The following is a 230686-nucleotide window of genomic DNA, read 5'->3' on the forward strand; positions in this document are numbered from 1 at the left end:
GGCGGAACCTCTCTGCCAATGCCGCTATTTTGGGCAGTAATTCACCGTAGTTAATCACCTGATAACTATCGCACAATGCAGGGCGCAGAGGGTCTTGCGCCGCCATTTTCGCCAACGGTTCAAAAAGGATCATCGTTGTATCCTCCTTTGAAAAGTAAAAATGCTGGGCATTGGCGCAAACAAGGAAAGTAATAAGCTGGTTCTCACATAACAACCGGCAAATAGCCGCAAACATAATTCGTGCATTTCCCGATTCCGAACAAGCAAAATTACCTATTTCAACCAAACGATTACGTAAAACTGAATGCCCGGTTTGCGTTGCAATGACCACCTCAATAGGTGCGTCCAAATAGTGCTCAAGATAAAGTGTCCCGAAATCACCACGATTCAGGCCACAGGCACCAATAAGGACACCATCGGCACGATACAGTCCTAATAAATGAGGTAAAAAATGTGGGATAGTGGCATTGAACTCACGGCTATACTCCCGCTGAATATATTGTTGCAGTTCGTTTTCTTCTTGCTCATTCTGAGCAAATAACAACGGGTAAGGTGCCTGAATATTCATGCTCATAATCGCTCCTTTTACTGATAATAAGGAGTGTAATGATGGATGCTTAAGAAAAACTTAAATTGATAACAATATTGGGTTTAGCCGTTAAATGCCTTTATATGCCCAACCCGCACACGTGGGTTTTTCTCCTTAACTCATTGATACTCATACCACAAGAAATATCTGGAAATGCTCACTATTGAGCAATAGCAAGCTACATTCATAAGCACTATTCAGCTATTCCATATAGTGTCTAAATGAAAATGTACCGAAAATCATATTTGAGGAGATAAATATGTCACAACCCCCAATCAATCAATCAGATATTAAACATTCCAAACAACGGCGCTCACTATTAAAAACTGCGGTAGGAATGTCGGTGCTTGGTATCGCCAGTGGATTAACTCTAGCCACACCAGGGATATCTTACGCAGCAGCTTTAACGCGTGAAGAGCGAGATAAACTCACTCCTGAGCAAATTATTGCTGGCATGAAAGAAGGGAATATCCGCTTTAGAGCAGGCAAAATGCAACAGCATGATTATTTGGCTCAAAAACGGGCCAGTGCTGAAGGTCAATTCCCCGCGGCGGTTATTCTCAGTTGTATTGACTCACGGGCTCCGGCGGAAATTCTTTTTGATACCGGGATTGGTGAAACATTTAATGCCCGTATTGCCGGTAACATTGCCAATAACGATTTATTGGGCAGTATGGAGTTTGCCTGTGCGGCCGCGGGAGCAAAAGTCGTTCTGGTCTTGGGGCATACTTCGTGTGGCGCAGTTCGGGGGGCAATCGACGGCGTAGAACTCGGTAATCTGACCGGCTTGTTAAATCAAATTAAGCCAGCAATTGACGCAACCCAATTTAACGGAGAAAGAACCGGTAAAAATGATCAGTTTGTCGATGCCGTTGCTAAAACCAATGTTCAGCATACGATCAATGAAATACGGAGCCGGAGTAGCATTCTCAATGGACTAGAGAAAGAGGGGAAAATTAAAATAGTTGGTGCAATGTATAATCTCAATGGCGGGGCCGTTGAGTTTATTAGCTAATAGATTACAAGCTCCGGGCTTTATCGCTCGGAGCAAATTCATAATGCTATCGAGCCGCTATTTTCTGTGGTGGTAGGCAACTAATAAGTGATGCCAGATTCCATTATCTATGCTGTAAACAACATGTTATACAGAAAAGCATCACCAAAGACACAGGATAAAAGAAAGTCGTGCTACGCTTTAATTAAGCGATAACGTTAATTTAGCTATTCTTTATGCTAATAGAATTCCTACACGAAAAAGTTCCTTAGCCACACCGTTATCAGGAGCGTCACCATGAATCCTCCAATATATGTTTGTTAGCCCTATTTAAAAAAACTTAAATAACAGATCACTTTTACCTGTGTGGGGCCTCGATATGTTTCACTTTGATGCTTATGGTACGCTCGTTGCTGCAACGCTGGTGCTATTGCTAGGAAGGCAATGTGTCCAGAATATTCCTCTACTGCAAAAATATGCTATCCCGGAACCTATTGCGGGTGGTTTGCTGCTCGCATTACTGTTTCTGCTTATTCATCAGACGACCGGTTGGGAAGCCAGCTTTGATACATCACTACGTGATCCGCTAATGCTGACTTTTTTTGCCTCAATTGGCCTTAATGCGAATCTGGCAAGCTTAAGGGCTGGCGGTAAGGTATTGATAAAGTTTTTTGTGGTCGTTATCGGTTTGCTGTTACTGCAAAATATGGTTGGCATCGGTATGGCCAAAATGCTGGGGCTGGAGCCACTGATGGGGCTGCTGGTGGGGACCATAACACTTTCTGGAGGGCATGGCACCGGTGCAGCTTGGAGTGCCGTATTTGCGGAGAATTATGGCTTAAGTAATGCTACGGAAGTTGCCATGGCCTGCGCAACTTTCGGCTTGGTATTAGGTGGCTTGATCGCCGGTCCTATTGCCCTTTATCTCATTAAACATTCCGCCACTCCCAATGGCAGAGCGGAAGATGCCTTGCAACCCACAACCTTCGAGAAACCTCAGTCAGGGCGGATGATCACTGCGCTGGTATTAGTAGAAACTATCGCCATGATTGCCATTTGTTTGATGGCTGGTCGCTATATCACGGGGTTACTGGCGGGATCTATATTTGAATTACCGATCTTCGTCTATGTCTTATTTGTCGGGGTTATTCTTAGTAATCTACTCACTTATACCGGGTTTTATCAGGTTTTTGACCGTGCAGTCTCCGTAGTCGGTAACGTAAGCCTCTCCCTTTTTCTGGCAATAGCGCTGATGAGCCTAAGATTGTGGGAACTGGCGTCTCTGGCATTACCGATGTTGGCGATTTTATTGGTGCAGACGCTAACCATGGCTCTGTATGCCATATTTGTCACTTATCGGATTATGGGAAAGAATTATGATGCGGCCGTTCTTGCTGCTGGACATTGTGGTTTAGGTTTGGGGGCAACCCCAACAGCAATTGCGAATATGCAAGCGATTACCGAACGTTTCGGGCCATCCCACGTTGCGTTTCTGATTGTACCGATGGTCGGTGCTTTCTTCCTGGATATCGCCAATGCAGTAGTGATCAAACTGTCTTTGTTATTACCGATGTTTACGCAACTTGGCTAAAAGCCAGTATTCATAGTGGCATCAACCGGCCAGAAGACGGAAACCCAGTATAAGCCGGCACATACCCTATAGTATGTGCCGATGTTTATTCATCAGCGCACCTCTAACGCGCTAAATCCCCTCCCCCCTCGCGCCATGCTCTTCTTAAGTGATAACTGTTGATCTAGCATTGATTTCATAAGGTATTGCCGGTATAACTAACAGCCATTTAGAGATATAGACGTCTAAACGGATAAAATATCATGCACTCACCTGTTCCCATCGAAGGGCAGTTCAAACGTACAATGAAGGCCCGGCATCTGGTGATGCTCTCTCTGGGGGGCGTGATTGGCACCGGCTTATTCTTCAACACCGGCTATATAATCTCCACCACGGGTGCCCTCGGCACACTGTTGGCCTATATGATAGGTGCTGTGGTGGTCTATCTGGTAATGCTCTGCCTGGGTGAACTGTCGGTAGCAATGCCAGAAACCGGGGCTTTTCACGTGTATGCTTCCCGCTATCTTGGCCCAGCCACTGGCTATACCGTTGCCTGGTTATACTGGCTGACCTGGACAGTAGCCCTCGGTTCCAGTCTGACCGCCGCTGGGTTCTGTATGCAGTATTGGTTCCCTCAATCACCGGTGTGGTTATGGTGCCTTATCTTTTGTCTGGCTATTTTTCTGCTCAATGTGGTCACTACCCGCTTCTTTGCCGAAAGCGAATTCTGGTTCTCTCTGATCAAGGTCGTCACCATTTTGGCATTTATCATTTTGGGTGGTGCGGCGATGTTCGGCCTATTGCCGATGAAGGACGGCACACCCGCCCCCTTCCTGCACAATCTAACCCACTCTGACTGGCTGCCAAACGGCACCTTACCGATCCTGATGACCATGGTGGCGGTCAATTTCGCTTTCTCCGGCACCGAGTTAATCGGTATCGCCGCGGGCGAAACAGAGAAACCAGAAAAAGCGATTCCGTGGGCAATCCGCACCACCGTGATCCGCCTGAGTGTTTTCTTTATCGGTACGGTATTTATTCTGGCTGCGCTGATCCCGATGGATCAGGCCGAGGTTGTCAAAAGCCCGTTTGTACTGGTATTTGAACGTATCGGTGTACCCTATGCCGCCGATATCTTCAATTTCGTGATCCTGACTGCCATCCTGTCAGCCGCTAACTCTGGTCTTTACGCCTCTGGCCGCATGCTGTGGTCATTGGCCAATCAGCGAACACTGCCTGCTTATTTTTCCCACATCAATAAACGCGGCATTCCTATTAATGCGCTGATCTTTAGCATGCTCGGCGGCTTGTTGGCACTGTTGACCAGTGTTATCGCGCCAGATACGGTGTTTGTCGCGCTATCAGCGATTTCTGGTTTTGCCGTCGTCGCAGTCTGGCTGAGTATCTGCGCAGCCCACTATATTTTTCGCCGCAACTACCTACGCAGTGGGCTGCCAATCGAGGGACTGAAGTACCGCGCGCCGGGTTACCCGCTGACGCCGATCGCAGGCTTCAGCCTGTGCCTGTTAGCCTGTATCGGTCTGGCCTTCGATCCTGAGCAACGTATCGCCCTATACTGCGGGCTACCCTTTGTTGCCTTGTGCTATATCACCTATTACCTGACCCATCGTGCCGGGAAAAACCAACCATTGGGAGAGAATCATGCCGGTTAACAACCCTATCTCTGCGCTCTTAACCGCTGATCGCACATTGATTTTGGATGGCGCATTAGCCACTGAACTGGAGGCGCGAGGTTGCTCTCTTAGTGATCCGCTGTGGTCCGCTAAGGTGCTAATTGAGAATCCTGAACTAATTTATCAGGTTCATCTGGACTATTTTAACGCAGGGGCACAATGTGCCATCACCGCCAGTTACCAGGCGACCCCACAGGGTTTCCTGCGCCGTGGCCTCGACCAGCAACAATCGTTGGAACTCATTACCAAAAGTGTTCAGTTGGCACAGCAGGCACGCAACGACTTTTTGAATCAGCACCCGCAAGCTGAACCGCTGCTGATTGCCGGTTCCGTTGGCCCATACGGCGCTTATCTCGCAGATGGATCTGAGTATCGAGGCGATTACCGGCTGCCACAAGATGAGATGATCGCCTTCCACCGGCCACGTATCGCGGCACTGGCTGAGGCTGGGGTTGACCTGCTGGCCTGTGAAACACTGCCATCGTTCGATGAGTTGCAAGCGTTGCTAACACTACTGCAACAATTCCCTACTTTGGGTGGCTGGTTCGCATTCACGCTACGCGATAGCCAACACCTTAGTGACGGTACCCCCCTGACCGAAGTTCTGGCGCTACTGCGCGGCAATCAGCAAGTACTGGCCATCGGCATAAACTGCATTGCGCTGGATAACGTGACCCCGGCGCTACAGCAGTTTGCGGCACTGGCTGATAAGCCGCTGCTGGTGTATCCAAACTCAGGGGAACATTACGATGCTGTGAGCAAGGCCTGGCATGCCTGCGGGGGCGAACACAACCACCTGAATGATCTGGTTGGGGAATGGCAGCGCCTGGGAGCACGACTAATTGGCGGTTGCTGTCGTACCACACCAAAAGATATTCGCATCATCGCTGAGCACTGTAAGCTGTAATCCCCCAGTGATATTGTAGCTAAGCGCCAACAGTATCACTGGACAAGCTTTGCCGCCTGATGACCTGCGGCAAAGCCTCTAAATATGCTGCTTCACCTGAGCGGCATTATTTAGTCGCCTAATTGCCGGAGTCAGGCTGGCGGCAATAGTCGCTATCACAACAGCAACGGCTGAAGCCAGCAAAACGGCCCGGCTGCCATAGTGCATAGCGAGAGGCCCCGCAGCAAGTTCCCCGATAGGAATTGCCACAAATGACCCCATCGCATCATAGGCATAAACACGCGCGAGTTTCTCGGGTGGAATATGGGTTTGTAGAGAATGTGCCCACACAACACCGAATTGCCCAAAACCGACGCCGGCAATAAAAAATGCCCCCATAAGGATGGCAGTCGAAGACACCATACTAAGGAGAGTGATAGGGATTGCGCAAAGTGCAACCAGAAGGACACCAATAAACAGATCGCGTCGTGGCCGCCAGCGGAGTGCAATAAAAGAACCGGCAATCAGGCCAATACTTTGTGCGGCAACAATAATCCCCCAACTGGCACGCCCAAATGAAGCATCAGCCACTATCGGGCCAAGGATCATCACTACGCCGCTAAAAGCGGCATTAACAATAGTGAACTGGGCAACAATAGTCCACACCCACGCACGAGCAATAAACTCCTGCCAGCCATCCCGTAGATCCTGCAAGATATTGGTTTGCGATGCGAGGAGCTGTGCCGAGGCAGTGCGAATCAAGAGATAAAGCGGTGCTGAAGCGGCAAACCCCAAGGCATCGACGGCCAATCCCCAGCCAGGCCCAATGGCAGCCGTCAGAACCCCGCCCAGTGAGGCGCCAATCACCGTCCCGCCATAGACCCCCAACTGGATAAAAGCGTTCGCTTCCCTGAGGTTACGTGCGGGCACGGTTTGTGGAACCATTGCTGAAGAAGCAGGAAGGGCAATGCCCGCTGCCGCGCCGTTAATCGTCCCAAGGACTGCTAACCACATAATTGTTGCTGTTCCATCCAGCACCAACCAGGCAACAATCCCTTGAGATAAGGCGGCAATGACAGATGAAGACAGCAGAACCTTACTTCGTGAGTAACGATCCGCAAGTACTCCACCAATCAATAAGAAGGCAACATTGAAAACAGAACGTGCAGCTACCACCAGACCTAAATCTGCTGCGGAACCGCCGATATCCAACACCGCGAACGCCAGTGCAATCGGTGCGATTCCATTACCTAATACCGTGAGGAGGCGGGCAAAAAACAAGTTTCGAAACGGGGCATAGTGAAATACATGTCGGGAAGATGGGACCGTGGCGTTCGCGTTCACTCACTTTTCTCCGCACTGATTTCAATACCTTGCAGGCTCTCACTACTATCTTTCAATGGGGCTATTTCATACTTTTTTTGTTTATTCATTTTGGGCAACTTTTAATTACATCACGCGCTTGTAGCAGGGGGTCCGCAGTGACATCCTCTGCCTTCACAAATACCATTGCCAAATATGTGTCTTTATCTGTATGAATGCCAAGATTAATTGATTTGAATGTATAAAATTATTCAAATCATCTGATGAAAACCCTCGTCTTGTCAGCTAGCAGATTTATTACAACCGTTACCCCTAAGTTGCTATAGGGATAACGGCGGTCTCAGCTATGGGTGCTGTTCCGTATTGGGTAACGCCAGCAACGCATAGCGGTTCAGCAGTTGACTAAACCGGCTGTCTATCTGTTGGCGCAGTGCCGATGACGGAGTCTGCCCTGACTCGGACTGTACCTGATACTGACGCAACAATTCTTCCAGCGGTAAGGTTTTTGCCAGCGGCTGCTGTATCGCAAACACCACCGTTTTCAGCTCCGAAACCGTCATATAGCGTCCCTTCTTTTCATCCAATCCATTCAGTCGCTCTGCCAGTTGCCGCAAACGCTCTTGTGCCAATGCGTAGTGTTTCAACTCCACCAATGGCGCAGCACCGGCTTCTCGCTGTTGTTGCCATAATGCACTCAGTCGGTTGACCTCTTGACTGGCGGGCCACAGTTGCTGCGCTTGTGATAACACCCCATCCCCCCGCATTTGTGCCCATAACGGCGGTAACTGTGTCAGTTGTTCCAACTGTGTGCCACTGCCTTGCAGCACCGGGCCTGCCAATCGTGCCAACTCAGCATCTGAGGTTTGTTTTCTCAGTTCATCGATTGATTTGGCGGCCAGTGGCGCAGGTAATGGCGCGACGCTGGTCAGCAATGCCTCGCGCAATGGATTAGATGACAGCGACTGCCAGATAAAGAAACTGCCCGCCATCAAAACGGCCATCAGCGATAGCCCGGCGACAAACCCCTGCCCCGCTTTCCAACGTGGTGGGGGCGGCGAAGGCGGCGACAACTCCACCTCAACACGCGCCGGGGCCGGTTCGTTGACAAGATAAACCAGTGGTTCGCTGACCGCAGCCGACGAGAATGTCGGTTGTGGCTGTCGTTGTGGTTCAGAGACACCGGCATGCCGTACCGGAATACTCAATCGGTCTGGCGTATCAGCGGCGGCTTCGGCGCTCTCCAGACGTAGTGCGGCGTTATGCAACATCAGGCGCACCCCATCCAATTTACTCAGATGTTTGAGCTCCAGCGTTTGCAACTGCGTGCACAACTGTTCCAACGCACGCTCTGCCCGGTACACCTGAGCCAGGTCACCGTAGCATAACGTCATGGTGCGCCAAACTTGCTGCAACCGGTCACTCAACCAGGCCAATAACGCCACCCGGGCATGGGTTTGCGGCGGCCATAATGCACTCCACTGATGAGACAGCAAGCCCGCCAGCAGCTCTAACCCTTCACACAACCCGGCAAGACCGGCAATGTGCGTACGTGCCAAGGTAAAATCTACCGTGGTCTGCAACTCAACCCCGTTCTGGCGAAACAGCGCCAAACAAAGCTGCTCGACCCGCCCCCAGTCAACATCCGGGCGAGCGGGATGATGTAATTTGCCGATTTCGTCACGTAAGGCACTAAATTCAGCAAAATGGCGGGGGTCACCGCCGGTTTTAACCGTCCGCTCAGTATTCGATATCATGTGTTTGTCTTCCCTGAATAGGCGTTAAGATGACTCACCCGGATTGAGATAATGTTGTTGTTTAAGATGACGTATCAGCACCCGGCCTTCCGGCATAAATGCCGTGCCGTAACGCACCAGTCCCAGACCTTTCAGCTCCGCCTCAATGGCGTACTCCAGATGGCCAGGAGCGGATTGTGGCAGTAGCACCACGTTGATACTTTTCAGCCGTGGCTCATATTTTAGCAACGTGGCTGAGAGCGTAGTCAGCAGTGAATGTGCGGTTCCTGGCATTCCCTGCAAGATTTTGCTCATGTCTGGCAGGCCGTAATCCGGCAGATGGCTGAGCGTACCGGCGCGGCAGTTAAGAATGCGCTGCATATTGTCGAGCACCGACAGGACGACCTGATTGGTTTCGCTCACCTGATGAAGGTCAAGCTCACCCGCTACGTTGCCGAACAGCATTTCATAGAGAGAAGGCTGGGGCATATTACTTATCCTTCAAGGGTAAAAGAATCATCCCATGATTATTCAGTTCAATCTGACGAGCCTTATCGGGGTCGAGGTCGTCACGGCTCAACACCACCCGCCAGGTGTTGTTAGCGATATCAGGTGCCAGAAACATACCCGCGACTGCCACATACTGCGCTTTTTCGTCCATCGGCATATCGATGGACACCGCAGCACTCGGACGAATACGGATATCTTTTTCAGCAAGCAGATCGGCTTTGATGGCCTGGCTGTCCTCGGCAAATAATGAGGGATAATCGGTACCGTCAAATGTTTTGCGGTCTTGTAGCTGATAGATGCGCACCACCGTGGCCAGTGGGGCACCGGTCGCGTTGTTGTTTACCGCATCCCGCGCCTGTATATCCAGATGCAGGGTTTTCACCTGCTTATAAAAAATGGATTTTGTCACCGCGACGGTGCCGTCACTCACTTTCTGAGTCAGTCCACATCCGCTCAGAGTGGATACCATGACCAGCATCAGTAATGCAAAACGTGTTTTACCAGCGGTAATCGCCATATTCATCGGTGTCCCTTCGGTGAAGATTTTCCTGAACACGCTGATAGCGGCCCAGATTAATTGTGATCATTTCAGTGTCGGTGGGTGTGGTTGACGCGACGCGCTGTGTCCGCATTACGGCGGTTCTGCCTAACAGAATACCGGTGCTTTTCGGCTGGCAGGAGAGCTGTGCGTCGGGCAGTAGCGCGCGTAACACCGTCAGTTGTAAACGCACATGCAGCCGCGACCCCAGATACACATGCAACAACGCCATCAAATCCGTGTGTAACTGCCCGCCGGGCAACCACTCTCGGGCTTCATCGGGGTTATCGGTTTTCAATTGCAGTAATACCTGACTGTTAACATCCACCGCGTGACTGCCCATTACCGGGCTGTTACTCATGCTGACGGGGTGACGTGCGCTCAGGGCCAGTGGATTGCGCAAGGGGATACGGCAGCGGTCATGCGCTATCACATGGGCATCGGTTTCCGGTGCCAGCAACTGAACCAGCGCAATAATGCCTTCACTGGTGCGAGTGGGCAGGCGCATCATGCCAGTCAGTGCCAGAAAACGAGACACCGGCGTGGCGATATTCTGTGCACATCCCTCAATACCCAGACCACAGAGGCTCAGCAGATACCGAGAGGTTTTATCGGTGCCACCGGGCGAAAAGCTGGCCGGATAAGAGTACTTCCGCCAGACGCGGTAGTACTGCGTGATCAATCGGTGATTGAAAATGTCCAGAAAGTCGCTGACTGCCTCATGCCCTTCCCGGCGCTGGGTAATATCGTCGATATACGCAGTAGGCAGTGGCGACTCCATGCCATACAGTCCCATAAAGGTGGTGCGGATGGTCGGTGGGAGGTGTGCATGCGCGGGTATTTCCACCCGTTTAAATTCACTGGCCGGAAACCCCATGCCCGGATGGGGGCGAAAACGCACCGGATCGTGCCTGACCTGCCAGTGACTACCCAATGGCGGGGCATCCGGCTGGCTTTGCTCCAGTAACTGACAGAAGCGATAAAACTGGGTATACGGCAGTTTATCCCACAGTTGTTCGATTAGCCGGGCAGACGCTGATTGTGATTCTCTTTCCATCGGATACATTTCCCGGCAGGCTGAACGATAAGAGTGAGTTGATTGAACAAATGAATGTCAGCGTAAAGGGCAAAGAAACGGTTGAGCATCTCGCCAAACAGATGAATGTCGCCTTCGCCGGTAAAGCCGTTGCCATCCAGTGTCACTTCAATGTCGATACCCCGTAACAGAAAGCCCTTTTCAAAACGCTGCGTCTGGTGGTGCTGCACCTGTTGAATGGCATCAAGACGGCGATTATTCAGTTCATCCCCTTGCCAGTTGTACAGCTCCAGCGTCCCGCGTAGCACCTGTGCGCTGCTCATCAGGTTGAGGTAACTTGAGCCCAGATGGCTCAGTACCCGCCACTGGAAATGGTCTTCCGCCGGGGGATAAGAGGGTAACGTAGGCTTGCAGAGATTGCGTACTTTCAGCGGCGTCTGTAACACTGCTTCGCAGCGGTCCAACAACGTGCTCTGTAACGCTTTGCGCGGGAGCTGACCATTGGTACCGGTAATTTTCAGTGACACCGCCTCGCGGGTAAACAATCGGTCCGCTTCCCATTGCTGGCCGCCGAGGATCAACCAGGTATCATGCAGCCCGGTCACCCCTCGTTTTACGCGGGTATGGTAATAGCGTTCCGGCGCATGACGTCGCTGCATTCCGCCACGATGGCGAAAACTGGTAAAAGGAACATAGGTGGCATCGGATGTCCGTTGCGAACCGGTCACAGCGTCGACGGAGTAAATTTCGGTGTGCCCATCCTGCAAGCGGCGCGGGCGCAGCATATACTCACTTTCCAGTCCATTGATGGTTAACGGGTCAGCTTCCAGCGAGAACAGGTTAATCACCGGTACACAATGCAGGTTAAGCGCGTCATCCCTGACCGGCAGATCACTTTGCCACTGACAATCAAACACCACTTCGATATCAAACCAGGCAATACCCGCCGGCAGCGTCACGGTTTCCAGCCCGTTCAGATGCACGAACATAAACTTCTCGCGGAAAGTGAAATATTCCAGTAATAGCTGATAACCGCTGAATGCGCTGTCGCCTTTGGGCCACAGCAAATCTTGGTCTGCAAAGCCACCGGGCGAAAACCAACCATCCAGTTTTATTCGATCAACCTGATTGGGTAGACGCAAATAGAGCGCGGCCTGACGCCGGGTCAGGGCCAGATGTAACGCACTGCTGACCGCCGCCTCTCCCGCCAGATAAAAACACAAGCGACGTAAGTCCACCTGCAACCAGTCAGCTTGTGGGCTGCATGCCAGTCGCAGACGCAGCACCGAACGGCCGTCTGGTTCGGTCGCCATCACCACGGTTGAGACGGCGAGCGGGTTGAGTACCATATCGCGTGTAGTTCGGTACTGGCAGACGGTATTCTTCGGCCCAATGGGGCGGGAATAGATTTCCATGCCTTCGGGCACGATTTCAGCCATTTTCATCGCTGGAACATCCGGGGTCAGCGCCACCACCGACAGCGAGGGAATGGTGCGTAGATAGTGCGGCCACAACATGCTCACCAGCCCTTCGGTGAACTCCGGCAGGTCGTCATCAATTTTTTCGCGCAATCGCCCCATGGAGAAGGCAAAGCCTTCAAACAGGCGTTCGACGTAAGGGTCAGGCGTACCGGGTTTATCCAGGTCTAACATCGCTGCCCGGTCAGGGTGAGTTTGGGCAAACTCTTTAGCTGCATCGCGCAGATAGCGCATTTCGGCGTCGTAATAACGCAGGGTAAGGTCTTTCATGGTTTTCTTTTTATCAGGATAGGGTTATCGATTAACCACACAGCACCGCAGCCCGTGCCGGGTCGAGGGCCACTAATCCGGCGAGCAGGTTTTCCATCTCGCCATGCAAGCGTGATTTGTCCGACTCGGTTCGGCTGGCTTTCATGCGCAGCAGTTTTAGGCGGCGGGCTTTTACTTCAAACAGTAATTCCGGCTCCCATTGGGTGAGCGTCATCAAGGTCGCGTTCCCCTCCAGTTCACCCAGCAAATGCAATGCCATGTCGTTTTTTCCGTACTGCTCGGCGACCCGCGCCATCAGCAGGCGGATCAGCCACTGATGGCGAGAGGTGCGGGTACCCGGACGGTTCTGCAACCAATTCAGCGCCGCTTCCACACCTTCGCTGTCGGCTTGCGCCAGCGCTTCCGGCTCCAGTTGCAAAATATCGTCATCACCCGCCGTACTGGCGGATGCCGCCGGTTCACTGCCCCAACTTTCTGCTGCCATGACGTGCTGATTTATCCAGTGCAAGGTCACCTCATCAGCAAAAGGTGTACCATCACTGAATGCCAGACCGTCAAGCCCCGGCAGGCGGGTCAGCAGACCATTTAAATCTTGCTGAATGATGTCAGCCCAGCGCTCGTAAGGTGCGCCCGTTTTCAGCAGTGCCTGATGGGTATACCACTGGAGATCCAGCCACAGGTGATTAACGCCCTGTGCAAATAGGATGTCGGTTTGCTCCAGCAGTTCCAGCCAGCTTTGTTGCAGATAAAGACGTTTCAGCAGTGCGCGGTTCTCCAGCTTCGGCGGAGCCAGACGGGTACATCCGTCAGCTGCCAGTGGCGGCAGTTCATGCAGGGTGTCCAGACGAATACTTTTCATCAGATGATGCCCCGACAGCCAGCCGTTCGGCTGGTCGCGCAAAAAAACCGCCAGCAGTTTTGCCTGATCGAGCAAATCACGCCCGGAGCTGACGGCTTTCAACGCAGGAGCATCAGGCGCAGAGTGACGAGGGAGACTACTGTTTTGTGGGATAACGGCATCAGGGCCGCCGGACTGCATTAGCCGGTTTTCTAATGCCGCATACAGGCTAGCGAACTGAGGGCGGATGGACGCATCCCAGCCGCCAACACTTTCCTCGGTTAACACCAACGCGCCCACAATGCGTTCAAAGTCAGCTTTTGTGACTTCCGGGTACAGTGACAGGCTATCCAACACCCGGCTACCCGCCAACCATTCCAGTGCCAGTTTGCGGCTGTTGCCACGTTGTGGATGCAGTGCATCACCAAAACGTTGGACCAACCCGGCCAGCAGAGCCAGGCCATCCGCCAGCCCGCTTTCGCCATCGATGTGCAGTCGCGCCCAGATATAATAGGTCGCGACGCGCACATCTTTGCACGCACCGGTCAGCAGCTTCTCCGCCAGTGCACAGACCAAACCAGTATCTGCGCCGGACAGTTTGTTGACCTCTTCACGCATCTGCTGGAAATCATCGTCATAACCGGGGTCATCACCCACCGGTGAATCCGGGGCAATGGGGACCAGCCATTTTTCCCAGAGCGAAATCTGCTGCTGGGATTGCTGCGAAAGCGCCTGCTGTTCGGCATGGCAAGCGCTGAGTAAGGTGTGCAACGTAGCCATCAGTATCCCTCTTCTGTTGCGGTATCCGTTTTCTGAGCGCCACCGGTGGCATCCACACTGAATATTTGCGTCGGTAAGACGAAGTTACGCAGTTTCAGTAACGCCAGCGGGCCTTCTCCAGCTTCAGTCCGTAAGGTGTAGTTCAGCGGCCTGCCATCAGGCGCTTTCCAGCTAAGATTAAAACTGCTGTTGACACCCTGATACGGTGTGACCTGAGCCTTATCCAGTAAACGGATCCACCCCCAGGCCCCGGGGAGATCGGCAAACTGTCGGGTACCGGCCTGGGTACTTATCCAGCTCAGGCTGGCACCCGGAGCTTCAGTGTCATGGGGCCAGGTGAAACGTTTCCACACTGGCAACTGGTTGTAATAGCTGAGCTTCTGGCTGTCGATCACCAGATCAGTCTGCATCACGTCTTTCGCGGTACCGGGGCGCAGTTCAAAGCGTATGCCTGCTTCACCGTCGGCAAACACCACGTCAGACAAATAACTCAGTTGGTCCACGGCTTTCAGGAATGCTGGGTTAAATGTCAGCCCCTGAGCATTAATGCTGTCCGGCACCCAATGGCTGCCCTCTTTGTGCAGCACGCCATTCAACCGGGTTTGCAGAAAACGGGCGATACGGCCACTGTCGCTGTTGAGATAACGTGCCAGCAGCGGGAGTGACACTTCACTGCTGGTATCTTTTAAGGGATAACGCCCGCCGAAGGTACTGTTCCAGTCATCGACGATAGATGCCTGCCACTGGGCATTCAGGCTCTGAGCGGCAGGAGTTAATACCTGCTGCCACGCCTGTTCCATTGGCTGGACAAATACCGTCTGGCCAAATCCACTCCACTCCTGACCGAGGCTGGCGGCAACCAGACTGCCATAATCACGGGTTTCGGTCAGATCGACCGCTTTGCCCTGAAATACCGTCTGCGCCAGAGTCTGGGTCATGGCTTGAGGATCGGCAGCATTCACCACCTGCTGAAGTTTAAGGCGTACTTGGGTAACGCGGGTCAGGAAGGTTTGCAGACTGAGGTTGGTATTGCCCTGTCCGCCGGCTTTGACATCCATCAGCGCCAGTACCGGACCAAAAGTGGCATCCAGCGGCCCCTGTGCACCCGCTTGCTGATCAATAGCGGGCTGCTCATCGCGGTTTAACAGATTTTTGGCCGATTTGACCAGCGAATCAGACAACGCCTCACCGGTTTGCCCGGTTTTCCCCTGTACGCTCAGGGTGTTCATTAGCGCCACCAGAGGGGACTGACGCACGTCTGCCATCAGGGTGAGTTGGTCGATGGAGTCCGATAACGTCTGTGCTTGCTGCCAGTGCAGGCTATTGAGAAAGTCCAACCAACTGGTAGAGAAATCAGCGAAATAGCGCGCCTTCAGACGTGCCTGCAGGGCTTCGGGAGAATCCTGCTGCAATGCGGTATTTTTACTGTCACTCAGTACCCAGTCCATCTCTTCCCGACGCTCACTGGCCACTTTTTCAATCGCCGGTTTTACTGCGTCATCCCAGGCTTTACGGGTGAACATGCCCGGCACCACGGCATCGGTGGTAAAAATCCGTTCAGCATCAGTATCACCGGTCATATCAGACAGGCGCAGATCAGCATACTGATTCGCCACCTGAGCCAGCATCTTCTGATAGAGCGAAGATTCACTGTTACGGGCACCCATCTGACTGATCAACCGGGTACGTACCTGACTGACCAGATTTTCATCCAGCTTCAGACGCCAGGCCGGGTGCAGGGAAAGATTACGAGCATAAAAATCCAGTAGAGCGGGACCGCTACCCTGCCAGAGGCTGTCCGGCACACCACTGCGCTGTGGCCAGTCATGAAGCAGCGTGGTGCTAAACCATGGCGCATCCATTTTCTCCGGGCGCGCCAGCATCAGATAGAGTTTTAACTGCTCATAAGCGGGTTTTACCAGCGTGTCGCGCAACGGAGAGTCAGGGGGGAGCTGCGCCATGGTGCTGAGTTGTTCTTCAAGGTGACGGGCGGCGGCATCACGCAGCAGAGGGGTGGCGCTGGCCCAATAATGTGGCCAGAGTGCGGCCAGCAAAGCATCATTCTGGCTCAGACCAAATCGGCTGTACCAGGGTGCGCCCTGTTGCTGGCGATACTGCAATCTGCCTAACGTGTGTTGCAGATCCAGTTGCGCTTGCAGACGCGCCGGCAGCGGTTGCTGCACGTTAGCCGCCCGTTTGGCCTGAGACTCACTGGCATTAATCGTGTCTCGGTTGACCAGGAATGACATCACCATGCCCACCCCCCACAACACCATGATGCCCGCCAGCGCCATCGCCAGCGTTTTACGCCAGGCAAACCCCAGCTTTTTCGCGGCTAAGCCTGCGGGCAATAATGGCAGTGAATCAATCAACACATCCCAGCGGTTATCCTTGCCCCAGTGGTGTTTCACGCTGCGTTTTGCATTGACGGACGCCGGGCTGAATATCACCCCCGCCAACGGTGAAGGGCGATAGGGATTCAGCAGAGTCGCCAACGGGCCGGCGACAGAATCTGGCTGACGCGCTAACTGATCGGCCAGTTGCAACAAGAATGGGTGCTGGGTGTTGCTGCTAATCTGTTGTGTACCCTGCTCAATCAGCGACGGCAGCAGCCCGGCAAGCTGTGTACTCAGTTCGCCAGCGTTACACCCCACTGGTAGTAAACAGCCGACGGATTGGGTGATGCGATCGGCCCCGTCATCGGCATGCAGTGACCAGACATACAGCGGCAGCCGCCAACCGAGCAGCTCAAAACGTGCCGCGAACGCTTGTGCCACGCTGTCCATCATATCAGCGGTGAGGGTTGTTTTAGACGCTTGCTGACCAAGTGTCGTGCGTTGAGCCAGGGCTGAGGTCACCCAGACCACCCCGTCTAGCGGGCGGCGGCGCAATTTACGTAAAGAACTCAGCCATGCGCTATCAGCCTGCGCCCCCAAATCGCCTCCCCACAACAGCACGGTGCCACTGTCTTCCTGCCAGTATTGCGACGTCAGCCCGGGGGTGAGCTGCTCAACATCAGCCGCACTGCCGGTGAGTAACAGAATGCGCACTTTGCGGGGCCAGAAGAAACCATAGCGAGTCCGGAGAGTCTGTTGCAGTTCACTTACTCTGGTACTGCGGGGCGGTGTCGGGGCCAGTCGTGATTCATCGTTGGGATAAATACCGTGATCACGCCCATTATCCCGATGTTGCCGCCGCTTAATGTAACCGGAGATCGCTGGGGACAGGCGGGCAAGTACCGTGATCAACATCACCAATAGGAAAGCGAACAGTTTTTTATATTGGTTATCTAGCCCGACGGTGTCGCCATATTGCCATATTAGCCAACCAACAGCGGCCAACACCACAACTGCTAATACCGCACCACTGCCCTGCCGCCACGGATTACTCAACATCTTCATTGCAAACTCCTGGAGAAACCGTACTGACTACCCCGCACTCGGGGCCAAATGAAAACACGACATAAGGCACGTCGTAGTAATAAGCAAAATCCAACCCAAACGCTGCCACTAACCAGGCAGAGAATGGCCCCGGAATACCGGTTAATGATTCTTGTATCAATACACTTTCAGCGCTGAAGTTAGCTCCTAACTGGTGACCAACAGGAATTATTTTCGGGGTCAATGACATCAATTCAGTGCTATCCCCCAAGATCCCGCCCGCCCGGCAGGCCAGAGACTGGGTTTCCATAAACAAGGCAAGCTCGCTTTCTGCCTGTGCAATATTCAGTTGCATCGGGCGAAGCAGACGCCCTTGTATCGGTAATTGGTGTTTTTGTGCCATGTCATCGGTCGTGAGCAAGAATACAGCCAGCCCGTCGGAGTAGTTCTCATCGCCGTGTAGTTGCAACACCAGGATCAGTTCTGCACCAGTGATGGCATTCTTTATGCCATCCTCTATCTTGCTGTATGGCATATCGGCAGACAGGGTCAGCGTTATAGGCGCAAAGCGGGTGGGGATAGTCTTATCCCAGCATTGAGCCCAGACAGCTCGCAGTTGTTCGTATTCTGCCGGATCGCTGTCAGTCAAGAGAGTCGCACGCAGTTCAATATCAGGGGGCAAGGAATTAAGGGCTTGTTGGATGCTAGCGAGCAGGGCCATGATGGCCTGATATTCTGTCCCTTTGTCTTCGGGGAGATAATCAATGCGGCGAACAAGCCCGCGTTGAAATTCTACATCTGTTGGTTTATTCGCCAGATATGAGACAGTAATAACGTCCGGTAACAGAACACAACTTGCCAGTACAGCCATATAACGCTCAGCCCACGTCTGCCACTCTTGTTGCGCCTGTTGCGCTTCATCTTGTAAGAAAGTGTAGTGACTGAGGTCTCGACCATACATATAACCCCGGATACAGAATGCCAGCCCCCAACCGATAATGGGTATCGTTGAGGCAGCCCAGATATTGACGGTCTGTAACCCGATAAGTCTGTCGGCAACATGCAGTGAGAACAATAAAATCCCCACAATAATGGACAACACTCCAGCTAATAACCAACGTCCCAGCGAGGGCGGCGAGGGCTTTTCTGTTATAAACGGTTTTTGGCGATCCCAACCCATGTTTTATCCTATTGAACAATCTGGCGCACTGGAGATAACCTGGCATCCACACTCACAATGGCAACCATCAACGACAATAGCTTTGCCGTCAGAAGCCCATTCAGATGAACCTTCTATAATGGCATTGACGCCATGCCCTGTTTGAGGACAGCTAATCATGTCGCCCATCAGTGCCACTTTTTTGCCATTCACGACCATGCTTGATGTTGCAGAAATAACTTCACCACCGTGCGTTGTTTTATCGCCTAATAATACAAATCCCTTGGACATTTGGTTTCCCTTAACTTTCATTCATATCGAGATAACAACAAACTGTGCACATCTAAAATAATGGGTGAGGCGGATAGATAGTCGCGCCATAAACCAGGAAACAACTTAAGATAATAAAGTTTATGGGCACTAAAAATAGGAAATTAATTCTATAAAAAACACATAAAAATATAATAACTCATCGTAATGATTGAAGCTTCTTAAAATCAGGGAAGTATGGGGAAGAGGTCACAACCCCATCAGGATATGTAACCTCAAAATACTCACCAACTTTTTGCTTATCAGGCTCCATCGCATTAACAATTAAATTAGAATGAATAACTGGATAAAAAAACACTTTATCCGCTTCATGCATTTTATATATAAAATCAGTTCCCTTTACTATAGATAGTGTTTTAGATTTATCCTTTATTCGATAGGTTGTCATCATTGGATAATAATCACCACTAATAACCAACTCTTTATATACATCTTTATAATAACCACTAACCCTTTGAGGTTCCATTTCATCAAATGTAATTATTTCGTTTATCGGTATATTCGTGATATCACCATTTTCAAATAAAGAATTTTTTTTATATTTAATTCCAATTGTGACATTACTTAATTTCCACTGACAGTTTCCACCACCATCGAAAGGGACCTGTGATTCAAAAAGGTCACTATTTTCTACCTGTTTAAGATTAACTTCAGTAAAATGAAATCCAGGGACTTCATAACTTTCGCCATTAGCATTACTTCGTTTCTTAAGACATTTAGTCGAACGGTACATCACGCCTAGCGGGAGTGCATCTATTTCATGCGGGATTTTCACCGTAACAGAAACACTCTTCCCGTTCAGCGGAGGAGACAAACCTTCATCCTTTTCACAACCAGATAACAAAACTGGCACCATCAACAGACTGTACTTAATCAGCTTTTTCAATTTCTTCCTCCGCAACGTTCTTAAACCGAGTGAGTGCATTTTTCCACGTATCATCTGACTCTGATATTAACAATGTAGCAGGTAGCATATCTTGTAACGAAAGGAAAAGACGGTTCCTGCTTACTTCATTTTTAGAAGTATTACTCTCTGGACTTATTGCTTGATTAAGTTTTTCTGCGAAAAGCTGTCTTTTTCTCTTTCTTTCCAAAGAACGATTAGTATCTATTAATTCGATAAGTTGATTATTGACAAAAGGCATATACTGGCTTGACATTAAGTGATTCATTGGATTAGTTAATGAATCGAGGTTAGGGTTGCTGTTCTTCGGAAAATGATGATTAAGACTGCTGGGGTCTAAACAATGTATAAATGTTTTTTGTTCTTCTTCCGACAAACAAGAAACACTTTCACTCAATGACGGTACAAGATAAAGCTTTGCTATACTTTTACTTTTATATGCAACAGTGATATTAGGGGAACGACTACTACCGCCACCAATCCAAAGAATAGGTTGTTTTTGCGACTGAGTTACCGACTGCTCCGCTTTAAAAAAGACCACAACATTACCGTGATGCCAATAAGGGTCACCAAATTTCACTCCCCCTGCCTGTAGTTGAATCTCAATAAGAGATAATCGAAATCCTAATAGAGTACCGAGCGGGCCCCATAGATCATACAACGCATTATCAAGCTCAGCTTCTGGTGGAACACTGGTAACCGAGTCTGAATCATTCACATGCCGGTAATGGGTAATACCCTGCAAAGATGAAATAGCCATTGCAGTGAAAGTACGAGGCATTCCATAAGTGTAAATAACAGGGTTATAGTTTTTCAGTGTTGCCGCATGTATAAGTGTTAATGCCCCACCAAGGCTATGACCACAGATAAAAAGCTCTCGTCCAGCCAATTTCTGTGTAATATCAGTAAATTTATCAGAGAATTTTTGTTGTGCTCGTTCAAAAGCATTCAGAAAACCTTTATGAGCACGTCCTATGGCAACTACTGCAGGACAAGGTATTGGACGAAACGTAGCATCTGTACTGATATCGCCAAATTTTGTGGGTTCAGTCCCTCGCCAGGCAATCAAAATCTGCTTCTGGTTACTGATATAAAATAATTGAGTGTCACCATCCGATGAATCCCCAACACTAGTATCCAGAAATGTAGGATTAACATAACGTTCACTGAACGGGACATCAATTATGACAGGGTGATATAACAACTGTGGAACCTGAGATAAATCCAGACATTGATGATTGAAAAATTTATTAATCTTATCACTGCCTGAATAGGCAAAGTCAGCCATCAGACCTAAATTCATAGCATTGACTATCGAATATTCTTTTGTGTGGTGTAACAGCAAACTCCAGGCCCTAAAAGGACAAATCTTAATAAGTATACGTGTATTAAAATACATATTGGAAATCAATAACCCAGAGAAATCAGGATCAGGAAAATGGAATTTAGGTAGTTTGGTATCTGCCCACTCCGGAATGTTGGGTGCTTTATCACAAAGCTGGCCTATTACAGTATAATAACAAATACACCCACTTTCTTTATCCACATTTATTGGAGCCATTTTCATTTGATACGCACTTACTCGCTCAAGACTCAATAGCCGTTTTTCCATTTCATCTGCGAGAGGTTGGGCCTCAATAAACAGTGTTAGGTCAAGATGGTGTAAACCCTCAATACGTATAATGCCACTGGCATCACTATTGCCAGTATACTCTTTCACATGCTCACTTTTGGTCGCATCATTAATGGCCCGATACGGCATATTAGCGACAGGCTTATTCATCTCATCCAGTAATTGGAATTCAACCCAACTTGTTTGGTTTTTTGCGCTGAGTGATACGATCTTACTTTCTTCTTTTATTGAAGTATTATGTTCTTTATTACTCACCTGTTAACCTCTTTTATTAGTCCTGAATTATATCTTATTAACAAAGAAATCCACTACGGGTTCCTTTTATTTTTCCATAAATAAGCACTATAAAAAACACCGACTAATAAAAAAGTTCATTAAATAACCTTCTTCTTATAGTGAGCAATCCAATATCCTTTATCTCCCGATGAATATATAAATTAATTTCTCTACTTCTCAGTAGGCTGGATAAATTGAACCATCAGAAATCATTGAGTCATCAGGCCTATTTTAACCTTTCCTTTAGCTCCATCTCGTTATCATAAGAAAATATTTTGGCGCTAACTTTAAGTTATTACCGTTAACACTTTCAAACTACCCATTGTGGGAAGTCACATCATCCGACGCTATCGTTGTCCCACTGCTGTGCCTGGTATTAGTTCTTTCCCCAGATGCTTCGCATCAATGTATTCTATCCCTAAATTAAACTCACTCAATTTCCATTGGCATGTCACCCACCTATCATGCTATTTTCTCTTGAGAGACATCATTATTAATTTTTTTGTATTAATGCATTCAATAAATAATAAGTGAGAAGTAGATTAGATTGAACTCAATTTCTCAAAGTCAGGAGTAACTTCACCATTCGATGTAACGCTTCCATCTGGATATTCTATGTGAAAGAAATTACCCACACCTCTGTTCTTTGGCCCAATTTTTTTAACAATTTTAGACTCATCCAAGATGGGAGATAATTTTATGTTTACATTCTCATTATTAATAATATTAATTCTATAAGATTCAAAAGCCTCTTTCCCTAGCAAGGACAGTTGAGTAATTTCGCTAGGAAGATACTTTTTGGTAATTATTGGATAATAGGTCGGCGTTAGTGATAAGGGATTTGTAGTAAGTATATAGTCGCCATTTTTCGCCCCTTCATCATCAAATGCAACTTCAATACCAACGGCTGTTCCTATCTGGCCTCCACCATTTTTAATGAGATGCTCTGTTCTGGAATATTGGATACCTAATGTCACTTTACTTAATCGCCATTTACATTGTCCACCGCCATCCATTGGAATTTGACTTCGATAGTTACCTGAGGTTTTATCAATCTCCATATTAATATTACGAGCCTGCGTACCTTTTAGTTGATACAACTTCATATCTACGTTGTATCGTTCTTTTTTGCATTCATCAGAAGTGTAAAATGCAACTAATGGAAAAGCCTCGGTATTGTTTGGTGCCTTAATTTCAACATCTACCCATTGATTATCACTCGGTGGTGAAATTGAATTATTTCTTTCCACGCAACCACTAAGTAATATAACTAACAACACAAAAAAACAAAGATGCAATTTTTTAAAGCTCATCATTAAGACGATACCTAAACTACTTAATTTTAATTTACTCATACTATTCAGCATCCTTTTTGCCATAAGCCGCAAAACGTTCGAGCGCTTCTGTTCCTCCACTCATAAATTTGGTTACCGTTAATGCCTGCGGCAGTAAATCCTCTAGGGACAAAAATAGGCCGTTCAATAAATAGTAAATGAGCAGTAAATTACATTGAACTCAACTTCTCAAAATCAGGAGTTACTTCACCATTAGATGTGACGCTTCCGTCGGGATATTCTATGTGAAAGAAATTACCCACACCTCTGTTCTTTGGCCCAATTTTTTTAACAATTTTAGACTCATCCAAGATGGGAGATAATTTTATGTTTATATTCTCATTATTAATAATATTAATTCTATAAGATTCAAAAGCCTCTTTCCCTAGCAAGGACAGTTGAGTAATTTCGCTAGGAAGATACTTTTTGGTAATTATTGGATAATAGGTCGGCGTTAGTGATAAGGGATTTGTAGTAAGTATATAGTCGCCATTTTTCGCCCCTTCATCATCAAATGCAACTTCAATACCAACGGCTGTTCCTATCTGGCCTCCACCATTTTTAATGAGATGCTCTGTTCTGGAATATTGGATACCTAATGTCACTTTACTTAATCGCCATTTACATTGTCCACCACCATCCATTGGAATTTGACTTCGATAGTTACCTGAGGTTTTATCAATCTCCATATTAATATTACGAGCCTGCGTACCTTTTAGTTGATACAACTTCATATCTACATTATATCGTTCTTTTTTGCATTCATCAGAAGTGTAAAATGCAACTAATGGAAAAGCCTCGGTATTGTTTGGTACCTTAATTTCAACATCTACCCATTGATTATCACTCGGTGGTGAAATTGAATTATTTTTTGCCACACAACCCGAAGTACATAGTAAAGATAAAAACAAGATATATATGTTATTGAATCTCATAGACCATCCTTTTTCAAACAATAACGTTGCATGGAAATATCACCTTCTGGTAAAGACCTGGTGATATCCAAAGTCGTAACGAGTAATTTATCAACGGCCAAGAAAGACTTATTTCTGTTATACTCAGATTGAGGTATATCATTTTTATACTTCTCCATTTGCAAAATAAAAACATCCTGTTCTTTTTTATAAACACCATCATTAGTTGTATAATATAACTCCAGCAATCTATCACCAATATATTCAGCATACTTTCCGGATGGATGGTCACCTCCGTTTAGTGCATTTTTAAGCTCTGGATTACCATGTTTTGGAAATAATTTATCTTTACTTTCTTTATCTATTTCTTGAATGAATTCTTGCTGATTATTTTTCGCATTTTCATCACTATGTGAGCTTAAGCAAGGAACCAAAAATAATTTCGCCTTCTCTGGAAGGCGCTTTCTAATTTTAATTTTAGCACGTGGACTTCGTTCTTCCAACCACTCCAAAACTGACTCTGCCTTGAAAAAGTGCACAACTTCACCATGATGACAAAAAACCTCACTCCCAATCGGGACTAAAGTCTTGACAACAGACCAACTATAACCAAAAACATATCCTAATGGCCCCCATAATTTATAGAAATGATTATCTAATTCTCGCTCTGGAGGTACCGAGGGAACTGCATCATTCTCATTAATATGCCTATAGTGAGGTATCCCCTTTAATTCCCCCATAGCACTCAAAGTAAAAGTACGAGGCATTCCATAAGTATATAATATAGGTTTGTAATCAATGAGTTTAGCTGCGTGTATTAAGGCCAGCGCACCACCTAAACTATGCCCACAAATATATACCCTCCTACCCGCCAAAAGTTCGACTAATCGTTCAACATTCTCTTTAATTTTAGTATTATCGCTGCCATTTATAACCTGAAACGCATCTAAAAATCCCTGGTGTACTAATCCATTACTAACAATCCCACTACAAGGTATTTTTATATCACAAGTTAGATTAATAGGTTTATAAGTAACATCTGTTACAACATCTAATAAACTGGCAGTGCCACGCCAAGCTACAATAATCTCAACATTATTAGCTGCAAAAAATAATTGTGTATCCTTTTTTGCCTCAGCCCCCTGACTCGAATCTATAAATTCAACATCAGTATAACGCTGGTGAAAAGGCACATCTTTAACAATAGGCTGAAATTTCTTATCATTTACTTGATACGGTACGCAAGCTAGCTCTAGCATTTGCTGGTTAAAAAAATGTGTTATAGACCCCGTTGCTTGCCCATCACCATTAGTATCGTAATCTGCATAAGATAATATTGACATCAATACCAGATTATAAGCATTCACCACCGAGTAGTCGGGTATATGATGCAAAACTAAAGACCATGCCCGGAAAGGACAAATTTCCAAAACATGGCGGCAATTCAATTTTTTTACCGTCAAACCGGTAAACCGAGTATCTGGGAAGTGATATGCTGGCGGTTTCTTTTTATCTTCCCAATTAGGGGTAATAGTCGGTAATTTATCGCACAATTTCCCAATAGTAATGTACTGGTACTCATACTCTTCTTGTTGTGCTAATTTTTTAACCGTTGAATATTTTTCTTCCCTACCGACACGCAGCGATCGAGTCTCCATTTCATCTGCGAGAGGTTGGGCCTCAATAAACAGTGTCAGGTCAAGATGGTGTAAACCCTCAATACGTATAATACCACTGGCATCACTATTGCCAGTATACTCGTTCACATGACCACTTCTGGTCGCATCATTAATGGCCCGATACGGCATATTAGCGACTGGATTATTCATCTCATCCAGTAATTGGAATTCAACCCAACTTGTTTGGTTTTTTGCGCTGAGTGATACGATCTTACTTTCTTCTTTTATTGAAGTATTATGTTCTTTATTACTCACCTGCTCACCTCTTTTATTAGTCTTGAGTTATCTTTTCTCAACAAAGAAATTCCCTTACGGGTTCTTTTTCTTCTTCCATAAATAAGTACTATAAAAAACACCAACTAATAAAAAACAGCTTGGCAGCAACAATTGGATTAAAAAACCCATATAAAATGCAGCTTTAGTTTCCCCCTCATAGTGTCCTTGTAGGATAAAACCTTCATAGACATGATAAAGATATGATGAAAAGCCAGTAATAATGAAGATAAAAAACAAGGTTAAAGAAAGTAAAATATAAATAGATAGAAGAAAAAACTTTCTTTTCATAGAATCTCCCAGAACAAGACTTTGGTTGATTTCCTTAGGTCGGACATTGACAGGTAACTTTCAGATGCCTGAGGAAAGGTTCTTCTTGCCCAAGTAGATAACCATCCCAGGCTGGCTAATTTATTGTTTTTCCATAAATCGATATGGTCACCGGTAGGGGATTTCTCACCAGAGCGTAACCAATAATCTTGGAAAAAGATGAGGCCTGTTTTATCAGACACAGCATCTTCATAGGTTTTTCCCGTCAATTCCAGTGGTTTTTTGCCTCCTGCGAAAGGAAGTATTTTCTGGCTTTTAAGATAATCACTCAGTTCCTGCGCACGGATAGCATGAATTCCTTTTCCTGTACTGTCCGGTGTGGGGCAATTCCAACATCGGGCTCCTTTAAAACTTTTCATCAATATGCCACACTGATACAAAGCTTGACTGACATTTATTGCACAGTGATCTGAAAATATATCGTCTTTCGACTTGGGATCAATATGTTTGATCGTACTTGAAGGGTAAGCCGACCATAGCTCATCAAAGTAGACAGATTTAATTTTGACATCCTGGACAGAACCCGTTTTATTATTGGGTTTTACGACTGTTTTCTGATTCATTTATGCATCCTTCTCTATCCGAGCAAGAGCTTCATCGCCCCAAAGTACGGTTATTTCCGATTGGCCCTGAGTCACCATCCGTTCAGTCAATCCTTGAGCATCGGTAAATCCCGAGTAAACCTGTCCATCTTGCGATTTTGCATAGTAAGCATATTCCACCAGTGGCTCTCCCGTTGACTCATCAATCGCTCTTAATTGCTCATCCAGTGATTCATCTGGAGAATCGATGGTCAATGGCATTGGCGTGGTGGTAAAGATTTTGGCTGTTTTTCCTTCAATATCAGTCGTTCCTGAGTAAACATCCCCTGCGCTAGTTGTTATCTGATAGCGGGTAAAAGGTAAAGCTTCCCCGGTTTTTTCATCTGTAAGGGCATAACTGCCCCCAAAACCACGAGGAAATACTTTAGGTGCTACATTCAGACTTGCCGCGCCCATCTTCTGTACATTGGCCGACTTCAACAAGATATTACCCGGACAACCCAGTTCAATATTCCCACCGCTGAGTTTGATATATGCTCCACCACAAGTCAGCACTAACTCACTGTTCGCCGATATTTCTACTTTCCCTTCAGCACTACGGATTTCGATATCTTTCTGCGCCGTCGCTAAGATGGCATCACTCTGCGCCTGTACTTCTATCTTGCCCTTGCCCGTAAACAGTTTCATGCCCTGTCCTTGCGCAAATAGACTCACCGCGTCACTCGCCGCCACAGTGAACGACTTGCCCGCGCTGATATCTGTGTTGTGCCCTGACATCACACCGACACTTTCACCACCCGAGGCTATCCGTACTGCTTTTGGACTCACTATCCCCATACCTTCCGGGGCATGTAGTAACATCCCTGCCGCGCTCAGTTCGTTCAGCGATTTATTCAACTGCTGTTGGCTGGCAATATCTCCTTCATGTGCTTGCGCGGTTTGCACTGCTTGCGACAGGCTTCTCGCCAGCGACAACGCCGCCTCCAGTTGGCTTATCGCCTCACTCATATCCAGCATCTCCCCCCCAGCAGACGGCTGTTTATCCGCACTGATAAACACCCCTTTGCCCCCACGTACCGCTACCCAATCATCGGTACGCAGCTCGGCACCTTCGCCCCGTAGATTGCGCTGGGCATCTACATTGTGCCCGAGGTTCAATTGGGTCTTGCCGCCGTACTCGGTGCTGAGCTTGATGTGCTCTTCGCCGCGTTTGTCTTCCATGCGTAGCTTGTTGAAAGCAGGGGTACGGATCACGTTGCGGGTGTTATTTTTTTCGGTTACATGGTCGGTATGACGAGAGTCATGCAGGGCATGGGCGATATACGGGCGGTCTGGGTCACCGTCGTGAAACGCGATGGCCACTTCGGTGCCCTGTATCAGCGGGAAGTGAATGCCATACACATCACCACCGTAAGGTTTGGCGAGTCGCACCGGCATACTCTCCTGACCTTGTGCTTTATCGTCCTGGTCTGCATCAAATTTCACCCGATACAAACCGGAGGTATCCTGCCAGGCATAGATATCGTTGGCCTTCGCGCTGGTCACCCGCGCCATCATGGTGCCGCTGACTTTTGGACGGGGCAGCAATGCCGGGCGCCAGCACAGAGTTTCACTGTAGGGTACCGCCATCCAGTTCACCACTAATGCATCCTTGCGGCTGGCACTAAAAAAGGTGCCGGTGATGACGATGCCGTTGTCCATAACGGTGGGAAGCGTCGGAACAATGACAGTTTCGGTTATCGTCAGTACCTGCCCTGGGCTGAGGGTAGCATCATTACCCAAGCCAACAATCGTTGTCTGTGCTGATAAAAAGCGCTCATGGTCGAGGCGTGCCAGGAAATTGGCGGTTTCAGCAGTGGGGTCGATTTTATCGCCGGTATCCAGATGGCGAGGTTTGTAGTGATACACGTCACCGTAGGTCACCCCTTCACTCTCGCCGCGTGTCATATCGGTTCTGCCAGACTGAAGTATTTTCTGTGCTTCACGGTGGTTATAATCTTTGGTGGTCACGTTAGCCTGCACCACATTGTGCTGCACACTCACGCCCCAAACCGACTCTGCACCACTGTCACTCATGCCTGACGGGCTGTTCAACGGCAGGTCTTTACCAAACTTATAGGCACTCTGCTTATCAGCGAAGTGCACCACTTCAGTCTGGGTGTCCGACTGCAAGCTGAAGAAGTAAAATATCCCCATCTCTGAGAGCAACCGCTCAATAAATTCCAGGTCGCTTTCCTGGTACTGGTTTATTTGTTCACGTTTCGGATAGGTCTGTTTCAGGACAAACTCATATTCCCAGTCCTTAAAGCCATGCTCCTGAAGTATCTGCTCCACCACTTCCGGTACCGATTTGTTGACAAAGAAACGGTGGGTGCGGAATTGATTACGCAGCAGTGCCAGAAATGGTGATAGCGTTATCTGGTACACGGCCTGGTCTTTTGAGCCACTGACCCGCTCAAAACTCGTCACTACCCCATGCACCACCTTTTGCTCCGAGAGGCTCTGCAACAAACCAGCCCCCATTGTCAAACTAGCTGGTTTACGCAGCAACTGACTGGCATCAATGTCTTTGTCAGTACTGGTGAAATGAACTGTGTAGCAATACAATTCACTCATCGCTTCCGTCCCCACAAAATCCTCCACATCCAGAGGAGAGGAGCAGGAAGGAATATCAAGGCGGTAACGATTCAGGGTGGTTTTGGTGATAGCTGACAGCGTATTTTGAAGCGTATCAATAATACTCATGGGTTTTACTCCGTGGTAACAACCTGTATTCCATGGGTTTGCACACCGCATAGCCAGTTAACAGCCGACAGGTTTATTTGAAGGGGGAGGTTATTTCCGGTTCAGTTATAGAGCCAATGTCCAGCTTTGGCTGATTCAATAAACATCCCAACCGTTAATGGTATTTTGTTTTGATTAAGGGCTTTTCGTGAAAATACGGATTTAACCTTCCAGGGGTAATAGTTACTGAGAGAAAATCCGGCGGGCTGAACATTAAAATGTGAGAAAAATTTTTCTGTCATCTCAGCGACATCATCTGCTTCATGCAGATTCTGTAAGGGGGTATCATCGTCAATATCAATTTTTTTCATGAACAGGCTGGTCACCAGCGGTAGCTCGCTTTTGACAAATTTTCTGACGCTGTCTTCGATTGTCATGTTCACCAGATTTTATCCTCCGGTCGCGCGATGGTGTTATACCTGCTTACGGTTTTGAAACTGATCGTGGCCACATCAGTCGCCAGTATAATCCATCCTAAAACGGGAACTGCTCTTCCTGCAAATGCCCCCAGATTATTAACCCAAAACACCTTGACGCCGCTTAACGAAAAGGATTTTTTTGTCAATGTTGGTAAGACGCGTTTTTTGAATTTGTAGCTGAGATGCTTGCGGAAAAAAAGTGACGCATGCGACGTACCTTTCGTTGCTGTATTGGGTTTTCCAGGTACGTCGACACTATTATTACCGAGGATCACAAAAGCCACGCCAATGATATCTTTGATGCCCAGTTGATTTTCAGTTTCATCCACCAATATCCAAAACAGCAACTCATAAGCCGTCAGATTATTTAATCCATTAAAAAAATAAGTACCGTTAAGTTCTTCAACCGTATCCATAGGTATAATTCTCCTGGGCAATAAACGAGCAGCGCTGGCTACGTCCCCTATCTTTTAGGGGTTAATATTTTCTTGGTTAGACAACGTTGAACCCTTAGTCACCAAACCCCAAGGTGATCCCTTCGGCTTCATCCCAGCCCAAGGTCAGCGAGGTGGTGCGCTGTTGCTCGCTCATACGGCTCAGCAGTTGTTGGCTCAATACCGGTAAAATCTGCTGATTCAGCAGGCTGTCGATGTTGCGCGCACCGGTGTCCGGCAGCAGGCAGGCGGCAACCAGCTGGTCGTACAGGCTTTCCTCTATCGTGCAGTGCAGGCCGTAATGTTTGTTCAGGCGTTTAGCGACCTGTGCCAGTTTCATCTCGACGATGGTACGCAACGCGGCGGCGTCCAGTGGCCGGTAGATCAGGGTCTGGAAGCGGGCTAATAGCGCGGGCTGGAAGTGGTCGCGCAGGATCGGGCGCAGCAGTTCGTGCAGATCGCTATGGGTCGCTTCCGGTTGTTCATCCAGTAACTGCATCAGATGATCACTGCCTAAATTGGCCGTCATTAGGATCACGGTGTTACGAAAATCAATTTCGCGCCCTTCACCGTCGCGCATAAAGCCACGGTCAAATACCTGATAGAACAGGTTAATGACATCGGCGTGCGCTTTCTCAACTTCGTCAAGCAGCACCACGCTGTACGGGCGCTTGCGCACCGCCTCGGTCAGAATGCCACCCTGACCGTAACCGACATAACCCGGTGGCGAACCTTTCAACTGGGAAACGGTGTGCGCTTCCTGATATTCGGACATGTTGATGGTGATCAGCGATTTCTCACCACCGAACAGTGTGTCGGCCAGTGCCAGCGCAGTTTCGGTTTTGCCCACCCCACTGGGGCCAACCAGCAGGAATACTCCCAGCGGGCCATTTTCGGACGTCAGGCCGGTTTTGGCGGCGCGCAGGCGTTGTGCCATCTCAACCAGCGCCGTATCCTGACCGACCACCCGGGTCGCGAGGTGGTTTTCCAATTGCAATAAATCGGTCTGCTCGTCTTTCAGCAGGCTGCTCAACGGCACGCCGGTCCAGTCAGCGATAACCGTTGCCACCGTGCGCACATCAACATCCAGCGACAGCAGCGGCGCATTACCCTGAATCTGACTTAACTCTTCCTGCAACCTGGCCAGATGTGCCGCGTTGGCGATATCCTGACGCGCGTCGATAATCAGGGTGGTGAGACGTTGCTCTGCTGCATATTGCTGTTCAAGCGTTTGCTGCCCAACCACCAGTTCTGCGCGGCGTTGCTCTATCTCAGATAAGCGCGTTGAACCGATACTTGGCAGCAGGAGCAAGTCCTGTTCGATGGCCTGTTGCTCCATCGCCAATGCAGCCAGTTCGGCGTTAATTTCCATCAGCGCGACCGGTAGCGTGTCGATGCTCATGCGCACGCGGGCACCGGCGGTATCGAGCAGATCCACCGCTTTGTCCGGCAGTTGGCGGCCGGTCAGGAAGCGCCGCGACAGAGTCACCGCCGCAGTGATAGCAGAATCCAGAATATGCACCCCGTGGTGCTGGGCGTAGCGGCCCTTTAAGCCGCGCAGCATCAGGCTGGCTTTGGCGTCGTCCGGCTCGTCAACTTTCACCATCTGGAAGCGGCGCTCCAGTGCGGCATCACGCTCAAAATACTGCTTGTACTCCGACCAGGTGGTGGCAGCGATGGTGCGCAACTCGCCACGCGCCAGTGCCGGTTTCAGCAGGTTGGCCGCATCTGCGCCACCGGCCTGATTACCGGCACCGATGATGGTATGGGCTTCGTCGATAAACAGCAGCACCGGCGTCGGTGATTGTTGTACCGCCTCGATAACATTTTTCAGCCGCTGTTCGAACTCACCTTTGACCCCAGCCCCGGCTTGCAACAGGCCCAAGTCCAGGGTGCGCAGGCTAACGGTTTTTAAGCTGTCCGGTACGTTGCCCTCGGCAATACGCAGTGCCAGCCCTTCAACCAAGGCGGTTTTACCCACACCCGGTTCACCGACCAGAATCGGGTTATTTTTACGGCGGCGCGACAGGATGTCGACCATCTGGCGGATCTCGCTGTCGCGACCAAAAATCGGGTCAATCTGCCCGGTTTTCGCTTTGGCGGTGACGTCCAACGTAAATTTATCCAGCGCCGCTTGCAGGGCGTCATTCAACTGAGGCAGACCGCTGGCAGAGGTAGTGGTCGGGGCCTCATCGGTCAGATTGACCGGGCTGTCTGCCAGCGCCGCCGCCTGCTGCACCTCAGGGCGTTCATCGGATTGGCTGTCCAGCAGCGGTAGCAGGCGGTGTAACTGGGTAGTGCTTAAGCTGAGCAACGGCCAGGCGGCATCGGCGGCCAGTAATGATGGCGAATTTATCAGAGCAGATAACAGATGAACCGAGCGCACCGCATCGGCATCTTCCTGTAGCGACGCATCCAGCCAGGCACTTTTGATCAGTTGCTGTAACGCGGCAGACAACTGGGGTTTGCCCTGCACCGTGCGCGGCAACGTATCCAGATGGGCCAGCAACCCCTGCCACAGGCTGTCCATGTCCCACTCATAACGCCGGGCAATCACCGTGATATCGCCTTCACCCTGTTCCAGCAGTTTCAACAACCAATGTTCAACGGTTATCTCGGCATGGGCACGGGTCTGGCACAGGGTTGCAGCGCCGGCCAGTGCCTGCGCGCAATAGGGATTTAACCGACGTAATAAGTGTGCTGAATGCGTTGTCATAAATTCTCTTCCTTGTATGCGAAACCTAATACGTTAGCCGGTTTCAACTGGCGTTATTGTCGCCGTCAATTTGCACACGGACAGCGCCGAGCACTGCCCAAGTGCAAAAATGGCAAGTAAAATAGCCAGATGAAGCTGGCGTCGGGCACGCTACCGCCCATAGCCGTCAACCAAGGCCCATAAGGTCATCTGATAAAATGTGTGTGCGTTTGGCTGAATACCGATGCCCCGATACTGAGCTAAAAACACAAAAAGCAGACGGCGAACCGCCTGCTGCTGCGGGTTACCCTAAATAATTCGTGTTGCAGGCAGGCGGCAAGTGAACGAATCCCTGGGAGCATAGATAACTATGTGACCAGGGTGAGCGAACGTAGCCAACGCACCTGCGACGCGAAGAATGACGGTAATTACGCGGTAGTACGTTCGTTCCAGGAATCGGAATGAATGATGTTGCCGTCTTTGTAAGTCCAGGTGATTTTTTCGTAACGCAGCTCAATGGCTTCGAGGTGATTGTGTTTCTCTTTGGCCGGATCCTTGATGTCGTGCATCTTCGGTGCCACTTTCACCAGTTTCACGTTCTCAAGCTTGGTATTGAAATACTCCACTTCCTGACCCGCATCGTTAATGCGATACCATTTGAACTCAGCGGATTTCAGGGTCTGGCCGGTGGTTACCGCTTTGTACAGGTACGGGCTGGAAGAATCGATTTCCTTGGTGAACAGGAACGGGGTATGGATACGGGTGCCGGTCAGCTTGCCCGTGTTGTTGTCTGTCGGGATATACAGGTTATGTTCCTGTGCCACGATCTCAATGCTGCCTTCGCGATCTTTAACATCTACGGAACCTTTAATGTCCGCACCGCCATCATCTTTCAGCCACAGATATACTGGAATTGCCATGGGTTACTTCTCCATTTCTTGGGTTGATACGTCACTTTCATCCTGTGACGCTGTTTTTACGCCTGGCAGGCGACAGGCATCGGCCTGCGGTACCAGACTGATTTCGACACGGCGGTTGAGCGCACGGCCCGCTTCCGTATCGTTAGATTTCAGAGGACGACTCTGGCCATAACCCTGTACGGCAAAGCAGCTTTCCGGAATATCCCCGGTATCGCGCATCCAGTTGCGTACCGATTCCGCCCGCTTAAGCGACAGAGTCTGGTTGGACTTATCATCACCCGTGATATCGGTGTGACCCGCCACCACGATCAGCCAACCCGGTTTGGCTTTAATCCCGACCAGCGCATTGATAAGCACTTTGGTGGAGCCAGACTTGAGCATTGATTGCCCCACGTCAAACAGTGACAGGCTATCCAGACGGAGGGTTTTGGGCCCCTGAATAATTTGATTAATCACCGGTGGTGGCGGTGGAGGAGACGCCCAGCTATTGATAGCAATGTAAAGCGGAGCCCGCAGTCGCAGCCCCTGATACAATCCCAGAGACAAACGCATGGGTGCACCGCGACGTAACCAGTCATCCAGCAGATGTGCATCCGCCCGTAGTTGCTGTTGGGCCAGAGTTTTAGGGGCTGGAGGCGTGCCAGTGAGCCGGTTATACTGCGACAGATGATCATCAACGCTCTGGACCAGGCGCTGGTTATTGATGAAAGAGGCCAGCAGGGCAAACAGTAAAAATACCCCGCACAGCACGCCAGCCATCTGCCAAACCTGCATCAGGCGGGAGACGCCGCGGCGGCGAGGCAGATAAGGTAGCAGCACTTCTGGCAACGGCAGGCACTCTTGCTCAGGGGTCGCCACCGGCATCAGCGTAGTGACTCCATTGATGTGTGTCTGCCACAAATTGTTCTGACGCCCCGCGACCGGTGTAAAACAACAGCCCCATGCGCACAGGGTAAGTGCAGGGACATCTCCTTGCCGCTGTGTCAGGATGCTCAGGACATGTTCATCAAGCCAGGACAGAAGACTTTCCATCCAGAATACAGCGCTCAACCTTCCCTCACCGTTGCAGGACTCTTGAGGCTGGCTCCATTCAACCAGCGGTATGACGCCTGCCCCCACCTCCTGAACCTGAATGCCTTTTAGCCCCGGCGTGACCGTGTACCAGCGTTCTGCCTGCGCTGATGAGGATACCGGCGGTGAAAGCCAGGTACTCAGCCAGACCGGCGGGATCCCCGCAAGCCATCCTTTGCACTGCACGATGGCCCGTTGCCAGGCACGCAGGGATTGTGAAAAATCATCCCGGCTCTGATGTTGCTCCGGCACGATGGCCAGTAACACCGAGATCTGGGCAATCAGCGCCGGACGTTCCGCCGCCAGATGTTGCGCGAGTATCGGCAGTTGTTCTGGCAGTTGCACGGCCAGATACCAACCTTGACGCGTTTCACAAAAAGATGCCGAGGGGGAAAACAGGGCATCGCTGTCACCACAAACCAGTACCACCGCACCCTGAAAATCTTCAGGCGGCAGCGTTGAATCGGCAATGGATTGGTGAGCCACTTTATTGCGGTTGTGTTTGCGCCACTGAAAATAGCCTACTGCACCACAGAGGATGACAACCAGCATGCTCAGTACCACACGGCTGCCTGTGCCCAGCGGCCAGAAACCCAGGATAAGCCACAGTGCCAGGCAGGCCCCCAGCAGCAGCAGGAGTAACTGTGTTAATCCGCGCATCCGCTAGTGCATCCCTGTCAATTGAGACACCATGTGCGTCAGTCGGGTGGACAATGTGAACCACAGAGCAACCAGTATGACGACCCCCGCTCCCCAGGAGAACCAGTAGGTTTTGCGTCCAGAGCGCAGACGCAATGAGCGCGAGACCACCGGTGTTTCCTGTGAAGAGGCAAACGGTGGCACCAGCAAACTCAGCTTACGCACCACATCTTCTCTGCGCTCGTCACCCTGTTCGCGGTAACGACCGGCAAATCCCAAGGTTAGCGCACGGTAAAAACAGGTCAGCACCGCCGTATCCGGTGCCGGCTCCTGCAACACCGCGCGGATCCGCTCCCACAATTCTTCACCCGCATTCAAAGTATTAAAGTAGCGGGCCTGCAGCGGATCTTTCAGCCATTTGGTATAGCCACTGTCCTGTTTCTGACGGTTCAGGACGCTTTCATCCAGTAACGCACACTGGGTGTACAGCATATGGTCGCAGCTGATTTCGCTGAAACCGGCACGCGACAATGTCGCGCGCGCGTTGTCAATCCACTCACAGGCACGGCGATACAAAGCTTCTCCGTCCTCAACTTCCTGACCGTTACGCAACTGACTGACCATCAGCCAGCAGGGATAAAAGACCGCATCAACCACCGACGTATTTATTTTGCTCATGAGCGTAGCACCGCAAACAGTTCGAGTTTGACATCACCCAGCGAACCCGGGGTGTAGAAAGCACAGTTCCCCGCATCCAGCATGGCCTGCGCGGCTGCCCCCTTGAGGTCAAGGGCAAAGTACTGATTTTCCAGACGCAGCGGGATAGCAGCCGGAACATGAGACAGCGGTTTCATCGCCACACCGTTCAGCGCCACGTTGACCACGTCTGACACATCCTCAACACTGCCAGCCTTACACAACAGCGGGAACTGGGTTTGCAACAGATGGTTGGGGATCGAAGAACGAACAGAGAGATAGAAATCAGCCCCTTCGCGCAGGCGGGCATCATGCAATGAACCGGTCCAGAATTGGCCCTCGTGAGCCAGTTCAATCGCCACCATACGGGACGGCAGGCTGGCTTCGAGCAGGGCATCAAGCAAGGTGAACAGCGGCGGGAAAACCTGCTCTGGCGCGTCATGCTGATACAGCGGAATGTCTTCGGCTTTATGCTCAAGGGAAAATGTCAGCAGGCTACCGGCGAGGCGGACCAGTTCGCGATAGAACAGTTCGGGATGGCGGGAAGGCGTCTGATACAACTCCATCAGTACCGGCTCGGCACTGTTTAACGCATTCAGCAACCAGAACAACGACACATCGGCCACCGCAAAATCGGCCATCCGTTCGTTACTTTCACGGCGCATGGCCATCAGGCGACGCCGACGCGCCTGTAGACGGTGGACTAAATCCCCCAGTTCAGTCAGCACCACCTGACTGGCCGCCAGCGACAACATCGGGGGGATAAAACTCTCATCCTGCATCCACTGCCCCTGGGCATTGCGCATCAAGCGCACCACCGGACAGGTCAGATAAGCACTGTTTTCCTGATGAGCAAAACGCAGCGTGACCCCGTGGCGCATTATCGCCAGTTCAGTGCGCTCATGACCGGCAAGCTCCTGTACCGTGACCCATTCCTGCTGCCAGCGGCGAGGGCGCGCGCTGTCCTGACCATCATCCAGATTGCCACCATTGGCCGACAGCAACGGTAATGCCAGTACCACATCGACCACATCACGGTCTGATACCGCAGACAAATCACAGGCGGGAGGCAGGTTATCCGCCCGTTCAGAATCAATCAGCGTGCCATCAGGGAAGCGAACCACCAGTCGCAGCGCATTCAGGCGGGAAAGCGCCAACGACCCACGGTCAAATGCCGCATCAATGACCCCCCATGGGGATGCCAATGTCATATGTGCCACGCTGTCTGCTACATAGGCGTCCCAGCGGGCCTGTTGCTGGAATTGTTGTGGGGCCAAAAAGGCCCCGTCGTTCCATAACGGACGATAAATCTTCATGGGTACTTCCTTGCGTACAATCATGCCCAACGTCATTGGTGTTGCAGCTAGACGGCAACTGAACCAATCCCCCAGGCGTTGACTAACGTCAATGACTGGGGGAGAGAAAGCAGCCAACACGCTGCAACTTCAAGGACAAAGGGCAATCAGGTTTTCGCCTTCGGCATCTGGGAAACCAATGACAGATTCACGTCCATACCTTCAACCTGGAAGTGCGGCACGGCATACAGCTTCACGCGGAAGAAACCGGGGTTGTCTTCGATATCTTCCACCGTAACTTTGGCATCACGCAGCGGATGGGAAGCCTGCAAGTCATCACCCGGATCAGTCATTTCCGTCACCAACCCACGGATCCAGTTATTCAGCTCCAGCTCCAACAGGCGGCGGTCTTTGGTGGTGCCGATGTTCTCGCGCTGAATAAGCTTCAGGTAATGGGCAATGCGTGACAGCAAGAAGATGTATGGCAAGCGCGCATTAATACGGCTGTTGGCAGTGGCATCAGCGGTGTCATACAGCGCAGGCTTCTGGGCAGAGTTGGCCGAGAAGAAGCACGAGTAATCACGGTTTTTGTAGTACGACAGCGGAATAAAGCCCAGATTGGCAAACTCAAATTCGCGCGTTTCCGGGATCATCACTTCTGACGGGATTTTGACCTGATTACCGGTACCCAAATCGTACAGGTGAATAGGCAGGTTGGTCACCGCGCCACCGGCCTGCGGGCCACGGATCTGCACACACCAGCCGTTTTTGATGAAGCTTTTCACCATATTGGCGGCAAAGGCAAACGAGGCGTTGGTCCACAGATAACGGTCATGGTCCGGCCCTTTCACCTGCTCTACGTAGTTAAAGCTGCGTACCGGCACCGTGTCCGGACCGTAAGGCAAGCGCCCCAGCACCCGCGGCATGGTCAGGCCGATATAGCGGGAATCATCTGAGTCGCGGAAGGCTTTCCACTTGATGTATTCGGCACGGTCAAAGTAGTTACCGATATCTTTGATAGCTGCCACTTCTTCCATGTTCTCTTTACCAAAGAACTCTGGACCCACTGAGCCAATAAACGGCATATGGGCTGCCGCGGCGACCTTGGAGATATTGCGCAATAACGCGATATCTTGCGGGCTACGGTCAAACTCGTAGTTGGAGATAGCAGCGGCAATCGGCTCGCCACCGGGAGTGTCGTATTCCTGAATGTAAGTCTGGGTGTAGAGGCCGCTTTGCACGATTTCAGGGGCGTCTTCAAAATCCTGCACCAGATGATCTTTACTGATATCCAGCAGTTCGATACGCACGTTTTGACGGAAATCGGTTTGATCGATAAGGGATTTCACGCCACGCCAGGTCGACTCCACCCGTTGGAAATCAGGGTGATGCATCACCGCATCCAACTGGCGACTGATTTGATCATCCAGCGCCGCAATGTGGCCATCCAGCAGGGTTTTATCCAGCTTTTCCACTTTTTTCGACGACTGCTTCAGCAGGTCCAAAAAGACACTGACGGCGGCAGTGACACGCTCATCAGTGGTGGCATCTGCCATGGTATCGTTGTTCTGGAAAGCATCCAGACCCGTCAATGAGGAGACCGGGCTCAGGTTGATTTTTTCAAATAAAGAGGCATAAACCCCCTGGGCTACGGGACGGTTTTTCTCTAATACGGTCGTCGCAGTACCCTGCGCACTGTTTTCCTGTACAGACATCAGCATGTTCCTTTTCTTCTTTCTACAAGCAGCCAATCCGGCGATTAACAGTCTTTGGGGGCCAATGCCGCCAGTTCAGCACGCAGCTCATCGCTCAATGCTTCGTCTTTGAGGATGTTTTCCAGCTCACGGCGGAAGGTGGCGTTGTCCAGCAAATTGGACTTGAGATCACGCAGCAGATTGCGCATTGCCAGCAAGGCACGCAGTTGTGGGATTTGACGGGCGACACTTTCCGGCTCGAAATCCTTCATGTCATTGAAGGTCAGGGATACGGCGGTATCGGTATTATCCCCTGCCAAAGTATCAGGCACCGTTAATTTCAGGCTCGGTTGGAACTCGGCCAACACGCTGTTGAAATTATTTTTGTTGATATTGAGTTTTTCACGTTCGGACAGCGGACGCTGTTCCTGACCGTTGCTGTAATCGCCCATCACCAGAAGTTTTAAAGGTAGTTCGACTTTCTTCTGGGCACCGCCGGTGTGGAGGTCTAATTTAATATTAATACGCGCTTTGGGTATCTCATTTTGGAAGCTTGACGAGGCCATTGACTTTCCTTGTTAGAGGACGGGAATTTAGGAAATCCACCCCTGAAAAGATGCGTAAAAATAATCGGCATCACCTGGAACAATAGCCATCGCTCACCAATAAACCGTGGCAATGAAATTAAGGAAAATAATTGTTCGTAGATAACCTTCGCATTCGCAGGATGGCATAACACAGTATCTGACAGGTATTTTTCACACACATAAGTATATCGATTAAATACCCAGTGGCGGCAGTGTAAAAACATTAGCCAGGTAACACCAATGGGTTAAATGTTACAAAATGTAACTATTTGCATTTCAGAAAAAATGCAACATCACATTGAAGAATAAGAAGTTTCTTGTTAGGCGAGAAAAAATCCTTGTGCCTTAGCACGTTAAAAATCATCATGAAATTTAAACTAAGAGTGCACGAAATGTATTGTAGGAATGGTCCTACATTTTATTTTTTTAAGAATGTGATCTGGCGCCAGAGTATTTCACAACAAAGAGGGATAGAGAGGAACCTAACGGTTATCACAATGAATCAGTTAACTGTTAATAACGTAAAAATGACTTATCGATATAAAATTTCATTGAACGATACATGCAGTACCAGAAAATAGAGGCATGTGGCAGATTTATACTGATGAGAAACTGCTGTACAGCGAAAAATACGATTATCAACGCGGTTGGTAATACAAGTAAAAAATGATATCCGAGAACAGCCTAGTCTCGGTTGTACGGAGTTGACGCTCTCCAGCGTCAGCTACGTTAAGTGTATAGTTAGGTGATAAATTTATAAAATCAATTACATAGGTCAATAAATTGATATTGATCACTTAATCAGCTCGCCTCAGCAAGACTAATCCTATGAAAATCATCATTGGGCGATCATTTTTAATACCGCCAAACCTGGCATTTGCCAAAAAAATCCGCCCCTCCCTACTCCGATACCCATCAATTTATCTCGTCAGCATAATGCTGTACGGTCCAGGTGGATTCAGAACGAGGGTTAAAAGAGAGCAGTACCATCGTAGGGATAAGTCCCAAATTATCGACAAAAAAACTCTCTTGATTTTGACACCATCTAGATTACGCCAAACACGCCTCATTAATATGAAAACGATACGATTGTATTCTTTTTTCCATGTTTATCTTTTTCATTATTGAGTTCTTATGTGCATTAACCGTTTTGATGCTGAGCTTCATTATCTGGGCTATAGTCACTGGGTTAATACCTAACTTTAAATAACACATAACGGTGCGTTCCTTGCCCGTGAGTGTGCTCTCACTGGCCGGGTAACTCATTGCATTACCTTCAGCCTGAAGTTCTTTTTCTTCCAGTAAACCAATAGTATTCTGGATTATATCGTCAATTATATTATTACTGTAATTACCATATATAATGCCTGGGTTATTATCAGGTAATTTACCGTCGACAGCTAAACCCTTACTATCATTCAAGAACACAACAAATAATGTGTGTTTTTTGTTACCCTGAGCATTCCGAACATGGCGTTCACAATAGCGTTGTGCATCCTGCTTTGAAACCAGTCTTAATACTTGTGTTTTTTTAGCAGAAATAATTAATGAATCATTAAGTATTAATTCAGTTATCTCATCTAAATGCTTGGATAGTTCAGATTGCAATGCTAAAGAGAAAAATATATTTTTTTCATGAATAACCACCATGACACTTTTGTTCATAAATCCCCTCGGGAGATATTGCTGGTATCTCGGTAACTCTCAACATAAAAATTTAAATCGTACCGATGGCACCTAAACATACCTAATGACAACCACACAAACACCCTAAAAACAGCATTTATTCTATTTCAAGATCAACAATGCAGCAACATACGCCACAAATTAGAAGATATATAGTTTTTTACTCCGAAACTTAAATAAAGGGAGATGCTATACATCTTAAAATATAGCTAACAGTAGCTTGTGCATTTTTTAATATCGGAATTTAAAAAAAACTTAAACTGCACTTGACCACCACCTAAAAATACAAATTGACAATAAATTATTTAAAGTTTAAATATGCGTTCATCAATCAATAGCTCATTCACAAATTAACTTAATCATGAAATACCTTATTAACTACACTATTTTCTTTAGACCATCAGAAAAGAAATTAATGATTCTAAATGATGACGATATTTTTGTGATTTTGTCCAATCCGGCAACCCGTTTACTGCTTGAATTCATTAAACACAGAAACAAAGCTATAGATAGAGTTACGCTATTGAAGGACATCTGGGAAGACTATGGATTCACTGCATCTAATAGTAATTTAAACACCTATGTTAGTGAGCTTAGAAAGGCATTCAAAGCATTGGGAGAGAGCCCACAACTCATTTTAACGATACCCAAACATGGGTTCCAATTTGTTGCCTATGTTGAATCACATATGAAGGCTGAAAGTCAGGAGAAGGAATCTTCCATTGATACTCAAAATACAAGCAGTGAAAAGTTAAAAAACTTAAACTTTAAAAGAGAATTCAATAGCGATGTAGGTGCAACACCCAGTATTGGTAAGGAAGATACATATAAGAATGTTGAAAAAATGGAGTTTAGCGCAAAGATATTACTGATGTTAGTTATATTTACACTCACTATAACTGCATTCAAAATTTATTATAGTTGTGCTGAGATCATCATTAATAAAAAAAGCCATGTACTTGCCGGTAGAATTGGGAAGTGTATGTTGTATGTTAAGAAGAACTCCACCTACCCTGCCACTGAGCAGCTAATCAACCAGGTTAAAAACGATTTACACCAAGATGAAATAGACTGCAAAAATGATAATAACGAGATTTTTTATCTAAAAGGAAGTAATGATTATAAATTTAATCAACTTACATTTATTGGCATCTGTGCAAAAAAAGAAGGCAGTGATTACCCTTCCTGCAAAACAATAAGTATTAACTCAGGAGTTTAGGTGTGAAGAAAAAACATCTTACCATTATATTTTTGATAATATTAACCATGGTTGCGTTGGTATGGATTTATCTTTCACTGTCTCAAGTCACATTTAAATGCCATTCCGAACTCTATCTAAAGAAAGAAACTGCCCCACTCCACGCTATTGAGTTACAAGCAAATACTTCGATTTTCTTCTACCGAAATGGGAGTGGTTTTATCAAATTCACAGGAACGGTAGAGGACAGTAGCTCACAATACATACTTAATCGCATGTTGCCGTTCAAATATTCCGACCTCGATAATGATGGTATTTACACCATTATATTCACTGCGCAAAAAATCAGAGCTATCGATGATGTCCCCAAAGATTTATGGTCAAAGTTTATTCAAACGGGTAACGATAATATGCCGTATTATATCAACCTGGAAAATATAAGTAACGATATCTATATGATTAATGGATTGGCGTCGCCGATAATAGTGTGCTCTAGCGAACAAAATTAACGTGGTGGCCAAGGGCTGCTACCACGCTATTATTTAAAATCAGTTAAACGTCACCAGCATTTCTGCCGCCGCGCTAACAGCACCGGTCGGCAGCGAACTGCCCCCCGAGCATAAACGCCATGTCACCTGATTGGTGGTGTTCTGACTTGTTTGTGTACTGGTGATATTGCCGACTTTTAGCTGGGTGTTATCAAAGGGCATCCCGGTGGTTGCCGTGCAACTACCACTGCCGGTCACGCCATTATTAATCTCGCCAGTAATATAGCCCCCACCCTGACTGAGTGCCAGACGGGTGGGGGCATTTTCATACAAACCGGTTAGTGCCCGGAACTGCACATTGATATTGGCATTAATACCCTGAGCGCCGTCTTGCGAGCATTGCGTTATCAACGAATTAGCCTTAGTGCTGAGTTCCGCGCCCGTCTGAAGGTTACTGGAGACTGTACCAAAATCAATCTGAGTGGGGGTGCTGACCGTACACTCCAGTGTCGAAATTCGGATTGTCGTGTTCTTTGAAAAGATAGGAATAAAAGTCTTATAACCATTTCCTGACGTAGAGAAATTCACATTAGATAATGCAATATTGCTCTGGCTGGTTTGCGTGCCATCAGCCACCATCACCCACGTTCCTGTCGCTGTCGCATTAATATACGTGCCGGCTTTATAGAAATTAGTGCTGCCGGACATTCTTGGGGCTAAACACCAGCCGCCGCCCTGGAGTGGGTTGGTTATCACCGCACCGCTCGACGTCGTGGCTTGTGTACTTGGCAACCCAATGGTGCCACTGAGCGTCTCTGGCGTGTTGTTCGCCAGCACATAATCGGCCGTGACGGTTGCCCGGGGAATTATCCCAAGCCCAGGGGCTATCTTGAACACTTTATACCCGGCAATGGTCGTCAGCGAACTGTCCGGTACACACGAACTTGACGATAAACTCGTGGGGTTAATATATATACTATCGTAGGCATATAGATCCGGGCTTGGGAAACTGGCCGTGGTGGTAGGGGCTCTATTGGTGGCACTAAATGGCATTCCCTCCCACACAATGCCACTGCCTTTACCAATGGTAATCGTGTCCGCCACGGCTGATTGCCCGATTAGCGCCAGCAGACATAGGCCGGGGCAATAACGAGATACTGACCGCCGCAATAGTTGACTAATTATTTTCATGTCGTTTTCTTTCCTACAAATTCATGTTTACCGGATGTCATGGTGTGATTAACTGATTTCACAGCGAGCGGTTAATTGACGGATCGGGTTGTTGCCTGATGTAGCTTTACTGGTTTGCAAATCGAATACAGCACGGCATTGCTGGTCTGCGCCCTGACCCCATTTCGTCACCAATCGGCCTTTCTCCGGCAATCCACTCAGGTATACCTGACCGGCGTCGCCAACAATGCCGGTATTGTTTTCACCCGCGGCACTCCCCTCCACCCTGACGACAGCCCCAAAGGGGATGTCGGTTTCACCACGACGCAGAGTCACCAGTGCCTGATAGCCGACTCGCGTATCAAACTTCGCCATCACCACCGCCCCTTTGGTTGGGTAGACATTCAGGCTCGATTTCGCCATGTCGACGTCATCCGGCAAGGTGGCCGGGTTCAGGCTGATATTGTTGTTCTGGTAATTCGATAAATACGGCACCACCGCGTAGCCACGGCTGTCGGTACGGACATTCCCGTTCATCACCTCGACACCGCCCGCGCCTGGCGCACTCACTATCGCCACCGAACTTCCCAGCATTTGCCCCAGTGTTACCCCTTCCGGGTGGACGACCAGGCTGCCATTGCCGCTGAGGTTCAGCGAACGGAACTGGCTGCTGTAGCTGTACCCGATGTTTGCCATCCCTTTACTGCCCTGATAGCCCGCATTCAGGGTGGCATTATCACCACTATTGCCGTTTGACCAGCTCTGCATTGCACTGTAAGAAAGGCGGTCATCCATCGCATTACCGCTGACGCCGACCTGCTGCTGAACCTGCCCCTGATTGTTATGGGTCATTTGATAGTTGGCATAACTGCGGCTCACCGCTGGCGCTGAGCTAAATAGGCTAAAGGGCACCTGCATGTTCATTGATAACTGACGATTTTCAGGCCAACCACTGTCACCTTTAATACGGTCAATACTGTAGGCCAACCCATAGCTCACACCACGGTAGCTGGTGTTGTACCCCGCAGAGACCGTGTTATTCACCTGGTTATTACCCCAAAAGTCATTGCGGGAGGCCGATAGATACAATGCCCCCCAGCCCCCTAATTGCTGGCTGATGCGCACCTGAAAATTGGAACGCTGACGCTCTAAAGCCCAAGGTACCTGGCTGTCATTGAGTTCATATCCCAGATTGTTGAAGTCTGAGAAACTGTAATAGTGGCGGGTTGAATACCGATAGGCCGCCAAATCCACCGAGGTGCCAGTACTCAGCAAGCTTTTGGCATAACGCAACCGATAAGAGCGACCTTGTTGCCACTCATCTTGTCCGTACAATTTGGCATTAGAGGTGGTGATATCAGCTGAAAGCGCGCCAAAATCTCCTAATGACAGACCAGATCCGGCCACGAACGAAAGATAGTCCTCTGCCATCAGCCCACCGCCGTACAGAGTAATGTCGTAGGGCAAACCATAGATAAATGTGCCTAGCCCAAAGGTAGCTTCACGCGAGCCTTGCGTTATGCCGCCGTTATAACGCCCGGTGGTGAACTCATATTTGAGCGCGCCGGGGCGTTGCATCACCGGTAAAGAGGAAAAGGCCATCGTTTGGCTGCGGACAGTGCCGTCAGCCTCGGTGATAGTGACCGTCAGATCCCCGCCCTGACTGGTCTGATAGAGGTCATTAATGCGAAACGGCCCCGGGGCGACATAGGTTTGATACACCACATTGCCATTCTGGCTAACAGTCACACGTGCATTACTTTGCGCAATCCCGGAAATCTCCGGCGCAAAACCCCGCAGGCTGTTAGGCAGCATTTCTTCGCTGGAATTAAGTTTAATACCGCGAAACGGGATACTGTCGAACACCTCATTGCCGGTACTGCTTTCCCCCGCCAGCACCTCGGCACGCAAGGCATGAATATCGCGCTGTAAATAGGTATTGGAAAAACGGGTATTTTGCTGGCTCGACGAAGCGGTGCCGCTGTTCTGGTTGCGGGTATAGGTCATATCACTGCGCAAACGCCAGGCCTGCCAGTTCAGTCCGTTACGCAGGCTGGCAAACAGATTGGTCTGTTCGCTACTGTCCATGCCAGCCTGCGCACTCTGCCAGTTTCGGCTGCCATTCAGGCTATAGTTCATCAGCAACGCGGGCACACCGTCATCCCACAATGCGGGATCAACATAACCGGCGGCGTTTTGCTGCATGGCAATCTGCGGCACACTGATGTCCAGCCGCAATTGGGATAAGTCAAAATGCACCTGAGAATCAGGAATGAGTGCAGCCAAATCATTGACCGGAGCATCCGCTGGTAATGTGCTAAAACCCGGCAACACCGTGGTATTTACCCCCAGTTGCTGGAGGAGAGCAGGCGTGAGCTCTGGCTGAACCTGCCCTTGTGCATCTTTTTTAAACATCAAGGTGTACTGACCCTGATCCGACTGATTCATCCACAGTGTCACCAGATAACGGCCCTCCGCGACCTGGCCGGCGGATTCAAAAGCACTCAAATCAGCACTGGTCGACTGCATTCCGCCCAACGCTAACAGACGAGGGTCAAAGTAGTCGCGCGCCAAGACAGGAAAAGCCCCTGCCAGCAGCATGGTCCCTATCAGAATGGGCGAAAAAGTGGGCGTGTTACGCCTGTTTTTTATTGTTATGTTGTGCATCACGTGGTCTGTCCATCAAAATCAGAAAAAGTTATAAAGCTTGCTGGTTAGCCGGTGTGCTCCAGCCATCCTCATCAATCAGTTGCCATTCCACACTGCCTTTTGCCGTCGCCGGCAAGGTATAGCGCTGCTGCCCTTTCGGTGGCACCATCAGCCGTAGTGCGGGTTTATCCAGCGCACTGCCACCAACTTTCAATTGCGAAAAGGTGAGCCAATATGGCGTTGGGTTCTCAGCAATCAGCTCATGACCCTCACGGCGAAAATGCAATTGAGAAGCCACCTCGGCCACCGCGCGTTTAGCTAACCCCTCAGGGCGATAGAACAGCTTCATATTGCTGACTACCGTCACGGCCATCTGGCCCGACGGTCCCGCGTTGTCAGATTCTTTGTTAGCAGGGATAGCTTTCATCGAGATAAAAAAGACTGACTCCCGATCCGTTGGCAACGGTTCACCGTTATGGCGGATACGCAGTGTCAGCTCGCTATTTGCCTCTAAACGCTCCAACGGAGGGGTGACAATAAAAGGCATCTTCGGCTGCCCGGTGTAATTCAAATCCACATCACCGGTTTTCATATCGACAGGGCGGATCCACGACTGCATCAGATAGGGGGCAGCACTTTTATTATTCACGGTTAAGGTGACGCCTTTTTGCTCACTTGCCGGGTAAATTACCCGCAGCACATAAAAAGAAATCCCCTGGGATTCAGAGGGTGCCGCATGCGCGCCTGCAAATACCAACAAGCTGCATAACAGCAGCGTCACGAATGAGATAAGGCATTTCATTTTGGTTATTCCTGTGATGGCGACACAGTGTGTTGGCACAATGCAGACAAACCACCCGCGTCGGTTATGGTTTGCCACTCCACGTGCTTGATTGAACCAGCAACGGGATAGGTCTGTGCTCTCATCGGCGCAATCATCGACGGGGCTGTGTCTAAGTTGATAACGTTATGGTCGAACTTCAGCGTCCCAAACGTTATAAAATAAGGGGTTGGATTCTCAATACGAATGCCATTTCCCACTCGGCTAAATGTCAGTTGGCAACCCACATTTTGGGGTACATCCTTCAGAGCCGTAGGGCGATAAAACAGCTTGATAACAAACTGAAAACCCATTGATAAACGCGCCTCTTCAGGCACAGGTTCTGGCTGGCTCGGAATGGCTAATACCGAAAGGTAAAACAGGGACTCTCGATCGTCAGGCAGCGCCTCACCCTGTTTAAGGATACGCAGTAATTGGTTACCTTCAGCCCCTAACGGAAACAGCGGCGGCGTGACAATAAAAGGCACTGTCGCATCATTTTTCATTTCGTTTTGGATGCGACTTTGAATCAAATAATTTTGCATACCGCTATTCTTTACTGTGAGGCTTTGGGCTTTATCTTCAGCGGAAAATATCACTCGAGTCTGGCTCAAACTGACGCCCCCCTTGCTGGTCGCCATTGCCGGTGCCCCTACAAAAATCATCAATAGCAGCGTGATAAGGGAAAAGTGTGCAAATGGCATGGCAACCTCAGCGATAGGCAAAAATAAAATTAACATTGGCAGTGAGTTGCCCCGGTTTAACCGTGGCGCAATCAGTCACACCGCCACAACTAACGCCGGCAAAGAACTGTAATTGTTTATTGACGGGTGTCTGCCCCACGGCGGCCAACGGGAAATAATCACCAGATTTGACCTCCGTGCTGGCATAACTCGGTTGGCTGGCACTTTGCACTAACATCACGCCAGCGCCGCCCACATCAGAATCACTACTGCGAAACAGCCATTTTCCGTTTTGACTCTTACCCGGACCAAGGGCGATAACTACTGGCTGCAAGCTGGCACTTGCGGCACCGTTACAATTATCAACAGTGAGCGTAACGGGCTGTAAATTGAGTAGTGTTTCGCTGCGTAAGTTAGCCTGCTGTACATCACCTAGCGACAGCACACTTTTATCCAGACTTAACGAACAAGTGCCTTGTACTAACGATGCAGAAAAGTTCAGTGTCACGGCATGGGTGTTAATGCTGATTCCGCCGACCAACAAACTCAAACCAACCCAAAGCACTTTCTTACGGCAGAAGCTGTTTAAATGCATCTACGCCACCTTGGTCATTAATGGTTTGCCACTCCACGCTGCTGCCTTTCGCCACTGTGGGATAGGTATGTGCACCAAAGGGGGCGATCATCAATGCCGCAGGTGAATCTAACTTAAGTGCTTGTCCGCCAAACTTAAGGCTGGCCAGGCTGACAAAATAGGGTGATGGATTACTGACCTCCAGCCCATTACTGACCTGGTGAAACTTAAGGTTTTTTTGTGCATCCGCAGCCGACGATGGCAAGCCTGCGGGGCGATAAAACAGTTTAATAATGCTACCCACACCAAATTGCACCGAGGCTTGTACACCCGTGCTTTGTTGAGCTTCGGTAGGTGAGGCCGCAGCGGGAACCGCTGTCGCATGGAAATAAAAAACGGATTCGCGATCTTTAGGTAAATCAGTGTCATTACCCGCAATGCGAATCTGGTTCACGCTCTTGGGCTCCAGGCGGAATATCGGTGGCGTTACCGTAAATGGTGTCGCTTTATAGCTGTCTGCTGTGCGGCTTAACGAAACCTGTACCAAGTAAGGCAATATCGGTTGCGTGTTACGTACCGTGACAGCAATGCTACCGGTGCCCTGTGGGTAAATCAGACGGGTGGCATTGATACCAAATCCATCAGCCAATACCGCGAGTGGACAAGACAGCAGCGCCATCATCAGGGGAATAAGCAGTTTTAGGCGCTTCATTCTTTCGCTCCAAGGTAAAAAGGAAAAGAGGCAGAATGGCAGGTAGCCGAAGCCACCCACCATTAAGAAAATCAGTTATAGGCGAAGGCAAACAAGATGGGCGCGCTAACAGCACCAATGTTGATACCAGTGATGGTGGTTGAAGCCAGGCCAGCCTGTAAGCTCAGTGTCTTAGTATTAAAGTCACCGGCTGCTGGTGTTGTTCCCGCAGTAGCAACCAATAACTTGTCATTGTTGCTGATATAAGCGGTTGGGGTCGCAACCTGACTCAACATGACACCGGTGTTGGTACCCGTAGAGTTAAACATGTTTGGGTTACCGCCCAGCGTTTGCCCGGTAACGACCAAATAGGCTTTATCACCCGCAGCAGCCGGTGCTTCACAGTTGTTTAAACCCACAGTGAATGTTTTCTGGCTAGCGGGAATCGGAGTAGCAACACCAGTAAATGATGATGGTGCATAGTTACCTAGATCCAGATTATTGGTAGACAAAGAAACATCACAAGTTGACGCAACAACGTTAGCGGTTACCGTTAATTGGGCGTTAGATGCTGCTTGGGTATTCCCTGCTACCGCCAGTAACACCAACGCGGCAGGAGCCAGAGAGAAAATTGTTTTACGCATGGAGCTATTCCTTTATGGTGATATTAATTTTCGGTTTCCCGATAAATGGTATGGCTGTTTTAACCACAGATAGATGCCACCCTCTATTTAATAGAGGGTGATTTAATATGGATAAATCAAACATAAATAACGTTAATTCATTTATTATTGATGTCTGCATACTGATTTAAATAGATTTATTAAATATAGAATTCCCCACATTCAAAAAACGATATTACTCATCGGCAGATGATAAAATCACTGCCGATAACATCGTTCATAGGAAACTCTATTTCTGCTGCAAGTCAGCATACGGCGCCAATGTCGTTACGCCCCTGAAAAGAAAATAGTGAGATAAACCTATGTGGGTTACGACACCTTGCCTAAATCAGGATGTAACAATGATAGCAACTTTTTAAAGAAAGTATATTTGAGCATTTATTTACCTTAAACATAGATTTTTATATCGATATATTGTCTTATACATTTTTTTATCCCTTTAAATGCCATTTTAAATAAAACAAAAAGAATAATAAACTTATGAAAAACAAGGTTAAATGCGATGATGGGGAGTTTTAATTTAATGATAAGGCAGAGACTGATTAAATGTTAAATTCTAGCAGTAGTGATTCTTAATGCTCGTTAAGAGATATTGCTCTTTATGCCCGCGTTGGTTAGCCCTATTTTCTTTTCCACAAAAAGAGCCGTCAGTCATAAAAAACATTTCAAAAAACAAATTTATGAGAGTAGCTTAACCTAAGACTGCATTGCCGTTTTTGATTTAGCCCCGACTAAAAGGTTGTTTAGTCCATTAGAGTCATAGATGAAATATATACTTAATCTTACGATTGTGTTTAATCCATCAGAAAAGATATTGATGGAGTTGAATGACGAAGAACGGGCGGTGACATTGTCCAACCCGGCAACCCGGCTATTGCTTGAATTTATCAAACATCAGAATCAACCAATAGAAAGAGAAGTACTGCTGAAGAATGTGTGGGAAGACTATGGTTTTACTGCATCAAACAGCAACCTGAATGCTTATGTTAGTGAACTGAGAAAAGCCCTGACAGCCTTAGGTGAAAATCCACAAGTCATCACGACTATACCTAAACATGGTTTTCAGTTTACAGCGCGGATTGAGTCAATACTGAGTACCGCACAGCCAGAGCTAGATACCGGAGAAGAACGCTATGATATAGCAGCAGAGCACTCCAAAGAAATATCAGCCACTAGCCAGCCTAATACCGCGGCCCTGATGCCAACTATTGCCCCGTTAACCCGGGAAGTGATAGTCCCGGGTCGAAAATATCTGACAATACTAAGATCCAAAATATTACTTATTTTGGTGATCCTATCAGTATTAGGTACAGCTCTTAAGATTTACGCCAACTGGGTCGACGTTACCATTGGCAAAGCGAATTATTTACTCTCTGGCGAAATTGACCAATGCCAGATTTTTATCCAGAAAAATGCGACATTCCCTGCCGAAGAGGGAGGTCTTGATATGGCACGGCGCGACCTCAAGCAGGAAAAAATTGACTGCTCAGTGAAAAAGCACCATATCTTTTATACCAAAGGAAGTGATGGTTATAAGATTAATCAGCTCACCTTTATAGGTATATGTATTGAAGATGAACAGGGTAGATATAACGCGTGCAGAACGATCAGGATTAACTCGGGAGAGGCACGATGAAAAAAGGTTACCTTACCGTGGTTTACCTGACGATATTAGCTGCCGTCGCCATTTTCTGGGCCTATCAACTATTGCCTAAAGTTGTTTTACAATGCGATTCTGAGCTATACCTGAAAAAAAACATTAATACCTATGATTCTGTTTCATTACTGGCAGATGTGAGTATCTTTTTATCCCGCAATGGTGATGGTTTCATAAAATTCACCGGAACGGCACAGGATAAAACATCATCATATATATTAAATCGTGCTCTGCCATTCAACTACACCACCTTGGATAATAACGGTGTTTATACAGTCAACTTCACCACTCAAATTATAAGAGCTATTGATGATGTGCCAGATAATGTCTGGTCGAAATTCATTCAGACAACACGTGATGATGTACAGTATTTTGTCAGTGTAAAAAATATAGATAAAAACCTCTATGTCATTAATGGGTTATCATCTCCTGTGTTAATTTGTGCAACCCCCTGAATAACGTCCCCTATCGCCAAAAGAAAGCCCCTTTATTTCTATGATTAATGAAGCAACTCGAGAGGTTGTGAGGTATTTGTCATTTTACCCATCACAAAAGCCAGATTGGCAGCGGCGACCAGCGAAGCGGCGTGGGCATCGGTACTCATCTGTTGTGCATTCAACAAGCCATTGGCCGCTTCGTTAGCGACCGTGATGGTACCTACACCATTACGATAAGATTCCAGTGCAGCGTCATAGGTGATAAATGACGTTTTCACCAGATTGAGTGCCGCCTGATTAGACTCAAGCGCCGAGTGCAAAGTATCCGCCGCCACCACGATTTCACGCACCGCCAACTCCTGAGTTTTCTTAAATCCTTCCGCTGCAACTGCCGCACGAGACTCCGCCTCTTTGACCCGCGCCGCCCGTATCCCGCCATCGTAAAGAGGAACACTGACCCCCACCAAAATGCTAGAGGATGAAGTCTGCTGGCTAATCCCAGGTAGACCCTGAATATCAAAGCGCCCATCACCGCCTGCGACTGCTCCGGCAAGATAGACTTTTGGCAAAAAGTCGGCCTCAGTGGCTTTGATACCTGCCTTGGCAGCTTCAACCGCCGCATAGCTGGCTAACACATCAGGCCGCTGGGAAAGGGCCAGACGAATCATATTTTCGGTCGGCGTGCTGGCAACATCTGGCAAAGCGCGGTCTTCGGCATAAGCGATGTTGATATCTAATGAGGGAGAAACCCCCATCGCCCCCAGTAATGCCTGATAAGCATCGCGTTCCGTACCTTTTGTCATCACGCGGCGCAGTTCAGACTGTGCCACCTGTTGGCGCGCCAACGCCACTTCGACGGTGGTGGCAATACCATTTTTTTGACGTTGTTCGGCAGCATCTTGAATCTTTAAGCTATTTTTCAGCGTTTGCTCTGCTATCTGCCTCTGGGTCTGCGCGGCACCATATTGGAAATAAGTCCGTGTGACATCGTAGATTAGCTTCTGATGCATCCCATTAAAGCTAACATTGGCGGCATAAGAGGTTTGTTTAGCTGCGTCAAGTAATGCACTACGCTGCCCAAAATCAAAGATAAGCCACTGTAATGCCAGCGCCGGAACAACTGCGCTCCCGGAGGTATTAACATCCTGATGGCTGCCAATCGCGTAAGGTAACGGTGTGCTGGTACTCTGGTAGCCACCAATAACACTGGCTGAAATGATCGGTAAAAATACCGCCTCCCCCATACCGACAGCCAATGCAGCCTGTCGCGCTTGCTGCCAGGCAATGCGGGTATCTGGATTCTGAGTCTGGGCAATATCAATCAGCTCAGGTAATGAGTAAAGATGTCCGCTCTTTATTGCCGGTGGCTGAGGAAGTTCTGCCACCAGCGGATTAGCTGGCACAGAGAAATTACCCGCGCCCGCAGCACTGCCCGTATTGGCATCCGCGACCCAAGGTTCGGAATAGGAGGCTGGCGCGAGGTCAAGTCGCTCAGTGGCACACCCCGTAATCAATATGCATAAGCCAGCCGCCGTGCAAATAAGGCCCATTTTGGCTATCCTGGCCGTCAGTACCGCGTGAGTCGTCATGTCATCAAGTTCCCAGAAGTTCCCCGAGTCTTTTTATACGTTGCCCAATAGTCAGTTCAACTGGCGATAACCCCTGCCATGAAGATTCCCTCTCTGGCACGTGCTCGCCTTGTTGCGCGGTAATGTCACCGACAAGCGAGAGCTGACGCAGTTGTTCCACATCAGACGCCGATTTTTCAGTCGGTAGAAACAGCACTGGGCACAATTTACTCATTTCTGCCAGTATTGCGTATAAGCGTGCGCACTCTTCTCGTGAAGGGCGTAATTGTGCTGGCTCAAAGGGAACCAGTGCCAGCTCTTCTCGCGCTTGGGTAATCTCCGCCTCAATGGTTGTCGCTTCTCTTAGTGCCGCAGGCCGTGCATCAGGCGACAGCGCTGCCAAATTTGTCAGTCCCGTCAACGTGTTACTAATATGTATGCGCACCGCATCTACGATAGCCACCGGCCACAACCGGGTAAAAATCAAATACACCACCAGATTACCCAGCAAGATCCCAAGCACCCTATCGAGTGCCACCCCCAAATCTGTACTTGGTCCGAAGCCTTGCAACACCGTCAGCAGGAATGCCAGCCCGACCTGCACACCGGCATAAGCGATACGCTCGCTGCCACAGGAAACCCAAGCGGCCAATAGAATGCAGCCAAACACCAGCGCCATCAATTGACCAATATCACTCAGGTAGGGAATAATGAAAATGATCGCCAGAACCCCCATTAACGCGCCGATCAAGCACCCGATAATCCGCAGTACCAGTTTATGCACTGTCTCACCGGTGGTACCTAACGCCGCGACATAGCAGGTGATCATGGCAGTATGGATATCCTGCCAATCCAATGCGGTATAGACCAGATAGCAAATCAGGGCGGCGGCGGTCGTCTTTAGCGCAAAACGCTGATGAGCAGGATTGGTCAGTGCATCTGCGGCAAAGAATGAGGATTTCGGGGCAGCCAAATCTTGCCCATTATCCGCATTCGCCAGTGCTAGCAGTGCGTTTCTGATTTCATTGATCTCATCACCCGCATTCTCAATAGCAAAGTGAGGGGTAACAGCAAGATTGCCCGCCGCTATCGCCTGTGCCGCATCGCGACAGTAGCCCGCGAGTTCGATACGCTCATTCTCTGGTGAGCCAGCAGATAAAGCTGACGTTGCCAATAGCAGGCGATAACTGCTTTTTACGGCACTTTCCAACCAGGCTGCTTCTGGCGAGGGGCGTAGATGGAAGATACGTACAAAAAGCGCCCGCTGTTGATGCTCATTTTGCCCTTCCTGTAGTAGCTCGGTTAGCTTAGCCATATTGGTGGCATCGGGTTGGCGCAATGTCTCGGCTACGGTGAAAAGTCGCTCGGCTAAACTGGCCCGCAATAACGTCTGGGGTGCCCGGCCAAAGAAAAGGTTAAAACCAATAATCAGCAACATCGGGGAAACCGCCATTAACCAGGCATACAACAGCCCCCGCGTTGCGACCTCACCCATGGGTATATCACTGAGCAACGTCATCACAAACGCAATAACCAGCGCAATAATACTCCCCACCGGGCCGAGCTTACTGGCTGAGCCAAGATAGAGAAACAGAAACGAACTGACAATCAAGGCTGCCATGCGCAGTGGCGCGGCTTCCAACGTGAAATGAATAAGCAGAAACACCAGACCAACCACCAGCGACACCAGGATGGTGATAGCAATCGCCATCACCATGCTTTCTACGCCGTCCGGTTTCATGACGAAAATAATCAGATAGCAACTGATAGCGGATTCCGGGATGCCATACACCATGGCAACCATAGCCATCAATGCACAGAGTGCAGCAACCCGCCAGGCCATCGCCACTCGCCCAGGGAAATAGGCTAAATCCGCTTTTGCCTGACGGATTATGCCACCGAGTGTACCGTCAGCAACCGTCGTCATTGCGCACAACAACCACAGCAGTCGCCCCGATTCGCATCAGGTCCTCCGGCGGTTTTTCCAGACTGATTCTCACTGGGAAACGCTGAACAACACGTACCCAATTTAATGATTTCGGGACATAAGGCAGGCCACGTGGAATATTCAGCATATCCTCAGAGCTGACGCCCCAACCAATCCCCTCAACTCGCCCCTGAATCGCGCGCTGTCTGTCCGCCATAACATACACGGTAGCGCAATCCCCCACGTTGATATGCTTCAATTCCGTTTCACGGAAAAAGGCCGAGGCATGCCAATGTTCAGTATTGATAAGGGTAAAAATGGCCTGATCCGGGACGACAAACTCCCCGGCCGAGACCGTCAGCCCCACCACCCGACCATCATGAGGGGCTCGTACTTGTGTATTCGCCAGTTCCCGTTCAGCAATAGCCAGCGCCGCGCGCCGTGCCACTACCAACGCTTCAGCGGCCGCAGTCGTGCTGACTAAAGCCTCGGCAGCAAATGACTGTTTTAATGCCTGTTTCAGGCTAACCTCGGCGTCGTGTTTCGCCGTCGCCGCATCATCGACCTGCTGGGCGGTGACATAACCTTTAGGGAGCAGAGGTTGTAGCCGGGCCAATGTCTGAGTCGCTAACTTGAGATTGGCTTGCGCCCGTACAATCTGTTCATTGGTAATCGCGGCATTGGATTGTTCAGCGACCACCGTCCGTTGCTGGGTATCGCGAGCCGCCTCTGCCATTTTCAATTCAGCTTGCGCCTGTGCGACTTGCAGCCGATAGAGATCCGGCTCGATGGTAAACAGCAGGTCACCCCGCCGGACTTTGCTGTTTTCCACAACATTAATCGAGATAATACGGCCAGGTACCGAACTGGCAACATGCACCACACTGGCCCCTAATTCTGCATCTTCAGATAATGGATTCAGGGTAGTCTGCCGCACGGAAAGCCAGCCTGATATCACTGCCGCGACGATGATAACGCCGGCGACGATAAGCGCCAGTTGCCGCTTACGCCCACTCCCTGATAGTTTATTCATATTCATCATTCATCGTGTAAACAGTAATAGGGAACTGATAAATGCCACAGCAAGCGCCAGGCAGACATACACCAACAGCCGCCATGGCAGCACCTCATCAATACCCACCCGAATAAACAGAATGCGAGCCATCACTGCCACAACTATTCCGATAAAAGCGCACGCCATCCAGGATGGAAAGTAAGAGCCCACCAATGAAAAAGAGGGCGCCGCTACGCCGGTGCAGCCGCTCAGAACAATAACCGATAACAGAACTAACGACCCGCGCCATAAGTTCAGGTTGGTACTCGCTAACCCCCTGAAAAAAAACCACTCTGGCTTCCTAAGGGAAGTCATATCATTCATTATTCGGCCTCAGTTAATGCGGCGTTAACAGGCAGAAAAACAGCTATTCGATCATAAAAAGCCACTACAGATCGCTGCCCAACGTATTTTTGAAAATTTGCCCATCTTTCATAATGAGCCGGAATGCTTTCTCTGGCCGAGCAATGAGTTGAATATCACTCAGTGGATCACCATCAACCAGAATCAAGTCAGCCAGTGCGTCATTCTCCACCACACCCAACTTACCGGGATACGGGTTTCTTGGACCGGAGAAGGCACAGAGTTCAGCATTAACGCTGGTGGCCATCTTGAGAATTTCAAGCGGTGAGTACCAGCGAGTCAACTTGGCCAATTGAGCACCCTGTCGGGTTGCCAGTCGGGCATCGAATAATGTATCGGTGCCCCACGCTGTCTTGATGTTATATTTTTTCGCCAACCTATAGGCCGTATCAGTACCGGCAACCATCTCAAGCTGCTTGGCACGTGATGCCGGACTGGCCATTGGCACCGCATCCTCGTCGTCAAGGAAGGGTTGTAAGCTCCACCAAATGCCTTTCTCTGCCATTAACTGGACGGTCTCCTCATCCACCAACTGGCCGTGTTCGATACATTTAACCCCACCTTTAATCGCCATGGTGACCGCCCGTGCCGTATAAGCATGGACGGTGACATAGGTACCCCAATTCTCAGCCGCCGTAACTGCCGCTTGAATCTCTGGTACAGATCCCTCGGTCACACTGATAGAGTCATACATAGAGGCTACACCACCCCCCGCCATGTATTTGAGTTGCGACGCGCCTCGCATCAATTGTTCTCTGGCACGCAGTAACACCTGATCGGCACCATCGGCAATCGCCGTCATACCTACGCGCTCGGCATAACTCAAGGGGTCTGATGGCGTATGCGGTAATTCACCAATCAGACGGAAATCGCCGTGCCCACCAGTTTGAGTGATAAATGCGCCGGAAGGATAGATACGTGGCCCGACCGTCACCTGCTCATCAATAGCGCGTTTCAGGCCAAAAACCGGCCCGCCCATATCACGCACCGTGGTGAAACCACGCAATATAGTCGCCTGCGCCTCTGCAATTGCCAGCGCCTGGATATAATTGAAATCTGCTGTCATCGCCGTCATCATTGATGGCCGAGCCATAATGGCGTGCCAGTGTGCGTCGATAAGCCCTGGCATCAATACACCACCACCACCGTCTATCCGTTCCACATCCGGTGGCAATGCTTTATCAGCCGGCTCTACCGACTTGATCCTGTTACCTTCCACTAATACTTGCAATCCATCGCGCAAATGGTCTGAAACACCATCAAAAAGGCGAATATTAACAAAGGCCATCACACGCACAGTATTGGCCGCGACATCTCTTCTTTGCTGGGTCGCTCCTGGGATCGCCGCAGCAACGGTTGCCGCTGTTATAGGGGCAGAATGAGCAGCTTTCTGAGCAAACACCGTATTGATACGAACGAACGCCGGACTATGGCAAAGACAACAATCAGAATGAGTGTGGGGAAGCGCTATCAAAGGCATATGAGGCATTGTGTTCTCCTTATATGAACTCTCCCTCCATCAATAACCAGAGGGCCGGTTTTCAATCATAGAACAAATTTATTACGTAACGACTTATTTTAATGGAAAAAATCAACCAGAAATCGTGACAACGCTCTGATCCTGACATGATAAAGCGGATGTTACCGTGATGAACCGACCTAAGCACGCCCTGCAAGTAGAACGTGCTTTTTACTCATTTCTGCTGTGCCGCCCACCAGGATAATAAGCGTAAACAAGAGGAGTAATAGTCTTCTTCTGGTTGTAATACTGCCGTTAATTGAGCAGCATCACCTAAGGTAAGATCCCGTATCGCCAGCATCCCAGGTGTCAGTGCATATTCCGCGGTAGCCCCCGTAACAACATTGACCCATGCCGGTGTTTTTAAACGCGAAAAACCTTGCCAATAATCAATAAAAGGCGCCAATGCACTGCCATTATGTCCTCCCCAACTGAGATATAATGGAATACGCACCGCATCAAAACTAAAACGTGCAGGCCAACCATTGGCCGGTGCGAAACTACCATCCGACCGCAATGACACCCAATCAGTCGGCAAATTGACTTTGCCAAGCTTCATCGCGGATAACTGCTGGATAGCATCGTCATTCAAGTCTTTCCATATTTTCAAATGACTGTATTGGTAGAATGCATTCCAGGCTGGAAATATGTAATAAGACGGGTTGATCACAACATAACTGGTATGATTAAAACTTGCAGAGCCTGGCAATAATACATGGTAACCGGCAAAGTTAATGACCGTGTGTTTAATAATAGCATTCTGTATTTGATTAGATTGACTCGTATAGTCGCGATTGTGCCATTTATCCCCAGCCAGTAATAATGCCCAGGCAATCAATATATCGCCATCTGTAGCATTATTTTTATCAGCAACTTTTACTTTAGCATTCGGCTCATACCGCCATGAAAATAATCCGGTATCTGCATTGTATAATGTCTTTTGAGTCCAACCCAATAATGAATCAAAGGTAGGCCGGTCATCATTGAATACGGCAAGTAGCATACCAAAACCTTGCCCTTCGGTATGGCTGATATCATGGTTACCCGTATCAACAATTCGGCCATCGGGCTTAAGAAACCGGCTTTTAAATTGTTCCCAGCCGGGCTCATAAGCCTGTACTCCGGTGGAAAACAGTAGGCCAAATAGCACACCGGCGGTAACAACAACACGCATGACCTTCATAATTAGCATAATATGCCTCAAATGCCGTTTTTATAACGGAACACTAATGGACCTTCGGTTTTATTATCCAGCCAACGGACATTCACTTCTGACTGCCCCCCTTGCTGTCTGAGCCACTCCTTATAAATACCTTCTAAAAATGTTGCAAATGCAGTTTTCCACTGCGACTGTTCAGTCAGATTGTCCGTGTCCGGCCATGCACAGTGACTTAACTGCATTTCCTGTTCATTCGCGGCAATGCGCAAAAATCCCCAATGATATCTGGACCATAGATGATTAATTTGATCTTCAAACTCACCCACGGTCTGACTTATCGGTAAGGGGTTATGCTGTGCCAGTTGAGTCCCCATGTTGCGGATAAAAGCCCTGCCATCCGCACTGTCAGCATTAGCCTGAATACCTGAAAAAAGCACTTGCACCACATTTTGCCATCCCGGCTGATGCTGCTGCTGACGGTAATAATCCTGTTGTTCCGAAAGATAGTTATTCTCTTGCATGATTATTTCCCATCCAACAAATATCTGAAGTAGACCAAGGCGGTAGTCTCGGAGTAGTCGCCAAAAGTATCATAGCCAACCTGCCCGCCGATCTGCATATTCTTCTGTAAGTTGTAACTGCCATCAGCCTTGAAGTTATATCCAATGCCATTTTTACTTTGCGCAGCATAACGGGATTCAGTGCTATAACCATCGCGCACCAATTGCTCCAGTTGAGCCTGCAACTCTGGATTATTCGGGAAATATTTACTCTCATCCTGCGAATAGGATTGATAGCCTACCGCCCCACCCAATTTATAATTCCAGTTACCATAACGTTGGCTATACTCAACCGGGAAAGAGACACTGACATAATCTTGTGGACTGAAATAGCCCCCTTGACCGTAACTGAAATAACTGAGATTTTTAGAGAAATTCATATAGCTGATATTGATGCCTGTTTTTAATTCACGGTCATCATAGCGGTAAGGACGAATATACGCGCCTACTGAAGAGTTAATTGAACCATTACTCGGAACATTATCACCGATATAATTGTAATAATTTAATCCTGCATAAAGGCCGGCATCGCCATCGTCATAGCTCAGGTTTAAGCCCCCCCCATTCTTAGTGACTGCCCCCCATTGCGATCCGCTGATCTTATCGGTTGCACCCACGTATGAAAGCAAGCTATCCGTCACTGGCCGACGTTCTACTGTCATCGCCAGTTTAGCGAATTCGCCAAGCTTAGGTGCCCATTGCACGCCGCCAATAAGGGCACTCATATCTTGCCCTAACGGCGTGGTACCAATGTCGGCTTTATAATCTTCCCCCGCCAAGGCCAGTGCCAGTTCTACCCCTGACTCACTTTGTGAGCCTGGGGAGTCGGCGGTGAAATCATTTGGACTAAAGGTTTGGGCTGTGACCAGATTATTAGCCGCCAGTTGTTTGGCACTGTTGGCATCATTTTCCACTACCCTGGCATCAACACAACCTTGCGTTCCAGCGCCTGCGCCATTACACGCACTTTCTCTATCCGCTTGAGCCTGCAATTGAGCAGTTGTCGCCGCCGCTAATACCGCCGCTGAGTTAGTTGCGGCAAGTGCTGATGCCTCTGTCGCATTTTTAACTTCCAAACCCTGCTGCAATGCCCCGGTACCAAAACGGTTACTGCCCGTACCTGAGGTTGAACCTGCATTGAGGGATACCGGCGTGACGGTAAAACTCAGGCGGGAGCTATCAAAAGGCACACCGGCAAAGGTGAGCGGGGCTTTGGCTTCAGTCAATTGACTCAGGCCCGATTCACCATCGCGACTGCGAATACTGATATTGGCCTGCGCCCAACTGGCAGTTTTATCCTGTAAAGTATCCAGCATCTGATCAACTTGCTTCAGGGTGCCGTTTTGCGCAACGTTAGCGGTAGGTGCCAGATTATTGACTCCCCCCATGGCAGCGCCTTCTGTGCCCGCATTTTGCCACGGCAACACCGCGCCATAGCTTGAATTGGTCCGCGGCTGCGTGCGGGTGGTCTGGTTAATAAACGGATTGTCGCTAAGTTGTAAGCCAGCAATATTCGCGCCACCAACACTGTCTGCCCCTTCCAGCCCAATCATTTTACCTTTGGCGGAACGTAACAAAGCCAGAGCCTGCTCATGATCCCCTTCAGCTTCCGCGACCCGGGCAGCAAGCAATAAGCGCTCAGGGGTTCTTGGCCCGCGCATTCCCAACATCAATTGTCTGGCGCTCTGGACATCACCATTAGCCAGTGCCACGTTTACCGCTCCTACCCGCGCCCCTTCATTAGTCGGATCACGTTTTAATAAATAAGCATAAACTTTACCGGCTTCATCATTCATTTTACCGGATTGGTAAAGACGCCCCATCGCCAGCATCAGGTCAATATTTTGCGGATCACTTTGTAGCGCCACAATCAACTTGTCATACGCCGCAGCATACTGGCCTTGCTCACGCAATGCATCGGCCTGATTGATAGTGGTCCCTAGTCGTAATCGACTGATCTCTATCGGCGAACTGCCACTTTGAATCGCGGGATTACTCAATAAGGCTTCCGCTTCTTGCGTCAGGCCAGATTGCGTCAAGACACTGATTTGTGACGCATAATCGCCCGCCTTGCCATGAATGCCGTTATTGATATTTTTACGCACTAAACTAACCGCCGTGGTGCTGTCACCAGCAGCCATCAAATCTTTAGCCAGATTACCGACATCAGCAGGGGCGGTAGGCGGATTTTGTGCCAGTCCGCGCAATATTGCCGCAGCACTGGCTGAATCACCCTTTGCCAGAGCCGTTTCTGCTGTCGCTATTTTTTGATTGAACTCCACACGGTCAGCCAGCGCACGGACCTCTTTAGTTTGGCGGGCTGGCAGGATCTGATTGAGTAAAGCATTACTGGTTGCCCAATCTTTGTTTTCAGCGGCAAACAAAGCGGCAGCATATAGATTATCCGCCGGTGCGCCGGGAGCCGAAACTTCAGCCATCAGACTTTGCGCCTGGGCTGTATTTCCTTGTTGTTGTAGTATTCTCGCCATATCCAGACGAACCCAGATATTCGATGGCTGCTTAGTTAGCGCCTGTTGTAACAGATTTAATGCCGCCGCAGGATCATTACGTTGCAGCGCTAATGCAGCCTCACGACGAATCGGCTCAACATTGATCCCGGCGGGCGCGGCGGCGGGTTTGAGATTGTTTGGCACGGTTTGTAGCACTTGCTGTGCCTCGGCATCATTCTTTTGCTGCCGCAATACATAATACAGCCCCAATTTCGCATCATTATTTTGCTGTTGCTGCGCCAGGATATTGCGGTAAGCCTGTTCAGCAGCACTCAAATCACCTTTGCGCCGCAACAAATCAGCCCGGAACAGCGCCACCGCAGTGCCTTTGTCCCCTGTGGCCTGTGCCAATGGGGCGCTCAATGCCAGCGCACCGTCAATATTCCCGCTGGCAAAGGCTTTTTTAGCTTTATCCAACTCGCCGTAGAAATGGGCATCTTGCGCTTGCGCCGCCAGTTGTGCGCTGTTTGCCCCACCTTGTTTGGCCGCCTGAGTCAGGTAGTTTTCTGCATTGGCGAAATCACCACTGCGCAAAGCGATAAACCCCAAACCCGCTAATGCATCGCCATCGTTAGGGTTGATCGCCAACACTGACTCAAACTGGCTTTTTGCCTTGGTTAAATCACCGCGATTAAGTTCACTGTAACCCTGGCCTTTTGCTGCTCCACCGATATTCTTTTTATAGTAATCGGCGACAACCTGAGAGTCGGGATGGCGTTGTTGATAGGCCTGATAAAGCCCTTCATCTGCCGGTTGCGGTGTTATCCACATCAGTGCCTGGCGCAAAGCAGCATCAGCTTCGCGGTTAGTCGCCGCCAGACTATTAAGCATGGCAATACCATCACGGCGGGTTGTCTGTTGGTAGGTCAGTACTTTACCCAGCGCCACGCGGGCAGCAACATCATTTGGGGATTGTGCTACACGTTGCTGTAATTCGGCGATAGCTGTTGGTAACGTCGCCGCATCCCCCGCCATGGTCAAGTAATATTCTACCGCTAAATTATCCAACGGTTTATTACCGTTAAATAAATTCTGATAACTCTCAATCGCCTTGGGAATATTGCCCTGGCTGGCAAACTGGCGCGCTGCCGCTAATTGGCTCGGCGAAATGGACTGCATGACTTTGGCATTATCTAACGACTGCAAACGTGGGTCATCCGGGGAGGCCGCATTTAATTTTTTACGCCATTCAAGCGACTCGGCTTTATCCCCTTTTTCAGAGGCATAAAGGGACATTAGATATAAAGCATCAACGTTGGTAGGATCGACCATCAGGATCTTTTGCAGCGCGTTAGTCGCCAGATCATTATGGGCTTTCTCATGCCAGTAGGTGGCCTGATCTAACAATGCCTTTATCGCTGGCGTATTCTCTGCCGCCTGTCCCCAGACAGGGATTGCAGCAAATCCGACCATCCCAGTAAGCAACAGGGCATTAATCAATGGTGACTTTACATGACTTGATTTCATATCAACCCCGCTCCATACAATAGGCCCACATCATCAACAGTTTTATTATCATTCTTTAGGATCTTTGCCTAAGCGTATTGCCGCACGGCGTTTTAATAACCCAAACATGCTCACACCAATGATGACTGAGATCAGTAAAGCAAGTAACGCCAAAATCACGATATGCTGACTGGCATACCAGATAATCATTTGATACCAAGGCAGCTCACCACGAGGGAATTGCTCGCCAACACTAAAACTGCGCACACCATTTTCATTGGTAATAATCGCCAGATCGCCACGCACGCCGGCATTAACCGTCGATAACTTCAAATCGCCGTGAATACTCGCTAATTGATCATCACCTGTTGCGGTTGCCAGCACCACGACCTTCTGCGGATTCCAGCCAGAACGGAAACTCAGGAAGCCGCGCCAGTTATCCGTCGATGAAAGGTAGCGATCGGCCTCAACTTGCTGGCGGAACCAAACCCCAGTGAGGTAATCCGCCAACTTTTCTAACGTCGACGGTTCTTTCACTGATAGCACACCATTTTCCAGGCCAAATGATGTCGCGGTTAATAGTGTTTGGGTGAAATCAGCATGGTCTAATGTCGACACCACCAAAATATCGTTATCAGCAAACAGTGAAATATCTTTTTCATTTGCGGACACGCCCAGCTTCACCTTGACGTGGATAACTGGCTTTCCGGTTGAATTACCGGCACGAGCAACAAGACCAAGTAATGTACGAACTTCTGTTTTGCTTGGTTTTTCGGGCAATAATACCAAGGTTTGTGAGAAATCAGCCAAGCGGGTGAAAGGGAAGGATGCGCCGACAAAATACGAAAGATTAGGCAACAGGGTAAAGTGATGGGTGTGACTCAGGTCAATATAAGAATCAGGTTCGATACGACTCTTAATATTATTGTTGTTTAGTAGATTACAGGGGGTTCCGGCTTTCGGATTAATCGCGAAATAGAACTCTAACTGGTTATCACCATAAATCAGATAAGGAGCCAAACGCAGGGTATAACTCTCCTGACGAGTATCGCCACCAACCGCCCGCCACAGGGACTCAATCAACCCCTTCTTATTTACCGGCAGGTTATACAAGAAAATATTGTTAATCGATACGTTAAGTTGGGAGCTATTTTCATCAATCCAGTCTTCAATCGGGAAACGGTAACCAATATGGATGGGTATAGTTTCTCCATCCCACATAAATAGATCGGGTGCCGCCCGGAAATCAACATGAATACCGTCATGATAAATACCATTAGCAGTCAAAGCATCGAGATTTGGCACTAAAGATTTAAGTAATACGGGATGTTCAGTATTAATCCAGCGCGGGGCGTCATAGGGAATGCTACGCGGGATAGCTTGCGCTTTAACACTTAGGCTACTCGCCTCTGGCGGTAATGGCTCAGAAGTTAAACGCCATGCAGCCTGACGCAACTCCTCCTCATTATTGCCAATAACCAAGAGTAATTTAGCCACCGGGTTGTGCGGGTTATCAATCAATTGCAGACTTGGGCCGGTGCTTTGCGGTAACACAAAATCACCGATATGCTCACCCGGCTTACCAAATAAAATACCATTACCTTCGGGTAGTGAATCAAATTGTACCGGGAAATCAATATCACGGTAATTAGCCTGATAACCAAACCATGAAGCAACACCGGCGGCAGCACCAATCACATCAGCACGAATATTAGCCGGGAATGCCATAACCACTTTGGTCTCTTTCATCTGCATGGCATCAAAGAATGGCCGAGGGAATAGCCCCAAATTCTTGCCAATATTCAGTTGTTGCCCTTCTAATTGAATACTTGAGGTCGGTAAAATACTGACCCAAAATTTATTCAATTGATCTGTTTCACACTGCAATACCGTGTTGTCACCGGTAATACTCATACTCAGATTATTGGTCGCGACCACCATCGCCGCAGGGACATCAACTTGGTATATCGCGCTGTTTTCACTTGACGGCGTTAGCGGCAATGTCCCTAACGGCTGCCCGTTCAGCATTAACTGTAAGCTGTAATTCTTGCCAGCCAGCTCTGATGATAATTTTAGCGCCAGAGATAGTTTTGCATTGGTAATCACCAAATCATTGGGTAACGTGAAAACAATGCCTGATTGCAATTGACCGCCACTTAACAGCAACCCATTGGGCTGCCCCATATCTTTAATGGTAATCGTGGTATTCACTATCGCGTTGTATGAGGCCGGGCGGGTCACCACCACCGGGTTATCAACTACGGGTATCGGTAGGGTTGAATCATACAAAGGGCGGTTTTCAGGGGCGCTGGCGATTTGCGGGTAATTATCAACCGCAGGAGCCGCCGCCCCAGCGGTTGAGTCATCACTGTTCGGCCGAGGTAATAAAGGGAAATCTCCCGCAGTGGCTGCATCTTCAGTTTGCTGTTCCTGGCCCGCGACACGATTAGTGTCTACAGCAAACCCATTGATGGGAAAAAATGCCAGAGAACACGCGGCCACCACACCTGTAAACCACAATGACGGCAATATCTTGCTCAATATCCCTTTCATGCCGCATTTCCTTTTTTCTGGAGGGCCAGCTTTCTTTTTCTAGCCCGACGTTGCTTCCACGGCAGATAAAAAAGTTCGAAGGCACAACGAATAATGCTGAGTAATGAATGTAATGGTCGATCCTGAGGGTAAGGCTCGGTAATCCAGGCATCTGCACGGGCCAACACAATACGAACCAGTTCCCGACGTTTAACCAGTGGAATATCACCAAACATCAACCGCACAGCACCTGGCTCAACATCAATAAGCGTGACAGGTAGACTGACAGCACCGCGTTGTAACATCAGCTCCACCTCTTCAATACCCTCAGTTGGGAAATGTTGGTCTTTAATCGCCAGACGAACCCCGCCCATTGACAAGTCCAGGGTGTGAGTACGCAGTGATATGCCATTACTATAATGAATAATGGCCGGTAACTGGACGTCAATGCGGATCGTTTTACGTGTCTGACGAGTCTCGCGCGCAACAGAAATAGCCGCAAATAATAGAATGACACTGAAAGTAGCCCAGGCGATATTAAGTGCAATTACATTCGGATTAACCCCAAAATAATCTGGCAATGCTACGCGCACTAATCCCCATATAATGCCGAGCAACATCAGAACAACTGCAATAATATGCGGGCGAACAATATTGAAATCGAAATAACTCTTATCCAGTAGGTCGCCTTTATCCGTCACGTTAAACTTGCCACGTTTTGGTGAAATCATCGTAACGATGGTTGGAATAACCAAATGGAATGCCATTACGGTTTCATAAACTTCACCCCAGAAAGAGTAGCGGAAGCGGCCATTACTGCGTGAGTTGATGGCAATAGACATAATTAAATGGGGCAAAACATAGGCGAAAATCAATTCGGCTGACGAGGCAATAATACTCTGGTTAAAGAGAAGATAGCCCAGTGGCGCGAGTAAAAAGACAACGCGTGGCAAACCAAATTGGTAATAAATCATGGCGTTGAGATAACACAAACGCTGAGGAAGGCTCAGCCCACGCCCTAACAAGGGATTATCCACACGGAAAATTTGTGTCATCCCCCGCGCCCAACGGGTTCGTTGGATCACATGTAACGCCAAACGTTCAGTCGCCAACCCCGCGGCTAGTGGGATGGAAATAAAGGCTGAGTTCCAACCTAAACGCTGTAATTTCAGCGCAGTATGGGAGTCTTCGGTGACTGTTTCTACCGCAAAACCACCAATTTCATCTAATGCCTTACGGCGAATAACAGCACAAGAACCGCAGAAAAATGCCGCATTCCAGTTATCGTTCCCTTGCTGAATAGGGCCATAAAAAAGTGCCCCTTCATTAGGAACAGAACGGCCTGTTGATAGATTGCGCTCAAACGGATCGGGGGAGTAAAAGTAGTGTGGTGTCTGGAGCAGCGCCAACCGCTTATCAACCAGGAACCCACCCACCGTGGCCTGTAAAAAACCGCGGGTAGCTACGTGGTCACAATCAAAAACGCAGATTAACTCCCCCTGCGTAATCTTCATCGCATGGTTAAGGTTACCGGCTTTAGCATGGCGGTTATCATTTCGAGTGATATAACCAACCCCTACATCCGCAGCAAATACAGCGAACTCAGTTCGTTTTCCGTCATCCAATACATATATTTTTATTTTTTCTTTTGGGTAATCAATACATTGGGCTGCCAGAATCGTATCTCTAACCACATCCAGACTTTCATTATAGGTCGGAATGTAAACATCAACCGTTGGCCATAAATCGGTATTCTCAGGCAGCGGTTCAATCGTTCGTTTTAATGGCCAAATAGTCTGTAAATAACTAAGGCTTAGAATAATCCAGATGTAAAGTTCTGCACTATAAAGAAGTATGCCTAATATTGTCTCGGTTACAGAACCAAAATGAAGCGTTTCAGTCGTGCGCCAATAAATATATCGGGATGACATCAAAAATGACAATACTGTCATTACTATTGTTACTTTTCTGCTTTTACTTATGCCAAGTAAAAAGAACGCAGCAATACTGAATAATGCAAAAATGTACTGCTTCTCACTGTCCATTGGTGTAACAACAACCAAGATAGCGATTGGCAATAACAGTAACAACAGAAGATAAAATTGAATTTTCTTCATCTTGAATTCAGCCAGTATTTAATAGAAGTCATGTTTAGGCGTAGAGTAAACTTCCCCCCCACCGATCTTTATTCCCAAAATAGCTGCAACTTTTTTACTAATAAGCTCAATATCAAATGCGGCAGCTGACACGGGGCTGAAATCAATAATTGAACGTTGAGAAGCATTCGCTTCTGGCACACATTCATCCCGATGAATCATTCCTAACAATTTATCGCCCAGACGTTGCTCAAAGAATTGTGAGACATCATGGCTGAGTTGACGACGATTATCACTTTGATTAACAACAAAATAGGTTCCCATTTTATTATCTAAAGGGGCGCCGATAAGTTTGCCTTTCTCTATTTGAGGTAATAAAGATAAAGATGCAGTGTCTGCCAACATCACCACCAAATGCATATCCGCAATCCCTTGCATTGCTTTTAACGCCGGGCTTGGTCCCGGCGGAAAATCAGCGATAACCACTAATCCAGGATAATTAAGAACTGAATGTAGCCCCCGTTGTAAAAAATGCGGATCAGCCGTTAATTCATGCTCGAAAGCCAGACGTTGCGCTTCATCCACCTCGCCATAAGGCAAGACAAAGGTATTCGTTCCCGCTTTAAGGATAAATTGGCTCCAGTCAGATGCATTACCTGACTCAGAAACATAACCACGTTCATCCGACAAAGGGACACCAAAGTGCAAGCGCAGAGCATTTTGTACATCGAAATCAATAAGTAAAACCTTGCTACCACTACGTGCCAGTGAGTGCGCCAAATTGGCTGCAAAAGTAGTTTTACCGACACCACCTTTCGGTGAACATACACAAACTAACGGCATAAGGCGATGCTCTCTAACAACGTTTGTAAAGGAATATCCCGCGATGACTCGGCAAAAACAACCAGCTCTTTGGGTGGTTCTTTTTGTGAAAAAATGTTTTTAAATTCAGTTTTTTTACCTGATTCCAACGGGCCAGTTGGTGAGGATGAAAATTGTGTCGTAAGTATAGGTTTAGAAACCACTTGCGGTATAGCAGGTTCGTTTAAATTGACTGGCTGCGGAGCTAGAGTATGGGCAACCGGTGGCGCAGGAAACAGTGATCGCATTGCGGCTGGCCGGTTTGTTACCTCGGTATTTAGCAGAGGATCACTATTTATAGCGCGAGGTTCACTCATCACGTTTAACACATCAGGCTCGGCGAACTCAGTGGCTGAAACAAGCTGAGGTGTCGGCTGCGTAGTTCGGCCATTTTCTAAAAATGAATCATTGTCTTGTGAAGCTAACTGTTTAATAAGCGGCCATGAAAAAGCATCCGCTTGAACTTCTTTTTCAGAAATTTCTTTATAATCAATATCGTGCATGTCTATTTTATCTTTGAACTGCTTAATATCATCATATTTATTCATAAATAACACACCTATTTTGATACAAAGCTCTTAAAATAAATTTGCATCATGGTTTATTTTTTAAGGGTCGCCCACTAAAAAACTCCCCTGAATAATCTTGTTGACTCTGGAACTGATGATTGATATCGGTTTAATACTGACATTAGCATAATGTCAGTATTTATATAGATTATTAATACATTACGCAGTTCGTGACATCGGTGTTTGCGAGGGGAGAGGGAAAGAAAGATATTTGAAATTGTCACTGCCCCGCCATTTTTATGACAGGGGTTGAATGACTGGCCCAGAGGGGGCTAATTTTGCAGGGGAATTTGATAGAGCAAATTGATTAACACCAGTACGCCATAAAGTTCACGCAAGTACGGTCCAGACAGCGTTCACCAATCAGATAGCGGCGCAAAGCTTTCACTGTTGAGGATTCAGCCGCCACCCAGGCATAGAAACTACTGGCACCTTCGGCTCGCTCCCATAATACATCACCACCCAGACTATTCTCTGCTAATGATTGTGCCGCGACTTGCGCCGCAGCCGGAATTTGTACCCATTGACGTACCGCGTCAACTAACAAGCTGCCATGGGCGGGGTGATGCGGCGTATCACGTGGCAACCAGTAAACCTGCGCAAACGGAAATCGCTCAAGATTGATGCAATCACCCACCAGCGGTACCTCAAAAAAAGCTTGAACATGTGGAGGGTTAGCTTGTAATGCCAGCTGTTCCAAAATAGCCACCGCTGCCGGTAATGCTGTTTCGTCGGCAATCAGTAACGCCTGCATCATCTGCGCTGGCGGGATCCACTCATAACCGCCACTGTCAGATTGATACTCGGCATTCGGCGCAACAACCTGAATGGCATCGCCTGGTTTGGCATGTGTTGCCCAAGCCGATGCAGGGCCGGTCACGCCGTGCAAAACAAATTCCACGTCAATCTCGTTCTGCTCAGCACGCAATGCACGCAGTGTATAGGTGCGCATTATCGGTCGCTGCTCTTTCGGGATAGTCAGGTAATTACGATACCAATCGTCGCCTTTTGATACCTGAGTAATCAGACCGTTGTCTGCGGGCAATAGCAGTTTAATGCGCTGATCTGGCGCTTCAAGTTTCATACGATTGACTTCTGGCCCTTCAAATACGCAACGCAACAGTGACGGTGATATATTTTCTTTTACTTTCAATTTGATATCGAAAACTCGGTAGCTTGATGCGCCGGACATGACAGTTACTCTCCCGCAGAATGTGCTGTGACCCGATGCTGGCACCACAGCCAGCCACTTAAGCCGCCCAACAGAACGGCCATCATCAGAGCCGCAGCAATCAACTGCGACTCACCGTAAAATTTTGCTACTAGCGGCACCATCAACGCACTCATGCCATAACCCAATGTATGGCTGGTCGCTATCACCCCGGAACCTTTGCCCGTGGATAATTTATCGTTCAGCATCAATTGGTAACCCGGCGTTGCCATCGCCGCACCGAAAGAAGCTAGCGCACACCCCGCATAGAATAATACCAATGGCTGGGTACACATCAATCCTAAACCACCTACCATGAATAACGCTGCCACCAGCAGAAGCTGAGAGGGGCTGAAACGTTGGGGGCGTACCACCAAAAACTGGGCCAACAAGGTACAACCCGCGGCCACGCTAAGCAAAATTGCCACATGGTGGCTCACCATGGTGGCTGAATGCCGGAATAATTGGTTTAAATGCGGTGCCAGACCAAGCTGCATCAGGCTGACGACTGCCGCCAGCAGCAGTGCACAGAGTAAATAGGGCAGCATGCTGAAACGTAAATTATTTTGTTGATGTGCAACCGGCGGCAATGGCGGATCATTATATTGGCAACAGACCACCAACAGTGCGATCAATGGTGCTATTGCCATCAACCACAGCGGTGCCATTGGGTGTATTGAGAGGGCAAGGGCGGCACAAAGTGGGCCAAGAAGACGACCACAACTCAAGCCTGAACTGATGGTAGCTAATGCAGCCATGCGCTGCTCATACACTGCGCGCTGCAAGGCCCAGGTCTGGCAGGCGGGCACCATGCCAGAGACTGTCAGGCCATAGATAATACGTGCCACAATCAGCCCCCCCAGCCCGACCATCTCCGGTAACCATCCCGCCGCTAAGCCCCATACCGCCAGCGTCAACAACACAAAACTTAGCAAGTAGCCAGCCAGCGCCATGATGACCACAAATTTACACCCACGAACCTCCGATTGCCGTCCCCACCACGGTGATCCGACCAAAAACAGCATGGACCCGAGGGTAAGTAAACCGGCCCACACCGACAGTGACAGATGTGTTCTGCTAACCAATACCGGTAACATGACCAATAAACCGTTCTGCCCAATCCCCAGTAAGCCGGCACAAAAGGCTAACGGCCAATTAGAAGAAGGTATATGCCCGCTTGAACGTGTTTCAGCCTGTGATGAAATTCGCATTAAAAGTGAATTAACCGTTAATAACATAGGGGATTTATGCATATTTAATAGAAAAACTGTATCATAAGTTAATTGATAATGATAAATATTATTGATATAAGAATGATTCTCAATTGAATCAAGAGTGGCATGGAATAATGACTATCCAGTTAGAAACCGCGACAACCGATGTGGCTGCGCAATGTTTCCTCAACGCATTGATGCGTGAAACCCGGGACTGGCAAATCCTTCCGACAGCAAACAATCAACCCTATCCACAGCTCCATATCCCTCTTTCATCGTCACAAGCTATTCGTATTGCTTTACGCCATATATCCCCAACACAACATCATCACTATCTGTTCCCAGCCTATCTATATCAGCAGGACGATGGCGCGGGTACGGCACTTGGCATGGAACAGTTGGTGACCTTGTTGTTGGATAAACCTGCAGTAAAAGGTGACCTGTCAGATGAGGTGGTTACACGTTTCCGCCAGCGGGTTCTGGAAAGTCATGACAACACCCAACAGGCAATTAATATTCGTCTGGATTGGCCGTCACTGCGCGATAAACCACTCAATTTTGCTCAGGCTGAGCAAGGCTTATTGGTCGGTCATGCCTTCCACCCGGCGCCAAAATCCCATGAACCCTTCAATGAAAAAGAGGCACATCGCTATCTGCCAGACTTTGCCGCTCGTTTTCCACTACGCTGGTTTGCCGTGGATAAACGCTTTTTGTGCGGTGAGAGTCTCACCCTGACACTGCAACAACGTCTGCAACGTTTTGCCAGCGAGAGTGCACCACAGCTACTGGCACACTTTACTGATGATATTTGGCTGCTGCCGATGCACCCCTGGCAGGCTGATCACCTGTTGTCCCAGGAGTGGTGCCAGCAGTTGGTACAACTGAATGCACTGCAAGACTTGGGTGAAGCAGGTGAACGCTGGCTGCCGACCAGTTCCTCCCGTTCGCTGTATAGCCCATCAAATCGCGACATGATCAAGTTTTCCCTCAGTGTCCGCCTGACCAATTCGGTACGTACGCTATCGGTAAAAGAAGCTAAACGTGGAATTCGCTTGGCCCGCCTGGCTCAAACCCTGCGCTGGCAAACATTACAAGCACGCTATCCAACCTTCCGGGTTATGCAGGAGGACGGTTGGGCCGGTTTATGTTCCGCTGATGGCACGGTGCAAGAGGAGAGCCTGATGGTGCTACGCGACAACCTGTTGTTCAGCCAGCCAGATGCTCAAACCAATGTACTGGTCACCTTGACTCAGGCCGCACCAGATGGAGGCGACAGTTTGCTGGTTGCCGCAGTACGCCGTTTGGCGGCGCGTCTAAATCTTCCGCTACGCCAAGCCACCCACTGCTGGCTGGATGCCTATTGCCAACAGGTCTTATTACCACTGTTCAGCACCGAAGCTGATTACGGTTTGGTGCTATTAGCCCATCAGCAAAACATTCTGGTAGAAATGCAGCAAGACTTGCCGATCGGTATGTTGTATCGCGACTGTCAGGGCAGCGGCTTTACCCAAGATGCCACACCGTGGCTGGAAGAAATTGGCGAAGCCGAAGCGGAAAACCGCTTCACTGAACAACAACTACTGCGCTATTTCCCCTATTACTTGCTAGTCAACTCCAGTCTGGCTGTGACCGCCGCATTAGCGGCTGCCGGTTTTGACAGCGAAGAGAATCTGATGATGCGGGTCCGCGACGCACTCCATAGCCTGCGGGCTACGGCTAAAAATACCCTTTGTTTGGATTACGTACTCGATAGCACGCATTGGAACTGCAAGGGTAATTTCTTCTGTTATCTGCATGACCACAATGAAAATACCATCGTTGATCCGGCAGTTATCTACTTTGATTTCGCAAACCCATTTCGTTTCCCTTACCAAGATCGCCTGGGAGTTGCCCAATGATGCCACAAGCTAAGTTGATGCACTCCGCAGGCAGTTTTCGCTGTGAACAGTTGGGAAAAAATCTGACCCTCAGCTTAGGGTTGGACGGCAGCGCGGTGTTGCACTCACCCGGACCATTGCCACCAGGCTGGCTGGTACCGGCATTGGATCAGTTGTTCGTTGCCGCACCACAATTAACCGGTATTGCGTTGCCCTATGCCGAGTGGCGGGAAGAGCCGCAAGCACAAGCCGTGTTTGCCTTGAGCTATGGCGACTATCTGGCACGGGATCTATTTTATCAACTACCACTGTGGCTGGGAGCAAAACGCCATCGGGCGACTGATCAGATGCAGTATGACGCCGAGCGAGATATCTGGTTCCCACAACGTGCTGCGCGCCCTAACGGCGAAGTTTATCGCCGTTTCGATCCGCACATTAAACATACCCTGAGCTTCCGCTTACCGGAAATTGATCGCGACACAGAGCAGTTTACTCGCTGGATGAACTCGCCGCGCGTAGATGCTTTTTGGGAAATGAGTGGCCCGCTTGAGGTTCAGGCCGCGTATCTGCAACGTCAGTTGGATTCGCATTATTGCTATCCGCTCTTGGGTTGCTTTGACGATCAACCTTTTGGTTATTTCGAAGTTTATTGGGCAGCAGAAGACCGGATTGGTCGCCATTACCGTTGGCAGCCTTTTGATCGTGGACTACACATGCTGGTAGGTGAAGAGCGCTGGCGAGGAGCGCAATACATCCGCAGTTGGTTACGTGGCCTGACACACTATCTGTATCTGGATGAACCGCGCACAGCCCGGGTAGTAGCTGAGCCACGCGCCGATAACCAGCGCCTGTTCCGCCACCTGCCTGCCGCCGGCTACCACACCTTGAAAGAGTTTGATTTCCCGCATAAACGCTCACGACTGATAGTGAATCAGCGCGCAGATTTCTTCCAAGAGGGTACGGTATGACCACTGACAATTACGCCAACTGGCAGCGCGTTAACCGTCAGATGATCGCCAAGATCCTGGCTGAACTGGAATATGAACGCACCCTGTGTGCCGCGCCAGCAGGCCAGGCATGGAGTATCACCTTGCCGGGTGCGGTTTATCGCTTTAGTGCCGAACGGGGTATCTGGGGCTGGCTGCATATTGACCCCGCCTCATTGCACTGCGAAGGAGTGCCGCTGACCGCTGACCATATGCTACGCCAACTGGCTCAAGTGTTGCAGATGGACGATGCACAGGTTGCTGAACACCTGGAAGACCTCTATGCCACGCTGCGCGCAGACATGCAGTTACTCTCTGCCCGTCAGGGCATGAGTGCCGAACATCTGATTGCCCTTGATGCTGATGCACTACAATGTCTGCTGGCCGGCCACCCGAAATTTATCTTCAACAAAGGCCGCCGTGGCTGGGGTCTAACCGCCCTGCATCACTACGCGCCAGAATATCAAGGGCAGTTCCGCCTGCATTGGGTCGCCGCCAAACGTGGCAGTTTTGTCTGGTGCGCGGATGCACAATTCCCGTTGGACAGGCTGCTCGACAGTGCGATGGATAGCACGGAACGCCAGCGATTTGAGCGCCACTGGCAGCAGCTCGCGTTGAATGACGACTGGGTACCGGTGCCCTTACACCCATGGCAGTGGCAGCAAAAAATCGCCCTGCACTTCCTGCCACAATTAGCCGAAGGTGAATTGATCGAACTGGGTGAGTTTGGTGACCACTATCTGGCGCAACAATCATTACGTACCTTAACGAATGTCAGTCGCCGCGTGCCATTTGATATCAAATTGCCACTGACCATCTACAACACCTCTTGTTATCGCGGCATCCCCGGTAAATATATCAGCGCAGGTCCTGCGGCTTCGCATTGGTTACAGCAAGTCTTTGCACAAGACCCTACGCTACGGGCAAGCGGTGCTGAGATCCTCGGAGAACCCGCAGCCGGTTATATGATGCACCAGACCTATGCCACCTTGAGTAAAGCGCCCTATCGCTATCAGGAAATGCTCGGCGTGATTTGGCGAGAAAATCCGTCCTGCTATTTACAACCGGGCGAACAGGCAATTTTGATGGCAACCCTGATGGAAACCGATAATCAGGGGCATCCGTTGATTGCCGCCTATATTGCACGTTCGGGGCTGAGTGCCAAAGCCTGGTTAGAACAGATGTTTCGGGTGGTCGTGGTGCCAATGTACCACCTGATGTGTTGTTACGGTGTGGCACTGATCGCCCACGGCCAAAACATCACTTTGGTGATGAAAGACCACATACCGCAACGTGTGCTATTGAAAGACTTCCAGGGCGATATGCGCCTGGTTGATAAAGAGTTCCCGCAAGCGGCCTCACTGCCCAGTGTCGTGAAAGCCGTCACCGCACGCTTATCTGCCGACTACCTGATACACGACCTACAGACCGGGCATTTCGTCACCGTGCTGAGATTTATCTCACCACTGATGCATGTGTGTGGCATCAATGAACACCAATTCTATCAACTGCTGGCACAGGTACTGCAGCGCTACATGGCACAGCATCCAGACATGGCAGAGCGTTTTTCCCTATTTGATTTGTTTAAACCACAAATTATTCGTGTAGTCCTCAACCCGGTGAAACTCACCTATTCAGAGCAGGATGGTGGCAGTCGAATGTTGCCAAATTACTTGCAGGATCTGGATAACCCTCTTTATTTGGTCACCAAGGAGCTAGCCTAATGAATCAAACTTTAGATTTCATCGGCATTGGCATAGGCCCATTTAACCTCAGTATTGCCGCCCTCGGCAGCGAAGTTTCTGGCTTTAACAGCAAATTCTTTGAGCGTAAATCACACTTTACCTGGCACCCCGGCATGATGGTGCCAGATTGCCACATGCAGACCAGTTTTTTGAAAGATTTGGTCAGTGCGGTGTCGCCAACCAATCCCTATAGCTTCCTTAACTACTTAGTCCAAAGGAAGAAATTCTACCGATTCCTGACGACTGAACACCGAACGGTTTCACGGGAAGAGTTTGCAGACTACCTCAGTTGGGCTGCCCATGGGTTAAGCTCGCTAGAGTTCAGCCAAGATATTCAGAGTGTGGATTTTGACGACCAGCAGCGCCATTTTGTCGTGACCACAACACGCAATGTCTACCATGCCCGCCATGTTTGTCTGGGGATCGGCAAACGTATCAAGTTGCCGGAATGTGTCGGCGAGCAAAACGATCGCTGTTTCCATGCCAGTGAAATGGCACTGCGCAATCCCGATCTGGCCGGTAAACGAGTCACCATCGTCGGTGGTGGTCAGAGTGGAGCTGACCTGTTCCTCAACATCTTCCGCGCTGAGTGGGGCCAACCGAAACAGTTAGATTGGATTTCACGCCGGAATAATTACAACGCACTGGATGAAGCCGCTTTTGCCAATGAGTACTTCACCCCGGAATACGTTGACGGTTTCTATACTCTGAACGACAACGCCAAGCAACATATGCTGGCTGAACAGAAAATGACGTCTGACGGCATTACCAGTGAGTCGCTACTGGCTATTTACCGTGCTATGTATCATCAGTTTGAGGTGTTACGTGAAAAGCCCTGGGCGCGCCTGCTCCCTAGCCGCTCACTGACAGCGATGCATCCGCAAGGTAACGGTTACCAATTAGTCACCCATCACCATCTCGATCAGGGCAAAGAAACCTTTGACAGCGACGTGACTATCTTCGCGACCGGTTATCAACAGGAACGTCCGGCATTCCTTAAACCACTGGCCAGCCGCCTGATGACCACTGCCGATTATCAATACCGCATGGCTCCCGACTTCACCCTCGATTGGCGAGGCCCACACGATAACTGCTTATTTGCAGTCAACGCCGGTATGCATAGCCACGGCATTGCAGAACCGCAGCTCAGCCTGATGGCTTGGCGATCGGCGCGTATTCTCAACCGGGTTTTAGGTCGTGAACAGTTCGATTTAACATCCACTCCGGCGGTGATCCAATGGCGCAGCCAGCCGCCGGCCGTTATCCCCCGCACAGATCCCCTCGTCCTTGAAACCGCAGGGGGGTTAGCTGCGCGCGCGAATCACTTGACTGAGTAAGCTCATCGGGATGTGTTTGCAGGCTGCCTGGCTGCAACTCCAATGAGTTTGGGTTTAGAACAATCGTTAAACCAACTTTAATTTTTAACATAACCTCTAATATGGGAAAAAGAGAATAACAATGAAACGCAGACACCTCTGGGTATTAAATCCGTGCCTGTTAGCTATGCTCGTGCCCGCAGCATGGGCAGAAGATCAAATGGTAGTTTCTGCCAGCCGCTCACACCGCAGCGTGGCCGAAATGGCACAAACCACCTGGGTGATTGAAGGTCAGGAACTCGAACAACAAGTTCAAGCTGGCAAGGAAATCAAAGATATTTTGGCGCAATTGATTCCTGGCATGGATGTTAGCAGTCAGGGCCGGACCAACTACGGCATGAATATGCGTGGCCGATCAATGATGGTAATGATCGATGGCGTGCGCCTGAACTCTTCACGCAGCGATAGCCGTCAGCTTGACGCCATAGATCCGTTTAATATTGGGCATATAGAAGTTATCTCCGGTGCCACTTCGCTTTACGGTGGCGGTAGCACTGGCGGCTTGATCAATATTGTGACCAAAAAAGGTCAGGAAGAAAAACAGGTCGAACTACAAGTTGGCGGCAAAACCGGTTTTAACAGCCATAACGATCACGATGAGAATATCGGGGCTGCGGTGAGCGGCGGGAATGAGCAAGCATTCGGTCGTTTTTCTGTTTCCTATCAACGTTATGGCGGCTGGTATGACGGTAAAGGCGATGAGGTGTTGATCGATAATACCCAGACCGGCCTGCAATATTCCGGCCGCCTTGATGTGATGGGCACAGGTACCTTCAACATTGATGACCATCAGCAATTGCAGTTAACCACCCAGTATTTCAACAGCGAATCTGATGGCAAACACGGATTATATCTGGGGGAAAACTTCTCGGCAGTGACGGGTACCGGCCAGGCATCTAACAGCGGCAATTTGAACTCAGATCGTATTCCAGGCACTGAGCGCCATCTCATCAACCTGCAATACTCCAATACCGACTTTTGGGGTCAGGATTTGGTAGCACAGGTGTTTTACCGTGATGAATCATTGACCTTTTATCCGTTCCCAACCCTGAACAAAGCAGGTACTGCTGTAACCAGTATCGGTGCATCACAGCAGAAAACCGATTTTTACGGCGGTAAACTGACGCTAAACAGTAAACCTATCGACAGCCTCACGCTGACTTATGGTGTCGACGTGGAGCATGAAAGCTTCAACGCCAATCAGCAGTTCTTCAATCTGGCACTGGCACAACAGTCTGGCGGGATGACCTTACAAAATGCCTACAATGTTGGCCGTTATCCAAGTTACACCACCACCAATCTCGCGCCGTTCCTGCAAACCAGCTATGACATCAACCCCATCTTTACCCTGAGTGGTGGCGTACGTTATCAATACACCGAGAACAAGGTTGATGATTTCGTCGGCTATGCGCAACAACAAGCTATTGCTAACGGCAGCGCGACCTCAGCAGATGCAGTGCCAGGCGGGAAAACGGATTACAACAACGTCCTGTTCAATGCCGGTTTGCTGGCGCATCTGGCACAAAGCCAGCAGACGTGGTTCAACTTCTCTCAAGGGTTTGAGATCCCCGATCTGGCGAAATATTACGGCTCCGGGACCTATCAGTTGGTCAACGGCCACTACCAACTGCAAAAAAGCGTCAACGTAAATGACTCCAAGCTGGAGGGTATTAAGGTTAATGCTTATGAATTGGGCTGGCGCTATACGGGTGATAACCTGCGTACTCAAATCGCCGGTTACTACTCTCTGTCTGACCAAACTATTGCCATCAACAAAACAGACATGACCATCAGTGTGTTGCCGGACAAACGCCGGATCTACGGGGTTGAAGGCGCGGCGGATTATTTCTTCGAAGACAGCGAATGGAGCACCGGAGCAACATTTAACCTGATTAAATCTGAGACCAAAACTGACGGCAAGTGGCAGAAACTCACTGTTGATACCGCCAGTCCGTCGAAAGCCACCGCTTATATTGGTTGGGCGCCGGGTGATTGGAACCTGCGAGTACAATCCCAGCAGACCTTCGATGTGTCAGACAGTAAAGGCCGTAAACTTGATGGTTATAACACGATTGATTTCCTGAGCAGCTACACCTTGCCAGTGGGTAAAATCAGCTTCAGCATCGAAAACCTGCTGGATAAAGAGTACACCACCGTTTGGGGCCAGCGCGCACCAATTCTGTATAGCCCCACCTACGGAGCACCTGATCTCTATACCTATAAAGGACGTGGCCGTACCTTTGGTGTGAACTACTCTGTGTTGTTCTAATCACGGGATAAAAACGGGCGTAAATATACAGTTACGCCCGTTTTTCACCTTAACGATAATAGACCGCGATATGCTGATCTTGTACTTTTTCGATACGGATTTTTATATCGAAAATCTCTTCAAGAATATTGGGTTGCATAATCTCTGCGGGTGCCCCTCGATAAATAACCTCACCATTCTTCATCGCAATAATGTGGTCAGAATATGCAGAAGCAAAATTGATATCGTGGATAACGAGAATAATGGTTTTGTGCAATTCATCTGCGGCACGCCGCAATTGTTTCATCATCGCAACGCAATGTTTCATATCTAAATTATTTAATGGCTCATCCAGCAGGATATATTTTGTATCCTGACAAAGCACCATTGCTACATAGGCGCGTTGCCGTTGCCCACCCGAAAGCTCATCAAGATAGCGATCCTTCAGCGGCACCAGATTAAGAAACTCCATCGCAGCATCAATATACTGACGGTCATTTTCGTTGAGCCGCCCTTTTGAATAGGGATAGCGCCCGAAGCCAACCAAATCTGCTACAGTCAGGCGGCTGGTGAAGTGATTTTCCTGACGTAAAACTGACAAAATAGTCGCCAGTTTATCGCCAGAGGTTTTTGCCACATCCAAACCATTAAACAGCACACTACCAATATCAGGCGCCAGCAACCGGCTCATAATCGACAATAACGTAGATTTGCCAGCACCGTTTGGTCCAATGATTGAAGTAACACCACCAGAAGGAATGCTCTCATTTATATTATTGAGAACCGCTGTATCCTGGTATTTTTTATTAATGTCATTAATTTCAATCATACCGGAGCCTTTTTTATTAAAAGATAAATAAACAGCGCACCACCGACAAACTCAATAACCACCGATAATGTCCCAGACATATTCAGTAAGCGCTCCAAAATCAATTGCCCACCAACCAATGTAATAGTTCCCAGCAGAAAAACACCGGGTAGCAAATATTGATGGCGGAATGAACCAACAATTGGATAAGCCAAATTAGCGATAAGCAAACCTAAAAATGTCAGCGGCCCCACCAGTGCTGTAGAGATGGCGACCAACAGCGAGACCAGCAGCAAAATAGTGGTTATCTTTTTCTGATAGGCAACGCCGAGATTAATTGCGGTATTTCGACCAAGCGCGATAATATCGAGGCAATGGCGCATGCGCCAAACAATAAGGCCCACAATCACAACTATCCCCGTAGAAACGGCAATAATCTCTGCGGGCGCTCGGGTAAAGGTGGCAAATACCCTCCCCTGCAATATGGCAAACTCCCCCGGCGAAAGAAGACGTTGCATCAGGCTCGATAGACTGCGGAACAACGTGCCACAAACCAAGCCAACCAGCAGCACCTTATGCAGATTGATCCCCACACCGGTCAGTAACCAACGGTAAAGAAACACCGAGAACAATAACAGCAGTGCCGACTCACAGAGAAATTTCCCCGTAATACCTAACACTCTGAAACCATTGGCATCAACAAAAAACACCAACATGGTCTGGATGAGAATAAACAGTGCTTCTAATCCCATCACTGATGGCGTCAAAATACGGTTATTGGTTACTGTTTGGAATAAGACAGTGGCAACTCCCGCAGCAAAGGCCACCAACAGCATGGTGGCTAGAATAAGACCGCGATGCACCAGAATATACTGGATGTTGCTCCCCAGATTAATTGTCATGAAGATGACAATCGCAGCGACGGCAATAATGCTCAACAGTAACAACCGCTTTGCCGGTATGCTTAATGCCCGATTTGCGCCCTGAAACCAATTCCCTTTTGATGAATACTCATTAACCTGCATGGCGTTTTGTCCTAACAATTAATAATAGGAAAACCAGTGCACCAATCGCGCCCAGAATAACGCTGGCAGGGATTTCAAATGGGTAGCTAATTAATCGACCGATAATATCGCATAACACGACCAGACCACCACCACAAAGACTCACCCAAGGTATGGTTCGGCGCAGGTTATCTCCCATCGCCATACTGACAATATTGGGTACAATCAAACCGAGAAAAGGAAGCACGCCAATCACGACCACAACCACGCCGCTGATGATGGCTATAATGGACATTCCCGTCAGCATAACGCGTTGATAATTTAGCCCAACATTGACCGAGAAATCCCGCCCCATACCTGCCACGGTAAAACGATCGGCGATTAGGCAGGCAATCAGCGTTAAGGCTCCCACTATCCACAACAACTCATAGCGACCCTGCAAGACACCCGAGAAATCACCAGACTCCCAACTGCCCAACGATTGCAGGAGATCAAACTCCATCGCCACGAAGGTTGTTACTGCACTAAATACAGCCCCCAGCATAATGCCGGTCAGCGGCACCATCAGCGCTGATTTCATCCGCATTCGCGCCAACAACATCATAAAAAGGGCCGTCCCCCCCATCGCGAATACCGTAGCCACCAACATTTTCACCATCACCGGAGCCGATGGACTGAAAACCATCACCAACAATAAACCAAGGCTGGCGGACTGGGTCGTACCCGCAATAGAAGGTTCGACAAAACGGTTCTGCGTCAGCATCTGCATGATGAGGCCAGCAACACTCATGGCGCTGCCAGCAAGGACTAATGCCAGCGTCCGTGGCACCCGGCTAAGTATAAAGATGTCGCGCATATCGGGATCCGACCAGACATCAGCAAAAGTGACATGGCCGGCACCGATAAACAGGCTACAGATCATCAGGCCCAGTAAAATAACCAGGCCAACTAGAAAGCTAAGATTCTTCATCAGTGAAAATTACTGCGCTGGCGCTGATTTATCCAACACAGCACTGACCTTATCCATCAGTTTTGTATAACTCTGTACGCCACCGGCAATATAGAGCGAGGAGGAGTCGAGATAGATAACCTGATCATTCTGCCATGCTTTGGTTTTATGGATCAGTGGGTTATCAAGAATCTGTTGTGCCGATTGGCCTTCAGTACGCCCAATGGCATTGTCTCTATCCAGTACAAACAACCACTCAGGATTAGCATTGAGAATGAATTCAGAGGTCACTACATTCCCATGACTACCCGTTTGTTCGAAAGTGGCCGCAGGGGTGAAACCTAACTCATCAAACACAAAACCGAAACGGGAGCCCGGCGTGTAAGCTGACATTTTCCCGCCGCTGACCATCACTACCATGGCTGATCCGGCATTAGCTGATTTTTGCTTTATCTCATTTATCTGAGATGAGAATTTGCCCAGCAGTGCCTTCGCTTCTTCTTCTTTACCAAAGATAGAGGCCAGTTGCTCAGTACGCTGAGTCAGACTCTGGGTAAAGTGCTTGGTATCGACATCAAGTGCGATAGTCGGTGCGATAGCGCTAAGTTTGTCATAAGCATCATGAGCACGGCCACCGGCAATGATCAGGTCAGGTTTAGCCTGACTTAATGCCTCGTAATCGGGTTCGAATAATGTGCCAGCATTCAGGTATTCAGTGCCGCTGTATTTGGATAAAAATGCGGGTAGATGAGTACTGGTTTGCGGGACACCTGCCACCTTAATGTTCAGGGCATCGGCAGTATCGAGCACGGATGGGTTCAGTATGATGACTTTTTGCGGGTTTAGTGGAACCTGAGTGGTTCCTTGCGCATGCTCAATACTGATTTTGGCTGATTCTTCTGGCGCGGCAGATGAATCATCACACCCTGTCATCGCAACAGTTGCGGCCAGTAATGACGAAAATAAAGCTAGACGTAATTGCATTTTCTCTCCTGAAAAGTGGGGATGTAAATATCCTTGAGTGCTAACGCTAATGATTTGCATTACTAATGTCGGAATGATACCCATCTATGCATACGATGAACAGGTTCCGTCATCAAGCTTCTGATAAATTGACAGGATTAATAGATCGCTTAGATACATTTGGCAGGGTTAATACACTGAAGAAAAAATCGTAACATATTGTATTTACTTAATATAATTACAAAATTAAATATGTTTATCATGACCTGATTATATTATGGAGAAATTATGAATTTTCTACGCCAATGCCACCAGTTCTCTTGCCAAGATAGATAGAGCTGCTCATCCGCCCATTCTTATCAGCGCTAAAAATGGGCGAATGTCAGGCTTATAGGTCTATATTCAACGCGCAACGGCCTCTATTATCGATACGTAACTACCGGTATTTATGATGCGGTTTAGTTTCAGATCGGCTCCGGCGAGTATCACTTTCAGCTCAGCTTCGGTGCGTTCTCTCCCACCGTCAAAGCTCCCCATCAAGAGCAGATCCATATTTTTCCCGAAGTGAGGGGTATTTCCTTCAGGAATAATGGTATCCATAATGAGGACTTTTCCATTAGGAAGCATGGCCTTACGACAATTATGGAGTATTAGTGTTGTCTTTTCATCCGGCCAGTCATGAGTGATATATTTTAATAAGTAAAAATCTGCCGGAGGACATGATTCGAAGAAACTGCCAGGCTGGAGCCTCCATCTTGAGTCATCCCCCAGTTCACCAAGACGATGTCTTTCCAGCACCGGAGTTTGATCGAACAAAATACCGTGCAGTGTCGTATTAGCCTGTAATACTTTTAGCAGCAAGCCGCCTAACCCCCCCGCAATATCAACAACGGTGGCATGGTCTGGGAAATGATAGCTACGTACCAGAGCCAGGTTTTCCACCGCCGACATCGAGGACATCCCGGTGTGAAAATCATATTCAGGAGAGCGAGTCTGTGGTTGCGACCAGTATTCGAAGAACGACACGCCATATAGTTGTTTAAAAGCAGAGTGGCCGCGAACGCTTTCAACGATATTCCCCAGCGGGCCCCAAAATGTCTCATCGGTTAACATCAGTACCGCAGAACGAAGCGAATGCGAGGTCGCGGTACACAAAAACTCAGCCGCTGGCGTGAGTGTAAATCGCTGCCCATCAACTTCTTTAAAGATATTTCGCGTTGCAAGCAATCGCATCACTCGATGCAGTTGCTGTGGATCAACCTCCAATTCTGTTGCAAGTTCCTGTACCGTTTTTGGCCTTTGTATAAGATGGTCGGCAACCCCCAAAATAGCCGCTGCCCGCAGTGACGCTTGATAAGTAAAGCCCATTGCTTGATCCAGTAAAAATAATGCTGCCGTCTCACTTTCAGGAGAAATAGTCGTATTAGTTGTCATGCTTATAATACCTCAAATTAAATATTCAATAAGAGTTATAGTCGCAATACCCAGAGCCAACCTCCTGCCTATACCCGGCAGAAAGTTAGTTCAGATATATAATGATTGCTAAAAATAACCACGCCACTAATTAGCGGCAGATATATTTAAAGAGGATTTGTTCTGGTTTATTTACGTTCGGCACTTGATGTTTACATGGTGATTAACATCATCACTATCATGCTTATAATAATTTGATTTATAAGAATTTATAATTTAAAAGGACAATATAGATCTGGGCATCGCTCTGTGGTCTGGATAGTGGTTGGTCACTTCTGATGAAAAAAGAGGGGATACTCGCTGCATCCCCGCCAATAACCTCTAATTGCTTATTTTATTATATATTCCACAATTTCATCATATTGGCTTCCCTCAATAAACTGAGTAATAGACATAAAGGTGATGCCGTTATCTCCATGTAATTTTTTGGCTCGTTCAATCAGTTGAACATGCGTTATGACCAAGTCGGTATCGCTGGGGATCTCCTCAATTTTAGCGTTGGATACTTTAATATCGATCATGACCTTCTTCAGCTTTGTTTTCAAAACCGACGCCCCAATTACGCTAGACCCCATACCAGCATCACAGGCGACGACTCTCTTTTCAATCTGTCTGGTGCCCAGCTCCTTCATTGTTATGGTGATGTTTATAAATGGTTATCTTATGTTTCGCTTAGTATACTTATTGACATGTTATTCATAATTCTGGTGTGAGCAATATGTCGACTTATGCTGTGCGTAGTGTCATTTGGGTTGGGATATACCTTTTTTTTATTCTGGCCCCTCTGTTGGCATTATTAACCGGTACATTACCCCCAGCTCGAGATTTCTGGACGGAGTTTTCGATTGCCCTTGGTTATGCCGGATTGGCAATAATGGGGCTACAATTTGGTCTGACTGCCCGTTTCCGTTATGTCACCGAACCTTGGGGTGAGGATATTATCTATCACTTCCACCGACGAATCTCTTTGATTGCAGTCGGGCTGGTTATCGCACATCCCTTAATCCTATTTGTTGTTCGTCCAGAGTTATTGGCACTACTAAACTCCTTCGACGCGCCGTGGCGAGCCCGTTTTGCCGCCCTATCAACCTATGCATTAATTGCTTTGGTTATTACCGCATTGTGGCGAGTTCAACTAAAAATACGCTATGAAATCTGGCATTTATCTCACATTATTCTGGCCGTAGTGGCGGTTGTTGCCGGGGTCATGCATATGGTCGGCTGGGGGTTTTACCTCGACGACCCATTAAAAAGAGCACTTTGGGTTGGCCTGATTCTTTTTTGGTTTGGTTTGCTACTGTATGTGCGGATCGTCAAACCGCTGTTTATATTGCGACGCCCCTATCGCGTGGTAGCAGTACGGCAGGAACGGGGTGATACCGCCACCTTGGTGATGATGCCCGATGGCCATGACGGTTTTCGCTTCACTCCCGGACAGTTCGGTTGGTTAACCATTTGGGGTAGCCCGTTTAACATTACCGCCCATCCGTTCTCTTTTTCATCCAGCGCACAGGTGAGTGACGGGCGCGTGGAAATGTCGATCCGCAATCTGGGGGATTTTACCTCTAACATACCTAAAGTCCCCATCGGGCAACGGGTCTATTTGGATGGCCCCTATGGGGCATTCACATTAGGAAATCCGGCAGACATGCATGTTCTGGTCGCCGGTGGTGTTGGGATAACGCCAATGATGAGTATGTTGCGAACACTGGCTGATCGCGGTGACCAACGGCCAGCCCTGCTACTTTATGGCAGCAAAGATTGGGAATCGATCACCTTTCGTGAAGAGTTAGAAGCATTAAAATCACGGCTTAATTTGGTCGTGGTGCATGTGTTGTCGAACCCCGCGCCAGACTGGACGGGGGAAAAAGGATTCATTGATGCCGAGGTGTTCAAACGGCACTTGCCCCCTCCCTATGCCAGTCACGAGTATTTTATATGTGGCCCCAATGTCATGATGGATGCTATCGAGTCTGCGCTGAATGAAATCGGTGTTCCTATGTCGAAATATCATTCAGAACGTTACAGTTTTGCCTGAGGAGTTTACCGATGCGACGTCTATTTGCTGAACGTTTAGTGATTGCCACGGCTGTGGTTGTGATTATGGTGGCGCTGCTATTTGCCTGGCTGCGGGTGGCTGGGTAACAGCATAAAAGCGGTCAAGAGAGCGCACGCCACCAGATGGCAAACCGCACCTTGGCCGCACTGTATTGTTACCAAAAGCCATAACTGACGTCATTGGCAGCAAAAATTGCTATAATGGGGCATGTTTAGTGTCGATATCGTCTTGCAAGTCCCCTTTATCTGGGGAATAACCTTACATCTACCCCTAACTCACCCGCGTGTAGATATCGGTCGCCCTGCACCACAAGGTAACCCTGTTAAAACACTGCAACATCCATCAACGGGCCGTTTTATCGTCAAATGGCCGTAACCTCAAACTGTACAGACTTAAATAGGATCTAACTTACACAGAGCCAGGCCCACCCGCCTTTTCAGGTGTGTTCAACCGTCGTTGAGGCAGTTCAACGATATGGGTCTTGCCACAACTGAGATTAACTATGCTGACTCTGCTTCATCTGCTTTCTTCTGTCGCCCTGCTGGTGTGGGGAACACACATTGTTCGCACCGGTATCATGCGTGTTTACGGTGCCGATCTGCGCCGGGTTCTGAGCGCCAGTATCCAGAAAAAACCCACGGCTTTTATCGCCGGTATTGGTGTCACGGCGCTAGTACAGAGCAGTAATGCTACCGCGTTACTGGTTATCTCATTTGTATCGCAGGGGCTTATCTCCTTGTCGCCGGCCTTAGTGATTATGTTAGGGGCAGATGTTGGGACGGCGCTGATGGCCCGGGTGCTGACATTTGATCTCTCCTGGCTCTCACCGTTGCTAATCCTGGGTGGGGTTATTGTTTTCCTCGGCCAGCGCAAAAGTCGGATTGGTCAGATGGGGCGGGTAGGCATCGGTCTCGGGTTGATTATTCTGGCACTGCAACTGATTGTCACTGCCGCCGGGCCGATTACGCAAGCAACCGCCGTGCAAGCCATTTTTTCATCTCTGACCGGTGATACCATTCTGGCATTATTGATTGGCGCACTGTTCGCCATGATCAGTTATTCCAGTCTGGCCGCAGTATTGCTGACCGCCACACTGGCCGCTACCGGTTTAGTTCCGCTAAATATCGCCCTCTGTATTGTGATTGGCTCTAATCTGGGCAGTGGTTTGCTGGCACTGATCAGCAGCCGTGGGCAGAATGCCATCTCCCGACAAGTGGTGCTGGGCAGCCTACTGTTTAAAGTGATCGGCTGTATTTTAGTCCTCCCTTGGGTCAATATGTTAGGGCAATGGCTCATTAGCCGTAATTTGCCCGCCGCCGAAGTGGTCATTTACTTCCACGTATTTTATAACCTGCTGCGCTGCTTGTTGATGCTGCCATTTGTTGGAGTGATGACTCGTATCTGTAGCCGATTAGTCAGCGATGACCAAACTACCCTACAACCCTCGGCCCCGCGCTATCTTGATATTACCGCCATCGATACTCCTTCGTTAGCCTTAGCAAACGCAGTGCGGGAAACCCTGCGAATGGGTGATGTGCTGGAGCAGATGCTGGTGCGGTTTAAAGAAGTACTGGAGGGGAATAAACAGCAAAAGCATGAAGTCAGTTTGTTGGAAGATGAAGTCGACATGCTGTATAGCGCCATTAAGCTCTATTTAGCGCAAATCCAGCAGGATGAGTTGGGTGAGATTGATTCCCGTCGTTGGGCTGAAATTATTGATACGGCGGTTAATCTGCAACAAGCCGGCGATATTATTGGCCGCATGACTGCTGATGTGGCAGCCAAGTCACTCAATGCTCGTAAGCCATTTTCGGCCGAGGGGTTTGAAGAGTTAAATACCCTGCACACCCGTCTGGTAGCCAATCTGGATTTAGGAATGTCTGTGTTTTTATCCCGCGATATCAATAACGCCAAACGCCTACGCCGTGCCAAGCATCGTTTCCGTTTATTAAACCGCCGCTATTCTCACTCTCACGTTGAACGCCTGCATCAACAAAATGTGCAGAGTATTGAAACCAGCAGTCTGCACATGGGGCTATTAGGTGATATGAAACGTTTGAATTCACTGTTCTGCTCAACCGCATACCATGTGTTAGAAGTGCAGGAAGAGGCATTAGATTAAGGTAATAGCGGGGTTTACATTGAGGAGGGGGGCTATATACCCCCTCCCCTGATAAGTTATTTAGCGGCAAACAAGCAGATAGTTCGGGTTAACTCATACGATTTTACAAAGGAGCTAATTGGCAAAAATTCAAACGGTGAATGGAAGTTATGGGCTCCGGTGAAATAGTTTGGTGTCAATAACCCCTGAGTCGATAACGCTGCACCATCGGTACCACCACGCATTGGGATCACCTTAGGTTCAATATCCAACGCGGCCATGGCAGAGAAAATCAAATCAATCGCCTGGGTATCTTCGCCTATCGAGTTGCTGATATTGCTGTAAACGTCGGTGACTGAATGGCTGATTTTCGCTCGTGGATACTTCGCTGCAATCTGTGTAACCACCTCACCAATTCGCTGTTTGCGTGCCGCGAATAACGCATTATCAAAATCGCGAATCGCAATCTTCAGTTTGGCGTGATTGGGGTTGGCAACCATATCAGTAAACCAGACATACCCTTCCCGCCCTTCAGTATGTTCCGGTGTTTCCTGTGGGTCGAACTGACTGATAATGTCATAAGCTACGCGGATAGGGTTGATCAGCACATTTTTGGCAGACATAGGATGAGCCGTTACCCCAACAATATCAATTTCGGCTGAGGCGGCGTTAAAGTTCTCAAATACCACCTCCCCCAGTTCGCAACAATCAATGGTGTAGGCGAAATCAACATCAAACCGTGCCAGATCCAACGCTTTGGCACCGCGCAAACCAATCTCCTCATCCGGCACAAATGCCACCACGATATCCCCATGGCAATCATCGGCACTCAGGTTCTCCAACAGCGTCATCACCACCGTGACCGCCGCTTTATTATCCGCCCCCAACACGCTGGTGCCATCGCCAAAAATAATTTCTTCATCTTGGTAACGAAGGATTTCCGGGTGCTCTGATGTGCGCAGATAGATACCCTGTTCAGGATTCAGGCAGAGATCACTGCCGGTAAAGCGCAACCGCTGCGGGTGGATATCAGGCGATAAACCAACATCAACGGTATCAATATGCGTAATGAAACCAATTCGTGGTGCGGCGGGTTGGTTGCCGGGTTTACGGGCAGTTACCGTCGCATGGGCATCAATGACGATATCTTCCAATCCTAACTGGCGCAGTTCTTCCGCTAACATTTGCGCCATCTTATGCTGCCCGACCGTGCTGGGTAGCGTCATTGACGCGCCATCACTCTGGCTGCTCACCGCCAGATAACGGAAGAAACGTTGGGTCAGTTGTTCTGAGAGTGCCATTGTCATTTCTTATTCCTTATAGACTTAATTCATATCATCAGCATTGCAGGTAAACAGGGGATTAACTGCCCGCCGGATAGGTATACCCACTCTGGAATCCTAGCGGGATACCCAACCCCCAGAACAGATATAGCATCAGGGTTAATACAATGGTCAGCCCGAGAGTATAAGGCAACATCATGGCACAAAGCGTCCCAACCCCGGTTTTAGAGCAATACTGACGGCAATACATAATGATCAACGGATAAAAGGCAAACATCGGTGTCGAGATATTCACCGTTGAGCTAACACGGAAACTGGCCTGGGTCAGTTCAGGGGAGATACCGACTGCCATCAACATCGGGACTAATACCGGTGCCAGAATCGACCATTTGGATGAAGCCGATGTGATAATAATATCTAAGGCGCAAGACAGCAGAATCACCCCAAGAATAGTGAAACCGGCTGGCATTGCCAGGGTGCGCAGGAAATCCGCCCCAGAGATTGCCAACAACGTGCCGATATTGGAATGGCTGAATGAATAAAGAAACTGGGCGCAGAAGAAGCTGAACACTAAAAACGAAACCAATGAACGGGTAATATTTTCCATGCTACTGGTAACGTCTTTGGTGCTTTTGAAGGTACCGGCACTAAAACCATAAATCAGCCCGGGAATGGCAAACATAAAGAACAACAAGGGTACTATCGCCTGCATAATCGGTGCATCAGGGCGGGTCAGGCTGCCCTCGGGCGAGCGCAATAAGGAATTTTCCGGGTAAAGCGCAGCCGCCAGTCCAATCAGCATCAACAACATGGTCAACCCGGCTTTTTTAAACGCTTTACTCTCTTGAGGTGTCACTTTTTGCAGTTCATCACTGTTGTGGAGCACGCTGAGATCGTCATTTAATGGCATCGACTTAACCAGACGTGGCTCAACAATTTTCTCGGTAATAAACCAACACACCAAAATCACCGCAAAGGTGCTGCCAAAGCTCAGGAAATAGTTACACAACACATTGACGTTATAACTCGGGTCAATTATATGTGCCGCACCTTGGGTGAAGCCCTGCATGATCGGATCGATAATCGATGGCGTGTAACTGGCAGAAAATCCGCCGGCCAAACCTGCGAAAGCGGCGGCGATGCCCGCCAACGGATGGCGACCACTGGCATAGAACATCATGGCAGACACCGGCATCAAAATAACATACGCCGAGTCAGATGCGACGTGACTCACCACCCCGATAAATATTACTGCGGGTGTCAAAATTCGTTGTGGCGTAACGTTAAGCATCTTTTTCAGCATCACCTGAATAAAGCCACTGCCCTCAGCAATCCCGATCCCTAACGTTGCCACAATAGTGATAGCCAGTGGTGGGAAGTTGATAAAATTTTTGACCATAGTGGTAATAAAGGTCACCAACTCAACGGGTGCCAACATATTAGTCACTTTAATCTGATCACCCGTCAGAGGGTGGTAATAGTCGAAATTGATAAATGACAATGCAAAGGAGAGCGCCCAGCACACACCCAATGCATAAATAAATAACATAGTGATATCTGGCATCGCATTACCGATACGCTCGATGGTATTCAGTATTCCGGTCTGCCGGTTTTCCTGCGGTTCTATAGCTGACATATCCTGTCCTTTCCCTGTAAAGCGGCCGAGGCCAAAACGGACAAGAAATACACGTGACTTCCTGTCGCGAGAGAGTGATTGCGGGGTGTGGGAGAAAACAAAGCCAATATCTAACGGGGTGAAAAACTGATAAACCCTGTCAATACAAAACCAAGAGACCAAACTAACTTAATGAATAATATAATATTTTTATATTCAATTTTTTATAACAAAAATCTTAAATCGTCAATTTAATTTCATTACACATTTAATTTAATGCAATATTAAATATCATAATTTAGATAATGATATTAATTTAGCATCGTACAATACAGACAACTCAGCTTAATAAGCTGCCAACAAAATAAATTCAAAATATAAAACCAAAAGAATCAACTACAGCCACCACTGTCATTGATATTTTTCAGTACAGCTTTAACCATAAAAAACGGCACATACCTGATGATATGTGCCGCGGATGGCTTATAACGACTGGTTTCAGTTAGAAATTATATTTAACCCCTAACGTGATACTGCTGTCGCTGTAGCCATTATTACCCACTTGCTGGCCCACATTACCCCACAGATTCAGCTTGTTATTGATCTGGCCTTCGACACCCAATTTCAACTCAGCAATATTGGCTGCCCCCGCTTGCTTCACGGTTATACCATCGAGTGTGGTGCCAAAATCTTTGGTGTTATGGACCCAATTGGCCTCAACATATGGCTTAAATGCCGGAACGTTGGCTTTTTCAGCGGTCGGTATTGGGCTGATAAAGGCCTTCACACCCAAGCGGGTTTGAATGTTGTTATTCCCCTCGCCGGAGACTACTGTGCCATTGGTTTCTGTATGAGAATCTGCTTTCACCCCCATCCACACCACTTGAGCTTTTGGCTGAATAAAGTAATTTTGGTTAACACTCTGGCCCACTTTGAAGGCATAGCCACTCTCGACCGCAGCAGTGAACCCTTTCGAGTCATATTTCTCGGTGGTGAGATCTTGTCCATCAACCTGATTGTTAAACCAACTGTATTGCAGCCAGGTGTCAACATAAGCACCGGTATTATCCTGACTATCAGCAAACCATGTGCCATATACCCCCACACTGTAGCCATCTACCGAACCGTTGGACCGATAACCGGTTTCCTGTGCCACAGAAGAGCTGCTGCTATTGGCATAACCCGCCATAACCCCGACGCGCCACAGATCTTGTGTGTTGCGGCTCCATTGCGCCACATCACCCCCCAACTGCATCACATATCGGTTATCTTGCGTTTTCAATTCGCCACTGTCATCACGGGAACGGTTATGGCTACCTTCATTGCGTAACCACAGGCTGGTCGTTTTCTCTTCACCCGTAAAGACATCGGTATACACTGTTTCACCGGAGCGATCAGCTAAACTGGTAACAAACATTGAGTTGGCCGCAGCCAGGTTCGCGGTATAGCTTGCCGGTTCAGGGCGGCGCTCATCTGCTTGAGTGCGCAAATACCAGTCACCATCGGTCGGCGAGCTAACACCACCTTGATACAAGAAGTACTCATAGGCACCCGCCACAGCACGGCCATTCAGGGTAAACTGCCCGGCAGAATCGCCGCCGACATCAATGATTTTGATGCCCTCAGAGGTCCGCGCACCATTACCACCAATATTGTTCACGGTGACAAAACTTTGCCCTGCGGTATTGCCAGTAATCAACAGCCGATCGGTTACTGATGAATCACCGGCCAGAATAGTATTGAAGACCACAGTACCGTTATCGCCGGTATAATTACCATCAATAATGAAGGTCCCGAAATCGCCGCCGGTTAAGGCATTTGGCATAATCAGGTTGCCACGGTTTTCCACATTCCCTGTCACCTGGCCGTATCCACCTAATGAGCCGGTGTTAGTAATCAACACGTCACTGACCAGATTGACGACATTGGATGCCAGTGTGGCCACCAATGTACGGGCCAATGGTGACTCATTCACTGTCAGGGTCGAGGTGGCTGTTGAACTGCCCAGTTGCAGCAAACCGTTTTCAATCGTCGTCAAACTGGCACTGACTGTACCGCTATCAATTTTTACCGTGCCGCTGCCACGTTTAACCAATGTACCGCTACCGCTGATCGCGTTGGATAAATTCCAGACTGACGCCGTATCCAAGATTAGCTCACCGTTGTTTGCAACACTGCTGCTCCCCAGATTGCCTGCATTATTGGCGGTCAACACCGTCCCTGCGTCAGTGGTAAATAAGCCCGAATAGCCACTATTGTCTGCGGCCAGTTGGACATTAGCACTGTTGGAAAGTTGGACGTTGCCGCTACCCGCCAACGCGTTCAGCAGCACCCCGCTGGTATTATCCAGATTAAGCAGGCCGTTATTGTTAATCGCTCCCGAGCCTAGCCCTTGGACCTGATACAGATGTGCTGTCGCGCCACTGGCAATGTCAGTGCTGCCAGTAAAGCCACTATTAGCTTGAGTGATACTCAGTAAACCGCCGGCCAGATCCAGCTCACCAACGCCCGTCAATACGCCATCAACCTGCCCGCCATTAGTGACGGTTAACTTGCCGCTATTGAAGTCCAATGTACTGCCGGTTTCAGTGGCTAACTGACCCACCGTCTGCTGAGTCCCGTTGAGATCAACATTCGTCGCCGTGCTCATCGCCAGCAGAGAAGTTTGCCCCAGTGCTGAATCCGCAGCCAGACGGACATTGCCTGCACGCACCCATGTCGCGCCGGTATAGCTGTTGGTCGAATTCGATAACGATGCAATGCTGCCGTCATTAGCGGAAACAAAGGCCAGGTCGCCACTGCCCGTCACCTGAGCGGAGAGATCATTAGCCTGCGTACCATTGTTTGCCAAGGTTGCCGTTAATATCAGTGCGTCATTACCTGTGCTCTGCAATTCCAACGCCTTCAGCCCATAATTGACGTACAACCCATCAAAACCGGTCCCGGTGGTCATGCCGTAATTAAACGAACCCAGTGCCGCCGGTGAGAGTGCACCAGGGTTAGAAATAGACTGATAAACGGTCGCACTTAACGGGTCACCAAGTGCATCAGATAACGTCAGCTCATGCCCGGTTCCGGTCGCCGCGCCGGAGGCCAAGGTCACAATGATCTCCCCTTCATCCAGTTGCATCACCGACAAACCGCCAAGATCTGGTGTGACATTCGCCGGTAAATTAACCCGAACCTCACCGCCACCGGTGGTATCGATATTATTCGCCGTGAGGGTTCCTAAGGAGCTGATGATACCTGAGTTATCCACCAGATTATTAAACAGCAACGTACCGCCATTGAGCGCCAGCCCACCGATATTCTGTACACCGTCTGCCACCGAGGCCAGACTGCCGCTGGATAATTTCAGTGTGGAATTCGTCAAGGCTGTCGTATTCAAACCATCGATATTGAAAATGGTATTTTGCAAATTCACAATGCCGCTGAATGCGCCGCCCACTGAAGAGCCGAAATCAAATGCCGTGCTGGCATCATTCTTCGCCACATTCAGTGTGCCAGTGCCGGTCAGTGCATGGTCAAACAGCGCGATATCTGCCAGATTCAAGGTGGCATCCGTGATATCCACCGTGACCGCATTGTCGACGCCATTGCTGCTGGCCAGGGTCACATCACTGCCGCCGGTAACCTGCAAGATACCGCTGCCGGTGACCGTATTGCCAAAGGTGCCGTTAAAGCCGCTCAGCGCCAGAATATCCTGTGCGCCCGCCAGGGCCACAGAGGAAGCGGCCCCCAGATTATTGGTTGAGGCCACCGTCAATTTGCTGCTGTCCGCCAGCGCATACTGACCGAGGAAGCCACTGTTATTGCCGGTCAGCGACACATTCGCACCATTGTTGATATCAACAGTCGAATCCGCCACGCCGCTGAGGGCATTGGCAACCGCGCCGCTAAGGCCGTTCAGCACCAGATGCGAAGTGGCGGTATCCAGATTCACAGTAGCCGTCGAGGCTCCCAGATTACTGGCCTGCGTTACCGTTAATGCCCCTGTGGCACCGATATGGTGTGCGCCGCTAAAGCTATTCGTGCCAGTCAGGGTGATGGCAGCGTTGGTATTGATGTCGCCCGTGCCGCTCAGCACATTGGCCAGTGCCGCATTAGCCCCGTTCAGGTTTAAATCACCCAGCACATTAATGGCACTGCTGCCCAGCGTACCGGCCCCGTTCAGGGTTGCCGACGCGCCCGACGCAATCAGGGTCTGGCCGCTTAACCCGCTGTTGGCACCACTGACCGCCAAGTCACCGCCGTTGATGTTCAAGGTGCCGGCACCGGTTAAACCGCCGGTCGCCGTTGAGACTCCGCCCGAGCTGAGGTTCAGCGTACCGCCCGCAATATTCAGGCTATTGCTGTTGGTCAGCGCCCCCGAACTACTCAGTACGCCGCCCGTGCCCAACGTTACCGTACCAGCATTGGTCAGTGCGCCCACGGTTTGAGTGTGACCGTTGATGTTGGCGCTGGCACCGCTGGCGATATCCAGTAATGACGTCTGACCAAAGGCACCGTTAGCCCCCAGGATCAGCTCACCGGCATTGACCGTGGTCGTGCCCTGATAGCTGTTACTGCCGTTGGCCAGCGTCAGCGACCCATTGGTGGCATCCACCTGCAAACCGCCCACCCCTGATACCAGTGCATTCAGCTCTTTATTCGAGGTCGCGCTGCTGTCTGTTGCCAGCAACAAGGCATCGGCACCGTCTGTTAACAGTTCCAGCGCGCTCAGGCTGTAATTGACATACAAACCATTACCACCGCTGCCGTCGCTGCTGGTCAGACCGTAATTATGGGTGGCATTAGCTACCGTCGTCCCGCCCTGCAAGATGGCAGAGACCACGCCTTGCGCGGTGTCGGTGACCGTCGTGCCGTTGATCATCAGATTAAGACCGCTGGCCGCCCCACTCACCGTACCGGCATTAATCAGCTCCAGCATAATATCGCCCCGATCCTGATCGAGGATCGACAGATTCGGTGCCAGCACCGGATTCTGGTTAGTCCAACTGTCAGTGCCCGTCACGCTGATGGTGCCGCTGTTCAGCGCCAGATCAGTGACCGTCACCACACCGCTGGCCTGTGACTGCGGCGCTGCCCCGTCAAAAATCAGGGTGCCGCCACTCAGATCCAAGCCGTGCAACGTGCGATCATCCGTACCGACGGTGGTCACGTTATTGGCTGAGAGTTGCAGTGTGGCATTTGCCAGCGCGGCAGTATTGCCCGCGTTTAACGCAAAGGTCGAGTTCGCCAGGTTCACAATGCCGCTGAATGCGCCGCCCACTGAAGAGCCGAAATCAAATGCGGTGCTGGCATCATTCTTCGCCACATTCAGTGTGCCAGTGCCGGTCAGTGCATGGTCAAACAGCGCGATATCAGCCAGATTCAAGGTGGCATCCGTGATATCCACCGTGACCGCATTGTCGACACTGTTGGTGTTATTCAGGGTCACATCACTGCTGTCGGTGACCTGCAAGATACCGCTGCCGGTGACCGTATTGCCAAAGATGCCGTTAAAGCCACTCAGCGCCAGAATATCCTGTGCGCCCGCCAGGGCCACAGAGGAAGCGGCCCCCAGATTATTGGTTGAGGCCACCGTCAATTTGCTGCTGTCCGCCAGCGCATATTGACCGAGGAAGCCGCTGTTATTGCCGGTCAGCGACACATTCGCACCATTGTTGATATCAACAGTCGAATCCGTCACGCCGCTGAGGGCATTGGCAACCGCGCCGCTAAGACCGTTCAGCACCAGATGCGAAGTGGCGGTATCCAGATTCACAGTAGCCGTCGAGGCTCCCAGATTACTGGCCTGCGTTACCGTTAATGCCCCTGTGGCACCGATATGGTGTGCGCCGCTAAAGCTATTCGTGCCAGTCAGGGTGATGGCAGCGTTGGTATTGATGTCGCCCGTGCCACTCAGCACATTGGCCAGTGCCGCATTAGCCCCATTCAGGTTTAAATCACCCAGCACATTAATGGCACTGCTGCCCAGCGTACCGGCCCCGTTCAGGGTTGCCGACGCGCCCGACGCAATCAGGGTCTGGCCGCTTAAGCCGCTGTTGGCACCACTGACCGCCAAGTCACCGCCGTTGATGTTCAAGGTGCCGGCACCGGTTAAACCGCCGGTCGCCGTTGAGACTCCGCCCGAGCTGAGGTTCAGCGTACCGCCAGTGATATCAAGGATACTGCTGTTGGACAGCACGCCGCTGTTCAGCACCCCGCCCGTGCCCAGCGTTACCGTACCAGCATTGGTCAGTGCGCCCACGGTTTGAGTATGACCGTTGATGTTGGCGCTGGCACCGCTGGCGATATCCAGTAATGACGTCTGACCAAAGGCACCGTTAGCCCCCAGGACCAGTTCACCGGCATTGACCGTGGTCGTACCCTGATAGCTGTTACTGCCGTTGGCCAGCGTCAGCGCCCCATTGGTGGCATCCACCTGCAAACCGCCCACCCCTGATACCAGTGCATTCAGCTCTTTATTCGAGGTCGCACTGCTGTCTGTTGCCAGCAACAAGGCATCGGCACCGTCTGTTAACAGTTCCAGCGCGCTCAGGCTGTAATTGACATACAAACCATTACCACCGCTGCCGTCGCTGCTGGTCAGACCGTAATTATGGGTGGCATTAGCTACCGTCGTCCCGCCCTGCAAGATGGCAGAGACCACGCCTTGCGCGGTGTCGGTGACCGTCGTGCCGTTGATCATCAGATTAAGACCGCTGGCCGCCCCACTCACCGTACCGGCATTAATCAGCTCCAGCATAATATCGCCCCGATCCTGATCGAGGATCGACAGATTCGGTGCCAGCACCGGATTCTGGTTAGTCCAACTGTCAGTGCCCGTCACGCTGATGGTGCCGCTGTTCAGCGCCAGATCAGTGACCGTCACCACACCGCTGGCCTGTGACTGCGGCGCTGCCCCGTCAAAAATCAGGGTGCCGCCACTCAGATCCAAGCCGTGCAGCGTGCGATCATCCGTACCGACGGTGGTCACGTTATTGGCTGAGAGTTGCAGTGTGGCATTTGCCAGCGCGGCAGTGTTGCCCGCGTTTAACGCAAAGGTCGAGTTCGTCAGGTTCACAATGCCGCTGAATGCGCCGCCCACTGAAGAGCCGAAATCAAATGCCGTGCTGGCATCATTCTTCGCCACATTCAGTGTGCCAGTGCCGGTCAGTGCATGGTCAAACAGCGCGATATCAGCCAGATTCAAGGTGGCATCCGTGATATCCACCGTGACCGCATTGTCGACGCCATTGCTGCTGGTCAGGGTCACATCGCTGCTGTCGGTGACCTGCAAGATACCGCTGCCGGTGACCGTATTGCCAAAGGTGCCGTTAAAGCCACTCAGCACCAGAATATCCTGTGCGCCCGCCAGGGCCACAGAGGAAGCGGCCCCCAGATTATTGGTTGAGGCCACCGTCAATTTACTGCTGTCCGCCAGCGCATACTGACCGAGGAAGCCACTGTTATTGCCGGTCAGCGACACATTCGCACCATTGTTGATATCAACAGTCGAATCCGTCACACCGCTGAGGGCATTGGCAACCGCGCCGCTAACACCGTTCAGCACCAGATGGGAGGTGGCGGTATCCAGATTCACAGTAGCCGTCGAGGCTCCCAGATTACTGGCCTGCGTTACCGTTAATGCCCCTGTGGCACCGATATGGTGTGCGCCGCTAAAGCTATTCGTGCCAGTCAGGGTGATGGCAGCGTTGGTATTGATGTCGCCCGTGCCGCTCAGCACATTGGCCAGTGCCGCATTAGCCCCGTTCAGGTTTAAATCACCCAGCACATTAATGGCACTGCTGCCCAGCGTACCGGCCCCGTTCAGGGTTGCCGACGCGCCCGACGCAATCAGGGTCTGGCCGCTTAAGCCGCTGTTGGCACCACTGACCGCCAAGTCACCGCCGTTGATGTTCAAGGTGCCGGCACCGGTTAAACCGCCGGTCGCCGTTGAGACTCCGCCCGAGCTGAGGTTCAGCGTACCGCCAGTGATATCAAGGATACTGCTGTTGGACAGCACGCCGCTGTTCAGCACCCCGCCCGTGCCCAGCGTTACCGTACCGATATTGGTTAGCCCGCCGACAGTCTGGCTGTGGCCGTTGAGATTAGTGTTGGTGCCCGCCGCGGTTGTTAATCCAGAGGTCTGTCCCAGCGCATTATCGCTGCCCAGATTCAAGATGCCGCCATTCACCAATGTGCTACCGGTGTAATCGTTCGTGGCATTGTTCAGCGTCATTTCGCTGTTATCAGCGCCAATAGCTAAATTACCCGTACCAGTCACTTTCGCCAGCAAGGTGTGATCAGCATTCACCGCGCCCTGTGACGTCAGCGTCAAACTTTGGCCGGAAAGTAACGTCAACTGAGTCAGACTTGACGTCACACTTAAGCCACCGCCATTGCCCGATAATCCGTAGTTATAAAGTGCCTCAGCAACTATATTGCTCCCCTGAATAATATCTTCAGTTGTGCCATTACCCAGGCTATTACCCAAACTGTCTTGTAATGTCAGGAGCGCCAACTCAGGTGTAGAGAGCGTATTATTACTGCTGATTAATTGGGCTGAACTGCCAGTGTCCTGATCAAGTAAATTCCCGCCAGTGGTGAGAGCCGGATCAACTTGAATGGTACTGCTATTCGTCACCGCCAACGTGTCAGTGACGATTAAGCTGCCAGAGCCAAATACTGTCGTCGCACCATTTAGGGTAAAGTTACCCAGTATCTGATTGCCACTGCCTACGGTCATCAACGTACCGCCAGAGGCCACAAACAACGCATTGCCCAATGTGCTGGTATTATCGCCACTCAGGGCAAAAACAGTGTTTTCCATATCAATCGTACCGGCGAATGCCGTGCCAGTATTAACACCAAAATTGAAAATGTTATTGGCAGTATCAATGTTCAGTGTGCCAGTGCCGGTCAGTGCATGGTCAAACAGCGCGATATCAGCCAGATTCAAGGTGGCATCCGTGATATCCACCGTGACCGCATTGTCGACGCCATTGCTGCTGGTCAGGGTCACATCGCTGCTGTCGGTGACCTGCAAGATACCGCTGCCGGTGACCGTATTGCCAAAGATGCCGTTAAAGCCACTCAGCGCCAGAATATCCTGTGCGCCCGCCAGGGCCACAGAGGAAGCGGCCCCCAGATTATTGGTTGAGGCCACCGTCAATTTGCTGCTGTCCGCCAGCGCATACTGACCGAGGAAGCCACTGTTATTGCCGGTCAGCGACACATTCGCACCATTGTTGATATCAACAGTCGAATCCGCCACGCCGCTGAGGGCATTGGCAACCGCGCCGCTAAGGCCGTTCAGCACCAGATGCGAAGTGGCGGTATCCAGATTCACAGTAGCCGTCGAGGCTCCCAGATTACTGGCCTGCGTTACCGTTAATGCCCCTGTGGCACCGATATGGTGTGCGCCGCTAAAGCTATTCGTGCCAGTCAGGGTGATGGCAGCGTTGGTATTGATGTCGCCCGTGCCGCTCAGCACATTGGCCAGTGCCGCATTAGCCCCGTTCAGGTTTAAATCACCCAGCACATTAATGGCACTGCTGCCCAGCGTACCGGCCCCGTTCAGGGTTGCCGACGCGCCCGACGCAATCAGGGTCTGGCCGCTTAACCCGCTGTTGGCACCACTGACCGCCAAGTCACCGCCGTTGATGTTCAAGGTGCCGGCACCGGTTAAACCGCCGGTCGCCGTTGAGACTCCGCCCGCCGCCAAATTCAGTGTCCCGCCCGCAATATTCAGGCTATTGCTGTTGGTCAGCGCCCCCGAACTACTCAGCACCCCGCCCGTGCCCAGCGTTACCGTACCGATATTGGTTAGCCCGCCGACAGTCTGGCTGTGACCGTTGAGATTAGTGTTGGTGCCCGCCGCGGTTGTTAATCCAGAGGTCTGTCCCAGCGCATTATCGCTGCCCAGATTCAAGATGCCGCCATTCACCAATGTGCTACCGGTGTAATCGTTCGTGGCATTGTTCAGCGTCATTTCGCTGTTATCAGCAGCGATAGATAAATTACCGCTACCAGTCAGTTGAGCAGTCAGCAGTTTATTGGTATCCAATGCGCCCTGTGACGTCAGCGTTAATGTCTGCCCGGAGATTATTGCCAACCGAGTCAGCACAGAGGTTATGCTCAAGCCGCTACCTACGCCGGATAAGGCATAGTTATAAAGGGCTTGTGCTACCGTATTCACCCCCTGAATAACACTCATTGAAGTATCAGGACCTAAACTCGCACCCGACAAATCCATGAGTGTCAGTCGCGCCAAATCTGTTGCTGATAGGGTATTGCTACTGTCAATTAACTTGACTGAGCTGCCAGTGTCTTGATCGAGTATGTTTCCGGCGATACTCATGGCCGGATCGACTCTGATATTGCTGTCGTTTGTCACCGCCAACGTGTCGGCAGTAATTAAACTGCCATTAGAAAATGCAGAGGTACCGCCGTTGAGAATAAAATTACCTATCGCCTGATTGCTATTATCCACCGCAACCAGAGTCCCCGCAGACACAATAAAGGAGGCATTGCTCAATGCGCCTGTATTATCACCACTCAGGGTGAAAACAGTGTTTTTCATATCAATCGTACCGGCGAATCCAGTGCCTGTATTAGCACCAAAATTGAAGGTGTTATTCGCGGTATCAATATTTAATAAACCGGTTCCCAACAGGGAGTTGTTATACGTCGCCACACCATTCAAATTCAGTGTGCCGTCCAGTGAAAGGTTACTCGTCCCCAACTGATTGCTGTTGCTGACTGTTAGAGTACCGCTCTGATTCACCTGCCAATCGCCAGCAAAAGTACTGGCCTGGCTCAACGAAACATTAGCACCGTTATCAACAATGGCTAAACCATCCCCGGCGGCAACATGGCCTAATGAGGCGTTCAGTGTGCTATTGAATGTGCTGCCAAAAAGTAACTCACTGCTCGCGCTGATATTAATTGCCCCGCTACCGATATTATCGTCAAAATTCAGGGTAATTTGGCTATCGATAAGATTGATATTGGTAAAGCCCTGTAACGACGTACCACTCGCCAGAGAATCAAATGAGTTATTGAAGTTCAGGGTATTTGAGCCACTACCGGCATTTAGAGCACCTAAATAAGTGCTCCCCAGCGTCATATTATTAAGAGTAAAAGTATCGTCGCCTGTGCCTGTTGTAATGGAGGATACCTGTGCACCATTCTCGATAGTGACATTGTTATTCCCGTCACCCAGATTAATCGCACCATTACTTTGCGATGTGCTACCAAGAGCTAATGTATCGCTGCCGGAACCTGTGGTTAATGATCCATTCAATATCGAGTTATTATTGATTATATTTGCCGCTGTTCCGGCAAATGTCACCGCACCATTAATCGTCCCGTTATTATTCAATGTCTTTGCAGTGGTGCCTGCGAAATTAATCGCCGTTGCACCCGTTGCATTGATCAGGGTATTCACACCAATGGTGGTCGCCGTTCCTGCACCATCGGCTACTTGCAGCCCGGTGCCAGCACTGTCGGTCACATTAATGTCCAAATACGCATTACTGAGATCGACCCCACCAACAGAACTTATCCCGGTCCCCGCACCTGTCACATTAATAATATTATTGCCATTAACACTGTTGGCAAATGTCAGACCGGCCAGGCTATTTAGCGCAGTGCCCGTCACCGTGTTGAAGATGATATGGTTTAATGCCAGATTAACACCCGCCGCCTTTGAGAAAGCGACACCGGTACCATTCAGATTAAGAATCAAGTCAGTCAAAACATGGCTATTGCTAGTGCCAGCAAAAGTTAACGCATTCGCCGCACCCGTCGTGGTTATCGCCCCCCCATCATATTTAGCAACGCATTGGTTAGAACATTAATACCTGTTCCGGCACTGGCACTCACTGTGCCACCAGTATTATCAATATTGATTGTTTGTGCCGTGGCAGCTGAAACTGCAATCCCCGCCGTGGTGCTAGTAATCGAACCACTGTTGGTCAAACTAGCCGTGCCACTGCCATTATGGGTAAGGACTATCCCGGCAGTAGTACTGTTAATCGTGCCCGCGTTAGTGACATTGACCGTCCCACTACCGGTATCAGTGACACTGATACCGGTTGCTTTTCTGATAGTACCCTCAGCCTCATTACGAACGACCACATTGCCCGATGAGCCAGCACTGATATTAATCCCGGTGCCCGCGGTGGTATTTTGCGTGCCATCAGAGATGGTCGCCGCTGAACGGATATAAATATTCCCCGTCCCTGCAAGGGTTTTGCTGGCAATAATCCCATCATTGGCCGCTCCGGCAGCAACAACAAGATTTGAGCCCGCGGCCAGATTGTAGATAACATCATTAGGCGAGGCCGGACCATTGTAAATATATGAAGTTGTAGTCGTACTGGGGGCATTACTGATGACATCGCCCGCCAAGTTATTCATGTTAATCACTGCACCGGAACCAAATAATCCGGTAACCGGATTATAAGAACCTATCTGTACACCATAGTTAGCCACCCCTAACGGGTTTTGGCTATCGATAGTCAGGGTTAATTTGGCACCATCATCAATCATATAGTTATACGAGGCCACGCCAACACCAACAACACCGGGTCCATTAGTGAGCCGCGTGCCCGTAATATTAACATCGGCACCATTGGCAAAATGGAGCACGCTATTCGCTGCTGTATCATTACTCCAGAATACCGCCGGATAATCAGGGCTTGTTATCCCTGTTAAGTTGAAATGTCCCGTAAATGTAATATTACTGCCTAAAACTGATTGTCTATAAGTGCCGAAATTTAAGGTGATAGGCTGGGTAATATTGCCGAATATCACTCTACCGATCTTATTGGCTGCGACCGCAGCGCTATCAACACCCATCGCAACCAGTTTTCCATTGGGTACTGAGTTAATGTTATCCAAAGTGACGTCTAACCGAGTCGTGTCGTCTTGTACATACACCAGTCGGGAAACTATACCGCTTGTGATCGCAAGCGTTGACGTAATGTCGCCAAAGTTGACGAGTTGGAACGTTGCATTTTGCGAACTCCAGGCGGCATTATTTGTGGTTCCCGCCGCCATGAGGAAAGCAAAGTTCGCGTAGTTTAAGTTATAGCCACCACCATCAATCACCAGATTCTGCCGGGCATTTGCGGCTTGGTTTACTGTGATCCCCCCAGCATATGCGGTTGCAAGATTGATATCTGCTGTCAATAGGATCGTGGTCGCAGTACTTCCCGCCCCCGCACTACTTAATGCCGCGACTAAACCTGCCGCGGTTGATACCGTCACGCAGTTTGTGCCCATAGCAGCACAATCGCCGACACTGATAGCAAAAGCCGGTTGAATACCAAACACCCCCATCACGGCGGCGGCTACAATAGCTATTTTAGGAGAAAGATGTTTACCTGATTTCTCAAGTAAAGATGTGGCTGTGGAGCCTCGCTGGGTAGTTTTTGATTTTTGTTTTCCCTTGGCAAACTCACCGACCGCAACCCATATACTCAAGGATATATTCCAAATAACTTTAAAAATTGCATTCATATATATCCTTAAAAGATTAAAATCTTATTGAAAGTGTATTGATGACATCGCACCTTACAAATCAGACGAGAGAGGAAACCGTCATAAACTAATGATTCAATAAGTAAGCGGTTTTCGTTTAGAGGAGAGAGTCCCAGGCTATCAGTCGGCGAACACACCCGAGGTGCTTCGTTTTAAATCCAGCCAGCTAAAGACTAAAATAAAGTTAACATCCAACATACCTTATCTATATATCTTTATTTATACGTATATTTAAAAAATAGAACAAGATTTGTCCCATAATAAAATATATTGCAATGATTATTTTTATCGGAATAAAAACCTACATTTAAATTAAAAATAAGAATTTAAATCCAACTTAAGAAAAATATCAAAATCAATCACCAACCAGACTTCAATTTCCAGATGTATATTTTTTATTGATTATCATAAAAAAAAGATTTATCACACAAAGAAAGAGAATAATCCTACGAGGCATTAGGAATTACATTACTTTAATTACAATGTATAGTCCCATTAATCTTATATAAAATACGCTATTCGTGTTCTATGAACACAAGATTAATTCTTGATATTTCTCTATTTTAAAGATAAAAAAACAGGGGTGGGTGATAAGAGAAAAGAATAATATCAGCGAACCTTACCAAATCATCAGTACCGTAGACGTAATCTGGAGGGTGTTTACTTATTCCTACTCATCATTTTTATCTACGGTATCGCATCAGACTATCGGCACACATCACCTAATAAAAGAGTGCTAAGCGAGTATGCCCAGAGGAATTTAATCCAGCCAGTCAGCGAGGATCTGCTGCGTCGTTTTTACTGTGATACGGTTCCCCGGAATGGACAGCTCAGACCAAACCTCATTATGTTGCGCGATAAGCTGCTGAGCCGTGACATATTTCCGGTCCGCAGTGGTATGGGCATCAGAAGCGATGGTCAGAGCATACCCTTTACTGGCGGCAATTTTGATGGTGGTATCAACACAGTAATCCGTGGCACAACCACAAATAGTCAGATGAGTAGCCCCTAGCTGGGCAATAATAGTGTCGAGCGAGGTAAGATAAAACGAATCACACGCTGTTTTGGTAACAGAAATAGCATTCTGCGGGTAATGTAATTCCGGTAGCAGTTGCCACAATTCACTCCCTTGTGTCATTTCATCTTCTGCATGCTGTATGAAAATGACTTGGTCAGCATGGTCGATCAACTGATTAATACGAACGACGCGACCTTCACGATCAAAACGTGGATTAGCAAAAACCCCATTTTGCATATCAATGACAATAACAACATGTTCTCTGGTCACCGCCAACCTCTACAATGTATGTGGACCCGCTGTTAAGCTACAAAGGCCTTAGGGGAAAAGCCTATGCTAAGTTAAAGATCCTGACTTACACAATGGCCTAATCATACAAAACCTAATGAAAAACAACTTGATCTCGACCACCATTCTTCGCTCGGTAGAGCGCTTTGTCGGCTGACTTAATCGCATCATCAAATGAGGTGTCTTTAACATATAAAGCGGCACCGATAGATATCGTAATGTTGAGAGAGTGGTTGTCCGGTGTAATAAACAGCGTATCGCGGATATGTGTAGTTATCCGCACCAAGATCTCACTGGCAATTCTGTTATCTGCGGTATGTATTAACAGCAAAAATTCTTCACCGCCATACCGCGCCAGAAAATCATTTCCTCTAATCACTGACGTTAGTTCCTGGGCGATATCATATAAAATTTTATCACCGGCAGAATGTCCATGATTATCATTAACCCTTTTAAAAAAATCTATATCAATCAAAGCAATAAAGCAGTCCTTATGCGTTTCTCTAAAATTATCCAAATGGTGATTAATACTGAATCTATTAGGTAATTTAGTCAGTTGATCCGTCGAGGATTGGAATTGCAAAATAGAGAATTTACTAAACGTTTTTTGAAAGCGGCTAAAAATAAAATAGAGTATCGAGAGTAAAATAATGCTCATCGCGGATTTAAATATTGAACGGGGAAGGTATCCTAAAGAGATTAGTCGTTCAAAATTCAAAGCAATATTTATACATTGTGGAATGAAAACCGAAAGGAAAAAAGTAGAATATCTTTTATTATCCCAAATTTTTAGCGCTATAGATAAAAACATGAAAGACATAATGAAAATATCATAAAATGGCGACAATCCAAATACAAATACTGTATGGATAGCATAGCTTATCAATAAGGGGATTGGGCCAAAAATTAATGCTGTCAGAACAATAGGGCTAATAATTAACCCATAAAGTGTCGTGCTAGTTTGGTTATGAAAATCAGCAAGATAGGTTGCAGTAAAACCGGCAATCACGCCCATTAGAATTTTATAATGTAACTGATTAGGTTTTTTTCTGGTAATAATATAAAGATAAGGTAATGATATGCAAAGATAGATAATACAGACCGCATTAAAGGAACTTGTCAAAACACTCTGCATCAATTGAAACATAATATAATCTTCTACACTTAATGAACTCGGCTATAGAAGGCAGGTAGCCAAGTAAACAGAAAAAGGAAAGTTATAACGCGTGCGGACAGGTTTCCTTTAATTTTACGTATTTTCACCATAAAGGAGCGAACTATATCGTAAAAATAATAATTTATAAATAATTATATTTCTCTTGGCCATTTCGTTTAGCATAACGTAAACTTAATATCACTTACGCCAGGTATTATCCCTCGCCATAAGGAGTATAAACAGGATTTAATAATTTAAAAAATACTCGCGAGTGGCAAGAAAAACATCTATTATTCCAGCCACGAGGAAATAAAAAACCAGCCGCTAAGCTGGTTATTATTATTATTCTGTCGATTGTTAAAATTTGCCGTTAAGTCGTTTATTTTTTTAGTTGCAATGTTGTCATGCAGGTTTGGCTTTCAGCTTGGGTCGCAAAAGGTGATACAGCTTTGAGACCTTGATAACTCACTTCGATAGTCCCCTCAGTATTGCGTGGCAACCACACACCAATAAAACCATTCTGATAGCTGGTCAGTGTATCTTGCAGGATAACTTTCCCGGTTTTATCGGTAATTTTCACATCAAATGCGCTATTCGCCAATTCACCACGACAGCCAGACAAACTGTGATTGAAGCATGGGTGAGTTTGGTTTACATAGGGGGCGAATGAGAGATAGAACTTATCACCCAAGGGGAAAGAATACCGCTGTTGTTCATCGGATAAGGTGAGTTCAGCACTCGTTACCGAAGCTGAATATGCCAAAGGGCGTTCTTGTTTGGATTGATCGATGGTCTCAATCATTTGCTCAGTGGTTTTTCCCGCTAAGCCATGTTGAGCCAAAAATTCCGTTTGTGTCGTCGCCGCGGCGAAATGGCTAAAAGTGACCGCAGCTAAAGCAACAATAGCCAGTCGAGCTGTTGTTGCAAATGTCTTTTTCACTGTCATGGTATCCTTCCAGTAAGAGGAAATGTTCTAGATAAGTTGGAATAATGACTGATAATCTAAACCCTCCCCTTGGGGGAGGGTCAAAGACAGATTTGAATAGAAAGGTAAACCATTGTATAGAAATGAATTTTATTGATATAAATCAAATTAACACTCTGACGTACCCCTCAAAACTGATTAATTAATATCAGGATGTTGTGCGATCAGATTCTTTCTCTTTTTCTCAAGTTCGGCTATTTCTTGATCAATGTCGTCAATATTGTGTTCGATATGATCATGGTGTTCCTGCAATATCTCTCTGGCCTCCGCCCGATCAGACGCGGCTGGCGTCGCCCCTTTCAGTGGCATATTGGCAGTCTCTTTCATAAATACTCCAGTAACCAAACCAATAACCGCCACCACCATTAAGTAATAAGCGGGCATAAACAGATTTTGCGTTGTTTCAACCAACCACGCTGCGGCCGTTGGTGTCAGCCCTGCAACCAACACCGACACATTAAACGCGATAGCTAATGCGCTGTAGCGGATATGGGTTGGGAACATTGCGGGTAATATTGAGGCCATCACCCCCGTAAAACAGTTAAGCAAAATAGCCAGGATCAACAAACCACAAAATATCAAACCGATAATGCCGCTATTAATCAAAATAAAGCTGGGAATAGCGAGAATAAACAGCCCAATACTGCCACAAATAACAAAAGGTCTACGGCCAAATTTATCGCTCATTAATCCCATCACAGGCTGGACGAATAACATACCCAGCATGATTGCAATGATAATCAATACACCATGATCTTCAGAATAATGCAGACTATGGGATAGGTAGCTTGGCATGTAGGTCAGTAGCATGTAATAGGTGACGTTGGTGGCAATAACCATCCCGACACAGATAATCAGGCTCTTCCATTGTTTAGTTAAAATCTCACGGAAAGAAACCTTAGGTGGCTCGGCAATATTGTGGCGTGAATCATTATCAATTTTATCGACGTGCTGTTGAAAGGTCGGTGTCTCTTCAAGTGCATGACGCAAATAGATACCGATTAATCCTAATGGCGCAGCAACGAAAAACGGAATACGCCACCCCCACTCAAGGAAACTGGCTTCACCCACAATGCTCGAAATGAGCAGAACGACTCCAGCGCCTAATACGAAACCTGCAATGGAACCAAAATCCAACCAACTGCCAAGAAAACCACGTTTTCTATCGGGTGAATATTCAGCCACAAAAATAGCGGCTCCGGTATATTCGCCACCAACCGAAAAACCCTGTGCCAGTTTTGCCAATAACAATAATATCGGTGCCCAAATACCTATCGAGGCATAAGAGGGAATCAGACCAATACAGAAGGTGCTGACCGACATAATAATGATGGTGACAGACAGAACTTTTTGCCGCCCATATTTATCACCTAACGCACCAAAGAATAAGCCACCAAGGGGCCGAACCAAGAAAGGAACGGAAAAAGTCGCCAGTGCAGCAATCATCTGAATACCGGGATCAGCGCCGGGGAAAAATACCTGGCCAAGTGCAAAAGCGACAAAACCATACACCCCGAAATCGAACCACTCCATGGCGTTGCCCAACGCCGCTGCGGTGATTGCCTTCTTCAGTTTTGCATCATCAATGATTGTAATATCATTGAGTTGCATAGGTTTAACACTCTTTCTTCGTAGTCCCATTGTTTCTTCCTTATGTTCCCAATAGCTCCACTGCATAAAGCATGAAAATGATGACGCGGAGTAATACCTGTTAAAAAATTCAAATTTAGTGAGATATTTATAAGAATAGTTGTAAAGCGAGGCGATGTGTAGGATAGAGCGGCCTGCAACATTTAGATAGAATAACTTAACATTATCCAAAATGCATGTTAGATAGCGGATTAAAGGCACAAAAAATAGCCATTTCCGCCATTATTTCGTAAATATCCAGCCAGATATACTGCTTATGTTGTCAGTGGGTAAATTGGCCTTACCCGCCCGTACAATGCCGGGTTATCGCTTTCATCCTTAAGCTTCACCCCCGATAAATGCCGTTGGAAAGATTGCTCCAACAACCAGGCTAACTTAAAAGCCGCCTGAGGATAATCCAACCCCTCTGGCCGGATATTAGAAATACAATTGCGCTCGGACTCCAACCGCCGCGTGTTCGGCCCCCAAGTCATATAAACCCCCAAACTATCCGGGGAAGAAAGCCCCGGCCTTTCACCAATCAACATGACAACCGCTTTGGCTTGTAAACACTCCCCTGCATCATCCCCTAATGCTACCCGTGATTGATGAGCCAACACTATCGGGGCCAGTGATAAGCCGAGCGTTTGCAAATAAGGTCGTAAGGCCATCACCAAAGGGATTGCCTGCCGATGTACCGCTTTTGATGACAGACCGTCACCAATGACCAACAGGATGTCGGCTTGCTTATCAGGCCATGCACACAACTGTTCACGGCTTTGCGACGATAGCTTTCGGCCAAGATCCGGGCGGCGCAGATAAGTTGCACGATCTGGCGCAGCACTGTTGACGGTAAGTGTCCGTAATCCTGAATCTGCCAGTTGATTAGCAAGATCTTCACTGATAAACGGCTGATGCACAGCATCACGTGCCTGTGCATGTGCCAAACCAAATTTCAACAGCTCTTCAGTCGGCAAGCTTGCTCCTGTACGGCCAAGAGCAATGCGCGCCGCCGTAAACTGACGCAAAGCCGCCCACGAATTGCGATGTAACACCCCATTTATTATCTCATTTCCGCTCATCAGAATGCCCCCATAGGTGGCAACTGTGCTAATAACGGATGATTGGCCGCGGTATCACGCAAGCGCCCCTGAGCATCCATAATATTCATTTTCTCTAGCCACAGACCAAACTCGGGTGCATGTTTCAGACCGAGCAATTGCCGGATATACAACGCATCATGAAACGACGTACTTTGATAATTAAGCATGATGTCATCAGCTCCCGGCACCCCCATCATAAAGGTCAGTCCAGCGGTCCCCAGTAAGGTCAGCAAGGTATCCATATCATCCTGATCCGCCTCAGCATGGTTGGTATAGCAGACATCACAACCGAGTGGGACACCCAGTAACTTGCCACAGAAATGGTCTTCCAAACCGGCACGGATAATCTGCTTACCATCATAAAGATATTCTGGCCCGATAAACCCGACGACAGTATTAGTCAGTAACGGTGAGAAGCGACGAGCAATCGCATAAGCGCGCGCTTCACAGGTTTGTTGATCAACCCCGAAATGGGCATTACCGGAGAGACAACTGCCCTGCCCAGTTTCAAAATACATCACATTGTCACCGACAGTGCCTCGCTTGAGGCTCAATGCCGCACAGTGTGCTTCTTCCAACAAGGCCAGATTGATGCCAAAACCGGCATTTGCAGCTTCACTGCCCGCGATAGACTGAAACACTAAATCAACCGGTGCTCCGCGTTCAATCAACTTAATCGTGTTAGTAACATGCGTTAATACGCAGGATTGAGTGGGGATCTCAAAGCGGCTTATCACGTCATCCAGCATATAATTAAGTTTTTCTAACAATGGCAAGCTGTCACTGGCGGGATTGATGCCAATCACAGCATCACCGCTGCCATACAGCAGGCCGTCAAGCATGCTGGCGGCGATACCCGGCAAACTGTCCGTGGGGTGATTGGGCTGTAGCCGCACACTTAAGTGGCCGGCAAGGCCAATAGTGTTACGGAATCGGGTAATAACACGGCATTTTTTCGCCACCAGAATCAAATCCTGATTACGCATTATTTTACTTACCGCGGCGGCCATTTCTGGGGTGATACCAGCACTGACTTGCGCTAACGCCACACTGTCGGCCTGCTCGCTGAGTAACCAGTCACGAAAATCGCCGACGGTCAGATGCGCTATTGGCGCAAAAGCCTGCGGGTCGTGGCTATCAATAATCAGCCGTGTGACTTCATCCTGCTCATAAGGAATCAGCATTTGCTGTAAAAACGTTTTTAGCGGCAGATCTGCCAGCGTCATACGGGCAGCCATGCGTTCTTCAGCACTTTCTGCCGCAACGCCCGCCAGATAATCACCCGAACGTGCCGGTGAAGCTTTAGCCATCAAATCACGTAAATCGCCAAAGTGGTAACTACGATGGCTCAGTGTTGTCTGGTACATACTGCGTCCCTTAGTTGCACAGGCTGCATAAACAGCCTGAACAATGATGACATTAATAGCAAGAATGGATCACTCGGCAGCACTGAGCTGTGGATCAAATGCGGCAGTAGCGCGTGAACGGTGGGTAAGACGAAAATAAATATAACCGACCAACATCATTCCAGCGAATATCAGAGCCAGCAGCGGGTTGTAATAGATCATCGCAATCAGACAGACAACCGCCAAAACTAACGCCAATGCTGGCGCAAAGGGATAGAACGGCGCGGAGAATGGGCGAGTCAGGCGTGGCTCTGTTTGTCGCAGTTTGAATAATGACAACATTGAGATGATATACATCACGATGGCACCAAACACCGACATAGTGACAATATTTGCCGTCAGTGGCATGCCGCCAATAATAATCAACGAGTCAGAAAAAATAGCACCAATCCCGACAACACCACCGGCCAAAATAGCCAGGTGTGGGGTACGGAAACGGCGGTTTACTTTGGCCAGCGGCTTAGGTAAATAACCGGCGCGGGCCAAAGCAAAAATCTGGCGGGAATAACCCATAATGATGCCATGGAATGAGGCTATCAGACCAAATAGCCCAAGCCATACCAGCATGTGTAACCAACCGCTGTCGCTGCCAACGATAATTTTCATTGCTTGTGGCAGTGGGTCGTTGATATTAGATAGCTTAGTCCAGTCGCCCACCCCACCGGCAAATACCATCACACCTAATGCCAGCACCACTAAGGTCAAAATACCGCCAATAAAGGCGCGCGGAATGGTACGTTGTGGCTCTTTTGCTTCCTCTGCGGCCATCGAAGCCCCTTCAATCGCCAAAAAGAACCAAATAGCAAAGGGAATAGCGGCAAAAATCCCCGATAATGACCCGATACTGAATGTATCCGCGCCAGCCCAACCGCCTCTGACAAAGTTACTGATTTCAAAGCCTGGTGCGACCACGCCCATAAATACCAGCAACTCAAAAATGGCCAATATCGTCACCAACAGTTCAAAGGTTGCAGCAATACTGACACCCAGAATATTCAATGACATAAATATCAGATAGGCCCCAACCGCCACCCACTTTGGGTCAATTGCTGGGAATTGAACATTAATATAGGCACCAATTGCCATGGCAATGGCGGGAGGAGCAAATACAAACTCAATCAACGTCGCAAGACCAGCAATAAAGCCACCCGTTGGGCCAAAAGCGCGGTGAGCGTAAGCAAACGGCCCTCCGGCATGAGGAATAGCGGTGGTTAATTCGGTAAAACTAAAAATAAATGCCGTGTACATCGCGGCCACACCCAGAGCGGTAAACAGGAACCCTAACGTTCCCGCTTGCGCCCATCCGTAGCTCCAACCAAAATACTCGCCGGAAATCACCAACCCGACGGCAATACCCCATAATTGAAAACTGCCCAACGTACGTTTTAATTCCGGTGCTTGTTTCGCCTGTGACATACCTTATCCCTATCAAAGAAATTTAATGGTAATAGTGCGGTCTATGGCTAAAGCAATGTTTGTACCAAATGATAGATAACCGCTGAACAACGGAAATACCCGCACTTTGAGTAATGGGAAAAGGAGATGTAACGGGAGATAGCACTGTATGTGCGCTTTTCCCGCACTTTTTAGAGGCAAATGCACGAAGATGCAGCACCGCGAGGAAGGTACGCCTCATCCAGTCAAAAAAAGCATCGTTTTGCTGCTGGGAGTACAGCACTCACTTTAATTTTCAGAAATAATGCATTCCGCAATGCCATAAACAAGATGTAAATCACAAAATCAATAATTTATTAAAATTAAATATTTGTGACTAACTGCAAATTTAGGCCATTGCATTTTTATATAAGTGCTAATTTACATAAAATAATTGTGATCACAGTTACTGTTTTTCAGTGTTTGCATTTCATTAGTATCACAGATCACATTTTTTCATCGGTTTGATTAAGCGCGTCGTCAAGAATAAGCTCCATTTCAGTTAATGCCCACGAGAATGAATTAATGGGCCGCCAAGATAAAATAATAATATAAGGACTCCCTATGCAGGCGCTTATCGATTTCTTTCCTGAAAATAGTATTGCGATATATCCTTCCGCCGAACATTGGGAACACGCTATTGATTTATCAATGGCAAGCCTAATCGATAATCATGCGGTTAAACCTGAATATAGTCAGGCAATCAAAGATGCCACCCGTGAGATAGGGCCTTATTATATTTTGGCACCAGAAATAGCCATGCCGCATGCCCGCCCTGAAAATGGCGTGAACCACACCGCACTCAGCCTGACATTGCTGCGTAAAGGCGTGATTTTCGACGCTGACAGTGAACCGGTAAAATTACTGATAGGCCTGGCAGCAAAAGATGCTGACTCCCATATTTATGCTATTCAGGCATTAAGTGAAATGTTCTGTGACGATGAATCTATTACATCATTACTGAATGCAGCCAACACCGAAAATATAAAAGATATCCTTAAGCGTTATTAACCTATTCCGATAATACAATAACAAGGAATTAATATGGCTAATAAATCAATACGCGCCAAAGTACAATCCTTTGGCGGTTTTCTAACAGCAATGGTAATACCTAATATTGGGGCTTTTATTGCCTGGGGGTTTATCACTGCATTATTTATCCCGACCGGATGGACGCCGAACGAACACTTTGGCAAGTTGGTCGGCCCGATGATTACCTACCTGCTACCGTTAATGATTGGTTCTACCGGTGGGCATTTGATTGGGGGTAAACGCGGGGCCGTGATGGGCGGTATTGGCACTATGGGGGTTATTGTTGGTGCTGATATTCCGATGTTTATTGGCGCGATGGTGATGGGGCCACTGGGGGGTTATTTAATTAAACATATCGATAAGCGATTGGAGAAACACATTCCAGCCGGTTTCGAGATGGTAATTAATAATTTCTCCCTCGGTATCAGCGGCATGTTGCTCTGCCTGCTGGCCTATGAAGTGATCGGCCCGGCGGTGATGGAGGCGAATAATCTGGTCAAACAAGGCATCGAAGCACTGGTGTCTACTGGCTTCTTACCCCTACTGGCGGTGATTAATGAGCCTGCCAAAGTGCTGTTCCTGAATAATGCCATCGACCAGGGTATCTATTACCCACTGGGAATGCAGGAAACTGCTATCCACGGTAAATCAATTTACTTTATGGTCGCCTCAAATCCAGGGCCAGGGTTAGGTATTCTGCTGGCTTTCTCACTATTTGGCAAAGGTATGAGTAAGAAGTCAGCACCCGGCGCGATGATTATTCACTTCCTCGGCGGTATCCACGAGCTGTATTTCCCTTATGTTCTTATGAAACCACTGATGATCATTGCCATGATTGCCGGTGCCATGAGTGGCATATACGTCTTTGAATTATTAGGTGCTGGCCTGGTTGCAGGTCCGAGTCCTGGTTCTATCTTCGCGTATCTGGCATTAACCCCTCGCGGTGGTTTCCTGGCTACCTGTGCGGGTGTCTTTACCGGTACTGCGGTTTCGTTCCTGGTGGGTTCCATCATCTTGAAAATGGACAAAGCCACCAGCGAAGAGAGCTTTGAAGAGTCGCAAACCGCCATGAAGAATCTAAAAGCCGAGGGCATATTGGCCAATCACCTCAACAATGATCATCCGGTACGGTTGATAGCCTTTGTCTGCGATGCCGGGATGGGGTCCAGCGCCATGGGAGCAACCACGTTTAGAAAAAAACTGGAGAAAGCCGGTTACCCGATTGCGGTAAAACATTACGCCATCGAAAACATTCCAACCGATGCTGACATCATTGTTACCCACGCCAGCCTTGAAGGCAGAGCACAGGGAGTGACGGACAAGCCATTGATTCTAATTAAAAATTATCTTGGCGACCAGGCTCTGGATATTTTATTCGAGCAATTGACTACAAGTGATAAGCCAAAGGAATCAGTATGAAAACGAAAGTGGCTGCAATATACGGTAAGCAAGATGTCCGCCTACGTGAGTTTGAATTACCCCCGATCAGCGATGACGAATTACTGGTTAGCGTCATTTCCGACAGCGTCTGCCTGTCGACTTACAAAGCGGCTTTGCTGGGTAGTGAGCACAAACGAGTACCGGACGATGTGGCGCAACACCCTGCCATTACTGGCCATGAATGTGCGGGGGTCATTGTTGAAGTCGGTAAGAATTTAGCCACCCGCTATCGTGCTGGTGAACGTTTTGTGTTGCAACCTGCGATGGGGCTACCCAGTGGCTATTCAGCAGGTTACAGCTACGAATATTTTGGCGGTAACGCCACCTATATGATTATTCCCAAGCTGGCTATTGATCTCGGCTGTGTACTGCCTTATCACGGCAGCTATTTTGCCGCCGCATCGCTGGCTGAACCGATGTGTTGCATTATTGGAGCCTATCACGCCAGTTATCACACCACGCAATATGTTTATGAACACCGCATGGGCATTAAGCCCGGCGGTAATCTGGCCCTATTGGCTTGTGCCGGGCCAATGGGAATGGGGGCTATCGATTATGCCATCAACGGTGATATCAAACCGGCCCGCGTGGTGGTGGTAGATATAGATGAAGTCCGTCTGGCTCGTGCTGAGCAACTACTACCAAGAAAACAGGCAGCAGATCAAGGTATCGAACTGATTTACATCAACAGCAGCAAGCTGGATAACCCCATCGATACATTACGTCAACTCACGGGGGATCAGGGTTTTGATGATGTATTTGTCTACGCAGCTGTGCCAACAGTCATTGAATTGGGTGATGATTTGCTGGCAGAAGATGGTTGCCTGAACTTCTTTGCCGGCCCGACAGATAAGCACTTTAAAGTGCCGTTTAACTTCTATCACGTCCACTACTCCAGTACGCATATTGTCGGTACTTCTGGTGGCTCTACCGGTGACATGGAAGAGGCACTTACGCTTTCTGCCCAGCGACGCATACAACCCTCTTTTATGATTACTCATATTGGCGGTCTGGATGCTGTACCTGAAACGGTGCTCAACCTCCCCCATATACCGGGTGGCAAGAAACTGATTTATAACGGCATTACCATGCCCCTCACCGCCATTGACGATTTTGCCGAACGGGGTAAAACGGATCCATTATTTGCGCAATTAGCCGAACTGGTCGCCGAAACTCATGGGGTCTGGAATGAAAAAGCAGAACACTATCTGTTAGCGCACTTTAACGTGGATATCGGAGTCGAGAGTGAAAACACTGGCATATGATATTTTCCGCACCACCGAACAAGCAGCAATGGCGGCCTGGCCACTGCTCGGCTGCGGTAACAAAAACCTTATTGATGGCGTTGCCGTCAGCGCCATGCGCGAGGCCTTAAATCAGATGACGATGCAAGGAAGCATTGTTATCGGAGAAGGCGAAATTGACCATGCGCCGATGCTGTATATTGGCGAACAACTCGGTGCCGGTGGGCCACCTGTTGATATTGCTGTTGATCCTATTGAAGGTACCCGCATGGTCGCGATGGGGCAAGCCAATGCGCTGGCTGTGATTGCTTTTGCCCCACGAGGAATGTTGTTACATGCGCCTGATATGTATATGCGAAAATTAGTGGTAGGTGCACAAGCCAAAGGTTCCATTGACTTGCGCCGTTCACTGACAGAAAACCTGCGCTGTGTGGCGGCTAAGTTAAACAAACCTTTAAATACGTTACGCATGATTACCCTCGACAAACCGCGCCATCAGCAGGCTATCGAACAGGCCAATGCACTCGGTGTTAAAGTTTATGCTATTGCGGACGGCGATGTGGCCGCCAGCCTGATGACCTGCTTATCCAACGGGCAGGCCGATGTGATGTATTGCATCGGCGGCGCACCTGAAGGCGTTATCTCGGCCTGTGCCATTCGTGCTTTGGGCGGCGATATGCAAGCTGAATTGATCGACTTTTGTCAGGCCAAAGGGGAAAGCGTAACCAATCGGGATATTGCCCTCACGGAGCACCAACGCTGCCAGCAAATGGGGGTTAACCTTAATCAGGTCTATTCTCTGAGCGAATTGGTGCGCTCCGGGCAGATTATTTTTTCCGCAACCGGCATCACTCAGGGTGATATCGTCACCGGTATTAAGGAAAAAAATGGGGGCCAACTTCAAACCCAAACACTTTTGATTAACGGGCTGGATAACACCTGTAATATCATCAACTCCCTCCACTATCGATAATGGTGTTAAGGGTAGGATGACTGCATTAACTGAAGATGACGTACTCGAAAGGCTCGCCAGTCCTGAAAATCTCAATGATTTTCTGCTGAATGCCAATGAGATCTTATTTCAGGGTATTAAAAGCCTTCTGCCCTATTTATTTATCAATAATGATGAAGATATTCAGGAATACGCCGTCAAGCCTTTATTAGCCAAGTCAGGCCCACTGGACAGTCTGGATGTTTCTTTGCGCTTAATTTATGCGTTGGGGCAAATAACAAAAGCGGTTTATGCCGATATTTTGTTATTTTCTCAGCTCAGTGAGCATTTGCAGGAAACCGGAGATATTACTGAGTTTCATGACGATATCGTTTATGAATTTATGGGTAATCTCAATGCCGTGACCCAGAATAAAACCTTATTTCAAATGATTGAAAAGATGAAGTTTTCTGACTTCACCATTTTTAATCAGACCCGCTACGGGAATATGGTGAAAACCGGGCTGACGTTGGCAGTGACGTCATTATTACAGGAACTGACTTATGAGAGTGGAACTTAACATTAATGGGCTACAGAACAGCGCGCATTTTCCCGACCGCGATATTACTCATCTGCATCTGCCACTATTAGCCTCACTGTCTCAGCAACAACAGCAACTTCAGCGCCGCATGGTGGTTTTTTTATGCGCGCCACCCGGTACCGGTAAATCCACCCTCGCCACATTTTGGCAATGGCTTTCCCAACGGGATACCACTCTAACACCGGTACAATGTCTGCCTATGGACGGCTTTCACCACTACAATCACTACCTTGATGCCCACCAGTTACGCAGTAAAAAGGGAGCACCAGAAACCTTTGATTTGCCTAAGCTGCGTCAGGCAATCCACCGCTTGCAGCAACCTGGCGCGACCTGGCCTGCCTATGACCGCCGGTTACATGACCCGGTTGAAGATGCCATTATTGTCGACGCACCGATTATCGTGCTGGAGGGCAATTGGTTATTACTGCAACAACCCGGTTGGCAGCAGTTGAAAGCACTGGCTGATTACACTATTTATATTAATGCCGCCCCAGAATTACTGCGGGATCGCCTGATTGAGCGCAAGATCCGTGGCGGTTTATCGCCACAGCAGGCCGAGGATTTTTACCTCGCCACTGACGGCCCTAATGTGTTCAAGGTATTGCAGTTCAGCCAGCCCGCTGACTGTCATTTAGTGATGGATAGCGATATGAGTTACCACAAAGCCTGATCCACAATAAGAAAAAACCCGCCAGCGGCGGGTTTTCACTTTTACACATTGGCTCAAGGTTGCGGGTCGCTGCCAGAATCCTCTTTGCGGGTTTTCACCCATTCTCGCAGCCGCTGAATATGCAGATACAGTGCGGGAATAAACAGTATCCCCACCGCAGTGGCCATCAACATGCCACCAAACACGGTGATACCGATAATTTGACGGCTCATCGCCCCGGCTCCACTGGCAAAAACCAGTGGCATCACCCCGAGGATAAACGAAATAGCAGTCATCATAACCGCACGAAAACGCTGCTTAGCACCTTCCTGTGCCGCATCACGGATACTCGCGCCCTCTTCTCTGCGGGCTTTAGAAAATTCGACGATCAAAATCGCATTCTTAGCCGCCAGCCCTATCAGCAACACTAAGCCGATTTGCGCGTACACATCGTTGGCAAACCCCATTGCCGCCAGCCCTACTACCGCCCCGCCTACGGCAAACACCACCGAGAGGATAACCACCAGCGGAATACTCCAACTCTCATATTGGGCGACTAAAAACAGATAGGCAAAGACCAATGCAGCAAGATAGATAAACACCACTTGCCCGCCGGTTTGCTGCTCCTGCCACGACATTCCGCTCCAGCTATAGCTGTAACCTGACGGTAAATTCTGTGCCAATAACGACTCCATCGCCGCCATTGCCTGACCAGAGCTGGCACCATCAGCCGCGGAACCGCTGATGGCTACCGAAGGGAACTGGTTGAAATTACTGATAAAGGGCGCACCCACTGAGGGGGTTAATGTCACCAGATTGGCCAGACTGACCAATGCACCATTGTCACTGCGCACATTCAGACTATTTATCTGCGCGGTGCGCTGGCGGAAATCCATATCATTTTGTAATTGCACCCGGAACATACGGTTATTCAGGGTAAAATCCCCCGCATTCATCCCCCCAAGTGACGTTTGCAAGGTTTGGAAGATTCGGCTGACCGGTACCTGTAACAGCGCGGCGCGGTCACGATCGATACTCAGATTAGTTTCAGGCACCGAGGCGCTGAAGGTGGTAAATACCCGGCTGAGTTTCGGGTCCTGATTAGCGGCAAAAATAATTCCCTGACTCACCTGCGCCAACTCTTGCGGTGACTGGCCTAACAACGCCTGAATACGTAAATCAAATCCAGAAGCACTGCCCAACCCGGCAATAGCCGGTGGGTTTACTGCCATGATCATCGCCGAAGGGATAGCGGCCAAATTGGCCTGAATACTGGCCAGCACGCGATCAATATGAGGCCGTTGCCCCCAAGGTTTGAGCATCACAATGGCAAACCCGGCATTGGGCGAGTTGTTGCCGCTAAGCAAACTGAAGCCGGTGATTTTTATCACATCCTCGACAGCATCATTATCAGTAACCACTTGATACATCTGGTCCATCACCGTCTGAGTCCGATTAAGCGAAGCCCCATCTGGTAGTTGTAAACTGACAAAGAAGTATCCCTGATCTTCCTCCGGCAGAAACGAGGTGGGTAACCGCGTGTAACCCCACCAGGTTGCCAGCCCCACCAGCAGTAGCGCGACGATACTGAATACCGCGCGGCTACTGATACGGCCGGTCAATGAAACATAACCGTCGCGGGCGCGATCAAGCCCACGATTAATACCGCCGAACAGACCGGTATCTGCCAATGTGCGCCGTTTCAGCAATACCGCACACAGCGCCGGACTTAAGGTTAAGGCATTGATACTGGATAAAATCACCGCCGCCGACAGTGTTACCGCAAACTGCCGGTATAGCTCACCGATAATCCCTGGCAAAATGGCAATCGGCACGAATACCGCCATCAGTACCAGGGTGGTTGCGATAATCGGCCCGGCAATTTGAGTCATCGCCTGTCTGGTTGCTTGCGCCGGTGACAGATCAGGGTCATTCGATAATAAGCGCTCGACGTTTTCCACCACCACAATAGCGTCATCCACCACAATGGTTAGCGCCAGAATAATGGCAAACAGGCTCAGGGTATTGGCCGAATAACCAAAGATATACAGTACAGCGAAGGTGCCGAGCAGGGAGACCGGAATGGTAAGCGCGACGATAAAAGTCGCCCGCATACTTTGCAAAAACAGATACACCACCGCCAATACCACAATTAAGGTTAACGTCAGTGACACTGCGATTTCATGCAATGTTGCGGTAACCGGCAGGGTGGAGTCGTAATTGATTTCATACGTCAGGTCTGGCGGGAAAGAGGCTGATAGCCGGGCCATTTCATCCCGCACCCCATTAGCCACATTTAACGCGTTGGCACCCGGCACCGGATAAACCACTAAAAATGCCGATTCAGTCTGGTTTTGCGCCGCACTGACCTGATAGTTCTGCGCCCCCAGTGCCACGCGAGCAACATCACCTAACCGAATCATGCCGCCCTGAGGATTGCTACGAATAATCACATTAGCAAACTGTTGTGGGTCCGTTAGCCGCCCTTGTCCACTGATGGTCAGGGTTTGCTGTTGACCGGGCACCGACGGTGATGAGCCAATCTGCCCGGCAGCCGCCTGTACGTTTTGCTGTTGTAATGCTGCGACAATATCCTGCACGCTGACATTCAGTGATTCCATCCGTTGCGGATTGAGCCAAACCCGCATGCTGTAATCACGCGCGCCAAATACCTGTACATCGCCGACACCATTGATACGCGCAATGGCATCACGCAACTGAATACTGGTGTAATTGCTGACAAACAGCGCATCATGGGTTTGTTTCGGTGAAAAAACACTGACTCCCAGCAACAAGTTAGAGGCCCGTTTGCGCACGGAAATACCGTTTTCATTCACCTCCGCCGGCAACTGAGCACTCACCTGAGAAATGCGGTTTTGCACCTCAACCGCCGCCATATCGGGGTCGGTACCACTGGCAAAGGTAATACTTAACTGATAACTGCCGTTATTAGCACTGGTCGATTCCATATACAGCATATTGCTGACACCGTTGACCTGCGCTTCCAGTGGTGAGGCCACGGCTTGTGCAACATCGCGGGCACTGGCTCCGGGGTAGACGGCACTCACGGAAACCACCGGTGGCGTAATATCAGGATATTGTTCCACCGGAATCACATACAACGACACCCAGCCAACAATGGTTATCACCAGTGCAATAACAATGGCAAACTTGGGCCGACGGATAAAGAAATGCAGCATCTGGCCTTCCCCTTAATTTACTGTCAGTGGTGTAGCAACGCTGGCGCTAACCGTCATCCCTGGCCGGACATGTTGTAGCCCTGCCACAATCACTCGCTCGCCCACTTTCAGCCCGTCAGTCACTTCATATTGTTGTTCAAACTGCTCACCCAACGTCACTTGCCGCACATCGACCTGATCTTTATCGTTCACCACCAAAACAAAGTGTCCCTGCTTATTCTGCTGCAATGCGGCAATCGGTATGACAGTAACCGGTTTTGCCATTTCTGCTGCCAGCGACACATTCACCACCCCACCGGGCAGTAATAAATGCCGTGGATTGGCAAAACGGGTACGCAGGGTAACGGTACCGGTCTGTTTATCAATTTGATTATCAACGGACTCAAAAACGCCGCGTTCCGGGTACTGCTTACCATTCGCCAGTTGAATACGGGGAGTAAAGTTGCCAAACGGCAATGTGCTGCTGTCAGCAGAGGGACCTGCAACCGACAACTGATAGGTTGCTGTAATGTAATCTCGTTCATTCACTGCAATAGCTACCCGAATCGGATCAAGTTGGACAATATTGACCAACGTGCCGCTGGCGGGATTAATTAGGCTACCGACATTAAAACGGCTGTGACCAATCTGACCGGTTATCGGCGCGTAAATACGGGTAAAACTGAGCTGTAATTGCTGGATTTGCAGGTTCGCCTGCGCCTGAGCTACCGCCGCGCGGCTAATATCGCGCTGCGCTTGTGCTTCGTCAACTTCCGCCTGGCTGACCGAGCGATTACTTCCCAAACGCTGTAAGCGGGTGAGGTTCACCTGAGCATGATTAGCACTGGCAGTCGCACTGTCTAACTGCGCCTGGGCCTGCGTTACTGCGGCCTGATGCAACGCGGGATCAATTTCATACAATAGAGAGCCCTGCTTGACCATCTGCCCTTCAGTAAACAACCGCGCAGCAATAAACCCTTCGGTGCGGGTCGTCACATCCACCGCCTGAATCGCCTCCACGCGCCCCAAATACTGTAACGCAGTATCTGGTGTGATTGAGGTTACGACCGAAACAGTCACCGCAGGCAGCGGTGCTGCTGCAAAAACCTGATGTGTCACAAGACTCAACAGCAAGAGCAAATTCAGCCGAGTCCGTAGGATTCGTGGCACGTAATTGATTAGCGTGGACCAAACCAAATTCAGTGTAACCATGGTCATTCCTTACTCTCGGCAAAAAGTGATAATTTCATAACGGGCGCGCAACCTTTTGCGGGCCAAAGAGAAGGTAACGTATTACACCTATAATGATAAGAGACTAAGATTATATTCATGTTAGTTTATATTTCTTCTGAGTCTTCACTTCCTGCTGATTAAATGGATGTTTTATCCTATTGAGGATCAGCCTAAATTTTGTAAGTGCCAAGGGAACTCACTATGACGGACTCCAGCCAGCCAGAATCACCATCACGGGCAAAAGGAGATAATGTTTTCTTTGCAAAACAAACTTTACAGGCCATGGCCTTGCTGGTTGGGGCAACCATCATTATTGCAGCGGTAGGCATTATCTATATCGCCTCGCAATTAAATGAACAAGCGACATCTCAAAGCCGTTTTCTGGTAGAAAAAGCCTGGAAAATGCGGCAAGACTCAATAAAAACCCGAATAAAAGACAATGCTTTCTGGGGTGATGCTTATGAACATTTGCATGTAAAAGTCGATCCTGACTGGGCTTTTGTCAGCCAAAATCTGGGGCCGTCACTGTATAGCGACTTTAATTATGAGGGAGTGTTTGTCGTTGATGGGCCAGGAAAAACCCGTTATTCGGTCATCAATGGGCAACTGAAAAATATTAGCCTGCCCGATTGGCTCAACAAAGATATGACCCCGTTGATTGACGCCGCCCGAGCGCGGGCAGACAAACAATATATTGCAACTGAAACCATCGACGTGGCTGGGCAACCGGCCATTGTTGCGGCTGCGGCCTTAACCACTGGTAGTGATCCACGCGTTAAAACAGTGGCTGGAGCACCCTCTGTTCTGGTGTTTATCGATTTACTGACACAGCCCGAGCTAAATACCTTGGGCGAAGATTATGGTATTCATCAACTGCGTACCCCTGAGGATGAAAAAGACGCGGCATCCAGCCCGTCAGTTCTATTATCTGCCAGTGATAACAGCGCATTGACGCTGCATTGGAATCAGGATATGCCCGGCGCGCAACTGCTCAACATATTACTCCCACTACTGATGCTGGTTGCGTTGATTCTTGGGCTGACCGGCTGGTTAGTTCTGCGGCGGGCGATGTCAGAAGCACGGGTAGCGGATGAAAACAAATCTGCTTTAATCGCCAGCGAAGAACGCTTTCGTCATGTCGCCGAAGCTGCTACCGACTGGTTATGGGAAACCGATGCCGATTTACGCATCACCTACCTGTCGCAACGGTTTTTGACCATTACCGGATTAAGTGTGGAGTACTGGCTGGGGCGTAATCTTGATTCACTGTTAAATTGTGACATTATCCCGCTGCGCTCTTGGTTACAGCACACCCATCTGACGGAATCTCGCAATGAGTTGCAATGCACTTATTTCTCCGCCAAGGGCGATAAACGCATTTGCCGTATCTATGCCAAACCTATCATCCAAAACAACGAAACCATTGGGTTCCGTGGCACCGCATCGGATATCACCCGTGAAATAGAAGCACAGGAACGGATTCAACACCTATCTCTACATGATGCATTGACCGGTTTACCCAACCGTCTGCGAATGAAAGAATTCCTGGAAAATAAGTTACGCCATTTAGCTGCGGCCCCCCACCCGCTGGTGATCCTCAATGTTGACTTGGATAAATTTAAACCTGTTAACGACACTTTTGGCCATGTTACCGGTGATCTGGTACTGCATCAGGTATCTGAACGCCTAAGAAGTTGTTTGCGTGATCAAGATTTAGTCGCGCGTCAGGGGGGAGATGAATTCGTTCTAATTATCACAGGTCTTGCGTCACGCAAAGAAATTGAACAGCTTTGTGCGCGCGTTATCACCCGAATCGAAAGTCCTTACGTGATAAATGATCAGGATATTTATATCGGGGCCAGCATTGGTATTGCACTGGCACCTCAAGACTCAATGCAAGCAGAAGAGCTATTACGATTTGCAGATATTGCCATGTATGAAGCTAAAAACAGTGGCCGTAACCGTTGGAGCTTCTACTCCAGTGAAATGAATGAACGCCTGATGCAACGCAGTGAGCTAGAGCGTTTTTTACGTCAGGCCGTTAAGCACAACGAATTTAACCTTTATTACCAGCCACGCTACCGTATTGAGGGAACACAGCTGACGGGTGCTGAAGCCTTGGTGCGCTGGAACCACCCAATTTTGGGGCTGCTGATGCCGGATCAATTTATTGCGCTGGCCGAAGAGACGGGGCTTATCACCTCAATTAGCGACTGGACCATGCTACAGGCATGTCAGGATGCATCGACATGGCCCTCGTCACTGATTGTTTCCGTTAATATTTCTGCGGTTGAATTCAGGAACCAGCGCCTGATAGAACGAGTGCGCCAAGTCCTGCTGCTCACCGGGCTACCTAGCCATCGATTGGAGCTGGAAATCACCGAGCGGATAATGATTGAAGATGCCGATGGTGCCTTTAAAACCATGACAGCATTGAAAACCCTGGGTGTGCGCTTATCGATGGATGACTTTGGTACTGGATATTCCTCACTGAATTATCTGCGCCGCTTCCCGTTCGATGGATTGAAAATTGATAAGAGCTTTACCGATGAACTGGCCGAGTCACATGAAGGCCAATCAATTGTCGAAGGGATCATTAACCTCGGCCATGCACTGTCCATGACGGTGACCGCCGAAGGGGTAGAAACCGCCGAACAGCTCGGGCAGTTACAGACTCTGATGTGTGATGAAGTTCAGGGTTATTTCTTGGGTAAGCCAATGAAACTGGATGATTTATCAGTTCTTATCCGTAATACACATTATGACTGAGGGCCGTTCAGCCGCTGACGCTCAAGGCGATAGGGCTGAGCGGTAACGCTATTTTTAAGAGATTAGCCGGGGAGAGGCTAAACCAGATCGCTTATTTTCAGTTGATAAAGGCCATCCAGAAAAGCTGGAATAAAGCTACCAGGGCCTGCCACCTGCTGAGATACCTGCCCGCCGACTTGTGACATCACCCGGCAAGCCGTTGCCACATGATGTAAACGGTCACCTTCCTGTGCGCAAAATGCCGCTACCACGGCAGAAAGTGCGCACCCCGTCCCCACTACCCGAGTCATCAGTTTATCGCCACCAGTCACGGCAAAATCACGCAGGCCGTCGGTGATATAATCCACCTCACCGGTAACCGCAACCACAGTCTGCACCTGTAGTGCCAATTGGCGAGCAGCAGGCAGTGCACTCACCGAAGAATCGACACTATCCACCCCACGCCCCATGGTCGCCATACCGCTTAATGCCATGATTTCCGAGGCGTTACCCCGTATCGCCGCAGGTTTTAGCGCTAATAATTGATGGGCAAAATTAGTACGATAAACAAGCCCGCCGACCGCAACGGGGTCCAGCACCCAAGGGGTGGAGGATTGATTTGCCGCCTGGATTGCCGCCAGCATGGATTCGGCCTGAGCACGGTGTAACGTGCCGATATTGATAAGTAAACTGTTCGCCATTGTACTAAATTGTGCGGCCTCTTCAGCTTCAACCACCATGGCAGGAAAAGCCCCTAATGCCAGTAACACATTGGCAGTGAAGGACTGTACTACCTCATTAGTCAGGCAATGGACTAATGGCGGTGTCGCTTGGAATTGCAACAAGCAGGCCGCCGCCAGTGCATCAGGAAATAGAGCGGGTGTAATAGGCGTATCAGTGTGCATGGTATTTATAATTCCCCCACCTTAGCAAATTATCGTTACATCTGGAGATGCATATAGACCTTACTCTGGCGCGATCTGAGCTAAAGCTTGTGGATAAGGCTACCGTAAAAAATATCAATGCCATCAAGTCACCTGCCAATACCCGCTTTTTGTAGCACCGACTCTTACCAGGCGGCCTTTCTCCTGTAATATCTTGATATTACGTTCAATCGTCCGATTACTTACACTGAGTTCACTTGCCAGTTGGACAATAGTGATGGTTGGACTTGCAGTGATGGTTGCTAAGATCCGCTCAGCCGTCACCGTAAGAGAAAGTGAATTTTCTACCGACATTTCTACCGACATTTCTACCGACATTTCTACCGACATCATGGAAGAATCTATTTTCTGCATACCAATGCCTTCTGCTAATGCACCAATCAGTTTTTCCAACATAAACTCGATAAATAATGTGCAGTCGCTGGCCCGATCGCACTTACCCAATATCCGATAATATTCCTGTTGCTGATTATGAATTAAAGTTTCTACCGGCAACCATGCCAATTCTGAACGCCATTCACTGAGGATAAGCGTTTGCCATAAGCGCCCCATACGCCCATTACCATCAGCAAACGGGTGGATAAATTCAAATTCGTAGTGGAAGATAGAACTGGCAATCAGTGGATGAATGTCAGCGTGCTGCAACCATTTAAGTAAATCACCGACTAAACGCGGTAACTGATTGGCTGGGGGGGGCATATGAATAAGCTGTTTCTCTCGATAAACGCCCACATTACCGTGGCGTAGCAGCCCAGGTGTATCAACTAAACCCATCATTAAAAAACGATGTGCAGCTAACAAATCATCAAGTTGATGACTTTGCCAGTGGGGAAGCTTTTCATAGGCAAGTATAGCGTTGCGCACTTCCTGGATATCTTTCGCCGGTGCGAGTACCCGCTTACCTTCCATGATCGCAGTAACTTGTCCCGTCGTCAGACTGTTATGCTCGATTGCCAACGATGCCTGTATAGTACGAATACGATTTTCTTTACGTAACAAAGTGGAAGATTGCTCAGCCTGCGTAGCCCAACGGCCCAATAGTTCCCCGACCTCAACAACCTGATTTAGTATGTTGGGTGTTATGCTATAAGGCGGTTGGTAACCTGCCACAGTGCTCCCCTTTTCATCAATTAAGTCAGCCCATACCGTGCTACGCAAATCATGGTGTGTTGAATGCCAAATATCAAGCACTTGTCCTGCGTCACTCACCCTCTACTTATTCTAAGACGTATGTTTACTGGGTATACAGGATGCTACGTGACGTTGAACAGCAATAACACAAGTAACCGGAATCTTCACTCCACATTGGTGGTATGTTGTCGGCCCTACCCAGTGCTGCGTGCAGCGGCAATCAGTGCTTGCCCTAGAGCCAGCCCGCCATCACCGGCAGGCAGGCGCTGGGGCAGCAACAGTTGGAAATCATGCAGTTGTGCGCTAAGTAACTCACGCAGTAACCGGTTATGTAGCACCCCACCTGAAAAGACAATAGTATCAATACGATAATACTGGGCCGCCTGCCGCGCCAAAGTAGCAAATCCTTGGGCCAGAGCAAAATGGAACGCATAGGCCCGCTCAGCCGGAGTGGCATCATAAGCCAACCATTGCTGCCAGAAAGTGGCTAAGTCCAGTTGGTTATCGCACAGCGGCATCGTCACTGGCTGCACTGAAACCGCACTTTGTCGCGCCAGTGCTTCCAACTGGCAGGCGGCTTCACCCTCCCAACTTATCGATAGCGGCGCAAGATTGAGCGCAGCCGCTACTGCATCAAATAAGCGCCCAGTTGAAGAGGCCAACGGCGCATTAATCCCCCGCTCAATCGCCCGCGCCAATACCCTACCCTCCGGCTGAGGAATCGCCGCACTCTCAGGCAAATGTTGCCAATTGGGGACATAGCGCTGTAACTGGGCCAGCAGGTTGCGCCACGGTTGACGCGAGGCCAGATCGCCACCGGGTAGTGCCACCGCGGGCAAGCCACCAATGTATTCACAGCTCGTATAATCTACTCGTAGGCATTCACCACCCCATAATTGACCATCAGCGCCATAACCCAGCCCATCCAGTGCCACACCGATCACTGCCCCACCCTCGCGAGGCCAGCCATGCTCTGCCAGACAAGCCACCAGATGGGCATGATGATGTAGTATGTCGACACAAGGGATATCTCGTTGTGCTGCCAGGGTTTTCCCTAATTGGTGGCTGACGTATCCGGGGTGAGCATCCACCGCTATCACCTGTGGTGTGAAATGGTAAATATCGCAAAACAGCGCCACTAACTGCTGCTGTTGCTGTGCGATATCGCGGTCTTCCAGATCCCCCAGATGTTGACTCAACACTGCATTACCATCACGCAACAGGCAAAACGTGTTTTTCATATCCGCACCCAGCGCCAGAACTGCTGGCTGCTGGCTAAATCCCGGAGGTAACTCGAAAGCATCTGGCACATACCCTCTGGCTCGGCGTAGCATTTCAGCACTGCTGCCGGTGAGTCGCACTAATGAGTCATCGGCCCGCTGCACAATTTGCCTATCGTGCAATAACCAGTGGTCAGCAATATCTCTCAGAGCACTAAGCGCCTGCTCATTACTCAATGCCGGGGGTTTACCACGGCCATTACCGGAGGTCATCACCAGAGGCCGTCCGACCTGTTGCAGCAGCAAATGTTGTAACGGATTGGCGGGTAGCATCACGCCAATTTCAGGTAAGCCCGGTGCCAGCGCCGTACACAGCGGGCTATCAGCCCGCGACGAAACCAACACAATCGGAGCCGCAGGGCTACGTAACACGCGTAATAACGCGGCACTATCGTTACTTTGCACGCAGCGTGATAACCAGTCGGCGTGCGGTAACATCACCGCCAGCGGCTTGGAAGGTCGCTGCTTGCGCTGCCGTAAACGGGCCACCGCAGCAGCATTGGTGGCATCTACCGCCAGATGGAATCCTCCCAGCCCTTTGACGGCAACAATATCTCCTGCCAACAGGGCGGCTGCGGCTTGCTCTAGCGCCGCGAAGTTGTGCGCAATCGGCTGTCCCTCTCGCCCCGTTAGCCACAATTGCGGGCCACAATCGGCACAGGCATTGGGTTGGGCGTGAAAACGGCGATCGGCCGGATGGTCATATTCTGCCTGACAGGCAGCACATAGCGGGAATTCGCGCATGGCGGTATAAGGCCGGTCATAGGGCATGCGGTGGATAATAGTAAAACGTGGGCCACAATGGGTGCAGTTGATAAACGGGTAGCGGTAGCGACGATTGGCAGGATGGTTCATTTCAGCCAAACAGGCGTCGCAGGTTGCAGCATCCGGTACAATTTGCGTATCCATCTGCCCGGCACCGCTGTGATGAATCACAAAATCCAGCGGCGGCTGCGCCCAATGGTAGGGCGAGGTGGTGACACTATCAATTTGTGCCAATGGCGGGCAATGTCGCGGCAGTGCCTGTAAGAAATCCGCCAGCGCCGGTGATTGCCACAGGTGAATCGTCACGCCCGCACTGTCGTTACTGACATCGCCCCTTAGCGCAAAGCGGTGGGCAAGTTGCCAGATATAAGGGCGAAACCCCACGCCTTGCACCTTACCTTTTACCCGCAGACAGAGACCATTTTTATCCACTAAAACTCCTTCACAAGGCTGCCAGCAACCTGTTTTATAGCTCGGAGATTGCGGGGCGACTGCACCGATGGGCGCTTCGACGGCTCACGCCGTTACGACCCATTCGGCACATTTCCCCACTTATCAACTGGTTAATCGCCTGTCACTTCAAGTGCGAATGGGCTCCCAAAAGTCATTGGAGTTGCAGGTAGGCAGCAAGTAAGAAAATCCCGATGAGCTGACATCAGTCAGTGATTCGGGTGAACGAACGCAGCTAACACCCCTGCGGCTTCAAGGACGAATAGACTCCCAAAAGTCATTGGAGTTGCAGGTAGGCAGCAAGTAAGCAAATCCCGATGAGCTGACATCAGTCAGTGATTCGGGTGAGCGAACGCAGCTAACCCCCCTGCGGCTTCTAGGACGAATAGACTCCCAAAAGTCATTGGAGTTGCAGGTAGGCAGCAAGTAAGCAAATCCCGATGAGCTGACATCAGTCAGTGATTCGGGTGAGCGAACGCAGCTAACACCCCTGCGGCTTCAAGGACGAATAGACTCCCAAAAGTCATTGGAGTTGCAGGTAGGCAGCAAGTAAGCAAATCCCGATGAGCTGACATCAGTCAGTGATTCGGGTGAGCGAACGCAGCTAACACCCCTGCGGCTTCAAGGACGAATGGGATCAGCAAATACGGGGCAATGGCTCGTCCAGAGGCAGATCCAGTCTACGCGAAACACCATACGCACCGCATAAGCGCACTTGTTTATTCTCAGTCACCTGCCCGATAACGGCGGCATCCTGGCCGAGTGGATGGTTATGGAGCGCTGTTAATACCGCTTCTTGTGCCTCTGGTGACACCACCAGCACCAGCTTACCTTCGTTGGCAAAGTTGAGTGCATCCAGCCCCAGCAATTCGCAAATACCCCGCACCGCCGGTTTCAGGGGGAGATCTGACTCGTTGATCTCCATGCCGCAACCGCTGGCGGCCGCAAATTCATGTAGGATCGCCGTCACGCCGCCACGGGTAGCATCACGTAACGCCCGCACCCCGGCAATAGCTCGCAGCGGAGCTATCAACGGCGCCAATAGCGCACAATCGCTCACCAGCTCTGCTTCCAGCCCCAGCCCTTCACGCAGGTTCAGAATGGTCGCGCCATGATCACCTAAAGTGCCACTGACAACGATCCGATCACCAGCACGGATCATCGCGGTCCCCCAATGGATATCTGCGGGGATCACTCCTATGCCGGTGGTATTGATAAAGATCTTATCTGCCGCGCCGCGCTGCACGACTTTGGTATCACCTGTAACTATCTGAATCCCTGCCTGCCGCGCAGTAGCCGCCATTGATTGCACAATGCGCGTGAGAACGTCCATCGGCAAACCTTCTTCCAGAATAAAACCGCAGGAGAGATAGCGTGGTGTTGCGCCACTGACCGCCACATCATTTGCTGTGCCGCACACGGCCAACTTGCCGATATCGCCGCCGGGGAAAAAGATCGGATCAATGACATAGCTGTCGGTAGATACCGCCAGCCGATCGCCCTGTACGGTTAGATTCGTCAGCGCGATACGCGCCTGATCTTCCCGTTCATTCAGCGCCGGATTGGAAAACTCCGCCAGAAACAGTGATTCGATCAAGCTCTGCATTGCCCGGCCACCGCTGCCGTGGGCCAGAGTAATCTCTTTCTTATTCATTTAGTTGTGACCTTATTAATAACCCAAAGTTATTGGAGTTGCAGGTAGGCGCTGCAAGCGAACACAGCTCCCCCAGCAGCTTCAAATACCAAGGGTTATCGATACTGATAATAAGCGGCGCAGGCCCCTTCGGATGACACCATCAGCGCGCCAAAGGCATTGTCTGGCGTACACTCACCGCCGAACAGTGGGCATTGATCAGGCTTGCAACGCCCAGTCAGCACATCACCACAGCGAGATCGTGGAGAGTCTGCCACCCGCTGCTGTTGCGGTTTGAAACGTAATTCGGCATCAAATTCAGTATAGTCAGGGCTGAGTTGTACGCCGGAATCCGCTATTTCCCCCAAACCACGCCATTCGCTGCTGGCTTTAGCAACAAAAACCTCTGTCAGTGCCTGTTGTGCCAGTAAGTTGCCGCTGTCCGGCACGATACGCCGATACTGGTTCTCTACCACACAACGCCCGCTGACCATCTGTTCAAGCAGCATTACCAGCCCCTGCAAGATATCCAGCGGTTCAAAACCGGTAACCACCAATGGCTTGTGGAATTGGTCGCAAATAAAGCCATATGGCGTGGTGCCAATCACCATACTGACATGACCGGGAGCCAGAAAAGCGTCGATACGCACATCCGGTTGTTGCAGCAAGCTACGTAGGGTAGGAATGATGGTGATGTGCTGGCAGAACACAGTGAAATTGGTCAACCCGAGCCGTTTGGCTTGTTGCAGGGTTAAGGCACTGGCAGGCATGGTGGTTTCAAAACCGAGGCCAAAAAACACCACTTGGCGATCAGGATTATGCTGTGCCAGCGTCAGTGCATCCAACGGCGAATAGACCACGCGAATATCCGCGCCGCGCCGTTTGGCATCCAGCATCGAACCATTGCGCCCTGGCACACGCATCGCATCACCGTAAGTGCAAAAAATCACCTCAGGATGCGCGGCAATTTCCAAACAGCTATCAATGCGGCCCATCGGCAACACACACACCGGGCAGCCCGGTCCATGGACAAACTCCAACCCATCAGGCAGCAGTTGATCAAGGCCGAATTTGAAGATCGCATGAGTGTGCCCACCGCAGACTTCCATAATTTGCAGTGGCAAGCGCTGTTGATCCGCGATCTGCGGCAATAACTGTTCGATCCGTTGCAATAATGCGCTCACTAATGCGGGATCACGAAACTCATCAACGTAACGCATCACGTGCCTCGCTTGCAGCGCTGGCATCCCAATCCAGCCCAACTGCCTGCATATGTTCCAGCGCGGCCAGTGTCTGTTGCGCCTCTTCTTCGTCAAGCAGGCTCATGGCAAACCCAACATGCACCAACACCCACTGACCTAGCAATGCCGCTGGGGTATCATCGCATACCAGTGCGATATTGATTTCACGCTTCACTCCGCTCACTTCCACCCATGCCAGTTGGTGAATGTCTTCACCCACCGCCACAATTTTGCCGGGAACGCCTATGCACATCGCTGTGTCTCCAGCCATTCCAGCCACAAATCCATCCCCTCTCCGCTACTGGCAGACAGCGCAATCACCTGAATATCAGGATTCACCTGACGGGCATAGGCAATGCACTGTTCAATATCAAAATCCAGATAGGGCAGCAGATCGATTTTATTGATAATCATCAGGGTGGAAGCTGCAAACATATGGGGGTATTTCAGCGGCTTATCTTCGCCTTCAGTAACTGACAATACTGCCACTTTATAGCGTTCGCCCAGATCAAAGCTGGCCGGACACACCAAATTGCCGACATTTTCAATAAACAGCAGGCTATCATCAGCCAGTGCTAAACGGTGTGCCGCATCGTGCACCATCTGCGCATCCAGATGGCAGCCTTTACCGGTATTGACCTGAATCGCTGGCACACCAGTGGCGCGAATACGTTCGGCATCATGGGTGGTTTGCTGATCACCTTCAATTACCGCGCAAGGCACTTGCCCGGCCAGCAGTTGCAAGGTCGAGGTCAGTAGCGTGGTTTTGCCAGAGCCGGGGCTGGAAACCAAATTCAGCGCCAGAATATGTTGTTCGACAAAATGCTCACGATTATGGTGAGCTAACTGGTTATTTTTGCTCAGCACGTCTTGCTCGATTTGCAGCAAACGGCGCTGGCCCATGCCCGGTGCGTGGCTGCCAGCCTCGCCCTGTCCGTAATGTAGCCCTTGTTGATCGGCATGCACTTGTGGCGCAAAGGGTCCAGCTTCCGGCTGAGCTGGTTCCGGTATCGCTACCGGTTCAGGCGTTTTACCGTGGTAGTGATGATGAACATCGCCCTGATGGTAATAATAGTGATGATGGACAATGACCGGCTGCGTGCCTTTGGCAACATATTTATGTTTATGCTGAGTCTTTTGCGGTTGGGCATCGTTGGGGTGGTCTTGATGGTGATCATCATGGTGGTGGTCATCGTGATGATGGTGGCCATGATGATGATCATGATGGTCGTGGTCATGATGGTGACTGTCGTCGCCTTCGATCTTTGTTTCGCCGCTGGCGCAACCACAAGTCGTGCACATAGGAATTCACTCCTTCAGGATTATTCCACTTCTATCTGTTTTACCTGCAAACTGTCACCACTCTCCACTTGCAGAGCATGGCTGCCACAATGCGGGCACCCGGCATCGTGCCGTTCAATCTGAACACTGGCGCTACACTCCCAACACCAGGCTTGTGCGGGTAAATAATTGATATGCAATTGGCAATTAGTTGCCAATGTCTCACGGCTGGCCGCGTCAAAACTAAAACGCAATGCGCTCTCCTCAATACAAGAGAGCGCACCAATCTCCAGCCATACCGCCGTTATTCGTTTGGCCCCGTTAAGCCTGGCCTGTGTTTCAATCAGCTCCAGCGTACTGAGGCATAAACTGATTTCATGCATGCTGATTTGTCATTTGACTAAACAACGCCCGCCGCCGTGGATTAGCCGGTGCATCAGCATTACTAATGGGCAGTGAAAGCACCATGCGAGCGCTCTGTTCTGCCAGTAGCAGCGCCTGTTCCGCTTGCAGCGTAGTGTCCAATGGCGACATCAGCGAGCGGCTCAGGTACTGGCCGCAACCGGCTATTTCGCCGAGCGTAAAACTGATGGTGCCGCATGGCAGTGCCAGCATCAAGCGCTCACCCACCACCCGGCGCGGCCAGCTTTGCTGCGGCCCCGGTAATACCACTAAACTCAGCATCCACGGGGTCAATAACGCTCCCACCCATTGCTGCTCAAATAACTGAAAGCCACAGGCGCGTAGCGGTATGTGGTCACGGTAGAATGGCAAGCCGCGCATCTCATCTGCGGCAATCTGGCTGAAAACCTGCTCCAGTAAAGGAGCCGGGTTTTGCGTCAGCCCGATAATGTCAGTGTCGTCGAAGCAGTCAGACATGGTTTTGCTCCCGTGCGTTGAGCGTAATTCCGCTTAAGCGCAATGCGACCAAAATCTGTTCCAGCGCAGGTTCCATCGCCTGTATCACCGTCGGTGTCAGGCCAATTCCTGGCGCCAGAGATTCTGGCACCACGCCCACCAATGTCAGTTGGCGCGGGGATTCACCGGTCAGTTGCAGTGCCATCAGCACATCGCATAATCCTAACTGATGGGGCGAGACTTTACGGCTGAACATAGCCGGTATCTCTTTATCATGCAGCACCGCGACACTGCCCGGAGGCTGGCCGGTGAATACCGCATCAGCAACAATCAAATGTTCGCGGTTTGCCATCGCTTCCATCAGTTCTAAACCGGCGGTACCGCCGTCCAACACCTCAACACCTGGGGGTATCTCAAAGCGTTGTTCCAATGCTTCAACCAGACGTACCCCCACCGCTTCATCGCTGAGTAATAAGTTACCTATACCTAATACCAAAATCCCCATCACAGCACCTTGACTTTGGTCACTTCGTTGCCCGTTGTATCAACAATATGTACGGCACAAGACATACACGGGTCGAATGAGTGAATGGTCCGCACCACTTCGAGCGGTTTGGCCGGATCAGCAACCGGTGTACCCACCAGCGCTTGTTCGTATGGCCCGGGTTCGTCATTGTAGTTACGCGGGCCGGCGTTCCAGGTGGAGGGCACCACTGCCTGATAGTTGGCGATTTTGCCGTCTTTGATGACCACCCAGTGCGACAACATGCCGCGTGGCGCTTCTTCAAAGCCAACACCGCGAATTTCGCCGGTTAACGGAATATTCGGTTTGATAAAGGTTTCGACATCGCCGGTACCGATATTGGTCACCAGCGCCGTCCATTGCTGAGCCAGCGTTTCATGCAGCACACAACAATGCACTGCGCGGCCAATGATGCGGCCCAGCGTCGATGGCAGTTGATCTTGAGTGATAGCCTGCCCGCTTAATTTTTGATAGGCCGCGCCAATATCGCTGAAATGCTGTTTGGTCGGTGCATGATCTGCCGCCAGACCGCACATCAGCCATGCCAGCGGCCCAACTTCTACCGTTTTGCCGTAGAAAGTTGGCGCTTTTACCCACGAGTATTTGCCCTCTTCCTGCCAGCCGGTGTAGTTCGGGTTGGTTTTGCCCTCCCACGGTGCCAGCGGCTCGTCATCCTGATACCAGGCATGTTTGCCGCTCTCGGCAATCCCTTTGATCAGATAAGGATCGTTATGGTTGGCAATCGGCCGGAAGGTACCCTTATCCAGATAGCCGCCCGGCAGCAGGAAAGTCTCCCCTTTGCGATCGGTCGGTAGCTCCGGCACGCTGAGATAGTAATCCGCCCCTTTACCCAGATTGAGCCAACCTGGATAGTGGGCGGCGATCACCGCCGTATCCACCTTATAAACTTGCTCGATAAAACTGCCCAGTCGGTCGATGAAGGATTTCACCAACATCAAGCGTTCCAGATTAAGCACACTTGGCATATCCAGATTGATTGGATTGGCAACGCCCCCCACAGCCAGATTCTGAATGTGCGGTGTTTTGCCCCCCAATACCGCCACAATGCGGTTGGCATCGCGCTGGCACTCCAGTGCTTGCAAATAGTGAGCTACCGCAATCAGGTTCACTTCTGGTGGCAACGCCATTGCCGGGTGGCCCCAGTAGCCGTTGGCAAAAATGCCTAACTGCCCACTGGCCACCAGGTCTTTGATTTTCTGTTGTACACGGCTGAACTCTTCCGCGCTGTTCAGTGGCCAGCTCGATAAGCCACTTAACATGGCGGCTGCCTTCTGTGGCGAGGCTTGCAGCGCTGAGGTGACATCTACCCAATCCAGTGCCGACAGTTGGTAGAAGTGCACGATATGGTCATGGATGCTGTGCGCGGCCAGAATCAAATTGCGGATATGTTGCGCATTGACCGGGACTTCCATCCCCAGCGCATTTTCCACGGCGCGCACCGAGGCGATGGCATGGATGGTGGTGCATACGCCGCAAATACGCTGCACAATCATCCAGGCATCGCGGGGATCATTGCCTTGTAAAATCTCTTCCATGCCACGCCACATGGTGCCGGAGGACCAGGCTTTAATGACCTTGCCGTCCTCAATTTCGCAGTCGATCCGCAGGTGTCCCTCAATGCGGGTGACGGGATCAATGGTGATGCGTTGGCTCATGCTTTACCTCTGTCTGATTATTCTTATGTAATTGCCCGTGAGCAGGCAGCACCGGCAATAGCCGAATCAATAAAATGTAGGCGCAGACCTCAATGGCGACGAAGCCAATTGAGATCAGGATTTCACTGGTGGTTGGGAAGTAGTTGTAGCCACCGCCGGGGTTAAAGGCCAGTAGCGAGTAGTTGAGCCGCCATAGCGCCGCGCCCGCAATCATGCACAGCGCACCAATAAACAGTAAGCGGCTGTCTTCTCTGGCCCGCCGGATACGGAAGATAATGAGCGGCAAAGTCATCAGTACGATTTCAGCCCAAAAGGCGATAGCGTAGCGGTCGAAATGCAGCAGATAATCTATTTTGTGCCGCACTACCACTTCCCCCAAGCGCAGCAAGACAAATAGCAGCAGGAATAGGTCGATAATGGTGGTCAGCCGGGTAAACAGCGGTGTTTCATTGGCACCTCGCCCACGCAGTCCAGCCTGCACCAAAGAGCCTTCAAAGATGACAATAGAGAAGCCCAGAATGGCGGCGGTGAGCAATGAAAATAGCGGTAACATTTCATAGCTTTGCCACAGCGGATGAATCTTCGCACCTGCGGCAATCATCAATGAACCCATTGAGGACTGATGCATAGTCGGCAGCAGCGCACCCAGTGCAATGACGAAAAACATCACTTTGTTCAGCCGCTTGAGCGAAACCTTCCAACCGAGGCGTTCAAACAGTGCGGGGGCAAACTCCAGCGCCATTACACCGATATAAATGGTCATACAGACGGCGGTTTCGAATAATACCGAATTGACGTTAAAGTAACCGGGGATAAAGAAGTAAGGCAGGTTCCAATAGCGGCCAACATCAATGGTGATCGACAATCCCCCCAGCGCATAACCAAATAAACTGGCTAACAGCGCCGGGCGCACCAGCGGGTGATATTCGCCCCGGTTAAAGACATAAACCGCCCAGGCCAACGCCCAGCCGCCACAGGCCAGACCGGTTCCCACCAATAAGTCGAAAGCGATCCAGATCCCCCATGGGAAGCCGCCGTTCAAATCACTGACTGAACCCAGCCCGAGCACCAAACGTTTAACTATCAGCAGCGCGCATAACACCACAAAAGGCGCTAGCAGCATCACCGGCCAACTGACCAGCCGCCCACCCAGTGGACTGGATTTATGCATCGTCATCTGGACCGTCCTTTTTATCGTGCGTGTCGGCATCACTGTCTTTGCGCTCATCGCGGGTATTGCGATGCACCAGCGCCGTCACACCGGCCAGTACCGCCAGCGGCAGGATCATGCCTTTGTACAGGGTGTGCTGAACATGCTCCGAACGCGCACCGGTTGCCAGTTCTGCCAACGGTGGCAAATCAAGTTTCTCGGTCGGAATACCCGCCAGTACCAACACCTGCGTACCACCGCCCTCTTTTTCGCCGTATACCTGCGGATCATAATGGGCAACCGGATGCTCGTAGGTGTCGTTGGCACTGAGTGTCTGACGCGGGAAGCGATAGTTCTCACCCGGTGTTAACGTCAGCCGCCGTTTGGCTTCTGACAGCAACGCTTCACGGGTACCAAATATCACCGCCCCGGTCGGACACACCTCAACACAACCAGGCAAGCCGCCTTTGTCGAGCCGCTCCACCCCTTTCTGATTACACAACTCACATTTATGGATCTTGCCAAAGGGATTATCGTAATCGTATTTCGGCACATTGAACGGGCAGCCAACCATGCAATAGCGACAGCCGGTACAGATATCCGGGTCATAGTGAACGATGCCGGTTTTGGCATCTTTGCGCAGTGCGCTGACCGGGCAGACGGAAACACAGTTGGGATCAACGCAGTGCATACACTGCTTTTTGATATAGGCGTAACCATCTTCCAACTGATCTTTATGGATACCTGCACCACTGGTCCACACCTGAATAATGTTGTTGGTATAGGGGCTAAGTTTGTCGTTGTTTGACCAGATAGCATCACCACCGGCGTAGGTTTCACCGTGCGCGGCAAACTCGCTGTGATTAATCTGTTGGCATTTACTGACACACGCCTGACAACCGACGCATAACGTCGAGTCATACAACATGCCAAGCGCACCGGGGATCGGTGGTCGGTTTTGGACCTCAGCTTTACTGCTGGGGGAAAGTCCCGCCAGCAAGACACCGCCCGAGGCTAATTTGAAAAAGTGACGTCGGTTCACGGCTATTCCTCCCGCGATGAGTGATCGTCATCTTTACGGCGCTGCTTCTGTTGCCGCCCCAGCTCACGCACCGTCATCAGGCTGACACCGGCAACCAATCCCACCACCCCACCCAGCAACGCGGTGGCGGTAGTAGAAACCTTGCCACCTTCCGCATTATGGATCTGTGGTTTTTCAGCGCGTGGTGTTGGGTTTTCGACATTGGCTAATTGAGCAATGCTTTTGGTAAAACCAATCCCCTCTTCGTTACAGCCGTAGCACGGATGACCGATGCCGACCGGCCAGATGCCACCACCAACATCGCAGAACTCCAGCGTTGGACAGTTACCGTAGGTCTCCGGCCCCTTGCAACCAAGGTGATAGAGGCACCAGCCCTGACGATGCCCTTCATCACCAAACTGACGGGCAAAACGACCGGCATCAAAGTGCGGGCGACGCTCGCAGTTTTCATGGATCAGACGGCCATAGGCAAAGGTAGGACGGTTCTTGGTATCCAACGCAGGGGGGCGCTGGAAAGTGATAATATGAGCGACGGTTGCCAGGAAGTTATGGGGGTTGGGTGGGCAACCGGGAATATTAATCACGGTTTTACCCGGCAGTGCATCCTGCAAGCTGACCGCGCCGGTCGGGTTGCCACCAGTGGCTGGCACGCCCCCCCAGGCAGAACAGGAGCCGATGGCAATAATAGCTGCCGCATGTTCCGCCGCTTCGCGAATATGCTCGACAATAGGTTTGCCCGCCACCATGCAGTAAATCCCACCATCTTTCAGTGGGATAGAACCATCCACCACCAGTATGTACTTCCCTTTATACTGTTCAATAGCGCGGTGCTTATTCTCTTCCGCCTGCTCACCAAATGCTGCTGACAGCACTTCGTGATACTCCATTGAGATAACACTGAGCAGCAAATTCTCAAGGGTGGGATGCGTTGAGCGCAACAGTGATTCGGTACAGCCGGTGCACTCCTGAGCACCAATCCAGATGACCGGTGGCCGTTGTGGTGAACCGACCATATTGGCAATTTCTGCGGCAGCCTTACTGCTGAGACCCATGGTGGCAGCCAGCGCTGCACAAAGCTTCATAAAATCACGACGGTTAACGCCATGCTGGGAAAGCATGTTTTTTCCCCTGTCATTATTATTATATTGTTCACATACCCGATACTAATGATGGGTATATCCCTATAAAAAGCATGGTCTTATATCCAATAGATTTCGAAATGCAGGACGGCCGCAAACGAAAGAACCCCGATGAACTTACATAAGTAAGTGATTAGAGTAAGTGAGAGCAGCCAACACACCTGCACTTTGAAAAAAGATGAAGGATATTCTGTTAATAGTTTGTAACTCTGCAAATATAATTAAGTTGATCTTTATCAATGGATAATTGATTGAGTCTGAAAGGGGTAAATATCTGTGAACTAAAACCGTTTCAGCAAAACATTTCATTTGCCAGAAAATAAAAAATCTGTCAGGAGGGAATGCGGAGGATGCAGATGGAATTCAATATCATTAACCCAAAATAGTAAATTAATGCAATGACTTTAATTATATATTACTTACTTTAGTTATTTAACTGGAAATGAAAATTCCATCCAACTTAAAGATGAAATGCATCATTTCCCTTTTTTAAGTGAATTTAATTGATCATCATAATGTAATTTGCCATTGAAAACGTTGAATTAACACACTTTGAAATACGGTCAAAATGCGACAAACCCTTGCGGGGCCTGACGCTTGTCGATACTCACCACCAGCGGTAAAAATCTGTACGAAAAACAATCTTTAGGTCGCCATGTTGCTATCAATTATTAACTAAAACTGATTTTTTTAACATTTCATTAGGTCATTATTCTACCTAAAAAGTGTTAACCATTAGCCCTTCCCTGAACATTTTATAAAAAATGAAACCAACCAGACCTGCGGATATAAATCATACAAGGTGATTAGTTATTAATTTAACCATTATTCCTAGTGCGAATTGTTACATCAGCCAGAAAATCGGATTCTTATCAATTTCATTCAGTTTGAGAACTCTAACAGCCTGTTTTGTCATTTTTAATGATAAATCTTAATGTTACAAAATGGATCATAGCGATGACAGTGATAGCGAATACTTGCCAGAGGGATAATCTGTTATCGGTGTATTAGGTTATAAATTGCACTTTACGCAGAGTTAAATGTGCCTCCGCTGCCGTGATTTTACTTTCGCCGGTAAATTGTCGGCCAGAGAGACGATAACATGCCCTCTGATTGGGGCTAATCGTCCTATAAAATTTGAGTTAACTCTACTTTTTATCTATCTATCAATTAATAAGCAAATAAGTCGTGCTATGATTATTTTACCGGTCAATATTCAATCGGTTATAAGTTAGCAACTTCAAGTAGGAAGGGTCTTTATGATAAAACCATTCATTGTTGTAACCCTCGCCATCGCCACTCTCAGTGGTTGCGCCAATAATAATACCCTTTCGGGCGATACTTTTAGCAGTTCTCAGGCCGGCCAGGCCCAAGCTGTGACTTACGGAACCTTGGTTTCTGTCCGTCCGGTCACTATTCAGGGCGGAGATGGGAATAATGTTGCGGGTGCGGTAGGTGGGGCTGTGGTGGGTGGTTTTCTGGGTAACACCATTGGCGGCGGTACTGGTCGCCGTCTCGGAACCGCAGCAGGTGCCGTTGCCGGTGGCGTAGTAGGCCAACAAGTCCAGAGTATGATGAATCGCAGTAGTGGTGTTGAACTGGAAGTGCGCCGCGATAACGGTACCACCTTCCTGGTGGTTCAAGCTCAGGGCGTTACCCAATTCCAACCGGGGCAACGTGTCACCATTGCTACCCATGGAAATACCGTCACTATCACACCACGTTAGGTTTTGCCGCCCGAACTCAGCGTGCAGATATGGCCACTTAAGTTAAGTCATTGTATTAAAAAGCACCGCCCAGTCCTGAAGGTTCGAGGGTAGACTGGGCGGTGAAAAGATGAACATAACTATCCGGCTTTTTTCGCTGCCGGTTTCACTACATTCTCTCCGTGGTTGCCAAAGAACTGATATAAGGTGTCTGAAGCCGTTTTGGTTAAGACCATAATTTCAATACGGCGGTTCTTCGCCGCAAGAGGTTCAGCAGGGTCCAGTAACATCTGGTCTGCCATCGCATTGATTTGCAGTACTCGCGCCTCACTTAACCCACCTTTTACCAACGCTTTATGGGCCATCAACGCCCGCTCACCCGACAGATTCCAGTTGTTGTACAACACCTGATCACGGTAGCGGGAAGCATCGGTATGGCCGGTAATAATGATTTTATTGTCCATCTCATTAAATGCCGGAGCCAACTCAGCCAGTAGACGGCTGAAGAACGGCGTCAGTACCGCGCTACTGCGCTGGAACATATCGCGCTGCTTATCATCCTGAATCAAAATACGTAGCCCTTGTGGCACCACTTCCATTTGCAGGTTGGATTGCGCATCGTAGGCAGAAGTAATTTGCATAATGATGCGTGATAACTCTTCCATTTCTTTACGTGATTTATCCACCACCTCTTCCAGAGATTGCTCCGGTTCCGGCACCTCAACTGCCAGATTACTTTTGGTCTCTTTCGCTTGCTCCTTACCATCAATGCTGTCAGAGAACTTGCCGCCGCCACTTTTGCTGTTAGAGGGAATTGAAATAAAGGATTGCTGCGAAAAGATGGTTTGCCCATTCAGTTGCGCCACAATCTCTTGCCGCTCCTCTTCTGATACCACCCCGACAATCAACTTTGTGGTGGTAACCAAGGGTGCTGAGCGAATTTCTGAAGTGTCGGCCCGCTTTACCTTGGACGCACTGCCGGGTAAACAGATGGCGATTGATGCCGACCTTAATGCCGGGTTAATCAATCAGGAGCAAGCGCGCTTGCGCCGTAAAGAAGTGGCCAGCGAAGCTGACTTCTACGGTGCGATGGATGGAGCATCCAAGTTTGTTCGCGGTGACGCCATCGCCGGTATTATGATTCTGGTGATCAACGTGATCGGCGGTATCTGTATCGGTATCTTTAAATACGATCTCAGCGCCAGCCAGTCGTTTCAACAATATGTATTGTTGACTATTGGTGACGGTCTGGTGGCACAAATTCCGTCCCTGTTATTAGCAACCGCGGCGGCAATTATTGTCACTCGGGTGAGTGATGGCGGTGACATGACTGATGAAATTAAAGATCAGTTGTTGGCAAAACCGACCATCTTGTATGCTGCGGCATTCGTGATGTTCATACTCGCCATTGTGCCGGGGATGCCCCATCTTGCCTTTCTCAGCTTCACCGGATTACTCCTGTTCGCCGCTTGGCAGCAAAGTAAAAAAATTCAGCAAGCGGATGCTGAGCCCGATCTTACAATCCTCGACCAAGCCATTTCTGAAGATAATGCCCTGAACCTCAACTGGGAAAATATTCCGATAGTTGAACCTATCGGCCTGAATTTGGGCTATAAGCTGGTCACACTGGTCGATGAATCAAAAGGCCGACCGCTGATTCAGCGGCTGCGAGGGGTGCGGCAAATTATCTCCGAAACCTGCGGAATTCTATTACCGGAAGTCAAGGTACGGGAAAACTTCCGCTTAAAACCGTCCCAATACACCATCAATATTAATGGTGTCAAAGTCGCCGGTGGCGATGTTTATATTGATAGACTGATGGCGATTCCAACAGCGGAACAATACGGCGAGGTTGATGGTGTACTAGCAATCGATCCGACTTACGGCCTGGCCGTGGTATGGGTAGCGCCGGAAGATAAACCCACGGCACTAAACTTCGGTTATCAGGTGGTGGATTGTGCCAGTGTGGTCGCGACCCATGTGAATAAAGTGGTACGTGACCATTTATCTGAACTGTTTAATTATGATGATATAACCCAATTACACCAACGGCTTGAGTCGCTGTCGCCACGTTTGGCTGAAGATTTGGCTGCCGGATTGAATTTTAGCCAATTGCTGAAGGTGTATCGTCAACTATTAACCGAAAATGTGTCGCTGAAAGATATTGTCACCATCGCCACCACCTTAGTAGAAAGTGCCACTATCACCAAAGATTCACTGCTCCTCACCTCTGATGTGCGTTACGCATTACGTACCGGTATCGTCAATGGTATCAATGGCGATGACAAAAACCTGGCGGTTTATACTATTAATAACGAATTAGAAAATATGTTGCTTGGCTCGTTGAATCAGGCGCAGCAAGCGGGGAAAGTGGTATTGGATAACTTCCCAGTCGACCCAAATATCCTGACCCAGTTGCAGCAGAATATGCCGATCATTAAAGAGCAGATGAAAGCAGAAAATCACCAACCTATTTTATTGGTAACTCCACAATTGCGGCCATTAATAGCACGCTATGCACGATTATTCTGCCATGGGTTGAATGTGTTGTCTTATAACGAAGTGCCTGATGATATGGCGCTGAATGTGATTGGTACCTTAGAGTAAAAGTAGCTGAGCCTCAGGGATGAGGCTCATTAATCCCTACAACTTCAAAGAAAAAGGGGATAATTAGTTATCCATAAAAGTTTGCTGCCATTCAACAATAGTTTTGGGCCTTTTATCTTTATCTTCAGGCACATTAGTAAAATAGTGAACCCGCAGCGTGCCATTTTTTTCAGGCGCAACATACGCGGCCCACATCAAACCGGCACGGTTATACATAATTATTGATGCACGTTTATTAGCGGCACCTCGCACCCAAGTGGATAATACTTTTGCCCCCCGGTTATCCCGGTCATGGCTATAGATATAGACGTTGGCTGAGGCGACAAACTGGGCGTAATGGTCGCCGACTAACTCACGGAAAAGTTTATCGTTGTTGGTATCAGTAAAAATACCGACCGAAAGTAAGCTGGGAGTCTCACGTGGATCTTTTTCAGCCCGAACATACTGCCCGTCAATAAAGACATCTTTAGGCATCGAAATTCGACAACCCCAACTGCCATTGCTGTGCACCTGAATTGAACCATCTTTTATCGGGATCAGTAATAACCGGCAGTTTGCTGTATTTTCAATAAGATCAACAACCGCTAACCCTTCAACTTTACGTGCTTCAGCTCTAAAATTACCGGTATTTTCACCGGACCAGGCGCGGCTATCAATACTAAATCCCCACTCAGCAACCCGGGTTATTTTGATAACGCCACCCCGGTCATTCCCTTTGGTAACATTCCACCACTGCCCGCTCCAATCAAAATTTTTGTCAATATCAGACATGGAGACAATGCCCTGAAAATAGGCACGCTGAATACAGCTATCACTGGTACAACTGTTAAGGGATTTTTCCCATATTTGTCGTTGCTGATACACTGTTTCTGTATCATATTTGACCAACATGGACTGATAGATATCGCTAAATGTCTGATCCAGCCAGTGTAAATCCTCATTACCACATACAGTATATTCAACCGGCGTCGCTGCACGCTGGCAGTTAATGGCAAAAGATGGCGATGAGATACCTATCGCCAGTAAAAATAAAATGCTGCGAAAGTAAGCAATTCTCATTGTTTAACCCGATAAAAACATGAATTTTTTTATTATTGAAAGCTAATAACAACCTAGCTCACTATAGCGTTTTTGTGACTAAATGCCTAAAACTGGTAATAGAAAACCACCAGACGGCGCTGACTCTTAGCGCAATCCGGTGGCTGTTCTCTACTATTTATTACGACAATAAGTGTTATTTCTTAAATTGAATCAAAGTTTAACTAAGAATGAGTGGCTTGCATATTATCTGATAAATTAAAAACAGAGACCGCTTCTGTCAGTTGCCGTGCCTGTTCTTCTAACGAGGCAGCCGCAGCGGCAGACTCTTGTACCAGGGAGGCATTTTGTTGTGTGACGCCGTCCATCTCGGCGACAGCTTGCCCAATTTGACCAATGCCGCGGCTTTGCTCATCAGAAGCAGAGGCAATCTCGCCCATAATGTCGGTTACATTGGTCACCGCCTGCACGATGCTATTCATCGTCTCCCCTGCTTCAGATACTTGCTGTGAGCCAATATTCACTCGGGATACCGATTCACTGATCAACCCTTCGATTTCTTTCGCCGCTTGTGCACTACGTTGGGCCAAATTACGAACTTCACTCGCTACTACTGCAAAACCGCGCCCCTGCTCACCGGCTCGGGCCGCTTCAACCGCTGCGTTCAGTGCCAGAATATTGGTTTGGAAGGCGATACTGTTTATCACACCGATAATATCCGCAATACGGCGTGAGCTTTGCGTAATACTGCTCATAGTGGCAACGACATCGCTGACAATCCGCCCGCCATTTTTCGCTGTTGCAGAGGCATTCTCAGCCAACTTACTGGCTTGATGCGCGTTTTCGGCGTTCTGTTTTACCGTTGCATTCAGTTGTTCCATACTGGCCGCGGTTTCTTCCAGTGCCGCCGCTTGTTGCTCGGTACGGGAAGAGAGATCCGCATTTCCTGCTGCAATTTCACCGGCTCCGGTATAAATCGCATCGGTACTGTTGCGAATAGTTGATACCGTATTCACCAAACTATTTTGCATTTCACGTAAGTAAGGGATCAGTTGCCCGACGCAGTTACGGCCAAACTCAGGCATTGCCCGGCCTAACTGCCCTTCAGCTAAGCGTTTAAAGTGCACCTTGATCGACTCCAGCGGACGCACCAAATAACTGACGATATAGCGATCGGTTAAGAACAGAATGATAACACCGGCAATTAATGCAGCAAAAAGCGCCCGTTGACACCAGTCGACTAATGTCTCTACCCGCAAACTGGCAGCCTCTGTTGCGGCATCAACCGCAGAATTGTACTTCTCGACGGTAGCGCCAAACTCTCGGCTTAATGGCGGATAATCTTTGTTAAACAAATTGTTATAATCTTCGAAGCGATTCTCGGTCACCGCTTTAGCCATCGGTTCAATTCCATTACTCAATAATGTTGACCAGCTTTGAATAGTTTTATCTGTCAGTAATGGATCCATCGACTCATGAGATTGCAGTTTAAATTTCGCCAAACTCTCTTGGGTATTTTTTAGTGCTACACCTGCTGAAGCCAATTCACGATCAGCATCGGCAGTTGCCCCGCTTTGACGATATGCCGCGGCACGACTTAAACGAGTAACCACACGAAAATATTGGTCATTACCCCGATTAATAATATTAATGTTTTTTTGTTGGTTAGAACTCAGATGTAATGAATGCGTCAATTGGTTAAGTGAAAATAATGTAAAGGTCGAGACACCTCCCCAAAGCAACAAAAATATAACAAGAATAGATAATAACGCCATCCTGATGGTGATATGTTTTAGAAAATTCACGGGAATACCCCTGTGTCTTATTTTTTTAGTTTATTTCCTTGAGATTTCAAGGTGTTTATCGCTGATAATCCCCGCAGGGAAAAAGGTTAATTATCAGGACTCATCACCAAAATAGCATGAAACCAACACAAAAGATCAAGATAACCGATCAATATTAAACAACTGATTGATTTCACCTATTAAAATGTAAATAACGTTCGATAATCTTGATCGAAAACTGATTAACAACGCTCAGTAGTTTCCACATTATATGTATTTATTCTGAATATAAATACAGCGCCCCATTGCCTATTAACTCTTAGAATAGTTAGCCAATCAATTAATTTACTTACAGATAGAGAATTACCTGTTTTTGCAATTGCAGAATTAAATATCTTATTAAATGCGATTGGGCGAGATAAATAAAATAATAACAAAAATCCATATCAAACCATCAGGCACGCGATACAGCAAAATTTAACTATTTATTTACTATGGTTGATTCCGTATTTTTTTAGCAAGGAAACCAGGCTGGGGAAATAACAATTTTATTCATTGCAATATAGGCATGTGCTTAGCACGGCGGCGGTGATACTAAAAGAAGAGCGGCCAACGATCGCTGGCCGGTATTACACCTTAATTCGCGCTAGCCGCAGCCCCCAAAGGCCGGCTGAATTGGCTTAAATCATGCTAATGAGTCTGGCCAGCACGCGACTGATCGTCTTCTAAATGGTTTGACTGGTGCGATATTTCGCCAGGTTTCCTGTCTTGAAGATGAGCACGCCAATCTTCCCTTTCACTCACCACATTGCAAATAGTAATAGGAATAATAATTACTACCATTCATTTTATAGCGTGATAAATTACGACCTGGCACCGTTAAATAGAAAGAGAAAACGCCGTTATGTCCCACTATATGTCTGCCTGTAAAACATCCCGTTCTCTGCCTGCCCTACTGGGCTTGCTGTGTCTGATATTTTGGTTATCCGGCTGCAAACCCGCGGAGGAGAACAACGCATCAGCGGCAGACGACAACTCACCAGCATGGTCCCGGACGGTGGAAACGGCTAAAGGCCCGGTCACATTAACGCAGCAACCTACACGGATTGTCTCCACCAGCATCACCATCACTGGCACCTTATTGGCGATCAATGCGCCGGTGATTGCCAGTGGAGCGACCGCGCCCAGCTCCACTGTCGCAGATAATCAAGGGTTCTTTACTCAATGGTCGGCTGTCGCACAGGCAAAAAAACTGGTGCCGATATATCAGACTGAGCCAAACGCCGAAGCTGTTGCCGGCATGAACCCTGACTTAATTATTATTTCTGCCACCGGGGGGGATTCCGCGGTGAAATTGTATGAGCAGTTATCTGCTATCGCGCCAACCTTAGTGATTAATTACGATGATAAAAGCTGGCAAGAGTTAGCAATGATATTGGGGCAGGCAACTGGCCATGAAACCGATGCGAAAGATGTGATTGATAAATTTGCCAACCGGCTCAATGAGGTGAAACAGAGTATTACCTTACCACCGCAGCCAACGTCGGCTTTTGTCTATCAAGCCGCCGGTAGCACCGCGAACTTATGGACTGAAGACTCGGCACAGGGCAAGTTGTTGCAGGCGCTGGGCTTTAGGCTCGCTGAAATACCTGAAGCCGTGAAAGGTAACACCAGTATGGGACATCGTAAGGATATTATTCAGTTAGGTGGCGAGAAGCTGGCTGAAGGTCTGAACGGTGAGACTATTTTACTCTTCTCCGGTGATCAACCATCAGTTGATGCATTGAAAAGTAATAAATTTTTAGCTCATATTCCAGCGATTGAGCACAACCGTGTTTATGCCGTGGGTTATGACACTTTCCGCTTGGATTATTACAGTGCGAGTAATCTGTTAGCCCGAATTGAAGGGATGTTTAAACCTGCTCATTGATTGGGTAAGTCCCGGTTCTGACGTTGAGCGCATTCAGGAATGTGACCGAGCAGGCTAAATTTCCCCCTGCGTTACCACAGCGATGCATTCTAACAATAATGCGTGCTAACATATCTCACCCAAATAATAATGATAATCAAATCGATAACAATAATCATTTGTTAAAGAAGAGTTACAATGCCTGCTGATTATTCTCCAGATCAATATTCAATAAAACCGCTGACACCGGTGTCGACGTCAGGGGTACCAACAGCGCGCCGACGCGGGCTGCTGCTGCTGTTCAGCATTGTTGTGTTGCTATTGGTCATGGCTGCCAGCCTGATGCTCGGTGCCAAAGCCATCCCTTTATCTGTGGTCTGGCAGAGTTTGCTTGGTACAGAGCACAGCGCCGATAGCATTTTGATCGTTGAATCACGTCTGCCGCGAACCCTGATTGGTGTACTCGCCGGTGCAGCGCTGGGGCTATCGGGTGCAGTCATGCAAGCCCTAACCCGTAACCCACTGGCTGACCCCGGTATTCTTGGCGTCAATGCCGGAGCCAGTTTTGCCGTCGCCGTCGGGATCATTTTTTTCGGCGTTAATGCCATCCAGGGCTATATTATTTGCGCTTTTATCGGTGCGATGTTAACCACCCTGGTGGTGTATTGGGTCGGTGCTCAGGGCGGCGGGCGCGTTAATCCCCTGCGCCTGACACTTTCCGGTGTCGCGATTGGCGCTGTGTTAATGGGGATTTCCTCTGGCATAGCACTGACACATCCACTGGTTTTTGATCGGGTGCGCTTCTGGCAGGCAGGTTCATTGGATATCCGCAGTATGTCGGTGGTATTGGCCGTCACTCCGGCAATCCTGCTCGGCGGTGTAATCTCCCTGCTGCTGGCTCGGCCACTCAATGCCATGCATATGGGAGAGGATCTGGCGGCCGCGATTGGGGCCCGTATTGTCCAAACCCAATTTTGGGCAGTCATCGCCGTCACCTTGTTGTGCGGTGCCGCTACCGCAGCCGTTGGCCCTATCGCCTTTGTTGGCCTGATGGTCCCCCATATCGCCCGTTGGATTGTTGGGCCGAATCAATGTTGGATTCTCCCATTCACATTAGTGATGACACCTATCCTGTTGCTGGTATCTGACATTATTGGCCGCTTCTTGGTGCCGGGCGAGTTACGGGTTTCCGTCGTAACGGCATTTATTGGCGCGCCTTTGCTAATCTGGCTAGTTCGACGTAACAAAAGGATGACCACGCTATGAAGTCTGTCACCTCGCCGTGGCTATTTGGTCGCCCCGATGGCGCGATAAATTTACGCATCCGACCACGCAGTTTAGTTGTTTGCAGCCTACTGCTGCTGGCCTGTTTGTTGGGCGCACTGCTGGCATTAATGGCGGGGACTCTGGCGTTGTCGCCTCAACAGGTACTTAATGCCTTGTTCGGGCAAACCCGTGGTGCAGTGGATATTATCGTCAATCAGTGGCGCTTACCCCGCGCAGTGATGGCGCTTATTTTTGGTGCCGCACTGGGTATCAGTGGCGCAATATTTCAGTCATTAGTACGTAACCCACTCGGCAGCCCTGACATCATCGGCTTTAATATGGGTGCCTATACCGGCGCGCTAGTCGCGATTACTCTGTTTAATGGCAACTATTTCGAGATTGCCAGCAGCGCCTTGGTTGGCGGCTTACTGGCAGCTATTGCGGTGTATCTGCTGGCATATCGACAAGGGATTCAAGGTTTTCGGCTAATTATTGTCGGTATTGCCATTGGCGCGATGCTCACTGCATTCAATACCTGGCTAACAATCACGGCATCACTGGAATCGGCGATGACTGCCGCGGCCTGGGGGGCGGGGTCATTGAATGGTCTGAGCTGGGCTAAGGGCCTGCCATCACTGATGTTTATCTTTGCCGCGACGATAGCCGCAATGCTGCTTAGCCGCCGCATGCCACTGCTGGAAATGGGCGATGATGCCGCTGGTGCCTTAGGGGTTCCCGTTGAGAAAACTCGCCTGAGCCTGATGGCGATTGGCGTCATTCTAATGGCCGCCGTCACCGCCGCCGCCGGGCCTATCTCCTTTATTGCATTAGCCGCCCCACAAATAGCACGGCGTCTGGCGGGCACATCTTCAGTGACGTTAACCACGTCGGCACTGATGGGCGCCTTATTACTGGTTGCCGCCGATCTCTGCGCCCAACACCTATTTCCACCTAATCAATTGCCGGTCGGCGTGGTTACCACCAGCATCGGCGGCCTGTATCTTATTTGGCTTTTAATCCGGGAGTCCGGGCGATCATGAGTATTGTTACCCCTGCAACCACCCTACATCACAGCGATTTTTCCTCCCGCTTACAAGCCGACGCCCTAACACTGGGCTACGACGGTAAGATAATCAGCCAGAACCTGAGCATCTCCATTCCTGATGGTGAATTTACGGTGATTGTCGGCCCCAATGCCTGTGGTAAATCAACGCTGCTACGCGCACTGAGCCGTTTGCTGAAACCGCAAGCAGGTCAGGTAATTTTAGACGGCAAGAATATCGCCAGCATTGATACCCGGCAGGTGGCTCGTCATTTGGGTTTGTTGCCACAAAGTTCGCAAGTACCCGACGGTATCAGCGTGTTAGATTTGGTGGCGCGTGGCCGTTATCCCCATCAGAAGTTCTTACAGCAATGGACACAGGCCGATAAACTGGCGGTCAATAATGCCATGCAAGCCACCGGTGTCAGTGAACTGGCTGACAGATCAGTGGACGCATTATCCGGCGGGCAACGCCAGCGAGTATGGATAGCTATGGTATTGGCACAGCAGACGCCGCTGTTGCTGCTGGATGAACCCACCACCTATTTAGATATCGCCCATCAGATTGATTTATTGGAGTTATTCAGTAACCTTAATCAGCAACATAACCATACCTTGGTTGCTGTTCTGCATGATCTTAATCATGCCTGTCGTTACGCTACCCATATTATCGCCATGCGCGACGGGCAGGTAGTTACACAAGGTCACCCACGCGAGGTGATCACGGCAGATTTGGTCGAGCAGGTATTTGGTATGCCATGTTTGATCATTGATGATCCGGTTTCACATACACCATTGGTGATACCGAAGGGGCGATTTAAAATTTAATCCGCCAGCGAGCAGAGAGCGAGCCTGCCCTCTGCTCGCCGAAGGCGGTTAAGACTCAGTCGATCAGGTTAACAGACAGCGCAATCCATCAATCAAGCCCCCCCGCCAGCATAGAGCATCATGCCCACCCGCATAGACCCGATACTGCAACCGATGCCCTGCCTGACGAAGCGCTGCACTCATGGCTTGATTGACCTGATAAATCACATCTTCACGGCGACCTGCTTCCATAAAGATATTCAATGGCTGACTCGCCCCCAATCCCTGATACACCTGCTCGGTCAGCCAGCCCTGACGTTCAGCAGTCCCCGCCGTCAGTGCCTTGAAATTATCAACATCAGGCCACCAGAACGAACCGGACTGACTCAACACACAACCAAAACGCTGTGGCCAATGTAATCCAGCGTACAACGATGCCAACCCGCCAAAACTCTGCCCGGCCACCACAGTACGAGACGCTTGTTCCGTAAAAGCCTGTTGCAATGCAATCTGCGGGAGTAATTCCGTTTGCAATGCCTGCCAGAAATCCTGATTACAAGGCAGCTCTTGCGAACGATGAGTCTGGTCAATGATGTCGATCAACACATAGACACCAGCAGGTAAACGCCCTGCGGCGGTTTCACTATCCAAAATGCCAAACACCGGCTGCCTGAGTGCCCAATATTGGCCATCCAGCAAGATAGCCAATGGGCGATCGGCTTTATCTTCAGCACCGGTTGTCGTTGAGTAAATCCACACATTGCGACTATTGCCCAATAACTGACTGTGCCAACTAATCAGTTGCAGACGTTGCGGGTCGGCGGGCAGAATTTTGCCCGCATCAATTGGCTGCCAGGCCGTTTGCGGCAAAGCATCGGCTAAATGGACCGCAGAAAGTGGCATTCCGCGATAACTGCAATGCGCGGCGATCGGGTTTAACGGATCGTTCTCAGCGAGATCCATCAATGAGATCCACCAATCGCGCTGTGCCTGACGCTGTTCTTGCGGATTACCGGCCGGCAAATTCAAACATTTCTCTGCTGAGACGGGAATAAAGCTGTAACTGCCACGAAAATCAGACTCCACCTCTGCCTGCCAATACCAAACATCCGTCTGGCCCAGCCGAGTGAGCGATTCAGGATTAACACTGTGGTGATCTGTCACGCCGTTAACATCGATATACACGCAGCTATATACCGAATCACGCGCCTTTCCTTGTCGGTCGCGCCACAGGAAAGTCAGCTTTACTTTGCCAGCCGCTGCCGGTTCAGTCAGGGGCGTTCCCCACTGTGCGATGCGCTGCCACCATGATTCACTGCCCGCCGAAGGATCCTGTAATAACTGCTGACTCTCTGGATATTCGCTCGCCACTCTCACACGCTGCCCTCTTTATGTCATCACACCGGTCACGGTCTATTTATGATTACGTCTTTATTCATTGATAGCGCGGCGACTGTGCGCCATCACAAATGGATATAAGACTTAATATATATAAGGTTATTACCTAAACACAAATAATATTGAGAAGTATTATTATTTGCAATAACATAGTAAGCATTCTCTCCAGTGTGCCAGCCTATCATCGTAATTTAGATATGGGCGATGTGCTATGCGACGGTTATTGGATTGGAATATAACGTTTTTTTGTAACAACCAAGCTAAATAGAGGCAAATAAAGCCCGGTTGGCATCAAGAACCTGACGTATGAGGTTTAAATACTTTCCATTATTGTACTTCCAGGTAGGGATAAATCATGTTTGATATTTCTGGCAAGAAGATACCAACAACATTGCCATTTCGCGCAGGCTGCACAGCAAAGACCTTATTATTCACCACCACCTTGATACTGATACCGTCACTCAACGCATTAGCGGCCACTGCGGCTAAAGAAGATAAATTAGTGGTTGTCGCCAAACCGGGCAGCGGCCAACAAGATGATGGTTTCGTCGCTAAAAACAGCGCCACCGCGACTAAAACTGACACACCACTGATCCGCACCCCACAATCAGTTTCAGTTATTACCCGCCAGCAAATGCAAGACCAAGGGGCGGCTTCTGTGGCACAGGCCCTGCGCTATACCGCCGGTGTCGTGCCGGAATACCGTGGCGGCTCGAATATGAATGACGAAGTGATCATTCGTGGTTTTGGCTATGCCCCGCGTTTTCTCGATGGCTTAAGCTACAACTCATTAGGTGGTGCACGCCGTGGAGGCCAGATAGACCCCTGGTTGCTGGAACGAATTGAAGTCATCCGCGGCCCAGCATCAGTACTTTACGGCCAGGTGAACCCCGGCGGCCTGATCAATATGGTCAGTAAACGCCCAACAGCGGAAAGTATTCATAAAGTGCAGGTGGGTGCAGGCAATAATAGCCTGGCTGAAGCAGCATTCGACTTCGGTGGCGTGTTGGATGATGAAGGTAAAGTACTCTATCGTTTGAACGGGCTTGGCAGAACACAAGATGATGCCGTAAATAGCTTTAAACAGGAGCGTTTTGCTCTCGCCCCGGCACTAACCTTTATCCCGAACGAAGACACCACCTTTACCTTACTGACCAGTTATCAGAAAGAACCCAAAGCCGGTTCACGTAACTTCTTGCCAGCCACTGGAACCGTGTTTGGTACTGCATACGGCCATATACCTTACGATTTTAACGTTAGCGATCCGTCATTTGATCAGTCTGAACGCGAGCAGACCTCTGTCGGCTATGCTCTTGAACATTATATCAATGACACCTTTAAATTCCGCCAGAACCTGCGCTACAGCTATAACAAGCAAGACTACAAGTATCTGGTCTTTATGAATTTGCTGCCAGATAACCGCACCATGACTCGTCGCCCGCAAATCGAGCGCCAGACCATGGCTGAGTTTGCCGTTGATAACCAACTGCAAGCTGATTTCTGGACCGGGCAGTTAAACCATACGGTGCTGACTGGGCTGGATTACAAACGTAGCCGTATTGATAGTCAGTTCTTTATGGGCACCGTGCAGACAAAATACAATCTGGATTGGGTATCACCTGTCTATGGCCTGAATATTAAAGAGAGTGACTTGTCACTCAATAGCAGTGATCTGACCAAACTCGATCAGGTGGGGGTCTATTTACAAGATCAAATTGAACTGGATAAGTGGAATTTCCTCTTATCCGGGCGCTATGACTGGTCACAGTTAAAAACACTAAGCCGCAAAACCGCCACTCAGGATCAACAAGACGACCATGCCTTTACCGGCCGTGCTGGTGTGTTGTATGCCTTTGATTCCGGTATCTCGCCGTATATCAGTTACAGTACTTCATTTGAACCTAGCACCGCCAAAGGCGCGCCGGGAACTGGGGCATTGGACCCGGTTACCGCGCGTCAAGTTGAGCTTGGCCTCAAATACCAGATACCGGGCAGCAGCACCTTGTTGACGACTGCATTGTACGATTTACGCCAGAAAAATATCAGCCAATACGACCAGGCGCTGGCCTACAACGTCCCAATTGGTGAAGTGCAATCTCAGGGGATCGAAACGCAGTTAAACAGTGAGATTAACGACAATATCAACCTGATTGCTGCCTATACCTACACCAAAGGGAAAGTGCGTGAAACCAAAACACTGGCTGAATTAGGCAAAATGCCAGCCCGCACACCAAACCATTCCGCCTCACTGTGGGGAATGTATACCTTTGATAAAGGAGTAGTCGATGGCTTATCCACTGGTGTTGGTGTCCGCTATATCGGCACCAGTTGGGGTGATGCCAAGAACAGCTTTAAAGTCCCGGCGGTGACATTGTATGACTGGATGATGCGTTATGAACTGGGACAAGCTCTGCCAGCGATGAAAGGCACCAGTTTGCAGGTTAACGTCAACAATGTGTTCAACAAAGAATATGTTGCCAGTTGTGCACAGATGGCAGCTTGCTTCTATGGCAGTGGCCGTGTTGCCACCGCAACTGTCAGTTATGCCTGGTAAGGCTTAGGTTTATTCAGCCCACGCCGATTGATGCATAGCGGTGTGGGCTAATAACTTAAAGAAAAGTAAATATTTCTTCTAATCAACCCCATTGTGGCTTCAGATATCGAAATAAATAGAATAAATTCAGCATACTAACGTTTTGGCAACCTTTTATTTCACTCAGTGCAACCCGATAAAACCATTCTAAAAACAGGGAGATGGTCCTATACTCGCTGGCAGTATTATTTAATATCACCACACATTCAGGTTAAACATGCCAGCATTTAGGGGAGTACCACAGCTTATGCACCGGATGCGCGCCAGTAAAATGCGCATGTGCGGTATGCTGCTGGTTGCCTGCTGGCTAATTCTCAACGCGCAGTTGGCCATCGCCGGCCATCAGTGTGATATTGCCCCTTCTGCCTCGCCGGTATTTACCCAGCATCAAGGGCATATACAGCCTGACCCTTTAGCAACAGAAAACCAAATGCACGACATGCCATCAATGATGGATATGTCTCATGGTCAGGGGCAAAACCCCTTATGTGAAAAACACTGCATCCCTGACTCTGTCCAGTCTGACAGCGGCATGTTGGTGCTGGCAGCCTTACCCACCAATACGGAGTTAGTATTGGCTGATAGGCAACAAACACCACGCGTCCAGCGCGTTGACTGGCATACCCCCCCCATTGTCGGCCCCCCCACTGAAATCGCTTTCTGCCGCTTTAGAGAATAGATCCAGACATAAATAACCGTTTTCTTCAGGCCACTTAATCGTGGTGTGTTGTGCTTATTCTATGTTTTGGAGTTATTGCTATGCGTATCTTATTTAGCGCTGTATCTGCTGTATTACTGTTCTCTTCTCCGCTGTTCGCCGCCAGCCCGGCCATGAGTGAAAGTAGCCCGATGTCTCATGATAGTCATACAATAATGGCGGATTCTGCGCCAGCAGAGAGCTATCACTCCCAGGGCCAGATAAAAACCTGGCATGCCACCCGCGTATCTATCGCTCATAGCGCCATTCCGGCATTGAACTGGCCACCGATGACCATGACATTTGACCTACCGGAGAGCCTGGCCGCACAGCCATTACCCGCAGGTACATCCGTGACCTTCAGTTTCCGCCAGACCGAACAAGGCTATCAGCTAACTGCCATTTCAGCACAGCAGCCATAAGGCGGGATAATGATGACCCCTTTACTGAATCACCCACAGCAGGTGCGCCCCACGGCTGCGCTGCCATTCGGATTTACCGCACTGCTAATGGCGGCACTTTTCACTCTGCCAGCGGTGAGCTACGCGGCAGATATCACACTGGAACAGGCGCTGGTCTATGCTGAACGCTACTCGGCCGAGCTGTCAGCCAATCAGCATCAGGTCAATGCGCTGGAAAATATGGCCACTTCAGCCACCCAACTGCCCGATCCAAAATTGAAGTTTGGTATTGAAAACCTCCCGGTCGGCGGCAGTAATGCCCGCCGCTTCACCCGCGAGGGCATGACCATGCAGCGGGTCGGTATCATGCAGGACTATATCAGTAGTGATAAGCGACAAAGAAAGGCTGATACCCTGAGTGCTGAAGCGCGCAAAACGGCAGCAGGCAGTGAAACTATCCGCACCCGGCTGCAAAAAGAGACGGCGCAGGCGTGGCTTGATCTCGCCCTGACCGAACAGGCGGTGGGCGCGGCGCAAGTGCTGGTAAAAGAAAGCAAAAAACAGGTCGCATTGCAACGGGCCGGGGTTGCCAGTGGTGGCGCATTACCCAGCAGTGTATTGGATGCGCGCCTGACGCTATCTGCCATGCAGGATAGATTGACCACCGCACAACGTGACGTTGCCTTAGCACAAACCCAGTTGACGCAGTTGACCGGTATTGAGGTCAAGCATATCAGCGGCCCGTTACCACCATTCGCCCGCCTACCGGCAGATATCACCGTGTTGCGTGATGCCATCCAACAGCACCCTGAAGTGTTGCTTGCCAGCCGCGAAGCTGACGTTGCCAAAGCCCGCTCCGCACAATCGGCCATTGCCGCCACACCGGACGTTGGGATCGAGGTCTATTACGCTAAACGAGCTGACGAGTATGACGATATGGCGGGCGTTATGATCACCGTTGATTTGCCACTATTCCGCTCACAACGTCAGGACAAAGACTATGCCGCCGATGTATCGCGTTCAATGGAAGCCAACGACCAGCTTACGTTACTCACCCGCGACCACCGGGCGCAACTCGATACTCTGCTGGCGCAATATCAGGCCACACAGCAATTATGGCAGCGTCAGACTGATGAGGTTATACCACTGCAAAAACAGCGGGTTAAATTGGTTATGGCGCAGTATCAGGCCAATAAAAGCGATTTAAGCAGTGTGCTGGAAGCACGGCGTGCCCTGCTCGATAGCCAGCTCAATACCAGTAATGCCGCCAGAGAGTTAGCCCGTACCTGGGCTGCCATCCGTTATCTGACCCCGCAGGAGAGCATGCGATGAAAAAGCTATCTAGTTTGACGCTGGTGGCCGTCGCCGTGATCAGTGGCGTTGCCGGTTATCTGTTGGCTAAACCCGCCTCAGAGCACTCCACCACGGCAGCCACGGTGGTTGAAAAAACACCGGCAGAAAATAGCCGGAAGGTGCTGTATTGGTATGATCCTATGTCCCCCGGCCAGCGTTTCGACCAACCTGGCAAATCGCCGTTTATGGATATGGAGTTGGTGCCGCGCTATGCCGATGAAGCCGTAGCACAGGGCGGCGTTAGCATCAGCCCCCGCCAACAGCAGAATTTAGGCGTGCGCACTGCCGCGGCGGAAATGCGATCACTCAACTATCGTCTTGCCGGTTACGGCACAGTGGCAACCGATGAGCGCAGCGTGCAGGTTATCGCGGCGCGGGCTAACGGCATTATTGAACAATTGTATGTACGCGCCAATCAACAACCGGTCAGTAAAAATCAGCCATTGGCGCAATTATGGGTTCCCGATTGGAGTGCCGCGCAACAAGAGTATCTGGCAATCCGCACCTTGGGTGATAGCCAATTAACGGCCGCCGCTCGCCAACGGCTACAACTGCAATTTATGCCAGAAGAGGTGATTCGCAGTGTCGAAAAAAGCGGCCAGCCGCAAACGCGGATCACCTTACGATCTCCGTCTGAGGGTTATGTGAGTAAGTTGGATATTCGGGCCGGTTCACAAGTGACTGCGACACAATCACTGTTTGAATTAGCCAGCCTTGATCCGGTATGGATAGTGGTGGACTATCCGCAATCACAAGCCAGTTTAGTCACTATCGGCAGTACGATTGCCGCCACGACCGCCAGTTGGCCGGGTGAAACCTTCCACGGCACCGTCAGCGAGCTATTGCCTAATATGGATCTCGCTACCCGCACCTTAAAAGCGCGCATCGTCCTGGAAAACCCACAACAAAAGCTGAAACCGGGCATGTACCTGAATGTACAATCCGCGCCAGCAGATAATCTAAAACCGGTCTTGGCTATTCCACAAGAAGCCTTGCTGATGTCAGGCAATAGTAACCGGGTGCTGCTGGCTGAAGGTAATGGCTACTTTAAGCCAGTGGATGTCAGTACCGGGCAAACTCAGGACGGCTGGACAGAGATAAAATCCGGGCTTAACGTCGGTCAATTGGTGGTGACCTCGGGCCAATTCCTGATTGATTCAGAAGCCAGTCTGCAAAGCGCTCTGCCACAAATGGAGGATACCCCCACCTTAACTGAGAATACCACGCCAACAGCGAATAACACTGCCGCAGCAGCTATTGATATCTACTCGGTGCAAGGGAAAGTCATCGCTATCAATGGTTCAACAATCACCTTATCCCATGGCCCGATCGCGGCCTTGAAATGGGGAGCGATGACGATGGACTTCCAGCTACCGGCAGAGTCGTTATCACCGGAAATCGTCGCTGGTAGTCAGGTTAATTTCACTTTCACTCTCAATGAACAAGGGGCACAGATCCGCCAAATCCAGCCGGTAACAAGCAATAGCAGTACCGATACCCACAGGAGCCACCTATGATTGCTGCCATTATCCGCTGGTCACTGCGCAATCGGCTGTTGGTACTGCTTGGCGCGGTGATGATGGCCGCGTGGGGAATTTGGTCACTGCAACAAACCCCGCTGGATGCGCTGCCAGACTTGTCAGACACGCAAGTGATCATCCGTGTCAGTTATCCCGGTAAAGCACCACAAGTGGTCGAGGATCAGGTGACTTACCCACTGACGACCACCATGTTGTCAGTCCCTGGTGCCAAAACCGTACGCGGTTTCTCGATGTTCGGCGACGCCTATGTCTATGTGCTGTTTGATGATGGCACTGATCCTTATTGGGCACGTTCACGGGTGCTGGAGTATCTCAGTCAGGTGCAGGCTACCTTGCCGGCTGAAGCCAAAGCCTCGTTGGGACCGGATGCCACGGGGGTGGGTTGGATCTATGAATATGCCTTAATCGACAGAACCGGCAAACACAGTCTGGCCGATCTGCGTGCCTTGCAGGATTGGACACTAAAATTTGAGTTGAAAACAGTACCCAATGTCTCTGAAGTGGCCAGTGTCGGGGGCATGGTGCGCCAATATCAAGTCGTTCTCGACCCGGAACAGATGCGGGCGCTAAATCTATCCCATCAACAAATTGCCAGCGCCATTACTGATAGTAATCAGGAAGGCGGTGGTTCGGTGCTGGAAATGGGGGCGGCAGAATATATGGTGCGCGCTAGCGGTTACCTGAAAACGCTGGATGACTTCAGGAATATCGTGATCACTGCTCGTGCAGGTATTCCCATTTTACTGTCCGATGTCGCTACCGTGCGGATGGGGCCAGAAATGCGCCGTGGCGTGGCCGAGCTTAATGGTGAAGGGGAAGTTGCCGGTGGCATCATTGTGATGCGCTATGGCAAAAATGCACTGGAAACCATTAACGGCGTGAATGAGAAGCTGCAACAGATTCAGCGCAGCTTACCAGCTGGGGTGGAAATCGTACCGGTATATGATCGTTCACACCTGATTACTCAGGCCATCGACAGCTTATCATTCAAATTGCTGGAAGAGTTTTTAGTGGTGGCGGTGATCTGCTCACTGTTTTTGTTCCACTTCCGCTCAGCATTGGTGGCTATCATCACTCTGCCCCTGGGGATTCTCGGTGCGTTTATCGTCATGCACTATCAGGGGGTCAATGCCAATATTATGTCGCTGGGCGGGATAGCCATCGCCATCGGAGCTATGGTGGATGCCGCGATCGTGATGATCGAAAATATGCACAAAGTGTTGGAGCAATGGCGGCGAGATAACCCGGGGAAAACACCGGTCAGTCAGGATTACTGGCACATTTCAGAGCAGGCGGCCATTGAAGTCGGTCCGGCGCTGTTTTGCAGTTTACTGATCATCACCTTATCGTTTATTCCGGTATTTACATTACAGGCGCAAGAGGGGCGGATGTTCTCTCCGCTGGCTTTTACCAAAACCTATGCCATGGCCGTTTCGGCGGGGTTAGCCATTACGTTAGTACCGGTATTAATGGGCTATTTTATTCGCGGCAAAATCCCTGATGAAAATGCCAACCCCATTAACCGTGGGCTAATCGCCCTTTATCATCCGGTGTTAACCGCCGTACTGGCGCGACCAAAAACCACATTAGCTATCGCGGGTATATTACTGCTGGCAACCCTGTATCCATTAAGCCGTCTGGGGAGTGAGTTTATGCCCGCGTTGGATGAAGGTGATTTACTGTATATGCCTTCTACACTGCCGGGGATTTCGGTACGCGAAGCCAGCCATTTACTGCAACAAACCGATCGTTTGATAAAAACCATACCGGAAGTGGCGACAGTATTTGGTAAAGCCGGGAGAGCAGAGACGGCAACAGATCCAGCCCCTCTGACCATGATCGAAACCACCATTCGTTTTAAACCCAAGGATCAATGGCGGCCGGGCATGACCATGGACAAATTGATCGAAGAACTGGACGCCACCGTCAAGGTGCCCGGTATCGCCAATCTCTGGGTGCCACCGATCCGCAATCGGCTGGATATGCTCTCTACCGGCATCAAAAGCCCGGTTGGGATCAAAGTGAATGGCAAAAATGTGCACCAAATTGAGCAGGTGGCACAGCAAATCGAACAAGTGGTACGCAACGTGCCAGGTGTGACCTCGGCCCTCTCGGAACGACTGGCAGGTGGCCGCTATGTGGATATCAACATTGACCGTCAACGGGCCGCTCGCTATGGGGTTTCAGTAAAAGAACTGCAATCACTGGTGGCGACCGTGATTGGCGGGCAAAACATCGGTGAAACCATTGAAGGGCGTGAACGTTATCCAATCAACCTGCGCTACCCACGGGAAATACGTGATTCACTGCAAAAATTGCGTGATTTGCCGGTAGTGACTGCCGGTGGCGGGCAAGTCGCACTGGCGGAACTGGCCGATATCAAGGTGACAGAAGGCCCACCGATGCTGAAAAGTGAAAATGCGCGCTTATCTGACTGGGTCTATGTTGATCTGCGCGGGCGAGATTTGAAATCAGCCGTTACTGAAATGCAGCAAGCGGTGGCACAACAAGTGAAACTGCCGGAAGGCGTCTCCCTTAGCTGGTCTGGGCAGTTTGAATACCTGGAACGGGCAACGGCAAAACTGAAAATTGTGTTACCGGTTACCCTGATGATCATTTTTGTCTTGTTATATGTCACGTTCAGCAGTGTCCGCGATGCCGCATTAATCATGGCGACGCTTCCCTTCGCACTGATTGGCGGGGTGTGGCTGCTGTATGGCTTGGGATATAACTTTTCCGTTGCCGCCGCGGTGGGCTTTATCGCCCTGGCCGGTGTGGCCGCTGAATTTGGCGTAATAATGATGCTGTATCTCAATCAGGCGGTGAAAAAACATCAGCAACCCGGCATTGCTATGACGGCCAGCCAAATGAGTGCAGCTATTCATGAAGGCGCGGTGCTGCGGGTGCGACCAAAAGCCATGACTGTCGCCACTATTATGGCCGGCTTGCTTCCCATTATGTGGGGCGGCGGGACTGGGTCAGAGGTCATGCAACGTATTGCCGCTCCGATGATTGGCGGGATGGTGAGTGCACCACTGCTTTCGATGCTGGTTATTCCTGCGGTGTATATGTTGCTGCATAAAAAAGAGAGTCAACAGCAATAAAACTCTCATCGCCCTCACTCTTGCCAGATAAGATTGAGGGCATTCTCACACTTTCTTATAACCTCTCAAATCAGCGGGTGCGACGGAAGGTTAAGTTAATGCGATAAGCGCCGGTCGTAGCGGAAAAACCGGCTTTCAATGGCAGTACACCGTGGTAGTTCAAACGGGAAGGCCCACCCCAGACCACAACATCCCCTTGCGTTAATAAGACTCTCTGGCATTTAGCCTCACGCGTCAGCCCACCAAATTGAAATACCGCAGCTAGCCCCAGCGATACCGAGACTATTGGCTGACGCAGATCCAGCTCATCTTTATCCTGATGTAATGATAATTTAGCCCCTGCCTCGTAGCGATTTATCAGGCAGGCATCTGGCTCAAATTGAGAGAAACCCGCTTGTTGCGCGGCATCGACTGCTAATGTCATAAAACTTGCCGGAATGGCAGGCCAGTTTTTCTCAGTCAAAGGATCAACCGGGCTATAGCGATAACCTTGCATATCACTCACCCAACCAACCTGACCACAATTACTCATGGCAACCGACATCCGGTAACCGCCGGGGGTGATGAGATGGCGAAAAGGCGCGGCAGTGGTGATAGCAATAACATCAGCAAATAATAATGCGGCCTGCTGCCGTGCATAATGATGTAAAACAACCGCACCGGGCGCTAACGTTTCAATCCAGGGATCATGAGGCAACTGATCAAATAAATCCATGGTCATAAAGGCACCTACTGTAGTTATCACTGTTTAGTGATTAAGACTTTAACAGTTTACTCTTCACCCCACACACTATCACTTGCGATCAATTCATATCGGTTAGCCCAGTTGTTATCGCCCTGCCAGAGAAATTTATCCTGTTAAATTATCGTCTATTAACTTTCGCCACCAATAAAAACAAATATTATATTTAATAGAGTAAAATTATAAAAATGAAAGACCAAAAGCAAAAACAGAAGAATACTAGGAAGATAGATTTATTTAACCCTTTAAATAAAAGAAAAAGAGAATCTCGGGTAAGAATATGTAATGAAACATAATAAACAACACCACAACAAAATTAATTAACCGCTTGTTAATAATAATTATCAAATGCAAAAATACATACAAATAGCCTTTAAAGAAGATTGAGAATTAGAATAGAGACAAAGCATGACATTCTTAATAATCTTAAATTACTGAAAGAACACATAACGTCTTATATAGGATAGGTAACCATCAGTATGGAGACAAATGAGATTATGTTTAAATTAGAAGGAACGGTGCTATTTTCCCCTACGCAACGTTGCTTAAATGGTCCTGACGGCTCGGTGGTAATATTAACTGAAAATAATCTTAGGTTTTTACAACTGCTACTTAGTGGTGTAACAGAAAAAGAGCAGATTATTAATCAGGTATGGAAAGAACAACGCGGAGCTGTAAGTGAAAGTAGCTACTACGGGCAGCTCTATATGTTGCGAAAAGCATTTCTTCAGGTCGGGCTGAAAGAATCACTTATTCATACCATCCCACGTAAAGGTGTCCGCTATACCGGTTCTGTTAGTCAGATTGTCATCAATGATGAAGCTGAACAACAAATGCACCCAGACCCCCTTATCACTGCTACATCTAATAAGGAGCAGCTTGCGCCAGTAACTCAACCATTCAAGCCAGGGGCTGGCGTAATATCCCCTGTCGCGACACAACAAAGTTTTTTACACAGTTACCGTTGGAAGAAACTTATTTCTCTGTTGGCCTTTTTCTCTTTCTGCTGGCTCTCATTTCTCACAACGCTAATTATTATCATCTTGTTTAATGGGGATAAACCGCACTCCGGATAGTAATAATAAGATGAGGGTAATTTTAAAAGATTAAATGATGGTAATAAAAAGGCCAACGTTCAAAAAAAACAGTTAAATAGTTGTCACTACCAGCGAGACTGATTATATCGAGTCGGTTCGGATCGAGTCGGATCGGATAGTAGATAAATAACGAGAAGTAGACTCTTTACATCTCAAATCTTAAAAATAGGGAATACTCCCTTATCATTTAAAAGGAAAACTAACATGATGGATTTAATCACTAAAGGTTACGTTGTTACTCAACTTAAAACTCAAGAGTTTTTGAAAGACAATCGTGGTTCTATTATTGAGTACGTTATGGTGATTGCATTGGCAGGCGTATTTATTACGTTGGCAAGGCCAACCCTAATCACCTTAGTACAAGGGGCCATTGATAGTGCCAGAACAGCAATAGCGCCAACAGCGGGCTAAGTATCGCATCGTAATATTAATATTTATCAGGCTTTTCACATGGCAACTTACCGTTGCCATGTTTTTATTGTAGGAAAAATGATGGATGTAATAAAATTATCCTTAATAATACTGCTAGCATTACAGCTACTGCTCGTTTGTTATAGCGATATATGCAACCGAATTATCAGTAATAAATTTATTATTTCTATTATATTCAGTTCCATAGCGTTGGGGTATACAACAAACAGCACGGTTAACATCACCATTCCACTTTTTTCATTACTAATGGGTTATATAATATTTCATTTTAAAATTATCGGTGGGGGCGATGTAAAACTCATTACTGCCCTGCTGTTGGCGCTCACCGCAGAACAATCACTAGATTTCATTATCTATACCGCCATTATGGGCGGAGTGGTAATGATAATAGGTATGTTGATTAACAAACGCGATATTCAACAGCGAGGAGTCCCCTATGCGGTTGCGATTACCTCGGGCTTTTTATTATCGCTATTCACCTAAAAAATAAAGACCCGTCAATTAAGTAATAATACAAGGTTATTTTAATGAATCGTAAGTTTCTTTTATTATTTTCAATCCTGATTGTCGCCATCGGGGCTGCCGGCATTATGATCAATACCAAGAATGATGAACATACACCCTATAATTTCATCGATTCAAATAAAGAAAAAGAAGTTGAGATTGTCCTGGCACAGTCAACACATGATCTCTCTTCAGGTACCCTACTGACTCAAAACGATTATGCACTAAAAGCCATCATGGTACCTGAATCAAGTGAATTAATAAAAAGCAACATGTCAGGAAAAACAGGCATCAACAGTCATTTACTGAAAGTAAACCTTGCAGCGGGTTCATATATTACAACAGCAGTTTTGGCTTCACCCGACAGTGATGAATTCAATTACCTTAACTTAAAAAAAGGGGAAGTCATTTATAAATTCAATATTAATCAGAACAATGGGTATTTGTTGGACACATTGCAGGTAGGTGATTCCCTCTCATTTCAATTAAGAGTGCTTGAGACAGACAAAAACAAAGGTATGAATAGTGGCACAGTGATTAACACGAAAGAGTTGAGCGATAAAAAAAGTCAAACCTTTTCGTTGAATGAAATCATTCCCGCAATGAGAGTAATAAGAATAAAAAAGTATTCGACAGACGAATTATCAGAAAAAAATAACAAAAATCAAAAGACTGAAGAGGTCGTAACTGGTTATATATCCGTCATCATTAAAAGGGAGGAACTAGACATCATTCATATTGCAGAAAAGTCGGGTGATATCGTTCTGGCGCCGAGTATAGTTACTGGCAATAATCAATCAACAAATATATATGACATTATACCTAAACTACGCATAACAAGAGAGCTAAGAGGATGAGAACACCCAGGCCAGAATATATCAGTTGGAATAAACTGTTTTTACTCTTCGCCATTGCAATCGGCCAAATAATTGTCAATCAGGCATATGCCAAGCCTGTTTACTTATCGTCAGGCGAATCATATATCATAAAGACAGAGGAGGAGATTGATACTGTTTTTGTCTCCGCCGCTGCGATTGCTGATTATGAACTGGTTGGTAAAAATAGCATTATTGTTTATGCAAAAAAAGAAGGAATAGCAGAGTTTATCTTATTTAATAAAGATAATCATCCAATGAAAAAAACTGCCGTCATGGTAAATGACATTATTACCTCAGCCTATCAGAGAATAAAAATTGAATATCCTGATAGCAACATAGAAATCAATAAAATTGGTAATGGCTATCTGCTAACGGGTAAAGCAGAGTCAGAAGAGGCGAAAGACACTATTGCAGCTATTGTCGGTGAAGCAATAAACAAGAAAAGAGAGAAGAATCGCGAAGATCAACATTTTAATAACCCTGATTACTTAGGGGTAATTAATAAGATTAAACTCCCTGAATCTAACCAGGTAAATGTGAAATTAACCATTGCTGAGGTGACTAAAGACTTTAGTGAGAATATAGGGGTAGATTGGAGCAGCATCAACGAAGCATCTGTTGGCTCCTTTCAGTTTTTAAAATTCAATGCCACCGGAATTAGCACATTAGTTCATGCCATTAATGATGATTCTATTGCTCGTGTTCTGGCCGAACCTAATCTATCGGTACTGTCCGGTGAAAGTGCCTCATTTTTAGTTGGTGGCGAAATACCAATGTTTAATACCACCCAAAACAGCACCGTAATTAAATACAAAACTTATGGTATCAAGCTAAACATTGCGGCCAAGGTAAATGAAAAAAATCGTATCCGCATTAGCATGGAAGAAGAGGTCAGTAGTGTAGATAAAGTATTTAACGTCGAAGGGGGTAATTCGTATCCTTCATTACGTACACGTAAGGCAGCGACCACATTAGAACTTGGTGATGGTGAAAGCTTTATTCTAGGTGGTTTGATCAGTAAATCAGAGCGGGAATCCCTTAAAAAGATCCCCTTCATTGGTGATATTCCTATATTAGGGGCATTTTTCCGCAATGCACAAACGCAAAAGAATCAAACCGAACTGGTGGTCGTCGCCACCGTCAGCCTGGTAAAGCCGGTTGCCGGAAAGGACGTAGAATTACCTGATTTTATGCACACATCAACACTGGAACGCTTATTTAATTTCACTCATATAATGGAAATAAAAAGAAAAAAAGTGGCTAAGGAATTCCTACGAAAAGGTGGTTTTATAAAATGAAACTATGGATAGTTGGCAGTATTATCTTTCTCTCCAGCGTTGCACACGCCTCATTTATTATCGAGCCAAATGAGAATGACCAGGCCTGTTCATTAGCTAAAAGAGACTTGTTAGCAACAGATAAAAATCAGTTATTATCTACACCTGTTTTGCAAAGAGATAATGAGCGACGATGCAAATATCAACTCAATGATTATCGGATATCCCGGGATAGCGAAGTAGGATGCGCATTAAATAAAAATAGAATTCTTTCAAAATCACGCAATCAAAGTAATTGCTTTTAATGGTGACATATGCAATTAATTCTTAACAAAGATTCAATAAACAAAAAAATAATAAGATAAAAAACACCATTGCTATTATTTCCAGCAGAGAATGGCTGCGCGAAGAAACCGCGGAGAAAGTCAGGCTTGCCGATATTAATGATATTAAATCATTTGATGAGAATATTTTTCTCGTACCAAAAATAAATTTATCCGATAAAATTATTGGTGCTATTATTGATATCGGGAGTAATGATGATATTGCAAAAACATTAGATTTAATAAAAATTCTTATCCCGCGTGACTGTTGGTGTGTTTTAGTTGGCGATATTGATTCAATTGGTATCGCCCAACAATTCATTCAACGTGGAATACTATACTTAAATATAAAGTCACAGTTGTCTGAGTTGACGCAACATTTACTCAAAGGCATTCCGATTGAGTCTGAAAGAAAAGCTTTTTTTATCAGTGTATTGGGCTGTAAGGGAGGCATCGGAACCACCCTACTCAGTTATCACTTAGCAACCGCTATCACACAGATAAAGCAATCACCAACCCTATTATTACAGGGCAATAATGGATCTCAGGATCTTGATCTTGTTACAGAAAAAAAGATGGTTACAGAAATAACCGAATATCAAAATAATTTATCTCTTATGTTCGGCAAAGGGAAAGATATAGCTGAAATTGATGGACACAGAGATATAAAACACAATTTTATTGTATTTGATCAACCGATTCATAACGTACCAAAAGAAAAACTCACTGATTATATAGAACACGCTAATTGCATTATCGTATTGCTCGATAATAGTATGATGTCAGTTCGTGTCGCTAAAACGTTTATTGATATTTATGAAAGATTTAAACGAGACAACAGGCAAGCAACCCGACTATTAGTCTGTTTAAATGAAAGCAGACCAATAACAAGAGATATGCTGGATACTTCCGACATTCCGTCATTACTTGGGCGTAAGATAGATATACGAATCCCTTTCATACATAAAACAACGGAATCATTAAGTGATAAAAATTACTTTGGCCGAAAGAAAACCATAATAACCGAATTGGCAAAATACACATTAGGCATAACCATTGATTTATCAAACAAGAGAAAATTATGGTTAAGAAAACTTCTAAAAGGTAAAAGCTAAAAATGAACATATCATTAATCATCCAAGAAAAAATACGAGAAAAAATGCTGGCTAACATTGATATCGATAAAGTAGAACATCTGGTTGATGATTATGACAAACTTTTTGATTTACTTTCACAAACATACGATGATTTATTTAATGACAATCAATATAGATTAAACACTCAGCAGCAAAAAGATATTATTGCAACGATAGCCGATGAGATTACCGGTTTTGGCCCGTTAAGAGAACTGATGGAAGATGAGTCTATTAGCGATATTATGGTCAATGGCCCTGAAAAGATATTTGTTGAACGTTATGGGTTGCTAACCTTAACCAACCGCCGTTTTATTAATAACAATCAACTGACTGATATTGCCAAACGCCTGATGCAAAGAGTCAATCGCCGTATTGATGAAGGTAGACCGTTAGCGGATGCACGCCTAATTGATGGTAGCCGAATCAATGTGGCAATCGGCCCAATCACATTGGATGGCACGGCACTTTCGATTCGAAAATTCAGTACCAACAAACGAAAACTAGAAGATCTGGTTAATATGGGTGCCATGAGCAGTGATATGGCTAATTTCTTGATCATTGCTGCCAGTTGCCGGGTCAATATTATTATCTCTGGTGGCACAGGCTCAGGAAAAACAACACTGCTCAACGCATTATCAAAATATATTTCTGAAAACGAAAGAGTTATCACCTTAGAAGATGCCGCCGAGTTAAATCTTGAACAACCCCATGTAGTTCGAATGGAGACACGGCTCGCCGGGCTAGAGAATACCGGGCAAATAACAATGCGAGATTTAGTGATAAACTCACTACGAATGCGCCCCGATAGGATAATTATCGGGGAGTGCCGTGGCGAGGAAACATTTGAAATGCTTCAGGCAATGAATACCGGCCATAATGGCTCTATGTCCACCTTACATGCTAATTCTCCCCGCGATGCTATTGCCCGACTCGAAAGCATGATCATGATGGGGCCAGTTAATATGCCCATATTTACTATTCGCCGAAATATTGCTTCCGCCATCAATCTTATTGTGCAAGTTTCACGCATGAATGATGGTTCACGAAAAGTACGCCATATAAGTGAAATTATGGGAATGGAAGGGGATAATGTCGTATTACAAAATATATTCTCATTTGAACCGTCCAAAGAGCGTGACGAACAGGGGAAAATTCAAGGCGAATTTATTAATCATGGTTTATTCAGCCGATCCGCTGTGAGGGTGAATGCTGATATATACAGCTTATCAAATGAACTAAGTAGTATTTTCTCCACGGTGAAACAATGATTTACAATATAATACTTTTATCTGGGATTCTATTACTTTTACTCATTAACTTAAAATGGATAAAAATAAAGAAGACCATAAGTAAAAACCCAAAAAAAACCACTATCAATGATTTTTTCCTTACGTCATTACTAAAAAAGATAGTCAATGAATGGATTAAGTATTTATTAAGCATTGATAAAAACAAAAATAAAATGCATATAGCCATGCCTATCGGTTATGCAATATGCATTTACATTATAAATAAAACATGGTTTGGGATAAATACTCTGGTGGTATTGACATTTATTTTGTTCAGTATCATATTTTTTCAAATACGCTTTTCGCGTAAAAATAATCACAAGCTATTTAAAAGAGATTTCCCAGAGGTCTTGTTGATGATTAATATGGCGGCCAGTAGCGGTGCCAGTATTAACCAGGTATTAGAACGTTGTGGGAAAGAGGTCGCTGGGCCATTAGGGAATGAATTAAGCCTTATTTGCCGCCGATTGAATGTGGGAGAGTCTCCTGAAACTGTTTTTTATGATGCCTATCAACGCTTTCGTTACCCCGAGTTTTACTTTCTTATCACCATCATTTTACTTAACTTGCAACAAGGTGGGCAATTAAGAGAACTTACCAGTCGATTGTCCCAAGTGATAACAAAAAGCAAAACATCCGAACAGAAGAAAGCCGTGATGACGGCACAAACACGGATGTCAGTAAATATTCTCTCTATCATACCTTTTGTATTCTCTCTTTTTCTTTACTTTATGGATCCAACGACTATTGAGTCAATGTGGAACCATCCTACTGGTAGGATTATTTTTTATTATATTATCTCCAGCGAGATAATTGGGATAGCACTGATAAGGTCAATGCTTAGGAAGGCACTATGAATATAATTTTTATTGCCATGGTACTATTTGGTTTTATCTCATTACTCATTAGCAAGAAAAAATACAATAAGAAAGAAATATATAATAAAATTAACAATGACCATGTTTTATCCTCTAAACGTGAAATAAAAAAGTCAGAAAACAAAAAAGAAATTGAGCTATCTTCTTTTATAAAATTACCTTATATACTTCAAAAGGTGACTTATTTAAAGATATTGATTATCTCGCTATTTCTGATAGTGATGACTATATTAGTGAAAACTAGCTTCATCGCGACTAATAGCATGAGTTTCATTATGATTTGTTTACTTATGCTGATAGCAACTATATATCTACCAAAAGTTATTATCAGAAATATTGTGAATAAAAAAATAAAAAACATGTTAAATTCACTACCCTTTTTTATCGATATTACTGCTGCCTGTGTCCAATCAGGAATGACTATAGATAGCGCACTAAGCTATACGGCTAAAAGATTCAAATTAATCAATATTGATTTAAGTTTGATTGTAGAAAAAATAACTAAGCGCGCAGAAATTAATGGGCTAGAGAGTGCGATTAAAGAATTTCAACAACTTTCAACTGAAATAGAAATAAAAATGTTTTGCAGTGCACTACAATACAGTATCAGTTTCGGCTCAACCGTTTATGAACAACTAATAAAACTCTCCCAAGATATGAGAGAAATGCAATTGTTAGTTACAGAAGAGAAAAACAGTAAGCTATCAACAAAACTGACTTTCCCTATGTTTATTTTTATTCTTATTCCTTTTGTTGTGTTAGTTATAGCACCTAGCGTTTTGGAGTTACTCAAATATGTACAAACAATGTAAAAAAACCATTACCACTTCACTTTTAATTTTTATGATAAGTGGTTGCTCCTTGAATAGTGGTATAAGTAATAAAGAGTTTCTATATCGTGAGAGTATCTTGCTAAAAGCAAATAATCATGCCGGATTGATCACTTTATACCGAACAAAATTAAAACAAAAAGAAGATGATACGATAAGGCTAAAACTGGCTAACGCCTACTATCTTACCGGCGACACCAAGTCATCTTTATATTATTTACAACCGATGATTAACAAGCCGAGTGAGTCTATATATATTTTGCAAGCCAAAAACCTGATTAATAATAATGATTCGACAAATGCCATAACAGTTATAAATAAATTATTAACTATTTCTCCTAATAATGCAGAAGCTCACAACTTACACGGCATTGTATTGGCTAATAGTGGTAAAGTGCGTAAAGCAGAAGTGGCTATTGAAAAATCGCGGGCCTTATTTATTCCTGATGAGACGGCAATGAATAATCTTGCTGTAGTAGCAATGCTTGATAACCGTTATAGCGATGCAGTGAGAATATTATTACCTGATTATTTGGCGGGTAAAAAAAGCTCTTTAAGGTTACATAACCTGGTCTTTTCACTGATTCAACTCGGTGATACAACCTATGCAAAAAAAATCATTATTGCTGAAAAAATGGCTAAAGACCCGGATGAGTTAATACTCGCCCTAAGTCAAGTTCAGAGCCTTCAGCAAGAGAGATTAAGTGATAAAGGTGCGTAAATGAGTAAGATGAGAGAGCAATTCTCTTGTTCAAATGAGGGGTCGGTTACTATTGAGTTTACGGTAGTCTTTGTTCTATTTTTATTGACGTTACTCTCCTGTGCAGAGATAAGCCGTTTGCTCTATATCTCTGCCAGTTTAGATCTGGCGGTTTCAGAAGCAGTAAAATCGACTAAGAATAGAGAGGACAGCAATAGTGCCATATTGAGGCAAAGTTTAACTGCTCAGAATGGTATTTTAGGTGCTTTCATAACAAATAATAATGCGATTAATACTACTGTAGAATTTAGCAATAATATATCTGATCTCATTAATCAGATATACTCAGGCTCCGAAACGTCGCCACTGGCCAAATACACAGTAACTTATATCTATCACCCTCTTTTTTTCCCTATTCCCTCACACTGGGCTAATATCCAGTTATCACGCGAGGTGATTTTTGTACAAGAAAATCAATAATATAGACTTTATTAAAAACAACAATGGCTCAGCTATTATAGAGTTTTCATTTGTCATTTTTATAATAATGCTATTAATAAAACTATTGATTTCAGTGACTGAATATCAATCAACCGTAGGTAAACTGGATCGAATATCATATTCGCTTGCCGGAATAATTCGGGAAAGGAATAAGCTATATTCTGACGACGAAACGCTAACTCAAAATAATGTTAATGATTTAACAACTCTGGCGAGAAATATGCTATTAACCTCGGGTATATCCAGTAATGATTTCGCAATAACAGTTGAAACATTACATTTTAATCCCACTGAATCAGCAGCGCCTGGTAATAAGATTATTAATGATACTAAGAGTGAAGAGTTTAGCGTCGGTACTTGTCATCCCATTAGGTTGTTGCGTGACATGGCCGATTTATCACCTTTCAGTAATCGTGGCCGATGGGTGCCACTGTACCAGGTGACCTTATGTTTACCTGCCCCCACAGGGTATCAAGCGTTGTTTAGCCAGATAGAATCCATCCCTATATTAAGGTCATCAGCGGTAACTATCGAGCGTTAATCCTGGCGAGGATGAGCTTATTTATAAAACAGAGGCTATTTATGATAAAAAATAGATTTACTCACGTTAAAGTACGACTATTGGTGTCATTGATAAAGAATGAGCAGGGGGCTATCTTATTGCCCTTTATTATATTTTTGCCCCTGGTTATTGGGCTAATATTTTTTTCTTTTGAGCTAACTCATTTTTTACAAAAAAAAGCTAAACTCTCAGATGCAATGGAGCAAGCAACATTAGCACTGACCGTAGAAAATAATAATAGCATTCCGAGTGTAACTCAAATAGCGCAGAATGAAGCCGTAGTGAGTTATTATGCTCATGCTTACCTGCCAGCAGAAATATTTTCAGTACCCACTATCGATATAATCAATAATAATAACAGGATTGAATATGCGGCTGAGATCAATATGAGCTACTCCGCCCAATTTTTATCTAACAATCCGTTAACCAATTTAGGTGCAATGATAAGTGCAACAGATAGGGGAACGGCACGAAAAAACATAATCAGTGCGCCGATAGAGAAAATAGATGTGGTTTTTGTTGTAGATTATTCCACTTCAATGGATGAGTCATTTAATAATGGAGAGTCAACTAAAAAAATAGATACATTAAGAAGAATATTTAAAAGTTTAAATGACACCATATTGAGAAATGACAGTGTTAAGACTATTGGATTTGTTCCATTTACATGGGGAACTAAAACTATCGAAGATCATGCCGTTCAGAAAAGAATATATTGCCACTTCCCTTTCGTCCCTAAAACGTATATGCCATTGGGTGATTATCTTAAAAATGTTAAAGTCTGTGACAAAGACACAAAAGATCAGACCATGTGTACTATAGAAAATAATATTGACTACGATAAGACCATTAACTCTATTACTAATACCACCGCCCCTCATGATTTTATTAACATACCTATAGATGATGTTATATCCAATTCCTATTGTCTAAAAACATCAAATGCTTATACTCTAAGTTCTGATGATCTAACCAATGATAATATTCAGAGAAATATAGAGCAAGAAGTTGAGGGCGATACATTAGTAAGCTCTGGGATATTAGCTGGAAATAAATTACTGAAAGAATCGAATTCTACAAATAGTAACAAGTTAATGATCATTCTGTCTGACGGCAGTGACAGTGGTAATGGCATTACAATTACATCAACGCTTATGGAAAAAGAAATGTGCGATAAAATAAAAGAAAATAATATCAGAATGGCATTTATTGCTATTGGATACTCAGAAGAACATAAAACAACAAATAAGTCATATAACATTGATTGGAACAAGTGTGTCGGTGAAGGCAATTATTATGAGGCATACAATGCTCATGAGTTAGAAGCCAGCCTCCGTCAGGCATTGAGCTCAACAAAAACGCCTGAAGTTGGCCGTAATATACCTAAAAACTGATGATCAGGTGCGGTGACATTCACCGCACCTGTTTTGATTATTTCGCGCCGCCCGCTTCCATACCGACTAAGCCAACCTTGAGATAACCTGATTTACGCAGTGCATCCATCACGCTCATCAGGGTTTCATAATCCACCACTTTATCCGCCTGGAAGAAAATGGTGGTTTCTTTATTAGATTGCGTCACTTTATCCAGCGCTGCCGCCAGGGTATCGCGGTCAACCTGCTGATCACCGACATAAAGCTGATTATCGGCTTTAACTGTCAGGAATACCGGTTTTTCCGGCCGTGGCTGTGGTACCGCTGAAGACGCCGGTAAATCCACTTTAATATCGACTGTTGCCAATGGTGCTGCCACCATAAAGATTATCAGCAGTACCAACATTACATCGATAAAGGGTGTCACGTTGATTTCGTGTAATTCACCGCTTTCATCAAGATTGTCATTCATGCGCATAGCCATAAATCACCCCGCACGCAATTGGTGAGGATGCTTAGATGACTTTGCCTCAGCGCTGCTCGCCAGATCAAGGTCGCGGCTTAATAGCAGCAATACTTGGGCGGCAACGTCACCCACCTGTGCACGGTAACTACCAATTAAGCGAGCAAATATATTGTAGATAACTACCGCAGGGATTGCTGCGACCAGACCTAACGCCGTTGCCAGCAAGGCTTCGGCGATACCCGGTGCAACAACAGCCAGATTGGTGGTTTGCGAATGAGCAATACCAATAAAGCTGTTCATAATGCCCCATACGGTGCCAAACAACCCGACAAACGGTGAGATTGCACCGATAGTAGCCAGGAACCCATTGCCTTTACCCATTTGGCGACCAATGGCTGCTACACGGCGTTCCAGCCGGAAAGCCGTACGCTCTTTAATGCCATTGTTATCATTGGATTCTGTCGACAATAGGCGCTCGTTTTGCGCTTCTCGTAGCAGTAAGGCACTAATGCTATCGGTGCTAAAAGCCTCCGCCCGCTCAGACGCGGTATCCATATCAGTCACAGCCCCGATAACTTCATGTTCTTGCTGCAAACGGCGGCGAGCACGGAATAACTCAGTACCTTTGGAGAACAAAATAGTCCAGGTTACGATTGAGGCTAACACCAGACCAATCATCACCCCTTTAACCACCACGTCGGCATGTTGATACATGCCCCAAACAGAGAGATCCATTGCCAACCCTTGTGGTGCTGGAGCTGTTAGTGGCTGAACCGCTGGCGCTGATGTGGCAGGGGCAACATCGTCTGCATTAGCAGGAGTTGCCGCGACTGGGGTGATTTCCGGCGCAGGTAACGGTGTTGATGTTGCCGTTGGTGTGGCAACAGATGCAGCGACTGCACTGCTGTTGCCTGGCGCGGCCTGTACATGGCCTGCCAAACCGGCCACCAGCAATAATGCCATTACGCCTGCTATCATCCGGCCTTGCACGAATGATTTATCTTTAATCTCTTTGCCAGCTATTTTCACGCTGTGCCTCCACCCAATATGCAGATCAATTTAAGGACGAAATCAGGTGCCGATCATATCAAACAAATCGGGGATTGATAGTAATTATCATTAGTATTTGAGACGATTTTTTAAGAATGAAAGAGAATTATTCTGATTGAAACAATTATGTAAATTAATAGAAATGATAGCGACCTTAATTATTCCATGCCGATAACATTAGATATAAAGATAAGAAGTGATTGATTGAACTAAAGAACTCTCACCAAGACTCCTTAATAAATCCCTTGTTTTGCCACTTACACAGAATTTCTCCATTACAAACTGTCAGAAAACAGCGCGTCACTCTCTTTAGTTTTTTTCATGGTGAAAGCTGCCCCCACATAACAATCATCATGCTAACGTAAGGAATATATCTCTAAAATGAATGCTGGCTCTGGAACTACAGCATATCCTATGTAAAGGTGACGACACGATCATGTCTGCAAACAAAGAAACGACAGAAAAACTGGAAACAGCCTTAGTCAGTGCGGGCAGAAGTAAACGATTTACTCAAGGCTCAGTGAATACGGTGATCCAGCGGGCTTCATCGCTGGTTTTCGACTCGGTAAAAGCGAAGAAGCATGCCACTATCAATCGGGGAAAAGGCGAATTATTCTATGGCCGCCGAGGCACCCTGACTCACTTCTCGCTGCAAGAGGCGATGACAGAGCTGGAAGGTGGCGCAGGTTGCGTCCTTTATCCTTGCGGTGCCGCGGCTATCAGCAACGCAATTTTGTCATTTGTCGCAACGGGTGACCATGTGCTAATGACCGGTTCTGCTTATGAGCCGGCCCAAAGTTTTTGCGATAAAATTTTATCACGCATGAATATCACCACGACCTATTTTGATCCGATGATAGGTGCTGGGATCGACTCATTAATTACCCCAAAAACCAAAGTGGTATTCCTTGAGTCACCCGGTTCCATCACCATGGAAGTACAAGATATTCCGGCAATGGTGCAAGCTATCCGGGCCGTTGCACCAGACATCATTATTATGATGGACAACACCTGGGCTGCGGGTGTGCTGTTTAAAGCACTGGATTTTGGTATTGATATCTCTATCCAATCAGGAACTAAATACATCATTGGTCATTCTGATGCGATGCTGGGGATTGCCGTTGCCAACGCGCGTTGTTGGGAGCAACTGCGTGAAGACTCTTATCTGATGGGGCAAATGGTTGATGCTGACACAGCTTATCTTGCTAGCCGTGGATTGCGCACACTGGGTGTGCGTTTAAAACAGCACGAGAAAAGCAGTATTGAAATTGCTAACTGGCTGGCTCAGCGCCCGGAAGTTGCCACTGTCTATCACCCTGCCCTGCCAAGCTGCAAAGGCCATGAATTCTATAAACGAGACTTCAATGGCTGTAATGGCTTGTTCTCTTTTGAATTAAAAGAAGAGTTAAGTCAGCAACAGTTAGAGGCTTATCTCGACCATTTCACCCACTTCAGTATGGCCTTTTCATGGGGCGGTTTTGAATCCTTGATTCTGGGTTATCAACCGGAGAATATCCGTGCCATTCGTCAGTATGAAGGGGACGGGATAAAAGGCACACTGTTCCGTCTACATATTGGTCTGGAGAATGTGCAAGATTTGCAGGACGATTTGGCCGCAGGATTTGAGCGCATCAAAACAGTGCAGTAAGGGTTTCTGAACGATTGATTTGTTAATGCGCGGTAACAATATCCGCGCATTAATCCTCTCTTACACAAATAGTCTCAACGACACGTATATATCCCTCAAAAATTCGATTATTGAGGATAAGATCAATGTGGATCCGCACCATTACGGATACACTAGACCAGTCCTTACAACAATATCCTCACACGCTAGGCAAACAGGAACAGAAATGGATGTATTACGCGAAATCCTTCATGCCTTATGGCAGCAGGATTTTAGTAAACTTGCCGATCCGAATGTGATTTGGGTCATTTACGGCATTCTCTTTACCACCCTATTTTTAGAAAACGGTTTGCTACCGGCTTCTTTCCTCCCCGGTGATAGTTTGTTGCTATTGGCGGGTGCATTAATTGCCAAGGGAGTCATGGGGTTCTTACCGACCATGATAATTTTAACCACTGCGGCCAGTTTGGGTTGTTGGCTCAGTTACCTGCAAGGGCTGTGGTTAGGCGATACTAAAATAGTTAAAAGGTGGCTGTTACAGCTACCGGTTCATTATCGGCAACGCGCCCATACTCTGTTTGTACGCCATGGTTTGGCGGCCCTGATAATTGGCCGTTTTCTCGCTTTTGTACGGACTTTACTGCCAACGCTGGCGGGTATTTCTGGCCTGAACAGTGCACGTTTTCAGTTCTTTAATTGGTTAAGCGGGCTGCTATGGGTGGGGAGTGTCGTTGGGTTAGGTTTCGCGCTAAGTCATATCCCATTCGTTAAGCACTATGAAAACCAGGTAATGACAGCACTGATGATTTTACCAATAGTGTTGTTACTGATTGGTTTGGTCGGCACCCTGGTGTTGGTGTGGTGTAAACGTAAAAGTGTCACTGAGTAACCCTGTGTTTGCCTCGTGACTTAAGCAGTTAAACGGCGCTCACCGCGCCGTTTTTTATTGCCATTATTCGCTGGGCCGTAAAATCAGTTAGTCCGCAGTTTAGCGACCTCTTCACTGGGTGTGAGACCAAAATAGCGTTTAAACTCACGACTGAACTGTGAAGCACTCTCATACCCTACTTTGTTGGCTGCGGTACTGGCTTTTAGCCCATCGTGCAACATCATCATTCGTGCGCGATGCAACCGGTAAGATTTGAGATATTGCAGTGGCGAGGTGTTAGTGACGGCTTTGAAGTTATGATGAAACGCCGAAACACTCATGTTCACATCTGCCGCTAATTGCTCAACATTAAGATTATCTGCAAATTGATTTTCAATACGCCGCAAGGTTTTGGTAATTTGATTAAAGTGCCCATGGCGGTTAACCAGCGCCTGCAAGGCTCCTCCGCACTGACTACACAGCACATAGTAGAGAATTTCCCGCACAATTTGTGGGCCGAGTACTCTGGCATCACGGGGATTGGACATCACATCCAATAAGCGCTCGGTGGCACACAGCATTTCTTCGGTCAGCGCCGATGAATTGACGCCAGAGGTATTACCGAACGGTTTATCCAGCTCATCATCACCGATATCTATCAGCAAATCCTGTAGCATCTGGCTGTCTATATGAATCGATATTCCGGCCAGAGGTATTTCAGGGCTGGCAAAAGTTTCACATTCAAACGGCAGTGGAACCGTCAGAATAAGGTAATTTTTCGGATCATACTGAAACACTTTACTGCCCAGATAACCCACTTTGTGCCCCTGGAATATGATGACTACACTGGGGGTGTACATTACCGGAGTGCGCGGCTGGTGCACTGTGGAGTACAAAATTTTCACCCGTGGCACAGCAGAGGGCGTTAAGCCATTCCCCTTCGCCAAACGCGTAATTTTTTCGGCCATCTGTGCCTGAATATCATTAACCTCAACCATATACTCTCACTTACTGGCGTTATCTGAGACAATCTAGCAACTAAAACGATCAGATATAAATTGTGCAATATTTACCGCATTTTCTACAGTGCTTTGGAGAAATAGGCAAGAGCAAGGCAGAAATGTGCATTGAGGTATCGCGCCAAGTTGCCGACAATGGCTGCCAATGGTACGGCAATAAACAATCATTGCATCACCGGCTAATACGTCGCGTTTTGATTACCATAATTGTTCATCACCCATAAGCTGGAAGACAAATAATGCAAAACTTTACCCTCCATACCCCCACTAAAGTGCTGTTCGGTACTGGCCAGATAGCACAATTGAGTAAAGAAATTCCTGCTGATGCCCGCATCTTGATTACCTATGGCGGCGGCAGCATCAAACAAAATGGTGTGCTGGATCAAGTCCATCAGGCACTGAAAGGCTTTGATTTCCTGGAGTTTGGCGGTATTGAGCCGAATCCAACCTATGAAACCCTGATGAAAGCTGTTGCGCTTTGCCGGGCAGAGAAAATCGACTTCCTGCTAGCGGTGGGAGGGGGATCAGTATTAGATGGCACCAAATTCATCGCCGCTGGCGTCAATTACCCACAAGAACCATGGCATATTCTGCAAACCACTGGCAGCGATATTAAAGAAGCACTGCCAATGGGTTCAGTGCTGACCCTGCCTGCTACCGGTTCTGAAGCTAACAATGGCGCAGTTATCAGCCGCCGTGAAACCGGTGATAAGCAGCACTTCTTCTCACCCTTTGTCCAGCCACTGTTTGCCGTGCTGGACCCGGTTGTCACTTATACTTTGCCACCGCGCCAAGTCGCGAACGGTGTTGTCGATGCTTTTGTACATACCATTGAGCAATATCTGACTTACCCGGTTGATGCAAAAGTGCAGGATCGCTTTGCTGAAGGGCTGTTGTTAACCTTGATTGAGGAAGGTCCGAAAGCATTGGCGGAGCCAGAAAACTACAATGTGCGCGCCAATATTATGTGGAGTGCCACTATGGCATTAAACGGCCTGATTGGGGCCGGTGTGCCACAAGACTGGGCGACACACATGTTAGGCCACGAACTGACCGCCCGCCATGGTCTGGACCATGCTCAGACGCTGGCGGTAGTACTGCCCGCTCTGTTAGTGGCGAAGAAGCAACAAAAGCGCGCCAAACTGCTGCAATACGCGGAGCGTGTCTGGGGCCTGCGTGACGGTAGCGAAGAGCACCGCATCGATGCCGCAATTGAAGCTACCCGTCATTTCTTTGAAAGCATGGGCGTTGCTACTCGTCTGTCGGCCTACAAACTGGATGGCAGTTCTATTCCTGATTTGATTAAAAAACTGGAAGAGCACGGTATGACTCAGCTTGGCGAACACAGTGATATCACTTTAGCTGATAGTAAACGTATCTACGAAGCTGCGGTCTAATAATAGCATCAGCCCAGTTTACAGTTTTCAACACAGAAGGCATCGTTGAACAGGATGCCTTCTGTTCAACATCTACTTACTCTTTTCACTTACCGTTAAAAGGGTGCTATCGTTATTAACTGCTAGGCTTTAGCTTATTACCACGCATTTTGCTGTTCATCTCTCAGTGGCAGATCGCCGATAGATCTGTGCACATTTTGATACTTCTCACACATGATTAATCGCTAGCAAGATCATAAATAGAATGATCACGACTAAACTTACATTACGGGTAAACAGGGCAAACACAGCCCAATCAGTCAGCGAAGGAGATAGACATGGCAACACAACCCATTATCAAATTGCACGATGGCAACCTGATGCCACAACTTGGCCTTGGCGTTTGGCAAGCAACGATTGAAGAAACACAGCTTGCTGTCAGCAAAGCACTCGAGGTGGGCTATCGCTCTGTCGATACTGCGGCGATTTATAAAAATGAACAGGGTGTCGGCTCGGCACTGAAGGCGGCGGGTGTGGCTCGTGATGAGCTATTTATTACCACTAAACTGTGGAATGACAGCCAGCAGGATCCGAAAAAAGCACTGGAAGAGAGCCTGAGCAAACTTCAGCTCGATTATGTCGATCTCTATCTGATCCATTGGCCCAACCCAACACAGGATCACTACGTTAGTGCCTGGCGTGAACTGATCACATTGAAAGAACAAGGTTTAATCCGCAGCATTGGTGTCTGTAACTTCCAGATTCCTCATCTGCAACGGCTGATTGATGAAACGGGTGTGGCGCCAACCGTCAATCAGATTGAGCTACATCCACTGCTACAGCAGCGCCAGCTCCATTCGTGGAATGCCACCCATCATATTGCAACCGAATCCTGGAGCCCGCTGGCCCAAGGTGGTGAGGGCGTTTTCGATCAAAGCGTTATTCGCCAGTTAGCGCAAAAATACAATAAAACACCTGCACAGGTGGTGATCCGCTGGCATCTCGATTGTGGGTTGATCGTTATCCCGAAATCGGTAACACCGGCGCGTATCAAGGAAAACTTTGAAGTGTTTGATTTTAAATTGCATAAAGATGAACTGACGGCAATTTCGAAGTTAGACAGCAATAAACGCCTCGGGCCAGACCCGGATGTTTTCGGGTCTGACAACTGAGTTCAAGGCGATGTATTCAGTTTAATGATGCTTAGCTTTGCCCTTTGCGCCAGTAGCCGTCTGATTTACCGGGGATTTTCTCGCCCCGGTTTTGCTTACTGACGGTTTTGCCACTGGCGTACTACTGGCAACCTGCGGTTTTTTGCTGATAGCAGACGTTGTGCTTCGGCTACCTGGTTGACGCTGGCGGGTGATAGCAGTGTGCTTCGTCAGGGCCGGAGTATGGTGGCGCAGCGCCCGACGAGCTTCACGTTGCTCCTCGATTGTCGCTACCGGAACCAGGCATTCCCGGCGGCTGCCAATCAAATGTTGCAACCCCATCTCCTCTAATGCAGTACGGATCATTGGCCAGTTAGCCGGATCATGATAACGCAGCAAGGCCTTATGTAACCGCCGCTGGCGATCCCCTTTCGGTACAACGACGTCTTCACTTTTATAATCAACTTTCGCCAGCGGGTTCTTACCGGTGTAATACATGGTCGTAGAGTTAGCCAGTGGCGACGGGTAGAAGTTCTGTACCTGATCCAGACGGAAACGGTTTTTCTTCAGCCATAGCGCCAAATTGACCATATCTTTATCCTCAGTGCCCGGATGGGCAGAGATGAAATAAGGGATCAAATACTGCTCTTTACCTGCCTGCTTGGAATAGGTATCAAACAACTCTTTAAAGCGCTGATAGCTGCCCATTCCCGGTTTCATCATTTTGGAAAGTGGCCCTTCCTCGGTGTGTTCCGGTGCAATTTTCAAATATCCACCCACATGATGGCTGGCTAATTCTTTGATATAGCGCGGATCTTCTACTGCCAAGTCATAGCGGACCCCCGAGGCGATCAGGATCTTTTTAATCCCTTTAAGATCACGTGCCCGGCGGTACAAAGAGATAGTCGGCTGATGGTTAGTGTCCATATGTGGGCAAATCTCAGGATAAACACAGGATGCACGGCGACAGGTCTGTTCTGCCCTTGGCGACTGACAGCGCAGCATATACATGTTAGCCGTTGGGCCACCAAGATCAGAGATAATACCGGTAAAACCAGGGACTTTGTCGCGAATCTCTTCGATTTCACGAATAATAGAATCTTCAGAGCGGCTTTGAATAATACGCCCTTCATGCTCAGTGATAGAGCAGAATGAACAGCCGCCATAGCAACCACGCATAATGTTGATCGAGAAGCGAATCATGTCATAGGCGGGGATCGGCGATTTGCCATAGGCTGGGTGCGGCACACGCTGGTAGGGTAGCGCAAACACGCTGTCCATCTCTTCCGTACTCAGTGGAATAGCCGGTGGATTAATCCAAATATAGCGATCACCATGTTTTTGCATCAAGGCCCGTGCACAACCGGGGTTGGTTTCATGATGCAAAATCCGCGAGGTGTGGGCATATAACACTTTGTCTGCTTTCACTTTTTCATAAGAAGGCAGCAAGACGTAGGTCTTTTCCCATGGTTTGGGTTTGGCGGCACGAACAGTAACCGGTTTAGCTTCAGATTCAGGAATGCTATCAGTGGCGCACGGCAGATCTTCACCGTACGGATTGGGAATGGCTTCAATACGCCCTGGTTTGTCCAGGCGAGTAGAATCAACCCCACTCCAGCCCGGTAATGCAGTTTTGCGCATCACAACCGTGTTGCGAACATCCTGAATATCGGCAATTTTCTCACCCGCCGCCAGGCGATGGGCCACTTCAACCAAAGGCCGTTCGCCATTGCCGTAGACCAACATGTCTGCTTTGGCATCCACGATAACCGAACGGCGCACAGTATCAGACCAATAGTCATAATGAGCAATGCGGCGCAAGCTGGCCTCAATACCGCCGAGCAATACCGGCACATGGCTATACGCTTCTTTACAGCGCTGGCTATAGACTAAAGTGGCCCGATCAGGCCGCTTACCGCTTTGATTATCCGGCGTATAGGCATCATCGTGGCGCAACTTACGATCGGCTGTATAACGGTTGATCATCGAGTCCATGTTGCCAGCCGTAACGCCGAAGAACAGATTGGGTTCACCCAACCGCATGAAATCGTTTTTATTGGTCCAGTCCGGCTGAGCAATAATTCCAACCCGAAAGCCTTGCGCCTCCAGCATACGACCAATGATCGCCATGCCAAAGCTGGGGTGATCCACATAGGCATCGCCGGTGACAACAATAATGTCGCAACTGTCCCAGCCCAATATATCCATTTCCTCCCGTGACATGGGTAAGAATGGCGCGGTGCCATAACATTCAGCCCAATAAGGCTGATAGGAAAACAGGTCACGTTCTGGTTGGATCAAGCTGGTACTCATGGCAACACTCTTTGAATTGGGGAAAGTTGAGGTGGTTCGGGTTAAGAAATCATCACCGGGCGGCGATTATACGCATTTCTCCACGTAAAGAGGAAGGATATATCTTTTGATTACCAAGCTCACACCATCAAGTGAGTGAATGTAGAGTGGATTAGGTTGCGGTTGATATTCGCTCTTTGCTCATCTGAGGCCAAGTAAGCACTAATCTTATATCAACCGAACCCGGTAACCCTTAACCTAACGCCTTAGCCAAGTGTTGGTGCAGCCTGTGTCACTAACTGCCCCGCAGAACCACGATCCGCCATCTCAAGTGTCTGGCTGTAGTACAAGAACGGGAAGTGCTCAGAGGAAACCTGATTGAAATACACCAGTAGCTCTACATCACCATCAACCCAAACAGTATCCTTCCAGCCGCGATCCTCGGCCATCGCCGGCGCGCCGTTGACATTCTTCACCAGGAAGGAGACCCCTTGAATATGGAATGCCTGTGGCATATCGGCATGCAGAGTCCAGCGCTCCCAAGTCCCTTGCTGGGCCTGAGCATCCACACGGCTCATATCCCAAATAGCGCCGTTAATGCCCGGTAAATCATCACCCAAACGGAACTCACGGGAACGAATCACGTTGCCATCCAGAATCTGGTCGGCTAATAAACGCATCGGCAGATTATCGGTCACCAGCGGCAATAAACCGGTTGGTTTTAATGTTAGCACTAGCGTAGAAATCAAAATACTTGAGGGTTCGAACAGCCCACGGAGCCTATCCATGATACCGGCAGATTCACCCGCCGTGATAGAGACTTCATTGCCTTGTGACATATCAATCACCACTTCGCGCCGCTCACCGGGAGCCAGCGAAAGCTGCTGTACGGCCACGGGCGCAGGCAAGAAGCCCTGATCACTGGCAACAACATGCAAAGGGCGGCCATCACTGAGTTGCAAGATGTAGCGACGAGCGTTAGAGGCATTTAATAGACGTAATCGAACCCAACCACGGGAGACTTCGACAAACGGGCTTTGCACCCCATTGACCAGCAATGTATCGCCAACAAAGCCACCTTTGGCTGGCGGGTCATATTCTGGCACGCCAAAATTATCAAGCCGCTTGTCCTGAATAATAATCGGGAAATCATCGACACCATAATGACTCGGCAATGGCATCGCTTTACTAATTTCATCTTCCACCAGCCACATACCTGCCAGTCCGTTATACACATGAGGTGCCATACGGTTAGGGGTATTGGCGTGGTACCAACAGGTTGCGGCCGCTTGCCGTACCGGCAATACCGGCGACCAGTCAACACCAGGGGAGATCATACGTGCCGCGCCACCCATTAGAGTACCAGGAACCTGCAACCCACTGATTGTCATGGATACCGGTTCAGCCAGACGGTTGCTATAAATCAGCTTCACATCATCGCCGCTGAAAACCCTGACAGTCGGCCCCAGATACATGCCGTTAATCCCCCAGACTGCGGCTTTCTGACCGCCGCTGAATGCCCAATGTGCACGCTGTAGCGTCAAAAACAGCGGTTGCCCACGACGAGACTCCAATAAGGGTGGAACCGGTAACGGGGGTTGCTGGGTACTATTAGCCTGTGCCCTCAATGGCAGCGAACCTGCGCCTAGCGCTAAGCTCGTAGCCTGAATGAACTGGCGACGACTGAGTGACATATCTTCTCCGTGAAAACCACAATCAAACCTACTGCAAAATTTTGCCTGACTGCGAATAACGCTGAAGGACGGCAAAACGCTCACGACCAGAGTCGTTTAAATGGAAAGCCAAAATTTACTTTAATCAAAACAAGCCACGCAATAACCTATCAATAAAAGCCAATAGTATTATTTTCCCGCCGCTTGCTGCTCTGCCTGTTGGGCAATTTCGGCATCGAGCTGCTCAATTTTAGCCAGCATCAGGTTACGGCAATGTTCCGATAATTCACGCACGCGCTCTTTGCCATAACCACTGGTATCAACGGGCGGCATTATCTCTACAATGACTTTGCCATTTGACCAGCGGTTTAAATTGATATTATTGGTGCTGGACACGCAAATAGGCACAATAGGCACACCAGCAGCTATAGCGGCATGGAAAGCACCGGTCTTAAATGGCAATAACCCACGGCCACGGCTACGTGTACCTTCCGGGAACATCCAGATAGAAACATTTCTTTTTTTGACCTGCTCAACCACCTGAGCAATAGTGCCATGCGCCTTGGCGCGGTTATCACGATCAATGAGCAGGTTACCGGTCAGCCAATATAGCGGACCAAACAGAGGTACCCACAGCAGGCTCTTTTTACCCACCGTGACCGTACCGGACTGAACCACATTCGACATGGTGACCATATCGTAATTATTCTGATGGTTGGCGATATAAATACAGGTACCGTAGTCCGCCGCTTCCTTGGGGATACGTTGTTCAACTGTAATCCCGAATAATACCGACATCCGACCGAACAGATGCGCGAACGTCGCAAGATTACGTGGGTTTCGTGGCCTAAACAGGCAATAAATCGAACCAAACACACACACCAGAATACAATATAAAACTGCCAGCACCGTGCGCAAAATTAATAGCATAACAACCTCTTAAACACTCACTCTTAGACATGCGATCGACGCTAGTATAACGGCTTACCCACAAAATACCGCGCAGATTCATCGCCATAATTATGTAACGCGACAACGCACGCAAATTGCGCCTGCCATCGGTTACATTCACTGGGTGATGCCTGACTAACAATATAATAATGACCACCACGGCAACTCAAGCCGGGTGGTCATTCATTTCTAGCGACGATTACTCTTCGGTATTGGTTGGTACTGGCGGCGCATCAACATCAACCCGATCAATACGCTGCAAGCCACGTGGTAGCGGCGAACCTTTCCGACCCCGCTCTGCCCGGAATTTCTGTAAGTCTTCTGGGCGCAAGGTGAGCTTACGTTTACCAAAATGAAGAGTGATGGAGGTCTGAGGTGGCAGGACAAACAACCATGCCAGACGATCTTCACCCGCAGCCGCTTGTGCCGATGGGATGGAGACTATCTTATTACCCTTACCTTTTGATAACTCAGGCAGATCCGCGACCGGGAACATCAACATACGACCGGCGGCAGTAATAGATAACAACATGTCATCCGGCCCATGAATTTCTAACGGCGTCAACGCTTTGGCATTTTCCGGCAAGGTTATCATGGTCTTACCTGCACGGTTTTTAGCAACCAAATCATTAAAGGTACAGACGAAGCCATAACCGGCATCCGATGCCATCAATAATTTCTGGTCATCCGGTGCCATCAATACCTGTTCAATGGTTGCTCCTGGCGGCGGAGTCAGCTTACCGGTCAGTGGCTCCCCTTGCCCACGCGCAGAAGGCAAGGTCAGCGGATCCAATGCATAACTACGGCCAGTTGAGTCAATAAACACCACCGGTTGGTTACTCATACCGCGAGCCGCAGCACGGAAACTATCACCCGCTTTATAACTCAATCCACTCGGATCAATATCATGGCCTTTGGCACTGCGCACCCAACCCATTTCAGACAGTACAATGGTAACCGGCTCTGAAGGGACAATGTCATGTTCGCTCATCGCTTTGGCTTCACCACGTTCGGTCAATGGTGAACGGCGATCATCACCGTAAGCGGCCGCATCAGCTTGAATCTCTTTCTTAATCAGCGTGTTGAGTTTACGTTCTGATGCCAATAATGCCTGTAGTTGATCACGCTCTTTGGCTAATTCATCTTGCTCGCCACGAATCTTCACCTCTTCCAATTTGGCTAAATGGCGAAGTTTCAATTCGAGGATAGCTTCAGCCTGCGTTTCCGAAATGGCAAAATGCTGCATCAGCAGTGGCTTTGGCTCATCTTCGGTGCGGATGATATGAATAACTTCATCAATATTAAGGAAGGCAATCAATAAACCTTCTAAAATATGCAGCCGTTTCAGTACCTTTTCCAAGCGGTAATTCAGACGGTTACGTACCGTTTGGCGGCGAAATACCAGCCACTCAGTTAGGATCTCTAATAGCCCTTTCACTGATGGGCGATGATCCAGACCGATCATATTCATATTGATACGATAACTTCTTTCCAGATCAGTCGTGGCGAACAGGTGGTTCATCACTTGATCCAGATCGACCCGGTTGGTACGTGGAACTATTACCAGACGAGTAGGGTTTTCATGGTCAGATTCATCGCGTAAATCCTCAACCATTGGCAATTTCTTGGCACGCATCTGGCTGGCGATCTGTTCCAGCACTTTGGCACCAGAAACCTGATGTGGTAACGCTGTAATTACCGCACTGCCGTCTTCTTTCTTCCACAACGCCCGCATACGGACTGAGCCACGGCCATTCTGGTAAATTTTACGAATTTCATCACGCGGCGTGATAATTTCGGCTTCTGTTGGGAAATCCGGCCCTTGTACAAATTCCAGCAACTCTTCCAGTGAAGCAGTGGGTTTATCAATCAGTGCCAGCACCGCCTGTGCAATCTCACGCACGTTATGTGGCGGAATATCGGTTGCCATACCGACGGCGATGCCCGTAGTACCATTTAGCAGAATATTAGGCAGGCGCGCAGGTAGCATTTTCGGCTCCTGCATGGTGCCGTCGAAGTTTGGCACCCAGTCAACCGTCCCCTGCCCCAATTCGCCCAGTAAAACTTCAGCGTATTTGGATAAACGAGATTCGGTATAACGCATGGCGGCAAAGGATTTAGGGTCATCCGGTGCCCCCCAGTTCCCTTGCCCATCCACCAGCGGATAGCGATAGGAGAAAGGCTGCGCCATCAATACCATCGCTTCATAGCAAGCACTGTCACCATGTGGATGGTATTTACCCAGCACGTCACCCACGGTACGAGCTGATTTCTTGAATTTGGCGCTATTGTTTAGCCCCAGTTCGGACATCGCATAGACAATACGCCGTTGTACCGGTTTCAAACCATCGCCGATAAACGGCAACGCCCGATCCATGATGACGTACATGGAATAGTTCAGATAGGCGTTTTCAGTAAAGGTGTGCAGCGGTAAGCGTTCTGCACCGTCATGAGTCAAATCACTCATTACTCAATTATCCTCAGACTCTGGGATGGCGATCACTGGCTTCAGCGGATCGGCACCGCAAGTTCATTGTCGATTTCTGCCCGCGATAGTACCTCATCTGCGGGGTTACTGTCACAACCCACAGATAAACTCAATCTTTCAGCTTTACAGCATTATCTTTCAAGCTTGCAACATCTGCCGCCCTTTCTATCAACGGGGTAACAAAACGATATCATCATGTAGCCTACCGCTTCTCTTCCCTTCATATACTGGCTATGCGCTGGACTTCCCTGCACTTTTATTTGCTCCCCCGATAACAGTGGTCGGGATGACGGCGTGCAAATCAACACACAGCGACAATGTCGTTTTTGCTTGCAGTCAATGTCGTTTCGCTTGCAATAGAAGTAGGAGAATACCCATGGCATCACCCAACATTCTGCTGTTACGCATCGATAACCGGTTGGTTCACGGTCAGGTCGGCGTGGCGTGGTCCTCATCTCTTGGGGCAAACCTGTTATTAGTTGCCGACGACGGTGTCGCGCAGGACAAACTCCAACAGCAAATTATGTCGATGACCGCCGAGTCTATGGGGTTAGGGATCCGTTTCTTCTCCATTCAGAAAACCATTGATGTTATTGGCAAAGCCTCTGCTGAACAGAAAATTTTTATCGTCTGTCGCACACCGGATGAAGCTCGCCGTTTGGTTGAGGGCGGGGTACCTATCCGCGATGTGAACGTCGGGAATATGCATTTTTCGGAAGGCAAACGTCCGCTAACCAAAAAAGTGTATGTCGATGATAACGATCTGGCCAACCTGCACGCAATTCAACAGCATAACGTAAATGTCTTTATTCAGGACACACCGAGTGACGGCAAAGATAAAGTCCAGTAAATAGCCGCCGCATCAGGGTATAGCAATCTGAGAGTTTCGGACTTAATCCGATAATACCCTGCCCTACAACGCCTTTGGTGACGGAATTATTTATGCATGAAATAACAATGATGCAAGGTATTGGGCTGGCAATCATGGCACTGATTGTCGGGATCGATTTTTGGTTGGAAGCGTTGTATATCTTCCGCCCGCTAATCGTTTGTACCTTAACGGGTGCTATTCTCGGTGATATCCAAACGGGTTTGATTACCGGTGCATTGACCGAACTGGCCTTTACTGGCCTGACCCCGATTGGCGGTACCCAACCACCAAACCCAGTGCTGGCAGGTATTATGACGACCGTGATTGCCCACAGCACCGGTGTCGACGCGAAAACGGCCATCGGACTGGGCCTGCCCTTTAGCTTCTTAATGCAATACATCATTTTGTTCTATTACTCAGCATTTTCCTTCTTTATGCAGAAGGCTGACCGTTACGCAGAAGAAGCTGATGGCGCAGCTCTCGGGCGGCTGAACTTGTTGTTAACCGCCATTGTTGCTGTGACTTATGCCGCCGTGACGTTCTTGTGCGCTTACGTTTCACAGGGCGCGATGCAAAGCCTGGTGCGATCAATGCCAGCCTGGTTGACTCATGGCTTTGAGGTTGCCGGGGGTATCTTGCCTGCGGTTGGTTTCGGCTTACTGTTGAAAGTTATGATGAAAACCCCGTTCACCCCTTTCTTTATTATTGGTTTCCTGTTTGTCACCTTTATACCGGTACAGAATCTGTTGCCTGTTGCACTACTGGGGACGGCTTTCGCTATCTACGAATATTACAACCAACAGAAAAAAGCCGCCCATGCTGCTGTCGCTCCTGAGGAGATGAATGATGGAATCTAATACCTTGCCAACAACGACAGATGCCAGCACTGAGCCAACCACCAAGTTGACGCGCCGGGATATCACCAAGTTGGGTTTTCGGTCAGCACTGTTACAGTCCGGTTTTAATTACGAACGTATGCAGGCGACTGGTTTTGCCAGTGCACAAGCCCCGTTGCTGAAGAAGATTTATGGTAATGACAAAGCCGCGCTGTCTGCCGCCATGAAAGATAATCTGGAGTTTATTAATACCAACACCAATGCGGTTGGTTTCCTGATGGGATTACTGATTTCTCTGGAGGAACGCCACGAAAGTCGAGACCTGATCAAAGGGTTGAAAGTGGCGTTGTTCGGGCCACTGGCGGGGATTGGTGATGCTATTTTCTGGTTCACTTTATTGCCGATTGTCGCGGGGGTTTGTGCCTCTTTTGCCAGTCAGGGCAGTATTTTGGGGCCAATCATCTTCTTCGTGGTTTATCTGGCGCTATTTTTACTGCGCGTGGTATGGACCCATCTGGGCTACACCTTGGGGGTAAGAGCCATCGATAAACTGCGTGCCAGTTCGGGGGCTATTTCCAGAGCAGCGACCATCCTTGGTGTGACAGTCGTTGGTGGGCTGATTGCTTCGTATGTCCATATTACCGTGGCGGCAAAAGTCGCGGTGACCGCGGGCCACGAGGTCTCTATTCAGGAAGCCTTCTTTGACAAAGTCTTCCCAAATCTGCTGCCCATGGTCTACACCTTGCTGATGTATTACCTGTTGCGCGCCAAGAAAGTCAGCCCGGTTACGCTCATTCTGGTGACTTTTGTATTGTCTATCGCACTGTCATGGCTCGGTGTGTTGTAGCACCTCAATCAGTCTCAATCTTTAATGCGCTGGCTAACGGCCAGCGCCCAAGGACCTTTTATGGTAAGCATTATCATCACCGGCCATGGGCGTTTTGCCAGTGGATTGTATAACGCAGTGGAACAAGTCATTGGCTCACAACCGCAAATCATTGCGGTCGACTTTCCGGTCGGTATGAGTACTCAACAGCTAGAGCATGCGTTACAACAGGCACTGGATACATTACCTATTGAGCACGGTGTGGTGTTCTTCACCGACTTGCTCGGGGGCTCCCCATTTCGCAGTGCAGTCCAATTGAGTGTGCATCAACCCCAATTTGAAGTGATTACCGGTACCAATATGCAGATGCTGGCGGAAACAGTGCTAGACCGAGATGAAATCCCTACAGCCCGCGCATTGGTTCAACAGTCACTGGCGGCGGGAAAACGGGGAATCGTTCATTTTGTCGTTGACAGTGAAACACCCAATAATGAGGAAAATGACGAGCAGGAGGGAATTTAATAATCCCATAATTCAAAATAGATCAGGGGGGCTGAAACTCAAGCGACGGATTATATTAAGCCCCGCATAATCGCCCGGTTGGCTTCAGACGCCAGATAATGGCGGAGCTAAATGGTTAACCATTTAGTTCGCGGATAAAATCAATAAACGCTTTGAGTGGTGAAGGGATAAGACGACGGTCGGGATAGTACAGATATGGGCCTGAAAACTGCTGCCACCAGGGTGTTAGAATTGCTTCAAGTTCGCCACGTTCAATCGCGGGTCGCAGCCACTCTTCAAATAGATAGATTATCCCACCGCCAGCAATCGCCGTTGCCACCGCAAGGTCAACGGCAGCACCAATGCTAACCATTAGCGGGCCATTTGGCTTCACTCGCACCACCTCGCCGTCTCGCTCAAATTCCCATTCAGGCACTATGCCGCTGGCATAACGGCCACGAATACAGAGGTGGTTAAGGAGTTCGCTCGGATGTTCCGGCCGGCCATGCAGGTCGAGATACTCAGGAGCTGCGGCAACAGCAAAGCGCTGCTGACGTTTTCCTATCGGAAGCGCAATGACATCCTGTTCGAGACATTCATCATAGCGGATACCCGCATCACAGCCATCACGGAATACGTCCTGCACATTGCTTTCGGCCACCACCTCTAACTGAATGTCTGGATAACGTTTCAAAAAAGCAGGAACAATGGCAGGCAACACCAGCCGCGCAGCACTAACAGGGACATTTAGACGTAATGTGCCCGACGGGGTATCACGAAAGCGATTAACAATATCCAGTGCAGCATCAACTTCGCTCATCGCAGGCATTAACCGCTCCATCAGTGCTCTACCTACCTCAGTCAATGCCACCGTTCGAGTGGTTCGATGAAATAACCGGACACCCAGTTGCTGTTCCACCCGCCGCACCGCATCGCTGAGATACGAAGGATTACTGCCTATCATGCGCGCAGCCTCACGAAATCCGCCCGCTTTTGCCACCGCGACCACCGCATGAAGCAGTGCAATATCAATTTGCATTGTCCGCCACTCCGTACAACTTGTCTTCATTTAGCCAGATAGTTGCACAGCTATAAGCCAGCTACAATCATTGCGTTACTTACTCAGGAGATATCCCATGTCACAACGTACTCTTACTTATCGACTTGGCGATCGGCAGATTAATCGCCTCGGCTATGGCGCGATGCAACTGGCTGGCCCAGGCGTATTTGGCCCACCCGCGAATGAATCTCAGGCGATTCAGGTGTTGCGCGACGCTATCGAATCAGGGGTCCAACATATTGATACCAGTGATTTTTATGGGCCACATATTACTAACCAATTAATTAAACGAGCCCTCCATCCTTATCCTAATGATCTGTGTATTGTTACCAAGGTGGGCGCACTACGCGATAAGACGGGGAACTGGCTACCGGCATTCAGCGCCGATGAACTCACCCGCGCGGTCGAAGATAATCTGCGTCACCTTGGGCTTGATGTGTTGGAAGTCGTGAATTTGCGTAGCATGTTTGCTGTCCACCAACCGGCAGAAGGTTCCTTGGCCGCCCCCCTTGAGACACTGGTCAAACTGCAAGCGCGAGGGCTGATTCGCCATATTGGATTGAGTAACGTGACAGCAAAACAGGTCGCCGATGCCCAAAAAATCACCCCCATCGTCTGCGTACAGAACTTGTATAATCTGGCAAATCGCGATGACGACGCACTTGTCGACGAGCTTGCTGCACAGAATATCGCCTGGGTTCCTTTTTTCCCGCTCGGTGGCTTCACACCATTGCAGTCGACACAACTTAGCGAAGTCGCACAGTCACTGGGGGCCACGCCAATGCAGGTTGCGCTTGCCTGGCTGCTGCAACGCTCTCCAAATATCATGCTCATCCCTGGCACGTCATCACCGCAACATTTACAGGAGAACCTGGCCAGTGCTGAATTGATACTCTCAGCTAAGGTGGTGGAAAAGCTAAATAGCATTGGCTAACATTGCTGACTCTCTGATTATTCTCGCATTCTCTAATTTTTGCGCGTACTGCTTTGACACCTTGAACTTAAGATTTCACCGCGATTAAGGCAGTATTGAGCTGCTGCACAGCCTGCTGTGGAGTCTGCTCTGGATGGATAAAAAAGGAGTTCAGTACGTGGAAGAAGATCTCTTTGGTTTGTGCATCTGTCGCCATCGAATGCGCCATACTCGGCAGCAATTTACCCGAGGCCTCCGCCTGACGGAACGCCTTGCCTGACTGCTGCGCGCAGGAGTCAAAATCCTGCAAAGAAACATCCATTCGGGCGGGGATCGAGCCTTTTAGTTTATTAAACGTAACCTGAAACTGCTTATCCATCAGTACATCAGCCAAATGGCGTTGGCCCGATACCACGACTGGATTACCGTTTTGCTGCAAAATAGCAAAGCTGTCCGTGTTATAAATAAAATAGCCCTGAGTACCGGGAGCCAGCGCACACAAAAACGCTTGGCCGGGAATATCACCATCCTGCATCATCTCGCCTTTGGCCCAGTCGCCCATAATCATCATGGCAGCTTTACCACTGCGCAGCATTTCTACCGACTCATGCCACGGACGATTGGCGGCATCGGGGTCGATATAACCTTTAAGCTTGCGAAACTTTTCCAGCACTCGCACCATCTTCTCACTGGTGATGGCACTACTGCGCTGTTCCATAAACACCTGGCGGTAGAATTCGCCGCCTTCCATGCCTAACAGCAGATTCTCAAACACCGTGGCGTCCTGCCATGCCTGCCCGCCATGTGCCAATGGAATGTACCCGGCAGCTTGTAACTTATCGGCCACGGCAAAAAACTCATCCCATGTGGTAGGTACGGCTAATTTCAATTTGGCGAAAGGTTTCGGGTTAATCCACATCCAATTGATACGATGTATGTTTACCGGTACGGCAACATACTCACCACGATATTTAATATTGGCTTTGATGGCGAGAGGCAAAGCCTGATCCCACTCAACGGTTTGCTCCGGCGTATAAGGGCTGGAGAGAAAGCCCAGTCTGGCCCACTCCTCAATGGCCTTACCTTCGAGTAACGCCGCCCCCGGCGGGTTACCGGCAATAGCACGCGTTTGCAATACACTGTATGCACTCTCTCCTGCACCACCAGCAACGGCAAAATCTTGCCAGTTATCCCCTTTTTCGGCCAGCGCCTGTTTTACCGATAATAGTGCCGCCTGCTCACTGGATGAAGTCCAATAATGCAGGACTTCAACGTTAACGGCAGTGGCATTGGTCGCGACCAACAGCAGAAAAATAAGAGATAGTGTCTTTAACATGCGTATTAGACTCAGTTATAACGTTGTAAACGGACTTCAACTATCAGCCCACTGGCGGGATGATTACGTAATGTCACTTCACCACCATGTGCTCTGGCAATGCTACGTGAGATAGCAAGCCCCAACCCACTGCCACGGTTATCCTGTTGCAAACGATAGTAAGGCTTAAATACTTTCTCCCACTGCTCCTCGAGAATTCCGGGGCCAAAATCACGGATAAACAGCATGATGTAATCTCGGTGATCTGACAGAATTATTTCTACTCGCTGCCCATAGTTCAGCCCATTCTCCACGATGTTATTAAGTAGGCGCTTAATCGCCAGAGGGCGGCCAAAGATCGGGCTGGCTTTACCGGAAACAGTAACATTGAGATAGGCGTCCATCGTTTGCCTTAGCAAATTCATGATATCTATGGACTCCATATTTTCATGTAAATCAGTATCCTTCATACTTTGCAGTGCGCCTTTGACCATCATTTCCAGGTCAGCGACATCCCGTTCAAATTTTTTCCCCAAAGTCTCATCTTCTAGCATTTCTACCCGCAACCGTAGGCGGGTTAGCGGGGTTTTCAAGTCATGACTGATAGCGGTAAATAGCATCTCACGATTATGCAGGTAAGCGCGCAGACGGCTTTGCATTTGATTGAAAGAACGGGTCGCGGTAACCAATTCTGCACTGCCTTCCTCTGGCAATGGTTCGCTGTCCAGTGAACTGTTGAGTTCAAGTGCGCCATGGGCTAGCCGTGCTAATGGTTTCAGCTCACGCCGAATCAGCCACCAGGTAAAAAGTAAAACCAGAAGCAAGCTACACAGGGTAAAGCCGACCTGACGCAAGCTAAACAGCGGGCTTTCTAACTGATCATAAGGCGGTGGCAGTGGTGCTGCCAGAAACAGCCATTCATTGGAATTCAGTTGTAACTGAATGACTAATACTGGCGCATCTTTATGGGATGTAGTGATACCAAAACGTACCCAGGCAGGGGGGAGATTATCAACCAGAACTCCGGCGTTAAAAACTTTCAGTTGATCTGCGGGTGTCAGGGAGATAATCGCCGCCTGCCGTTCCCCTAATTGTGTTCGCAGTTCTTGTTTTGCCTGCGAGACCACGGTTCTGGCGGCCTGACTGTTCAGCAATTGCACTTCATCCAATACATGGTTATTGATCGAAATAAAAAACTGCGAGCCACCTAACGCCAATTGTTGTTGCAACACTAAATGGCGGTAGTTATACGGCAGAGATGACATAAAGTTGTAGCTAGTCAGCATCCCTTGCACCAGCCCTTTGATAGTACTTTCCAGACTGGCCTGATTGCGCAGACTAAACTGACGATACCAAATTGAACCAGAGATACTTTCTGCCAGCAGCAGGGCAATCACTAGCATGCACAGCATGCGGCTCAGAAGTGAACGCGGCCAGAGTGGCCGGAACATATCCTGTAGCCAACGGACATAACGGCCCGAATCAATATTCACGGGTAACATCACAACATAGCATGTAACCCTGATTACGCAGGGTACGCAGTAGTAAGCGCTGGCTATCTTGTAGACGCTGACGTAAGCGGCTGATTTGCACATCAATCCCTCGCTCCAAAGGGTTATTTTCCCGTCGGCGGGTTATCTCAGATATTTGATCTCGGTCGAGGATCTGATTGGGATGACGTAAAAATAACGAGAGCAACGTAAATTCAATCCCCGACAACGGCTCACTCTGCTTTTGCGGATCAATAAGCTCCCGCCGGACTAAATCCAGTTTCCAGCCGTTAAAACACAAAAATCGTGCCTCAATGCCAGGGCTTTGCACAATTTGATTGCGACGTAATAACGCCTTAACTCGCGCCAGCAACTCGCGGGCACTGAACGGTTTAGCCAGATAATCATCTGCACCTAGCTCTAACCCAATCACTTTGTCACTTTCATCAGATGCCGCCGTCAGCATGATGATCGGCACTGCCGATACTTGCCGTGCTTTACGGCAGAGGGTGAAGCCGTCATCACCAGGCAACATGACATCCAAAATGACTAAATCCACAGACTCTTGCTTCAATGTTGCCAGCAAATGTTCACCATCAGGCAGCGAAAGCACACGAAAATTCGCTTTAGTGAAGTATTCCGTCAGTAAGCTGCGGATCTCTTCATCATCATCAATCACGAGCAAAGTATGAGGGGACATAATGGCGCTGACCTGAGTAAACGAGTGTCGCTAAAAGACAAGCAGTGTACCGCTATAACTCGGTACGCAGCTATATGCTACCAGGTATTAACTTCGTTCTGAGAGCTGCCTCAAAACTGTTATTCTGCTGTTTCTGCCATATGAAATCCAATGCGGGGAGCTTCGCATATTTACAGTTCAAAAGGTTTAAATGCAGGGGCTTTATTGCTTATTTAGCAAGAGTGTTATGCATTATTGTCCATTTTTCTCTCGCGTAAAAACCATTAGCATACTCAGCATTCCGGGTAGGCTGCAGTTTTGTGTTATTAGCCCCCGCTTCACAAGGATTATATCAATGAGTAACGTATTAATTATTAACGCCATGAAAGAGTTTGCGCACTCCAAAGGGGCGCTTAATCTCACGCTCACGAATGTCGCTGCCGACTTCCTACGTGAAAATGGTCATCAGGTGAAAATCACCACGGTTGATGAAGGCTATGATATTGAAAGTGAAATTGAAAAATATCTGTGGGCTGATACCGTTATTTATCAAATGCCCGGTTGGTGGATGGGTGAGCCGTGGATCCTGAAAAAATATATTGATGACGTCTTTACCGCAGGTCACGGCAAACTGTATGCCAGTGATGGCCGTACCCGTTCTGATGCCACTAAAGGCTATGGTTCTGGCGGTTTGATTCAGGGTAAAACCTACATGCTGTCAGTCACCTGGAACGCACCACTTGCAGCGTTCAATGACCCGAAACAGTTCTTCCATGGGGTGGGCGTTGACGGTGTGTATCTGCATTTCCATAAAGCGAACCAATTCCTTGGTATGGAACCTCTGCCAACATTTATGTGTAATGATGTGATTAAACAACCAGACATTGAAGGTGACATCAGCCGTTACCGTCAGCATTTAGCCGAAAACTTTAACTATCAGGCCGTTTGATTTCCTATCAGAGATAAATAGAGGCAGTAATGATTACCGTTTTTGCAGAAATCAAAGTCAAACCAGGGCGCCGTCAGGCGGTATTGCAGGCAATTGAGAAGCTTATTCCGGCGGTACTGGCCGAGGAAGGTTGTGGCGGTTATGTGCCGATGGTTGACGTTCCCACCCAGCTTGACTGGCAAAAGAACTCGCCGGACTCTATTTTCATGCTGGAGAAGTGGCAAAGTGTGCATCATCTGGAGTTACATTTGCAGATGGAACATATGCATCAACACCGTGAAGTGATTAAGGATGATGTGTTGGATGTGAACATTCACATTTTAAATAACGCCTAATCAGCCTATCCCCAAAGTAATTGGAGTTGCAGGTAGGCAGCAAGCAAACGCATCCCGATGAGCTTACACAGTCAAGTGATTCGGGTAAGTGCGCGCAGCTAACACCCCTGCAGCTTCAAGTACGAAGGGGATATCTGAGCCAATGACTCCCCTGCAACCGAATCTGCTCACTCACATAATCGAGAAAACAGGTAATCCGCGCAGCAAGTTGTGTATTGCGATAATACACTGCATTGATCGGTTGCCAGGTTTCCAGAGTTTGATCCGCCATGACTTCAACCAAACGCCCCGCCAGTTGATCTTCACGCGTCATAAAATCAGAGAGTTCGACGATCCCTTCCCCCTGTAAAGCCAATAAACGCAGCGTTTCGCCGCTGGAAGCCGCTAAATTCGGGATAATCGACGAACGCCCGCCTGGCAAATGGGGTAGCGACCACTGATTAAGGAATTCCGGCTGTGTAAAACCCAACAGGCTGTGATCAGCCAGTTCATCAATAGTGTGCGGGGTACCGTGACATTGCAGATAGTCGGGGCTGGCAAGAATACGCACCCGGCTGGCACCCAGCAAACGAGCATGAATAGTGGAGTCGCGCAAAGCACCAATGCGGATCGCGATATCAGTACGTTGCTCCAATAGATCGATATTAAGATCGTCGGTATTCAGTTCAAGAATGATTTGCGGATATAAAGCGCGAAAGCCGCTGATCATCGGCACGATAACGTGCTGCATAAAGGGGGCTGCTGCATTCACTCGCAACCTACCAGCAGGCTTCAACCGCCGCAGAGCAATCTGTTCCTCAGCATCATCTACCGCGCCAAGAATCTGGCGTGCATGGCTGAGAAACAGCTCGCCCTCTTCGGTCAATTCCAACCGACGGGTGGTGCGGCGTAGCAAAGTGGTCGCCAGCTTTTGCTCCAATCGGCTCAATGCACGGCTGATACCCGATGTGGTCTGGCTACGTTGCTCTGCCGCCGCGGTAATCGAGCCGCAGTCAACTACCGAGGTAAATGCCTGCAACTCTTCTAACGTCACTTTCATCGATCAAACCTCGATTTCAGCGGTATCCCCTTTCTCTTGCAGCCAATTGCGCCGATCTTCGGAACGCTTTTTCGCTAACAACATGTCCATCATTGCTAACGTTTTATCAATATCATCATCACCAATGGTCAATTGCACCAGACGACGGGTATTCGGATCGAGAGTCGTTTCACGTAACTGCAGCGGGTTCATTTCACCCAGCCCTTTAAACCGCTGAACGTTGGGTTTCCCGCGTTTGCGTTTCAGTTGTTCCAGAACACCAGCTTTCTCTTCTTCATCCAAGGCATAAAACACTTCTTTGCCTAAATCGATGCGATACAGTGGTGGCATCGCCACATAAACGTGACCGTTGCGCACCAACGCCCGGAAGTGGCGCACAAACAGTGCGCACAGCAGAGTGGCAATATGTAGACCATCGGAGTCCGCATCCGCCAGGATACAAATTTTGCCATAACGAAGTTGGCTCAAATCTTCACTATCTGGATCAATACCAATAGCTACCGAGATGTCGTGTACTTCCTGCGAGGCCAGCACTTCATCTGACGAAACCTCCCAGGTATTCAGGATCTTGCCTTTCAGCGGCATGATTGCCTGATATTCACGATCACGTGCTTGTTTGGCCGAACCGCCTGCGGAATCCCCCTCCACCAAGAACAATTCGGTCATGCTCAGATCCTGCGAAGTACAATCCGCCAGTTTACCGGGCAATGCCGGACCGCTGGTCAGCTTCTTACGCACCACTTTTTTCGCCGCACGCATACGGCGCTGAGCACTGGAAATGGCCAATTCAGCCAGTTGTTCTGCCGCTTGTATATTCTGATTCAACCATAGGCTGAAGGCATCTTTTACCACACCGGACACAAAAGCAGCGCACTGACGTGAGGAGAGCCGCTCTTTCGTTTGGCCGGCAAATTGTGGGTCCTGCATTTTTACTGACAACACATAAGCACAGCGTTCCCAGATATCATCGGCCGAAAGTTTGACGCCACGGGGCAAAATATTGCGGTATTCGCAGAAATCGCGCATGGCATCCAGCAAACCCTGACGCAAACCGTTGACGTGAGTTCCGCCCTGCATGGTGGGGATCAGGTTGACGTAGCTTTCTGTCAACAGTTCACCGCCTTCTGGCAACCACAACAGCGCCCAATCAATCGCTTCAGTATCACCGGCAAAAGAGCCGACAAACGGTGCTTCTGGCAGGGTAATCAAGCCATCAACAGCTTCCATCAGATAATCGGTCAGGCCATCGGCATAGCACCAACGCTGCTCGGTATTATTCACCAGATCTTTAAAGACGATTTCTACGCCGGGGCACAACACGGCTTTCGCTTTCAGCAAATGGGATAAACGCGAAACCGAGAAACGTGGGCTATCGAAGAATGAGACATCCGGCCAGAAATGCACGCTGGTACCGGTATTGCGCTTACCGCATGTCCCGATAACTTGTAGTTCCTGCACTTTATCGCCATTTTCAAAGGCAATACTGTAGATTTGGCTATCACGGCGCACCGTGACCTCTACCCGCTTGGATAAAGCATTCACAACTGAAATGCCTACACCGTGCAAACCACCAGAGAACTGATAGTTTTTATTCGAGAATTTGCCGCCTGCGTGTAACCGACACATAATCAGTTCAACGGCGGGCACACCTTCTTCTGGATGGATATCAACAGGCATACCACGGCCATCATCAGTCACTTCCAGCGATTGATCGGCGTGCAGAATAACGTCAATACGCCGGGCGTGGCCCGCCAGCGCCTCATCGACGCTGTTATCAATCACCTCTTGACCAAGGTGGTTTGGCCGCGTGGTATCCGTATACATGCCCGGACGACGACGCACTGGTTCTAAACCGCTGAGTACTTCAATGGCATCAGCGTTATAGCTGGATTCAGTCATGGTTGATTAATATTCGGCTAATGGTTGGAAGGCTGGCGGTGACATGCCCGGTGGGCCATCTCGGCCCCAGTGCAATACCCACTGTAGTAACGATACCCAACGGTAGTAATACCAACATTGTAGTAATACCAAACCTACTGTATCGGTGGCACATATACGGCCTGTTATCAGGCAGTCGCTAGCCCTAAAAAAGTTACAATCGGGGAGAAATAGTGATCAAAGCCAACAAAGGCATGATTTCCACCTGATTCTACTGTTTGCCGGCAAGGGGTGTAATAAGCAACCGCTTGACGGTAATCGAGGATCTCATCCCCGGTTTGTTGCAATAACCAGAGTAAATCTGGGGATTCCAACTTTTCAATTTGCATGACCTTCAGGTCGTAAATATGTCGAGACTCTAACACATATTGTTGACCTGTGTAGGGGTTCTCATTCTCGCCCAGATAATCACTGAGCAGCTCAAAAGGCCGCACTGCCGGGTTAACAACCACCGCAGGTATGCTGAAACGCTGGGAAAGCCAGGTAGCAAAATAGCCGCCCAAGGAAGAACCAACAATACCAATAGATTGCCCAGCTTTATCCATCACAATGTTTTCCAACATTTCTGCTGCTTGTGCCGGATACGGCGGTAATTGCGGTGTCAGCATCTCAATATGAGGATGGTGCTGCTGCAACCAACTTTTAAAGGTGGTTGCTTTGAGCGAACTGGGGGAGCTATTAAAGCCGTGAATATAAAGAAGCGTACTCATCAATAACCATCCGAGTCCATGTCCGGGCAGAACTCATCACTGGCTAACCGACGAACCTCAGTTTCAAGTATTCCATCAGGCAGTAAGTCGAGGTAGCGCCATCCCGGGGCCACAGTATCAAGCGTAAAATTAGTACAGTGCGGTTTGAATTGCACACAAGTAGAAGGGCTGGCCAGCAGCCGTTTACCATACCAATCGAGATCCAAATCTTGATGGATATGGCCACACAATAAGGTGGTAACACGCGGATAACGAACCAGCACTGCCGCCAACATATGCGCATTACGCAGACTGTGTTGGTCAAGCCAAGTGCAGCCGGATGGCATTGGGTGATGATGCAATAAAATCAGCGTATAGCGTTCTGGGTAAGCCACCAGACAACGCTCCATCCACTCCAACTGATAATCGCTCAGTTCACCATAAGGAACGCCGAATACCTGACTGTCCAATAACAGAATTTGCCAGTTATCACCAACCAGAACCTGCTTCGAAGGCGCAATGCCTGAATCCGCCAGGGCATCTACCATCGCCGGTTGAAAATCGTGATTACCGGGTAGCCAGACGCAAGGCGCTGGCAAACGGGAAATACCCTTGGCAAAATTCTGATAGGCAGCAACTGAATGGTCCTGCGCCAAATCACCGGTTGCAACAATCAGATCGAACGGATGTTGCTCAGCAATAATCGCATCCAACACAGCGCGATAACTGTGGGACGTATTCACACCCAGCAAGGTCTCATGTTCACCTGCGAAGAGGTGGGTATCTGTTATTTGTAAAATTCTGACTTTGGCCCCACTCGCCATAGGCAGTTTAAACAGGCTTTCCAAATGGTGTCCTTGTTTTTGCACCCTTCCCAACCAGAATTATCACGATTCTTCACTCTCTGTAGGCAAGGTTATAAGTCTGTCTAACAAACCGGAACTGCCACCGCTCCATGCGCCAAACAATAGCGCAACCAGTCAGCAAGAAACTGGTTAATTTGATGCTTTTCGTCCCGCTGATGCAACTTTTTATTCGGATAATCATAACTTGCTTTGAAGCGGTAGATCTGCTGACTGGCACACACTTCCGCGACCTGTGCATCATGATAAAGCCGCACCACCATCGATGGCAGGCTCCAGTGACTCACCGCAGGCTCGGTTTGCACAATCTCTACTACCGAAGTGTAGCGGGTTGACTCAATAATTGTCAGCCTATAACTGCCGCCATTAACCTGATAAGCCACGTTTTCGCCCACTTCATCGACGCGAGGTATCAAACGACGCAATTGTGCGAAGTTAGTTTCACATATCCGCATCATCTCAGGGAAATCAGGTGTATAGCGCTTACTCATTATTTTTTCTCTTTATCTATACTCTAAATAATTCGAGTTGCAGGAAGGCGGCAAGCGATATAATCCCGATGAGTTGACGCCAGTCAATGATTCGGGTTATTGAGTGTAGCCAACGCACCAGCAGCTTGAAGTATGACGAGTATCTTTATGACTGCCATTCTGCTCTCAGCGATTGATGGTGCAACGCCAACCATTGTAATGCAATGATTGAGGCTGCGTTATCAATAGCACCTTCTTCAACCCAACGACAAGCTTGTTCACGACTAACAACATGCACTCGAATATCTTCATTTTCGTCAGCCAAGCCATGAATACCCTTCGCCGTTGTCGCATCAACTTCGCCCACCATAATAGACAAACGTTCGCTGGTGCCCCCGGGGCTGGCTAAATAGCTGAGCACCGGCTTACAGCGGCCAATGTCAATTCCGGCTTCCTCCTGCGCCTCGCGACGGGCGACCGCTTCAACGGTTTCACCCTCTTCAATCATTCCGGCTACCATTTCTAATAACCAAGGTGACGGGCTACTGTCAATGGCGGCAATCCGTAATTGCTCAACCAATACCACTTCATCACGCACCGGATCATAGGGTAACAACACCGCAGCATGGCCACGCTCGAAAATTTCACGCTTAACTTCACCACTCATTTCACCGTTAAACAGGCGGTGGCGGAATCGGTATAAATTCAGTGAAAAAAAACCACTGTAAAGTGTTTCACGTGCAATAATTTCCACATCATTCTTGTCAAAGGTCACCGGTGAAGATTGTACTGACGTCATTAACTGTTCTCCTTACTTAAGTATCCAAGCTTAATTGTGATTTTTGATGACAGCCAAACTACACAGGCTATACCCTAAATAATTAGAGTTGCAGGAAGGCGGCAATTGAGCGACAAATTGGTTGTAAACCATTTTGCACAGCGCCTGCGTGGCCCGTAGGGTGAGGCTCATAATCCCCCATGAGCTTACATAAGTAAGTGACTGGGGTTAACGAAAGCAGCTAACGCACATGCAGCTTGCAGTATGACGGGTATACAGGATTTTAAAATAGCAGGCATAGAGTTAGCTGATAGAAATGATTTTGATAAAGATTATTTGACCAAGATAGCTCGATACAGATGAGTTGTCTGAATACTCATTTAGCTTTGTGATAGATTTAAGTAAATTAAGGCGAGATGGCACAATCAGCCACCTTATCCCATTGGCAGACTCTGATAGAATCGGCAACAATATCGTCTATCGACAGCTACCATAGTAAAATTGCCGCACAAATGCTGCACAACAAGGACTGCAAATGAAGAAACTGCTCCCCCTTCTTATCGGGCTGAGTCTGGCTGGTTTCAGTACCATGAGCCAGGCAGAGAACTTGCTGCAAGTTTATAAGCAAGCCAGGGATAGTAACCCGGATTTACGCAAATCGGCTGCTGACCGCGATGCTGCATATGAAAAAATTAATCAAGCGCGCAGCCCGCTGTTACCACAGCTCGGTTTGGGTGCAGGTTACAGCCATACTAATGGTTTCCGTGATGCATCCGATAGCCCGGATAGCAACGCGACATCAGGCTCCCTGCAACTGACTCAAACTATTTTTGATATGTCTAAATGGCGCGCCCTGACCTTACAGGAAAAGGCGGCGGGTATTCAGGATGTCACATTCCAGACCGACGAACAGGCACTGATCCTGAACACGGCAACAGCCTATTTCAACGTACTCAGAGCGATTGATAGCCTGTCTTACACCGAAGCACAGAAGCAATCGGTCTATCGCCAGTTGGACCAAACGACCCAGCGGTTTAATGTAGGTTTAGTCGCAATTACCGATGTGCAAAACGCCCGTGCCAGCTACGATACCGTGTTAGCAGCAGAAGTGACTGCCCGTAACAATTTGGATAATGCGTTGGAAAACCTGCGCCAGATCACCGGTGTTTATTATCCTGAATTGGCATCACTGAATGTGAGTCGCTTGAAGACTGAGCGCCCACAAGCAGTTACTAACTTATTGAAAGAAGCTGAAAAACGTAACCTTGCTTTGCTTTCTGCCCGTTTGAGCCAAGATTTGGCTCGTGAGCAAATTAAGTCAGCAGAAACCGGTTATATGCCGACGGTCGATTTGACCGCCTCATCTTCTGTAACCAATACGCGTTACAGTGGGGGGTCACCAACCAGCCAGCAAGTAAATAATGATGCTGGGCAAAACCAAATTGGTGTGCAACTGAGTTTGCCACTGTATAGCGGCGGGGCCACCAATTCTGCGGTGAAACAAGCACAGTACAATTTCGTCGGTGCCAGTGAACAGCTAGAAAGTGCGCACCGTAGTGTGGTGCAAACTGTACGCTCCTCATTCAATAATATTTCAGCCTCCATCAGTAGTATCAAGGCTTATGAGCAGGTGGTCATTTCCAACCAAAGTTCATTAGATGCCATGGAAGCCGGATACCAGGTGGGTACCCGTACTATTCTGGATGTATTGACTGCAACGACTAACTTGTATCAATCCAAACAGCAATTAGCTGACGCGCGTTATAACTATCTGATTAATCAGTTAAACATCCAATCCGCGTTGGGGACATTGAATATGGACGATCTGATGCAACTGAATGGCGTATTGGACAAGCCAGTGCCAACTTCAGCCACCAGCCTCGCACCGGACAATGCCAACCAGAATGCTTATGCTGATGGCGAAAGTGCTCAATCAGCACCGCGTGCTACTTCTGTAAGCCAACCAGCTACCGCAGCACCAACAGCGGCGCGTAGTGGCAATCCATTCCGTAACTGATTTTTACGGACTCGGACTCTCCGGGTGCAGCATCAGGCTGTGCCCGGTTTCTATGCCCTACGTCTTCGCTGCCAAGCACTTTTTGCCAATGAAAAAAGCGAAGCTACTCGCAGCATTTCGTATAGCTTTGTAAAGTCTGCCGCTGGCAAGCCCCTACGCTTTAATTTCGTACATCTTTCCCCTATTCTAGAGCGTACTTACTGGGAAAGGGCACAAAAGCCCTGAAATGAGACAAATAATGATGAAACGGACTCAAAACATCAATCAAGAGACTTTCCGTAAATCCTGGCGCAATTACCGTCTTGCGCCCGTAGCTTTAGCTGTCAGTGCTGTATTTATGCTGGCTGGCTGTGAAAAAACCGATGAAACCGTCTCTTTGTATCAAAATGCTGATGATTGCTCTCAGGCGAATCCGTCCAAGAGCGCGGAATGTACCACCGCTTACAACACGGCATTACAAGAAGCGGCTAAAACTGCACCAAAATATGCGACCCGTGAAGACTGTGTGGCAGAGTTTGGTGAATCTCAGTGTACTCAGGCTCCTGCTCAAGCTGGCATGGTACCAACATCTTCATCATCTTCTGGCGAAACCACGGCGGCCGCACCACAACAAAGTGGCAGTATGTGGATGCCATTAATGGCCGGTTATATGATGGGTCGGATGATGGGCGGTGGTGCAAGCCAGCCACTATTCACGTCGAAAGCGCCAAATAGCCCAGCGAATGGCAAGTTTGTTGATGCGACAGGCAAAAACTTTGGTTCAGCCACCACTGGCCGCACCATGAATGTGCCAAGAACCGCTATGGCACCCAAACCTGCGGTAACCAACACTATCACTCGTGGTGGCTTTGGTGAGTCCGTAGCTAAGCAGTCTTCTATGCAACGTAGTGCCGCGACATCATCTAAAACCAGCACACGCAGCATGGGTGGTTAAGGTCTGATTAATGAAACGTTTAGCGATTAGCGAACGCCCAGACTGGCGCGAGAAAGCCACTGAATTCGGTTTCCGTTTCCACACCATGTATGGCGAGCCGTACTGGTGTGAGGATGCGTATTACGAATTCACACTGGCACAGATTGAAGAGCTGGAAGAAACTACCGCAGAATTGCATCAGATGTGTCTGCAAGTGGTTGAGAAAGTGGTGAATAGCGATCAACTGATGGCAAAATTCCGCATTCCAAAACACTGTTGGGATTTTGTTCGTAGCTCATGGAAAACTCATCAGCCATCGCTCTATTCTCGCCTTGATCTGGCCTATGACGGCATAAATCCAGCAAAACTGCTGGAAAACAATGCGGACACCCCAACGTCATTGTATGAAGCCGCCTTTTTCCAATGGTTATGGTTGGAAGATCAAATCAACGCAGGCAATTTGAGTCAGGATTCTGATCAATACAACAGCATGCAAGAGAAGTTGATTGAGCGCTTTGTCGACCTGCGTGATAACCATGGTTTTAGCTTACTGCATCTGGCCTGCTGTCAGGACAGTGAAGAAGATCGTGGTACGGTGCAATATTTGCAAGATTGCGCGCTGGAAGCAGGTCTGCCAAGTGAATTCATGTTTATGGAAGAGATCGGCTTAGGAGAGAAAGGCCAATTTACTGACCTGGATAATCAGGTTATCAGTAATTTGTTCAAACTCTATCCGTGGGAGTTTATGTTCCGCGAAATGTTTTCAACCAAGTTGGAAGATGCTGGTGTACGCTGGCTGGAACCCGCCTGGAAAAGCATTATCTCCAATAAAGCCTTGCTGCCGTTGCTGTGGGAGATGTTCCCAAATCACCCTAACCTGTTGCCTGCTTATTTCGCCGAAGATGACCATCCAAAGATGGATCATTATGTCACCAAGCCGCTGTTCTCACGGGAAGGTGCCAATATCCAGATTGTGGAAAACGGCAAAGAAGTTGCCCGAGTTGATGGGCCATATGGTGAAGAAGGCATGATTGTGCAGCAATTTCATCCGCTGCCTAAGTTCGGCGACAGCTATACTCTGATAGGTAGCTGGCTGGTGAATGATCAACCCTGTGGCATTGGTTTGCGTGAAGACAGAGAACTGATTACCCAAGATCTGTCGCGTTTTTACCCGCATATTATTTTGGGCTAAGGCTGCGCATAACTTAAGGGAAAGCACTCGCTTTCCCTCAGACTGCTGACAAGGTCAAATGAAGGGGAAACACTCCGTTGGCGCCACTTTTAGTTTCAAATACAAGTGCGTAAACCGTAGGAGTGGTCAACCCTTGGCTCGCTGACTTTATCAGTTCAAACCTTTCTTTTTATAACGTCGAACTATCCAATTCTTACCGACAACATACTGAGCGATCCCATCTCAATCCCATCAGTGGGAATCGAAATCGGCTCGACGCCGTCCCAGCTCCCCAACACATACAAAAGTGGCAGATAATGCTCTGGTGACGGATTAGATAGCGCAGCCCCTTCATGTTGCATAAAGTTTACTAAAGGATGGTTATCACCTTGATAATTAAGGTTATCTCGCACAAATTGATTGAAAGATTCAGCCCAAGGATACGGACTGCTATCACCCTGCCATCTAACCATACGCAAGTTATGCACGACGTTTCCGCTGGCGACAATCATCACGCCCTGCTCCCGCAGCACTGCCAGCTTGCGACCTAACTCATAGTGATAAGCCGCCGGTTGCGTACCATCAATGCTCAATTGCACCACCGGAATATCAGCCTCAGGGTACATTTTAATCAATACCCCCCAGCTACCATGGTCCAATCCCCATTCACTGGTATCAGCTCGCACAGCGATAGGTGCCAATAATTGCTGAACTTGTGCTGCCAGTTCCGGTGACCCCGGCGCTGGATATTCGGTATCAAATAACGCCTGAGGGAATCCACCAAAATCATGGATAGTCCGAGGTTGCTCCATTGCCGTCACTGCGGTACCACGGGTATACCAGTGGGCGGAGACGGCCAGAATTGCCTTAGGACGCGGTAAGGTCTCACCCAACGTACGCCATGCCTGAGTGTGACTGTTTTCTTCCAGCACGTTCATCGGGCTACCGTGGCCGAGAAACAGTGCAGGCATACGAGAGCTGTTCATAAGAAATCCTTACTGTTAAGAGAAAAAATGGCGCTTGAAATCATAAGAAATACATTACGCGCTTTTTTTTCATTACACAGCCAGATAACAGTGATGAAGATATTCAATAAAATTGAATGGGGAAAGTCAGAGAAGGGTTAACTTAGGGGTCAAGACATTATAGGAAATAACCGGGCCGCACTCTATTCAGGAAAATAGAGGCAACCCGGTGTTTAAACCAACACGATCAGCAGGCAATATCCATTGATATCGCCACTCTATTAGCTGGCTTTTCTTGCCTGAGACTGGAGGTAATCAGCCAGGTCATCAATTGTCACTACCGGCATATCATGCAATTTAGCGAACTCAATAACCTCTGGCGCATGGGCCATACTGCCATCGTCATTAGTCAGTTCACACAACACACCTGCTGGCTTGTAGCCCGCCAGTGTTGCCAAATCGATAGAGGCTTCGGTATGACCACGACGCGATAATACACCGCCTACCTGACCACGCAGCGGGAATACATGGCCCGGGCGGTTAAGATCAGCAGGTTTAGCGTTGTCAGCAATGGCCGCACGAATAGTCGTCAAACGGTCAGCCGCAGAAACGCCGGTCGTAACACCTTTAGCCGCTTCAATTGTCACGGTAAATGCCGTCTGGAACTGGCTGGAATTATTGGTCACCATCATCGGTAAATCAAGTTGCTGGCGGCGCTCGTCAGTGATACACAGACACACAATGCCACTACCGTGGCGGATGGTCAGTGCCATTTGTTCAACAGTCATTGCTTCAGCTGCAAAGACGATATCACCTTCGTTTTCTCGACTTTCGTCGTCTAACACCATAACGCCACGGCCATTACGCAGCGCGTCGACAGCACGTTCTACACGCTCAACAGGCGTGCCAAAATCTGATAGAAGGGTCTGATTCATGGTAAGAAACCTCATTAAAATTATGGATTACCAGAATCAGGGCGGTCTTGAGGAGTAAAAGGCCACTCTTTCATATATAACATTGCTTCATATATAAATAGAAATAGCCGAAATAACGCAAGCGAGCTATAAGCCCGGCAGATACCGTTACTCTCTCCCATCCGGACTATAACCGTCGGCCCCGGAATCACACCGGGTCTGCTGACCTCTACCTTGCCCTCTTTAACAAGAGAAACAACGTGAGCGCTCGCGGGCTTTTGCACCACGACACAGATATGCCGCACCACAATTTACCGCCGGTGGGGACTTGCACCCCGCCCTGAGAATAAGCCCTATGACTATAGCGCTATTGATTCGTCTGGGCAATTACCAAAATGTAGATGTTTGGAGGTTTATACAATCAACGTGAGGCATTACACTAATAAGCAGTAATCCACATCTCATTAGGGAAATATCATGATTGACCCGAAAAAAATTGAACAAATCGCCCGCCAGGTGCATGAGTCTATGCCGAAAGGAATTCGCGAATTCGGGGAAGACGTCGAAAAGAAAATTCGTCTGGTGCTGCAATCGCAATTAACACGACTGGATTTGGTTAATCGTGAAGAGTTCGATGTACAAACTCAAGTGTTGCTACGCACCAGAGAAAAACTGGCGTTACTGGAACAACGCGTGACAGAGCTGGAAGCCAAATTCAACAACGTCCCAGCCGTTATTGATGATAACAGCGGTGATGACAAAACCGGCGAGTAACGCTTGGTCGCATGTCAGTAGTGATAATCAGGGCGCAGTTCGATATCGCGCCCTGAGTTTACGAGGATATCGCCGCTGGTCGCATTCTGGAAAGCAGCACCCACAAGAGGAAAAACATCAGTAAAGCGTATAAGCTTTTCCAACCTATCATCACCAGCAATACACAACACAGAATACTGCCAATCACCGACATCACCCGCGAGCGCCCGCTCAATAGGCGAATCCCCGCCAGCATACAGAGCAAGTAAATCAGCACAAAAATGCCATTGGCATACACAATCAGTAGGTCCAGTGGCAGCGATAGCCAATAAATAAGTAACGCAAATACCAGGCAACTCCCCACCACGGCAGTAAGTGCATTAACTGGCGTTTGCCCGGCAGAAAGCTGCGCAAGTTTGCTTTCAGGCCGAACCTGAGCCTGTGACCACACCATGCGGGCAAAACTCTGGGTATAAATATTGACGCTGGCAAAACAGGCCAGATAGCCAATAATGCACGCTATCCACAGTGCATGCTGACCAAAAAGTTGCACCACAATGCCCGGCAACGACGCCGCAGCCGCTTGTTGTTCGCCATAGGCATGGAAATGCAACACCGCCACGGTACAGCCCCAATACACGGCACCTGCGACGAGTAAGCCAACGATTAGTGCGCGTGGAAAATCACGTTCAGGATGGCGGAATTCTGTTGCCAAATGTGCAAAGGCTTCTAATCCGACAAAACACCAGAACATTACGGCCAACGCGCTGAACATATTCGGAGGGGAAATATCTTGTAGCTCTGGCCAGGGTATCTGTGATGGTTGAATCGCCCCCTGCCACCAAATAGCCACCACCAGCGCAATGACCAGTAATGCTATCAATGTCTGTACATTAGCGCTGGAGCCCGCGCTACGTGTGCCCAGCAGCCAAATAACCAACAAAGTGACCAGTTGCACCATCAACAACCCAGTATCACTCCAGCCAAATGTCGCCTGCCAGAAACCGGCAGCTATTTGCAAGGCGGCGGGTAAACCTACCGGAATAACAGACAAAAATAGCCAACCAGTGACATTCCCCAACTTCGGGCCAAAGGCCATTGTCACAAAGTGGGCCGCCCCTGCGGCACTAGGGAAATGGCGGCCTAGCGCAGCAAACGCGATAGCAATCGGGAAAACCAGTATAATCAATACCGGCCAGGCCCATAGACTGTCGTCTCCGGCCAGCATCGCCGCCAGTGCTGGAACCGCAAAAACGCCCGTTCCCAGCAGTGAGGTGGACAGCAACCCGACTCCCTGTGCCAGACTCAACTCCTGTTTTAGTCCATTCACCTACTAGCCTCGGCCATTCTTGATTGACTGAATAATATTGGTGGTGGAAACTCCATCTTCAAAATTCAGTACTTTAACCTCACCGCCAGCAGCCCAAACCTCGGCACTGCCCGCTATCTCATCCGGCTTATAATCACCACCTTTTACCAGCAAATCCGGCAAAATATCGGCAATTAAGCGCTGCGGCGTATCTTCCTCAAACGGCACCACCCAATCCACAGCTTCCAGCGCACCTAATACAATCATGCGCTGATCAAGTGGATTAACTGGCCGTTTTTCGCCTTTCAAGCGTTTGGTCGAGGCATCGCTGTTAACTGCCACGATCAGGCGGTCACCTAGCTTACGGGCGTTAGCCAAATAAGAGACATGACCCGCATGGAGAATATCGAAAATACCATTGGTCATGACCACTTTTTCACCACGCTGACGGGCCTGCGCCACCGCTTTTTTCAGTTGTTGCTCATCCATCACCCCAAAACCGGTTTCCGCACGACCACGGATGGCATTTTCCAGCTCAATCGGTGAAACCGTTGAGGTGCCTAACTTACCAACCACGACACCGGCGGCAGCATTAGCCAGGAAGCAGGACTCTTCCAGCGTATTACCCGCAGCCAGTGCCGCAGCCAACACCCCAATCACCGTATCACCGGCACCGGTCACATCGAACACTTCCTGCGCCTGAGTGGGTAGATGTAATGGTGGTTTCCCCGGTTGTAGCAGTGTCATTCCCTGTTCGGAACGGGTCACCAGCAAAGCTGAAAGCTCAAAGTCAGCCACCAGCTTCATGCCACGGCTGACCAGCTCTTCTTCATTTTTACAGTGACCAACGACGGCTTCAAATTCGGATAAGTTAGGGGTTAACAGTGTTGCGCCGCGATAACGCTCAAAATCGCTGCCTTTAGGATCGATAAGTACCGGAACTTTCGCATTGCGTGCCAGTTGGATCATCGGCTGCACACTGTTCAATGCGCCTTTGGCATAATCGGATAGCACCAATGCGCCAATCTGTGGCAGCGCCTGCTGGATACGATCAAAGATTGGCTGCGGATCAACCCCGTCAAAACCCTCTTCAAAATCCAGGCGGATCAACTGCTGATTACGAGAAAGCACCCGCAATTTGGTAATTGTTGGGTGGGTCGGCACCGAAACAAAATCACAGCGCACCTGTACTTCATTCAGCTTGCTGGTCAGCGCCCGCGCAGCATCATCGATGCCGGTCAACCCAACTAAACGAGAGATAGCGCCAAGGGATGCGATGTTCATCGCCACGTTTGCAGCACCACCAGGGCGCTCTTCGATGGTATCAACTTTGACAACTGGCACCGGTGCTTCTGGTGAGATCCGGCTGGTTGGCCCATACCAATAGCGGTCTAACATGACATCACCAACGACTAATACACCAGCGCGGCGAAAATCAGGCAGCGTGACTTTCATACGTTAGCCCCCCAAAGTGAGCTGTTATTAACCCCGAAAACACACATCTCTTCGCTCCAATTTTGTGTTTGTTATACTCTAAATAATTCGAGTTGCAGGAAGGCGGCAAGCGAGTGACAAATTGGTTGCAAACCATTTTGAACGGCGCTTGCGCTGGCCCGCAGGGTGAGCCTCTCATGAGGCTCATAATCCCGATGAGTTGACGCTAGTCAATGATTCGGGTGACAAATCGGTCAGGAACCGATTTGAACGTTGCTTGCAACGGCCTCGCAGAGGCGAGGCCCATGGACGGGCCGAGTAACGAGCGCGGCCAACACACATGCAGCTTGAAGTATGACGAATATATGTGGTGCCGGATAATATCACAGACACCTTGCATACTATGAATAACCGACGTACCCAGTCATAACGGGCACTGCTGGCACTTTATCTTATTCGCTGGCAACAATATCTGACGTCACCAGCCATTTTCGCCAACTGGCAGCAACTTGCTCTCTTTCGGTGATAAAACTGTCAGCAGAAACCTTACTGGATAGCTCCTGCAATGCCAGGTGATGAATCTCATCACGCATGGTGACATAAGCACGGGTCAGGGCCGCTGCCTCTTGCGGTGCCATGATGTCGTAATTAGCCATCAACTCAAAAATGCGCACATTATCTGACCAACGGGTCAACCGTGGCTCGCTGGCCGCATAGCGCAACACCAGATATTGCGCGATAAACTCAATATCGGTAATCCCCCCCTCATCAGCCTTAATATCAAAGATACCACGCTGTTTGCTGCCCAGATGGTTGCGCATTTTCTCTCGCATTTCGCGCACTTCCTGCTGCAATTGTGGGTCTTCTCGGTGGCGGCACAGAATTTGCTGGCGGATGGTATCAAACTGTTGATGCAATTGAGGATCACCATAAACGATGCGGGCGCGCACCAGTGCCTGATGCTCCCAAGTCCAGGCCTCATGCTGTTGGTAATCGGCGAAAGCTTCAACGGTGCTGACCAGCATGCCCGCCTCACCTGATGGCCGCAGACGAGCATCCACTTCATATAAAATGCCTGACGAGGTGCGGGTGCTGAACAAATGCATCACCCGCTGAGCCAAACGCAGGTAGAACTGACGGCCGTCGATGCTACGCTCGCCATCAGTCATCACATCCAGCGGGCAATCGAGCAAGAACACCAGATCCAAATCTGAGCTGTAACCTAGCTCCCAGCCCCCCAACTTGCCATAACCAATCACGGCGAAACCACGGCCTTCTCGCTGCTGTAGATGGCTCGGCTGGCCATAGCGAGCCACCATCTGCCCCCAGGCTTGCTGAATAACCGCATCAATCATGGCCTCTGCCAGATAAGTTAAGTGATCGCTCACTTTCATTACCGGCAGTGCCTCGGTGATATCACCAGCAGCAATACGCAATTGCTGGGCTTGCTTAAATTGACGCAACGCCTCGAGTTGCTGCTCTTCGTCATCCTCCGGCACCCGCAATAAGTATTGGCGCAATTCATCGCGATAAGCACCGGGTTCCAATGGTTGATAGAACGATTGCGGATCAAGCAACTCATCCAATAACAGCGGGTAGCGGGCCAATTGACTGGCCACCATCGGCGAGGCAGAACACAGGCGAATAACATGTTTTAGTGCCGCATGGTATTCCACCAGTAATTCGAGGTAAGTAGTGCGGGTAAGGATACTGAGCAGCAACTGAATCAAGCGGCTGAGGGCGACATTGGCGTCCGGGCGCGAGCAAACCTCGGAGAACAAGCGCGGCATCAGTTGATCCAGCACCTCACGGCCCCGAGGGCCAATGGTGCGTTTATCAACGTCATGGCGGAAATCATTTATCGTCGTCAACAACTGCCGGCGGGCTGGTTCGTCTAAATGTGGCGTCAAAGGGGCTAAATCACTCTCTTCCAGCACATCCTGCCATAAGCTTTTATACAAACCATGACGTAGATCTTCACCGATATCGGGAGTATCATCGCCAATCAGGTCGTCAAATACCAACCGTACCGCCTGCATATGGTGTTCCAGTGCAGCACTCATTTCCATCCAGTCGGTATACCCCATGCCCCAAGCCAATCGGGCCTGATTCAGTGCATCACCGGGTAACGTTTGGGTTTGCTCATCAGCAATAGCTTGCAGCAGATTTTCCAAACGGCGCAAAAACAGATAACTGCTGCTGAGGTCGTTCACTTGTTGTGGCGGCAATAAACCCAGCTCGGCGACTGCCTGCAACGTCGGCAGTAAAGCCCGCTCTTGCAGGCGCGGTTCACGGCCGCCACGAATAAGCTGAAATACCTGCGTGATAAATTCGATTTCACGAATACCGCCGGCCCCCAGCTTAATATTATCTTTCAGACCACGCCGCCGGACCTCACGGGCAATCATCCCTTTCATGTTACGTAACGATTGAATCACGCTGAAATCGATATAGCGTCGGAAGACGAAGGGCCGCAGCATCTGGCGCAGCTCTTTACTGTAGTGGTCTTCAGCCCCGCCCATCAGACGTGCCTTAACCATCGCATAGCGTTCCCAGTCGCGCCCTTGCTCTTGGTAATAATCCTCCAGCGCGGCAAAACTCAGTACCAGCGGGCCACTGTCACCAAACGGGCGTAGACGCATATCCACCCGATAGACAAAACCATCAATGGTTTGCTGATCCAACGCTTTAATCAGCCGTTGCCCCAAGCGGGTAAAGAACTGGGCATTATCCAACTGCCGTCGCCCACCCTGGGTCTGGCCGTTTTCTGGGTAGGCAAAAATCAGATCGATATCAGAGGAGAAATTCAGTTCACCGCCGCCTAACTTGCCCATGCCCAAAATCAGCAGCGGCTGCGGTACCCCCTCGGCATTAGAGGGGGTACCGAACTCACGGCAACAAGCCTGATACAGCCAATCGCGCGCCGCCAAAATCAGGCTTTCAGCCAACCCGCTCAGTTGTTGTAAGGTCTCAGTAGTCTCACTGGTTTGCCGTGTTTGTGACCAGGCGATGCGCACCATCATCCGGCGGCGAAACAGCCGCAATGCGGCTAATAATGCCGCTTCGTCATGTACCTCGGCCAACGCCAGATTTAACCATTGTGGATAAAATTGCCACTCCTGCGGTTGCGGGGGTTGCTGATGCAACTCCTCCAGCCACTCAGGGTGAATCAGTAACATATCACTGACAAAATCACTCAACGCCAGCACAGGGATATCTTCCTCGTGTAAATCTGGCGGAGCCGGTAACTCATAAAAGCGCTGTCGTATATTCTGCGCCTGAATCTGTAATTCCGAAGAGAGTGGCAACATAAAGCATTCCTCAAGCTGCTATCTATTAACTAGCAGCACCGTTCAACCAAAAGGCTGCCTGCGCTAGCGCTTCCTTACGGGCGGTATCACGCCAGTGGCCCTGACGGTGCATAATCTCCTGCTGTAAACCAAACCAGCCATCGATATACGGCAACCATTCACTCTGCGGATAGAAGCCTGAGAGCAATTGGAAAGACATGATCTGCCGGTTCAAGCGAGGGAGTTGCGCCAAATAACCATCGTCATCCAGATACTGGCCAAAAGCGTCTTTCAGATCAGCAGCGCTGCGGCTCAACATGATGTCGCAGAAGCGTTTAAATGACCCTTCAAACTTGGTCTGTGCTTTGGCATCCATAAATGGCCGCCAGCCAGAGGTAACCAACCAAGATGTGAGCGCTAACTTACATTTTAGGTAATCAGTGCTATAGCAAAGCTGCTCAGCATCGACATTCTTCGGTTCTAACTGCGGTTCAAGCGCCAGCAGCCCGGCACGCAATTCAGTACTGGCTTTGCGCGGGACCAAACCACCAAAAATAGCTAATGACTGACGCACCATTGCCAATGCTTCAATGATCATAGCTTTAGCGGCCGGCTCACCACGTAACCACAGCTCTTCATGGTATTGCCAATGGTCCAGGGCCATCTCCAGCCCTGCGACCATACCTTGCTCAACGGTGGATTTGGCCGCTGGCTGCAACACCAGTAACGGGCGCAATTCACGAGGAGGATTGCCTTGTGCTAAATGATAGCCACGGGCTGCTTTACTCAGATTGCCCTGCCGTAAACCGCCAATTTGTGCCAGTTCTGCGGCCAATGCCAGCAAATCTGCCTGATTGCCTTTTTTCAGTTCCAGCTCAATTTCGTGCAAGGGTTCCGACAGCTCACCTGCACTGATAGTGCCTTGATCAACAGCAAGCTCTATCTCGCTCTCGCCGTAAGTAATTACCCACTTCTCTCGAGTAAAATCCGTACGGAATAGCGGCTGTAGTTCTGCTTGTAATGTCTCAATCACCCAACCGTTCGGCCAGATATCGGCAGGGAAACGCGCCAAATCCAATTGGTCACTATCAATATCAACATTGTATTCAGGGCGTTGATGTAAACCACCGACCACTTTACCGCCGGTCTTAACCGTCATTTCGTAACGGCCATCATAACCACGGATACGTAAGCCAATATCATGTTGGCGCAGCCGCTTATCGGCAGTTTCAAAATAGATATTGGTCAGCGTCTGCGGCGCAGAATGCTGGCTTTGCCAGGATGTAAGCCGCTCGGGCAAAGCGGCAATGGCCGCAGGAGTAGCAATAAATTTTAATTCTATTTCAACGGTCATAATTTCATTCACACCGGTATGTTGCGAGTTTACGGGCATTATGCCTCTTTCGCGGCGGTTTGCCTGTTTTACACAGACTTCGCTATTTTACACAAAAAAACCGCGTGGCTACCCCGAGTCAGCCTCTATTTTAACAGGTCTACCATAAGGCTTCATAAGACAAATTTTCAGTGTGGTTAAAATGAACAACAAAGTGGCTAAAGCCGCGCTGGCTATGAGAGTAAGATAGTTCTCATTCCGGTTTATGCGTTGCGTCGGCAAACTGAACACACTACTATCGTTCCATAAATTCACTCATAAATGACTCTCTAATGCTGAAAATACGCCTAATTTGCCTCGCGATGCTAAGTCTCAGTATCTCCTGGGGCGCGCACGCTGAAGAAAAACGCTACATCTCTGATGAGCTGGATACCTACGTTCATAGCGGTCCCGGTAACCAATACCGTATTGTTGGCACGTTAAAAGGCGGAGATGAAGTCGCCCTGATAAGTGTTGATGACAGCACAAATTACGGTCAAATCCGCGACAGTAAAGGGAAAACCACCTGGATCGCGCTGAATCAATTGAGTGAAACGCCAAGTCTGCGTATTCGGGTACCGGACCTTGAACAACAAGTCAAAACCCTGACAGATAAGCTGGCTAATATTGATAATAGCTGGAATCAGCGCACTGCTGAAATGCAACAGAAAGTCGCGGCCAGCGACAGCGTGATTTCCGAGCTGCAAAAAGAAAACGAGTCACTAAAGAATCAGTTAGTGGTTGCTCAGAAGAAAGTCAGCGCTGTGAATCTGCAATTAGATGACAAACAGCGTACCATTATCCTGCAATGGTTTATGTACGGCGGCGGTGTTGCCGGTATCGGCCTGCTCCTTGGTCTGGTACTGCCACATCTGATCCCAAGCCGTAAAAAGAACAATCGCTGGATGAACTGATAGCCGTTTAATAAGACTGTAAAATCGACGCGTTCGGCTGCCCGCCAGGGTGGCCTGCTTGTTTAATCTATTCTCATCCCCAACTATACTGAAACAAGCCTTTGTCGCCAGGCGGTAAAGTGTGATTCAAGTGAGCAGCTAATAACGCTGCAACATCAAGAACGAAGGATTTATATGAAAATCTATCTGGTCGGCGGCGCGGTACGCGACAGCTTATTAAATCTGCCGGTCACCGAACAGGATTGGGTCGTGGTGGGGTCCACCCCGGAACAGTTACTCACACAGGGCTATCAGCAGGTTGGTAAAGACTTCCCCGTGTTTCTGCACCCTGTCAGCCATGAAGAATACGCACTAGCTCGTACCGAGCGTAAATCCGGCGCAGGTTACACCGGTTTTACCTGCTATGCCGCGCCAGATGTCACGCTGGAAGAGGATTTGTTGCGTCGCGATTTGACCATCAATGCCATTGCCCGTAGCGCCGAGGGGGAATTGATTGACCCCTACCACGGCCAACAAGATTTAGAAAACAGAGTACTGCGTCATGTCTCCGACGCCTTTGGCGAAGATCCACTACGTGTGCTGCGGGTTGCCCGTTTCGCTGCCCGTTTTGCCCATTTAGGTTTTAGCGTCGCCGCTGAGACTCAATCATTGATGGCAGCAATGGCACAAAGTGGCGAGCTATCGGCTCTGACGCCAGAGCGAGTATGGAAAGAGACCGAGAAAGCGCTGAAAACACAAAGCCCGCAGATCTATTTTCAAGTGTTACGTGATTGCGGTGCGCTGGCGGTGCTCTTTCCAGAAATTGAACGTTTATTTGGCGTACCGGCTCCCGAAAAGTGGCATCCAGAAATTGATACCGGTATCCATACGCTGATGACATTAGCCATTGCGGCTCAACTTAGCCCTGAGGTTGATGTCCGCTTTGCCGCTCTCTGCCATGATTTGGGTAAAGGTCTGACACCAAAAGAATTCTGGCCACACCATCACGGCCACGGCCCGGCTGGGGTTAAATTGGTTGAGCAGTTATGTCAGCGCTTACGGGTACCTAATCCGATACGTGACTTGGCGAAACTGGTGGCGGAATACCATGACCTTATCCATACAGTGAATAAGCTTCGCCCCGAAACTCTACTCAAACTGTTTGATGCCATTGATGTGTGGCGCAAACCAGAACGTCTTGAGCAAATGATTATCACCAGTGAGGCTGATGCCCGAGGCCGTACCGGATTTGAAGAAAATCCTTATCCGCAGGGCGATTATTTGCGCGCCGCATTCCATATTGCCAGCGGCGTATCAGTGCAGGAAGTAGTCGCCAGCGGGTTACAAGGATTAGCCATTCGCGACGAACTTAAACGTCGCCGCCAACAAGCATTAGCCGAATGGAAACAGGCTCAAGAAGTAATTTAAGAATAAATCCATATTATCTAAAGATAAAACACCCTGATTAATCAAGGTGTTTTATTGTATCTGATGCATTTTTTATACCCTAAATAATTCGAGTTGCAGCAAGGCGGCAAGCGAAAGAACCCGATGAGCTTACATCAGTAAGTGATTCGGGTGATTGAACGTAGCCAACGCACGTGCAGCTTGAAGTATAACGGGTATATTACATAAAGACCCAGTACACCGCTGCCGCGACAACAAAGCGATAGATGGCGAAAGGTACAAAAGAGATACGTTTAATCAGTGAAAGGAAGGTTTTGATAGCAATCAGAGCCACGATAAATGCCGTGATAAATCCGACGGCAAACATCGGTAAATCACCCAGCGTCAGGAAGTGCAGGCTCTTATAAAGATCCAGTCCACTGGCCCCGATCATCATCGGTACTGCCAGAATGAAGGAGAACTCAGACGCGGCATAACGGTTAACACCGACCAACATACCGCCGGAAATGGTGGCACCAGAACGGGAGAACCCCGGCCACAACGCCAGACACTGGAAGCAGCCAATCGCGAAAGCCTGACGGTAAGTAATATCATCCAAACCAACAGATTTAGGATTTTTAGGTTTGAACCATTCTGCGACTAGCAAAAGCACCCCACCCGCCACCAAGGCATACATGACATTTCTCGGATCAAACAGCGATTTGATGAGGTCATGGAATACCAACCCCAGCACCACGGCGGGGATCATTGCCAGTAAAATATGGCCCAATGTCAGGTGACCGCTGGTTTTCCCCTCATGAGGTACCGCGCCGAAATGGATACCAATCAGGCCAAATAACCGCCGCCAGAACACCACGACAACCGCCAGAATCGACCCTAACTGAATGATAACTTCAAAGGTTTTTGCCTTGTCGCCGGTAAAGCCCAATAGCTCACCGACGATAATCATATGCCCAGTGGATGACACGGGTAAAAACTCAGTCAATCCCTCTACCACACCTAAAACAACAGCCACAAACAGCGAATACATATCCGTCATCTACGATACCCAATGCCATGTAATATACCCGTCATACTTCAAGTTGCATGTGCGTTGGCTGCCCTCGTTCACCCCAGTCACTTACTTCTGTAAGCTCCTGCGGATTCAGTCAGTTGCCGCCTTCCCGCAACTTGAATTATTTAGGATATAGAAATCCACAAAAAAACGGCAATGTGCAAAATAATGCCGTTCAATTTCAGTCGGTAAAAATATCACGTTAATCAATAATTCAAACCACATTATCAATATAGGGTTGCATTTTTATGTCGTGGCAGAGCAAAAATCAGTTAGGTCGTTGACCACGTTCAATGAGCACACCGACATTACGGGCTTGTGCCACCGCCCCTGGTTTACTGACTTTAATCCGCACCCACGGTGATTGGAAACGGACTAATAGCAGCTCGGCTATCTCTTCTGCCACCCGCTCAACCAAGGCAAAACGCTGTGACTCTACGTGTTGTATCACCGCATCACTGATATCTGCATAGCTCAAGCAATCATTCACATCATCACTGGCAGCAGCTTTACGATTATCCCAACCCATTTCGATATCGAACACCAGCTTCTGCTGGATGGTCTGCTCCCAGTCATAAACACCAATGGTGGTTATGACACTCAGTTCTTCAATAAATACGATGTCCATCACGTCATTCTCTGTTTTTGCGCCTGCCGGATACCACTTCCAGCCGAATATGCGTATTATCCACTGATGTTGCGATTAAAACGATCATTATTCAACAGGGCGGTGTTATGAGTGCTATCGCGCTTGGCATGATTATCTTCGCGTATTTGTGTGGCTCTATTTCCAGTGCAATCCTGGTGTGTCGGGTTGCTAAGCTGCCAGATCCGCGTGAACATGGCTCCGGTAATCCCGGTGCAACCAACGTGCTGCGCATCGGTGGCCGAGCAGCCGCAGCAACAGTGCTGATTTTCGATGTGCTGAAAGGCATGTTACCCGTTTGGATTGCTTACCTGCTGCACGTTTCCCCGCTGTATCTTGGCTTGACCGCTATCGCTGCTTGTCTTGGTCACATCTATCCGGTCTTTTTCCATTTTAAAGGTGGCAAGGGCGTTGCTACTGCTTTTGGCGCCATCGCCCCTATCGGCTGGGATCTAACCGGTCTGATGACCGGTACTTGGTTGTTGACGGTGTTATTGAGTGGGTATTCATCTTTAGGCGCAATTATCAGTGCGCTAATTGCGCCCTTCTACGTCTGGTGGTTTAAACCGCAATTCACCTTCCCGGTCGCCATGCTCTCTTGCCTGATTTTGATGCGCCACCACGATAACATTCAACGTTTATGGCGCGGCAAAGAAAGTAAAATCTGGGATAAACTCAGAAAGAAAAAGCAGAAAACCCCGGCCGAAGAAGCCGCAGAGTTGGAAGAGAAAGAAGATTGATTCTCCTCAAAACAAGAATGACTGAACGGGAGCCAGGCAAAGCGCATAAGGAATGCAAAAACGGCGTGGACTCTCATCCATAAGCATTTTGAATGACTGCGGCAACACCGCCGCAGCCCCGCTCAGACTTTCGGCACCAATCTTAGAATGGCTGAGCGGGAGCGAGGCAAGGCGCAAGGAATTGAGAGAGCGGAGCATACATCAGTATGTGAGCATCACGAGATGACGCGGCAACACCGCCGCAGCCCCGCTCAGACTTTCGGCAACTCGGCTAACGGCCAGCGCGGCCTAACCGAAACACTCAACTCACTGCTCACACCACTTTTCAGCCTGATCAACCCAGCATAGGCGATCATCGCGCCATTATCGGTACAAAACTCTGGCCGAGCATAGAATACTTCACCGCCCCGTTTTTGCATCATCTCCGCCAGCTTTGAACGTAAAGTGCGGTTTGCACTGACACCACCGGCAATGACCAAACGTTTGAAGCCGGTCTTATCCAGCGCTCGTTTGGATTTAATCGCCAGCGTATCGACCACTGCATCTTCAAATGCACGGGCAATATCAGCACGGGTTTGATCATCGGTACCGTTAGCACGGATAGTATTTGCGGCGAACGTTTTCAAACCAGAAAAACTGAAATCCAGTCCAGGGCGATCGGTCATTGGCCGCGGGAAAGTAAAACGCCCCGCCGTACCCTGTTGTGCCATACGCGACAGCATCGGCCCCCCAGGATAGTCCAGACCTAATAATTTTGCAGTTTT

At 48.6% G+C, this 230686-nt stretch carries 177 protein-coding genes, 3 pseudogenes and 1 riboswitch (2 of these 181 only partly in view); of the genes and pseudogenes, 67 read left to right on the forward strand and 113 right to left on the reverse strand.

Features of this window, described 5'->3' with window-relative positions; translation table 11 throughout:
• Positions 1-574: the 5' portion of a thermostable hemolysin gene (locus V1956_RS22210; protein WP_442825704.1), read on the reverse strand. Its footprint begins 317 nt before the window's first position; only the first 574 of its 891 coding nucleotides appear in the window; its start codon is at positions 572-574; its stop codon lies off the left edge, out of view.
• A gap of 274 nt (positions 575-848) precedes the next feature.
• On the opposite strand from V1956_RS22210, the gene V1956_RS22215 reads away from it, so the two are divergent.
• From V1956_RS22215 to mmuM, 4 genes are all read left to right on the forward strand, one after another.
• Positions 849-1604: a carbonic anhydrase gene (locus tag V1956_RS22215; RefSeq protein ID WP_083162603.1), complete on the forward strand. Its 756-nt coding sequence runs from the start codon at positions 849-851 to the stop codon at positions 1602-1604.
• 358 nt (positions 1605-1962) lie between these two features.
• Positions 1963-3174, forward strand: coding sequence for a sodium/glutamate symporter (gene gltS, locus V1956_RS22220; protein WP_372560603.1), 1212 nt, complete (start codon positions 1963-1965; stop codon positions 3172-3174).
• Between the two features lie 242 nt (positions 3175-3416).
• Positions 3417-4826, forward strand: a complete 1410-nt coding sequence (gene mmuP / locus V1956_RS22225; protein ID WP_372560602.1) for an S-methylmethionine permease — start codon at positions 3417-3419, stop codon at positions 4824-4826.
• On the forward strand, positions 4816-5754 hold the full coding sequence (gene mmuM, locus V1956_RS22230; protein ID WP_442825705.1) for a homocysteine S-methyltransferase: 939 nt from the start codon (positions 4816-4818) through the stop codon (positions 5752-5754). Before mmuP ends, mmuM begins: the two co-directional genes overlap by 11 nt.
• 78 nt (positions 5755-5832) lie before the next feature.
• On the opposite strand, the gene V1956_RS22235 is transcribed toward mmuM, so the two are convergent.
• The 27 genes from V1956_RS22235 to V1956_RS22365 all read right to left on the reverse strand — a co-directional run bounded on the left by V1956_RS22235 (position 5833) and on the right by V1956_RS22365 (position 41892).
• Positions 5833-7077: an MFS transporter gene (locus V1956_RS22235; protein WP_372560600.1), complete on the reverse strand. Its 1245-nt coding sequence runs from the start codon at positions 7075-7077 to the stop codon at positions 5833-5835.
• Positions 7078-7400: 323 nt separating this feature from the next.
• The gene (locus tag V1956_RS22240) at positions 7401-8810 is read right to left on the reverse strand and encodes a VasL domain-containing protein (protein ID WP_372560599.1); all 1410 of its coding nucleotides are present in this window, start codon (positions 8808-8810) and stop codon (positions 7401-7403) included.
• Between the two features lie 24 nt (positions 8811-8834).
• Positions 8835-9278 carry a type VI secretion system baseplate subunit TssE gene (tssE, locus tag V1956_RS22245; RefSeq protein WP_049601768.1) on the reverse strand — a complete coding sequence of 148 codons (444 nt, stop codon included), beginning with the start codon at positions 9276-9278 and terminating at the stop codon, positions 8835-8837.
• Between the two features lies 1 nt (position 9279).
• Complete coding sequence (tssJ, locus tag V1956_RS22250) at positions 9280-9816, reverse strand: type VI secretion system lipoprotein TssJ (protein WP_420074446.1); 537 nt, start codon at positions 9814-9816, stop codon at positions 9280-9282.
• On the reverse strand, positions 9797-10894 hold the full coding sequence (tssG, locus tag V1956_RS22255; protein ID WP_442825706.1) for a type VI secretion system baseplate subunit TssG: 1098 nt from the start codon (positions 10892-10894) through the stop codon (positions 9797-9799). Before tssG ends, tssJ begins: the two co-directional genes overlap by 20 nt.
• A complete protein-coding gene (gene tssF, locus V1956_RS22260) occupies positions 10858-12621 on the reverse strand; it encodes a type VI secretion system baseplate subunit TssF (protein WP_372560597.1) in 1764 nt (587 codons plus the stop codon). Before tssF ends, tssG begins: the two co-directional genes overlap by 37 nt.
• A 31-nt stretch (positions 12622-12652) precedes the next feature.
• On the reverse strand, positions 12653-14239 hold the full coding sequence (gene tssA / locus V1956_RS22265; protein WP_442825707.1) for a type VI secretion system protein TssA: 1587 nt from the start codon (positions 14237-14239) through the stop codon (positions 12653-12655).
• Positions 14239-17640: an ImcF-related family protein gene (locus tag V1956_RS22270; RefSeq protein WP_442825708.1), complete on the reverse strand. Its 3402-nt coding sequence runs from the start codon at positions 17638-17640 to the stop codon at positions 14239-14241. The genes tssA and V1956_RS22270 overlap by 1 nt, the downstream gene beginning before the upstream one ends.
• A complete protein-coding gene (locus V1956_RS22275; protein ID WP_309477930.1) occupies positions 17624-18799 on the reverse strand; it encodes a type VI secretion protein in 1176 nt (391 codons plus the stop codon). Before V1956_RS22275 ends, V1956_RS22270 begins: the two co-directional genes overlap by 17 nt.
• Positions 18800-18802: 3 nt before the next feature.
• Positions 18803-19069 (reverse strand): PAAR domain-containing protein, encoded by a 267-nt coding sequence (locus V1956_RS22280; protein WP_038630853.1) that lies wholly within the window; start codon positions 19067-19069, stop codon positions 18803-18805.
• 178 nt (positions 19070-19247) lie between these two features.
• Positions 19248-19994: a hypothetical protein gene (locus tag V1956_RS22285; protein ID WP_442825709.1), complete on the reverse strand. Its 747-nt coding sequence runs from the start codon at positions 19992-19994 to the stop codon at positions 19248-19250.
• Entirely contained in the window at positions 19978-21900 is a 1923-nt protein-coding gene (locus V1956_RS22290; RefSeq protein WP_420075463.1) for a lipase family protein, read from the reverse strand. The genes V1956_RS22285 and V1956_RS22290 overlap by 17 nt, the downstream gene beginning before the upstream one ends.
• Positions 21901-22463: 563 nt before the next feature.
• Positions 22464-23276, reverse strand: a complete 813-nt coding sequence (locus tag V1956_RS22295) for a hypothetical protein (RefSeq protein ID WP_442825710.1) — start codon at positions 23274-23276, stop codon at positions 22464-22466.
• A gap of 149 nt (positions 23277-23425) precedes the next feature.
• The gene (locus tag V1956_RS22300) at positions 23426-24190 is read right to left on the reverse strand and encodes a hypothetical protein (RefSeq protein ID WP_442825711.1); all 765 of its coding nucleotides are present in this window, start codon (positions 24188-24190) and stop codon (positions 23426-23428) included.
• On the reverse strand, positions 24187-26103 hold the full coding sequence (locus V1956_RS22305; RefSeq protein WP_442825712.1) for a lipase family protein: 1917 nt from the start codon (positions 26101-26103) through the stop codon (positions 24187-24189). Before V1956_RS22305 ends, V1956_RS22300 begins: the two co-directional genes overlap by 4 nt.
• 305 nt (positions 26104-26408) lie before the next feature.
• On the reverse strand, positions 26409-27014 hold the full coding sequence (locus V1956_RS22310; RefSeq protein WP_053012729.1) for a T6SS effector amidase Tae4 family protein: 606 nt from the start codon (positions 27012-27014) through the stop codon (positions 26409-26411).
• The gene (locus V1956_RS22315; protein WP_038630842.1) at positions 27015-29738 is read right to left on the reverse strand and encodes a type VI secretion system Vgr family protein; all 2724 of its coding nucleotides are present in this window, start codon (positions 29736-29738) and stop codon (positions 27015-27017) included.
• A 101-nt stretch (positions 29739-29839) separates the two neighbouring features.
• On the reverse strand, positions 29840-30154 hold the full coding sequence (locus V1956_RS22320; protein ID WP_004877026.1) for a DUF1493 family protein: 315 nt from the start codon (positions 30152-30154) through the stop codon (positions 29840-29842).
• Between the two features lie 2 nt (positions 30155-30156).
• The gene (locus V1956_RS22325) at positions 30157-30612 is read right to left on the reverse strand and encodes an STM2901 family protein (RefSeq protein ID WP_038630837.1); all 456 of its coding nucleotides are present in this window, start codon (positions 30610-30612) and stop codon (positions 30157-30159) included.
• Positions 30613-30706: 94 nt separating this feature from the next.
• Entirely contained in the window at positions 30707-33346 is a 2640-nt protein-coding gene (tssH, locus tag V1956_RS22330; RefSeq protein WP_442825713.1) for a type VI secretion system ATPase TssH, read from the reverse strand.
• Between the two features lie 407 nt (positions 33347-33753).
• Positions 33754-34245, reverse strand: coding sequence for a type VI secretion system effector Hcp (hcp, locus tag V1956_RS22335; protein ID WP_004711812.1), 492 nt, complete (start codon positions 34243-34245; stop codon positions 33754-33756).
• Between the two features lie 3 nt (positions 34246-34248).
• The gene (locus V1956_RS22340; protein WP_309477800.1) at positions 34249-35976 is read right to left on the reverse strand and encodes an OmpA family protein; all 1728 of its coding nucleotides are present in this window, start codon (positions 35974-35976) and stop codon (positions 34249-34251) included.
• 3 nt (positions 35977-35979) lie between these two features.
• Positions 35980-36633 carry a type VI secretion system protein TssL, short form gene (tssL, locus tag V1956_RS22345; protein WP_004877018.1) on the reverse strand — a complete coding sequence of 218 codons (654 nt, stop codon included), beginning with the start codon at positions 36631-36633 and terminating at the stop codon, positions 35980-35982.
• Positions 36630-37967, reverse strand: coding sequence for a type VI secretion system baseplate subunit TssK (tssK, locus tag V1956_RS22350; RefSeq protein ID WP_050115944.1), 1338 nt, complete (start codon positions 37965-37967; stop codon positions 36630-36632). Before tssK ends, tssL begins: the two co-directional genes overlap by 4 nt.
• Before the next feature lie 146 nt (positions 37968-38113).
• Positions 38114-39667: a type VI secretion system contractile sheath large subunit gene (gene tssC, locus V1956_RS22355; RefSeq protein WP_420074948.1), complete on the reverse strand. Its 1554-nt coding sequence runs from the start codon at positions 39665-39667 to the stop codon at positions 38114-38116.
• A 38-nt stretch (positions 39668-39705) separates the two neighbouring features.
• Entirely contained in the window at positions 39706-40206 is a 501-nt protein-coding gene (gene tssB / locus V1956_RS22360; RefSeq protein WP_083162567.1) for a type VI secretion system contractile sheath small subunit, read from the reverse strand.
• 1071 nt (positions 40207-41277) lie between these two features.
• Complete coding sequence (locus V1956_RS22365) at positions 41278-41892, reverse strand: helix-turn-helix domain-containing protein (RefSeq protein ID WP_442825714.1); 615 nt, start codon at positions 41890-41892, stop codon at positions 41278-41280.
• A 436-nt stretch (positions 41893-42328) separates the two neighbouring features.
• On the opposite strand from V1956_RS22365, the gene V1956_RS22370 reads away from it, so the two are divergent.
• Both V1956_RS22370 and V1956_RS22375 read left to right on the forward strand, forming a co-directional pair.
• Positions 42329-43132 (forward strand): winged helix-turn-helix domain-containing protein, encoded by an 804-nt coding sequence (locus tag V1956_RS22370; protein WP_372560586.1) that lies wholly within the window; start codon positions 42329-42331, stop codon positions 43130-43132.
• 2 nt (positions 43133-43134) lie between these two features.
• Complete coding sequence (locus V1956_RS22375) at positions 43135-43620, forward strand: hypothetical protein (protein WP_442825715.1); 486 nt, start codon at positions 43135-43137, stop codon at positions 43618-43620.
• A 39-nt stretch (positions 43621-43659) separates the two neighbouring features.
• On the opposite strand, the gene V1956_RS22380 is transcribed toward V1956_RS22375, so the two are convergent.
• The 7 genes from V1956_RS22380 to V1956_RS22410 form a co-directional block, all read right to left on the reverse strand.
• Positions 43660-44790 (reverse strand): adhesin, encoded by a 1131-nt coding sequence (locus V1956_RS22380; protein ID WP_420075245.1) that lies wholly within the window; start codon positions 44788-44790, stop codon positions 43660-43662.
• Between the two features lie 48 nt (positions 44791-44838).
• Complete coding sequence (locus tag V1956_RS22385) at positions 44839-47370, reverse strand: fimbria/pilus outer membrane usher protein (protein ID WP_420075246.1); 2532 nt, start codon at positions 47368-47370, stop codon at positions 44839-44841.
• A gap of 97 nt (positions 47371-47467) precedes the next feature.
• Positions 47468-48220, reverse strand: coding sequence for a fimbrial biogenesis chaperone (locus V1956_RS22390; RefSeq protein WP_420072192.1), 753 nt, complete (start codon positions 48218-48220; stop codon positions 47468-47470).
• 5 nt (positions 48221-48225) lie between these two features.
• Positions 48226-48942: a fimbrial biogenesis chaperone gene (locus V1956_RS22395; RefSeq protein ID WP_442825716.1), complete on the reverse strand. Its 717-nt coding sequence runs from the start codon at positions 48940-48942 to the stop codon at positions 48226-48228.
• 7 nt (positions 48943-48949) lie between these two features.
• A complete protein-coding gene (locus tag V1956_RS22400; RefSeq protein WP_372560580.1) occupies positions 48950-49516 on the reverse strand; it encodes a fimbrial protein in 567 nt (188 codons plus the stop codon).
• Entirely contained in the window at positions 49491-50207 is a 717-nt protein-coding gene (locus tag V1956_RS22405; RefSeq protein ID WP_420072194.1) for a fimbrial biogenesis chaperone, read from the reverse strand. The genes V1956_RS22400 and V1956_RS22405 overlap by 26 nt, the downstream gene beginning before the upstream one ends.
• A 71-nt stretch (positions 50208-50278) precedes the next feature.
• Positions 50279-50830, reverse strand: coding sequence for a fimbrial protein (locus V1956_RS22410; RefSeq protein ID WP_420072195.1), 552 nt, complete (start codon positions 50828-50830; stop codon positions 50279-50281).
• An 802-nt stretch (positions 50831-51632) separates the two neighbouring features.
• Between V1956_RS22410 and V1956_RS22415 the strand changes: the two genes are divergently transcribed.
• Together V1956_RS22415 and V1956_RS22420 are read left to right on the forward strand one after the other, a co-directional pair.
• A complete protein-coding gene (locus V1956_RS22415) occupies positions 51633-52505 on the forward strand; it encodes a winged helix-turn-helix domain-containing protein (RefSeq protein ID WP_442825717.1) in 873 nt (290 codons plus the stop codon).
• The gene (locus tag V1956_RS22420; protein ID WP_420071201.1) at positions 52502-52981 is read left to right on the forward strand and encodes a FidL-like protein; all 480 of its coding nucleotides are present in this window, start codon (positions 52502-52504) and stop codon (positions 52979-52981) included. The genes V1956_RS22415 and V1956_RS22420 overlap by 4 nt, the downstream gene beginning before the upstream one ends.
• 44 nt (positions 52982-53025) lie before the next feature.
• Here the strand turns inward: V1956_RS22420 and V1956_RS22425 are convergent, their stop codons facing one another.
• From V1956_RS22425 to V1956_RS22490, 14 genes are all read right to left on the reverse strand, one after another.
• Positions 53026-54552, reverse strand: a complete 1527-nt coding sequence (locus tag V1956_RS22425) for a TolC family protein (protein WP_442825718.1) — start codon at positions 54550-54552, stop codon at positions 53026-53028.
• Between the two features lie 4 nt (positions 54553-54556).
• Positions 54557-56458 (reverse strand): FUSC family protein, encoded by a 1902-nt coding sequence (locus tag V1956_RS22430; protein WP_372560574.1) that lies wholly within the window; start codon positions 56456-56458, stop codon positions 54557-54559.
• Positions 56442-57491 carry a multidrug transporter subunit MdtN gene (mdtN, locus tag V1956_RS22435; protein WP_372560573.1) on the reverse strand — a complete coding sequence of 350 codons (1050 nt, stop codon included), beginning with the start codon at positions 57489-57491 and terminating at the stop codon, positions 56442-56444. The genes V1956_RS22430 and mdtN overlap by 17 nt, the downstream gene beginning before the upstream one ends.
• A 9-nt stretch (positions 57492-57500) precedes the next feature.
• Entirely contained in the window at positions 57501-57836 is a 336-nt protein-coding gene (locus V1956_RS22440) for a YtcA family lipoprotein (protein ID WP_372560572.1), read from the reverse strand.
• 64 nt (positions 57837-57900) lie between these two features.
• Entirely contained in the window at positions 57901-59364 is a 1464-nt protein-coding gene (locus tag V1956_RS22445) for a metal-dependent hydrolase family protein (protein ID WP_420071204.1), read from the reverse strand.
• A gap of 205 nt (positions 59365-59569) precedes the next feature.
• On the reverse strand, positions 59570-60586 hold the full coding sequence (locus V1956_RS22450; RefSeq protein ID WP_372560571.1) for a glycosyl hydrolase family 8: 1017 nt from the start codon (positions 60584-60586) through the stop codon (positions 59570-59572).
• Between the two features lie 8 nt (positions 60587-60594).
• Positions 60595-61074: a cellulose biosynthesis protein BcsD gene (bcsD, locus tag V1956_RS22455; protein ID WP_083162555.1), complete on the reverse strand. Its 480-nt coding sequence runs from the start codon at positions 61072-61074 to the stop codon at positions 60595-60597.
• 2 nt (positions 61075-61076) lie between these two features.
• Positions 61077-65090 (reverse strand): cellulose synthase subunit BcsC-related outer membrane protein, encoded by a 4014-nt coding sequence (locus tag V1956_RS22460; protein ID WP_442825719.1) that lies wholly within the window; start codon positions 65088-65090, stop codon positions 61077-61079.
• Between the two features lie 48 nt (positions 65091-65138).
• On the reverse strand, positions 65139-67622 hold the full coding sequence (gene bcsB / locus V1956_RS22465; RefSeq protein ID WP_420071207.1) for a cellulose biosynthesis cyclic di-GMP-binding regulatory protein BcsB: 2484 nt from the start codon (positions 67620-67622) through the stop codon (positions 65139-65141).
• On the reverse strand, positions 67619-69718 hold the full coding sequence (gene bcsA / locus V1956_RS22470) for a UDP-forming cellulose synthase catalytic subunit (RefSeq protein WP_372560567.1): 2100 nt from the start codon (positions 69716-69718) through the stop codon (positions 67619-67621). The genes bcsB and bcsA overlap by 4 nt, the downstream gene beginning before the upstream one ends.
• Before the next feature lie 18 nt (positions 69719-69736).
• Positions 69737-70540 (reverse strand): cellulose biosynthesis protein BcsQ, encoded by an 804-nt coding sequence (gene bcsQ / locus V1956_RS22475; protein ID WP_372560566.1) that lies wholly within the window; start codon positions 70538-70540, stop codon positions 69737-69739.
• On the reverse strand, positions 70531-71106 hold the full coding sequence (bcsO, locus tag V1956_RS22480; RefSeq protein ID WP_442825720.1) for a cellulose biosynthesis protein BcsO: 576 nt from the start codon (positions 71104-71106) through the stop codon (positions 70531-70533). The genes bcsQ and bcsO overlap by 10 nt, the downstream gene beginning before the upstream one ends.
• Before the next feature lie 328 nt (positions 71107-71434).
• Positions 71435-72319 carry a siderophore-interacting protein gene (locus V1956_RS22485; protein WP_420075095.1) on the reverse strand — a complete coding sequence of 295 codons (885 nt, stop codon included), beginning with the start codon at positions 72317-72319 and terminating at the stop codon, positions 71435-71437.
• 5 nt (positions 72320-72324) lie between these two features.
• Positions 72325-73548 carry an MFS transporter gene (locus V1956_RS22490; protein ID WP_420075096.1) on the reverse strand — a complete coding sequence of 408 codons (1224 nt, stop codon included), beginning with the start codon at positions 73546-73548 and terminating at the stop codon, positions 72325-72327.
• 137 nt (positions 73549-73685) lie between these two features.
• On the opposite strand from V1956_RS22490, the gene V1956_RS22495 reads away from it, so the two are divergent.
• From V1956_RS22495 to V1956_RS22515, 5 genes are all read left to right on the forward strand, one after another.
• Positions 73686-75449, forward strand: coding sequence for an IucA/IucC family protein (locus V1956_RS22495; RefSeq protein WP_442825721.1), 1764 nt, complete (start codon positions 73686-73688; stop codon positions 75447-75449).
• Entirely contained in the window at positions 75446-76396 is a 951-nt protein-coding gene (locus tag V1956_RS22500) for a GNAT family N-acetyltransferase (RefSeq protein ID WP_372560561.1), read from the forward strand. The genes V1956_RS22495 and V1956_RS22500 overlap by 4 nt, the downstream gene beginning before the upstream one ends.
• Complete coding sequence (gene iucC / locus V1956_RS22505) at positions 76393-78138, forward strand: aerobactin synthase IucC (RefSeq protein ID WP_442825722.1); 1746 nt, start codon at positions 76393-76395, stop codon at positions 78136-78138. Before V1956_RS22500 ends, iucC begins: the two co-directional genes overlap by 4 nt.
• A complete protein-coding gene (locus V1956_RS22510; RefSeq protein WP_372560559.1) occupies positions 78138-79496 on the forward strand; it encodes a lysine N(6)-hydroxylase/L-ornithine N(5)-oxygenase family protein in 1359 nt (452 codons plus the stop codon). Before iucC ends, V1956_RS22510 begins: the two co-directional genes overlap by 1 nt.
• A gap of 121 nt (positions 79497-79617) precedes the next feature.
• Entirely contained in the window at positions 79618-81804 is a 2187-nt protein-coding gene (locus tag V1956_RS22515) for a TonB-dependent siderophore receptor (protein ID WP_372560558.1), read from the forward strand.
• A 49-nt stretch (positions 81805-81853) separates the two neighbouring features.
• On the opposite strand, the gene V1956_RS22520 is transcribed toward V1956_RS22515, so the two are convergent.
• From V1956_RS22520 to V1956_RS22545, 6 genes are all read right to left on the reverse strand, one after another.
• Positions 81854-82612 (reverse strand): iron ABC transporter ATP-binding protein, encoded by a 759-nt coding sequence (locus V1956_RS22520; RefSeq protein WP_372560557.1) that lies wholly within the window; start codon positions 82610-82612, stop codon positions 81854-81856.
• Positions 82609-83616 carry an iron chelate uptake ABC transporter family permease subunit gene (locus V1956_RS22525; protein ID WP_372560556.1) on the reverse strand — a complete coding sequence of 336 codons (1008 nt, stop codon included), beginning with the start codon at positions 83614-83616 and terminating at the stop codon, positions 82609-82611. Before V1956_RS22525 ends, V1956_RS22520 begins: the two co-directional genes overlap by 4 nt.
• Positions 83606-84565, reverse strand: a complete 960-nt coding sequence (locus tag V1956_RS22530; protein ID WP_083162523.1) for an ABC transporter permease — start codon at positions 84563-84565, stop codon at positions 83606-83608. The genes V1956_RS22525 and V1956_RS22530 overlap by 11 nt, the downstream gene beginning before the upstream one ends.
• Before the next feature lie 9 nt (positions 84566-84574).
• Positions 84575-85528 carry a siderophore ABC transporter substrate-binding protein gene (locus tag V1956_RS22535; RefSeq protein WP_083162521.1) on the reverse strand — a complete coding sequence of 318 codons (954 nt, stop codon included), beginning with the start codon at positions 85526-85528 and terminating at the stop codon, positions 84575-84577.
• Between the two features lie 381 nt (positions 85529-85909).
• Positions 85910-86941 (reverse strand): methyltransferase, encoded by a 1032-nt coding sequence (locus V1956_RS22540; RefSeq protein WP_442825723.1) that lies wholly within the window; start codon positions 86939-86941, stop codon positions 85910-85912.
• 368 nt (positions 86942-87309) lie between these two features.
• Entirely contained in the window at positions 87310-87612 is a 303-nt protein-coding gene (locus tag V1956_RS22545; protein ID WP_442825724.1) for a hypothetical protein, read from the reverse strand.
• Between the two features lie 86 nt (positions 87613-87698).
• On the opposite strand from V1956_RS22545, the gene V1956_RS22550 reads away from it, so the two are divergent.
• The 3 genes from V1956_RS22550 to V1956_RS22560 all read left to right on the forward strand — a co-directional run bounded on the left by V1956_RS22550 (position 87699) and on the right by V1956_RS22560 (position 91161).
• Positions 87699-89018: a ferredoxin reductase family protein gene (locus V1956_RS22550; protein WP_083162517.1), complete on the forward strand. Its 1320-nt coding sequence runs from the start codon at positions 87699-87701 to the stop codon at positions 89016-89018.
• Positions 89019-89246: 228 nt separating this feature from the next.
• Positions 89247-89414: a hypothetical protein gene (locus tag V1956_RS22555; protein WP_372560552.1), complete on the forward strand. Its 168-nt coding sequence runs from the start codon at positions 89247-89249 to the stop codon at positions 89412-89414.
• A gap of 127 nt (positions 89415-89541) precedes the next feature.
• Positions 89542-91161, forward strand: coding sequence for a Na/Pi cotransporter family protein (locus V1956_RS22560; RefSeq protein WP_083162515.1), 1620 nt, complete (start codon positions 89542-89544; stop codon positions 91159-91161).
• Between the two features lie 56 nt (positions 91162-91217).
• On the opposite strand, the gene pepT is transcribed toward V1956_RS22560, so the two are convergent.
• The 11 genes from pepT to eat all read right to left on the reverse strand — a co-directional run bounded on the left by pepT (position 91218) and on the right by eat (position 116575).
• Complete coding sequence (pepT, locus tag V1956_RS22565; protein WP_372560551.1) at positions 91218-92447, reverse strand: peptidase T; 1230 nt, start codon at positions 92445-92447, stop codon at positions 91218-91220.
• A gap of 55 nt (positions 92448-92502) precedes the next feature.
• Positions 92503-94059, reverse strand: a complete 1557-nt coding sequence (locus tag V1956_RS22570) for an AbgT family transporter (protein WP_420072245.1) — start codon at positions 94057-94059, stop codon at positions 92503-92505.
• A 481-nt stretch (positions 94060-94540) separates the two neighbouring features.
• Positions 94541-105784: an autotransporter outer membrane beta-barrel domain-containing protein gene (locus V1956_RS22575; RefSeq protein WP_442825725.1), complete on the reverse strand. Its 11244-nt coding sequence runs from the start codon at positions 105782-105784 to the stop codon at positions 94541-94543.
• Positions 105785-105840: 56 nt separating this feature from the next.
• Positions 105841-107553, reverse strand: a complete 1713-nt coding sequence (locus V1956_RS22580; RefSeq protein ID WP_442825726.1) for an ESPR-type extended signal peptide-containing protein — start codon at positions 107551-107553, stop codon at positions 105841-105843.
• Between the two features lie 781 nt (positions 107554-108334).
• A complete protein-coding gene (locus V1956_RS22585; RefSeq protein ID WP_372560549.1) occupies positions 108335-108862 on the reverse strand; it encodes an isochorismatase family protein in 528 nt (175 codons plus the stop codon).
• Positions 108863-108974: 112 nt separating this feature from the next.
• Entirely contained in the window at positions 108975-110027 is a 1053-nt protein-coding gene (locus tag V1956_RS22590; protein WP_372560548.1) for a GGDEF domain-containing protein, read from the reverse strand.
• Positions 110028-110415: 388 nt separating this feature from the next.
• On the reverse strand, positions 110416-110976 hold the full coding sequence (gene cueP / locus V1956_RS22595; protein WP_420075314.1) for a copper-binding periplasmic metallochaperone CueP: 561 nt from the start codon (positions 110974-110976) through the stop codon (positions 110416-110418).
• 183 nt (positions 110977-111159) lie between these two features.
• Complete coding sequence (gene proP, locus V1956_RS22600; RefSeq protein ID WP_372560546.1) at positions 111160-112662, reverse strand: glycine betaine/L-proline transporter ProP; 1503 nt, start codon at positions 112660-112662, stop codon at positions 111160-111162.
• Positions 112663-112925: 263 nt separating this feature from the next.
• The gene (gene eutC, locus V1956_RS22605; RefSeq protein ID WP_420075313.1) at positions 112926-113732 is read right to left on the reverse strand and encodes an ethanolamine ammonia-lyase subunit EutC; all 807 of its coding nucleotides are present in this window, start codon (positions 113730-113732) and stop codon (positions 112926-112928) included.
• Positions 113732-115120, reverse strand: a complete 1389-nt coding sequence (locus tag V1956_RS22610; RefSeq protein WP_420075312.1) for an ethanolamine ammonia-lyase subunit EutB — start codon at positions 115118-115120, stop codon at positions 113732-113734. Before V1956_RS22610 ends, eutC begins: the two co-directional genes overlap by 1 nt.
• Positions 115121-115189: 69 nt before the next feature.
• On the reverse strand, positions 115190-116575 hold the full coding sequence (gene eat / locus V1956_RS22615; RefSeq protein ID WP_372560543.1) for an ethanolamine permease: 1386 nt from the start codon (positions 116573-116575) through the stop codon (positions 115190-115192).
• A gap of 582 nt (positions 116576-117157) precedes the next feature.
• On the opposite strand from eat, the gene V1956_RS22620 reads away from it, so the two are divergent.
• From V1956_RS22620 to V1956_RS22645, 6 genes are read left to right on the forward strand one after another with little or no spacing between them, the layout of a single operon-like run.
• Positions 117158-117604 (forward strand): PTS sugar transporter subunit IIA, encoded by a 447-nt coding sequence (locus tag V1956_RS22620; RefSeq protein ID WP_083162495.1) that lies wholly within the window; start codon positions 117158-117160, stop codon positions 117602-117604.
• Between the two features lie 33 nt (positions 117605-117637).
• Positions 117638-119044, forward strand: a complete 1407-nt coding sequence (locus tag V1956_RS22625) for a PTS mannitol transporter subunit IICB (RefSeq protein ID WP_102970533.1) — start codon at positions 117638-117640, stop codon at positions 119042-119044.
• Positions 119041-120330 carry a zinc-binding dehydrogenase gene (locus V1956_RS22630; RefSeq protein ID WP_442825727.1) on the forward strand — a complete coding sequence of 430 codons (1290 nt, stop codon included), beginning with the start codon at positions 119041-119043 and terminating at the stop codon, positions 120328-120330. Before V1956_RS22625 ends, V1956_RS22630 begins: the two co-directional genes overlap by 4 nt.
• A 28-nt stretch (positions 120331-120358) precedes the next feature.
• Positions 120359-121282 (forward strand): class II fructose-bisphosphatase, encoded by a 924-nt coding sequence (gene glpX, locus V1956_RS22635; RefSeq protein WP_372560702.1) that lies wholly within the window; start codon positions 120359-120361, stop codon positions 121280-121282.
• Positions 121283-121298: 16 nt separating this feature from the next.
• Complete coding sequence (locus V1956_RS22640; protein ID WP_372560541.1) at positions 121299-121820, forward strand: MltR family transcriptional regulator; 522 nt, start codon at positions 121299-121301, stop codon at positions 121818-121820.
• Positions 121804-122511, forward strand: a complete 708-nt coding sequence (locus V1956_RS22645) for a nucleoside/nucleotide kinase family protein (RefSeq protein WP_372560540.1) — start codon at positions 121804-121806, stop codon at positions 122509-122511. The genes V1956_RS22640 and V1956_RS22645 overlap by 17 nt, the downstream gene beginning before the upstream one ends.
• A gap of 53 nt (positions 122512-122564) precedes the next feature.
• On the opposite strand, the gene V1956_RS22650 is transcribed toward V1956_RS22645, so the two are convergent.
• Both V1956_RS22650 and V1956_RS22655 read right to left on the reverse strand, forming a co-directional pair.
• Positions 122565-125690 (reverse strand): efflux RND transporter permease subunit, encoded by a 3126-nt coding sequence (locus tag V1956_RS22650; RefSeq protein WP_442825728.1) that lies wholly within the window; start codon positions 125688-125690, stop codon positions 122565-122567.
• 12 nt (positions 125691-125702) lie between these two features.
• Positions 125703-126881 (reverse strand): efflux RND transporter periplasmic adaptor subunit, encoded by a 1179-nt coding sequence (locus V1956_RS22655; protein WP_372560538.1) that lies wholly within the window; start codon positions 126879-126881, stop codon positions 125703-125705.
• 222 nt (positions 126882-127103) lie between these two features.
• Between V1956_RS22655 and V1956_RS22660 the strand changes: the two genes are divergently transcribed.
• On the forward strand, positions 127104-129671 hold the full coding sequence (locus V1956_RS22660) for a bifunctional diguanylate cyclase/phosphodiesterase (protein WP_372560537.1): 2568 nt from the start codon (positions 127104-127106) through the stop codon (positions 129669-129671).
• A 77-nt stretch (positions 129672-129748) separates the two neighbouring features.
• Here V1956_RS22660 and thiM read toward each other — a convergent pair whose 3' ends face one another.
• The 14 genes and pseudogenes from thiM to hybO all read right to left on the reverse strand — a co-directional run bounded on the left by thiM (position 129749) and on the right by hybO (position 144759).
• Entirely contained in the window at positions 129749-130555 is an 807-nt protein-coding gene (thiM, locus tag V1956_RS22665; protein ID WP_372560536.1) for a hydroxyethylthiazole kinase, read from the reverse strand.
• A 123-nt stretch (positions 130556-130678) separates the two neighbouring features.
• The gene (locus tag V1956_RS22670) at positions 130679-131704 is read right to left on the reverse strand and encodes a Fic family protein (protein ID WP_442825842.1); all 1026 of its coding nucleotides are present in this window, start codon (positions 131702-131704) and stop codon (positions 130679-130681) included.
• 215 nt (positions 131705-131919) lie between these two features.
• Positions 131920-134202 (reverse strand): carbamoyltransferase HypF, encoded by a 2283-nt coding sequence (hypF, locus tag V1956_RS22675; RefSeq protein WP_420074847.1) that lies wholly within the window; start codon positions 134200-134202, stop codon positions 131920-131922.
• 655 nt (positions 134203-134857) lie between these two features.
• Positions 134858-135874 carry a hydrogenase expression/formation protein HypE gene (hypE, locus tag V1956_RS22680; RefSeq protein ID WP_420072084.1) on the reverse strand — a complete coding sequence of 339 codons (1017 nt, stop codon included), beginning with the start codon at positions 135872-135874 and terminating at the stop codon, positions 134858-134860.
• Between the two features lie 95 nt (positions 135875-135969).
• Positions 135970-137073, reverse strand: coding sequence for a hydrogenase formation protein HypD (gene hypD, locus V1956_RS22685; RefSeq protein WP_420072085.1), 1104 nt, complete (start codon positions 137071-137073; stop codon positions 135970-135972).
• The gene (gene hybG, locus V1956_RS22690; protein ID WP_083162471.1) at positions 137060-137347 is read right to left on the reverse strand and encodes a hydrogenase maturation factor HybG; all 288 of its coding nucleotides are present in this window, start codon (positions 137345-137347) and stop codon (positions 137060-137062) included. Before hybG ends, hypD begins: the two co-directional genes overlap by 14 nt.
• Positions 137338-138396: a hydrogenase nickel incorporation protein HypB gene (gene hypB / locus V1956_RS22695; protein ID WP_420075133.1), complete on the reverse strand. Its 1059-nt coding sequence runs from the start codon at positions 138394-138396 to the stop codon at positions 137338-137340. Before hypB ends, hybG begins: the two co-directional genes overlap by 10 nt.
• A gap of 20 nt (positions 138397-138416) precedes the next feature.
• Positions 138417-138758 (reverse strand): hydrogenase maturation nickel metallochaperone HypA, encoded by a 342-nt coding sequence (hypA, locus tag V1956_RS22700; RefSeq protein ID WP_420072087.1) that lies wholly within the window; start codon positions 138756-138758, stop codon positions 138417-138419.
• Positions 138751-139254 carry a hydrogenase-2 assembly chaperone gene (gene hybE / locus V1956_RS22705; RefSeq protein WP_442825729.1) on the reverse strand — a complete coding sequence of 168 codons (504 nt, stop codon included), beginning with the start codon at positions 139252-139254 and terminating at the stop codon, positions 138751-138753. Before hybE ends, hypA begins: the two co-directional genes overlap by 8 nt.
• On the reverse strand, positions 139247-139738 hold the full coding sequence (locus V1956_RS22710) for a HyaD/HybD family hydrogenase maturation endopeptidase (RefSeq protein ID WP_083162463.1): 492 nt from the start codon (positions 139736-139738) through the stop codon (positions 139247-139249). The genes hybE and V1956_RS22710 overlap by 8 nt, the downstream gene beginning before the upstream one ends.
• Complete coding sequence (gene hybC / locus V1956_RS22715; protein ID WP_372560529.1) at positions 139738-141432, reverse strand: hydrogenase 2 large subunit; 1695 nt, start codon at positions 141430-141432, stop codon at positions 139738-139740. Before hybC ends, V1956_RS22710 begins: the two co-directional genes overlap by 1 nt.
• Entirely contained in the window at positions 141410-142609 is a 1200-nt protein-coding gene (hybB, locus tag V1956_RS22720) for a Ni/Fe-hydrogenase cytochrome b subunit (RefSeq protein WP_420072088.1), read from the reverse strand. The genes hybC and hybB overlap by 23 nt, the downstream gene beginning before the upstream one ends.
• On the reverse strand, positions 142596-143624 hold the full coding sequence (gene hybA, locus V1956_RS22725; protein ID WP_420075135.1) for a hydrogenase 2 operon protein HybA: 1029 nt from the start codon (positions 143622-143624) through the stop codon (positions 142596-142598). The genes hybB and hybA overlap by 14 nt, the downstream gene beginning before the upstream one ends.
• Positions 143625-143626: 2 nt before the next feature.
• Positions 143627-144759, reverse strand: a pseudogene (gene hybO / locus V1956_RS22730) (hydrogenase 2 small subunit).
• Between the two features lie 1263 nt (positions 144760-146022).
• On the opposite strand from hybO, the gene V1956_RS22735 reads away from it, so the two are divergent.
• Positions 146023-146490 (forward strand): glycine zipper 2TM domain-containing protein, encoded by a 468-nt coding sequence (locus tag V1956_RS22735; RefSeq protein WP_083162455.1) that lies wholly within the window; start codon positions 146023-146025, stop codon positions 146488-146490.
• 119 nt (positions 146491-146609) lie between these two features.
• Here the strand turns inward: V1956_RS22735 and lafU are convergent, their stop codons facing one another.
• Positions 146610-147410: a putative lateral flagellar export/assembly protein LafU gene (gene lafU / locus V1956_RS22740; protein WP_372560700.1), complete on the reverse strand. Its 801-nt coding sequence runs from the start codon at positions 147408-147410 to the stop codon at positions 146610-146612.
• Here lafU and V1956_RS22745 point away from each other — a divergent pair.
• A pseudogene (locus V1956_RS22745) lies at positions 147373-149076 on the forward strand (flagellar biosynthesis protein FlhA); the annotation flags it as partial. The gene lafU and the pseudogene V1956_RS22745 sit on opposite strands and share 38 nt — an antisense overlap.
• A gap of 63 nt (positions 149077-149139) precedes the next feature.
• Here the strand turns inward: V1956_RS22745 and V1956_RS22750 are convergent.
• Entirely contained in the window at positions 149140-150135 is a 996-nt protein-coding gene (locus V1956_RS22750) for a lysozyme inhibitor LprI family protein (RefSeq protein ID WP_420072262.1), read from the reverse strand.
• Between the two features lie 203 nt (positions 150136-150338).
• Complete coding sequence (locus tag V1956_RS22755; protein ID WP_442825730.1) at positions 150339-151919, reverse strand: methyl-accepting chemotaxis protein; 1581 nt, start codon at positions 151917-151919, stop codon at positions 150339-150341.
• Between the two features lie 883 nt (positions 151920-152802).
• Here V1956_RS22755 and fepB point away from each other — a divergent pair.
• The 4 genes from fepB (at position 152803) to V1956_RS22775 (ending at position 156943) form a co-directional block, all read left to right on the forward strand.
• Positions 152803-153828, forward strand: a complete 1026-nt coding sequence (gene fepB, locus V1956_RS22760) for a Fe2+-enterobactin ABC transporter substrate-binding protein (RefSeq protein WP_372560525.1) — start codon at positions 152803-152805, stop codon at positions 153826-153828.
• A 177-nt stretch (positions 153829-154005) separates the two neighbouring features.
• Positions 154006-155073: a Fe(3+)-siderophore ABC transporter permease gene (gene fepD, locus V1956_RS22765; RefSeq protein ID WP_442825731.1), complete on the forward strand. Its 1068-nt coding sequence runs from the start codon at positions 154006-154008 to the stop codon at positions 155071-155073.
• Positions 155070-156113: an iron-enterobactin ABC transporter permease gene (gene fepG / locus V1956_RS22770; RefSeq protein WP_372560523.1), complete on the forward strand. Its 1044-nt coding sequence runs from the start codon at positions 155070-155072 to the stop codon at positions 156111-156113. Before fepD ends, fepG begins: the two co-directional genes overlap by 4 nt.
• The gene (locus tag V1956_RS22775; protein ID WP_442825732.1) at positions 156110-156943 is read left to right on the forward strand and encodes an ABC transporter ATP-binding protein; all 834 of its coding nucleotides are present in this window, start codon (positions 156110-156112) and stop codon (positions 156941-156943) included. Before fepG ends, V1956_RS22775 begins: the two co-directional genes overlap by 4 nt.
• Before the next feature lie 63 nt (positions 156944-157006).
• On the opposite strand, the gene fes is transcribed toward V1956_RS22775, so the two are convergent.
• Positions 157007-158299 carry an enterochelin esterase gene (fes, locus tag V1956_RS22780; protein ID WP_372560521.1) on the reverse strand — a complete coding sequence of 431 codons (1293 nt, stop codon included), beginning with the start codon at positions 158297-158299 and terminating at the stop codon, positions 157007-157009.
• Positions 158300-158675: 376 nt separating this feature from the next.
• Between fes and V1956_RS22785 the strand changes: the two genes are divergently transcribed.
• The 6 genes from V1956_RS22785 to V1956_RS22810 all read left to right on the forward strand — a co-directional run bounded on the left by V1956_RS22785 (position 158676) and on the right by V1956_RS22810 (position 168009).
• Positions 158676-160874 carry a TonB-dependent siderophore receptor gene (locus V1956_RS22785; protein ID WP_442825733.1) on the forward strand — a complete coding sequence of 733 codons (2199 nt, stop codon included), beginning with the start codon at positions 158676-158678 and terminating at the stop codon, positions 160872-160874.
• A 286-nt stretch (positions 160875-161160) separates the two neighbouring features.
• Positions 161161-161592: a hypothetical protein gene (locus V1956_RS22790; protein ID WP_420072094.1), complete on the forward strand. Its 432-nt coding sequence runs from the start codon at positions 161161-161163 to the stop codon at positions 161590-161592.
• Between the two features lie 80 nt (positions 161593-161672).
• The gene (locus V1956_RS22795; RefSeq protein WP_372560518.1) at positions 161673-162032 is read left to right on the forward strand and encodes a copper-binding protein; all 360 of its coding nucleotides are present in this window, start codon (positions 161673-161675) and stop codon (positions 162030-162032) included.
• Positions 162033-162044: 12 nt separating this feature from the next.
• On the forward strand, positions 162045-163343 hold the full coding sequence (locus V1956_RS22800; protein ID WP_442825843.1) for a TolC family protein: 1299 nt from the start codon (positions 162045-162047) through the stop codon (positions 163341-163343).
• Entirely contained in the window at positions 163340-164881 is a 1542-nt protein-coding gene (locus V1956_RS22805; RefSeq protein WP_420072093.1) for an efflux RND transporter periplasmic adaptor subunit, read from the forward strand. Before V1956_RS22800 ends, V1956_RS22805 begins: the two co-directional genes overlap by 4 nt.
• Complete coding sequence (locus V1956_RS22810) at positions 164878-168009, forward strand: efflux RND transporter permease subunit (protein ID WP_442825734.1); 3132 nt, start codon at positions 164878-164880, stop codon at positions 168007-168009. Before V1956_RS22805 ends, V1956_RS22810 begins: the two co-directional genes overlap by 4 nt.
• 70 nt (positions 168010-168079) lie before the next feature.
• Here the strand turns inward: V1956_RS22810 and alkB are convergent, their stop codons facing one another.
• The gene (gene alkB, locus V1956_RS22815; RefSeq protein WP_372560515.1) at positions 168080-168730 is read right to left on the reverse strand and encodes a DNA oxidative demethylase AlkB; all 651 of its coding nucleotides are present in this window, start codon (positions 168728-168730) and stop codon (positions 168080-168082) included.
• A gap of 500 nt (positions 168731-169230) precedes the next feature.
• Here alkB and V1956_RS22820 point away from each other — a divergent pair, with 500 nt between their 5' ends.
• The 14 genes and pseudogenes from V1956_RS22820 to V1956_RS22885 all read left to right on the forward strand — a co-directional run bounded on the left by V1956_RS22820 (position 169231) and on the right by V1956_RS22885 (position 180552).
• On the forward strand, positions 169231-169827 hold the full coding sequence (locus V1956_RS22820) for a winged helix-turn-helix domain-containing protein (RefSeq protein ID WP_442825735.1): 597 nt from the start codon (positions 169231-169233) through the stop codon (positions 169825-169827).
• 225 nt (positions 169828-170052) lie between these two features.
• Entirely contained in the window at positions 170053-170259 is a 207-nt protein-coding gene (locus V1956_RS22825) for a pilus assembly protein (protein WP_420075548.1), read from the forward strand.
• Between the two features lie 81 nt (positions 170260-170340).
• Positions 170341-170763, forward strand: a complete 423-nt coding sequence (locus V1956_RS22830) for an A24 family peptidase (protein ID WP_442825844.1) — start codon at positions 170341-170343, stop codon at positions 170761-170763.
• Between the two features lie 44 nt (positions 170764-170807).
• The gene (locus V1956_RS22835) at positions 170808-171641 is read left to right on the forward strand and encodes a tight adherance operon protein (protein WP_420072549.1); all 834 of its coding nucleotides are present in this window, start codon (positions 170808-170810) and stop codon (positions 171639-171641) included.
• Entirely contained in the window at positions 171638-172960 is a 1323-nt protein-coding gene (locus V1956_RS22840; protein ID WP_442825736.1) for a type II and III secretion system protein family protein, read from the forward strand. The genes V1956_RS22835 and V1956_RS22840 overlap by 4 nt, the downstream gene beginning before the upstream one ends.
• Positions 172957-173244 carry a hypothetical protein gene (locus V1956_RS22845; RefSeq protein ID WP_442825737.1) on the forward strand — a complete coding sequence of 96 codons (288 nt, stop codon included), beginning with the start codon at positions 172957-172959 and terminating at the stop codon, positions 173242-173244. Before V1956_RS22840 ends, V1956_RS22845 begins: the two co-directional genes overlap by 4 nt.
• Positions 173245-173253: 9 nt before the next feature.
• Positions 173254-174377 (forward strand): annotated as a pseudogene (locus tag V1956_RS22850) (pilus assembly protein CpaE).
• Between the two features lie 2 nt (positions 174378-174379).
• Positions 174380-175666, forward strand: coding sequence for a CpaF family protein (locus V1956_RS22855; protein ID WP_420072485.1), 1287 nt, complete (start codon positions 174380-174382; stop codon positions 175664-175666).
• Positions 175663-176544, forward strand: a complete 882-nt coding sequence (locus tag V1956_RS22860) for a type II secretion system F family protein (protein WP_442825738.1) — start codon at positions 175663-175665, stop codon at positions 176542-176544. The genes V1956_RS22855 and V1956_RS22860 overlap by 4 nt, the downstream gene beginning before the upstream one ends.
• Positions 176541-177377 (forward strand): type II secretion system F family protein, encoded by an 837-nt coding sequence (locus V1956_RS22865; RefSeq protein ID WP_442825739.1) that lies wholly within the window; start codon positions 176541-176543, stop codon positions 177375-177377. Before V1956_RS22860 ends, V1956_RS22865 begins: the two co-directional genes overlap by 4 nt.
• Positions 177361-178116 (forward strand): tetratricopeptide repeat protein, encoded by a 756-nt coding sequence (locus V1956_RS22870; protein WP_372560505.1) that lies wholly within the window; start codon positions 177361-177363, stop codon positions 178114-178116. Before V1956_RS22865 ends, V1956_RS22870 begins: the two co-directional genes overlap by 17 nt.
• A 9-nt stretch (positions 178117-178125) precedes the next feature.
• Complete coding sequence (locus V1956_RS22875) at positions 178126-178575, forward strand: TadE/TadG family type IV pilus assembly protein (RefSeq protein ID WP_442825845.1); 450 nt, start codon at positions 178126-178128, stop codon at positions 178573-178575.
• Complete coding sequence (gene tadF / locus V1956_RS22880; protein ID WP_420072499.1) at positions 178556-179137, forward strand: tight adherence pilus pseudopilin TadF; 582 nt, start codon at positions 178556-178558, stop codon at positions 179135-179137. The genes V1956_RS22875 and tadF overlap by 20 nt, the downstream gene beginning before the upstream one ends.
• A gap of 41 nt (positions 179138-179178) precedes the next feature.
• On the forward strand, positions 179179-180552 hold the full coding sequence (locus V1956_RS22885; RefSeq protein WP_442825740.1) for a pilus assembly protein: 1374 nt from the start codon (positions 179179-179181) through the stop codon (positions 180550-180552).
• A gap of 37 nt (positions 180553-180589) precedes the next feature.
• Here V1956_RS22885 and exbD read toward each other — a convergent pair whose 3' ends face one another.
• Together exbD and exbB are read right to left on the reverse strand one after the other, a co-directional pair.
• Entirely contained in the window at positions 180590-181015 is a 426-nt protein-coding gene (gene exbD, locus V1956_RS22890) for a TonB system transport protein ExbD (protein WP_004390102.1), read from the reverse strand.
• Positions 181016-181018: 3 nt separating this feature from the next.
• Complete coding sequence (gene exbB, locus V1956_RS22895) at positions 181019-182026, reverse strand: tol-pal system-associated acyl-CoA thioesterase (RefSeq protein WP_420070736.1); 1008 nt, start codon at positions 182024-182026, stop codon at positions 181019-181021.
• Between the two features lie 457 nt (positions 182027-182483).
• Here exbB and metC point away from each other — a divergent pair, with 457 nt between their 5' ends.
• Positions 182484-183695: a cystathionine beta-lyase gene (gene metC, locus V1956_RS22900; RefSeq protein WP_372560500.1), complete on the forward strand. Its 1212-nt coding sequence runs from the start codon at positions 182484-182486 to the stop codon at positions 183693-183695.
• A gap of 205 nt (positions 183696-183900) precedes the next feature.
• Entirely contained in the window at positions 183901-184563 is a 663-nt protein-coding gene (locus V1956_RS22905; protein WP_083162413.1) for a DedA family protein, read from the forward strand.
• Positions 184564-184646: 83 nt separating this feature from the next.
• On the opposite strand, the gene V1956_RS22910 is transcribed toward V1956_RS22905, so the two are convergent.
• Positions 184647-185540, reverse strand: coding sequence for an AraC family transcriptional regulator (locus V1956_RS22910; protein WP_420070737.1), 894 nt, complete (start codon positions 185538-185540; stop codon positions 184647-184649).
• A gap of 260 nt (positions 185541-185800) precedes the next feature.
• Between V1956_RS22910 and yqhD the strand changes: the two genes are divergently transcribed.
• Positions 185801-186958, forward strand: coding sequence for an alcohol dehydrogenase (gene yqhD, locus V1956_RS22915; protein WP_372560498.1), 1158 nt, complete (start codon positions 185801-185803; stop codon positions 186956-186958).
• 317 nt (positions 186959-187275) lie between these two features.
• Positions 187276-188109 (forward strand): 2,5-didehydrogluconate reductase DkgA, encoded by an 834-nt coding sequence (dkgA, locus tag V1956_RS22920; protein WP_420070738.1) that lies wholly within the window; start codon positions 187276-187278, stop codon positions 188107-188109.
• A gap of 21 nt (positions 188110-188130) precedes the next feature.
• Here the strand turns inward: dkgA and V1956_RS22925 are convergent, their stop codons facing one another.
• From V1956_RS22925 to parC, 4 genes are all read right to left on the reverse strand, one after another.
• On the reverse strand, positions 188131-190401 hold the full coding sequence (locus tag V1956_RS22925) for a YgiQ family radical SAM protein (RefSeq protein ID WP_420074214.1): 2271 nt from the start codon (positions 190399-190401) through the stop codon (positions 188131-188133).
• 245 nt (positions 190402-190646) lie between these two features.
• Positions 190647-192074 carry a cell division protein FtsP gene (ftsP, locus tag V1956_RS22930; RefSeq protein ID WP_372560495.1) on the reverse strand — a complete coding sequence of 476 codons (1428 nt, stop codon included), beginning with the start codon at positions 192072-192074 and terminating at the stop codon, positions 190647-190649.
• 168 nt (positions 192075-192242) lie between these two features.
• Entirely contained in the window at positions 192243-192983 is a 741-nt protein-coding gene (locus V1956_RS22935) for a 1-acylglycerol-3-phosphate O-acyltransferase (RefSeq protein WP_083162401.1), read from the reverse strand.
• Positions 192984-193203: 220 nt separating this feature from the next.
• On the reverse strand, positions 193204-195471 hold the full coding sequence (parC, locus tag V1956_RS22940) for a DNA topoisomerase IV subunit A (protein ID WP_005188260.1): 2268 nt from the start codon (positions 195469-195471) through the stop codon (positions 193204-193206).
• Positions 195472-195868: 397 nt separating this feature from the next.
• Between parC and agaB the strand changes: the two genes are divergently transcribed.
• From agaB to agaF, 4 genes are all read left to right on the forward strand, one after another.
• On the forward strand, positions 195869-196342 hold the full coding sequence (gene agaB, locus V1956_RS22945) for a PTS galactosamine transporter subunit IIB (protein ID WP_004390117.1): 474 nt from the start codon (positions 195869-195871) through the stop codon (positions 196340-196342).
• A gap of 92 nt (positions 196343-196434) precedes the next feature.
• Positions 196435-197220: a PTS galactosamine transporter subunit IIC gene (agaC, locus tag V1956_RS22950; protein ID WP_372560493.1), complete on the forward strand. Its 786-nt coding sequence runs from the start codon at positions 196435-196437 to the stop codon at positions 197218-197220.
• Positions 197210-198046 (forward strand): PTS galactosamine transporter subunit IID, encoded by an 837-nt coding sequence (agaD, locus tag V1956_RS22955; RefSeq protein ID WP_372560697.1) that lies wholly within the window; start codon positions 197210-197212, stop codon positions 198044-198046. The genes agaC and agaD overlap by 11 nt, the downstream gene beginning before the upstream one ends.
• Positions 198047-198106: 60 nt before the next feature.
• Positions 198107-198547 carry a PTS galactosamine/N-acetylgalactosamine transporter subunit IIA gene (agaF, locus tag V1956_RS22960; protein ID WP_442825741.1) on the forward strand — a complete coding sequence of 147 codons (441 nt, stop codon included), beginning with the start codon at positions 198107-198109 and terminating at the stop codon, positions 198545-198547.
• 115 nt (positions 198548-198662) lie between these two features.
• Here agaF and V1956_RS22965 read toward each other — a convergent pair whose 3' ends face one another.
• Complete coding sequence (locus tag V1956_RS22965) at positions 198663-199565, reverse strand: LysR family transcriptional regulator (RefSeq protein WP_372560491.1); 903 nt, start codon at positions 199563-199565, stop codon at positions 198663-198665.
• A 97-nt stretch (positions 199566-199662) separates the two neighbouring features.
• Between V1956_RS22965 and V1956_RS22970 the strand changes: the two genes are divergently transcribed.
• Complete coding sequence (locus tag V1956_RS22970; protein ID WP_372560490.1) at positions 199663-200520, forward strand: aldo/keto reductase family oxidoreductase; 858 nt, start codon at positions 199663-199665, stop codon at positions 200518-200520.
• 67 nt (positions 200521-200587) lie between these two features.
• On the opposite strand, the gene V1956_RS22975 is transcribed toward V1956_RS22970, so the two are convergent.
• From V1956_RS22975 to V1956_RS22985, 3 genes are read right to left on the reverse strand one after another with little or no spacing between them, the layout of a single operon-like run.
• On the reverse strand, positions 200588-201835 hold the full coding sequence (locus tag V1956_RS22975; protein WP_420070742.1) for an ABC transporter substrate-binding protein: 1248 nt from the start codon (positions 201833-201835) through the stop codon (positions 200588-200590).
• Positions 201836-201846: 11 nt separating this feature from the next.
• Positions 201847-203316 carry an ATP-binding protein gene (locus V1956_RS22980; protein ID WP_227746580.1) on the reverse strand — a complete coding sequence of 490 codons (1470 nt, stop codon included), beginning with the start codon at positions 203314-203316 and terminating at the stop codon, positions 201847-201849.
• Positions 203297-204004 (reverse strand): response regulator, encoded by a 708-nt coding sequence (locus V1956_RS22985; protein ID WP_372560488.1) that lies wholly within the window; start codon positions 204002-204004, stop codon positions 203297-203299. Before V1956_RS22985 ends, V1956_RS22980 begins: the two co-directional genes overlap by 20 nt.
• Positions 204005-204338: 334 nt before the next feature.
• On the opposite strand from V1956_RS22985, the gene V1956_RS22990 reads away from it, so the two are divergent.
• Together V1956_RS22990 and V1956_RS22995 are read left to right on the forward strand one after the other, a co-directional pair.
• Positions 204339-204932, forward strand: coding sequence for an NAD(P)H-dependent oxidoreductase (locus V1956_RS22990; protein ID WP_420070744.1), 594 nt, complete (start codon positions 204339-204341; stop codon positions 204930-204932).
• A gap of 29 nt (positions 204933-204961) precedes the next feature.
• Positions 204962-205267: a putative quinol monooxygenase gene (locus V1956_RS22995; protein ID WP_005188293.1), complete on the forward strand. Its 306-nt coding sequence runs from the start codon at positions 204962-204964 to the stop codon at positions 205265-205267.
• Positions 205268-205382: 115 nt separating this feature from the next.
• On the opposite strand, the gene V1956_RS23000 is transcribed toward V1956_RS22995, so the two are convergent.
• The 6 genes from V1956_RS23000 to nudF form a co-directional block, all read right to left on the reverse strand.
• Complete coding sequence (locus V1956_RS23000) at positions 205383-206306, reverse strand: LysR substrate-binding domain-containing protein (RefSeq protein ID WP_372560486.1); 924 nt, start codon at positions 206304-206306, stop codon at positions 205383-205385.
• A 3-nt stretch (positions 206307-206309) separates the two neighbouring features.
• Positions 206310-208205, reverse strand: coding sequence for a DNA topoisomerase IV subunit B (gene parE, locus V1956_RS23005; protein ID WP_372560485.1), 1896 nt, complete (start codon positions 208203-208205; stop codon positions 206310-206312).
• Positions 208206-208372: 167 nt separating this feature from the next.
• The gene (yqiA, locus tag V1956_RS23010; protein WP_372560484.1) at positions 208373-208954 is read right to left on the reverse strand and encodes an esterase YqiA; all 582 of its coding nucleotides are present in this window, start codon (positions 208952-208954) and stop codon (positions 208373-208375) included.
• On the reverse strand, positions 208954-209781 hold the full coding sequence (cpdA, locus tag V1956_RS23015; protein WP_372560696.1) for a 3',5'-cyclic-AMP phosphodiesterase: 828 nt from the start codon (positions 209779-209781) through the stop codon (positions 208954-208956). The genes yqiA and cpdA overlap by 1 nt, the downstream gene beginning before the upstream one ends.
• Before the next feature lie 80 nt (positions 209782-209861).
• On the reverse strand, positions 209862-210287 hold the full coding sequence (locus tag V1956_RS23020) for a DUF1249 family protein (RefSeq protein ID WP_050086674.1): 426 nt from the start codon (positions 210285-210287) through the stop codon (positions 209862-209864).
• A gap of 145 nt (positions 210288-210432) precedes the next feature.
• A complete protein-coding gene (gene nudF, locus V1956_RS23025; RefSeq protein WP_083162382.1) occupies positions 210433-211065 on the reverse strand; it encodes an ADP-ribose diphosphatase in 633 nt (210 codons plus the stop codon).
• Positions 211066-211579: 514 nt separating this feature from the next.
• Here nudF and tolC point away from each other — a divergent pair.
• The 3 genes from tolC (at position 211580) to V1956_RS23040 (ending at position 215166) form a co-directional block, all read left to right on the forward strand.
• Positions 211580-213061, forward strand: coding sequence for an outer membrane channel protein TolC (gene tolC, locus V1956_RS23030; protein ID WP_372560483.1), 1482 nt, complete (start codon positions 211580-211582; stop codon positions 213059-213061).
• Positions 213062-213302: 241 nt separating this feature from the next.
• On the forward strand, positions 213303-213995 hold the full coding sequence (locus V1956_RS23035) for a DUF1190 family protein (RefSeq protein WP_083164047.1): 693 nt from the start codon (positions 213303-213305) through the stop codon (positions 213993-213995).
• A 10-nt stretch (positions 213996-214005) separates the two neighbouring features.
• Positions 214006-215166: a glutathionylspermidine synthase family protein gene (locus V1956_RS23040; RefSeq protein ID WP_420074219.1), complete on the forward strand. Its 1161-nt coding sequence runs from the start codon at positions 214006-214008 to the stop codon at positions 215164-215166.
• A gap of 182 nt (positions 215167-215348) precedes the next feature.
• On the opposite strand, the gene ygiD is transcribed toward V1956_RS23040, so the two are convergent.
• Positions 215349-216131: a 4,5-DOPA dioxygenase extradiol gene (gene ygiD / locus V1956_RS23045; RefSeq protein ID WP_420074220.1), complete on the reverse strand. Its 783-nt coding sequence runs from the start codon at positions 216129-216131 to the stop codon at positions 215349-215351.
• 260 nt (positions 216132-216391) lie between these two features.
• A complete protein-coding gene (gene ribB, locus V1956_RS23050; RefSeq protein ID WP_083162378.1) occupies positions 216392-217045 on the reverse strand; it encodes a 3,4-dihydroxy-2-butanone-4-phosphate synthase in 654 nt (217 codons plus the stop codon).
• Between the two features lie 145 nt (positions 217046-217190).
• A riboswitch (FMN riboswitch) is annotated at positions 217191-217376 on the reverse strand.
• A 125-nt stretch (positions 217377-217501) separates the two neighbouring features.
• Between ribB and ubiK the strand changes: the two genes are divergently transcribed.
• The gene (ubiK, locus tag V1956_RS23055; protein ID WP_083162376.1) at positions 217502-217798 is read left to right on the forward strand and encodes a ubiquinone biosynthesis accessory factor UbiK; all 297 of its coding nucleotides are present in this window, start codon (positions 217502-217504) and stop codon (positions 217796-217798) included.
• A gap of 58 nt (positions 217799-217856) precedes the next feature.
• On the opposite strand, the gene yjeH is transcribed toward ubiK, so the two are convergent.
• From yjeH to V1956_RS23075, 4 genes are all read right to left on the reverse strand, one after another.
• Complete coding sequence (gene yjeH / locus V1956_RS23060) at positions 217857-219107, reverse strand: L-methionine/branched-chain amino acid transporter (protein ID WP_372560481.1); 1251 nt, start codon at positions 219105-219107, stop codon at positions 217857-217859.
• Positions 219108-219110: 3 nt separating this feature from the next.
• Positions 219111-220541, reverse strand: a complete 1431-nt coding sequence (hldE, locus tag V1956_RS23065) for a bifunctional D-glycero-beta-D-manno-heptose-7-phosphate kinase/D-glycero-beta-D-manno-heptose 1-phosphate adenylyltransferase HldE (protein ID WP_372560480.1) — start codon at positions 220539-220541, stop codon at positions 219111-219113.
• 431 nt (positions 220542-220972) lie between these two features.
• Positions 220973-223831: a bifunctional [glutamate--ammonia ligase]-adenylyl-L-tyrosine phosphorylase/[glutamate--ammonia-ligase] adenylyltransferase gene (glnE, locus tag V1956_RS23070; RefSeq protein WP_442825742.1), complete on the reverse strand. Its 2859-nt coding sequence runs from the start codon at positions 223829-223831 to the stop codon at positions 220973-220975.
• Between the two features lie 25 nt (positions 223832-223856).
• Positions 223857-225164 carry a CYTH domain-containing protein gene (locus V1956_RS23075; protein ID WP_442825846.1) on the reverse strand — a complete coding sequence of 436 codons (1308 nt, stop codon included), beginning with the start codon at positions 225162-225164 and terminating at the stop codon, positions 223857-223859.
• A 311-nt stretch (positions 225165-225475) separates the two neighbouring features.
• Between V1956_RS23075 and V1956_RS23080 the strand changes: the two genes are divergently transcribed.
• Complete coding sequence (locus V1956_RS23080) at positions 225476-226096, forward strand: TIGR04211 family SH3 domain-containing protein (RefSeq protein WP_372560478.1); 621 nt, start codon at positions 225476-225478, stop codon at positions 226094-226096.
• A gap of 174 nt (positions 226097-226270) precedes the next feature.
• Positions 226271-227503 (forward strand): multifunctional CCA addition/repair protein, encoded by a 1233-nt coding sequence (locus V1956_RS23085; protein ID WP_372560477.1) that lies wholly within the window; start codon positions 226271-226273, stop codon positions 227501-227503.
• Between the two features lie 199 nt (positions 227504-227702).
• On the opposite strand, the gene bacA is transcribed toward V1956_RS23085, so the two are convergent.
• Together bacA and folB are read right to left on the reverse strand one after the other, a co-directional pair.
• Complete coding sequence (gene bacA, locus V1956_RS23090; protein WP_372560476.1) at positions 227703-228521, reverse strand: undecaprenyl-diphosphate phosphatase; 819 nt, start codon at positions 228519-228521, stop codon at positions 227703-227705.
• A 283-nt stretch (positions 228522-228804) separates the two neighbouring features.
• A complete protein-coding gene (gene folB, locus V1956_RS23095) occupies positions 228805-229164 on the reverse strand; it encodes a bifunctional dihydroneopterin aldolase/7,8-dihydroneopterin epimerase (RefSeq protein WP_050086684.1) in 360 nt (119 codons plus the stop codon).
• Positions 229165-229271: 107 nt separating this feature from the next.
• On the opposite strand from folB, the gene plsY reads away from it, so the two are divergent.
• Entirely contained in the window at positions 229272-229922 is a 651-nt protein-coding gene (gene plsY, locus V1956_RS23100; protein ID WP_032911234.1) for a glycerol-3-phosphate 1-O-acyltransferase PlsY, read from the forward strand.
• A gap of 251 nt (positions 229923-230173) precedes the next feature.
• Here plsY and tsaD read toward each other — a convergent pair whose 3' ends face one another.
• A protein-coding gene (gene tsaD, locus V1956_RS23105; RefSeq protein WP_372560475.1) for a tRNA (adenosine(37)-N6)-threonylcarbamoyltransferase complex transferase subunit TsaD crosses the window boundary here: on the reverse strand, positions 230174-230686 show its 3' portion. 501 nt of this gene lie beyond the right edge of the window; only the last 513 of its 1014 coding nucleotides appear in the window; its start codon lies off the right edge, out of view — the gene reads right to left on this strand; it ends in the stop codon at positions 230174-230176.

This window comes from Yersinia sp. 2540 StPb PI (assembly GCF_052217165.1).
GTDB classification, from domain to species: Bacteria; Pseudomonadota; Gammaproteobacteria; order Enterobacterales; family Enterobacteriaceae; genus Yersinia; species Yersinia enterocolitica_E.

Excerpts from the sequence above, each read along its gene's own strand:
- V1956_RS22215 (WP_083162603.1), top strand. The coding sequence starts at position 849 with ATGTCACAACCCCCAATCAATCAATCAGATATTAAACATTCCAAACAA.
- gltS (WP_372560603.1), top strand. The coding sequence starts at position 1,963 with ATGTTTCACTTTGATGCTTATGGTACGCTCGTTGCTGCAACGCTGGTG.
- mmuP (WP_372560602.1), top strand. The coding sequence starts at position 3,417 with ATGCACTCACCTGTTCCCATCGAAGGGCAGTTCAAACGTACAATGAAG.
- mmuM (WP_442825705.1), top strand. The coding sequence starts at position 4,816 with ATGCCGGTTAACAACCCTATCTCTGCGCTCTTAACCGCTGATCGCACA.
- V1956_RS22240 (WP_372560599.1), bottom strand. The coding sequence starts at position 8,810 with ATGATATCGAATACTGAGCGGACGGTTAAAACCGGCGGTGACCCCCGC.
- tssE (WP_049601768.1), bottom strand. The coding sequence starts at position 9,278 with ATGCCCCAGCCTTCTCTCTATGAAATGCTGTTCGGCAACGTAGCGGGT.
- tssJ (WP_420074446.1), bottom strand. The coding sequence starts at position 9,816 with ATGGCGATTACCGCTGGTAAAACACGTTTTGCATTACTGATGCTGGTC.
- tssG (WP_442825706.1), bottom strand. The coding sequence starts at position 10,894 with ATGGAAAGAGAATCACAATCAGCGTCTGCCCGGCTAATCGAACAACTG.
- tssF (WP_372560597.1), bottom strand. The coding sequence starts at position 12,621 with ATGAAAGACCTTACCCTGCGTTATTACGACGCCGAAATGCGCTATCTG.
- tssA (WP_442825707.1), bottom strand. The coding sequence starts at position 14,239 with ATGGCTACGTTGCACACCTTACTCAGCGCTTGCCATGCCGAACAGCAG.
- V1956_RS22270 (WP_442825708.1), bottom strand. The coding sequence starts at position 17,640 with ATGAAGATGTTGAGTAATCCGTGGCGGCAGGGCAGTGGTGCGGTATTA.
- V1956_RS22275 (WP_309477930.1), bottom strand. The coding sequence starts at position 18,799 with ATGGGTTGGGATCGCCAAAAACCGTTTATAACAGAAAAGCCCTCGCCG.
- V1956_RS22280 (WP_038630853.1), bottom strand. The coding sequence starts at position 19,069 with ATGTCCAAGGGATTTGTATTATTAGGCGATAAAACAACGCACGGTGGT.
- V1956_RS22295 (WP_442825710.1), bottom strand. The coding sequence starts at position 23,276 with ATGAGTAAATTAAAATTAAGTAGTTTAGGTATCGTCTTAATGATGAGC.
- V1956_RS22300 (WP_442825711.1), bottom strand. The coding sequence starts at position 24,190 with ATGAGATTCAATAACATATATATCTTGTTTTTATCTTTACTATGTACT.
- V1956_RS22310 (WP_053012729.1), bottom strand. The coding sequence starts at position 27,014 with ATGAATCAGAAAACAGTCGTAAAACCCAATAATAAAACGGGTTCTGTC.
- V1956_RS22315 (WP_038630842.1), bottom strand. The coding sequence starts at position 29,738 with ATGAGTATTATTGATACGCTTCAAAATACGCTGTCAGCTATCACCAAA.
- V1956_RS22320 (WP_004877026.1), bottom strand. The coding sequence starts at position 30,154 with ATGACAATCGAAGACAGCGTCAGAAAATTTGTCAAAAGCGAGCTACCG.
- V1956_RS22325 (WP_038630837.1), bottom strand. The coding sequence starts at position 30,612 with ATGGATACGGTTGAAGAACTTAACGGTACTTATTTTTTTAATGGATTA.
- tssH (WP_442825713.1), bottom strand. The coding sequence starts at position 33,346 with ATGACAACGCATTCAGCACACTTATTACGTCGGTTAAATCCCTATTGC.
- hcp (WP_004711812.1), bottom strand. The coding sequence starts at position 34,245 with ATGGCAATTCCAGTATATCTGTGGCTGAAAGATGATGGCGGTGCGGAC.
- V1956_RS22340 (WP_309477800.1), bottom strand. The coding sequence starts at position 35,976 with ATGCGCGGATTAACACAGTTACTCCTGCTGCTGCTGGGGGCCTGCCTG.
- tssL (WP_004877018.1), bottom strand. The coding sequence starts at position 36,633 with ATGAGCAAAATAAATACGTCGGTGGTTGATGCGGTCTTTTATCCCTGC.
- tssK (WP_050115944.1), bottom strand. The coding sequence starts at position 37,967 with ATGAAGATTTATCGTCCGTTATGGAACGACGGGGCCTTTTTGGCCCCA.
- tssC (WP_420074948.1), bottom strand. The coding sequence starts at position 39,667 with ATGCTGATGTCTGTACAGGAAAACAGTGCGCAGGGTACTGCGACGACC.
- tssB (WP_083162567.1), bottom strand. The coding sequence starts at position 40,206 with ATGGCCTCGTCAAGCTTCCAAAATGAGATACCCAAAGCGCGTATTAAT.
- V1956_RS22365 (WP_442825714.1), bottom strand. The coding sequence starts at position 41,892 with ATGAACAAAAGTGTCATGGTGGTTATTCATGAAAAAAATATATTTTTC.
- V1956_RS22370 (WP_372560586.1), top strand. The coding sequence starts at position 42,329 with ATGATTCTAAATGATGACGATATTTTTGTGATTTTGTCCAATCCGGCA.
- V1956_RS22380 (WP_420075245.1), bottom strand. The coding sequence starts at position 44,790 with ATGAAAATAATTAGTCAACTATTGCGGCGGTCAGTATCTCGTTATTGC.
- V1956_RS22385 (WP_420075246.1), bottom strand. The coding sequence starts at position 47,370 with ATGCTGCTGGCAGGGGCTTTTCCTGTCTTGGCGCGCGACTACTTTGAC.
- V1956_RS22390 (WP_420072192.1), bottom strand. The coding sequence starts at position 48,220 with ATGAAATGCCTTATCTCATTCGTGACGCTGCTGTTATGCAGCTTGTTG.
- V1956_RS22395 (WP_442825716.1), bottom strand. The coding sequence starts at position 48,942 with ATGCCATTTGCACACTTTTCCCTTATCACGCTGCTATTGATGATTTTT.
- V1956_RS22400 (WP_372560580.1), bottom strand. The coding sequence starts at position 49,516 with ATGCATTTAAACAGCTTCTGCCGTAAGAAAGTGCTTTGGGTTGGTTTG.
- V1956_RS22405 (WP_420072194.1), bottom strand. The coding sequence starts at position 50,207 with ATGAAGCGCCTAAAACTGCTTATTCCCCTGATGATGGCGCTGCTGTCT.
- V1956_RS22410 (WP_420072195.1), bottom strand. The coding sequence starts at position 50,830 with ATGCGTAAAACAATTTTCTCTCTGGCTCCTGCCGCGTTGGTGTTACTG.
- V1956_RS22415 (WP_442825717.1), top strand. The coding sequence starts at position 51,633 with ATGAAATATATACTTAATCTTACGATTGTGTTTAATCCATCAGAAAAG.
- V1956_RS22420 (WP_420071201.1), top strand. The coding sequence starts at position 52,502 with ATGAAAAAAGGTTACCTTACCGTGGTTTACCTGACGATATTAGCTGCC.
- V1956_RS22425 (WP_442825718.1), bottom strand. The coding sequence starts at position 54,552 with ATGACGACTCACGCGGTACTGACGGCCAGGATAGCCAAAATGGGCCTT.
- V1956_RS22430 (WP_372560574.1), bottom strand. The coding sequence starts at position 56,458 with ATGACGACGGTTGCTGACGGTACACTCGGTGGCATAATCCGTCAGGCA.
- mdtN (WP_372560573.1), bottom strand. The coding sequence starts at position 57,491 with ATGAATAAACTATCAGGGAGTGGGCGTAAGCGGCAACTGGCGCTTATC.
- V1956_RS22440 (WP_372560572.1), bottom strand. The coding sequence starts at position 57,836 with ATGAATGATATGACTTCCCTTAGGAAGCCAGAGTGGTTTTTTTTCAGG.
- V1956_RS22445 (WP_420071204.1), bottom strand. The coding sequence starts at position 59,364 with ATGCCTCATATGCCTTTGATAGCGCTTCCCCACACTCATTCTGATTGT.
- V1956_RS22450 (WP_372560571.1), bottom strand. The coding sequence starts at position 60,586 with ATGCTAATTATGAAGGTCATGCGTGTTGTTGTTACCGCCGGTGTGCTA.
- bcsD (WP_083162555.1), bottom strand. The coding sequence starts at position 61,074 with ATGCAAGAGAATAACTATCTTTCGGAACAACAGGATTATTACCGTCAG.
- V1956_RS22460 (WP_442825719.1), bottom strand. The coding sequence starts at position 65,090 with ATGAAATCAAGTCATGTAAAGTCACCATTGATTAATGCCCTGTTGCTT.
- bcsB (WP_420071207.1), bottom strand. The coding sequence starts at position 67,622 with ATGAAAGGGATATTGAGCAAGATATTGCCGTCATTGTGGTTTACAGGT.
- bcsA (WP_372560567.1), bottom strand. The coding sequence starts at position 69,718 with ATGAAGAAAATTCAATTTTATCTTCTGTTGTTACTGTTATTGCCAATC.
- bcsQ (WP_372560566.1), bottom strand. The coding sequence starts at position 70,540 with ATGCCGTTAGTTTGTGTATGTTCACCGAAAGGTGGTGTCGGTAAAACT.
- bcsO (WP_442825720.1), bottom strand. The coding sequence starts at position 71,106 with ATGAATAAATATGATGATATTAAGCAGTTCAAAGATAAAATAGACATG.
- V1956_RS22485 (WP_420075095.1), bottom strand. The coding sequence starts at position 72,319 with ATGTCCGGCGCATCAAGCTACCGAGTTTTCGATATCAAATTGAAAGTA.
- V1956_RS22490 (WP_420075096.1), bottom strand. The coding sequence starts at position 73,548 with ATGCGAATTTCATCACAGGCTGAAACACGTTCAAGCGGGCATATACCT.
- V1956_RS22495 (WP_442825721.1), top strand. The coding sequence starts at position 73,686 with ATGACTATCCAGTTAGAAACCGCGACAACCGATGTGGCTGCGCAATGT.
- V1956_RS22500 (WP_372560561.1), top strand. The coding sequence starts at position 75,446 with ATGATGCCACAAGCTAAGTTGATGCACTCCGCAGGCAGTTTTCGCTGT.
- iucC (WP_442825722.1), top strand. The coding sequence starts at position 76,393 with ATGACCACTGACAATTACGCCAACTGGCAGCGCGTTAACCGTCAGATG.
- V1956_RS22510 (WP_372560559.1), top strand. The coding sequence starts at position 78,138 with ATGAATCAAACTTTAGATTTCATCGGCATTGGCATAGGCCCATTTAAC.
- V1956_RS22515 (WP_372560558.1), top strand. The coding sequence starts at position 79,618 with ATGAAACGCAGACACCTCTGGGTATTAAATCCGTGCCTGTTAGCTATG.
- V1956_RS22520 (WP_372560557.1), bottom strand. The coding sequence starts at position 82,612 with ATGATTGAAATTAATGACATTAATAAAAAATACCAGGATACAGCGGTT.
- V1956_RS22525 (WP_372560556.1), bottom strand. The coding sequence starts at position 83,616 with ATGCAGGTTAATGAGTATTCATCAAAAGGGAATTGGTTTCAGGGCGCA.
- V1956_RS22530 (WP_083162523.1), bottom strand. The coding sequence starts at position 84,565 with ATGAAGAATCTTAGCTTTCTAGTTGGCCTGGTTATTTTACTGGGCCTG.
- V1956_RS22535 (WP_083162521.1), bottom strand. The coding sequence starts at position 85,528 with ATGCAATTACGTCTAGCTTTATTTTCGTCATTACTGGCCGCAACTGTT.
- V1956_RS22540 (WP_442825723.1), bottom strand. The coding sequence starts at position 86,941 with ATGACAACTAATACGACTATTTCTCCTGAAAGTGAGACGGCAGCATTA.
- V1956_RS22545 (WP_442825724.1), bottom strand. The coding sequence starts at position 87,612 with ATGAAGGAGCTGGGCACCAGACAGATTGAAAAGAGAGTCGTCGCCTGT.
- V1956_RS22550 (WP_083162517.1), top strand. The coding sequence starts at position 87,699 with ATGTCGACTTATGCTGTGCGTAGTGTCATTTGGGTTGGGATATACCTT.
- V1956_RS22555 (WP_372560552.1), top strand. The coding sequence starts at position 89,247 with ATGTTTAGTGTCGATATCGTCTTGCAAGTCCCCTTTATCTGGGGAATA.
- V1956_RS22560 (WP_083162515.1), top strand. The coding sequence starts at position 89,542 with ATGCTGACTCTGCTTCATCTGCTTTCTTCTGTCGCCCTGCTGGTGTGG.
- pepT (WP_372560551.1), bottom strand. The coding sequence starts at position 92,447 with ATGACAATGGCACTCTCAGAACAACTGACCCAACGTTTCTTCCGTTAT.
- V1956_RS22570 (WP_420072245.1), bottom strand. The coding sequence starts at position 94,059 with ATGTCAGCTATAGAACCGCAGGAAAACCGGCAGACCGGAATACTGAAT.
- V1956_RS22580 (WP_442825726.1), bottom strand. The coding sequence starts at position 107,553 with ATGAATGCAATTTTTAAAGTTATTTGGAATATATCCTTGAGTATATGG.
- V1956_RS22590 (WP_372560548.1), bottom strand. The coding sequence starts at position 110,027 with ATGTTTCAATTGATGCAGAGTGTTTTGACAAGTTCCTTTAATGCGGTC.
- proP (WP_372560546.1), bottom strand. The coding sequence starts at position 112,662 with ATGGGACTACGAAGAAAGAGTGTTAAACCTATGCAACTCAATGATATT.
- eutC (WP_420075313.1), bottom strand. The coding sequence starts at position 113,732 with ATGAGCGGAAATGAGATAATAAATGGGGTGTTACATCGCAATTCGTGG.
- V1956_RS22610 (WP_420075312.1), bottom strand. The coding sequence starts at position 115,120 with ATGTACCAGACAACACTGAGCCATCGTAGTTACCACTTTGGCGATTTA.
- eat (WP_372560543.1), bottom strand. The coding sequence starts at position 116,575 with ATGTCACAGGCGAAACAAGCACCGGAATTAAAACGTACGTTGGGCAGT.
- V1956_RS22620 (WP_083162495.1), top strand. The coding sequence starts at position 117,158 with ATGCAGGCGCTTATCGATTTCTTTCCTGAAAATAGTATTGCGATATAT.
- V1956_RS22625 (WP_102970533.1), top strand. The coding sequence starts at position 117,638 with ATGGCTAATAAATCAATACGCGCCAAAGTACAATCCTTTGGCGGTTTT.
- V1956_RS22630 (WP_442825727.1), top strand. The coding sequence starts at position 119,041 with ATGAAAACGAAAGTGGCTGCAATATACGGTAAGCAAGATGTCCGCCTA.
- glpX (WP_372560702.1), top strand. The coding sequence starts at position 120,359 with ATGGCGGCCTGGCCACTGCTCGGCTGCGGTAACAAAAACCTTATTGAT.
- V1956_RS22640 (WP_372560541.1), top strand. The coding sequence starts at position 121,299 with ATGACTGCATTAACTGAAGATGACGTACTCGAAAGGCTCGCCAGTCCT.
- V1956_RS22645 (WP_372560540.1), top strand. The coding sequence starts at position 121,804 with ATGAGAGTGGAACTTAACATTAATGGGCTACAGAACAGCGCGCATTTT.
- V1956_RS22650 (WP_442825728.1), bottom strand. The coding sequence starts at position 125,690 with ATGCTGCATTTCTTTATCCGTCGGCCCAAGTTTGCCATTGTTATTGCA.
- V1956_RS22655 (WP_372560538.1), bottom strand. The coding sequence starts at position 126,881 with ATGGTTACACTGAATTTGGTTTGGTCCACGCTAATCAATTACGTGCCA.
- V1956_RS22660 (WP_372560537.1), top strand. The coding sequence starts at position 127,104 with ATGACGGACTCCAGCCAGCCAGAATCACCATCACGGGCAAAAGGAGAT.
- thiM (WP_372560536.1), bottom strand. The coding sequence starts at position 130,555 with ATGCACACTGATACGCCTATTACACCCGCTCTATTTCCTGATGCACTG.
- hypE (WP_420072084.1), bottom strand. The coding sequence starts at position 135,874 with ATGAATAAGAAAGAGATTACTCTGGCCCACGGCAGCGGTGGCCGGGCA.
- hypD (WP_420072085.1), bottom strand. The coding sequence starts at position 137,073 with ATGCGTTACGTTGATGAGTTTCGTGATCCCGCATTAGTGAGCGCATTA.
- hybG (WP_083162471.1), bottom strand. The coding sequence starts at position 137,347 with ATGTGCATAGGCGTTCCCGGCAAAATTGTGGCGGTGGGTGAAGACATT.
- hypB (WP_420075133.1), bottom strand. The coding sequence starts at position 138,396 with ATGTGCACGACTTGTGGTTGCGCCAGCGGCGAAACAAAGATCGAAGGC.
- hypA (WP_420072087.1), bottom strand. The coding sequence starts at position 138,758 with ATGCATGAAATCAGTTTATGCCTCAGTACGCTGGAGCTGATTGAAACA.
- hybE (WP_442825729.1), bottom strand. The coding sequence starts at position 139,254 with ATGTCTGACTGCTTCGACGACACTGACATTATCGGGCTGACGCAAAAC.
- V1956_RS22710 (WP_083162463.1), bottom strand. The coding sequence starts at position 139,738 with ATGGGGATTTTGGTATTAGGTATAGGTAACTTATTACTCAGCGATGAA.
- hybC (WP_372560529.1), bottom strand. The coding sequence starts at position 141,432 with ATGAGCCAACGCATCACCATTGATCCCGTCACCCGCATTGAGGGACAC.
- hybB (WP_420072088.1), bottom strand. The coding sequence starts at position 142,609 with ATGACGATGCATAAATCCAGTCCACTGGGTGGGCGGCTGGTCAGTTGG.
- V1956_RS22735 (WP_083162455.1), top strand. The coding sequence starts at position 146,023 with ATGATAAAACCATTCATTGTTGTAACCCTCGCCATCGCCACTCTCAGT.
- V1956_RS22750 (WP_420072262.1), bottom strand. The coding sequence starts at position 150,135 with ATGAGAATTGCTTACTTTCGCAGCATTTTATTTTTACTGGCGATAGGT.
- fepB (WP_372560525.1), top strand. The coding sequence starts at position 152,803 with ATGTCCCACTATATGTCTGCCTGTAAAACATCCCGTTCTCTGCCTGCC.
- fepD (WP_442825731.1), top strand. The coding sequence starts at position 154,006 with ATGCCTGCTGATTATTCTCCAGATCAATATTCAATAAAACCGCTGACA.
- fepG (WP_372560523.1), top strand. The coding sequence starts at position 155,070 with ATGAAGTCTGTCACCTCGCCGTGGCTATTTGGTCGCCCCGATGGCGCG.
- V1956_RS22775 (WP_442825732.1), top strand. The coding sequence starts at position 156,110 with ATGAGTATTGTTACCCCTGCAACCACCCTACATCACAGCGATTTTTCC.
- V1956_RS22785 (WP_442825733.1), top strand. The coding sequence starts at position 158,676 with ATGTTTGATATTTCTGGCAAGAAGATACCAACAACATTGCCATTTCGC.
- V1956_RS22790 (WP_420072094.1), top strand. The coding sequence starts at position 161,161 with ATGCACCGGATGCGCGCCAGTAAAATGCGCATGTGCGGTATGCTGCTG.
- V1956_RS22795 (WP_372560518.1), top strand. The coding sequence starts at position 161,673 with ATGCGTATCTTATTTAGCGCTGTATCTGCTGTATTACTGTTCTCTTCT.
- V1956_RS22800 (WP_442825843.1), top strand. The coding sequence starts at position 162,045 with ATGACCCCTTTACTGAATCACCCACAGCAGGTGCGCCCCACGGCTGCG.
- V1956_RS22805 (WP_420072093.1), top strand. The coding sequence starts at position 163,340 with ATGAAAAAGCTATCTAGTTTGACGCTGGTGGCCGTCGCCGTGATCAGT.
- V1956_RS22810 (WP_442825734.1), top strand. The coding sequence starts at position 164,878 with ATGATTGCTGCCATTATCCGCTGGTCACTGCGCAATCGGCTGTTGGTA.
- alkB (WP_372560515.1), bottom strand. The coding sequence starts at position 168,730 with ATGACCATGGATTTATTTGATCAGTTGCCTCATGATCCCTGGATTGAA.
- V1956_RS22820 (WP_442825735.1), top strand. The coding sequence starts at position 169,231 with ATGGAGACAAATGAGATTATGTTTAAATTAGAAGGAACGGTGCTATTT.
- V1956_RS22825 (WP_420075548.1), top strand. The coding sequence starts at position 170,053 with ATGATGGATTTAATCACTAAAGGTTACGTTGTTACTCAACTTAAAACT.
- V1956_RS22830 (WP_442825844.1), top strand. The coding sequence starts at position 170,341 with ATGGATGTAATAAAATTATCCTTAATAATACTGCTAGCATTACAGCTA.
- V1956_RS22835 (WP_420072549.1), top strand. The coding sequence starts at position 170,808 with ATGAATCGTAAGTTTCTTTTATTATTTTCAATCCTGATTGTCGCCATC.
- V1956_RS22840 (WP_442825736.1), top strand. The coding sequence starts at position 171,638 with ATGAGAACACCCAGGCCAGAATATATCAGTTGGAATAAACTGTTTTTA.
- V1956_RS22845 (WP_442825737.1), top strand. The coding sequence starts at position 172,957 with ATGAAACTATGGATAGTTGGCAGTATTATCTTTCTCTCCAGCGTTGCA.
- V1956_RS22855 (WP_420072485.1), top strand. The coding sequence starts at position 174,380 with ATGAACATATCATTAATCATCCAAGAAAAAATACGAGAAAAAATGCTG.
- V1956_RS22860 (WP_442825738.1), top strand. The coding sequence starts at position 175,663 with ATGATTTACAATATAATACTTTTATCTGGGATTCTATTACTTTTACTC.
- V1956_RS22865 (WP_442825739.1), top strand. The coding sequence starts at position 176,541 with ATGAATATAATTTTTATTGCCATGGTACTATTTGGTTTTATCTCATTA.
- V1956_RS22870 (WP_372560505.1), top strand. The coding sequence starts at position 177,361 with ATGTACAAACAATGTAAAAAAACCATTACCACTTCACTTTTAATTTTT.
- V1956_RS22875 (WP_442825845.1), top strand. The coding sequence starts at position 178,126 with ATGAGAGAGCAATTCTCTTGTTCAAATGAGGGGTCGGTTACTATTGAG.
- V1956_RS22885 (WP_442825740.1), top strand. The coding sequence starts at position 179,179 with ATGATAAAAAATAGATTTACTCACGTTAAAGTACGACTATTGGTGTCA.
- exbD (WP_004390102.1), bottom strand. The coding sequence starts at position 181,015 with ATGGCTATGCGCATGAATGACAATCTTGATGAAAGCGGTGAATTACAC.
- metC (WP_372560500.1), top strand. The coding sequence starts at position 182,484 with ATGTCTGCAAACAAAGAAACGACAGAAAAACTGGAAACAGCCTTAGTC.
- V1956_RS22905 (WP_083162413.1), top strand. The coding sequence starts at position 183,901 with ATGGATGTATTACGCGAAATCCTTCATGCCTTATGGCAGCAGGATTTT.
- V1956_RS22910 (WP_420070737.1), bottom strand. The coding sequence starts at position 185,540 with ATGGTTGAGGTTAATGATATTCAGGCACAGATGGCCGAAAAAATTACG.
- yqhD (WP_372560498.1), top strand. The coding sequence starts at position 185,801 with ATGCAAAACTTTACCCTCCATACCCCCACTAAAGTGCTGTTCGGTACT.
- dkgA (WP_420070738.1), top strand. The coding sequence starts at position 187,276 with ATGGCAACACAACCCATTATCAAATTGCACGATGGCAACCTGATGCCA.
- V1956_RS22925 (WP_420074214.1), bottom strand. The coding sequence starts at position 190,401 with ATGAGTACCAGCTTGATCCAACCAGAACGTGACCTGTTTTCCTATCAG.
- ftsP (WP_372560495.1), bottom strand. The coding sequence starts at position 192,074 with ATGTCACTCAGTCGTCGCCAGTTCATTCAGGCTACGAGCTTAGCGCTA.
- V1956_RS22935 (WP_083162401.1), bottom strand. The coding sequence starts at position 192,983 with ATGCTATTAATTTTGCGCACGGTGCTGGCAGTTTTATATTGTATTCTG.
- parC (WP_005188260.1), bottom strand. The coding sequence starts at position 195,471 with ATGAGTGATTTGACTCATGACGGTGCAGAACGCTTACCGCTGCACACC.
- agaB (WP_004390117.1), top strand. The coding sequence starts at position 195,869 with ATGGCATCACCCAACATTCTGCTGTTACGCATCGATAACCGGTTGGTT.
- agaC (WP_372560493.1), top strand. The coding sequence starts at position 196,435 with ATGCATGAAATAACAATGATGCAAGGTATTGGGCTGGCAATCATGGCA.
- agaD (WP_372560697.1), top strand. The coding sequence starts at position 197,210 with ATGGAATCTAATACCTTGCCAACAACGACAGATGCCAGCACTGAGCCA.
- agaF (WP_442825741.1), top strand. The coding sequence starts at position 198,107 with ATGGTAAGCATTATCATCACCGGCCATGGGCGTTTTGCCAGTGGATTG.
- V1956_RS22965 (WP_372560491.1), bottom strand. The coding sequence starts at position 199,565 with ATGCAAATTGATATTGCACTGCTTCATGCGGTGGTCGCGGTGGCAAAA.
- V1956_RS22970 (WP_372560490.1), top strand. The coding sequence starts at position 199,663 with ATGTCACAACGTACTCTTACTTATCGACTTGGCGATCGGCAGATTAAT.
- V1956_RS22975 (WP_420070742.1), bottom strand. The coding sequence starts at position 201,835 with ATGTTAAAGACACTATCTCTTATTTTTCTGCTGTTGGTCGCGACCAAT.
- V1956_RS22980 (WP_227746580.1), bottom strand. The coding sequence starts at position 203,316 with ATGTTACCCGTGAATATTGATTCGGGCCGTTATGTCCGTTGGCTACAG.
- V1956_RS22985 (WP_372560488.1), bottom strand. The coding sequence starts at position 204,004 with ATGTCCCCTCATACTTTGCTCGTGATTGATGATGATGAAGAGATCCGC.
- V1956_RS22990 (WP_420070744.1), top strand. The coding sequence starts at position 204,339 with ATGAGTAACGTATTAATTATTAACGCCATGAAAGAGTTTGCGCACTCC.
- V1956_RS22995 (WP_005188293.1), top strand. The coding sequence starts at position 204,962 with ATGATTACCGTTTTTGCAGAAATCAAAGTCAAACCAGGGCGCCGTCAG.
- V1956_RS23000 (WP_372560486.1), bottom strand. The coding sequence starts at position 206,306 with ATGAAAGTGACGTTAGAAGAGTTGCAGGCATTTACCTCGGTAGTTGAC.
- parE (WP_372560485.1), bottom strand. The coding sequence starts at position 208,205 with ATGACTGAATCCAGCTATAACGCTGATGCCATTGAAGTACTCAGCGGT.
- yqiA (WP_372560484.1), bottom strand. The coding sequence starts at position 208,954 with ATGAGTACGCTTCTTTATATTCACGGCTTTAATAGCTCCCCCAGTTCG.
- V1956_RS23020 (WP_050086674.1), bottom strand. The coding sequence starts at position 210,287 with ATGAGTAAGCGCTATACACCTGATTTCCCTGAGATGATGCGGATATGT.
- nudF (WP_083162382.1), bottom strand. The coding sequence starts at position 211,065 with ATGACGTCAGTACAATCTTCACCGGTGACCTTTGACAAGAATGATGTG.
- tolC (WP_372560483.1), top strand. The coding sequence starts at position 211,580 with ATGAAGAAACTGCTCCCCCTTCTTATCGGGCTGAGTCTGGCTGGTTTC.
- V1956_RS23035 (WP_083164047.1), top strand. The coding sequence starts at position 213,303 with ATGAAACGGACTCAAAACATCAATCAAGAGACTTTCCGTAAATCCTGG.
- V1956_RS23040 (WP_420074219.1), top strand. The coding sequence starts at position 214,006 with ATGAAACGTTTAGCGATTAGCGAACGCCCAGACTGGCGCGAGAAAGCC.
- ygiD (WP_420074220.1), bottom strand. The coding sequence starts at position 216,131 with ATGAACAGCTCTCGTATGCCTGCACTGTTTCTCGGCCACGGTAGCCCG.
- ribB (WP_083162378.1), bottom strand. The coding sequence starts at position 217,045 with ATGAATCAGACCCTTCTATCAGATTTTGGCACGCCTGTTGAGCGTGTA.
- ubiK (WP_083162376.1), top strand. The coding sequence starts at position 217,502 with ATGATTGACCCGAAAAAAATTGAACAAATCGCCCGCCAGGTGCATGAG.
- hldE (WP_372560480.1), bottom strand. The coding sequence starts at position 220,541 with ATGAAAGTCACGCTGCCTGATTTTCGCCGCGCTGGTGTATTAGTCGTT.
- glnE (WP_442825742.1), bottom strand. The coding sequence starts at position 223,831 with ATGTTGCCACTCTCTTCGGAATTACAGATTCAGGCGCAGAATATACGA.
- V1956_RS23075 (WP_442825846.1), bottom strand. The coding sequence starts at position 225,164 with ATGACCGTTGAAATAGAATTAAAATTTATTGCTACTCCTGCGGCCATT.
- V1956_RS23080 (WP_372560478.1), top strand. The coding sequence starts at position 225,476 with ATGCTGAAAATACGCCTAATTTGCCTCGCGATGCTAAGTCTCAGTATC.
- V1956_RS23085 (WP_372560477.1), top strand. The coding sequence starts at position 226,271 with ATGAAAATCTATCTGGTCGGCGGCGCGGTACGCGACAGCTTATTAAAT.
- bacA (WP_372560476.1), bottom strand. The coding sequence starts at position 228,521 with ATGACGGATATGTATTCGCTGTTTGTGGCTGTTGTTTTAGGTGTGGTA.
- folB (WP_050086684.1), bottom strand. The coding sequence starts at position 229,164 with ATGGACATCGTATTTATTGAAGAACTGAGTGTCATAACCACCATTGGT.
- plsY (WP_032911234.1), top strand. The coding sequence starts at position 229,272 with ATGAGTGCTATCGCGCTTGGCATGATTATCTTCGCGTATTTGTGTGGC.